The sequence below is a fragment of the Enterobacter sp. 148H3 genome (assembly GCF_034107425.1).
GTDB classification, from domain to species: Bacteria; Pseudomonadota; Gammaproteobacteria; order Enterobacterales; family Enterobacteriaceae; genus Enterobacter; species Enterobacter vonholyi.
On record NZ_JAWNEI010000005.1, the window covers coordinates 112687 to 340942 of the forward strand.

Below are 228256 nucleotides of genomic sequence, written 5' to 3' on the forward strand. Positions count from 1 at the left end.
TCACTTGCCGGGGTAAATGCAGACATGAATTGTTCCTCAATAAACTCAGGCGGGGATTATAGTAGGTAGATGGCGCACTTTCGACACATTTGCTATATTTGCGCGCCTGAGAGACAGGAGTTTTCCCTATGACATCCCGACGAGACTGGCAGTTGCAGCAGCTGGGCATTACCCAGTGGGCTTTGCGTCGCCCGACGGCGTTGCAGGGCGAAATCGCCATCTCCATCCCGGCGCACGTTCGTCTGGTGATGGTGGCAGAAGAACTGCCTGCCCTGAATGACCCCCTGATCGGTGATGTCCTTCGCAGCCTGAAGCTGACGGCCGACCAGGTTTTACCGCTGACGCCAGAGCGTGTCGCGATGCTGCCTCCTGATAGCCGCTGTAACAGCTGGCGTATCGGAGAGGCAAATGAGATCTCTCTTCAGGGGAGCCAGATCTGCTCGCCAGCGCTGGACGAACTGAAAGCCAACCCAAAAGCGCGCAGCGCGCTATGGCAACAAATCTGTGAATATGAACACGATTTCTTCCCTCACGACGCCTGACCTGTCCACAGCGTTCGCGATTGAAACACGCGCCCATGCGTTTCCATGGAGCGAAAAAACCTTCGCCAGCAATCAGGGCGAACGGTATCTGAACTACCGCCTGGACGTTGACGGCACCATGGCCGCTTTCGCGATCACGCAGGTTGTTCTTGATGAAGCGACGCTGTTTAATATCGCGGTTGATCCCGCGTTTCAGCGCCGTGGGCTGGGAAGAGAACTGCTTGAGCACCTCATCCGTGAGCTCGAAACCCGTGACGTTTTCACCCTGTGGCTGGAGGTGCGCGCGTCGAATGTCGCCGCCATCGCGCTCTATCAAAGCTTAGGCTTTAACGAGGCGACAATCCGCCGTAACTACTACCCCACCGCAGAGGGACGTGAAGACGCCATTATCATGGCTCTGCCGATTGGATAACGAATATAAGGTTGTAACGATGAAATGGGACTGGATTTTCTTTGATGCCGACGAAACGCTGTTTACGTTTGATTCGTTCGGCGGCCTGCAGCGGATGTTTCTCGACTATAGCGTGACCTTCACCGCTGAAGATTTTCAGGACTATCAGGCGGTAAATAAGCCGCTGTGGGTGGATTACCAGAACGGTGCCATCACCGCGTTACAGCTTCAGCACCAGCGCTTTGACGTCTGGGCGGAACGCTTAAAGGTCAGTCCGGGGACGCTGAACGATGCGTTCCTGAACGCGATGGCCGATATTTGTGCGCCACTGCCGGGTGCGGTTTCCCTGCTGAATGCGTTGAAAGGCAAGGTGAAACTGGGGATCATCACCAACGGTTTTACCGCCCTGCAGCAGATCCGCCTTGAGCGCACCGGCCTGCGCGATCATTTCGACGCGCTGGTGATCTCGGAAGAGGTTGGCGTGCCGAAGCCGGATCCGCGTATTTTCGATTATGCGCTGGCGCAGGCCGGAAATCCCGACCGCGATCGCGTCCTGATGGTGGGTGATACGGCAGAGTCAGATATCCTGGGCGGCATGAAGTCAGGTCTGTCGACCGTGTGGCTCAACGCGCATGGCCGCGTGAAGCCTGAAGGCATCGAGCCGACCTGGACCGTGACGTCGTTGAACGAACTGGAGCAACTCCTGTGTAAACAATGATTGCCTGCCCCCCGTTGATGGGTAAAATAGCCGCAATTTTATATTCCATGATGCGTGGCGTGCTGCCGTGCTTATAAAAGAAGATTTAATTATGACGTTGTCTCCTTATCTGCAAGAGGTGGCCAAGCGCCGCACTTTTGCCATTATCTCTCACCCGGATGCCGGTAAAACGACCATCACCGAGAAGGTGTTGCTGTTCGGACAGGCGATCCAGACTGCGGGTACCGTTAAAGGCCGTGGTTCCAGCCAGCATGCAAAATCCGACTGGATGGAGATGGAAAAACAGCGTGGTATTTCGATTACCACCTCCGTAATGCAGTTCCCGTATCACGACTGCCTGGTGAACCTGCTGGACACCCCGGGCCACGAAGACTTCTCCGAAGATACCTACCGTACCCTGACGGCGGTGGACTGCTGCCTGATGGTGATCGACGCCGCGAAAGGTGTAGAAGACAGGACCCGTAAGCTGATGGAAGTCACCCGTCTGCGCGATACGCCGATCCTCACCTTTATGAACAAGCTTGACCGTGACATCCGCGATCCGATGGAGCTGATGGATGAAGTGGAAAACGAGCTGAAGATCGCCTGTGCGCCAATCACCTGGCCGATTGGCTGCGGTAAGCTGTTCAAAGGGGTTTATCACCTCTATAAAGACGAAACTTACCTGTATCAGACCGGTAAAGGCCACACCATTCAGGAAGTGCGCATTGTTAAAGGTCTGGACAACCCGGATCTGGACGCTGCGGTTGGCGAAGAGCTGGCCGCGCAGCTGCGCGACGAGCTGGAGCTGGTGAAGGGCGCGTCTCACGAATTCGACAAAGAGCTGTTCCTGAGCGGCGAAATTACCCCAGTCTTCTTCGGTACCGCACTGGGTAACTTCGGCGTTGACCACATGCTCGACGGTCTGGTGGAGTGGGCGCCGCAGCCGATGCCGCGCAAAACCGACACCCGTGAAGTGGAAGCAAAAGAAGAGAAGTTCACCGGCTTCGTGTTTAAGATTCAGGCCAACATGGATCCGAAACACCGTGACCGCGTGGCCTTTATGCGCGTGGTGTCCGGTAAATATGAAAAGGGCATGAAGCTGCGCCAGGTGCGTATCGGGAAAGACGTTGTAATCTCCGACGCGCTGACCTTTATGGCGGGTGACCGTTCGCACGTTGAAGAGGCCTATCCGGGCGACATCATTGGGCTGCACAACCACGGCACCATCCAGATCGGTGATACCTTCACCCAGGGCGAAATGATGAAGTTCACCGGTATTCCGAACTTCGCGCCAGAACTGTTCCGTCGTATTCGTCTGCGCGATCCGCTTAAGCAGAAACAGCTGCTGAAAGGCCTGGTTCAGCTCTCCGAAGAGGGTGCCGTGCAGGTGTTCCGCCCAATCGCGAATAACGATCTGATTGTTGGCGCGGTCGGCGTGCTGCAGTTTGACGTGGTCGTTGCGCGTCTGAAGAGCGAGTACAACGTGGAGGCGATTTACGAATCGGTGAACGTCGCGACCGCGCGCTGGGTTGAGTGTTCTGACGTGAAGAAATTCGAAGAATTTAAGCGTAAGAATGAAGTCCAGCTGGCGCTGGATGGCGGCGATAACCTGACCTATATCGCGCCAACGATGGTGAACCTGAACCTGACGCAGGAACGTTACCCTGACGTTCAGTTCCGTAAAACCCGCGAGCACTAATCCCCTCTCTGAGCACGGCTCCCGCCGTGCTCTTCTTTAATTCCTGTCTTATTAATCCCTTGCGGAATGTTCTTAATTCAACGCAATTTCACGCTATTCGCGCGTTTTTTGCCCAATTCTGAAAGCGGCTGTGTGAGAGTGATCTATATTTAACTCAGTGTTTAAAACCGGGCGTGGATAAATTAACTGTTCAATGCATGACTTTAGGTTATCCATTTTGCCCGCGTGTTTATTCGCAATATATAAAACTACTAAGGAAGTATGCAGCCCGAATAACGGGTCAACACAGGAATAGATCGATGAATATGACAAGACTGAAGATTTCTAAAACTCTGCTGGCTGTAACTCTGGGTAGCGTTCTGGTGAGCGGCTCCGCCCTGGCGGAAAGCAGCACCATGGATAAAGCACAATCCACGGCCGATAGCGCAGGGCAAAAAATCGATAGCTCTATGAATAAAGTCGGCAATTTCATGGATGACAGCTCAATCACAGCAAAAGTGAAAGCCGCACTGGTGGATGATGAAGCCATTAAGAGCACCGACATTTCCGTTAAGACCGACAAGAAAGTGGTCACGCTGAGCGGCTTTGTCGAAAGCCAGGCTCAGGCTGAACAGGCGGTAAAAGTGGCGAAGGGCGTCGAAGGTGTCGCCTCCGTCAGCGATAAGCTGCACGTCCGTGACGGCAAAAACGCGTCGGTGAAAGGTTATGCCGGTGATGCTGCCACCACCAGCGAAATCAAAGCTAAACTTTTAGCGGATGACATCGTGCCGTCCCGTAAGGTGAAAGTAGAAACCACCGATGGCGTGGTTCAGCTTTCCGGTACGGTAGATTCGCAGGCGCAAAGTGAACGTGCCGAGTCCATCGCGAAAGCGATTGACGGTGTGAAAAGCGTTAAAAACGATCTGAAAACGAAGTAAATCTTGACCATTCGCCCGTCTGGCTAACACCAGCGGGCGAAATAAGAACGACTCTGGAAAAACGCCGGTGAGTGACCTGAGCGCTCACGTTTAGCGGCCGACATTAACTATGGTAAAGGAGAAGCTTATGTTTCGTTGGGGCATTATATTTCTGGTTATCGCGTTAATTGCCGCCGCATTGGGCTTTGGTGGACTGGCAGGTACAGCGGCATGGGCAGCTAAAATTGTCTTCGTTGTGGGTATTATTCTGTTCCTGGTCAGCCTGTTTACGGGACGTCGACGTCCATAGCAAACGCAATATTCCTTCAACAAAATAAAGCCAGTCACTGTGACTGGCTTTTTCTTATTTGCGGAACAGGTCGGGTGCGTTACTGTGGTGTTATAAAATAATCAAAACAGGAAAGCAGAGGTGGGGCAACGAATTCCCGTTACGCTCGGCAATATTGCGCCGCTGACGTTAAAGCCGTTTCGCGCAGGTCAACTCGCGCTGGTCTGCGAGGGTGGCGGACAGCGCGGCATTTTCACCGCCGGCGTGCTGGATGAATTTATGCGCGCGCAGTTCAACCCGTTTGACCTTTACTTCGGCACCTCTGCCGGCGCGCAGAATCTCTCTGCCTATGTCTGTAACCAGCCCGGCTACGCGCGAAAGGTCATCATGCGCTATACCACGGCGAAAGAATTTTTTAATCCAGTGCGCTTTGTGCGCGGCGGCAACCTGATCGATCTCGACTGGCTGCTGGAGTCGACCTCCAGCCAGATGCCGCTGGCCATGGACACCGCCGCGCGTCTGTTTGATAGCGGCAAAGAATTCTGGATGTGCGCCAGCCGGGGCGATGACTATTCGCCGGGCTATTTTTCTCCTCAAAAGGAGAACTGGCTGGACATCATCCGCGCCTCCAGCGCGATCCCCGGCTTTTATCGTACCGGCGCCCTGCTGGACGGTATTAGCTATCTTGACGGCGGGATCAGTGACGCGGTGCCGGTGCAGGAAGCCGCCCGTCGCGGGGCGAAAACCATCGTGGTGATCCGTACCGTGCCGTCGCAAATGTATTACACCCCGCAGTGGTTTAAGCGGATGGAGCGCTGGCTGGGCGACAGCAGCCTCCAGCCGCTGGTGAACATCGCGAAGCAGCATGAAACAACCTACGGCGCGATGCAGCGATTCATTGAAAAGCCGCCGGGTAAGCTGCGTATTTTTGAAATTTATCCGCCTAAGCCGCTGCTGAGCATGGCGCTGGGCAGCCGCGTCCCTGCGCTGCGCATGGATTACAAAACGGGGCGGCTGTGCGGACGCTACTTCCTGGCGACGGTGGGGAAAATGCTGGCGGAGCAACCGCCGCTTCATCGCCATAAACGCATTATTACGCCGCCTGCGATTGTCGCTAACGACGCCCTGACGATGCCGCTTATGGATATTCCGCAGGCGAATGACGCTTTACTGGATAACGAGGATCTGGCGTGATGTACCGCTTTATTGATACCCATTGCCACTTCGATTTCCCGCCGTTTACGGGGGATGAAGAACGCAGTATTGCGAAAGCGGCCGAGGCAGGCGTTCAGGCCATCATTGTGCCTTCAGTGGAAGCGGCTTATTTTTCCCGCGTGCTGGATCTTTCCATGCGGCATTCCGCGCTCTATGCCGCGCTCGGCCTGCATCCGATTGTGATTGAGCGGCATCGGGATGAGCACATTGAGAGGCTTGATGAGATCGTGCAGACCGCAGGCGACAAGCTTGTCGCCATCGGTGAGATCGGCCTCGATCTTTATCGCGAGGATCCGCAGTTTGAGCGCCAGCAGACGATCCTCGACGCGCAGCTCAGGCTGGCGAAGCGCCACGATCTGCCGGTGATCCTCCACTCAAGACGCACGCACGATAAGCTGGCGATGCACCTGAAACGCATCGATCTGCCGCGCAGGGGCGTCGTGCATGGTTTCTCCGGCAGCCTGCAGCAGGCGCAGCGTTTTATCGAACTGGGCTACAAAATTGGTGTAGGTGGCACCATCACCTATCCGCGCGCCAGTAAAACCCGTGACGTGATGGCACAGCTTCCGCTGTCGGCGCTTCTGCTGGAAACTGACGCGCCGGATATGCCGCTGAACGGTTTTCAGGGACAGCCGAATCGCCCGGAACAGGCGGCGCGCGTGTTCACCACCCTGTATGAACTGCGTCAGGAGCCGGAAGAGGTGATTGCCGATGCGCTGCTGGAAAATACGCGTTCGGTATTTGGCATCACGCTATAGATAAAGCGCCGGGCGGATCACCGTTATCTTCTGTTTTTCCAGCGCCCGCGCCAGCGGTTCAACGTCCTCGGGCGTGGCGCTGCGCCATGACGCCGCCTCGCCGTACACGCCGTGCGCATGAAACGCATTGAGGCGTACCGGCACGTTTCCCAGCCCGTGGATAAAGGTCGTCAGCGGCTTGAGGTGTTCCAGATAGTCACACTGCCCCGGAATCACCAGCAGGCGGAGCTCCGTCAAACGGCGACGATCTGCCAGCCAGCGGATGTTCTGCTTGATCTGCGGATTGTCGCGCCCGGTCAGGAAGCGATGGTGCGCGTTACCCCACGCCTTGAGATCCAGCATCGCGCCATCCAGTACCGGCAGCAGCTTTTGCCAGCCGGTTTCGCTTAACAAGCCGTTGCTGTCTACCAGGCAGGTCAGATGATGCAGGGCGGGATCGGCTTTGATCGCGGTGAACAGCGTTACTAAAAACGGCAGTTGCGTTGTGGCTTCTCCACCGCTTACGGTGATCCCCTCTATAAACGGTGCAGATTTGCGGACCTGAGCGAGGATCTCCTCCACGCTCAGGCGGTGCGCCATAGGCGTTGCCTGCTGCTGGCACAGGCGCAGGCAGGTGTCGCACTGGTGGCAGTCGCTCTCCTGCCACCAGACGCGTCCCGCATGCATAATCAGCGCGTCGTGCGGGCAGTGGGGCACGCAGTCCCCGCAGTCGTTGCAGCGGCCGATCGTCCACGGGTTGTGGCAGGTTTTACAGCGCAGGTTGCAGCCCTGCAGGAACAGTGCCAGGCGGCTGCCCGGCCCGTCTACGCAGGAAAAAGGAATGACCTGACTAACTAAAGCGCATCTGCTGTTCATGGCTAATCACGCGAGGCTGACGTTCCAGAATACGGGTATTACGTGCGGCTTCTTCACCCAGCCACGTGGTGTTCGTTCTCGACCCTGCTTCGCGGTATTTCTCCAGATCCGATAGCCGCACCATATACCCGGTTACGCGCACCAGATCGTTACCCGCTACGTTGGCGGTAAACTCACGCATACCCGCCCTGAACGCGCCCAGGCACAGCTGAACCACCGCCTGCGGGTTGCGTTTTACTGTTTCATCCAGCGTCAGAATATCGCTTATCCCGGAAGAGTAGTGCTTGTGATGGGGAGCCACCGCCAGCAGGTGGCTGATGGGATCCGGCTCGTCGCCGTAGGGCAGGCGCGCGCCTGGCGTGGTACCCGAATCGGAGCTGATCCCCGACTGGGCATGAAGCATCGCGCGCTGCTTCCAGGCGTGCTTCACCGGCGTGTTTTCGACAAACGCCGCAAGCTGTTCGCTGATGCGATAGCCCAGCGCGTTGGCCTGTTCATCCTTTCCGTAGCGTCCCGCTATTCCTGCTTTCTCACAGAGCGCGTTTACCGCTTCCGCCAGGCCGTACATGCCAAACATCGGCACAAACCGATCGGCATCAATCAGCCCCTCTTTCACCAGGAAGCTATTCTCAAAGAAGCCAGATTGCTCGTACAGGAAACCGCAGCGTGCATCGATGATGGCCATTTGCTGCTGGCAGTAGTGCGGGAGCGTGCGGGTGAAGAAGTCTTCAATGGATGTGCTGCGTTCAGCAATGGCTTTGAGGTTAAGGCGCACCAGGGTGCTGCCACCGCCTGCAAGCGGCAGGGAGTTGTAACAGCTCACCACGCCGTAACGGCCTTTTGTGAAAATTTTATCATTCACCGGGCCATAAGAAATATGAGGTTTGCTGCATTCACATATGTTTTTCGCCACCTCAAGCAGCAAATCATCCGGGGTGATATCCGGATCGTAGATAAAGGTCAGGTTTGGCGCGACCTGCTTCAGCTCTGCATCGGCCCGCAAAATGGCACGGGGGATGGGGCCGTCAGCAGGCCCGATGTTTGCGTGCATAAACGCATCGGGCAGCGTACGGTCGAGATAGCGCCAGAAACGTTTTATTCGGCTATCGATCTCTTCTTGTGTTAGAATTCTAACATAAGGTTGCAGCAACGCATCAAGCTGACCGAGATAGACCGGCATCGATGTGACGGACGGAACATGATGGTAGAGGATGGTTAACAGCGAGAGGGCATCGTCGAGATCTTTTGCCCCTTCCAGCTCAAGCCATTCTGAACCATTAGCCAGAAACTTTGCGTAATCCGGCAGAACGTAACGGGGTTTGTAAGGCGCATGGCCTTCGAACATGTCGCAGATAAACCCCTCGTCCAGCGCGGCGCGCGCAGCTTCAGGGAGTGCCGGATACGGCAGGTTGTTTTCCGCTTCCAGCGCCAGAAAATGACGTTTTTGTTCCGGGGTTAACACCGGGCTTGTCACAATCTGCTGGCAACGTTGCTGCAGGGCGTCGGGGCTGGAGTGGGGCATATTCGCTTCCTTGAATGTTCTGCGGATGATGAACGGATTGTAGAAAGCCTGCCTGTTGGCGCTTTTGATCCCACAGGGGGTATTGCTGCTTTAGTCGGCAATTTGCGCACTAAAGTTTGAAGAAGATCTCATTACAGTAATGCAAATTAGTACGCATTTTTCATTAACTGTGATGAATGTCGAAGTGTGGATGCGGGTGAATGTTAGAATACTCACAGACCCGCAAGGTAAAATTTATACGGCACTGCCGTTGGAGAATGTTATGACCGATTTAACTGCAAGCAGCCTGCGCGCGTTGAAACTGATGGACCTGACCACCCTGAACGATGACGACACTAATGAGAAAGTCATCGCCCTGTGCCATCAGGCGAAAACGCCAGTGGGTAATACCGCAGCCGTTTGTATCTACCCGCGCTTTATCCCGATTGCCCGTAAGACGCTGAAAGAGCAGGGCACCCCGGACGTGCGCATTGCAACCGTGACTAACTTCCCGCACGGCAACGACGATATCGACATTGCGCTGGCAGAGACCCGCGCGGCGATTGCCTACGGCGCAGACGAAGTTGACGTAGTGTTCCCGTACCGCGCGCTGATCGCCGGTAACGAGCAGGTCGGTTTTGACCTGGTGAAAGCCTGTAAAGACGCGTGTGCGGCGGCAAACGTGCTGCTGAAAGTGATCATCGAAACCGGCGAGCTTAAAGAAGAGGCGCTGATTCGTAAGGCGTCTGAAATCTCCATCAAAGCCGGTGCGGATTTCATTAAAACCTCTACCGGTAAAGTACCGGTGAATGCGACCCCGGAAAGCGCGCGCATCATGATGGAAGTGATCCGCGACATGGGCGTGTCCAAAACCGTTGGTTTCAAACCTGCGGGCGGCGTGCGTACCGCGGAAGACGCGCAGCAGTTCCTGGCGATTGCCGACGAGCTGTTTGGCGCCGACTGGGCCGATTCCCGTCACTACCGCTTCGGTGCCTCCAGCCTGCTGGCCAGCCTGCTGAAAGCGCTGGGTCACGGCGACGGTAAGAGCGCAAGCAGCTACTGATTGCCATACAACGCCGGATGACGCTTCGCTTATCCGGCCTACAGGATCGTAGGGCGGGTAAGCGTAAAGCCACCCGCCACAACTCCCCCGATTCCGCATGGAGGTTACCGTGTTTCTCGCACAAGAAATTATTCGTAAAAAACGTGATGGTCATGCATTAAGCGACGAAGAGATCCGCTTCTTCATCAACGGCATTCGTGATAACACCGTCTCAGAAGGGCAGATTGCGGCTCTGGCGATGACCATTTTCTTCCACGATATGTCGATGCCTGAGCGCGTGTCGCTGACCATGGCGATGCGAGATTCAGGAACCGTTCTGGACTGGAAAAGCCTCAACCTTAATGGCCCGATTGTGGATAAACACTCCACCGGCGGCGTGGGCGACGTGACCTCCCTGATGCTCGGCCCAATGGTGGCAGCCTGTGGTGGTTACATCCCGATGATCTCCGGACGCGGCCTGGGCCACACCGGCGGTACGCTCGACAAACTGGAAGCTATTCCGGGCTTCGATATCTTCCCGGACGACAACCGCTTCCGCGACATTATTAAAGACGTTGGTGTGGCGATTATCGGCCAGACCAGCTCTCTTGCTCCGGCAGACAAGCGTTTCTACGCGACCCGCGACATCACCGCGACCGTTGACTCCATCCCGCTGATCACCGCCTCTATCCTGGCGAAGAAGCTGGCGGAAGGGCTGGATGCGCTGGTGATGGACGTGAAGGTGGGCAGCGGCGCCTTTATGCCAACCTATGAACTCTCTGCGCAGCTTGCCGAAGCGATCGTTGGCGTCTCCAACGGCGCGGGCGTGCGCACCACCGCACTGCTCACCGACATGAATCAGGTGCTGGCCTCCAGCGCCGGTAATGCCGTCGAAGTGCGTGAGGCCGTCCAGTTCCTCACCGGAGAATACCGTAACCCGCGTCTGTTCGACGTCACCATGGCGCTGTGCGTTGAGATGTTAATCTCCGGCAAGCTCGCCAAAGACGACGCTGACGCCCGCGCAAAACTGCAGGCGGTGCTGGACAACGGCAAAGCGGCGGAGATCTTTGGCCGCATGGTTGCCGCGCAGAAAGGCCCGACCGATTTCGTCGAAAACTATGCGAAGTACCTGCCAACCGCGACGCTCAGCAAAGCGGTGTATGCGGACAGCGAAGGATTTGTCTCGGCAATGGACACCCGCGCGCTGGGTATGGCGGTGGTCTCGATGGGTGGCGGCCGCCGTCAGGCGTCAGACACCATTGATTACAGCGTCGGCTTTACCGATATGGCCCGTCTGGGCGACAGCGTTGACGGTCAACGTCCGCTGGCGGTGATCCACGCCAAAGACGAAGCCAGCTGGCAGGAAGCGGCAAAAGCGGTGAAGGCGGCCATCACGCTTGACAATAAAGCACCGGAAACCACACCGACTGTCTATCGCCGTATCACCGAATAGCGGTATACTGATCTGATCGATAATTTTTGAAGCACTACGTACGGAGAACAATTATGAAACGTGCATTTATTATGGTGCTGGACTCATTCGGCATCGGCGCAACCGAAGATGCAGAACGTTTTGGTGACGTGGGTTCCGATACCATGGGTCACATCGCGGAAGCCTGTGCGAAAGGCGAAGCGGACAACGGTCGTAAAGGCCCTCTGACTCTACCTAACCTGACCCGCCTCGGGCTGGTGAAAGCGCATGAAGGCTCTACCGGTAAAATCGCAGCCGGTATGGACGGCAACGCGGAAGTCGTGGGCGCCTATGCCTGGGCGCACGAGCTCTCCTCCGGTAAAGACACCCCGTCTGGCCATTGGGAAATCGCAGGTGTGCCGGTGCTGTTCGACTGGGGTTACTTCTCCGATCACGAGAACAGCTTCCCGCAGGAGCTGCTCGATAAGCTGGTGAAGCGTGCCAACCTGCCGGGTTACCTCGGCAACTGCCACTCTTCCGGTACCGTGATTCTGGATCAGCTCGGCGAAGAGCACATGAAAACCGGCAAGCCGATTTTCTACACTTCTGCTGACTCCGTGTTCCAGATTGCCTGCCACGAAGAGACGTTTGGCCTGGATAAACTCTACGAGCTGTGCGAAATCGCCCGTGAAGAGCTGACCGAAGGCGGCTACAACATTGGGCGCGTGATCGCGCGTCCGTTTATCGGCGACAAAGCGGGTAACTTCCAGCGTACCGGTAACCGTCACGACCTGGCCGTCGAGCCGCCGGCGCCAACCGTGCTGCAGAAGCTGGTCGATGAGAAAGACGGTCACGTGGTGTCCGTGGGTAAAATCGCGGATATCTACGCTAACTGCGGCATTACCAAAAAGGTCAAAGCGACCGGTCTCGATGCGCTGTTCGATGCCACCATCAAAGAGATGAAAGAAGCGGGCGACAAGACCATTGTCTTCACCAACTTCGTGGACTTCGACTCCTCCTGGGGTCACCGTCGCGACGTCGCGGGTTATGCTGCGGGTCTTGAGCTGTTCGACCGCCGTCTGCCGGAGCTGATGGAGCTGGTGGGTGAAGATGACATTCTGATCCTGACCGCGGACCACGGCTGTGACCCAACCTGGACCGGTACCGACCACACCCGCGAGCACATTCCGGTGCTGGTGTACGGCCCGAAAGTGAAGCCGGGCTCGCTGGGGCACCGTGAAACCTTCGCGGACATCGGCCAGACTATCGCCAAATACTTTGGTACGTCTGACATGGAATATGGCAAGGCCATGTTCTGAATCATGTAGGGTGAGGTCTGATGCCCTCACCCCAGCCCTCTCCCTGCGGGAGAGGGTGAAAAGAATAAACAATGTTAAAGGAACTGAAGATGGCAACTCCTCACATTAATGCAGAAATGGGTGATTTCGCTGACGTCGTATTGATGCCGGGCGACCCGCTGCGCGCGAAGCACATTGCAGAAACCTTCCTGGAAGACGTGCGTGAAGTGAACAACGTTCGCGGCATGCTGGGCTTCACCGGTACCTATAAAGGCCGCAAAATTTCCGTTATGGGCCACGGTATGGGTATCCCATCCTGCTCTATCTACACTAAAGAGCTGATCACCGATTTCGGCGTGAAGAAAATTATCCGCGTTGGCTCCTGTGGCGCGGTGCGCATGGACGTTAAGCTGCGCGACATCGTTATCGGTATGGGTGCCTGCACCGATTCCAAAGTTAACCGTATGCGTTTCAAAGACCATGACTTCGCAGCGATTGCTGACTTCGGCATGGTGCGCGATGCGGTTGACGCAGCAAAAGCGCTGGGCGTTGAAGCGCGCGTGGGTAACATCTTCTCTGCGGACCTGTTCTATGCACCGGACGGCGGCGAGATGTTCGACGTGATGGAGAAATACGGCATTCTGGGCGTGGAAATGGAAGCGGCGGGTATCTACGGCGTCGCGGCTGAGTTTGGTGCGAAAGCGCTGACCATCTGTACCGTGTCTGACCACATCCGTACCCACGAGCAGACCACCGCTGCCGAGCGTCAGACTACCTTCAACGACATGATCAAAATCGCGCTGGAATCCGTTCTGCTGGGCGATAAAGCGTAATTCAGTCTCTTCCCTCCCTCTCCCTGTGGGAGAGGGCTGGGGGGGAGGGCACCAGACCGCACCTAGCGCACGGCCTGCGCAATCCATGCTGACAAATCCCTTAACTCTTTCTCCTGCTCAGGGAAATCCCCAATCAACGCGTCGCATTCCTGCTGCAGCATATCCGCCCTGTACAAACAGCCCTGCAAACGTGCCGCCAGCGCCTCTAATGGTGCCGGATTGAGACTATCGGTAAAGACCTGCGTACGGGTAATGTGGCCCTTCTCCACGTCAAAGTGCAATTCCACGCCGCCCCAGGTAAAACGCTCGTCCAGCAGATGGGAAAACGCAGGAGCCTGACCGAAGTTCCACTCCCAGCTGCTCTGGCGGGCGAAGGTTTCTGCGAAGTTGGGCAGATCCGGGATTTTGTCTGGGGAGATCACTTCTGCTTCCACGCGCTCGCCGTAATGTTCAAAGAACGCTTCACGAATCGCGTCGCAAATCTGCTCGTGCGTAATCCCCGGCAGCAGCTCCACCAGATTCGCCACGCGGCCGCGCACGGAAGTAATCCCTTTGGCCTGGAGCTTTTTCTTGTCGGGGTTCAGGTAGTTAGCCAGACGGCTGAGATCGGCATTCAGCAACAGGGTGCCGTGGTGGAACCCGCGATCCATCGTTTCGCGGTAGGCGGAGCCGGACACCTTGCGATCCCCGTCGGGGGTTTTCACCACCAGATCGTTACGTCCGGAGGCTTCAGCCGTCACGCCGAGTGAATTCAGCGCATTGAGGACAATCGAAGTTGAGATGGTTTTGTCGTATTCCGGTTTTCCCGCCATAAAGGTAAAGCAGGTATTGCCCAGATCGTGAAAGACCGCGCCACCGCCGCTGCTCCGGCGCGCGAGGCGGACGTTATCCTCTTCCATACGCCGCGTATTACACTCTTTCCACGGGTTTTGCGCACGGCCAATGACCACCGTATCGGCGTTACGCCAGAGAAACAGTACGCGCTGGGTGGCAGGCATCTGGCGGAAAATGCACTCTTCTACCGCGAGATTAAACCAGGGATCGTAAGAGTCAGAGATAAGCAGGCGTAACGTCGTCATGGCAAAGTTCCTTTTCCGAATCGTTCGCCTACTTTATCACTATTCTTTCTTCTCGCTCTCTTCGTCTTCGGGAACGGATCTGCTGGCGGTCAGCAGGAACGGTGATTGCTGCCATCGCGAGCGCTTGCCGCGAAGCAGGGTGCGCGCCAGCACAACGCCGATGGCGAGTGAAAGCAGCAGCATCAGGCGCAGAATATTGGTGGTATTATCGACCTGTTTGGCTTCAGTAGGCAGGGTGTGGGTATCGAGGGTCAGGCGCAGATAGCCCAGCGGGCCATTCTTCCCCTGAATAGGTTCGACAATCTGCTGGTTAAAGTAGCCCCCGGCTTTTTTCCCGTCCAGCGCCAGCCTGTCGCGCACGTCGACGTGCTCGCCCGCGCGGGCAATCAGGTTGCCTTGCTCATCATAGACGCCAGCATCAAGAATGCGGCTATTCTCCGTGAGCAGGCGTAAAACCTGGCCTATCCGCTTATCGTCCGGCGTTTCGGTACGCATGGACGGTGCGACGTTGAGCGTCACCTGGCGCGCCAGCGTGCGGGCCAGCTCCTCAAACTGCGGGTTGCGTTGCCGTTGATGATTCTGGCTAAACCACGATGCCCCCTGCATCAGCACCACTAAGAGTGCGAGACAGGAAAGGACAATCACGGCGCGATGAAGCCGGAATTTCAGTTTTGCGCGAGCCATATTCCACCTGCTGAAAATTTACGGCTTAATGTTGCCAGAAGTGATGGTTACAGGGTAGCCTCATGCGTTATTTTCCCTCTGCAACCTTCCGGCGCGAACGAAATTACAGGAGCTTTAATGCCGAACATTACCTGGTGTGACCTGCCAACGGATGTCTCTTTATGGCCAGGATTGCCGCTCTCTTTAAGTGGCGATGAGGTGATGCCTCTGGATTACCACGCCGGTCGTAGCGGCTGGCTCCTCTACGGACGCGGTCTGGATAAGCAACGCCTGACCCAGTATCAAAGCAAGCTCGGTGCGGCAATGGTCATCGTCGCCGCCTGGTGCGTGGAAGACTACCAGGTTATTCGCCTGGCGGGTTCCCTGACGCAGCGCGCAACGCGTCTGGCGCATGACGCCGGGCTGGACGTCGCGCCGCTGGGCAAAATTCCGCACCTGAAAACCCCGGGCCTGCTGGTGATGGACATGGACTCAACCGCCATTCAGATCGAGTGTATTGACGAGATTGCGAAGCTGGCGGGCAGCGGCGAGCTGGTGGCGGAAGTCACCGAACGTGCGATGCGCGGCGAGCTGGACTTCACCGCCAGCCTGCGCCAGCGCGTGGCGACCCTGAAAGGGGCCGATGCCAACATTCTGCGCCAGGTACGCGACGTACTGCCGCTGATGCCTGGGCTGACGCAGCTGGTGCTGAAGCTGCAGTCCCTCGGCTGGAAGGTGGCAATCGCCTCAGGTGGCTTCACCTTCTTCGCGGATTATCTGCGGGAGAAACTGCATCTGACCACCGTGGTGGCCAATGAGCTGGAGATCATGGACGGCAAGCTGACCGGCCAGGTGATCGGCGATATTGTTGATGCCCAGTACAAAGCCAATACGCTGACGCGTCTGGCGGAAAAATATGAAATTCCGGTTATCCAGACCGTCGCTATCGGGGACGGCGCGAACGATCTGCCGATGATCAAAGCGGCCGGCCTGGGCATTGCCTACCACGCCAAGCCAAAAGTGAATGAAAAGACGGAAGTCACTATCCGTCACGCTGACCTGATGGGGGTGTTCTGCATTCTCTCCGGCAGCCTTAATCAGAAATAAAGAGGTAAACCGTGGCGAAAGCTCCAAAACGCGCATTTGTCTGTAATGAATGTGGTGCGGATTATCCGCGCTGGCAGGGGCAATGCAGCGCCTGTCATGCCTGGAACACCATCACCGAAGTGCGTGGTGTGGCGGCTTCGCCGAGCGTGGCGCGCAATGAACGCCTGAGCGGATATGCGGGCAATGCGGGCGTGGCGAAGGTGCAAAAACTTTCGGACATCAGCCTCGAAGAGCTGCCGCGCTTCTCCACCGGGTTCAAAGAGTTTGACCGCGTGCTCGGCGGCGGCGTGGTGCCGGGGAGCGCCATTTTGATCGGCGGTAACCCGGGCGCGGGTAAATCGACCCTGCTGCTGCAAACGCTCTGCAAGCTCGCCGAACAGATGAAAACCCTGTACGTTACGGGCGAAGAATCACTGCAGCAGGTGGCGATGCGCGCGCACCGTCTGGGCCTGCCGACCGGCAATCTGAACATGCTCTCCGAAACCAGCATCGAGCAGATCTGCATGATTGCCGAAGAAGAGCAGCCGAAGCTGATGGTGATCGACTCCATCCAGGTGATGCACATGGCTGACATTCAGTCCTCGCCGGGCAGCGTGGCGCAGGTGCGTGAAACGGCGGCCTACTTGACGCGCTTTGCCAAAACGCGCGGCGTGGCGATTGTGATGGTCGGCCACGTGACCAAAGACGGCTCGCTGGCGGGACCGAAGGTGCTTGAACACTGTATCGACTGCTCCGTCATGCTCGACGGCGACGCGGACTCCCGCTTCCGTACTCTGCGCAGCCATAAAAACCGCTTTGGGGCGGTGAACGAGTTAGGCGTGTTTGCCATGACCGAGCAGGGGCTGCGCGAAGTCAGTAACCCGTCGGCGATCTTCCTGAGTCGGGGAGATGAAATCACCTCCGGCAGTTCGGTGATGGTGCTGTGGGAAGGCACGCGCCCGCTGCTCGTCGAAATTCAGGCGCTGGTGGACGTGTCGATGATGGGCAACCCGCGGCGCGTGGCGGTCGGTCTGGAACAGAACCGTCTGGCGATCCTGCTGGCGGTGCTGCACCGTCACGGTGGGCTGCAGATGGCGGATCAGGACGTTTTCGTTAACGTGGTGGGTGGCGTGAAAGTCACTGAGACCAGCGCAGACCTGGCGCTGCTGCTGGCGATGGTCTCAAGCCTGCGCGACAGACCGCTGCCGCAGGATCTGGTCGTCTTCGGCGAGGTGGGCCTTGCCGGGGAAATCCGTCCGGTGCCCAGCGGCCAGGAGCGTATCTCCGAGGCGGCAAAACACGGTTTCCGCCGGGCTATCGTTCCCGCTGCTAACGTGCCGAAAAAAATCCCGGAAGGGATGCAGGTTTTCGGCGTGAAGAAACTCGCAGATGCGTTAAATGTCTTTGACGACTTATAATTACGTATTCGATTTTGCAGGAGGCACCGTAATTTATGTCATCATTTGACTACATCAAGACCGCTATCCGCCAGAAGGGCTGCACGCTGCAGCAGGTGGCGGACGCCAGCGGCATGACTAAGGGCTACCTGAGCCAGCTGCTGAACGCCAAAATCAAAAGCCCCAGTGCGCAGAAGCTGGAAGCGCTGCACCGCTTTCTGGGGCTGGAATTCCCGCGTATGCAAAAGAACATCGGCGTGGTGTTCGGCAAGTTTTACCCGCTGCATACCGGGCATATCTATCTGATCCAGCGAGCCTGTAGCCAGGTTGACGAGCTGCACATCATCATGGGCTACGATGAAACCCGCGATCGCCAGCTGTTTGAGGACAGCGCCATGTCGCAGCAGCCGACCGTGCCGGACCGCCTGCGCTGGCTGCTTCAGACCTTCAAGTACCAGAAAAACATTCGCATTCATGCCTTTAACGAAGAGGGCATGGAGCCGTACCCGCACGGCTGGGACGTGTGGAGCAACGGCATCAAAGCGTTTATGGAAGAGAAGGGCATTGCGCCTAACTGGATCTACACCTCTGAAGAGTCCGATGCGCCGCAGTTCCGCGAGCATCTGGGCATCGAGACGGTGCTGATCGATCCGAAACGCACCTTCATGAACATCAGCGGGGCGCAGATCCGCGAAAATCCGTTCCGCTACTGGGACTACATCCCAACCGAGGTGAAGCCGTTCTTTGTGCGCACCGTCGCGATCCTGGGCGGCGAGTCGAGCGGTAAATCAACGCTGGTCAACAAGCTGGCGAATATCTTCAATACCACCAGCGCATGGGAGTACGGCCGCGATTATGTCTTCTCGCACCTGGGCGGCGACGAGATGGCGCTGCAGTATTCCGACTATGACAAAATCGCGCTCGGTCACGCTCAGTACATTGATTTCGCAGTGAAATATGCCAACAAGGTGGCGTTTATCGATACCGATTTCGTCACCACTCAGGCGTTCTGTAAAAAATACGAAGGGCGCGAGCACCCGTTCGTGCAGGCGCTGATTGACGAATATCGCTTTGACCTGGTGATCCTGCTGGAAAACAACACCCCGTGGGTGGCCGACGGCATGCGCAGCCTCGGCAGCTCCGTGGACAGGCGTGAATTCCAGTCCATGCTGGTGGAGATGCTCAACGAAAACAACGTTGAGTTTGTGCACGTGGAAGAGTCGGATTATGACTCCCGCTTCCTGCGCTGCGTCGAGCTGGTGAAGGAGATGATGGGGGAGCAGGGGTAAGCGTTAACCTCCCTCTCCCTGTGGGAGAGGGCCGGGGTGAGGGCATCAGGCCGCTCAATACTCAACCACCACTTTCCCGCGCATATGCCCGTCCAGCACCTTACGGTGCGCCTCGGTAATGCTCTCCACGCTCAGACCGTGCAGCGTTTCACTCAGTGAGCTTTCCACCACGCCATTATCTACCAGCTTCGCCACCTCATTGAGGATCTCACCCTGACGCGCCATATCCGCGGTCTGGAACATGCTGCGGGTGTACATAAATTCCCAGTGCAGGGCGGCGGATTTGGATTTCAGCTTGTCCTGATTCAGCGGACGTTCATTCTCGACGATGGAACAGATATGCCCCTGTGGGGCAATCAGTTCGCTGACCGCATCCCAGTGCCCGTCGGTGTCGTTGAGGATGAAAATGTAATCCACAAATTTGAGCCCGTGTTTCGCCAGTTCGCCTTTCAGATCGCGGTAGTTCACCACCACATCTGCACCGCGATCGCGGCACCACCGGGCGGAATCTTCGCGGGACGCGGTTGCGACGATCTTCACCTTGCTGTTGTGCTTCGCAAACGGGATCGCCAGCGATCCCACCCCGCCCGCGCCGCCAATGATCAGCAGGGTTTTGTCCGCGCCGGCATCCTGAATGTTCAGTCGTTCAAACAGGCCTTCCCACGCGGTGAGTGCTGTCAACGGCAGTGCAGCGGCAGCCGCCCAGCCGAGGCTTGCAGGCTTGCGCCCGACAATGCGCGCATCAATCAGCTGATGCGTGGTGTTGCTGCCCGGGCGGGTGATGTCGCCCGCGTACCACACTTCATCTCCCGGTTTGAATCCGGTGACGCCCGCCCCAACGGCTTTGACGATCCCGCTTGCATCCCACCCGAGAATGCGCGGCTCGTTCAGCCCGTTTTTGGCAATGCCCGCATGGACTTTGGTATCGACCGGGTTAACGGAGACGGCTTTCACCTCCACCAGCAGATCGTGCTCGCCGGGATGCGGCATCGGCGGGGTGATTTCAATGAACGAGGCGGGATTTTCTGGGTTAACGGCAATCGCTTTAACTGACATGGTGTGCTCCTCAATGGCATGCGTTTTGTTGAGGCTAGTCTATTAAGTGGCCAGCTGCATGATAAGATGGACAATCAAGAACTCAGCGTTCGTACAGGATGAACAATCATGTTTAAACAGCTGCAGGATATGGCGCTTTTTGCGCTGGTGGCGGAGATGGGCAGCTTTACCGCGGCAGCCCAGAAAGCAGAACTACCTAAATCCAGCGTCAGCCAGCGAATTAGCCAGCTGGAGCAGCAGGTGGGTATCCGCCTGCTGAACCGCACCACGCGCAGGCTGAACCTGACGTTTGCGGGCGAGCACTATCTGGTGCACTGCCGCGAAATGCTGGCGGCCAGCGAGCGGGCGGAGTATGCCATTCAGCGCCTGCGCGAAAACCCGAGCGGGCGGCTGCGCATCACCTGTCCGGCTGGGATTGGCGCGACGCTGCTGGCGCATATGAATGCCGAGTTCCAGCTTCGCTATCCTGAGGTTTCGCTGGACGTGTCGATCTCTGATGATGTGGTGGATCTGGTCGAGTCCGGCTTTGACGTGGCGCTGCGTACCGGCAAGCCGCAGGACTCCTCCCTGATTGGCCGAATGATCGGGCATTGTCCGCGCTACATGCTGGCCTCGCCGGACTATCTGGCGCGCCGGGCGCCGCTAACGCATCCCCGTCAGCTGGTGGAGCATCGCAGCATTACGCACAGAGCATGGTCGGAGTGGCTTCTGCGAAGCGAGAATGAGGATTACCGCTACCTGCCGGATAACGCGCATATGACCGATAATCTGGTGTACGCCCGCGAGTGCGCGATGGCCGGGGCGGGGATCACGCTGCTTCCTGCATTTTTGCTGGAAGATAAGGTTGAAAAGGGCGCGCTGGTGCAGGTGCTGCCGGAGTGGAACGTTGAAGGCAACGACCTCTGGCTGGCCTACCCGAGCCGCAAGCTGAATTCGCCCGCGCTGATGAGCTATATCGAGTTTGCGATGCAGTTTGACGAGGTGAAGCGGTATTACGTGGGCAAATAAAAAAGCCGGGTGGCGGCTTCGCCTTACCCGGCCTACACACTGTGCGGCCTGATGCCCTCACCCTGGCCCTCTCCCAAAGGGAGAGGTAACAACCATAAAAAACGGCAACCCAAGTTGCCGTTTTGCTTTTATTTCGCAATACGCTTGTACTTAATACGCTTCGGCTCCAGCGCGTCGGCGCCCAGCGTGCGTTTCTTGTACTCTTCGTATTCGGTGAAGTTACCTTCAAAGAACTCCACTTTACCTTCATCCTGATAGTCCAGAATGTGGGTCGCGATACGGTCGAGGAACCAGCGGTCGTGCGAGATAACCATCGCGCAGCCCGGGAACTCCAGCAGGGCGTTTTCCAGCGCGCGCAGGGTTTCGATATCCAGGTCGTTTGTTGGTTCATCGAGCAGCAGTACGTTACCGCCCACCTGCAGCAGCTTCGCCAGGTGCAGACGACCGCGCTCACCGCCGGACAGCTCGCCCACGCGTTTGCCCTGATCGGTGCCTTTGAAGTTAAAGCGACCAACGTAGGCGCGGCTTGGCATCTCGGTGTTGCCGATGCGCATAATATCCAGACCGCCGGACACTTCTTCCCACACGGTTTTGCTGTTGTCCATCGCGTCACGGAACTGGTCAACGGAGGCCAGCTTCACGGTTTCACCCAGGGTGATAGAGCCGCTGTCAGGCTGTTCCTGACCGGACATCATGCGGAACAGGGTCGATTTACCCGCGCCGTTCGGACCGATGATGCCCACGATAGCGCCTTTCGGTACGGAGAAGGTCAGGTCGTCGATCAGCACGCGGTCGCCGTAAGACTTACGCAGGTTGGTCACTTCAACCACTTTATCCCCCAGACGTGCTCCAGGTGGAATAAACAGTTCGTTGGTTTCGTTACGTTTCTGGTATTCGGTGTTGTTCAGCTCTTCAAAGCGTGCCAGACGGGCTTTGCCCTTAGACTGACGGCCTTTCGCGCCCTGACGAACCCACTCCAGCTCTTTCTCGATAGACTTACGACGCGCCGCTTCCTGAGAAGCTTCCTGAGCCAGACGCTGATCTTTTTGCTCCAGCCAGGAGGAGTAGTTGCCTTCCCACGGAATACCTTCACCGCGGTCCAGCTCCAGGATCCAGCCGGCGACGTTGTCGAGGAAGTAACGGTCGTGGGTAATCGCCACAACGGTGCCTTCGAAGTCGTGCAGGAAGCGCTCCAGCCACGCCACGGATTCCGCATCCAGGTGGTTGGTTGGTTCGTCGAGCAACAGCATATCTGGTTTTTCCAGCAGCAGGCGGCACAGCGCCACGCGGCGACGTTCACCACCGGAGAGGTTCGCGATTTTCGCATCCCAGTCCGGCAGACGCAGGGCATCCGCCGCGCGCTCCAGCTGCACGTTCAGGTTGTGACCGTCGTGCGCCTGGATAATCTCTTCATACTTGCCCTGCTGTGCAGCCAGCTTGTCGAAGTCCGCATCCGGCTCGGCGTATTTGGCATACACTTCATCGAGACCTTTCAGGGCGTTAACCACTTCGGATACCGCTTCTTCAACGGATTCGCGCACGGTGTGTTCCGGGTTCAGCTGAGGTTCCTGCGGCAGGTAGCCAATCTTGATGCCAGGCTGCGGACGGGCTTCACCTTCGATGTCTGTATCAATGCCGGCCATGATGCGCAGCAGGGTGGACTTACCGGCACCGTTGAGACCCAGAACACCGATTTTTGCGCCCGGGAAGAAGCTCAGCGAGATATTTTTAAGAATATGACGTTTCGGCGGGACAACTTTGCCGACACGATGCATGGTATAAACGAATTGAGCCACGTTGGACTTCGCCTCTTTTATCGTAATGAGAAGGAATTTCAGCCTCGAAGTGTAGCCTTTTTCACGTCCTAATCCCAGCCAGGAACGTCGGGAGTGTTAAAACGCGCAAGAAAGGTAAAAAAGTGTCCATGACGTGGCGCGTTGAAGGATGCCTGGTTAGCATAAGTTAATTAGACTTTGACGTGGCAAGACGCTGCAATTGACGAAAAAACAATGAGGAAGAGCTTGTGGAAAAAGCCAAACGGGTGGTCTGGCGTCTGCTGGCTGCCAGCGTATGCGTAATGGCGGTAAGCCAGGCGGTGCATGCCGATTCACTGGATGAACAACGCAACCGCTACGCCCAGATTAAACAGGCGTGGGACAACAAGCAGATGGATACCGTGCAGGCGCTGATGCCGACGCTAAAGGATTATCCGCTGTATCCGTATCTGGAGTATCGTCAAATTACGGACGATCTCATGAATCAACCCACCGTTACTGTGAATAACTTCATTCAGGCGAACCCGACCCTGCCGCCTGCCCGAAATCTCCAGTCTCGATTTGTGAACGAACTGGCGCGACGCGAAGACTGGCGCGGACTGCTGGCGTTTAGCCCTGAAAAGCCGAATACCACCGAAGCGCAGTGTAACTACTACTACGCGAAATGGGCGACCGGCCAGCAGGAAGAGGCCTGGGCCGGGGCGAAAGAGCTCTGGCTGACCGGGAAAAACCAGCCGAACGCCTGTGATTCCCTGTTCGGCGCGTGGCGCGCATCCGGCAATCAGGATCCGCTGTCCTACCTTGAGCGCATCCGTCTGGCGATGAAAGCCGGCAATACGCGTCTGGTGACCACGCTGGCGGGGCAGATGCCGTCCGATTACCAGACGATCTCCACCGCGGTTATCTCGCTGGCTAACGATCCCAACAGCGTGCTGACCTTTGCCCGCAGTACGGGCGCGACCGATTTTACCCGCCAGATGGCGGCGGTGGCCTTTGCCAGCGTGGCGCGTGACGATGTGGAAAACGCGCGGCTGATGATCCCGCAGCTGGTGCAGGCGCAGCAGCTTAATGAGGAACAAACCCAGGAGCTGCGCGATATCGTGGCGTGGCGACTGATGGGCACGGATGTGACCGATGAACAGGCGCGCTGGCGTGACGATGCCATTATGCGTTCGAACTCCACGTCTCTGGTGGAACGTCGCGTGCGCATGGCGCTGGGTACGGGAGATCGCCGTGGGCTGAATACCTGGCTTGCGCGGTTGCCTATGGAGGCTAAAGAGAAGGACGAATGGCGCTACTGGCAGGCCGATCTGCTGATGGAGCGCGGTCGTGATGACGAGGCCAAAGAAATTCTCCATACGCTGATGCAGCAGCGCGGGTTCTACCCGATGGCAGCCGCGCAGCGCCTGGGCGAGGAGTACACCTTCCGCATTGATAAAGCGCCCGCTAACGCGAACCCGGCGCTGACGCAGGGGCCAGAAATGGCGCGCGTGCGCGAGCTGATGTACTGGAATATGGATAATACCGCGCGCAGCGAGTGGGCGAATCTGGTGACCAGCCGCAGCACCGACGAGAAAGCCCAGCTTGCCCGCTATGCTTTTGATAACCACTGGTGGGATCTGAGCGTGCAGGCGACGATCGCCGGTAAGCTTTGGGATCATCTCGAAGAGCGTTTCCCGCTGGCTTACAAGGATCTGTTTGATCGCTACACCAGCGGCAAAGATATCCCGCAAAGCTACGCGATGGCAATTGCCCGTCAGGAGAGCGCATGGAACCCGAAAGTCCGTTCCCCGGTGGGCGCCAGCGGCCTGATGCAGATTATGCCGGGCACGGCGACGCACACGGTGAAGATGTTTAATATTCCTGGCTACAGCAGCCCGTCACAGCTTCTGGATCCGGATACCAACATCAACATCGGTACCAGCTACCTGCAGTACGTGTATCAGCAGTTCGGCAATAACCGCATCTTCGCGTCGGCGGCGTATAACGCGGGGCCGGGTCGCGTGCGTACCTGGCTCGGCAACAGCGCCGGACGCATTGACGCCGTGGCGTTTGTCGAGAGCATCCCGTTCTCGGAAACGCGCGGCTATGTGAAGAACGTGCTGGCCTATGACGCCTACTATCGCTACTTCATGGGGCAGAAAGATACCCTGATGAGTGATGCCGAGTGGCAGAGACGTTACTGATCGGCGCGGGTTGTGTTATGCTGTACTCGCTAAAGAGTACAAGAGGCAGCATAACATGACCCAGCATTCCCCGTATTCCTCGGCAATGGCCGAACAACGTCATCAGGAGTGGCTTCGTTTTGTGGAGCTGCTTCGCCAGTCTTACGAACAGGATTTGCATTTACCCCTTATGCAGCTGATGCTCACGCCGGACGAGCGCGAGGCGCTGGGCACGCGCGTGCGGATCATCGAAGAGTTGCTGCGCGGTGAGATGAGCCAGCGCGAACTGAAAAATGAGCTCGGCGCGGGCATCGCAACGATTACCCGCGGATCGAACAGCCTGAAGTCGGCGCCCGTTGAGCTGCGCCAGTGGCTGGAAGCGGTGCTATTGAAAAACGCTTAGCGATAAATCGCGTTATGGAACGGGCTTAACGCCAGGATCACCGCCTGATGATAAACACCTGAACGCGTCAGCGCGCCTGCGGTAAAGACGCCAATCGCCCCTTCTTTACGGCCAATCTCATCAATGCCGGTGTACTGCGACATCACCGGCCCGAGCGCTTCACCCGCGCGGACTTTTTCCAGAATAATCTCCGGCAGCGGCAGGGTGGCTGAACGCGCTTCACCGCGCTGTTCACGGCTTTCGATCACCACCCAGCTAAAGGTTGCGCCTTCGTCGATACCGGCTTCAATTGCCACCCAAAAGTCCGCATCCGGTGCCGCAGCCCTGGCATTTGCTACGCGGTTTCGTGCTCCAGCGCGCGTTTCCTCGCTGCCAAACGGCTGTTCAGGAACGCCACTCTCGACGCCGATGGCTTCAATATGGCAGGATCCTGCGCCGAAGATCTCTTCAAATGCCCTTAGAATTGCCTGAATTTTGGCAGGATTAGTGGTAGCAGAGACAACATGGTGCATAATTAAGCTCGATTCAAAAAAAACTCATCGCAGTATAACGGAAAAAAAGCATGTTACAGGTATACCTTGTTCGCCACGGTGAAACGCAGTGGAACGCCGAGCGACGTATTCAAGGCCAGTCAGACAGTCCTCTTACAGAGAAGGGCGTGCAGCAAGCGTGGCAGGTGGCAGAACGCGCCCGAACGCTGGGCATTACCCACGTCATTACCAGCGATTTAGGTCGCACACAGCAGACGGCGCGCATCATTGCAGACGCCTGCGGCTGTGACGTCATGCTGGAGCCGCGCCTGCGCGAGCTGGATATGGGCGTGCTGGAAAAACGGCATATCGATACGCTGACGGAAATGGAAGAGGGCTGGCGCCGCACGCTGGTGAACGGTACCGAAGATGGCCGTATTCCTGAGGGCGAATCCATGCAGGAGCTCAGCGTCCGTATGCATGCCGCACTGGCGGAATGCCTGAAGCTTCCGGCGGGAAGCCGTCCGCTGCTGGTGAGTCATGGGATTGCGTTGGGATGCCTGGTGAGCACCATTCTGGGATTACCGGCTTACGCTGAGCGCCGTTTGCGTCTGCGTAACTGCTCCATTTCCCGAATTGATTATCAGGAAAGCGCGTGGCTGGCGTCAGGTTGGGTCGTGGAGATGGCAGGGGACATTTCGCATCTCGATGCCCCTGCGCTTGACGAACTGCAGCGTTAACGACGTATTGGAATCAAAAATTCCATACGCAGATTAATTGGGCCTTCTTCCGGTTTGGCATCCTGCGCCGGGTAGTAGCGCTCAATGTCCTGACCTTTACGGCGATTCAGATTCAGCATTGGCATGCAGGTACCGTAAACGGTCAGGATAAACTCCTGTACCCCCGTTCCCAGTCCTTCATAGGCGAACATCACATACTCGCCGCCTTCCAGCACGACAGGCTTCGAACCCTGAATATACCCGTTGGCCATCTCTGGCGTCAGCGCGGTGGTGTAGAACACCTCCTGCTCGTCGTCTTTTTCCTGGCTTGGGTGCGTTTCGTTGAGGCCATACAGGATAGGCGGGATCGCCGGCGCGTGGCTCAGGAAGTCGCGCCAGAACTGGACGCGCATCTGATGTCGGAACTCAGAAATCTGCTCCAGTGAACAGGAGTAGCTCTGAGTCGTGCCGATCAGATGGGTTTCCGGCAGTGTAATAATGTCGTACTTCGGCATTGCGAACTCGCCCAGACGCAGCGGCGGACGCATGCCAAACGAGCTCCAGTCAGGCGAGCGACGATAAAGCGCTGGCGTCAACAAGAACTGTTTTTTAAAGGCGCGGGTGAATGTCTGCTGTGAATCGAAACGATATTGCAGGGCAATATCCAGAATCGGCCGCGCGGTGAGGCGCAATGCTACAGCAGATTTTGATAAACGACGTGCGCGAATATAGGCCCCGATAGCATGACCGGTGACATCCTTGAACATCCTTTGCAGATGCCACTTGGAATAGCCTGCTTTAGCCGCCACATGATCCAGTGACAAAGGCTGATCGAGATGACCTTCCAGCCAGGTGAGCAGGTCACGAATAATTCCAGCCTGATCCATATACTATCCTCATCCTTAAAACAGCAGGTGCCTGATAACAGGTTAGCGGATAATAGCATTTTTTGATGTTTTAGCATTCAGTGTTTTTTTTGCGCATTCATGCTTTTTCGAGCACATTACAGGCAGATATATTCTAATCCTGTGATCTTGCTACATTTTTGTCTAAAGTGTTGAATAATTGCTCAGTGTAATTTTAAAGAATGGTAACAATATGAAATACAAGACTTTGATCTTCACCGCGCTGATGTTGATGGTTGGACGCGTCGCGCAGGCAGAACAGATTGGTTCCGTCGATACCGTGTTCAAAATGTTTGGCCCGGACCACAAAATCGTGGTGGAGGCGTTTGACGATCCGGACGTGAAAAACGTCACCTGCTATGTCAGCCGCGCGAAAACGGGCGGCATCAAAGGCGGACTGGGGCTGGCGGAAGATACCTCCGATGCGGCGATCTCATGTCAGCAGGTGGGCCCGGTTGAATTGAGCGACAAAATTAAAAACGGCAAAGCGCAGGGCGACGTGGTATTCCAGAAACGGACCTCGCTGGTGTTCAAAAAGCTGCAGGTTGTGCGTTTCTACGATGCCAAACGCAATACGCTGGCCTACCTGGCCTATTCTGACAAAGTGGTGGAAGGTTCACCGAAAAACGCGATCAGCGCGGTTCCGATTATGCCCTGGCGGGAATAAAAAAAACGGCGCATAAGCGCCGTTTTTTAATGCATTAACTGCGGGATTATTCCTGCAAATCGCCGCAGAAACGGTACCCTTCGCCGTGAATGGTGGCGATGATTTCCGGCGTATCTGGCGTAGATTCGAAATGTTTACGAATACGACGGATGGTGACGTCTACGGTACGGTCGTGCGGCTTCAGCTCACGGCCGGTCATTTTCTTCAGCAGTTCTGCACGGGACTGAATTTTTCCCGGGTTTTCGCAGAAGTGCAGCATCGCGCGGAATTCACTGCGCGGCAGTTTATACTGCTCACCGTTAGGGCTAATCAGCGAGCGGCTATTGATATCAAGTTCCCAGCCGTTGAATTTGTAGCTATCTACGCTACGACGCTCTTCGCTGACAGTACCCAGGTTCATGGTGCGGGACAGCAGGTTGCGTGCACGAATGGTTAACTCGCGAGGGTTGAACGGCTTGGTGATGTAGTCATCCGCACCGATTTCCAGGCCAAGAATTTTATCAACTTCGTTATCACGGCCCGTCAGGAACATTAACGCGACGTTCGCCTGCTCGCGCAGTTCGCGCGCCAGAAGAAGACCGTTTTTGCCCGGCAGGTTAATATCCATGATCACCAGGTTGATATCATTTTCAGAAAGGATCTGATGCATCTCTGCGCCATCGGTCGCTTCAAAGACATCGTAGCCTTCTGCTTCGAAAATGCTCTTTAACGTGTTGCGTGTTACCAACTCGTCTTCAACGATAAGAATGTGCGGGGTCTGCATGTTTGCTACCTAAATTGCCAACTAAATCGAAACAGGAAGTACAAAAGTCCCTGACCTGCCTGATGCATGTCGCAAATTAACATGATCGGCTTAACGTGACTAAAGTACGTAATTGCGTTCTTGATGCACTTTCCATCAACGTCAACAACATCATTAGCTTGGTCTTGGGTACTTTCCCTTTGGACCCGACAGTGTCAAAAACGGCTGTCATCCTAACCATTTTAACAGCAACATAACAGGCTAAGTGACACCAGACACCCAATAAAACTACGCTTCGTTGACATATATCAAGTTCAATTGTAGCACGTTAACAGTTTGATGAAATCATCGTAGCTGAATGCTAGCCTTTGTCACAATTTTTCAATAAACCAACTAGTTGCGGACATTGATTTATAAACGAAGCGAATCCAATCAGAATAGGGTATTCATGCTGCCATTATCATTATAAAACATAGGGATAATGGTGTTCTATTAACATTCTAACTGATTGTTCAGACACAGAATAGTTTAGCGTTTTTAATTTGTTATGAAACGCTATTTCGGTGATTTGTGTTGCAATTTTGTAAATTCGCGCTGCGTAATATGTTGAAGTGCATCACATTTTTACCGGCTAACTGATTAAAAAGAGAGCATAAATGCATCTGTCGATTGTACTGGTTGCCCCAGCCAGAGCAGAAAATATAGGCGCAGCGGCGCGTGCCATGAAGACCATGGGTTTTACCGATTTGCGCATTGTGGACAGCACGGCCCATCTGGAGCCAGCCGCGCGTTGGGTGGCGCACGGATCGGGAGATATTCTCGATAATATAACCACTTACGCTACGCTTGCCGACGCGCTGCACGACATTTCGTTTACCGTTGCAACCACGGCGCGTAGTCGCGCTAAGTTCCACTACTATGCGACGCCAGCGGAGCTGGTGCCGATGCTGGAAGAGAAAAGCCAGTGGCTGGAGAAAGCGGCGCTGGTATTTGGTCGTGAAGATTCCGGATTAACGAACGAGGAGCTGGAACTGGCGGACGTGCTCACCGGTGCGCCGATGGTGGCCGATTATCCTTCCCTGAATTTGGGCCAGGCGGTCATGGTGTACTGCTATCAATTAGCCTCCCTAATACAAATCCCCCAGCCTCAGGCTGAAAGGGCAGATGAAAATCAGCTGGCTGCGCTGCGCGCACGCGTTGAGCAGCTGTTAACGCAGTTGGAAGTAGCTGACGATCAAAAAATGGCTGACTGGCTGCAGCAGCGTTTGGGACGTCTTGAGCAGCGGGACACCGCAATGCTGCACCGTTTGCTGCATGATATTGAAAAAAAATTGGCCGAGTAAAATACTGCCATAAGTTTTTACTATGGCGAATAAGTCTGTCTGTACGGGTTGCATCTGGGGGAATCGGATGAAAATAAATCTGCACGCAGCTGGACGTGAGAGTCTTCCGAATTGTGACCAAATTAAAAATTCGTTGACTTAACGAGCCCGATCCTTTAACCCTAAAAGAATACAGCACAGACAGATAATAATGACAGAGTACACAACATCCATGAAACGCATCAGCATCACCACCATTACCACAACCATCATCATTACCACTGGTAACGATGCGGGCTGACGCGTACAGGAAAAACAAAAAAAAGCCCGCACCTAGACAGTGCGGGCTTTTTTTTCGGCTAAAGGAAACGAGGTAGAACCATGCGAGTGTTGAAGTTCGGCGGTACATCAGTGGCAAATGCAGAACGTTTTCTGCGTGTTGCCGATATCCTGGAAAGCAACGCCAGGCAGGGGCAGGTTGCGACCGTGCTCTCTGCCCCGGCAAAAATCACGAACCATCTGGTGGCGATGATCGAAAAAACCATCGGTGGCCAGGATGCACTCCCGAACATCAGCGACGCAGAGCGAATCTTCGCTGACTTATTGCAAGGGCTGGCAGAGGCGCTGCCTGGCTTCCCGCACGCTCAGCTGAAGTCCTTCGTTGAGCAGGAATTCGCGCAAATCAAACACGTTCTGCACGGCATCAGCCTCCTCGGCCAGTGTCCGGACAGCATCAACGCGGCGCTGATTTGTCGCGGTGAAAAACTCTCAATTGCCATTATGGCCGGCGTGCTGGAAGCGCGCGGCCATAGCGTGACCGTGATCGATCCCGTTGAAAAACTGCTGGCGATGGGCCACTACCTCGAATCCACCGTTGATATTGCCGAATCAACCCGCCGTATCGCCGCCAGCAAAATTCCGTCTGACCACATGATCCTGATGGCAGGCTTTACCGCCGGTAACGAGAAGGGCGAGCTGGTGGTGCTGGGCCGTAACGGCTCCGACTATTCCGCCGCCGTGCTGGCTGCCTGCTTACGCGCGGACTGTTGTGAGATCTGGACTGACGTCGACGGCGTCTATACCTGCGACCCGCGCCAGGTTCCGGACGCCAGGCTGCTGAAGTCGATGTCGTATCAGGAAGCGATGGAGCTTTCCTACTTCGGCGCCAAAGTGCTTCACCCGCGTACCATCTCCCCGATTGCCCAGTTCCAGATCCCTTGCCTGATTAAAAACACCGGTAACCCGCAGGCGCCGGGTACGCTGATTGGCGCGAGTACCGATGAAGACGGTCTGCCGGTGAAAGGCATCTCCAACCTCAACAATATGGCGATGTTCAGCGTCTCCGGCCCTGGGATGAAAGGGATGGTCGGCATGGCAGCGCGCGTATTTGCGGCCATGTCCCGCAACGGTATTTCGGTGGTGCTGATCACCCAATCCTCTTCCGAGTACAGCATCAGCTTCTGCGTGCCGCAGGCTGACTGCCTGCGCGCCCGCCGCGCGCTGGAGGAAGAGTTCTATCTGGAGCTTAAAGAAGAATTGCTCGAGCCGCTCTCCATTCAGGAGCGTCTGGCGATTATCTCCGTGGTAGGCGACGGCATGCGCACGCTGCGCGGTATCTCAGCCAAGTTCTTTGCCGCGCTGGCGCGCGCCAATATCAACATCGTGGCAATTGCCCAGGGCTCGTCGGAGCGTTCAATTTCTGTTGTCGTGGACAATGATGACGCCACCACCGGCGTTCGCGTGGTTCACCAGATGCTGTTCAACACCGATCAGGTCATCGAGCTGTTCCTGATTGGCGTGGGTGGCGTGGGTGGTGCGCTGCTGGAGCAGGTGAAGCGTCAGCAGGCGTGGCTTAAGAAGAAACACATCGACCTGCGCGTCTGCGGGATTGCGAATTCCAAAGCGCTGTTGACCAACGTCCACGGCCTTAACCTGGAAAACTGGCAGGCAGAGATGAACGAGGCGAAAGAGCCGTTCAACCTGGGCCGCCTGATCCGCCTGGTGAAAGAGTATCATCTGCTTAACCCGGTGATCGTCGACTGTACCTCTAACCAGGCGGTGGCCGACCAGTACGCCGACTTCCTGCGCGAAGGGTTCCACGTGGTGACGCCGAACAAAAAGGCCAACACCTCGTCGATGGATTACTATCACCAGCTGCGTCTGGCGGCGAGCAAGTCGCGCCGCAAGTTTCTGTACGACACCAACGTTGGGGCTGGTCTGCCGGTTATCGAAAACCTGCAGAACCTGCTTAACGCGGGTGATGAACTGCAGCGTTTCTCCGGCATTCTCTCCGGCTCGCTGTCGTTTATCTTCGGCAAGCTGGATGAAGGGATGAGCCTCTCCGAAGCCACCCGCGCCGCGCGCGAGCTGGGCTACACCGAGCCGGATCCGCGTGACGATCTCTCCGGTATGGACGTGGCGCGTAAGCTGCTGATCCTCGCCCGTGAAACGGGCCGGGAGCTTGAGCTTTCTGATATCGTGATTGAACCGGTCCTGCCGGAAGAATTTGACAGCAGCGGTGACGTCAGCGCCTTTATGGCCAGACTGCCGCAGCTTGACGACGCGTTTGCCGCGCGCGTTGCGAAAGCCCGTGATGAAGGTAAGGTATTGCGCTATGTTGGCAACATTGAAGAAGATGGCGTGTGCCGGGTGAAGATTGCCGAAGTGGATGGCAACGACCCGCTGTACAAAGTCAAAAACGGCGAAAACGCTCTCGCGTTTTACAGCCATTATTATCAGCCACTGCCGCTGGTGCTTCGCGGCTATGGCGCAGGGAACGATGTTACGGCGGCGGGTGTGTTTGCCGATCTGCTGCGTACCCTGTCATGGAAGTTAGGAGTTTAACATGGTCAAAGTTTATGCCCCGGCTTCCAGCGCGAATATGAGCGTCGGATTTGACGTGCTGGGTGCGGCGGTGACGCCGGTGGATGGTTCGCTGCTGGGCGATACGGTTACGGTGGAAGCGGCAGACAGCTTCAGCCTGAACAACGTGGGCCGCTTCGCCAGCAAGCTACCGTCCGACCCGCGCGAGAACATCGTCTATCAGTGCTGGGAACGCTTCTGTCAGGAGATCGGTAAAAACGTGCCGGTCGCCATGACGCTGGAAAAAAGTATGCCGATTGGCTCGGGGCTGGGTTCCAGCGCCTGTTCGGTGGTCGCCGCTCTGGTGGCAATGAATGAGCACTGCGGCAAGCCGCTGAACAACAACCGCCTGCTGGGCTTAATGGGCGAGCTGGAAGGGCGTATCTCCGGCAGCATTCACTATGACAACGTGGCGCCGTGCTTCCTCGGCGGCATGCAGCTGATGATCGAAGAAAATGGCATCATCAGCCAGCAGGTGCCAGGGTTTGATGAGTGGCTGTGGGTGCTGGCCTATCCGGGTATCAAGGTTTCAACCGCGGAAGCGCGTGCGATCCTGCCCGCGCAATATCGTCGTCAGGACTGTATCGCCCACGGGCGTCATCTGGCGGGCTTTATCCACGCCTGCTACACCCGTCAGCCGCAGCTGGCGGCAAAACTGATGAAGGACGTCATTGCCGAGCCGTACCGCACGAAGCTGCTACCCGGCTTTAACGAGGCGCGACAGGCATCAATGGATATCGGCGCGCAGGCGTGCGGCATCTCCGGCTCCGGCCCGACGCTGTTCGCCCTGTGCGACAAGGCAGACACTGCGCAGCGCGTGGCGGACTGGCTCTCTAAACACTACCTGCAAAATCAGGAAGGCTTTGTTCATATTTGCCGTCTGGACACGGCTGGCGCACGAGTACTGGGATAATTAATGAAACTCTACAACCTTAAAGATCATAACGAGCAGGTCAGCTTCGCGCAGGCGGTGACTCAGGGACTGGGCAAAAACCAGGGGCTGTTTTTCCCGCATGACCTGCCGGAATTCCAGCTGACCGAGATTGATGACCTGCTGAAGCAGGATTTTGTCACCCGCAGCACCAAAATTCTGTCCGCGTTTATCGGCGATGAAATTCCGCAGGAGCTGCTGGAAGAGCGCGTGCGCGCGGCGTTCGCGTTCCCGGCGCCGGTTAAGCAGGTTGAGCCTGACGTGGGCTGTCTGGAGCTGTTCCACGGCCCGACGCTGGCGTTTAAAGACTTCGGCGGCCGCTTTATGGCGCAGATGCTGACGCACATCAGCGGTGACAAACCGGTGACCATCCTGACCGCGACCTCCGGGGATACCGGCGCGGCGGTAGCCCACGCATTTTACGGCCTGAAAAACGTCCGCGTGGTGATCCTCTATCCGAAAGGCAAAATCAGCCCGCTGCAGGAAAAGCTGTTCTGTACGCTCGGCGGCAACATTGAAACCGTGGCGATCGACGGCGATTTCGATGCCTGCCAGGCGCTGGTGAAGCAGGCCTTCGACGACGAAGAGCTGAAGGTCGCGTTGGGCCTGAACTCGGCGAACTCTATTAACATCAGCCGCCTGCTGGCGCAGATCTGCTACTACTTCGAAGCGGTGGCGCAGCTGCCGCAGGAAGCGCGCAACCAGCTGGTGATCTCCGTGCCGAGCGGTAACTTCGGTGACCTGACGGCGGGCCTGCTGGCAAAATCCCTGGGTCTGCCGGTGAAACGCTTTATCGCCGCGACCAACGCCAACGACACCGTGCCGCGCTTCCTGAAAGACGGGAAGTGGGCGCCGAACGCCACGCAGGCGACCCTCTCCAATGCGATGGATGTGTCTCAGCCGAACAACTGGCCGCGCGTGGAAGAGCTGTTCCGCCGTAAGATCTGGCGTCTGGGCGACCTGGGCTATGCCGCTGTGACGGATGAAACTACCAAAACCACCATGCGCGAGCTGAAGGCGGTGGGATATACCTCTGAACCGCACGCGGCGATTGCCTACCGCGCGCTGCGCGACCAGCTTAACCCGGGTGAATATGGCCTGTTCCTGGGCACCGCGCATCCGGCGAAGTTCAAAGAGAGCGTGGAGGCAATCCTGGGCGAAACGCTGCCGCTGCCGAAAGAGCTGGCCGAGCGTGCCGACCTGCCGCTGCTGTCCCATGAACTGCCGGCAGACTTTGCCGCGCTGCGTAAGCTGATGATGACGCGTGCATGATTGTGTTGCCCGGTGGCAGCTTTGCCTTACCGGGCCCACAACGACGTGCTAATCACAGGCCGGGTAAGCGTTAGCGCCACCCGGCTTTTTTGTGAAGAAATTAAGGAGGAAAATAGCAGGGAAAAAGCAGAAATCCCCAATAAATGCGGTCACTTAGCGATTAGGATTGCAGAGAATAACATCCCCCGTTTCCCTCGCGTAATCTCCTTACATCGGCCCACGTAGGGCAAAGATAATAAGGAGTCACCGATGACTACACTGAAACCTGTGCTGATTGCGCTTTCACTGATGCTGGTCGCTCCCATGGCGGTACAGGCATCCGAAATCACCCTCGTACCTGCGGTAAAACTGCAGATTGGCGACCGGGATAATAACGGGCACTACTGGGACGGTGGCCGCTGGCGCGACCACGACTGGTGGAAGGCGCATTATGACTGGCGCGATAACCACTGGCGTCCACATGATGAGCATCGCGAGCGTGACCACCATCATGACGACCGTCGCTATGACGATCATCGTCCGGGCCCGGACTGGAAACACCACTAATGCAAAACCCCGCCAGCCGGCGGGGTTTGTTTTTACTGCTCGTGGCGCTTAAACACCAGCTCGCCTTTCCCTGACGCTTCTTCGTCAAAGAAATAGCCTTCGCTGTTGAAGGCGGTTAGCTGCTCCGGCTTCGTCAGGCGGTTCTGGATAATGTAGCGGCTCATCAGACCGCGCGCTTTCTTGGCGTAGAAGCTGATCACTTTGAACTTACCGTTCTTCTCGTCGAGGAACACCGGTTTGATAATCTCCGCATCCAGCTTTTTCGGCTTCACCGACTTGTAGTATTCATCGGATGCCAGGTTAATCACCACGTTATCGCCCTGCGCGCGCAGCGCCGCATTCAGCTTATCGGTGATGATATCACCCCAGAAATGGTACAGGTCTTTGCCTTTGGCATTCTCCAGACGAATCCCCATCTCCAGACGATACGGCTGCATGAGGTCCAGCGGTCTCAGTACGCCGTACAGACCCGACAGCATGCGCAGATGCTGCTGGGCAAAATCGAAATCGGCTTCGCTAAAATCTTCCGCCTGCAGGCCAGTATAGACATCGCCTTTAAATGCCAGAATCGCCTGGCGAGCGTTAGCCGGGGTGAAATCCGGGTGCCATTCATGAAAGCGGGTCGCGTTAAGGTCTGCCAGCTTGTCGCTGATGCTCATCAGCGAGGCGATTTGCGGCGCAGAGAGCTTACGCGCTTCGCGGATCAGCTGTTGCGAGTAGTCCAGCAGTTCAGGCTGAGTATAGCGCTCTGTAGCGAGCGGGCTCTGGTAGTCGAGCGTCTTTGCAGGTGAAATCAGAATCAGCATATCCAGTCCTTGCAGGAAATTTAGAGCGACTTTAGCAAAAAATCGCCCTGAATTGATCGATAGCTGTTATTGCCGCGGCAAATCATCCCACGTGCCGGGGGCAAGCTGCGCCTTAATATCGGGATAACGGGCGGGATCAAATACCGGCGGAACGCCGAGTTTGCGCTGGCGCAGATAGTCTCTGGCAATCAGGGTAACCACGGGCGAGAGCAGCAGGATCGCCGTGAGGTTAGTGATCGCCATCAGCGCCATAATGATATCGGCAAGCTGCCAGACCAGCGGCATACTGAGCAGGGAGCCTGCGATCACCATCAGGATGACCCCCAGACGCAGGGTTCCGATTGCGGCGCGGGAGTCGAGCTTCAGGAATATAAGGTTATTTTCGGCGTAAAGGTAATTCACCACTATCGAGCTGAAGGCAAACAAAACCAGGATTAGCGAGACAAACCATGCACCCCAGCCGCCGGTCAGGTTCACCAGCGCCTGCTGGAGAAGCTGTATTCCGACGGTGCCCGACGCGTGCGGTACGGGGCCTGCCAGCAGCAAAATCATAGCGCTGGCGGAACAGATAATAATGGTATCTGTAAAGACGCCAATCATCTGCACAATGCCTTGCGCGGCCGGGTGCGGCGGCCAGGAAGAGGCGGCGGCTGCCGCGTTGGGGGTTGACCCCATACCGGCTTCATTGGAGAACATGCCCCGCTGAAAACCCGCCATCAGCGCCTGGCTGAAGGTATAGCCCAGCGCCCCGGAGGCCACTTCGCGCCAGCCAAAGGCGCTTTTGACGATGGTCGCAATCACGCCCGGCACCTGGTCGAGATGCAGGGCGGCAACGAACAGGCTCGCGGCAACCCAGAGCAGCGCCATAATGGGCACCAGCCACTGCATCAGACGGGCGATGCCCTTGAGACCGACCGAGATGGTAAGCAGAACGACGATGGCTAAAGCGAGACCCGCGAGCCACTCGGGGCAGGAGAAGGCATAGCGCAGGGCGTTGGCGACCGAGTTAGCCTGGACGGTATTAAAAATAAGGCCGTACGCGAGCAGTAAAAAAAGCGAGAACAGGACGCCCATCCAGCGCATCCCTAAGCCACGCGCCATGTACCAGGCAGGACCGCCGCGAAACTGGCCGTTTTTATCTTTCTCTTTATAAAGCTGGGCGAGCGAACTTTCGGCAAAGGAGGTGGCCATCCCGAGAAGCGCCGTCACCCACATCCAGAAGACTGCGCCTGGCCCACCGGCGCTGATGGCCAGCGCAACGCCCGCCAGATTGCCGCTGCCGAGGCGTGCCGCCAGGCTGGTACAGAGTGCCTGAAACGACGTTAATCCGCCTGGCTGAGGCGTGACGCTGTTTTTCAGACTTCTGCCAAACTTGCGAATATAACGAAACTGGATGAACCCACTGCGTAGCGTAAACCAAATACCTGCTCCCAGAAGCAGGTAAATCATTATCGAACCCCACAGGACTTCGTTAATAAAGAAAAAGAAATCAGGCATTAACGTCCCTCTTGTTGATGCCAAAGTGAATATGTAAGCGCTACCACTGATTGGGCATGCTGTTGCTTAGCAGCCTGTTAATATTCCGAGTTTACCATACTCTACCTAAGCGCACTGTCTGCGGTTGCGCTACCCCTCCGTCGTGTTATCATCAGGGCAGACCGGTTACATCCCCCTAACAAGTAAACCTGTCATTTTTCCGCTGCAGGCATGCTGTCGGTAGCGTGAATTATCCAGGGCACGTTAAAAGAGAAACACTATCATGACGGATAAATTGACCTCCCTTCGTCAGTTCACCACTGTCGTAGCTGACACCGGAGATATCGCGGCAATGAAGCTGTACCAGCCGCAGGATGCCACAACTAACCCTTCTCTGATCCTTAACGCCGCACAGATCCCTGAGTATCGCAAACTGATTGACGACGCAGTGACCTGGGCGAAAGCACAGAGCAACGACCGCGCGCAGCAGGTTGTGGATGCCACCGACAAACTGGCAGTGAACATCGGTCTGGAAATCCTGAAACTGGTTCCTGGCCGTATCTCTACCGAAGTGGATGCGCGTCTCTCCTACGACACCGAAGCGTCTATCGCCAAAGCGAAACGTCTGATCAAAATGTACAACGACGCGGGCATCAGCAACGACCGTATCCTGATCAAACTGGCTTCCACCTGGCAGGGTATCCGCGCGGCAGAGCAGCTGGAAAAAGACGGCATCAACTGTAACCTGACCCTGCTGTTCTCCTTCGCGCAGGCGCGTGCTTGTGCAGAAGCGGGCGTATACCTGATTTCTCCGTTCGTGGGCCGTATTCTGGACTGGTACAAAGCCAACACTGATAAGAAAGAGTACGCACCGGCTGAAGATCCAGGCGTGGTTTCTGTTACTGAAATCTACGAATACTACAAGCAGCACGGTTATGAGACTGTGGTTATGGGCGCAAGCTTCCGTAACGTCGGTGAAATCATCGAGCTGGCTGGCTGTGACCGCCTGACCATCGCTCCTGCACTGCTGAAAGAGCTGGCAGAAAGCGAAGGTACCATTGAGCGTAAACTGTCTTACACCGGTGAAGTGAAAGCACGTCCAGAGCGCATCACTGAATCCGAGTTCCTGTGGCAGCACAACCAGGATCCAATGGCGGTAGACAAGCTGGCGGACGGTATCCGTAAGTTTGCTGTTGACCAGGGCAAACTGGAAAAAATGATCGGCGACCTGCTGTAATCATTCTGCGTGACCGGGCTCCCGGTCACGCGACTTCTTTCGTCCCCTGTCTGAATCTCCTCTCTGCGTGTATCATTCCCTTTAATCAGTACTCTTTGAATGGAATGGATATGAATACCTTACGCATCGGCTTAGTGTCGATTTCTGACCGCGCCTCCAGCGGTGTTTACCAGGATAAAGGCATCCCCGCTCTGGAAGAATGGTTGAGCAGCGCGCTGACCACTCCCTTTGAGATTCAGACCCGCCTGATTCCTGACGAACAGCCGATCATCGAGCAGACGCTCTGCGAGCTGGTGGATGAGATGAGCTGCCACCTTGTTCTGACGACGGGCGGAACCGGCCCCGCCCGCCGTGACGTGACGCCGGACGCGACGCTGGCTATCGCCGATCGCGAAATGCCGGGCTTCGGTGAACAGATGCGCCAGATCGGTCTACACTTTGTTCCGACGGCCATTCTTTCCCGCCAGGTGGGGGTGATCCGCAAGCAGGCGTTGATTCTGAACCTGCCGGGTCAGCCGAAGTCGATCAAAGAGACCCTGGAAGGGCTTAAAGCGGAAGACGGCAGCGTCATCGTTCACGGTATCTTTGCAAGTGTACCGTATTGTATACAGCTTCTTGACGGCCCGTATGTCGAAACCGATGAGAAAGTGGTAGCAGCTTTTCGTCCTAAAAACGCGCGTCGCGAAACAATCTCCTGAAATTAATCAATGTGTGACATAAGCTGAAGCGGCGATAGCGTGGGCAAGGTTTTACGGTATAGTAACTTTTTCTTTACGATTGCTGTAAAAATAAATCCACAACACACGCATAATGGTTCGCTATGTCACATAACACCCGACCTCTGAATCGACAGGATTACAAAACCCTCACGCTTGCGGCCTTAGGCGGCGCGCTGGAGTTTTACGACTTCATTATCTTCGTCTTCTTCGCCGCCGTGGTGGGAGAGCTCTTCTTCCCGGCGGATATTCCGGAATGGCTGCGTCAGGTGCAAACCTTCGGCATTTTTGCCGCCGGGTATCTGGCGCGTCCGCTGGGCGGCATCATCATGGCCCACTTTGGCGATCTGGTCGGGCGTAAGAAGATGTTTACCCTTAGCATCCTGCTGATGGCCGTGCCGACGCTGGCCATTGGTCTGCTGCCCACCTATGCCTCGATGGGTATCCTTGCGCCGTTGCTGCTGTTGCTGATGCGCGTTCTTCAGGGCGCGGCGATTGGCGGTGAAGTGCCGGGCACGTGGGTGTTTGTCGCGGAACATGTTCCGGCGCGCCGCATTGGTATCGCCTGCGGAACCTTAACCGCGGGCTTAACGGTAGGGATTTTGCTCGGGTCCGTCGTCGCAACGATCGTTAATACCAGTATGACGCAGCAGGCCGTGCACGACTGGGGCTGGCGTATTCCATTCCTGCTGGGCGGAGCGTTTGGCCTGGTCGCGATGTACCTGCGTCGCTGGCTGCAGGAGACCCCGATTTTCCTCGAAATGCAGCAGCGCAAGGCGCTGGCGCAGGAGCTGCCGGTGAAGGCGGTCGTGGTACGCCATAAAAAAGCGGTAGTGGTGTCGATGCTGCTTACCTGGCTGCTCTCAGCGGGCATCGTGGTGGTGATATTGATGTCCCCGGTGTGGCTGCAAAAGCAGTATGGTTTCGCTCCTGCCGTGACGTTACAGGCGAACAGTATCGCGACAATCATGCTCTGCTTTGGCTGTCTTGCCGCCGGGCTGGCGGCGGATCGTTTCGGTGCCAGCGTTACCTTTGTTGTCGGGAGCCTGTTACTGGCCGCATCAAGCTGGGCGTTTTACCATCTGGCTGGCAGCCATCCTGAACAGCTGTTCCTGCTGTACGGCGTGGTAGGCCTGTGCGTGGGCGTTGTCGGGGCTGTACCGTACGTGATGGTGCGCGCGTTCCCGCCAGAGGTACGCTTCACCGGGATTTCTTTTTCCTACAACGTGTCGTATGCCATTTTCGGTGGGCTGACGCCGATTGCGGTGACGGTGTTGATGGGCGTGTCTCCCATGGCTCCGGCCTGGTACGTGCTGGCGCTGTCGGTGATGGGGCTGGGATTAGGGATTTGGCTGGGGCAGAAGCGGGGATGTCGTGCCCGCGAGGCGGACACGACAGAAGGATCAGTGTTTTTCACCAATCGGTAAAACGGTGCGGTCAAACTGCTCGTTCAGCACTTCACCCATTGCAAGGTAGATAGCGCTTGCGCCGCAAACCAGACCAATCCAGCCTGCAACATGAACGATGCCTTCGTTATCCACCAGGTGACCGATCGCCAGCAGGGCGAACAGGACGGTCAGGCTCAGGAAAACGAACTGCAGCATGCGGTTGCCCTTCAGTGTACCGAAGAACATAAACAGGGTGAAAACGCCCCACAGACCCAGGTAAACGCCCAGGAAGTGGGCGTTTGCCGCGTCTGCCATGCCCATTTTAGGCAGCAGCAGAATGGCAACCAGGGTCAGCCAGAAAGAACCGTAAGAGGTGAATGCGGTTAAGCCGAAGGTATTGCCTTTCTTATATTCCAGCAGGCCCGCGAAGATTTGTGCGATACCGCCGTAAAAAATGCCCATCGCCAGGATAATGCCATCCATCGGGAACATCCCGATATTGTGCAGGTTCAGCAGAATAGTGGTCATGCCAAAACCCATCAGGCCCAGCGGAGCCGGATTAGCCAACTTAGTGTTGCCCATAAGTCCTCAAAAGAATCATCATTAATATGGTGAAATGGTTAAACCCGCGTCAGTTCTCCCTGACTGGGCGCGGCATCATAATGGGCGCAATCAATGGCGTCTATGATCTCATCAGGGTGAAATTAAAATTTTTTTTATGCTTGCCCCTTGATGGATGCCGTCGCGACCCCATCTTGTAGTCAACCGCAGTGTGTGGACCTGAAAAAAATCAAATCTGGGCAGTTGAAAAAGCACGTTCTGCCCTTATTACAGGTACACAACCACATGTTGACTGAATTTTTAGTGGAGACGTTTAGATGGGTAAAATTATTGGTATCGACCTGGGTACTACCAACTCTTGTGTAGCGATTATGGATGGCACTACTGCACGCGTGCTGGAGAACGCCGAGGGCGATCGCACCACGCCTTCTATCATTGCTTATACCCAGGATGGTGAAACTCTGGTTGGTCAGCCGGCTAAACGTCAGGCAGTGACAAACCCGCAAAACACCCTGTTTGCGATTAAACGCCTGATCGGTCGCCGCTTCCAGGACGAAGAAGTTCAGCGTGACGTTTCCATCATGCCTTACAAAATCATCGCGGCAGATAACGGCGATGCATGGCTTGATGTGAAAGGCACCAAAACTGCACCACCGCAGATTTCTGCTGAAGTGCTGAAAAAAATGAAGAAAACCGCTGAAGATTACCTGGGTGAGCCGGTAACTGAAGCTGTTATCACCGTACCTGCCTACTTCAACGATGCTCAGCGTCAGGCAACCAAAGATGCTGGCCGTATCGCAGGTCTGGAAGTAAAACGTATCATCAACGAACCAACCGCGGCTGCACTGGCTTACGGTCTGGATAAAGAAGTCGGCAACCGTACTATCGCGGTTTACGACCTGGGTGGTGGTACCTTCGATATCTCTATTATCGAAATCGACGAAGTTGACGGCGAAAAAACCTTCGAAGTTCTGGCAACCAACGGTGATACCCACCTGGGTGGTGAAGACTTCGATACCCGTCTGATCAACTACCTCGTTGACGAGTTCAAGAAAGATCAGGGCATTGACCTGCGTAACGACCCGCTGGCTATGCAGCGCCTGAAAGAAGCCGCTGAGAAAGCGAAGATCGAGCTGTCTTCTGCTCAGCAGACCGACGTTAACCTGCCGTACATCACTGCAGACGCGACCGGTCCTAAACACATGAACATCAAAGTGACCCGTGCGAAACTGGAAAGCCTGGTAGAAGACCTGGTGAACCGTTCTATCGAGCCGCTGAAAGTTGCTCTGCAGGACGCTGGCCTGTCCGTGTCTGATATCAACGACGTTATCCTCGTTGGTGGCCAGACCCGTATGCCAATGGTGCAGAAGAAAGTGGCTGAATTCTTTGGTAAAGAGCCACGTAAAGACGTTAACCCGGACGAAGCAGTGGCTATCGGTGCTGCGGTTCAGGGTGGCGTACTGACCGGTGAAGTTAAAGACGTACTGCTGCTGGACGTTACCCCGCTGTCTCTGGGTATCGAAACCATGGGCGGTGTGATGACTGCGCTCATCAACAAAAACACCACCATCCCAACCAAGCACAGCCAGGTGTTCTCTACCGCTGAAGACAACCAGTCTGCGGTAACCATCCATGTGCTGCAGGGTGAGCGTAAGCGTGCGGCGGATAACAAATCTCTGGGTCAGTTCAACCTGGACGGTATTAACCCGGCACCGCGCGGCATGCCGCAGATCGAAGTCACCTTCGATATCGATGCTGACGGTATCCTGCACGTGTCTGCGAAAGACAAAAACAGCGGTAAAGAGCAGAAGATCACCATCAAGGCATCTTCTGGCCTGAACGAAGCTGAAATCGAAAAAATGGTTCGCGATGCCGAAGCTAACGCGGAATCCGACCGTAAGTTCGAAGAGCTGGTTCAGACCCGCAACCAGGGTGACCATCTGCTGCACAGTACCCGTAAGCAGGTTGAAGAAGCAGGCGATAAACTGCCAGCGGAAGACAAGACTGCTATCGAAGCTGCACTGAGTGCGCTGGAATCCTCACTGAAAGGTGAAGATAAAGCGGACATCGAAGCGAAGATGCAGGAACTGGCACAGGCTTCTCAGAAGCTGATGGAAATCGCTCAGCAGCAGCACGCTCAACAGCAGGCGGGCGCTGACGCTTCGGCGAACAACGCGAAAGACGACGACGTTGTCGACGCTGAGTTCGAAGAAGTTAAAGATAAAAAATAATCGCCCTGATGCAGGGTAATTAATCGGCACGGGCGTAGGAGAACTCTCCACGCCCGTGCTCGCATGTTAAGGGGCTTAAAAAAACCAATGGCAAAGCAAGACTATTACGAGATTTTAGGCGTTCCGAAAACTGCGGAAGAGCGTGAAATCAAAAAGGCGTATAAGCGCCTGGCCATGAAATTCCACCCGGACCGTAACCAGGGTGACAAAGAGGCTGAAGCCAAATTTAAAGAGATCAAAGAAGCCTACGAAGTCCTGACCGATGCACAAAAACGTGCGGCCTATGACCAGTACGGTCACGCAGCCTTTGAACAGGGCGGCATGGGCGGCGGTGGATTCGGCGGTGGCGGCTTTGGCGGCGGCGCTGACTTCAGCGATATCTTTGGCGATGTGTTCGGCGATATCTTTGGCGGCGGCCGCGGTCGTCAGCGCGCGGCGCGCGGCGCGGACCTGCGCTACAACATGGAGCTGACGCTGGAAGAGGCCGTTCGCGGCGTAACCAAAGAGATCCGTATTCCAACGCTGGAAGAGTGTGACGTTTGCCACGGCAGCGGTGCGAAAGCGGGTACGCAGCCACAAACCTGTCCAACCTGTCACGGTTCGGGTCAGGTACAGATGCGTCAGGGCTTCTTTGCGGTGCAGCAGGCCTGTCCGCACTGTCACGGTCGCGGTACGCTGATCAAAGATCCGTGCACCAAATGCCACGGCCACGGTCGCGTTGAGAAAACCAAGACCCTGTCCGTTAAGATCCCGGCCGGCGTGGATACGGGCGACCGCATCCGTCTGGCAGGTGAGGGCGAAGCAGGCGAGCACGGCGCACCGGCAGGCGATCTGTACGTCCAGGTGCAGGTGAAACAGCACGCTATCTTTGAGCGTGAAGGGAACAACCTGTACTGCGAAGTGCCGATCAACTTTGCGATGGCGGCACTGGGCGGTGAAATCGAAGTACCGACGCTGGATGGTCGCGTCAATCTGAAGATCCCGGGCGAGACCCAGACCGGTAAGCTGTTCCGCATGCGCGGGAAAGGCGTTAAATCCGTTCGTGGTGGTGCGCAGGGCGACCTGCTTTGCCGCGTCGTCGTGGAAACGCCGGTTGGCCTGAACGACAAGCAGAAACAGCTGCTGAAAGAGCTGCAGGAGAGCTTCGGTGGCCCGACGGGTGAGAAAAACAGCCCGCGCTCCAAAAGCTTCTTCGATGGCGTCAAAAAATTCTTCGATGATTTAACCCGCTAATCGATCAGCTGGTTTTCATCCGCAAAAGCCCGGAAGCGATTCCGGGCTTTTTCTTTTTGTAGGTATTGCTCGGTTAAACTGAATCTATACTCAATATTAATCTGTTTTTGCCGAGCTATTTGGCTTGGTATTATGGTTTTATCGAGGTATTGTTGTAAAAGAGAGAACTTAAATGAAATTACTACACCGTTTCTTTAGCAGTGAGGCGTCCGGTGGCGTGATCCTGATTATTGCCGCAGCGGCCGCGATGGTGCTGGCTAACCTTGGCATCACGCAGGATCTCTACCATGCATTTCTGGAAACGCCCGTTGAGCTGAAGGTCGGGGCGCTGGAAATTAACAAGAACATGCTGCTGTGGATCAACGATGCGCTAATGGCGGTGTTCTTCCTGCTGGTGGGGCTTGAGGTTAAGCGTGAGCTGGTACTGGGCTCGCTAGCCAGCCGTCAGCGCGCGGCGTTCCCGGTCATTGCCGCGCTCGGTGGGATGGTGGTGCCGGCGCTGCTCTTCCTGGCATTCACCTGGCAGGATCCGATTGCACGTCACGGCTGGGCGATCCCGGCTGCGACGGATATCGCCTTTGCGCTCGGTGTCTTAGCCTTACTCGGTAGCCGCGTGCCGGTAGCCCTGAAAATCTTCCTGATGGCGCTGGCGATCATCGATGACCTGGGCGCCATTGTGATTATCGCGCTGTTCTACACCAGCGATCTGTCGATCCTGTCCCTGAGCGTCGCTGCCGGGGCGATTGCGGTGCTGGCGCTGCTGAACATCTTCAATGTTCGCCGCATCGGTATCTATATCCTGGTGGGGATGGTGCTGTGGACGGCGGTGCTGAAATCGGGCGTGCACGCTACGCTGGCAGGTGTGATCGTCGGCTTCCTCGTGCCGCTCAAGCCGCAGGACGGCAAGTCGCCTGCCAAACAGCTGGAGCATGTGCTGCATCCGTGGGTCGCCTTTATGATCCTGCCGCTGTTTGCGTTTGCCAACGCGGGGGTTTCGCTGGGCGGCGTGACGCTGGACGGGCTGACGTCCGTACTGCCGCTGGGCATCATTGCCGGGCTGTTTATCGGTAAGCCGCTGGGCATTAGCCTCTTCTGCTGGCTGGCGACGAAGCTGAAGCTGGCGTCATTGCCGCACGGCACAACCTTTGGTCAAATTATGGCCGTCGGCGTGCTGTGTGGAATCGGGTTTACGATGTCGATCTTTATCTCGACCCTTGCGTTTGGCGCGCATGCGCCTGAGCTGATCGTCTGGGCGAAACTCGGCATTCTTATCGGGTCATTTCTGGCCGCGGTAATCGGTTATACCTTGCTGAAGGTTAAATTGTCCGGACAGGCCGTCCGGGCATAACGGAACACCGGGAGGAGGCGATCCTTCTCCCGATACACACTCAGGGAGAGAAGACGCGATGTCTCATTTAAATTACAACCATCTGTACTACTTCTGGCACGTCTATAAGCAGGGCTCGGTGGTAGGAGCGGCAGAGGCGCTCTATCTGACGCCGCAAACCATCACCGGGCAAATCAAGGCGCTGGAAGAGCGTTTGCAGGGTAAGCTGTTCAAGCGTAAGGGGCGTGGGATTGAACCCAGCGAACTGGGCGAGCTGGTGTTTCGCTACGCGGACAAGATGTTCACCCTGAGCCAGGAGATGCTGGATATTGTCAACTACCGCAAAGAGTCGAACCTGCTCTTTGACGTGGGCGTGGCGGATGCGCTGTCCAAACGGCTGGTGAGCGGAGTGCTGGACGCGGCGGTGGTTGAAGATGAACAAATCCATCTGCGCTGCTTTGAATCCACCCACGAGATGCTGCTGGAACAGCTAAGCCAGCACAAGCTGGATATGATTATCTCGGATTGTCCGATTGATTCCACCCAGCAGGAAGGGCTGTTCTCGGTAAAAATTGGCGAATGCGGCGTGAGCTTCTGGTGCATTAATCCGCCGCCGGAAAAACCGTTCCCCGCGTGTCTTGAAGAGCGCCGCCTGCTGGTGCCGGGAAGACGCTCAATGCTCGGACGCAAGCTGCTGAACTGGTTTAACTCGCAGGGGCTAAAGGTAGAAATCCTCGGAGAGTTTGACGATGCGGCGCTGATGAAAGCCTTTGGCGAAGCGCATAACGCCATCTTCGTTGCGCCGACGCTGTACGCGCACGATCTCTATTCGGACGATAAGATTACAGAGATAGGCAGAGTGGATAACGTGATGGAGGAGTATCACGCCATATTTGCCGAAAGGATGATTCAGCACCCGGCGGTGCAGCGAATCTGTAACCGTGACTACTCGGCGCTGTTTACGCCACCGGCAGTCTGAAGGCATAAAAAAACCCGCGTTAAGCGGGTTCTTTAAACAAGCAACAACAAGTAGCGATTAAGCCAGTTTGTTGATCTGCGCGGTCAGGTTTGCTTTATGACGCGCTGCTTTGTTTTTGTGGATCAGACCTTTAGCAGCCTGACGATCCACGATTGGTTGCATTTCGTTAAATGCGTTCTGCGCTGCAGCTTTGTCGCCTGCTTCGATTGCTGCGTATACTTTCTTGATGAAAGTACGCATCATAGAGCGACGGCTTGCGTTGTGCTTACGAGCCTTTTCAGACTGAACGGCACGTTTCTTAGCTGATTTGATATTAGCCAAGTCCAACTCCCAAATATGTTCTATGTGGACAATTCAAAGGCCGAGGAATATGCCCTCTTTCCCTTCTTTTGTCAATGGATTTGTGCAAATAAGCGCCGTTAATTAGCGACGCTACGTTACGTAGTGATGGCGCAGGATTCTACCAGCTTGTCTTCACTGAATACAGCCTTTCGGCATAAAAATCGCAGTTCACGAGCAGATTTTTTCGCTGCGAAAGGTCAGCCTGATGAAATCATTACGGCTTTCTGTTTTGCGCGAACAATCGCCGGTTAACCTTAACCGCTGTACAAGGTATACTTTGGCGATTTTCACTGTTTTGAGCCAGACATGAAGCTGATACGCGGCATACATAATCTCAGCAGCGCACCGCACGGGTGCGTGCTGACTATTGGTAATTTCGACGGCGTGCATCGTGGTCATCAGGCGCTGTTGCAGGGATTGCGTAAAGAAGGGGAGGCCCGCGGCCTGCCTGTTGTAGTGATGATTTTCGAGCCGCAGCCTCTGGAGCTGTTCGCGGGCGATAAATCTCCCGCCCGCCTCACTCGCCTGCGCGAGAAGTTGCGCTATCTGGCAGAGTCCGGCGTGGACTATGTATTGTGTGTACGTTTCGATCGCCGCTTTGCCGCGCTGACAGCACAAAATTTCGTCAGCGACCTGCTGGTTAAGCGCCTTGGCGTGCAGTTTCTCGCCGTGGGCGATGATTTCCGCTTTGGCGCTGGTCGTCAGGGCGATTTCTTGCTATTACAGAAGGCTGGTCTGGAGTACGGTTTTGACGTCACCAGCGCGATGACCTTCTGCGAAGGCGGCGTGCGCGTCAGCAGCACGGCGGTTCGCCGGGCATTGGCCGATGATGAACTGGATACGGCTGAAACCCTGCTGGGGCATCCGTTTACTATCTCTGGCCGCGTGGTCCATGGCGATGCGCTGGGCCGCACGATAGGCTTCCCGACGGCGAATATACCGCTGCGTCGTCAGGTTTCCCCGGTTAAAGGGGTTTATGCGGTGGAAGTGGCAGGACTGGGCGATAAGCCGTTCTACGGCGTCGCCAACATTGGCACGCGTCCGACCGTCGCGGGTGTGCGTCAACAGTTAGAAGTGCACCTGCTGGACGTTGTAATGGACCTGTATGGTCGCCATATAGATGTGATACTGCGTAAAAAAATACGCAACGAGCAGCGATTTGGTTCGCTGGATGAACTAAAAGCGCAAATTGCGCGAGATGAATTGACGGCCCGCGAGTTTTTTGGGCTTTGAACCCGGCTTAACTGCCTACGTGATAAATACGGAACCGAGAATCTGATGAGTGACTATAAATCAACCCTGAATTTGCCGGAAACAGGGTTCCCGATGCGCGGCGATCTCGCCAAGCGCGAACCGGGAATGCTGGCGCGTTGGACCGATGATGACCTGTACGGCATCATTCGTGCAGCCAAAAAAGGCAAAAAAACCTTCATTCTGCATGATGGCCCTCCATATGCGAATGGCAGCATTCATATTGGTCACTCGGTTAACAAGATTCTGAAAGACATTATCGTGAAGTCCAAAGGGCTCACGGGCTATGACTCGCCTTACGTTCCAGGCTGGGACTGCCACGGTCTGCCAATCGAGCTGAAAGTGGAGCAAGAGTTCGGCAAGCCGGGTGAGAAGTTCACCGCCGCCGAGTTCCGTGCGAAATGCCGCGAATATGCAGCCACGCAGGTCGACGGTCAGCGCGCTGACTTCATCCGTCTGGGCGTGCTGGGCGACTGGTCGCACCCGTACCTGACCATGGATTTCAAAACTGAAGCCAACATCATCCGTGCGCTGGGCAAAATCATCGGTAACGGTCACCTGCACAAAGGCGCTAAGCCGGTGCACTGGTGCGTGGACTGCCGCTCTGCGCTGGCAGAAGCGGAAGTGGAGTATTACGACAAAACTTCCCCATCTATCGACGTGGCGTTCCATGCCGTCGATCAGGATGCGGTGAAGGCTAAATTTGGCGTCTCCTCGGTAAACGGCCCGATCTCTCTGGTGATCTGGACCACCACCCCGTGGACTCTGCCTGCCAACCGTGCGATCTCCCTGTCCGGTGAGTTCGAATACGCACTGGTGCAGATTGACGGTCAGGCGGTTATCCTGGCGAAAGATCTGGTTGAGAGCGTGCTGAAGCGCGCGCATATCAGTGACTACACCGTGCTGAGCACCGTGAAAGGCGACGCCCTGGAACTGATGCGCTTCAAGCACCCGTTCCTGGACTTCGACGTTCCGGCGATCCTGGGCGATCACGTGACGCTGGAAGCGGGTACCGGTGCGGTGCATACCGCCGGTGGCCACGGTCCTGACGACTACAACATCAGCCTGAAGTACGGTCTGGAAATCGCTAACCCGGTCGGCCCTGACGGTTCTTATCTGCCTGGCACCTACCCGGCGCTGGATGGTATCAACGTCTTCAAAGCGAACGACATTATCGTTGACATGCTGCGCACCAGCGGCGCGCTGCTGCACGTTGAGAAAATGCAGCACAGCTATCCGTGCTGCTGGCGTCACAAGACCCCGATCATCTTCCGTGCGACCCCGCAGTGGTTCGTCAGCATGGATCAGAAAGGCCTGCGCGAGCAGTCTCTGAAAGAGATCAAAGGCGTGCAGTGGATCCCTGACTGGGGCCAGGCGCGTATCGAATCCATGGTAGCTAACCGTCCTGACTGGTGTATCTCCCGTCAGCGTACCTGGGGTGTACCGATGTCTCTGTTCGTGCACAAAGAGACGCAGGAACTGCACCCGAACACCCTGGAACTGATGGAAGAAGTGGCGAAGCGCGTCGAAGTTGACGGCATTCAGGCGTGGTGGGATCTCGACGCCCGCGACATCCTGGGCGCTGATGCAGATAACTACGAGAAAGTGCCGGATACCCTGGACGTGTGGTTCGACTCCGGGTCGACCCACTCCTCCGTGGTTGACGTGCGTCCGGAATTCGCCGGTCACGCTGCCGATATGTATCTGGAAGGGTCGGACCAACACCGCGGCTGGTTCATGTCATCTCTGATGATCTCCACCGCCATGAAGGGTAAAGCACCTTACCGTCAGGTACTGACTCACGGCTTCACCGTGGATGGACAGGGCCGTAAGATGTCCAAGTCCATCGGTAACACCGTTTCTCCGCAGGATGTGATGAACAAGCTGGGCGCAGACATCCTGCGTCTGTGGGTGGCTTCGACCGACTACACCGGCGAAATGGCGGTGTCTGACGAGATCCTGAAGCGTGCTGCCGACAGCTATCGCCGTATCCGTAACACCGCGCGCTTCCTGCTGGCGAACCTGAACGGGTTCGATCCGGCAAAAGACATGGTGAAACCGGAAGAGATGGTGGTGCTGGACCGCTGGGCTGTAGGCTGCGCGAAAGCGGCGCAGGACGATATCCTGAAAGCCTATGAGTCTTACGACTTCCACGAAGTGGTGCAGCGCCTGATGCGCTTCTGCTCCATCGAGATGGGCTCGTTCTACCTCGACATCATCAAAGACCGCCAGTACACCGCGAAAGCGGACAGCGTGGCGCGTCGTAGCTGCCAGACCGCGCTGTTCCACATCGCAGAAGCGCTGGTACGCTGGATGGCGCCGATCATGTCCTTCACCGCGGATGAAATCTGGGGCTATCTGCCGGGTGACCGTGAGAAGTATGTCTTCACGGGTGAGTGGTACGAAGGTCTGTTCGATCTCTCCAGCACCGAAGCGATGAACGATGCCTTCTGGGACGAGCTGCTGAAAGTGCGTGGCGAAGTGAACAAGGTTATCGAGCAGGCGCGTGCAGACAAGAAAGTCGGTGGCTCTCTGGAAGCGGCAGTCACGCTGTACGCTGAACCGGAGCTGGCGGCGAAGCTGATCGCGCTGGGCGATGAATTACGATTTGTCCTGTTGACCTCCGGTGCGAAAGTTGCGGATTATGCCGAGGCTTCAGCTTCTGCTGATGCTCAGCAGAGCGAACTGCTCAAAGGACTGAAAGTCGCGCTGAGCAAAGCCGACGGTGAGAAATGCCCGCGTTGCTGGCATTACACCACCGATGTCGGTCAGGTGGCGGAACACGCAGACATCTGCGGACGCTGTGTAAGCAACGTCGCCGGTGACGGCGAAAAACGTAAGTTTGCCTGATGAGTAAAACTCTCTGTTCAACAGGACTGCGCTGGCTGTGGCTGGTTGTGGTGGTGCTGATTATCGATCTGGGCAGCAAATTCCTGATCCTCCAGAATTTTGCTCTGGGGGAGACGGTCCCGCTGTTCCCGTCGCTTAACCTGCACTATGCGCGTAACTACGGCGCAGCGTTTAGTTTCCTTGCCGACAGCGGTGGCTGGCAGCGCTGGTTCTTTGCAGGTATCGCTCTGGGTATCTGCGTGATCCTGGCGGTGCTGATGTACCGCTCGAAGGCCACGCAAAAGCTGAATAACATCGCCTACGCGCTAATCATTGGCGGCGCGCTGGGCAACCTGTTTGACCGCCTGTGGCACGGCTTTGTGGTCGATATGATTGACTTTTACGTCGGCGACTGGCATTTCGCGACCTTTAACCTGGCCGATACGGCAATTTGTATCGGTGCGGCGTTAATCGTGCTGGAAGGCTTCTTGCCTAAACCGGCTGCGAAAGAGCAGGCGTAACACACTCGCCCGGTGGTGTAATGCCACCGGGCAAAACAAGCGAGCAATTTGCATGTCTAAATCCGTACAGAGCAACAGCGCGGTTCTCGTTCACTTCACGCTGAAGCTGGATGACGGCTCTACGGCCGAATCCACCCGCAACAACGGCAAACCGGCCCTGTTTCGTCTTGGTGATACCTCCCTGTCAGAAGGTCTTGAGCAGCAGCTTCTCGGTCTGAAAGAGGGTGAGAAAAAAGCCTTTTCGCTGGAGCCGGATGCCGCGTTTGGCGTGCCGAGTCCGGACCTGATCCAGTATTTCTCGCGCCGCGAGTTTATGGACGCAGGTGAACCGGAAATCGGCGCGATTATGCTCTTTACCGCTATGGACGGCAGCGAAATGCCTGGCGTGATCCGCGAAATCAACGGCGACTCTATTACCGTTGACTTCAACCATCCGCTTGCCGGGCGTACCGTTCATTTTGATGTTGAAGTGCTGGAAATCGATCCTGCGCTGGAGGCCTGAAATGCAGATCCTGTTGGCTAACCCGCGCGGCTTCTGCGCCGGTGTAGACCGCGCTATCAGCATTGTTGAAAACGCGCTGGAGATTTACGGCGCGCCGATTTATGTGCGTCACGAAGTGGTGCATAACCGCTATGTTGTCGACAGCCTGCGCGAGCGCGGCGCAATTTTTATTGAGCAGATCAGCGAAGTACCGGACGGTGCGATTCTGATCTTCTCCGCGCACGGTGTCTCGCAGGCGGTCCGTAACGAAGCAAAAAGCCGCGATCTGACCGTATTCGATGCTACCTGTCCGCTGGTGACAAAAGTGCATATGGAAGTGGCGCGCGCCAGCCGTCGTGGTGAAGAGTCGATTTTGATTGGCCATGCCGGTCATCCGGAAGTCGAAGGCACCATGGGCCAGTACAGCAACCCGGAAGGGGGGATGTATCTGGTTGAGTCGCCTGAAGATGTCCTTACGCTGAACGTGAAAAACGAAGCGCGTCTGTCGTTTATGACCCAGACGACGCTCTCCGTAGACGATACCTCAGACGTGATTGACGCCCTGCGTCAGCGCTTCCCGAAAATCGTCGGCCCGCGTAAGGATGATATCTGCTACGCAACCACTAACCGTCAGGAAGCGGTGCGCGCGCTGGCTGAAAAGGCGGATGTGGTGCTCGTGGTCGGCTCCAAAAACTCATCTAACTCCAACCGTCTGGCCGAACTGGCGCAACGCATGGGGAAAATGGCTTTCCTGATTGATGACGCGTCGGATATTCAGGAAGCGTGGGTTAAAGACGCGGCCTGTGTCGGCGTGACGGCCGGGGCGTCTGCGCCAGATATTCTGGTTCAGAACGTCATTTCCCGTCTGCAGGAGCTGGGCGGTGGCGAAGCGGTGCCGCTGGAAGGTCGTGAAGAGAACATCGTTTTCGAAGTCCCGAAAGAACTGCGCATCGACGCCCGCGAAGTTGAATAGTCCTTTTTCTGATGAAAGGCCAGCACCTCCTGTGCTGGCCTTTTTTTTACCCGTTACTTTATCGTGACGACAAAATCATGTCTTTTACTGATATTTAAGTCGGTTTCACGTTAAATTCTAATTATCGGTGTTTTCAGTTGGCAGTGCTTCTCAAGGCTGGTTAATCTGAAAACGGTTTACATCATTTTAACGTAAGAGAATAACTATGCATGATGCACAGATCCGTGTCGCCATTGCGGGCGCGGGTGGACGTATGGGCCGTCAGCTTATTCAGGCGGCACTTCAGATGGATGGCGTAGCGCTTGGCGCGGCACTGGAGCGAGAAGGTTCTTCGCTTCTGGGGACCGATGCCGGTGAGCTGGCGGGCGCTGGCCACACGGGCGTTACCGTGCAAAGCAGTCTGGAAGCGGTAAAAGAGGACTTCGATGTATTCATCGATTTTACCCGCCCGGAAGGGACGCTCACGCATCTGGCGTTTTGTCGTCAGCACGGCAAGGGGATGGTGATCGGCACCACCGGTTTTGACGATGCGGGCAAGCAGGCTATCCAGGATGCATCAAAAGAGATTGCGATTGTCTTCGCGGCAAACTTCAGCGTGGGCGTTAACGTCATGCTGAAGCTGCTGGAGAAGGCCGCGAAGGTGATGGGCAATTATACCGATATCGAGATTGTAGAAGCTCACCACCGTTACAAGGTTGATGCGCCATCTGGCACGGCGCTGGCGATGGGCGAAGCGATTGCTCATGCACTTGATAAAGATTTAAAAGACTGCGCGGTCTATACCCGCGAAGGTTACACCGGCGAACGCGTACCTGGCACCATTGGTTTCGCAACCGTGCGAGCGGGTGACATCGTCGGCGAACATACGGCGTTGTTCGCCGATATTGGCGAACGTGTCGAAATTACGCATAAAGCCTCAAGCCGAATGACGTTCGCCAACGGCGCCGTACGTTCCGCTTTGTGGCTTAAAAGCAAGAAAAGCGGTCTTTTTGATATGCGAGATGTGCTCGATCTCAACAATTTGTAAGCATTATTACCCATCGTGATGTGGTTATTGCAGTCGTAATTGTTTGATTGCATAGGGCAATATTTTATTGCCCTTTTATTTTATCTTTTTCATTCATTATTTTTAATGAAGTCTCCAAATAACTATATCTTGTACCGTTTTAACGTTACTGAAATGTAAATTTTGACCATACGGTCCACTTTTTCATGCTCCAACAAGACATTTTTTATTAAACAAGGCGCGCAAGCGTTTTCTGCGGTGATTTACCTGATCTTTTTGTCGCTTAAGCCGCATTACTCTCACTAGGTCTGCAAAACACTAAACAAAATATCCGTTTTAAGTTGACTTTTACCCACCAAATCTCCAGAATGCCGCCGTTTGCCAAAAATCCGCTGGCAACACATTTGCATTGATTCATGACATGGTTATGAATTAATATGCAAATAAAGTGAGTGAATATTCTCTGGAGGGTGTTTTGATTAAGTCAGCGCTATTGGTTCTGGAAGACGGAACCCAGTTTATCGGTCGGGCCATAGGGGCAACGGGTTCGGCGGTTGGGGAAGTCGTTTTCAATACTTCAATGACCGGTTATCAAGAAATCCTCACTGATCCTTCCTATTCTCGCCAAATCGTTACTCTTACTTATCCTCATATCGGCAATGTCGGCACCAATGCGGCTGACGAAGAATCCTCTCAGGTACATGCGCAAGGCCTGGTCATCCGCGACCTGCCGCTGATTGCCAGCAACTTCCGCAATACCGAAGATCTTTCTTCTTACCTGAAGCGCCATAACATCGTGGCGATTGCCGATATCGATACCCGTAAGCTAACGCGTCTGCTGCGCGAGAAGGGTGCACAGAACGGCTGTATCATCGCGGGTGATAACCTCGATGCGACGCTGGCGCTTGAAAAAGCGAAAGCCTTCCCTGGCCTGAACGGCATGGACCTGGCGAAAGAAGTGACTACTGCTGAAGCCTACAGCTGGACTCAGGGTAGCTGGACGCTGGAAGGCGACCTGCCGGAAGCGAAAAAAGAGAGCGAGCTGCCGTTCCACGTGGTGGCCTACGATTTCGGCGCCAAGCGCAACATCCTGCGCATGCTGGTTGACCGCGGCTGCCGCCTGACGGTGGTTCCTGCACAAACGTCTGCCGAAGACGTGCTGAAGATGAATCCGGACGGTATTTTCCTGTCCAACGGTCCTGGCGACCCGGCGCCGTGTGATTACGCCATCGCCGCCATCAAGTCCTTCCTGGAAACCGACATCCCGGTATTCGGCATCTGCCTCGGCCATCAGCTGCTGGCGCTGGCTAGCGGTGCGAACACCGTTAAGATGAAGTTCGGCCACCACGGTGGTAACCACCCGGTGAAAGACATCGATAACAACACGGTGATGATCACCGCGCAGAACCACGGCTTTGCCGTCGATGAAGCCTCAATGCCGGCTAACCTGCGCGTGACCCATAAGTCGCTGTTCGATGGCACCCTGCAGGGTATCCACCGTACCGATAAGCCAGCATTCAGCTTCCAGGGCCACCCTGAAGCCAGCCCGGGCCCACACGACGCCGCGCCGCTGTTCGATCACTTCATCGAACTTATCGAGCAATACCGTAAGACAGCTAAATAATCAGGAGCCGAGAAGACAATGCCAAAACGTACAGACATAAAAAGCATCCTGATCCTTGGCGCTGGCCCGATCGTGATCGGCCAGGCCTGCGAATTCGACTACTCCGGCGCTCAGGCGTGTAAAGCCCTGCGCGAAGAGGGTTACCGCGTTATCCTGGTGAACTCCAACCCGGCAACCATCATGACCGACCCGGAGATGGCAGATGCAACCTACATCGAGCCGATTCACTGGGAAGTCGTGCGTAAAATCATCGAGAAAGAGCGTCCGGACGCGGTGCTGCCAACCATGGGCGGCCAGACGGCGCTGAACTGTGCGCTGGAGCTGGAGCGTCAGGGCGTGCTGGAAGAGTTCGGCGTGACCATGATCGGTGCGACCGCCGACGCCATTGATAAAGCAGAAGACCGTCGCCGCTTCGACGTGGCAATGAAGAAAATCGGCCTCGACACCGCGCGTTCCGGTATCGCACATAACATGGAAGAAGCGCTGGCCGTTGCCGCTGAAGTGGGTTATCCGTGCATCATCCGTCCATCGTTCACCATGGGCGGCACCGGCGGCGGTATCGCCTACAACCGTGAAGAGTTCGAAGAGATTTGTGAACGCGGTCTTGATCTCTCCCCAACCAAAGAGCTGCTGATTGACGAGTCGCTGATTGGCTGGAAAGAGTACGAGATGGAAGTGGTACGTGATAAAAACGACAACTGCATCATCGTCTGCTCCATCGAAAACTTCGATGCGATGGGTATCCACACCGGTGACTCCATCACCGTTGCGCCAGCCCAGACCCTGACCGACAAAGAGTATCAAATCATGCGTAACGCCTCAATGGCGGTACTGCGTGAAATCGGCGTGGAAACCGGCGGTTCTAACGTGCAGTTCTCGGTTAACCCGAAAACAGGCCGCCTGATTGTTATCGAAATGAACCCGCGCGTGTCCCGTTCCTCCGCGCTGGCCTCTAAAGCGACCGGCTTCCCGATTGCGAAAGTGGCGGCGAAACTGGCGGTGGGTTACACCCTCGACGAGCTGATGAACGACATCACCGGTGGCCGCACGCCTGCGTCCTTCGAGCCGTCCATCGACTACGTTGTGACCAAAATTCCACGCTTCAACTTCGAGAAATTCGCGGGCGCGAACGACCGTCTGACCACCCAGATGAAATCTGTCGGTGAAGTGATGGCGATTGGCCGCACCCAGCAGGAATCCCTGCAGAAAGCGCTGCGCGGCCTGGAAGTGGGCGCGACCGGCTTTGACCCGAAAGTGAGCCTGGATGACCCGGAAGCGCTGACTAAAATTCGCCGCGAGCTGAAAGACGCGGGCGCAGAGCGTATCTGGTACATCGCCGATGCCTTCCGTGCGGGCCTGTCCGTGGACGGCGTGTTCAACCTGACCAACATCGACCGCTGGTTCCTGGTGCAGATTGAAGAGCTGGTCCGTCTGGAAGAACAGGTTGCCGAGCTAGGCATCACCGGCCTGGACGCTGACTTCCTGCGCGTGCTGAAGCGTAAAGGCTTCGCCGACGCGCGTCTGGCTAAGCTGGCGGGCGTGCGTGAAGCAGAAATCCGCAAGCTGCGCGACCAGTACAACCTGCACCCGGTCTACAAGCGCGTGGACACCTGTGCGGCTGAATTCTCGACCGACACCGCGTACATGTACTCCACCTATGAAGACGAGTGCGAAGCGAACCCGTCAGTCGACCGCGACAAGATTATGGTGCTGGGCGGCGGTCCAAACCGTATCGGCCAGGGCATCGAGTTCGACTACTGCTGCGTACACGCCTCGCTGGCGCTGCGCGAAGACGGTTACGAGACCATCATGGTCAACTGTAACCCTGAAACGGTTTCTACCGACTACGACACCTCTGACCGCCTCTACTTCGAGCCGGTTACCCTGGAAGACGTGCTGGAAATCGTGCGCATTGAGAAGCCAAAAGGCGTTATCGTGCAGTACGGCGGCCAGACCCCACTGAAGCTGGCGCGCGCGCTGGAAGCGGCGGGCGTACCGGTTATCGGCACCAGCCCGGATGCGATTGACCGCGCGGAAGACCGCGAGCGTTTCCAGCAGGCGGTTGACCGTCTGAAGCTGAAACAGCCGGCGAACGCCACCGTGACCGCTATCGAACAGGCCGTTGAGAAGGCGAAAGAGATTGGCTACCCGCTGGTGGTGCGTCCTTCCTACGTGCTGGGCGGCCGCGCGATGGAAATCGTTTATGACGAAGCCGACCTGCGTCGCTACTTCCAGACCGCAGTGAGCGTTTCCAACGATGCGCCAGTGCTGCTCGACCGCTTCCTCGACGACGCGGTGGAAGTAGACGTTGACGCCATCTGCGACGGCGAAATGGTGCTGATTGGCGGCATCATGGAACATATCGAGCAGGCGGGCGTGCACTCTGGCGACTCCGCCTGTTCTCTGCCAGCGTACACCCTGAGCCAGGAGATTCAGGACGTGATGCGCCAGCAGGTGCAGAAGCTGGCCTTCGAGCTACAGGTTCGCGGCCTGATGAACGTCCAGTTCGCGGTGAAAGACAACGAAGTCTACCTGATTGAAGTCAACCCGCGTGCGGCACGTACCGTACCGTTCGTCTCGAAAGCCACCGGCGTACCGCTGGCGAAAGTGGCGGCGCGCGTGATGGCGGGCCAGACGCTGGCGCAGCAGGGTGTGACCAAAGAGATCATTCCACCGTACTACTCGGTGAAAGAAGTCGTGCTGCCGTTCAACAAATTCCCGGGGGTTGACCCGCTGTTAGGGCCAGAAATGCGCTCTACCGGGGAAGTGATGGGCGTGGGCCGCACCTTCGCCGAAGCGTTCGCGAAGGCGCAGCTGGGCAGTAGCTCCACCATGAGAAAATCAGGCCGTGCGCTGCTCTCCGTTCGCGAAGGCGACAAAGAGCGCGTGGTTGACCTGGCCGCCAAGCTGCTGAAACAGGGCTTCGAGCTGGACGCAACCCACGGTACGGCGATTGTGCTGGGTGAAGCCGGTATTAACCCGCGTCTGGTGAACAAGGTGCATGAAGGTCGTCCGCACATTCAGGACCGTATCAAGAATGGCGAATACACCTACATCATCAACACCACCGCAGGCCGCCAGGCGATTGAAGACTCCAAGCTGATTCGCCGCAGCGCGCTGCAGTACAAGGTGCACTACGACACCACCCTGAACGGCGGTTTCGCAACGGCTATGGCGCTGAACGCGGATGCCACCGAGAAGGTGATTTCAGTGCAGGAAATGCACGCGCAGATTAGCAAGTAAGTAAAAATGCCCGGTGCCGTTCGGTTGCCGGGCATTCTCCCCATCTTCAGAACCTTCTGGTTTTTCATACGGTTTCAGTCAGTTAGCCTAAAATGGTTAGGTCGATAACGAAATTCAACTGAGAGCAGGGGAAAACACCATGCAAAATAAATTACTGATCGCTTCCGTTCTGGCTGCTACGGCAATGTTTACCGTTGCGGGCTGTTCGTCTAATCAGGCCGTAAAAACCACCGATGGCAAAACCATTGTCACCGACGGCAAACCGCAGGTGGATGACGATACCGGTCTGGTGTCGTACAAAAATGCCGAAACCGGTCAAACCGAGCAGATTAACCGTGACCAGGTGAAATCCATGGGCGAGCTGGATAACTAATTCAGAATTCTGACGTAAGCCCGTCAATAATATTCACTATTAGCCTGTTGAATTACTGACTACACTCTTTTGTTAAAAGAAAGTAGTAACAACAGGTTAATCAATGATTCTGATAATTTATGCCCATCCTTATCCGCAGCACTCGCATGCGAATAAGCGGATGCTTGAGCAGGTAAGGACGCTTGATAACGTAGAGATACGTTCCCTCTATCAACTCTATCCCGATTTTAATATCGATATCGCCGCCGAACAGGAGGCGCTCTCCCGTGCCGATCTGATTATCTGGCAGCACCCCATGCAGTGGTACAGCACGCCCCCGCTGCTGAAACTGTGGATTGATAAAGTCTTCTCCCACGGCTGGGCGTATGGACACAACGGCCATGCGCTAAAAGGGAAAAGCCTGATGTGGGCGGTCACCACCGGCGGTGGGGAAAGCCATTTTGATATCGGTTCCTTCCCGGGTTTTGACGTCCTGGCGCAGCCGCTGCAGGCGACAGCGCTCTATTGCGGTTTGAACTGGCTCCCGCCTTTTGCGATGCACTGCACGTTTGTTTGCGACGATGAAACGCTGCAGGCGCAGGCTCGCCATTATAAACAACGCTTACTTGAGTGGCAGGAGACGCACCATGGATAGCCATACGCTGATACAGGCGCTGATTTACCTCGGCGCGGCGGCGCTGATTGTGCCCGTGGCGGTACGCCTGGGGCTGGGCTCTGTTCTCGGCTATCTGATTGCGGGCTGCGTCATTGGGCCGTGGGGCTTTCGACTGGTCACGGATGCCGAGGCGATTCTCCATTTTGCTGAAATCGGCGTTGTGCTGATGCTGTTTGTGATTGGCCTGGAGCTCGATCCCCAGAGGTTGTGGAAGCTTCGCGCCTCGGTATTTGGCGGAGGGGCACTGCAGATGGTGGCCTGCGGCCTGCTGCTGGGTGGGTTCTGCATCCTGCTGGGCATGGACTGGAAAGTGGCAGAGCTCATCGGCATGACGCTGGCGCTCTCCTCAACGGCTATTGCCATGCAGGCGATGAACGAGCGAAATCTGACGGTATCCCAGATGGGACGAAGCGCGTTCTCGGTGCTGCTGTTCCAGGATATTGCCGCTATTCCGCTGGTGGCGATGATCCCGCTGCTGGCAGCAAGCGGTTCCTCTACCACGCTGGGCGCTTTCGCGCTGTCGGCACTGAAGGTGGCGGGCGCGCTGGCGCTGGTGGTGCTGCTTGGCCGTTACGTGACCCGCCCGCTGCTGCGGTTTGTTGCCCGTTCAGGCCTGCGCGAAGTGTTCAGCGCCGTGGCGCTATTCCTGGTGTTTGGCTTTGGTCTGCTGCTGGAAGAAGCCGGGCTGTCGATGGCTATGGGGGCGTTCCTCGCAGGCGTCCTGCTGGCGAGCTCTGAATACCGCCACGCGCTGGAAAGCGATATCGAGCCGTTCAAAGGGTTGCTGCTGGGGCTGTTTTTCATCGGCGTGGGGATGTCCGTCGACTTTGGCACGCTTGTGACTCACCCGCTGCGGATCGTCATCCTGCTCGTCGGCTTCCTGATCATTAAAATGGTAATGCTGTGGCTGATTGCGCGTCCGCTGAAGGTTCCAAATAAGCAGCGCAGCTGGTTTGCAGTGCTGCTGGGGCAGGGGAGTGAATTTGCGTTCGTGGTCTTTGGCGCCGCGCAGATGGCAAACGTGCTCGATCCCGAGTGGGCGAAAGCGCTGACGCTGGCAGTCGCGCTGTCGATGGCCGCAACGCCCGTTCTGCTGGTGGTGCTGACGCGTCTGGAAAAATCGGGTAGCGAGCAGGAGCGCGAAGCCGATGAAATTGACGAAGAACAGCCGCGCGTCATCATTGCCGGATTTGGCCGCTACGGGCAGATCGTTGGCCGTCTGCTGCTGTCCAGCGGGGTGAAGATGGTTATCCTCGATCACGACCCCGACCATGTCGATACTCTGCGTAAATTTGATATGAAGGTATTTTACGGCGATGCGACCCGCGTCGATCTATTGGAATCCGCCGGTGCGGCCAAAGCGGAGGTATTGATTAACGCGATTGACGATCCGGAGACCAGCATGCAGATGGTGGAAATGGCGAAAGAACATTTCCCGGATCTGACCATCATTTCCCGTGCCCGCGATGTGGATCATTATATCCGTCTCAGGCAAGCGGGCGTAGAAGCCCCTGAGCGTGAAACCTTTGAAGGCGCGCTGAAATCTGGCCGTATGGCGCTGGAAAATCTGGGGCTCGGCGCGTATGAAGCGCGTGAGCGTGCGGACCTGTTCCGCCGCTTTAACACCGAGATGGTCGAAGAGATGGCGGCGATGGCCGGGAGTACGGCCACCGAGCGCGCGGCGGTGTTTAAACGCACCAGCGCCATGCTGACGCAAATCATTAACGAGGACCGTAATCACCTGTCGCTGATCCAGCGTCACGGCTGGCAGGGCACGGAAGAGGGCAAGCATACCGGCGATCCGTCTGACGAACCGGAGAGTAAACCTTCCGCGTGAAGTGGAGTTGCCAGCAATATTAAAAAATTTCTTTATCTTTACTCTGCCGCCAGTCGACGAAAGATTAAGCTTTCCGTATAGTGGCGGCAATTTTTTGCATCCGGGAAATTTTCAATGATCAGTCTGATTGCAGCGCTGGCGGTGGACCGCGTTATCGGTATGGAAAATGCCATGCCGTGGAACCTGCCTGCCGATCTCGCATGGTTTAAACGTACTACGTTAAACAAGCCGGTAGTGATGGGCCGCCTGACCTGGGAGTCGATTGGTCGTCCATTGCCGGGCCGTAAGAATATCGTTATCAGCAGCCAGCCGGGCACTGACGATCGCGTCGAATGGGTTAAATCAGTCGACGAGGCGATTGCTGCATGCGGCAATGCCGAAGAGATCATGGTGATCGGCGGTGGGCGCGTGTACGAGCAGTTCCTGCCAAAAGCGCAGAAGCTGTATTTGACCCACATTGATGCAGAAGTGGAAGGGGATACTCATTTCCCGGACTACGATCCGGACGAGTGGGAATCGGTATTCAGTGAATTCCACGACGCGGATGCACAGAACTCCCATAGCTACTGCTTCGAGATTCTGGAACGTCGTTAAGTGATTTTCCCTCTCCCGGCCGGGAGAGGGAATAGCGTATCAGGAGGCGACGGCCTCGCCTTCTCCTAAGTCCAGCTGTCGGTTGGACGGCTGCACAAAGTAAGCTTTATCTTCCCAGCGCAAGCAGGTTAACTCTCCGCCCCAGCAGCATCCGGTATCCAGACCGTAAATCCCTTCCGGCGTTCCTTTTCCTTCCAGTGCCGCCCAGTGACCAAATACCACGCTGTACTCGCTTGTCACCGGCCCCGGAATGGCAAACCACGGTTTCAGCGGAGCGGGCGCACTTTCCGGCGTCTCTTTGGAATACATGTCCAGCTGTCCGTTCGGGAAGCAGAAGCGCATGCGGGTAAAGGCGTTGGTGATAAAGCGTAGACGGGCCAGACCGCTGAGATCCTCGCTCCAGTGGTTCGGCATATCGCCGTACATGGCATCGAGGAAGAAAGGATACGAGTCGCTTGCCAGCACCGCCTCAACGTCGCGCGCGCAGGTTTTCGCCGTCTCAAGATCCCATTGCGGGGTGATCCCGGCATGCGCCATGACCAGCTTTTTCTCCTCGTCGACCTGCAGCAGCGGCTGACGGCGAAGCCAGTTAATCAGATCGTCCGCGTCCGGCGCATCCAGCAGCGGAGTGAGGCGATCTTTAGGTTTGTTGCGGCTGATCCCGGCGAATACCGCCAGCAGATGCAGATCGTGATTGCCCAGCACCATGCGGACGCTGTCGCCCAGCGATTTGACGAAACGTAATACTTCAAGGGAGCCGGGGCCACGCGCGACTAAATCGCCCGTCAGCCAGAGCGTGTCCTGCTCTGGCGTAAAGTCGACCTGTTTTAATAATGCGATCAGTTCATCGTAGCAACCGTGAACGTCGCCAATCAGATATGTAGACATTAGATTAATGAATAAGTGTGGTTACGGCGAGACGGAACACGGGAATGGCAACGCGGAAATCATTGCCATCGACATCGACCATTTCATAATGGCCCTGCATCGTACCCATCGGCGTTTCAATCACCGCGCCGCTGGTGTACTGGTACTCTTCACCAGGGGCGATGTGGGGCTGTTCACCGACCACACCTTCACCCTGAACTTCGATTTCGCGGCCATTGCCGTTGGTGATAAGCCAGTAGCGTCCGCGCAGCTGCACGGGCGTCCGCCCCAGATTGCGAATGGTCACGGTGTAAGCAAAGACAAAACGTTCTTCGTCTGGTGATGACTGTGATTCAACATAGACGCTTTGTACATGGACACATACGCGGGGCGAATCAATCATGGCTTAACTCTCCTTCGGCGGCGCATTATCGCTGATGTAATTAGCCAGCTTGCAGTATTGCTCTACGGAAATGTTCTCCGCACGCATTGCCGGGTCGATTCCCAGTTCGGCTAACACCTCAACGGTAAAGGAATTGCTGAGGCTGTTACGGATCGTTTTACGACGCTGGTTAAAGGCTTCAGTGGTAATGCGGCTCAGTACACGCAGATCTTTAACCGGATACGGTTTCGTTTTGTGCGGTACAAGGCGCACAACCGCTGAATCCACTTTAGGTGGTGGTGTGAACGCTGACGGTGGTACTTCGAGTACCGGGATCACGTTGCAGTAATATTGTGCCATCACGCTTAAACGACCATACGCTTTACTGTTCGGGCCTGCAACCAGACGGTTAACAACCTCTTTTTGCAACATGAAGTGCATGTCGGCAATGGCATCAGTATAGCTAAAGAGGTGGAACATGAGCGGCGTGGAGATGTTGTACGGCAGGTTGCCGAAGACGCGCAGCGGCTGGCCCATTTTTTCCGACAGTTCGCCAAAGTTCATGGTCATGGCGTCCTGCTGATAGATGGTCAGCTTCGGCCCGAGGAACGGGTGCGTTTGCAGGCGAGCGGCCAGATCGCGGTCCAGTTCGATGACGGTCAGCTCGTCAAGGCGTTCGCCTACCGGCTCGGTCAGCGCGGCAAGACCCGGGCCGATTTCGACCATCGCCTGACCTTTTTGCGGATTAATAGCCGAGACAATGCTTTCGATCACGAACTGATCGTTAAGGAAGTTTTGCCCGAAACGTTTACGGGCTAAGTGGCCCTGATGGACTCGATTAGTCATTGAGTATTAACAATCATTTTGATGGCGAGATTAAGCGCCGTAATAAAACTGCCGACATCCGCTTTCCCCTGGCCTGCCAGATCCAGCGCAGTACCATGGTCAACGGACGTTCGAATAAAGGGTAAACCGAGGGTGATATTCACCCCGCGGCCAAAGCCCTGGTATTTTAGCACGGGCAGGCCCTGATCGTGGTACATCGCGAGCACGGCGTCGGCATTATCCAGGTATTTCGGCTGGAAAAGAGTATCTGCAGGGAGCGGCCCGCTGAGGTTCATCCCCTTCGCCCGCATTTCGTTGAGCACCGGAATAATGGTGTCGATCTCTTCGGTGCCCATGTGCCCGCCTTCGCCGGCGTGCGGATTCAGGCCACAGACCAGCACATGCGGCTGCGGTATCCCAAACTTTGTCTGCAGATCGTGGTGCAAAATCCCGATGATTTCGCGCAGGAGTTCAGGAGTGATCGCATCCGGAATGGCTTTGATCGGCAGATGGGTGGTCACCAGCGCAACGCGCATTTCCTCCGTCGCCAGCATCATCACCACTTTCGGGCTATGTGAGCGCTCTTCGAAGAACTCCGTATGCCCCGTAAACGGTATACCCGCTTCGTTGATGACGCCTTTATGGACGGGACCGGTAATCAGGGCGGCAAATTCGCCCTTCAGGCAACCGTCGCAGGCGCGCGCCAGGGTTTCCACGACATAGTGGCCGTTTTCCGTGCTGAGCTGGCCCGGAATAACCGGCGTACGAAGGGGAACAGAAAGAAGGGTGAGTGTACCGGCTTGCTGCGGTGCAGGCTGTTGGCCTTCAACGTAAGGGATAAGCGTTAAAGGCAGACCGAGCAGCGTTGCCCGGTCTTGTAACAGTGTTGCATCGGCGCAGACAACCAGTTCTACAGGCCAGCTGCGCTGGGCGAGCTGGACAACGAGGTCAGGCCCAATCCCGGCGGGTTCGCCGGGCGTGATCACAACACGATGCTGTTTCATTAGTTGCTCAGAATTTTCACGTATGCGCTGGCGCGTTGTTCCTGCATCCAGGTGGCTGCTTCTTCAGAGAACTTACGGTTAAACAGCATACGGTAGGCTCTGTCTTTCTGTGCCGCATCCGTTTTATCAACGTTACGGGTGTCCATCAGTTCGATCAGATGCCAGCCAAACGAAGAGTGGACCGGCGAACTGATCTGGCCTTTGTTCAGCTTCATCAACGCATCGCGGAAGGCAGGATCGTAAATATCCGCAGCCGCCCAGCCCAGATCGCCGCCCTGGTTAGCAGAGCCTGGATCCTGCGAGAACTCTTTTGCTGCCTTCGCAAAAGAGGTTTTACCGCTCTTAATGTCTGCTGCAATCTGTTCCAGCTTCGCACGCGCCTGATCGTCAGTCATGATCGGTGACGGTTTCAGAAGAATGTGGCGAGCGTGAACTTCGGTGACGGAGATATTTTGGCTCTGACCACGCAGATCGTTCACCTTCAGAATGTGGAAGCCCACGCCTGAACGGATTGGACCCACGATATCCCCTTTCTTCGCCGTGCTCAGGGCCTGGGCAAAGATGGATGGCAGCTCCTGAATACGTCCCCAGCCCATCTGGCCGCCTTTCAGCGCCTGTTGGTCAGCGGAGTAGGTGATAGCCAGCTTGCCAAAGTCTCCGCCGTTACGCGCCTGTTCGACAATAGAACGCGCCTGGCTTTCAGCTTCCGCAGCCTGATCGGAAGTTGGGTTCTCTGGCAGTGGGATCAGGATGTGGCTCAGGTTCAGCTCTGTGCTCGCATCGTTCTGGTTACCCACCTGTTTTGCCAGCGCGTCTACTTCCTGAGGCAGGATAGTCACGCGGCGACGCACTTCGTTGTTACGCACTTCCGAAATCAGCATCTCTTTACGGATCTGATTACGGTAGGTGGCGTAGCTGATGCCGTCATAGGCTAGACGGCTGCGCATCTGGTCTAAAGACATATTGTTCTGCTTCGCGATGTTAGCGATCGCCTGATCGAGCTGCTCGTCAGTGATCTTCACACCCATTTTCTGCCCCATCTGCAGAACGATCTGATCCATGATCAGACGCTCCAGGATCTGGTGGCGCAGCGTGGCGTCATCCGGAAGCTGTTGACCGGCTTCACCCGAATTGAGCTTCACCGATTTCATCAGACCGTCAACGTCACTTTCAAGCACGACGCCGTTGTTAACCACAGCAGCGACTTTATCAACAACCTGGGGGGCGGCGAAGCTGGTATTCGCAACCATAGCGACACCGAGCAGCAGCGTTTTCCAGTTCTTCATACTTTTTCCATTTCAATTAACCGCAAAGCGGATTACGTTGCAAATCAAGCACATTACAAGGCGCTACTGTACGGCAGAATATTCGAGCGCAGCATTTTCTGCGTACCCAGGCCGTAGTTGGAACTCAGGCCGCGTAACTCGAAGTTAAAGCCAATCACGTTATCGTATTTGCTCTGATTGTTTTCACTGTTCCAGCCGTTAAGCTTACGTTCGTAGCCGAGACGCAGCGCGTAACAGCAGGAGTTATATTGCAGACCAACCATCTGGTCAGCAGCTTTATTGGCGTTAGTATCGAAGTAGTAAGCGCCTACGATTGACCAGCGGTCGGCGATTGGCCAACTCGCTGCGCCACCCACCTGCGAAATACCGTCTTTATACTGCTCGGCAGTACCATAGTTCGGTAGCGTCGCCTGAATATATTCCGGGCTGGCATAACGATAGGTCAACTGCACCATACGATCTTCATCCCGGCGATACTCAATCGCCGCCGTACTGTTGGCGATATTGTCGAGACGGGTGTCATATTGGACGCCGCCGCGCAGACCCCAACGATCGGTCATACGCCAGTAGGTGTCACCAGCCCAAATCAGCGAACCTGTCTTGTTATCTTTCTCCCACTTAATATTGTCATCGCCCGTGCGAGACTCGGTGAAATAGTAGATTTGACCAACAGAAACGTTAAAACGTTCAACGGCAGCGTCATCATAAACGCGCGATGTGACCCCGGTCGTTAACTGGTTCGCTGAGGCGATGCGGTCAAGGCCGCCGTAGGTACGATCGCGGAACAGGCCGCTATAGTCAGATTGCAGTAACGAGGAGTCGTAGTTATTGATGTTGCTCTGGTCGCGATAAGGCACGTACAGGTACTGCATACGTGGCTCCAGCGTCTGGGTATAGCCATCCGCCAGAAGTGCCATATTGCGTTCGAAGATCAGCTTACCGTCCATTTTGAACTGCGGAAGCGTACGGTTTACGGATTCCTCAAGATGGGCGTTGTTGCTGGTATTGTAATCATCAATATTTTTTTGCTGATAATGGGTCGCCATCAGCTTGGCTTCCGTATTCAGGCTTGCCCAGTCATTCGACCATGGCAAGTTGATAACGGGCTCCAGGTGAACACGGGTGGCTTCCGGCATATTAGAATTGGTGTTCACAAAATGCACGGCCTGGCCATAAATACGAGTGTCGAACGGACCCACGTCATTCTGGTACCAGTTAACGTCCAGCTGAGGTTCGGCGCCATAGGTACTTGCCGTCTGGCTGGAGAATACCTGGAACTGTTTGTTGGTTACCGTCGCATCGAAGTTCTGAACCGCGTAGCCAACGCTGAAAATCTGTGTGGCATAACCATCGGTACTCGAACCGTATTTGGATGAGAAATCATTGAAGTAGTTCGGGTCACTGACTTTGGTGTAGTTGACGTTGAAACGCCAGACCTTGTCCATCACCCCGGAATGCTGCCAGAAATACATCCAGCGGTGCTTATCGCCTTCGGTTGGATGCTCGTCCTGGAAAACTTTATCCGACGGCAGATAATCCAGCTCCATCAGACCCGCACCAGCCTGGGTCAGATAGCGGAACTCGTTCTCCCACATGATGTTGCCGCGCTTGTGGATATAGTGCGGCGTGATCGTCGCATCCATGTTTGGCGCGATGTTCCAGTAATACGGCAGGTAGAACTCAAAGTAGTTCGTGGTGCTGTATTTGGCATTCGGGATCAGGAAACCGGAGCGACGTTTGTCACCCACGGGAAGCTGCAGATAAGGGCTATAGAATATGGGCACCGGACCCAGCTTGAAGCGGGCGTTCCAGATCTCTGCGACCTGTTCTTCGCGGTCATGGATAACCTCGCTCCCGACCACGCTCCAGGTATTTGAACCCGGCAGACATGACGTGAACGTACCGTTTTCCAGGATCGTATAGCGGTTTTCACCGCGCTGTTTCATCAGGTCTGCGTCACCGCGCCCCTGGCGACCCACCATCTGGTAATCACCTTTCCAGACGTTGGTATCTTTCGTATTCAGGTTTGACCAGGCTTTCGGACCTTTCAGGATGACCTGATTGTCGTCATAGTGCACATTACCCAGCGCATCCACCGTTCGTACCGGCTCGGCCGCACCTTCCGGTTGTTTCTGGTGCAGCTGCACTTCATCTGCCTGCAGGCGGCTATTGCCCTGGTTAATATCGACATTGCCCGTAAACGTGGCATTGTCAGGGTAAGTCCCTTTTGAACTGTCGGCAGTAATAGTTACCGGCAAGCTATTTGTATCGCCACTCACCAGTGGGCGATTATAACTTGGGACGCCAAGCATACACTGCGAGGCGAGATCGGCCGCCAGACCCTGTTGACTGTACAGGGCGGAGCCAATCATTGTGGCCAGGAGGGTGGGGATACGTTTTTTCATACGTTGTATTTTATTGTTCCGTCATCAGTGGCTACGGCTTATAAACGCTCAGAGACTATCTTACTCATCTGCGCAGTACCAGCGTTAATCCTGCCCGTTTGCGTGCCAGAGTGTTAGGCTCGCTATCGAATGACGAGTATGATAAAGCAAATTATAGGCGATGTCCTTCAATTGACCGTGACTTGAACACAGTGATGATGACGTTGCGTCGGCAAGGAATATGACTATCCGGGGAGTATATGCAGTATTGGGGTAAAATAATCGGCGTTGCGTTCGCCATCATCATGGGTGCCGGGTTCTGGGGAATTGTGCTGGGGCTTATTATTGGCCATATGTTTGATAAGGCGCGCAGCCGCAAAATGGCCTGGTTTGCCAATCAGCGCGAGCGTCAGTCACTCTTTTTCTCCACCACCTTTGAGGTCATGGGGCACTTAACCAAATCCAAAGGGCGTGTCACAGAAGCCGATATTCAGATTGCCAGCGTTTTTATGGATCGCATGAACCTGCACGGCGACTCCCGTCTGGAAGCGCAAAATGCGTTTCGCATCGGGAAATCCGATAACTATCCGCTTCGCGAAAAAATGCGTCAGTTCCGCAGCATCTGTTTTGGACGTTTTGATTTAATTCGGATGTTTCTGGAAATTCAAATCCAGGCGGCCTTCGCGGACGGTTCACTACACCCTAATGAACGTGACGTGCTGTACGTCATTGCGGAAGAGCTGGGCATCTCCCGTATGCAGTTCGACCAGTTCCTGCGCATGATGCAGGGCGGGGCACAGTTTGGCGGTGGCTATCACCAGCAGTCGTCCGGCGGTGCCTGGCAGCAGGCGCAGCGTGGTCCGACGCTGGAAGATGCCTGCAATGTGCTTGGCGTTAAGCCCTCTGACGATCAGACCACAATTAAACGTGCCTATCGTAAGCTCATGAGCGAACATCATCCGGATAAACTGGTCGCGAAAGGCTTACCGCCAGAAATGATGGAGATGGCGAAGCAAAAAGCGCAGGAAATTCAGAAAGCGTACGAACTGATTAAAGAGAAGAAAGGTTTCAAATAGAAAAAGCCCGACGATGTCGGTTTTTTTTTTAGAAGTCCACCGGGGCTTTAAACGTCATCGCGTTACCGAAGGCCGGATGGGTGATGGTGAGCGTCTGCGCGTGCAGCTGCAGACGTGGCGCTAAGGCCAGCGCTTCAGGCGGCGCGTAAAACCTGTCGCCCAGAATCGGATGACCCAGCGCAAGCATATGCACGCGCAGCTGATGCGAGCGTCCGGTAATCGGCTTTAGCAGGACGCGCGCGGTATTATCCGGCGCGTACTCAAGCACTTCATACTCGGTCTGCGCGGCCTTGCCGGTTTCATAACACACCTTCTGCTTTGGCCGGTTCGGCCAGTCGCAGATCAGCGGTAAATCCACCAGCCCTTCGCCCTGCGCCGGGTGACCCCAGACGCGGGCGACATACTGCTTCTTCGGCTCGCGCTCGCGGAACTGGCGCTTCAGCTCGCGTTCCGCCGCTTTGTTCAGCGCCACCACAATCACGCCGCTGGTCGCCATGTCCAGGCGATGGACAGACTCCGCCTGAGGATAATCACGCTGAATGCGCGTCATCACGCTGTCTTTGTGCTCGTCCAGACGCCCCGGCACGGACAACAGCCCGCTGGGCTTGTTGACCACCATAATGTGTTCATCCTGATACAGAATGACCAGCCAGGGATCCTGCGGCGGATTGTACGGCTCCATCACCATCTTGCGCTCCGTTTACTGATGCGTCACAACGATAAGACGCAGGGCATCCAGGCGCCAGCTTGCCTGATCCAGGCTTTCCAGCACCTGCTGACGGTTGCTTTCAATCGCCGCCAGCTCGTCGTCACGGATGTTCGGGTTCACGGCCTTCAACGCCTCCAGACGCGACAGCTCTGCAGACAGTTTCTCGTCGGCTTCACTGCGCGCGGCGTCAATCAGCGCTCTGGCCGCTTTTTCAATCTGGGTTTCACCCTGCTGGAGAATGGTATGCACGTCCTGCTGGACCGCGTTAACCAGCTTGCTGCCGGTATGGCGGTTCACCGCGCTCAGCTGTCGGTTGAAGCTCTCGAATTCAACCTGTCCCGCCAGGTTCGTACCGTTTTTGTCCAGCAGCAGGCGGACAGGCGTTGGCGGCAGGAAGCGGTTGAGCTGCAGCTGTTTCGGCGCCTGCGCTTCCACAACGTAGATCAGCTCCAGCAGCAGGGTACCCACCGGCAGCGCCTTGTTCTTCAACAGGGAGATGGTGCTGCTGCCGGTATCGCCGGAGAGGATCAGGTCCAGCCCGTTACGGATCAGCGGGTGTTCCCAGGTGATAAACTGGGCATCTTCGCGGGACAGCGCCACATCACGCTCGAAGGTGATGGTACAGCCATCTTCCGGCAGGCCCGGGAAATCCGGAACCAGCATGTGATCGGACGGGGTCAGGACAATCAGGTTCTCGCCGCGGTCGTCCTGGTTGATGCCGACGATGTCGAACAGGTTCATGGAGAAGCTGATCAGACTGGTGTCATCATCTTGTTCTTCAATGCTTTCGGCAAGCGCCTGCGCTTTTTCACCGCCGTTGGAGTGGATCTCAAGCAGGCGGTCGCGGCCCTGTTCCAGCTGCGCTTTTAGCGCGTCGTGCTTCTCACGACAGGACTTAATCAGCTCGTCAAAGCCGTCGGTGTTTTCCGGCGCGGCCAGGTAGCCGATCAGATCGCCATGCACCTGATCGTAAATGGTGCGGCCCGTCGGGCAGGTATGTTCAAACGCGTCCAGACCTTCGTGGAACCAGCGCACCAGCACGGACTGGGCCGTTTTTTCCAGATATGGCACGTGGATCTGAATATCATGGGCCTGACCGATACGGTCCAGACGGCCGATACGCTGCTCCAGCAGATCGGGGTTGAACGGCAGATCGAACATCACCAGGTTGCTGGCGAACTGGAAGTTACGGCCTTCAGAACCGATTTCAGAGCACAGCATAACCTGAGCGCCGCTGTCCTCTTCGGCAAACCACGCTGCGGCGCGGTCGCGTTCAACGATGGACATGCCTTCGTGGAACACGGCGGCGCGAATGCCTTCGCGCTCGCGCAGGACCTGCTCCAGCTGCAGCGCGGTGGCCGCCTTGGCGCAGATCACCAGCACCTTCTGGGAACGGTGCGCGGTCAGGTAGCCCATCAGCCACTCTACGCGCGGATCGAAGTTCCACCAGGTGCCGGTATCGCCTTCAAATTCCTGGTAGATTTGTTCCGGGTAGAGCATGTCGCGAGCGCGCTCTTCCTGCGTTTTGCGCGCGCCCATAATGCCGGAAACTTTAATGGCCGTCTGATATTGCGTCGGCAGCGGCAGCTTGATGGTGTGCAGCTCGCGTTTCGGGAAGCCTTTGACGCCGTTACGGGTGTTACGGAACAGCACGCGACTGGTGCCGTGGCGATCCATCAGCATGTCGATAAGTTCTTTACGCGCGGATTCCGCGTTTTCGCTGTCGCTGTTAGCGGCCTGCAGCAGCGGCTCGATATCCTGCTCGCCAATCAGATCGCTCAGGGTGTTGAGTTCATCATCAGAAAGACGCTTGCCCGCCAGCAGCAGCGCGACGGCATCCGCAACCGGACGGTAGTTATTCTGTTCTTCCACAAACTGCCCGAAGTCGTGGAAACGGTTTGGATCGAGCAGGCGCAGACGGGCGAAGTGGCTTTCCAGACCCAGCTGTTCCGGCGTTGCGGTCAGCAGCAGGACGCCAGGCACGCGCTCGGCAAGCTGCTCGATAGCCATATATTCGCGGCTCGGCGCGTCTTCGCTCCAGACCAGGTGGTGCGCTTCGTCGACCACCATCAGATCCCACTCGGCATCGCACAGGTGCTCTAGACGCTGCTTGCTGCGGCGCACGAAGTCCAGGGAACAGATCACCAGCTGTTCGGTTTCAAACGGGTTGTCCGCATCATGCTGCGCTTCGGCATAGCGTTCGTCGTCGAACAGGGAGAAACGCAGGTTAAAGCGGCGCAGCATTTCAACCAGCCACTGGTGCTGCAGGGTTTCTGGCACCACAATCAGCACGCGTTCGGCAGCGCCGGAAAGCAGCTGTTGATGCAGGATCATGCCCGCTTCAATGGTTTTACCCAGCCCCACCTCATCTGCCAGCAGCACGCGCGGCGCGTGACGACGGCCCACGTCATGGGCGATGTTCAACTGGTGGGGGATCAGGCTGGTGCGCTGGCCGCGCAGACCGCTCCACGGCATGCGGTACTGTTCACTCTGGAACTTACGCGCGCGATAGCGCAGGGAGAAGCGATCCATACGGTCGATTTGCCCGGCAAACAGGCGGTCCTGCGGCTTGCTGAACACCAGCTTGCTGTCGAGCAACACTTCACGCAGGATGACATTTGACTCGTCGGTGTCCAGGCGAGTCCCGATGTAGGCGAGCAGTCCATTCTCTTCTTTTACGTCTTCAATCTTGAGCTGCCAGCCGTCATGGCTGGTCACGGTGTCACCCGGATTAAACATCACGCGGGTTACAGGGGAGTCATTGCGAGCGTACAGACGGTTTTCACCGGTGGCAGGGAAGAGGAGGGTAACCATACGCGTATCGATTGCTACGACGGTTCCTAATCCAAGTTCGCTTTCTGTATCGCTGATCCAGCGTTGACCAAGTGTAAAAGGCATAGTTGTTCGGCTCTAATCTTTAATTGCAGGCAATAGTTCGACTACCGTCAGAAAAAACGGTCATCGAAAAATGGGTCCGGGAATGGAAAGGGCGCTATGGTACTGGATGGCAGCCATTTCGTCACGCGTCAAAATAGGCCAAGTTGCCCTGTAACCAGTGTAGCAAAATCATCGTCGATGAAGGGCAAAATTCCGTCGGCAACCGGCTGAAGCTGACGCGTCAGATAGTGTTCATAATCCAGAGGCGAGTGCTGATAATCCACCGGTTCCGGGCCGTTAATCGTCCAGACGTATTTGATGGTCCCCCGGTTCTGATACTGCGGCGCGCGGCCGCGGCGGACGTTTTCTTCATCTGCCAGACGCGCGGCGCGGACGTGAGGAGGAACGTTACGCTGGTACTGCGCCAGCGGACGGCGCAGACGCTTGCGGTACACCAGCTGCGCGTCAAGTTCGCCCGCCATCAGGCTGGCTATCGTCTCGCGCACGTAGTCCTGATACGGCTCATTGCGGAATACCCGCAGATAAAGCGTCTGCTGGAACTGCTGCGCCAGCGGCGTCCAGTCGGTACGTACCGTCTCCAGCCCTTTAAAGACCATCCGCTGCGCGTCGCCTTCCTGAATTAGCCCGGCGTAGCGCTTCTTGCTGCCCTGATCGGTACCGCGGATGGTGGGCATTAAAAAGCGGGCAAAATGGGTTTCAAATTCAAGCTCCAGCGCGCTGGTTAAGCGCGCTTTCTGCAGATGTTCCTGCCACCAGTCGTTCACGAAGGCAACCAGCGCTTTGCCGATTTGCGCGGCATCGTCTTCGGAATGCGCACCCTTAAGCCATACAAAGGTGGAGTCCGTGTCGCCGTAGATGACGTCATAGCCCCGGGACTCAATCAGCGCTTTAGTCTGGCGCATGATCTCGTGTCCGCGCATGGTGATCGACGACGCCAGACGCGGGTCAAAGAAGCGGCAGGCGCTGGTGCCCAGCACGCCGTAAAAGGCGTTCATGATGATTTTCAGCGCCTGCGATAGCGGCTTGTTGCCGTGGCGCTTGGCCTCATCGCGGCCGTGCCAGATGTTTCCCACGATTTCAGGCAGGCAGTGTTTTTCCCGCGAAAAACGTGCGCCGAGGAAGCCTTCGGTGCTGTGCTCATCATCCGGCTGGGCCAGGCCTTCCACCAGCCCGACGGGGTCGATCAGGAAGGTGCGAATTATCGACGGGTAGAGGCTTTTGTAGTCCAGCACCAGAACGGAGTCATACAATCCTGGCCGGGAGTCCATGACATATCCGCCGGGGCTGGCCTGCGGCGGCACGTCCCCAAGGTTGGGGGCGACGTATCCTGCCCGGTGCATCCGCGGAAAATAGAGGTGGCTGAAAGCCGCCACGGAGCCGCCGTGTCTGTCAGCTGCCAGGCCGTTCACCGTCGCGCGCTCCAGCAGGAACGGCATAATCTCGGTTTTATGGAATATCTGCGTGACCAGCTCGCAGTCTTTCAGGTTATAGGTGGCGAGCGCGGGCTTGTCTTCGTTAAAGCGCCGGTCGATCTCGTCCATTCTGTCCCAGGGGTTGTCGATGGATTTACCTTCACCAAGCAGCTCCTGCGCAACCGCTTCGAGGGAGAATGAAGAGAAGTTCCAGAATGCGGATTTCAGCGCCTCAATGCCGTCGATAATCAGGCGACCGTTCGCCTGGGCGAAGAAGACGCCGTTCTTAAAACCGTGCTCGCGCCATTCCAGCTCGCTGTTGCCGCGGCCAAGCATCAGCGGAATGCGGTAACGCTCGGCGTGCTTTTGCAGCACGCGCAGATCGAACTGCACCACGTTCCAGCCGATCAGGACGTCGGGATCGTAGTCGGCAAACCACTGGTTAAGCTTCTCCAGCAGCTGCGGGCGGCTGTTGACGTACTCAAGCCGGAAATCCAGCGCGGAGGCATTACCATTCGGCGGCCCGAGCATATAGACAACCCGATCGCCGCAGCCTTCCAGGCCAATGCAGTACAGTTCGCCGTGGCGGGTGGTTTCGATATCCAGTGATACCCACTTCAGCGGCGGGCGGTAGTGCGGGTTCGGCTTCAGCCGCGCGTTAACGAGGCTGCCGTTATGCGCGGTGCCGTCCACCCAGACGGGCGCGGTAATAAACCGCTCCATCAGAAAGCGTTCCGGTGGGCGGATATCCGCTTCGTAGAGCGTCACGTCTGCTTCGCGCAGCAGTTTTTCATAGCGCATCAGCTGACGATGGGCGCGACAGTAGAGGCCGTAAACCGGCTGACGGTGGAAATCTTTCAGCTCAAGCGGAGTGATGCGCCAGCCGCTTTCGCCGCGCAGCAGCTCTTTCACTTTTTCGACGTGCGCTTCCGGAATAAAAGCCACGGATTCCTGCGGCGGGAGCGTAACGTGCAGCGGACCGTTATCCGTCGCCAGCCAGAACGCGACCTCGGTGCCCTGAGGGGTATCCCGCCAGTGTCGGGTTAGTAAAAAGCCTTCTTGCGCCTGCGCCACGCCGTTATCCCAGAAAACAAAACCAGGCCTGATTATAGCCTGGTTAAGATTTTAATGCTGGGTTTATATACAGTTTACTGCCCGTAGTAGGCCTTCGCGCCGTGCTTGCGCAGGTAATGCTTATCCAGCAGGGTTTGCTGCATATCCGGCAGCTGCGGCGCCAGCTGGCGACAGAAGATCCCCATATAGGCGATCTCTTCAAGCACGATGGCGTTATGCACCGCGTCTTCTGCGTTTTTCCCCCAGGCAAACGGGCCGTGGGAGTGCACCAGCACGCCGGGCATTTGCGCCGCGTCGATTCCCCGTTTTTCGAAGGTTTCAACGATCACGTTGCCGGTTTCCCACTCATACTCGCCGTTGATTTCTGCATCGGTCATCAGACGCGTGCAGGGAATGGTGCCGTAGAAGTAGTCCGCGTGGGTGGTGCCGGTCGCCGGGATGGACTGGCCCGCCTGCGCCCAGATGGTGGCATGGCGTGAATGGGTATGCACGATACCGCCGATGGTCGGGAATGAGCGGTACAGCAGGCGGTGGGTCGGCGTATCGGAGGACGGTTTTTTGTTTCCTTCCACAACTTCACCTGTTTCGATGCTGACCACGACCATATCCTCTGCGGTCATCACCGTGTAATCCACGCCCGAAGGCTTGATCACGAATACCCCTTTTTCCCGGTCAACGGCGCTGACGTTGCCCCAGGTCAGGGTCACCAGGTTATGCTTTGGAAGCGCCAGGTTGGCTTCAAGTACCTGACGTTTGAGATCTTCTAACATGGTTGTCTCCCTGCCCGGCGAGCGCAGCGCCACCGGGCATTACGTGCTTTAGCGTTTTGAACCGTAATAGACTTCGTTCCAGCGCAGCGCGTCCTTGAAGGCGGGCAGGCGGGTATCGTTATCAATGACGGTCAGTTCGATATCGTGCAGCTCGGCAAACTGACGCATGTCGTTCAGATCCAGCGCGTGGCTGAAGACGGTGTGGTGCGCGCCACCTGCGAGGATCCAGGCTTCTGAAGCGGTCGGCAGATCCGGCTGTGCTTTCCACAGGGCGTTGGCGACCGGCAGTTTCGGTAGAGAATGTGGGGTTTCAACCGCATCGACGCAGTTCACCAGCAGGCGGAAACGATCGCCGAGATCGATCAGGCTGGCGTTGATGGCCGGGCCCGTGCGGGTGTTGAAGATCAGACGCGCCGGATCGGCTTTACCGCCAATACCGAGGTACTGCACGTCCAGGATCGGTTTTTCCTCTACCGCGATGGAAGGGCAGACTTCCAGCATGTGCGAGCCGAGCACCAGGTCGTTGCCGTTTTCGAAGTGGTAGGTGTAGTCCTCCATAAAGGAGGTGCCGCCCAGCAGACCGGTCGACATCACCTTCATGATGCGAAGCAGAGCGGCAGTTTTCCAGTCGCCCTCGCCCGCAAAGCCGTAGCCCTGCTGCATCAGACGTTGTACCGCCAGGCCCGGAAGCTGTTTCAGGCCGTGGAGGTCTTCAAAGGTGGTGGTAAAAGCGTGGAAGCCGCCCTGTTCCAGGAAGCGCTTCATGCCCAGCTCGATGCGCGCCGCGTCCAGCACGTTCTGGCGCTTATCGCCGTTGATTTGTGCCGCAGGCGTCAGGCGGTAGCTGCTTTCGTACTCGTCCACCAGCGCGCTCACGTCGCCGTCGCTGATTTCATTCACCACCTGCACCAGGTCGCCCACGGCCCAGGTATTTACGGAGAAGCCGAACTTGATCTGCGCGGCCACTTTGTCGCCGTCGGTGACCGCCACTTCACGCATGTTGTCGCCGAAACGCACCACTTTCAGGTGGCGGGTATCCTGCTTAGAGACCGCCTGGCGCATCCAGGAGCCGATACGTTGTTGCGCTTTGCCATCCTGCCAGTGGCCGGTGACCACCGCATGCTGCTGACGCATACGCGCGCCGATGAAGCCGAACTCGCGGCCGCCGTGCGCGGTCTGGTTCAGGTTCATAAAGTCCATGTCGATGCTGTCCCACGGCAGGGAGGCGTTGAACTGGGTGTGGAACTGCAGCAGCGGTTTGTTGAGGATAGACAGGCCGTTGATCCACATTTTTGCGGGGGAGAAGGTGTGCAGCCACACCACCAGACCGGCGCATTTATCGTCGTAGTTGGCGTCGCGGCAGATGTGAGTGATTTCGTCCGGCGTTGTGCCCAGCGGTTTCAGCACCAGTTTGCACGGCAGCTTGGCTTCCGCATTCAGCGCGTTAACGACGTGCTCCGCGTGTTTTGTCACCTGCTGCAGCGCTTCCGGTCCGTACAGATGCTGGCTGCCAATCACAAACCACACTTCATAGTTATTAAAAATGGTCATCATCGTGTCCTTAATGGGTCAGGGTTGCCGTAGTGTCCGCGGTGCTTTTGGCCGGGGCGGCGACAGGGAGATAGTGAAGTTCGGCGCTTTTTGCCCATTGCTGGTAGCGCTGATAAAGCTGTTCAAAGCGTTGTGCCTGCTGGGCACGCGGCTGGAGCGTATTTTCGACAGCGCTCGCCATATGCTGCTGCGCGGTCGGGATATCCGCATGGACCCCTGCGGCCACGGCGGCAAAAATCGCCGCGCCCAGCGCGCAGCACTGATCGGAGGCCACAATCTGAAGCGGACGGTTCAGCACGTCGCAGCAGGCCTGCATGATCACCGGGTTTTTACGGGCAATACCGCCCAGAGCCATCACGTTATTCACGTCGATGCCCTGCCCGGTGAAGCACTCCATAATCGCGCGGGCGCCGAAGGCCGTTGCGGCAATCAGGCCGCCGAACAGCGCAGGCGCGTCGGTTGCCAGGTTGAGATCCGCGATCACCCCTTTCAGACGCTGGTTGGCGAACGGCGTACGACGGCCGTTAAACCAGTCCAGCACCACCGGGAGGTGATCGAGAGAAGGATTTTTTGCCCAGGCTTCGGTGAGCTGCGGCAGGAGCTGCTTTTTGCTCTCGGCTATCTGTGTTTTCAGTTCAGGATGCGCCGCCGCCAGCTGGTCCAGCGGCCAGCCCAGCACGCGGCCAAACCAGGCGTAGATATCGCCAAACGCGGACTGACCGGCTTCAAGGCCGATGAAGTCCGGCACCACGCTGCCGTCAACCTGTCCGCAGATGCCTTTCACCGCACGGTCGCCGACGGTGGCTTTATCCGCCGTCAGGATGTCGCAGGTGGAAGTCCCGATGACTTTGACCAGCGTGTTTGGCTGTGCGCCCGCGCCCACGGCGCCCATATGGCAGTCAAAGGCGCCGCCAGAGATCGCCACGTTCTGCGGCAGACCGAGGCGCGTTGCCCACTCTTCGCAGAGGGTGCCGACGGGAACATCGGCGGTGAAGGTGTCGGTAAACAGCGGGTATGTCAGGCTCTTGTTGATAATCGGGTCGAGTTCATCAAAGAACGCGGCAGGCGGCAGGCCGCCCCAGCTTTCATGCCACAGGGATTTATGCCCGGCGCTGCAGCGACCGCGGCGGATATCCTGCGGGCGGGTGGTGCCGGAGAGCAGGGCAGGCACCCAGTCGCACAGTTCAACCCATGACGCGGCAGCCTGCGCAACGGAGTCGTCGGCACGGGTGACGTGGAGGATCTTGGCCCAGAACCATTCGCTGGAGTAAATCCCGCCGATGTAGCGCGAGTAGTCTGTTTTGCCGGGCTGATGGCATAAGCGCGTAATGGCTTCGGCCTCTTCCACGGCGGTGTGGTCTTTCCACAGCACGAACATGGCGTTCGGGTTGTCGGCAAACTCCGGGCGCAGCGCCAGCACGCGTCCTTCGGCATCCACAGGGGCTGGCGTGGAGCCGGTGCTGTCGACGCCAATCCCCACAATCTCAGCTCGCTGGGCGTCAGTCAGTTCGGCCAGGACGGTTTTGATCGCCGCTTCCATCGACTCGATATAGTCACGCGGGTGGTGGCGGAACTGGTTGTTCGGCGCATCACAGTAGCGCCCCTCTTGCCAGCGCGGGTACCACTCAACGCTGGTTGCTATCTCCTGGCCGGACGTACAGTCCACTGCCAGCGCGCGAACCGAATCGCTGCCAAAATCGAGGCCAATCGCAATTGCCATGGTGTTGCTCCATCGAAAAAACAGGTATGGAAGAACATTAGAGACTGGGGGAAAAAGTCGTCAGGCAGGATCCGCTAATCTTATGGACTAAATTGCTGTTACAACGGAAAGTGTGACGCCGTGCAAATATTCAATGTGGACATTTCTGCCGCAGTTATAGACACTTTTGTTACTGGTTATCTGCTTGCTCTGGCGAAGAAATCAGGGGGAAAGGCTGAAACATGGCGGACGTAAAAGCGGCGTGATGCTTTTTAGATCTTTACGCGGGCCATTTTTAAGCTGCTTTTAGTGATATGGACAATTGGTTTCCTTCAGGACCCTTGGGAGAACTGAATCTATGGCCGAAACGCAAAACGATCCCCTGCTGCCGGGATACTCGTTTAACGCGCACCTTGTGGCGGGACTGACCCCTATCGAGGCTGAGGGATATCTCGACTTTTACGTCGACCGACCGCTTGGGATGAAAGGGTATATCCTCAACCTCACCGTGCGAGGGGAAGGAATCATCAAGAACGGTGACCAGCAGTTTGTCTGCCGCCCGGGGGATATCCTGCTGTTCCCGCCGGGTGAGATCCACCACTATGGCCGTCATCCTGATGCCAAAGAGTGGTATCACCAGTGGGTTTACTTCCGTCCGCGCGCCTACTGGCAGGAGTGGCTTTCCTGGCCAGCAATTTTTGCGCACACCGGTTTTTATCGCCCGGACGAGGTTCATCTTGCGCAGTTTCGCGAGCTTTTTGCCCAGATTATCGAGGCGGGGCAGGCCGGTGGTCGCTATGCCGAACTGCTGGCGATAAACCTCCTTGAACAGCTGCTGCTGCGACGGATGGAGGCGATTAACGAGTCGCTTAACCCGCCGCTGGATAACCGCGTGCGTGACGCCTGCCAGTACATCAGCGACCACCTGGCCGATAGCCAGTTTGATATCGCCAGCGTTGCTCAGCACGTCTGCCTGTCGCCGTCGCGGCTGTCGCATCTGTTCCGCCAGCAGCTGGGCGTCAGCGTATTGAGCTGGCGTGAAGATCAGCGCATCAGCCAGGCGAAACTGTTGCTCAGCACCACCCGGATGCCCATTGCCACCGTGGGGCGCAACGTGGGCTTTGAGGACCAGCTCTATTTCTCCCGGGTATTTAAAAAATGCACCGGTGCCAGCCCGAGTGAATTCCGCGCGGGATGTGAATAATCGGTAAAAAAAGATAAACAAACAGGTGAATGCGGAAAGCAACCTGTAAACTATTCAGACAATTGTTGCCTTGACGCGGTGCGGGGCGCTAAGCAGAATCGCTGATTCGTTTTCTGACCGGAATAGTTATGCAGGCATTGCTGGAACACTTTATTACCCAGTCCGTTATGTACTCGCTCATCGCCGTGGCGCTGGTGGCGTTTCTGGAATCACTGGCGCTCGTCGGGTTAATCCTGCCCGGCACCGTAATGATGGCAGGGCTTGGTGCGCTGATTGGCAGCGGCGAGGTTAATTTCTGGCAGGCGTGGCTGGCCGGGATTATCGGCTGCCTGCTTGGCGACTGGATCTCCTTCTGGCTGGGCTGGCGCTTTAAAAAGCCGCTGCACCGCTGGTCGTTCATGAAAAAGAACAAAGCCTTGCTGGATAAAACCGAGCATGCGCTGCATCAGCACAGCATGTTTACTATCCTCGTCGGGCGCTTTGTCGGGCCAACGCGTCCGCTGGTGCCGATGGTGGCCGGGATGCTGGATCTGCCCGTCGCGAAATTCGTGGTGCCGAACATTATCGGCTGCGTCTTCTGGCCGCCGTTCTACTTCCTGCCGGGGATCCTCGCAGGCGCGGCCATCGATATTCCTGACGGTATGCAAAGCGGTGAGTTTAAGTGGTTGCTGCTGGGCACGGCGCTGCTGCTGTGGCTGGCGGTCTGGCTCTGCTGGCGACTGTGGCGCAGCGCGAAAGCCAGTGTCGATCGCCTGACGCGCTACCTCCCGCGTACTCGCCTGCTCTGGCTGGCCCCGCTGACGCTGGGTGTGGCTGCGGTAGCCCTGGTCGCGCTGATTCGTCACCCGCTGATGCCGGTGTACGGTGAGATTTTATTAAAAGTGGTCAGTCGTTAAGGACTATTGCCCTCTCCCAGTGGCAGAGGGCCGGGGTGAGGGCATCAGACCGCACGAATGCCCAACAGTGAAGACGCCCCCGCTTGACCACTGAGCAGCTCTTCCGTCTTCCCATCCCATGCAATCCGCCCTTCGGCAACGACCACCGATCTCGGCGCAATCCGTGCTGCATCCTCAATACTGTGCGAAACCATCAGCATCGTCAGCTGCTGGCGCTGGCAGACCTCCTGCACCAGGGCGAGCATCTCCTGACGCAGCGCGGGATCGAGCGCCGAGAAGGGCTCATCCAGCAGCAGAAGCGGCTGCTCGCGCACCAGACAACGCGCCAGCGCCACGCGCTGACGCTGGCCGCCGGAGAGCTCGCCCGGCAGCCTGTCGATAAATTCGGTGATCCCCATCTGTCCGGCAATCACTTCAAGTTTTTCGCGTTGGGCATCGTTAAGCCTGAGCCCCGGATGCATTCCCAGCGCGATGTTTTGCCGCACCGTCAGATGGGTGAAGAGGTTATTTTCCTGAAACAGCATCGACACAGGACGTTTAGCCGGAGGGGCGTTGGTGAAATCACGATTATCGATGGCTATCGACCCGCTGGCAGGTTGCAGAAAGCCGGCGATCAAATTGAGCAAGGTGCTTTTCCCGGCACCGCTTGGGCCAAGCACCGCAATCCGCTCGCCCTGCTGAACGGAGAGCGTGAAGCGCATCGGCAGATGCTGATAGAGCCAGGTTACATCAGTCAGTTTTAACATCACGCCCCGGGAGTTTTTCGATAACGGTAAATAAGGCAAAGCACAGCAGCAGCAGTAACAGCGCGGTAACCGCGCCATCCTGACTGCGGTAAGAGCCGATTTGCTGATAAAGCCAGTACGGCAGCGTGCGGAAATCGTCATTGCCGAACAGCGCCACGACGCCAAAGTCTCCAATAGAGAGCACGCAGGCAAACGCCAGCGCCTGCGCCAGCGGGCGTTTTAGCGCGCGCAGTTCGACTACCTTCAGCCGCTGCCAGCCCTGCATGCCCAGCGACTGACACAGCAAACCGTAGCGGCTGTTGACGTCGCGCATCGGGTTTTCCAGCACCTTGAGCGCGTAGGGGATGGCCATTAAGGCGTTGGTGAAAATCACAATGCCATCGGCCCTTTCCGGCAGGCCGAAGGTGCTGTTAAACAGTAAAAAGAAGCCCGTCGCCAGCACGATGCCCGGCATCGCCAGGATCAGCATGCCCGTCAGCTCCAGCATTTGTCCGGCTTTTTGCGCCTGGCGGGCGTAGAGCTCACGGCTGCTCCACAGCAGCATCATAGTCAGGAGGACGCACAGTAATCCGGCAGCGAGGGCGATACGCAGCGAGGTCCAGGTGGCCTGCCAGAGAACGGGCTGTTGCAGGACTGCCATGAGATTGAGGTTCAGTCCGTCAACAATAACGGCCATCAGCGGCGGCAGCAGTAGCAGAAGCGCCAGCGCGATCAGGATAAAATCACTGATGCGGCTGTGCAGGCTGTCCTGCGGATCGCGCCAGCCGGTTATTTGATGACTACCTGCGGGAATGGCTTTACTCAGCCGCTGGCTCAGCAGCACCAGCGCAAGACAGCACGCCATCTGCACCATCGCCAGCAGCGCGGCGCGACCGGGATCGTAGTCGTAACTCAGCGCCTGGTAAATCGCCAGCTCAATGGTGGTGGCCTGCGGCCCGCCGCCGAGTGACAGCACGGTGGCAAAGCTGGCAAAGCAGAGCATGAAGATTAACGCCGCCACGGGCGGGAGCTGGCGGCGCAGCCACGGCCATTCGACAAAGCGGAAGAACGACACGCCGCGCATGCCGAGCTGGGCGGCAATCTGACGCTGTTCGCCGGGAATATTTTCCAGCGCCTGCAAAAAGAGGCGCGTTGCCATCGGCATATTGAAAAATACGTGCGCCAGCAGAATGCCCTGCAGTCCGTAAGGCGAGAATGACCATTCCAGACCAAGCTGACCGAACAGTGAAGCCAGCCAGCCCTGACGACCGTAAACGCTCAGAATACCAAATACCGCCACCAGCACGGGCAGGATCAGCGTCATGGCGCACAGGCGCAGCAGGGCCTGCCTGCCGGGAAATCGCCGTCGATACAGAGCGCGTGCCAGAAAAATAGCCGGGATCACCGACAGCAGGGCAGAAAGAGACGCCTGCCAGAAGGAGAACCGGATAACGTGCCAGAGGTAGCTGTCGTGCCAGAGGGCGAGCAGGTCGCTCTCTGGCGCGTTAAACCACAATGCAAGAAAAGCCCCCAGGCTGACCGCTACCATCACGGCGGCGGCGAGCAGCCCGGGAAGTAACCAGCCGGGAATCAACGGCTGACGGCGCGTTGCCATTCGCTTACCCATGCTGCACGCTGCGCGGCGACCTGCTGCGGCGTAAACTCCAGCGAGGTTTTCGGTTTGGTCAACTGCTCGAAACCTGCGGGCAGCGCAACGTTAGTAACCGGATACATCCAGTTGCCCGCTGGAATGGCGTTCTGGAACGCCGGTGAAACCATAAACTTCAGGAACTTCTCGGCCAGCTCCGGCTGTTTGCTGGCAGCGGTACGCGCGGCCACTTCCACCTGCAGATAGTGCCCTTCCGCAAAATCTGCGGCTGCATAGTTGTCTTTCTTCTCGGCGATAATGTGGTAGGCCGGGGAGGTGGTGTAGCTCAGCACCAGGTCGCTTTCGCCTTTGAGGAACAGGCCGTAGGCTTCGCTCCAGCCTTTGGTCACGGTGACGGTTTTGGCGGCCAGCTTCTGCCATGCTTCCGGTGCTTTATCCCCGTAGACCTTTTGCATCCATAGCAGCAGGCCCAGGCCCGGCGTGCTGGTCCGCGGATCTTCGTAAATTACGCGCCACTTCTGGTCGCTTTCCACCAGCTCTTTCAGGCTTTTTGGCGGGTTTTTCAGCTTATTTTTGTCGTAAACAAAAGCAAAGTAGCCGTAGTCGAACGGCACAAAGGTGTCGTTCTTCCAGCCGCCCGGCACGTTAACGGCATCTCCCGCGACGCCGCTTTTGGCAAACAGTTTGGTTTGCGAGGCGGCTTCCAGCAGGTTGTTATCCAGCCCGAGCACCACGTCGGCTTTACTGTTTTTTCCTTCCATGCGCAGACGGTTGAGCAGCGACACGCCATCTTCAAGCGCCACGAACTTCAGCTCGCAGTTGCAGTCCGCTTCAAAGGCTTTTTTGACAACCGGGCCAGGGCCCCAGTCGGCAGAGAAGGAGTCGTAGGTGTAGACCGTCAGGACGGGCTTGGCAAAAGCAGGCAGCGCGAACAGCGCCAGCAGGGGGAGAACTTTTTTTAACACTTTGCACCTCAGGGTTGAGTGGCAAAGGATTTTGAGCGACAGCCTCAAATCCCTTCGCCGGCGTTATCCGGATCAGGTTCGACGGGTATTATCTCAGCGCACATCTGTGATGCAGCACCCCGTTGAGAACGGCGCTATTGTAATGATTTGGTGAATATTACGAAAGCGTTATGGCTCCGGGGGCGCAAACCAGGCGGATTTAAAATCAAACCAGCCCAGGGTGTTCATCCGCAGGCCGCGCATGCTGCGCTGGCCCTGGATCATCAGCCAGTGGTGGATCAGCGGGACGATCGCCTGCTCGGCCAGCAGCTGCTGGCACCAAACGGCAAGGTTCATCTCGCCCGATCGCCACAGGGCGGCGTCCTGCTGCCAGTCCCGATCGATGCAGTGCTGGATCAGCGGTACTTCATACAGATGTGAAAATAATGAAAAATCGAGCGGCAGGGTAAAATTAGCGCTGTTGAGCCAGATATCGCTGGCGATCTCTCCCTGATGCCATTCGTCATAGTCCACTTCTCTTACCTCTAACTTGACCCCCTCGGCTGCCAGCAGGCGGGTCATGATCCTCGCGATAAAACGATGCTCCACGTGCTCGCGGTAGTAGGTCAGGGTGATGGACTCCAGCCCTGCGGGTTTGTCGCAGTGCGACGGCCGGGCGTGGTGCCAGCGCGGAAGCAGGCCGTAGGCCGGAAACCAGTATGTCTGGTACTGCTCTTCCGCATGGTAGATCAGATTGGAAGGGGACAGCACGTGGCTGATCCACTTGCGGACGCCCTGGTTTGCCCCGCGGTGGGTACGGCGGTCAAACAGGAGATAGTAGCATCCTTCCTCCAGGCGGCTCTCCACGGCCTTTTCTCCGGTGGTGGGGCCTTCAAGCGTCAGACCGCAGCTCAGGTCTTCATTGAGGTCAGGCAATACCCACACGTTCACTTCGTCGATCAGCGCCCGATAGCCAAAGTAGTCATCGAACGCGCGGATTTTCAGCTGGTTGCTGTTATTGCGGGACACGGAGTAGGGCCCGGTGCCAATCGGCAGGCTGGCAAAATTGTTCAATGATTCCCACTCGCCGGGCAAAATCATCGACGGTACATAGCCCAGCAGCCAGGGAAGCCACTTGTCCTGCTGCGACAGCTCAATGTCCAGCGTCCAGGCCGTGGGGGAGTGGATGCGCGAAATATGCGAGTAGAGCGGCAGCCTGCGGGCGCGTTCCAGAGAGGCGATGACGTCGTGCATCTCCAGCTCGCGGCCGTGGTGAAAGTGGATGCCGGGGCGTAAGAAGAAGCGCCAGTGGCGCGGGGAAAGCTGCTGCCAGTGATGGGCAATATCCGCCTCCAGTTCCCCGTTTTCCTCATTTATGCGCGTCAGGCCGCTGAAGATTTGTCGGGCCATGTGGGTTTCCGAGCGGCGTAACGCCGTGCCGGGCAACAGATTTTTCATCGGACGGTAGTAGAGCACCCGCAGAATGTGTCGGCCCTGACGAAAGCTGCGTCCGAGATGGGAGACCAGCATCTGGCGCACGGCGGCCTTGTCGCCCACCAGCTGGACCAGCTGATCGATGCGGTCCTGTTCGAGCAGATCTTCTGCGCGCTGCTGCTGCAACGCCAGTCCGGTATACAGGAAGGTCAGCCGCGAACGTTTGCCGCGTCCCGCTTCCGCTTCCCAGCTTAACCACCCCTGCTGCTGCATGGTGTTGAGCAGCGTGCGCATATGACGGCGGGAACAGCTAAGCAGGTCCGCCAGCTCGTTGAGCGTGGTCTCCTGCGATTGTCCCTCGCAGCACTGCCAGAGGCGGATAAACTGTTGTTGCAGACGACCGGAAGGCATAAAAGGGGAACTCCTGACAAAAAACCAGCAATTTATTTATCCCTATATTAGGCCAATAATTCTCCTCGATGAAGCGAGGAGGTAAATTATGAAGAGGTCTACCGCACGTCAGTTTTATCAGCAGTACTTTTCAGCGACAAAAGGATCGTCCTGGCTGGCCCGCCGGTGTGCAGAGCAACGGCTGAAAACGTTAGAAGAATTGATGCAGTGGGACGTTACGACACCGACCTCTTCCCGCTAACTCGCCTCGATCATGTGTGACTGAGTATTGGTGCTTATCACCCGCCAGCAAAATGTTTTTGCTGGCTTTTTTCGTTTACTATTCACCCAATTTCGATTCGCTTTCACAAGGACTTGCGCATGCTGTGGTTGATGACGATGGGGCGACGCCTGAACGGCGTGTATGCCGCTTTTATGCTGGTGGCCTTTATGATGGGCGTGGCAGGGGCGCTTCAGGCGCCGACGCTGAGCCTGTTTCTCAGCCGCGAGGTGGGGGCTCAGCCGTTTTGGGTCGGCCTGTTTTATACCGTCAATGCCATTGCCGGGATCCTGGTCAGCCTCGCGCTGGCGAAACGATCGGACAGCCAGGGCGATCGCCGCAAGCTGATCCTCTTTTGCTGCGCCATGGCCGTGGGTAACGCGCTGCTCTTTGCCTTCAATCGTCATTATCTGACGCTCATTACCTGCGGCGTGCTGCTGGCGTCGCTGGCGAACACCGCTATGCCGCAGCTGTTTGCCCTGGCCCGTGAATATGCGGATAACTCCGCGCGGGAAGTGGTGATGTTCAGCTCGGTGATGCGTGCCCAGCTCTCGCTGGCGTGGGTCATTGGTCCGCCGCTGGCCTTTATGCTGGCGTTGAACTATGGCTTTACCACCATGTTCTCCATTGCGGCAGGGATTTTTGTCATCAGCCTGGCGCTGATAGCCTTCGCACTGCCGTCCGTGGCCCGCGTCGAACAGGCGACGGATAAACCTGTTACCCAGGTGAGCGGCTGGCAGGACAAGAACGTCCGCATGTTGTTTATTGCCTCGACGCTGATGTGGACCTGCAACACCATGTACATTATTGATATGCCGCTGTGGATCAGCAGCGATCTGGGCTTACCGGACAAGCTCGCAGGGATCTTAATGGGAACCGCCGCCGGGCTGGAAATTCCGGCGATGATTCTGGCGGGCTATTACGTTAAGCGCTTTGGAAAGCGTCGGATGATGATCGTCGCCGTGGCGGCCGGGGTACTGTTCTACGCGGGGTTGATCCTTTTCCATTCGCGTGAAGCGTTGCTGGCGCTGCAGCTGTTTAACGCCGTGTTTATTGGAATTGTTGCCGGGATCGGCATGCTCTGGTTCCAGGATCTGATGCCCGGCCGTGCAGGCTCGGCAACGACGCTTTTTACCAACAGTATTTCAACCGGCGTGATCCTGGCGGGCGTGATTCAGGGGGCGCTGGCGCAAAGCTATGGCCATGCGTCGGTCTACTGGATGATTGCGGCGCTATCCGTCGTGACGCTCCTGCTGACCTGCCGCGTAAAAGACGTGTGATCGGATGAGTGAAACGGAGCCCGGGAGCACCGGGCTCTGCGAACCGTTTTATTCGGAATACTGATATTTACGCTGCGCGCGTAGCGTCAAGTACATATGAACGAGGCCCATGAAACCGTGTGCCCAGAAATATGTCTCAATAAAAACTGTCAGGAATTTATGCAAATCTAAGACGGATTCCGTGACGGACGAAACCGGCCCAAGCGTGGCGTTCAGCACGAACCAGGCCGCGCCGCAGAGTGCAACGCCCAGCAGCGCCAGCACACCCAGACCTTGCACCGTTGCCGCCATACCGCCAGCATGCGCGTCAGGTAATTGACGCTGCGCGAGGGTGCGAATATCTTCAACGATTCCACGAAAATCCAGCGCCAGCCAGGCGTAGTAATACTTAAATCCGCGCTGGGTTAACATCCATGCCATCATGGCAATACCACAAAAAATTAAACCAAACCCTGAGATAACATGGATCCAGGTGACAATTCCGTTCAGTCCGGATTCGTGGAGGGCCTCGCTTTCGGTGAAATTAGAATTGATAATTTGGGCCAGCACCAGTATGGCTACAAGAATGTGCAGTACGCGAAGAAAAGGCGTTTCTTTATGGGGAAGCGTATTACGTAGCGTTGGGTTCATCGCTTTTTACCTCAATAATGAGAGAGCTGATGCGATGCAGTGTGACGCAGATTAATTAACGAAACCTTAACGATGAGTAGCGTCACACTGTATTTATGCGTTCCGATTAGTGGGCAGGATCAATATGCGTCATCACGTTCAGCACATTGAATTTTTGCATCACGTTGTTTCTGGCATTGACGGCAATCTGATGCCCTTCTTTTACGCTTAATTTGCCGTTCACTTCCAGATGGACATCGACAAGGGCTAAATCGCCCATCTTGCGGGTTTTTAAATCATGGAGTCCGGTGACGCCTTCGGTTGAGAGAAGACACGTTTTGATATCGTGCTCCAGCCCGGGTTCAAGCGAACGGTCCATCAGGTCGTGCAGGGCATCGGCAGAGAATTTGTAACCCATATGGGCGATGAACACTCCGACAATCAGGGCCGCAATCAGGTCCATTGCGTGAAAACCCACTAAATTCCCGGCAATACCGATGGCGACAACCACTGACGACGCTGCGTCAGAACGGGCATGCCAGGCATTGGCTATCAGCAGCGAGGACTGAATACGTTTTCCCGTGGCAAACATGTATCTGAACAGACTCTCCTTCACCACCAGCGCCAGTATCGCCACCCACAAAGCGGCCCCTTTTACTATCTGATGCGTCTCGGGATTAAGCAGTTTATTGCCAGCGGACCAGAGCATCCCGACCCCCACGAGCAGCAGAATAGCGCCAATAATAAGCTTTGCACCGTTTTCGAAACGCAGATGACCGTAATGATGATCGATATCAGAGGCTTTCTGACTCTTTTTATTCGCAATCAGAACGACAAAGTCAGAAGATAAATCGGAAAGAGAATGAATCCCATCAGCAATTAATCCCTGTGAACCGGAGAATATTCCTGCAACTATCTGAAAGCAGGTGAGTAAAATATTTATTATCACGCTTACTAATGTGCATTTGTGTATTTCCCGAGAACGGATATGAGACTCATTGCCATTTTTCTTTTTCATGATAATTTCCGCTACCAACTGATTGAGCGATTATTCTGCGCAGGGAACATTAAATTGACGTTAAATATAACGTCATTATTGGCTGGGTTTGGGAATATTTACACAAGGAGGGCGGGTATTGGGATAAAACTCGGCCTGCAGAGTGCACTGCAGGCCGGAGGATTACTTCATAAATGCAGGTTGTTTGTTTTCGTAAGTGGCAATCGCCGCTTCGTGCTGGAGAGTTAAACCTATGCTGTCCAGACCGTTCAGCATGCAGTGACGGCGGAACGCATCAATGCTGAAGCTGTAGGTTTTATCCCCGGCTTTCACCACTTCCGCTTCCAGATCCACTTCAAACGAAATACCCGGATTCGCCTTAACCAGCGCGAACAACTCATCGACCTGTTCATCACTCAACGTCACCGGCAGCAGCTGGTTGTTGAAGCTGTTACCGTAAAAAATATCCGCGAAGCTTGGGGCGATGACCACTTTGAAGCCGTAATCGGTGAGCGCCCACGGAGCGTGTTCGCGGGATGAGCCGCAGCCAAAGTTTTCTCGGGCCAGTAAAATGGATGCGCCTTTGTACTCCGGGAAGTTCAGAACGAATTCCGGATTAGGCACTTCGCCTTTGTCGTCCAGGAAACGCCAGTCGTTGAACAGGTGCGCGCCAAAGCCGGTACGCGTCACCTTCTGCAGAAACTGTTTGGGAATAATAGCGTCAGTATCGACGTTAGCGGCGTCCAGCGGGACAACCCGGCCCGTATGTTGGGTAAATTTCTCTGCCATGATTGTCTCCTTATTTCAGGCTGCGAATATCGGCGAAATGGCCGGTGACTGCCGCAGCGGCGGCCATTGCCGGGCTGACCAGATGGGTACGCCCACCGCGGCCCTGACGGCCTTCAAAGTTACGGTTGCTGGTGGAGGCGCAGCGCTCACCCGGGTTCAGGCGATCGTTATTCATGGCCAGACACATGGAGCAGCCAGGCAGGCGCCACTCGAAGCCCGCTTCGATAAAGATCTTATCCAGACCTTCGGCTTCCGCCTGGGCTTTCACCGGACCAGAGCCTGGAACCACCAGCGCCTGCACGCCCGGCGCGACTTTACGGCCTTTGGCAATCTCTGCCGCCGCGCGCAAATCTTCGATACGGGAGTTAGTGCAAGAACCGATAAAGACTTTATCAATGGTCACGTCGGTCAACGGCACGCCGGGCTTCAGCCCCATATAGGCCAGCGCTTTTTCCGCACTGGCGCGCTCGACCGGATCGGCAAAGGAAGCAGGATCTGGAATGGAGTCGTTGACGGAAATCACCTGACCCGGGTTGGTCCCCCAGGTCACCTGCGGCGCAATCTCTTCTGCCTGCAGCGTGACAACGGTATCAAACGTCGCCCCATCGTCGGTTTTCAGGGTTTTCCAGTATGCTACCGCGTCGTCAAAATCCTGACCTTTCGGCGCGTGCAGACGGCCCTTCACATAGTTGAAGGTCGTTTCATCTGGCGCGACCAGACCGGCTTTGGCGCCCATCTCAATGGCCATGTTGCACAGGGTCATGCGGCCCTCCATGCTCAGCGCCTGGATAGCGTCTCCGCAGAACTCAACGACGTGGCCTGTACCGCCTGCGCTGCCGGTTTTACCGATAATCGCCAGCACGATATCTTTCGCGGTAATGCCAGGTGCCGCTTTGCCCTTCACTTCAATCTTCATCGTTTTGGCACGGCCCTGCTTCAGGGTCTGCGTCGCCAGAACGTGTTCAACCTCAGAAGTGCCAATCCCGAACGCCAGAGCGCCAAACGCGCCGTGTGTCGCGGTATGGGAGTCACCGCAGACGATGGTCATGCCCGGCAGGGTGATCCCTTGCTCAGGCCCCATCACGTGGACGATGCCCTGATAAGGATGGTTCAGGTCGTACAGCTCAACGCCAAATTCTTTACAGTTCTTAATCAGCTCCTGCATCTGGATACGCGCCATCTCACCCGAGGCATTAATGTCTTTGGTCTGGGTGGAAACGTTGTGATCCATCGTCGCGAAGGTTTTACCCGGCTGACGTACCGGACGCTTGTGCGCGCGCAGGCCGTCAAATGCCTGAGGAGAGGTCACTTCGTGTACCAGATGACGGTCAATGTACAGCAGCGGGGTTTCGTTTGGTGCCTCGTAAACAACGTGCGCATCAAACAACTTTTCATATAACGTTTTAGCCATGATTACACCCCTTCAGCGACATAGCGGGCAATGATGTCGCCCATTTCATCGGTACTGACTGCCGCCGTGCCGCGTGCTAAATCGCCGGTACGGACGCCTTCTTCTAACGCCCGGTTAATGGCGTGTTCAATTGCGGTTGCTGCATCGTCTGCATCCAGGCTGTAGCGCAGCAGCAGGGCCAGGGAGAGGATCTGCGCAATCGGGTTAGCGATGTTTTTACCCGCGATATCCGGCGCAGAACCGCCTGCCGGTTCATACAGACCAAAGCCTTCTTCATTCAGGCTTGCGGATGGCAGCATCCCCATGGAGCCGGTGATCATTGCGCACTCGTCAGAGAGAATATCGCCGAACAGGTTGGAGCACAGCAGCACGTCAAACTGGGACGGATCCTTAATCAGCTGCATGGTCGCGTTATCGATGTACATGTGCGACAGCGCGACGTCCGGATACTGCTTAGCGACTTCACTGACGATCTCGCGCCACAGAATGGAAGATTGCAGCACGTTCGCTTTGTCAATGGAGGTCACTTTATGGCGGCGTTTACGCGCAGACTCAAAGGCGATATGGGCGATACGTTCAATTTCGAAACGGTGATACACCTCGGTGTCGAACGCTTTTTCGTGTTGTCCGCTGCCTTCGCGTCCTTTTGGCTGACCGAAATAGATCCCGCCGGTCAGTTCACGCACGCACAGAATGTCGAATCCGTTGGCGGCGATATCCGCGCGCAGCGGGCAGAACTCTTCCAGACCCTGATACAGCTTCGCCGGACGCAGGTTGCTGAACAGCTTGAAGTGTTTACGCAGCGGCAGCAGCGCGCCGCGCTCTGGCTGCTCTGCTGGCGGCAGGTGTTCCCATTTCGGGCCACCGACGGAACCAAACAGCACGGCATCGGCATTTTCACAGCCTTCCACGGTCGCTTTTGGCAGTGGCGTACCGTGGTTATCAATTGCAATACCGCCCACGTCGTAGTGGCTGGTGGTGATTTTCATCGCAAAACGCGCGCGAACGGCTTCCAGTACTTTCAGCGCCTGTGCCATCACTTCCGGGCCAATACCGTCACCCGGCAACACAGCAATATGGTAATTCTTCGACATTACACGGTTTCCTTGTTGTTCTCTTTATTCTGAGCTTTGCGTTGCAACTCTTTTTCGACTTCGGCGGCGCGCCAGATGTTGTTCAGAACATGCACCATCGCCTTCGCGGAGGATTCAACGATATCTGTCGCCAGGCCCACGCCATGGAAGCGGCGGCCCTTGTAATTGACCACGATATCTACCTGACCCAGCGCATCTTTGCCGTGGCCCTTGGCCGTCAGGTCATATTTGACCAGCTCAACGTCGTACTCGGTGACGCGATTAATCGCCTGGTAAATCGCATCGACAGGGCCGTTACCGTTAGCTGCCTCTGCTTTAATTTCATCTCCGCAGGCCAGCTTGACCGAGGCGGTAGCGATGTCGCTGGAGCCGGACTGCACGTTAAAGTAATCCAGACGGAAGTGCTCCGGCTCTTCCTGCTGTTTGTTGATAAAGGCCAGTGCTTCCAGGTCGTAGTCGAAGACCTGGCCTTTTTTGTCGGCCAGCTTCAGGAACGCGTCATACAGCTGATCCATGTTGTAATCGCTGTCCTTATAACCCATCTCTTCCATACGGTGCTTAACCGCCGCACGGCCGGAACGGGAGGTCAGGTTCAACTGGACCTGGTTCAGACCGATGGATTCCGGGGTCATGATTTCGTAGTTTTCACGGTTCTTCAGCACGCCATCCTGGTGAATACCGGAAGAGTGTGCGAAGGCGCCAGTGCCGACAATCGCTTTGTTAGCCGGAATGGGCATGTTGCAAATCTGGCTGACGGTCTGGCTGGTGCGCCAGATTTCGTTGTGATTGATGCGGGTGTGCACGTCCATGATGTCTTTGCGCACTTTGATCGCCATGATCACTTCTTCCAGAGAACAGTTGCCCGCACGTTCGCCGATGCCGTTCATCGCGCCTTCAACCTGACGTGCCCCGGCGTGGACGGCGGCGATGGCATTGCCCACGGCCAGACCCAAATCATCGTGGGTGTGGACGGAGATAATTGCCTTATCAATATTTGGTACGCGGTCATACAGGCCGGTGATGATGTTGGAGAACTCAAACGGCATGGTGTAGCCGACGGTGTCCGGAATGTTGATGGTTTTCGCGCCCGCGTTGATGGCGGCTTCGACGACGCGCGCCAGGTCTTCGATTGGCGTACGACCCGCATCTTCACAGGAGAATTCAACGTCATCGGTATAGTTGCGTGCGCGCTTAACCATATAGACAGCACGCTCAATCACCTCATCCAGCGTGCTGCGCAGCTTGGTTGCGATGTGCATAGGAGAGGTCGCAATGAAGGTGTGAATACGGAACGCTTCAGCCACCTTCAATGACTCAGCGGCAACGTCGATATCTTTCTCTACGCAGCGCGCCAGGGCACACACACGGCTGTTTTTAATGGTGCGGGCGATAGTCTGGACGGATTCGAAATCACCGGGAGACGAGACAGGGAAACCGACCTCCATCACGTCGACACCCATACGTTCGAGAGCCAGCGCGATCTGCAGTTTCTCTTTAACACTCAGGCTTGCCTGTAATGCCTGTTCACCGTCACGTAAAGTAGTATCGAAAATAATGACTTGCTGGCTCATGGGTTAGGTCCTTGTCAGTCTTAGGGCGCCTTGCTACGAGCATAAAAAAACCCGCGCAGTGGCGCGGGTTTTTAGTCTTACTGGTGACGATTCAACGCTGAATTTCGCCCGCCAGTCTACCGCGCACAGTGGATGCGTTTAGTAGTAGTAGACCGGTGAAACGAATGGTGCGTGTCATGAATCGTGCTCCGTTAAATTCAATATACTTTTAGTGGTACTGGATACGGCTGTTCATGTCAACCCCTGATGATGAAAACGGGCCCGACAGACTGAATCAATAGGCTATTCACTTTAGCTAATTGTGCTGGTTTTAGCTTTTTCGAACCGACTAATTGTCTAATTTTGGACTTAAGAAAAGAGTTGCAGAAACAAATAAATTAATTTTTTTAAAAATGAGTGAAATGTGTTGAAGAGGATGCTTAGAGCTTAAAGATGTTTAATATCATAAAGTTATAAATGAAGTGGATCTATTCCAGAACACTGAAAAACGAGCTGAGATAACAGATTGTTAACTAACTGTAGGGTGATAGCAATAATAGTTTAATCATACTTAAGTCATCATTAACCTGTCGGCAATTGTATATTTGTTTGGTTTATGGTTTCATTCAGTTCCTGAAGTCAAACATATCATTTTCGCTGATTAATGTTTGTTAATATAAAGTCTTTATATATTCTGAATTTTAAATAATTCTCTTTCGCTGATCGTATTTGCATGATAATGCACCTTTAAGGTTATTATCGTGCGTTGGCAAAGGAGTGTAGCGTGACAGTGGAGTCAGAAGTGCCAGAAAATAATATTAAAAAACCTCAAGTTGCTGATGGGATTAAACCGCAGTTACGCACGGTGGATCTTAATCTTCTGACGGTTTTTGATGCGGTCATGCAGGAACAGAATATCACCCGTGCAGCCCAATCGTTGGGGATGTCACAACCTGCTGTGAGTAATGCCGTTGCCAGGCTTAAGCTCATGTTTAACGACGAATTATTTGTCCGCTACGGGAGGGGGATCCAGCCTACGGCGCGCGCATTTCAGCTATTCGGCTCCATTCGTCAGGCGTTGCAACTGGTCCAAAATGAGCTGCCGGGATCGGGGTTTGAACCCTTAAGCAGCGAGCGCGTATTCCATCTTTGTGTCTGTAGCCCATTAGATAATTATTTAACGTCAATTATTTATAATAAAGTTGAAGAAATCGCACCAAATATCAATCTTGTTTTTAAATCATCCTTGAATCAAAACACGGAACATCAGTTACGCTACCAGGAGATCGAATTTGTTCTGGGGTATGAAGAGTTCCGTCGCCCGGAATTTTCCTGTGTGCCGCTGTTTAACGATGAAATGGTTCTGGTCGCCAGCAAAAAACACCCACGTCTGAATTCTCCGATGCGAGAAAACGATGTTTATAACGAGCAGCATGCCGTTGTTGCACTCGACAGATATGCTTCTTTTAGCCTGCCGTGGTATGACACTGCGGATAAACAGGCGAGCGTGGCTTATCAGGGCATGGCTATGGTCAGCGTATTAAACGTGGTGTCCCAGACCCAGCTGGTGGCGATTGCGCCGCGCTGGCTGGCAGAAGAGTTTTCTGACCCTTTAAATCTGCAAATTTTGCCTCTGCCACTCAAGCTAAATAGCCGTACCTGTTATCTTTCCTGGCATGAAGCGGCGGGGCGAGATAAAGGACATCAGTGGATGGAAGAGTTGCTGGTGGGCATCTGCCGCCGGTAAAACGCATCAGGATAAATCGCATCGGATTGTGTGATTTATCCTGGTTTTTTTTAGATAATTGATATTTTGTTCTGTTGTTCTTTTTTTGGAGCTGCTCTCCGGCTCGCAAAAATAGATGATTTCCTGCATTGCCGCGCTTTTCAGTGATGATTTATCACCCCATCCTCTATTCCCAGAGGAATTAACCATATCCTCTGCTAACAGCTGCTTTTTCTGCTTTACGCACCGTTTATCTCTCCGGGTTTGCTAATTGCCTGCCTCATAACGAGCGGTTAAGGTAAAGAACACTCTGCAAAATATAAGATTGGTTTCTCCCAATCGTAAGACGGTGCGGAAATGAATTCGGCATTCCGTCTATAACAAAATGCCTGGAGGCAAACCATGGAGATGTTGTCTGGCGCGGAAATGGTCGTTCGGTCACTGATCGATCAGGGCGTAAAGCAAGTGTTCGGCTACCCTGGTGGTGCAGTTCTCGATATTTATGATGCGCTGCACACGGTAGGGGGCATTGACCATGTTCTGGTACGTCACGAGCAGGCGGCGGTACACATGGCTGACGGCCTGGCGCGGGCGACGGGTGAAGTGGGCGTGGTGTTAGTCACTTCCGGCCCCGGCGCGACAAACGCCATTACCGGCATTGCGACAGCGTATATGGACTCTATCCCGCTGGTGATCCTCTCCGGGCAGGTGGCAACCTCACTGATCGGTTACGATGCGTTTCAGGAGTGCGACATGGTCGGGATTTCGCGTCCCGTTGTGAAGCACAGCTTCCTGGTCAAGCAAACGGAAGACATTCCTGGCGTACTGAAGAAAGCTTTCTGGCTGGCGGCGAGCGGACGCCCGGGACCAGTGGTGGTCGATCTGCCTAAAGATATCCTCAACCCGGCAAACAAGCTGCCTTATGTCTGGCCGGAAGCTGTCAGCATGCGCTCTTATAACCCCACAACGCAGGGGCACAAAGGTCAGATCAAGCGAGCGTTGCAAACGCTTCTGGCAGCCAAAAAACCGGTGGTCTATGTCGGTGGCGGGGCGATCAACGCTGCCTGTGAAGTCCAGCTTCGTGAACTGATTGAAAAACTCAACCTTCCCGTTGCATCGTCGCTGATGGGGCTGGGGGCGTTCCCCGCAACCCATCGTCAGGCGCTGGGTATGCTGGGCATGCACGGTACCTATGAAGCCAACATGACGATGCACCATTCCGATGTGATTTTTGCCGTCGGCGTGCGGTTTGACGATCGCACCACCAATAACCTGGCGAAGTACTGCCCTAACGCCACCGTACTGCATATTGATATCGATCCAACGTCAATTTCAAAAACGGTATCGGCTGATGTTCCTATCGTCGGTGATGCCCGGCAGGTTCTGGAGCAAATGCTGGATCTGCTGGCCCAGGAGAGTGCAACCCAGCCGCTGGATGAGATTCGCGACTGGTGGCAGCAGATTGAACAGTGGCGCGCACGTCAGTGCCTGAAATATGACACGCAAAGTGAAAATATTAAACCGCAGGCAGTCATTGAAGCGGTGTGGCGACTGACGAAAGGTGAGGCGTACGTAACCTCAGATGTAGGGCAGCATCAGATGTTTGCCGCCCTGTATTACCCGTTTGATAAACCGCGACACTGGATCAACTCCGGTGGTTTAGGAACAATGGGCTTTGGTCTGCCTGCCGCGTTGGGCGTGAAGCTGGCGCTGCCGAATGAAACCGTCGTCTGCGTGACGGGGGACGGCAGTATTCAGATGAACATTCAGGAGCTGTCTACTGCGCTGCAATATGAACTGCCGGTACTGGTGCTGAACCTGAATAACGGGTATCTCGGTATGGTGAAGCAGTGGCAGGATATGATCTATTCTGGCCGTCACTCTCAATCCTACATGAAATCGCTACCGGATTTTGTTCGCCTTGCTGAAGCTTACGGCCATGTTGGCATGCGGGTGACCGATCCGGCAGAGCTGGAAACAAAGCTCGCGCAAGCGCTTGAGCACGTTAAAAACAACCGCCTCGTCTTTATGGATGTGATTGTTGATGGGACCGAGCACGTTTATCCGATGCATATTCGTGGAGGTGGTATGGATGAAATGTGGTTAAGCAAAACGGAGAGAACCTGATATGCGCCGGATATTATCGGTTTTACTGGAAAATGAGTCTGGCGCACTGTCGCGCGTCATTGGCCTTTTTGCGCAGCGCGGCTATAACATTGAAAGCCTGACCGTTGCCCCGACGGAAGACCCAACGCTGTCGCGCATGACGATTCAAACCGTTGGCGATGCGAAAGTGCTTGAGCAAATTGAAAAACAGCTGCATAAGCTGGTTGATGTGCTGCGCGTGAGCGAGCTGGGGCAGGGGGCCTACGTTGAACGTGAGGTCATGCTGGTGAAAATCCAGGCCAGCGGCTACGGGCGTGAAGAAGTTAAACGCAATGCGGATATTTTCCGCGGACAAATTATCGACGTCACGCCTTCTCTTTATACGGTTCAGCTGGTCGGGACAAGCGACAAGCTGGATGCTTTTCTCGCGTCCGTGCGGGATGTTGCAAAAATTGTCGAGGTCGCGAGATCGGGTGTCGTGGGTCTGTCACGCGGCGAGAAAATCATGCGTTAGTTATCAAAAAGGTTCGCCTCTTTCTGCCCGGTCACCAAAGCCGGGCTTTTTTTTGCGTAATCAGCCGACAACGCAGATAAAAGCGGTTGCCGCGAAGGCTTTTCTGCGTTTAGATGTTAAAAGATTTAACCATAACCTTGACAGGGCCATGGATTCTTTTCTTTTTTTAAGGGGCAATTGTGAAACTGGATGAAATCGCCCGGCTAGCCGGCGTGTCACGAACAACGGCCAGCTATGTGATTAACGGTAAAGCAAAGCAGTACCGTGTCAGCGACAAGACCGTTGAAAAAGTTATGGCGGTGGTTCGTGAGCATAACTACCATCCGAATGCTGTCGCAGCCGGTCTGCGTGCCGGGCGTACCCGCTCTATTGGTCTGGTGATCCCTGACCTGGAAAATACCAGCTATACCCGTATCGCCAACTATCTCGAACGTCAGGCGCGCCAGCGCGGCTATCAACTGCTGATTGCCTGCTCTGAAGATCAGCCCGACAACGAGATGCGCTGCATTGAACATCTTCTCCAGCGCCAGGTGGATGCCATTATTGTTTCGACCTCCCTACCGCCAGAACATCCGTTCTACCAGCGCTGGGCGAACGACCCGTTCCCAATCGTTGCGCTGGATCGCGCGCTCGATCGCGAGCATTTCACCAGCGTCGTGGGTGCGGATCAGGATGATGCAGAAATGCTGGCCGCAGAGCTGCGAACTTTCCCCGCAGAAACTGTGCTGTATCTTGGCGCGCTGCCCGAGCTTTCCGTTAGCTTCCTGCGTGAGCAGGGGTTCAGAACCGCGTGGAAAGACGATCCGCGCGAGGTTAACTATCTCTATGCCAACAGTTACGAACGTGAAGCCGCAGCGCAGCTGTTCGAAAAATGGCTAGAGACACACCCGATGCCGCAGGCGCTATTCACCACGTCGTTTGCGCTGTTGCAGGGTGTCATGGATGTAACCTTACGCCGTGAAGGTAAACTTCCCTCTGACCTGGCGATTGCCACGTTTGGGGATAACGAGCTGCTCGACTTCCTTCAGTGTCCGGTGCTGGCGGTAGCACAGCGTCACCGTGATGTGGCTGAACGCGTGCTGGAGATTGTGCTGGCAAGCCTGGATGAGCCGCGCAAACCGAAGCCGGGCCTGACGCGTATCAAACGTAATCTCTATCATCGCGGAATTTTAAGCCGCCAAAAATGAAATGACCGGGGCGGGAAAGTCTGCCCCATTTTGCTGCGATAAATCGTCCGGATAATTCCCGGAGAGAAATTAGGATAATTCTTGTGAGATGATAATCGCCAATTTTTCTTAATTCATTTTGGCTTTTAAATTGTCCTTTAAAGAACATCTCAGCGATTTTAAACAGCTATCTTTGTATTATTTTGTTACAAACCCTATTCGGCCGATGAATATTCAGACGTTTTTCCTCCTCCTGTAGCTGCTTACGTGGCAACTGCCGCGCTTACCCGGTGCCAGAGTGAATCTGGCGCTGTTATCCCCTGAGAATCTGTCATAAAATGCTGCCCGCGTCGCAAACTGACACTTTATATTTATCTGCGATGATATTGAGTGAGCTTTAACGCTAGTGTGCATATTCGGTTTTTTTCTTACAAATATTCATAACGTTAATTTTGCCTCGCCAGTTGTGCAGTTATTAACCAGGACTGTTTATCTCTGTAAATAGAGGGCGTTCGAGTCCTTACAGGGAGAGTCCTGGCTTGACAAGCTTTTCCCTCGCTCCGTAAACTCCTTTAGGTGGGAATTTGTGGGTTAAAGTGGTGAAGAGGGGTGAGACTGGCATGTTCCGTGGAGCAACGTTAGTCAATCTCGACAGCAAAGGGCGTTTATCGGTACCAACCCGATACCGCGACCAGCTGATCGAGAACGCTGCGGGTCAAATGGTTTGCACCATTGACATTAATTCCCCCTGCCTGCTGCTTTACCCCTTGCCTGAATGGGAAATTATTGAGCAAAAGCTGTCGCGACTGTCGAGCATGAACCCGCAGGAACGCCGCGTGCAGCGGCTGTTATTGGGACATGCCAGTGAATGTCAGATGGATAACGCAGGGCGATTACTGATTGCGCCTGTGTTACGGCAACATGCCGGTCTGACCAAAGAAGTGATGCTGGTCGGGCAGTTCAACAAATTTGAACTGTGGGATGAAACGACCTGGTATCAACAGGTCAAGGAAGATATCGACGCTGAGCAGTCTGATTCCGCGACATTATCGGAACGGCTGCAGGACTTGTCTCTATAAATATGATGGAAAATTATAAACATAAAACGGTGTTACTGGACGAGGCCGTAAACGGTCTGAATATTCGTCCGGAAGGCATCTACATTGATGGCACGTTTGGTCGCGGTGGTCACTCGCGTTTGATTCTCTCCCAGCTCGGAGAGGAAGGCCGCCTGCTGGCAATCGATCGCGATCCGCAGGCAATTGCGGTTGCTCAGACCATCAATGACCCACGCTTTTCCATCGTGCATGGACCTTTTTCTGCGCTTGCAGATTATGTTGCTGAGCGCGGCCTGACGGGTAAGATCGACGGGATTCTTCTCGATCTTGGCGTCTCTTCACCCCAACTTGATGATGCCGAACGTGGTTTCTCCTTTATGCGTGATGGTCCGCTGGATATGCGGATGGATCCAACGCGCGGTCAGTCTGCCGCTGAGTGGTTACAGACCGCTGACGAAGCCGATATTGCATGGGTCATCAAAACGTTTGGCGAAGAGCGCTTTGGCAAACGAATCGCGCGCGCCATCGTTGAGCGTAATCGCATTGAGCCAATGACCCGCACCAAAGAGTTGGCCGAAGTGATCGCGGCGGCGACACCGGTGAAGGATAAGCACAAACATCCCGCGACCCGTACCTTCCAGGCGGTTCGCATCTGGGTAAACAGTGAACTGGAGGAAATAGAGCTGGCGCTAAAAAGCTCGCTCGACGTGCTGGCCCCGGGGGGGCGGTTATCCATCATCAGCTTCCATTCGCTGGAAGACCGTATTGTGAAACGCTTTATGCGTGAACAAAGCCGCGGTCCACAGGTGCCAGCGGGGCTGCCGATGACGGAAGAACAACTCAGGAAGCTGGGTGGCCGTCAGTTGCGAGCATTAGGCAAGTTGATGCCGGGCGAAGAAGAAGTGGCTGAGAATCCACGCGCCCGTAGTTCAGTGCTGCGTGTTGCAGAGAGGACGAACGCATGATCGGCAGAGTGACAGAGACCCTAAGCAAAGTTAAGGATTCGTTAGGAAGCAACGAGCGCCATGCCTTGCCTGGCGTGATCGGCGACGATCTTTTGCGGTTTGGGAAACTGCCACTCTGTCTGTTCATTTGCATCATTGTCACGGCAGTTACGGTGGTGACCACCGCCCACCATACACGTTTATTGACTGCGCAACGCGAGCAGATGGTACTGGAACGCGATGCGCTGGATATTGAATGGCGAAATCTGATCCTTGAAGAAAACGCGCTCGGCGATCACAGCCGGGTTGAACGGATCGCAACGGAAAAGCTGCAATTGCAGCATGTTGATCCTTCGCAGGAAAATATCGTAGTACAAAAATAAGGGAAAACGCGACGCATGAAAGCAGCGGCAAAAACGCTAAAACCAAAACGTCAGGAAGAACAGGCCAACTTTATCAGTTGGCGTTTTGCGTTGCTTTGCGGCTGCATTTTACTCGCTCTGGGTTTTCTGCTTGGACGCGTGGCCTGGCTACAAATCATCGCTCCTGACATGCTGGTACGCCAGGGTGACATGCGTTCCCTGCGCGTTCAGGAAGTGTCGACATCCCGTGGGATGATTACCGATCGCTCGGGTCGTCCGCTAGCGGTGAGCGTGCCGGTGAAGGCGATTTGGGCCGATCCTAAAGAACTGCATGATGCTGGCGGTATCACGCTTGATAACCGCTGGAAGGCCCTTGCGGATGCGCTGAAGATGCCGTTGGACCAGTTAGCTTCACGCGTGAATACGAACCCGAGAGGGCGCTTTATCTATCTGGCACGTCAGGTGAACCCTGACATGGCGGACTACATCAAAAAATTGAAGCTGCCGGGGATCCATCTGCGTGAAGAATCCCGTCGTTACTATCCATCCGGCGAAGTGACTGCTCACCTCATTGGCTTTACTAACGTCGATAGCCAGGGGATTGAAGGCGTTGAAAAAAGCTTTGATAAATGGCTTACCGGCCAGCCCGGCGAGCGCATTGTGCGTAAAGACCGCTATGGTCGCGTGATCGAGGATATTTCCTCAACGGACAGCCAGGCCGCACACAACCTTGCGCTGAGTATTGATGAGCGATTACAGGCGCTGGTTTACCGCGAACTGAACAATGCCGTGGCCTTCAACAAAGCGGAATCGGGCAGTGCTGTGTTAGTTGATGTCAGCACGGGTGAAGTGCTGGCGATGGCCAATAGCCCGTCCTACAACCCTAATAATCTTACCGGCACGCAGAAGGATGTTATGCGTAACCGTACCATCACCGACGTGTTCGAACCGGGTTCGACGGTTAAGCCGATGGTGGTCATGACTGCACTTCAGCGCGGTATCGTCAACGAAAACACCGTACTGAATACCATTCCATACCGAATTAACGGTCACGAAATCAAAGACGTGGCGCGCTACAGCGAATTGACCCTGACCGGGGTATTACAGAAGTCGAGTAACGTCGGCGTTTCAAAGCTGGCGTTAGCGATGCCGTCCTCAGCGTTAGTAGAGACTTACTCACGTTTTGGACTTGGAAAGGCGACCAATTTGGGGTTGGTCGGAGAACGCAGTGGCTTATATCCTCAAAAACAACGGTGGTCTGACATAGAGAGGGCCACCTTCTCTTTCGGCTACGGGCTAATGGTAACTCCGTTACAGCTAGCGCGAGTCTATGCAACGATTGGCAGCTATGGCGTCTATCGTCCGCTGTCGATTACTAAAGTTGATCCACCGGTTCCGGGCGAGCGTATCTTCCCGGAATCTGTCGTTCGTACCGTGGTGCACATGATGGAAAGCGTGGCGCTGCCTGGCGGCGGCGGCGTGAAGGCGGCGATCAAAGGTTATCGCATTGCCATCAAGACCGGTACAGCGAAAAAGGTGGGGCCAGACGGCCGCTACATCAACAAATATATTGCCTATACCGCAGGCGTTGCGCCTGCAAGCAATCCGCGTTTTGCGCTGGTGGTCGTAATAAACGATCCACAGGCGGGTAAATACTACGGCGGCGCCGTCTCCGCGCCTGTGTTCGGGGCTATCATGGGCGGCGTGTTACGCACCATGAACATTGAACCGGATGCGCTGGCGACGGGCGAAAAAAGTGAATTTGTAATTAATCAAGGCGAGGGTACAGGTGGCAGATCGTAATTTGCGCGACCTTCTCGCTCCGTGGGTGCCAAATGCACCGGAGCGAGCACTGCGAGAGATGGTACTGGACAGCCGCGTGGCTGCTTCTGGCGATCTTTTTGTGGCGGTGGTCGGTCATCAGGCGGACGGGCGTCGTTATATCCCGCAGGCGATTGCGCAAGGTGTGGCTGCCATTATTGCTGAGGCCAAAGATGAGGCAACCGACGGTGAGATCCGTGAAATGCACGGGGTGCCGGTTATCTATCTCAGCCAGTTAAACGAGCGTCTCTCCGCGCTGGCGGGACGTTTTTATCACGAACCTTCCGACCAGCTGCGTCTGGTCGGCGTGACGGGCACGAACGGTAAAACCACCACCACGCAGCTGATGGCGCAGTGGGCCCAGCTGTTGGGTGAAACCGGTGCAGTGATGGGTACCGTAGGTAACGGCCTGCTGGGCAAAGTGAGCCCGACGGAAAACACCACCGGCTCGGCGGTAGACGTACAGCATGTGCTTGCAGGTCTGGCTGGGCAGGGGGCAACCTTTGCTGCAATGGAAGTCTCTTCGCACGGTCTGGTACAGCATCGGGTTGCGGCGCTGAAATTTGCCGCTTCAGTGTTTACTAACCTGAGCCGCGATCATCTTGATTATCATGGTGATATGGAGCATTACGAAGCCGCGAAATGGCTGCTGTTCTCTACTCACCATTACGGACAAGCCATCATCAACGCCGACGACGAAGTGGGCCGCCGCTGGCTGGCGAAGCTGCCGGATGCGGTTGCGGTGTCGATGGAAGACCATATCAATCCGAACTGCCACGGACGCTGGCTGAAGGCGGTTGAGGTGAATTACCACGACAGCGGGGCGACAATCCGCTTTGCCTCTTCCTGGGGTGAAGGCGAAATTGAAAGCCGCCTGATGGGCGCGTTCAACGTCAGCAACCTGCTGCTGGCGCTGGCGACGCTGCTGGCGCTGGGTTATCCGATGGCTGAACTGCTGAAAACCTCAGCGCGTCTGCAGCCGGTTTGTGGCCGTATGGAAGTGTTCAACGCGCCGGGCAAACCGACCGTTGTGGTTGATTATGCCCACACGCCGGATGCGCTGGAAAAAGCGCTCGAAGCGGCGCGCCTGCACTGCGCCGGGAAGCTCTGGTGCGTGTTTGGCTGCGGCGGCGATCGCGATAAAGGCAAACGCCCGCTGATGGGGGCTATTGCCGAGCAGTTCGCAGATATTCCGGTAGTAACCGATGACAACCCGCGTACGGAAGAGCCGCGCGCCATCATCAATGACATTCTGGCGGGCATGCTGGACGCGGGCCGTGCTCGCGTGGTGGAAGGCCGTGCGGAAGCCGTGACCAATACCATTATGCAGGCGCAAGAGAATGATGTTGTCCTCTTAGCGGGCAAAGGGCATGAAGATTATCAGATCGTTGGCAATCGCCGTCTGGACTACTCGGACCGCGTAACGGCAGCACGCCTGCTGGGAGTCGTGGCATGATTAGCATCACGTTACGTCAGGCCGCTGCAATCCTGAAGGGCGACCTGCACGGGCAAGACCTGACCATTGATGCCGTGACGACGGACACCCGCAAAATCACTGCAGGCTGTCTGTTTGTGGCGCTGAAAGGCGAACGTTTTGACGCGCATGATTTTGCTGAACAGGCCAAAGAGAACGGCGCCGGTGCGCTGCTGGTCAGCCGCAAGCTCGATATCGATCTGCCGCAGGTTGTGGTGAAAGATACGCGCCTCGCGTTCGGTGAGCTGGCCGCCTGGGTGCGTCAGCAGGTGCCTGCTCGCGTCGTCGCGCTGACCGGGTCATCAGGCAAAACGTCGGTGAAAGAGATGACGGCGGCGATCCTCGGCCAGTGCGGCAATACGCTTTATACCGCGGGCAACCTCAATAATGACATCGGCGTGCCGATGACATTGCTTCGCCTGACCAAAGAACATGACTATGCGGTGATCGAGTTAGGAGCAAACCACCAGGGCGAAATCGCCTGGACCGTGAGCCTGACTCGCCCGGAAGCTGCGCTGGTGAATAACCTCGCGGCTGCGCACCTGGAAGGCTTTGGCTCGCTGGAAGGCGTGGCGAAAGCGAAAGGTGAGATTTATACCGGCCTGCCGGATAACGGTATCGCTATTCTGAACGCCGATAACAACGACTGGCTGAACTGGCAGAGCATCATTGGCGCGCGTAAAACCTGGCGCTTCTCGCCAAATGCGGCCAACAGTGATTTTACGGCGACCAATATCCATGTGACGTCCCACGGCACCGAGTTCACCCTCACGACCCCAACGGGGGGCGTAGAGGTTCTGCTGCCGCTGCCGGGTCGCCATAACATCGCCAATGCCCTTGCGGCGGCGGCGCTGTCAACGGCGGTGGGCGCTTCACATGAGGCGATCAAAGCCGGGCTGGCGAACCTGAAAGCCGTGCCTGGTCGTCTGTTCCCGATTCAGCTTTCGGAAAACAAACTGCTGCTGGATGACTCCTACAACGCGAACGTTGGTTCAATGACGGCGGCGGTGCAGGTGTTATCTGAAATGCCGGGCTATCGCATCATGGTGGTTGGCGACATGGCAGAGCTGGGCGACGAAAGCGAAGCCTGTCATAACCAGGTCGGTGAAGCGGCGAAAGCGGCGGGGCTGGACTGCGTGCTGAGCGCAGGAAAACTGAGCCAGGCGATTAGCCATGCCAGCGGCGTTGGCGAGCATTTTGCTGATAAAGCCGCGTTGATAGAGCGCCTTAAAGCGTTGATTACAGAAAAACAAATTGTGACTGTGTTAGTGAAAGGTTCACGTAGTGCCGCCATGGAAGAGGTTGTGCACGCATTACAGGAGAACGGGACATGTTAGTTTGGCTGGCCGAACATTTGGTCAAATATTATTCAGGCTTTAACGTCTTTTCATATCTGACGTTTCGCGCCATCGTCAGCCTGCTGACTGCGCTGTTCATCTCGTTGTGGATGGGCCCGCGCATGATTGCCCGTCTGCAAAAACTCTCTTTCGGCCAGGTTGTGCGTAACGACGGTCCGGAGTCGCACTTCAGCAAACGCGGTACCCCGACCATGGGCGGGATCATGATCCTGACCGCCATCGTCGTTTCCGTGCTGCTGTGGGCGTACCCCTCCAACCCGTACGTCTGGTGCGTTCTGACGGTACTGGTGGGTTACGGGATCATCGGTTTTGTGGATGATTACCGCAAAGTCGTTCGTAAAGATACTAAGGGCCTGATCGCGCGCTGGAAATATTTCTGGATGTCGGTGATCGCGCTGGGCGTTGCCTTCGCTCTGTATCTGGCAGGCAAAGACACACCGGCCACCGAGCTGGTTGTGCCGTTCTTTAAAGACGTGATGCCACAGCTGGGGCTGTTCTACATTCTGCTGGCCTACTTTGTGATTGTCGGCACGGGCAACGCCGTTAACCTGACCGACGGTCTGGATGGCCTGGCCATTATGCCAACCGTCTTTGTGGCCGCCGGTTTTGCGCTGGTGGCGTGGGCGACCGGTAACATGAACTTTGCGAACTACCTGCACATCCCTTATCTGCGCCATGCGGGTGAGTTGGTGATCGTCTGTACGGCAATTGTCGGGGCGGGGCTGGGCTTCCTGTGGTTCAACACCTATCCGGCGCAGGTCTTTATGGGTGACGTCGGTTCTCTGGCTTTGGGCGGTGCGCTCGGCATTATCGCCGTGCTGCTGCGTCAGGAGTTCCTGCTGGTGATTATGGGCGGCGTGTTTGTGGTTGAAACCCTGTCGGTGATTTTGCAGGTAGGTTCCTTCAAGCTGCGCGGTCAGCGCATCTTCCGTATGGCGCCGATTCACCACCACTATGAACTGAAAGGCTGGCCGGAGCCGCGCGTGATTGTGCGCTTCTGGATTATTTCGCTGATGCTGGTGCTGATTGGCCTGGCAACGCTGAAGGTACGTTAATCATGGCAGATTACCAGGGCAAAAAAGTCGTTATCATCGGGTTGGGCCTCACGGGGCTCTCCTGCGTGGACTTTTTCCTCGCGCGCGGCGTGACGCCGCGCGTGATGGATACGCGTGTCTCTCCACCGGGTCTGGACAAACTGCCGGAACAGGTTGAACGCCACCTTGGTGGTCTGAATGATGACTGGCTGCTGGCAGCCGATTTGATTGTCGCCAGCCCGGGTATGGCGCTGGCGCACCCTTCGCTGAGCGCTGCCGCGGATGCGGGTGTGGAAATTGTCGGCGATATCGAGCTGTTCTGCCGTGAAGTGCAGGCGCCCGTTATCGCTATTACCGGTTCTAACGGTAAAAGCACCGTCACCACTCTGGTGGGTGAAATGGCGAAAGCGGCAGGCATGAACGTCGGCGTTGGCGGTAACATTGGTTTACCTGCTCTGATGCTGCTGGACAAAGGCTGCGAGCTGTTCGTGCTGGAACTCTCCAGCTTCCAGCTGGAAACGACTTCCAGCCTGCATGCTGCGGCTGCGACGATCCTCAACGTGACTGAAGATCATATGGACAGGTATCCATTTGGCCTGCAGCAATACCGTGCCGCTAAGCTGCGCGTTTATGAAAATGCAAAAGTCTGCGTTGTTAATGCCGATGACGCTCTGACGATGCCGGTGCGTGGCGCAGACGATCGCTGTATTAGCTTTGGTATTACGATGGGGGACTACCACCTGAACCGCCAACTGGGCGAAACCTGGCTGCGCGTGAAGGGTGAGAAAGTGCTGAACGTGAAAGAGATGAAGCTCACAGGTCAGCACAACTACACCAATGCCCTGGCGGCGCTGGCGCTTGCTGATGCTGTAGGGCTGCCGCGCTCCTCCAGCCTGAAAGCGTTAACCACCTTTTCTGGTCTGGCACACCGTTTCCAGCTGGCGCTGGAGCACAACGGCGTGCGCTGGATTAACGACTCCAAAGCCACCAACGTGGGTAGCACGGAGGCCGCGCTGAACGGGCTGCACGTTGACGGCACCCTGCATTTACTGTTGGGCGGCGACGGTAAATCAGCTGATTTTTCCTCGCTGAAGCCCTATCTCTCCGGCGATAACATCCGCCTGTACTGCTTCGGCCGTGACGGCAGCGAACTGGCTGAACTGCGCCCTGAAGTTGCCGAGCAAACCGAAACCATGGAACAGGCGATGCGGTTGATTGCCCCTCGCGTGAAGCCAGGCGATATGGTGCTGCTCTCTCCGGCCTGTGCCAGCCTCGATCAATTCAAGAATTTCGAACAGCGTGGTGATGTCTTTACCCGCCTGGCGAAGGAGTTAGGCTGATGCGTTTATCTCTCCCTCGCCTGAAAATGCCGCGCATGCCAGGATTTGGGATCCTGGCATGGCTGTTTGCGGCGCTCAAAGGCTGGGTAATGGGCTCTCGTCAAAAAGATAACGACAGCCTGATCATGTACGACCGCACGCTGTTCTGGCTCACGATGGGGCTGGCGGCGGTAGGCTTTATTATGGTGACGTCGGCATCAATGCCTGTCGGGCAGCGTCTGGCGAACGATCCTTTCCTGTTTGCCAAGCGTGATGGTCTTTACATTATCCTGGCGTTCTGTCTGGCGCTGGTGACCTTGCGTCTGCCGATGGAGTTCTGGCAGCGGCACAGTACGGCGATGCTGATCGCGTCGATTATTATGCTGCTGATCGTACTGGTGGTGGGCAGCTCCGTTAACGGGGCATCCCGCTGGATCGCCTTCGGCCCGCTGCGTATTCAGCCTGCGGAATTTACCAAGCTCTCCCTGTTCTGCTACCTGGCTAACTACCTGGTGCGTAAGGTAGATGAGGTGCGTAACAACCTGCGCGGCTTCTTAAAACCGATGGGCGTGATTCTGGTGCTGGCGGTATTACTGCTGGCGCAGCCTGACCTCGGTACCGTTGTCGTGCTGTTCGTTACCACCCTGGCCATGCTGTTCCTGGCGGGCGCGAAGCTGTGGCAGTTCATCGCTATTATCGGGATGGGGATTTCGGCGGTTGTGCTGCTGATCCTCGCCGAGCCTTACCGTATTCGCCGTGTGACCTCGTTCTGGAACCCGTGGGAAGATCCGTTCGGCAGCGGTTATCAGCTGACGCAGTCGCTGATGGCCTTTGGTCGCGGTGAAGTCTGGGGACAGGGGCTGGGGAACTCGGTACAGAAACTCGAGTATTTACCGGAAGCGCATACTGACTTCATCTTCTCCATTATTGCGGAAGAACTGGGTTATATCGGTGTGGTATTAGCGCTATTAATGGTATTCTTCGTCGCTTTCCGCGCCATGTCCATCGGCCGGAAAGCGCTGGAGATCGATCACCGCTTCTCAGGCTTCCTGGCCTGCTCAATTGGTATCTGGTTTAGCTTCCAGGCATTGGTTAACGTCGGGGCCGCAGCGGGTATGCTGCCGACCAAAGGTCTGACGTTGCCGTTGATCAGTTATGGTGGTTCCAGTCTGTTGATTATGTCGACGGCCATCATGCTGTTGTTGCGCATAGATTATGAAACGCGTCTGGAGAAAGCCCAGGCGTTTACACGAGGTTCACGATGAATCAACCGAAGCGGTTAATGGTGATGGCAGGCGGTACCGGCGGACACGTGTTCCCGGGACTTGCGGTTGCGCACCATTTAATGGATCAGGGCTGGCAGGTACGCTGGCTGGGAACCGCAGACCGCATGGAGGCCGACCTGGTGCCGAAACACGGTATCGAGATCGACTTTATTCGTATTTCCGGCCTTCGGGGCAAAGGACTCAAGGCAATGCTGCTGGCACCGGTGCGTATTTTTAACGCCTGGCGTCAGGCGCGCACCATTATGAAGCGCTTTAAGCCCGATGTGGTGCTGGGCATGGGCGGCTATGTCTCGGGGCCCGGCGGGCTGGCGGCGTGGTCGTTAGGTATTCCCGTCGTTCTGCATGAGCAGAACGGTATTGCCGGTCTGACCAACAAATGGCTGGCGAAAATCGCCACTAAAGTCATGCAGGCGTTTCCCGGCGCGTTCCCGAAAGCGGACGTAGTGGGTAATCCGGTGCGTGTCGACGTGCTGGCGCTGCCGCTGCCGGATGCTCGCCTGACGGGCCGTGAAGGGCCGGTTCGTGTGCTGGTCGTCGGTGGCTCACAGGGCGCGCGTATCTTGAACCAGACGATGCCGCAGGTAGCTGCAAAGCTGGGCGATACCGTGACCATCTGGCACCAGAGCGGGAAAGGCGCTCAGCAGACCGTTGAGCAGGCTTACGCAGACGAAGGTCAGCCGCAGCATAAAGTCACAGAGTTTATCGACGACATGGCGGCAGCGTATGCGTGGGCCGATGTCGTGGTCTGTCGTTCAGGCGCGCTGACGGTGAGCGAGATCGCCGCCGCCGGTTTGCCGGCCCTGTTTGTGCCGTTCCAGCACAAAGACAGACAGCAGTACTGGAATGCGCTGCCGCTTGAGAAAGCCGGTGCCGCGAAGATATTTGAGCAGCCACAATTTACCGCCGACGCGGTCGCCACCACCCTGGCGGGCTGGAACAGAGACGCACTGCTGGAGATGGCACAACGCGCGCGCGCGGCCGCTATCCCTGATGCGACGGAACGGGTGGCAAAAGAAGTGAGCCTGGCAGCCCAGGCTTAACCCTCGCAGCGCGTGTTGCGCTGCACGAATTTTAAGTAGTCGATGGCGTTTAGAGAATGAATACACAACAACTGGCAAAACTGCGTTCAATCGTGCCCGAGATGCGTCGCGTCCGGCACATTCACTTTGTTGGCATCGGTGGTGCTGGCATGGGCGGTATTGCCGAAGTGTTAGCTAACGAAGGCTATCAGATCAGCGGGTCTGACCTGGCGCCAAACCCTGTTACGCAGCAGCTGGCGTCGCTTGGGGCGACTATCTATTTCAACCATCGTCCGGAAAACGTGCGCGATGCGAGCGTGGTGGTGGTCTCAAGCGCCATCTCCTCTGACAACCCTGAAATCGTTGCTGCGCACGAAGCGCGCATTCCGGTGATCCGCCGTGCAGAAATGCTGGCGGAACTGATGCGTTTTCGTCACGGCATCGCCATTGCCGGGACCCACGGTAAAACCACGACCACGGCGATGGTTTCCAGTATTTATGCGGAAGCGGGGCTCGATCCGACGTTCGTCAACGGCGGTCTGGTCAAAGCCGCAGGCGTGCATGCACGTCTGGGCCACAGTCGTTATCTGATAGCTGAAGCGGATGAGAGCGACGCGTCGTTCCTGCACCTGCAGCCGATGGTGGCGATTGTCACTAACATCGAAGCTGACCATATGGATACCTACCAGGGCGACTTCGAGAACTTAAAGCAGACCTTCATCAACTTCCTGCACAACCTGCCGTTCTATGGACGTGCGGTAATGTGCGTAGACGATCCGGTGATCCGCGAGCTGCTGCCGCGCGTGGGTCGTCAAATCACCACCTACGGCTTCAGCGAAGACGCTGACGTTCGCGTGGAGGAGTACAAACAGATTGGTGCGCAGGGACACTTCACGCTGGCGCGTCAGGACAAAGAACTGCTGCACGTCACGCTGAATGCACCAGGTCGCCATAATGCCCTCAATGCCGCAGCGGCAGTGGCCGTCGCGACGGAAGAAGGCATTGATGATGATGCGATTCTGCGCGCGCTGGAAAGCTTCCAGGGCACCGGTCGTCGCTTCGACTTCCTCGGTGAATTCCCGCTGGACGCCGTAAACGGTAAAGCCGGCACTGCGATGCTGGTGGACGACTACGGCCACCATCCGACCGAAGTGGACGCCACCATTAAAGCCGCACGCGCGGGCTGGCCTGACAAAAATCTGGTGATGATCTTCCAGCCGCACCGCTTCACGCGTACGCGCGATCTGTATGACGATTTCGCCAGCGTCCTGTCACAGGTAGACACCCTGTTAATGCTGGACGTATACGCCGCAGGCGAGACGCCGATTCCAGGGGCCGACAGCCGCTCCCTGTGCCGTACAATCCGTGGACGCGGTAAGGTTGACCCTATTCTGGTTTCTGACCCTGCACAGGTAGCGGAAATTCTGGCACCGGTCCTGACGGGTAACGATTTGATTCTGATTCAGGGCGCGGGAAATATCGGCAAAATCGCCCGTACCTTAGCTGAAATCAAACTGAAGCCGCAAACCCAGGAGGATGAGCATCATGGCTGATAAGATTGCTGTCCTGTCTGGCGGCACCTCTGCTGAACGCGAGGTTTCCCTGAATTCCGGCGCGGCTGTGCTGGCGGGCCTGCGGGAGGGTGGCGTCAATGCGCACCTGGTCGATCCAAAAGAGGTTGACGTGACGCAATTAAAAGCCATGGGCTTCGATAAAGTCTTTATCGCTTTACACGGTCGTGGCGGCGAAGACGGCACCCTGCAGGGGCTTCTGGATCTGATCGGTCTGCCATACACCGGCAGCGGCGTGATGGCGTCTGCTATCTCTATGGATAAACTGCGCAGCAAGCTGCTGTGGCAGGGCGCAGGTTTACCTGTTGCGCCATGGGTGGCACTGACGCGTCGCGAATTTGAATTGGGCCTGCCGGATAGCGTTAATGCACGCATTGCTGAACTGGGCTTACCGGTTATTGTAAAGCCCAGCCGGGAAGGCTCCAGCGTGGGAATGTCCAAAGTCGACAAAGCTGACGATTTAGCGTCCGCTTTAGCACTGGCATTTCAACATGATGATGAAGTTTTGGTAGAGAAATGGCTCAGCGGGCCGGAATTTACCGTCGCGATGCTTGGCGAAGAAATTTTACCGTCAATCCGTATCCAACCCGCTGGAGTCTTCTATGATTATGAGGCGAAGTATCTCTCTGATGAGACGCAATATTTCTGCCCAAGTGGTCTTGAAGCTGAGCGTGAAGCCGATTTACAGTCCCTGGTGCTTAAAGCCTGGCATGTTCTGGGTTGCCAGGGCTGGGGACGCATCGATGTGATGCAGGACAAAGATGGACAATTTTATCTGCTGGAAGCCAACACCTCTCCGGGTATGACGAGCCACAGCCTTGTGCCGATGGCCGCGCGTCAGGCGGGGATGAGTTTCTCGCAGTTAGTCGTACGCATTCTGGACCAGGCGGGCTGATATGTCTCAGGCTGCATTGAACACGCGCAACCGCGATGACGAGGACGAATACACCTCTTCACGCCGCAGCAATGGAACGCGTCTTGCAGGCATCATTTTCCTGCTCGGGGTGCTGTGCACCGTGTTTATCAGCGGCTGGATGGTCCTGGGCTGGATGGAAGATGCGCAGCGGTTGCCGCTCTCTAAGCTGGTGGTCACCGGTGAGCGTCACTACACGCGTAACGACGATATTCGCCAGTCAATACTGGCGCTGGGTTCGCCTGGCACTTTCATGACTCAGGACGTCAATATTATCCAGAGTCAGATTGAACGTCTGCCATGGATAAAACAGGCGAGCGTAAGAAAGCAATGGCCTGATGAATTGAAGATTCATCTGGTTGAATATGTGCCCATTGCGCGTTGGAATGATCAGCACATGGTTGACGCAGACGGAAATTCCTTCAGCGTCCCGGCCGATCGTGTCAACAAGCAAAATTTACCGATGTTGTATGGCCCTGAAGGCAGCGAAAACGAAGTGTTACAGGGTTTTCGCGAAATGGGTCAGGTGCTGGCGAAGGACAGGTTTACGTTAAAAGATGCTGCCATGACGGCGCGCCGTTCCTGGCAGCTGACGTTAACGAACGGCATTAAGCTCAACCTGGGACGCGGGGACACCATGAAGCGTCTGGCGCGTTTTGTCGAACTTTACCCGGTTTTACAGCAGCAGGCACAGACTGACGGCAAACGGATAAGCTACGTTGATTTGCGCTATGACTCAGGCGCAGCAGTCGGTTGGGTACCGGCTCCGGTCGAGGAACCTAATCAGCAACAGAATCAGGCACAGGTACAGGCAGAACAACAATGATCAAGGCGACGGACAGAAAACTGGTAGTTGGACTGGAGATTGGCACCGCGAAGGTTGCCGCTTTAGTAGGGGAAGTTCTGCCCGACGGTATGGTCAATATCATTGGCGTAGGCAGTTGCCCGTCCCGTGGTATGGATAAAGGTGGGGTAAACGATCTTGAATCGGTGGTGAAATGCGTTCAGCGCGCCATCGATCAGGCTGAACTGATGGCAGATTGCCAGATTTCGTCTGTCTATCTGGCCCTTTCTGGTAAGCACATTAGCTGCCAGAACGAAATTGGTATGGTGCCGATTTCCGAAGAAGAAGTGACGCAGGAAGACGTTGAAAACGTAGTGCACACGGCGAAATCCGTGCGTGTCCGCGACGAACATCGCGTGCTGCATGTCATTCCGCAGGAATATGCGATTGACTACCAGGAAGGGATCAAGAACCCGGTCGGTCTTTCTGGCGTACGTATGCAGGCAAAAGTGCACCTGATCACATGTCACAACGATATGGCGAAGAACATTGTAAAAGCCGTTGAACGTTGTGGCCTGAAAGTTGACCAACTTATTTTCGCGGGTCTGGCGGCAAGTTATTCCGTGCTGACCGAAGATGAACGTGAACTGGGTGTCTGTGTGGTCGATATTGGTGGTGGTACAATGGATATCGCCGTCTATACCGGCGGTGCGTTGCGCCACACTAAAGTGATCCCTTATGCCGGGAACGTTGTGACCAGCGATATTGCTTACGCTTTTGGTACGCCGCCGAGCGATGCAGAAGCAATTAAAGTGCGCCACGGCTGTGCGCTGGGGTCTATCGTTGGCAAAGATGAGAGCGTTGAAGTGCCGAGCGTCGGTGGTCGTCCACCGCGTAGCCTGCAGCGCCAGACGTTGGCAGAGGTGATTGAGCCGCGCTATACCGAGCTGCTCAACCTGGTCAACGAAGAGATTTTACAGTTACAGGAACAGCTTCGTCAGCAGGGTGTTAAGCATCATCTTGCGGCGGGGATTGTATTAACCGGCGGTGCAGCGCAAATTGAAGGTCTTGCGGCCTGTGCTCAGCGCGTGTTCCATACGCAGGTGCGTATTGGTGCGCCGCTGAATATCACCGGTTTAACGGATTATGCTCAGGAGCCGTATTATTCAACGGCTGTGGGCCTGCTTCACTACGGGAAGGAATCTCATCTCAGTGGTGAAGCAGAAGTGGAAAAACGCGTCTCAGTGGGGTCGTGGGTCAAACGACTGAACAACTGGTTGCGAAAAGAGTTTTAATTTTTTTAAGAGACCGGAGAGAATTAGCGGTCTCGGGCGACAGGCACAACGGAGAGAGAAATTATGTTTGAACCTATGGAACTGACCAACGACGCGGTGATTAAAGTCATCGGCGTCGGTGGCGGCGGCGGTAACGCCGTAGAGCATATGGTGCGTGAACGCATTGAAGGTGTTGAATTCTTCGCAGTTAACACCGATGCGCAGGCACTGCGTAAGACGGCTGTAGGCCAGACTATCCAGATCGGCGGTGGTATCACCAAAGGGCTGGGAGCAGGGGCTAACCCGGAAGTTGGTCGCAATGCGGCTGAAGAAGATCGTGAAGCGCTGCGCGCTGCACTGGAAGGTGCGGACATGGTCTTCATCGCAGCAGGTATGGGTGGCGGTACGGGTACCGGCGCAGCACCTGTTGTGGCTGAAGTAGCTAAAGATTTAGGTATCCTGACCGTTGCTGTCGTGACCAAGCCTTTCAACTTTGAAGGCAAGAAGCGTATGGCGTTCGCGGAGCAGGGTATCACCGAGCTGTCCAAGCATGTGGACTCGCTGATCACCATCCCTAACGACAAGCTGTTGAAGGTTCTGGGGCGCGGTATCTCCCTGCTTGACGCATTCGGTGCAGCAAACGACGTGCTGAAAGGCGCGGTCCAGGGTATCGCTGAACTGATTACCCGTCCTGGCCTGATGAACGTTGACTTTGCAGACGTTCGCACCGTGATGTCCGAAATGGGCTACGCGATGATGGGCTCTGGCGTGGCGAGCGGTGAAGATCGTGCAGAAGAAGCAGCTGAAATGGCCATTTCTTCTCCACTGCTGGAAGATATCGATCTGTCTGGTGCGCGCGGCGTGCTGGTCAACATTACCGCTGGCTTTGACCTGCGTCTGGATGAGTTCGAAACCGTGGGTAACACTATCCGTGCGTTCGCCTCTGACAACGCTACCGTGGTAATCGGTACTTCTCTTGACCCTGAAATGAACGACGAGCTGCGTGTTACCGTTGTTGCTACCGGTATCGGCATGGACAAACGTCCTGAGATCACCTTAGTGACTAACAAGCAGACTCAGCAACCGGTAATGGATCGTTACCAGCAGCACGGTATGTCTCCTCTGACTCAGGAGCAGAAACCGGCCGCGAAAGTGGTGAACGACCCAACGCCGCAAACGGCGAAAGAGCCAGATTATCTGGATATCCCGGCGTTCCTGCGTAAGCAAGCTGACTAAGAATTGGCTGGAATTTGGGGATTTGCGCTCTTTGTGCTAAACTGGCCCACCGTTAGTGATATACACTCTCGGTTGGATAGTTAATTTGGCGAGATTATACGATGATCAAACAAAGGACACTTAAACGTATCGTTCAGGCGACGGGTGTCGGTTTACATACCGGCAAGAAAGTCACGCTGACGTTACGCCCTGCGCCGGCCAATACCGGGGTCATCTATCGTCGCACCGACTTGAATCCACCGGTAGATTTTCCGGCCGATGCCAAATCTGTGCGTGATACTATGCTCTGTACTTGTCTGGTTAACGAGCATGACGTGCGGATTTCTACCGTTGAGCACCTGAACGCCGCCCTGGCGGGACTGGGTATCGACAACATTATTGTTGAAGTCGATGCGCCAGAAATCCCGATTATGGATGGCAGTGCTGCACCGTTCGTCTATCTGTTGCTGGATGCTGGCATCGAAGAACTGAACTGCGCGAAGAAATTTGTTCGCATCAAAGAGACCGTTCGCGTCGAAGATGGCGACAAATGGGCTGAATTCAAACCGTACAATGGTTTCTCGTTGGACTTTACCATCGACTTTAACCATCCGGCGATTGACTCCAGCACCCAACGCTATGCGATGAACTTCTCTGCCGATGCGTTTATGCGCCAGATCAGCCGAGCCCGTACGTTTGGCTTCATGCGTGATATCGAATATCTGCAGTCCCGCGGCCTGTGCCTGGGCGGCAGCTTCGATTGTGCCATCGTTGTTGACGATTATCGCGTACTGAACGAAGACGGCCTGCGTTTCGAAGATGAATTCGTTCGTCACAAAATGCTGGATGCTATCGGCGACCTGTTCATGTGTGGTCACAACATCATTGGTGCATTTACCGCGTTCAAATCCGGTCATGCGCTGAACAACAAACTGTTGCAGGCCGTCCTGGCAAAACAGGAAGCCTGGGAATATGTGACCTTCGAAGACGAAGCTGAGCTGCCGCTGGCTTTCAAAGCACCGAGCATGGTTCTGGCGTAACGGTTCACGCCGTTTCGTAAAAAAATCGACTGGTTAACCTGGTACTCTCTCCGACCAGGAAGACCAGTCGTTTTTATTTTTACCCTTCTTAGTTTGCCCCAGCGTTATCTCTTGTTTGTCTTTCGCAGAAAATGTGTGCGTTAGCTGCATTCTTGACCGTTTTTCCCCGCGGCGGCACCTCATTCCTGCTGATGTGCATTGGCTTTAGTGATACTATCTGGGCGCTAAAAGAATAACTGAACTCAGCCTCTGCAAGGCTGGCTTATTGGGTGGAGCAGGTGAGCGGAATACTGACGCGCTGGCGACAATTTGGCAGACGTTACTTCTGGCCGCATCTCTTATTAGGGATGGTCGCGGCGAGCTTTGGCTTGCCTGCGCTCAGCAACAGTGCCGAAGCGGCGACGCCCGCAAAAACCTCCACGACTAAACACGATTTCAACACGCGGGTTAACTTCACTAATCTTGCGTGGCTTGAAGCCAGCCGCCGTCCAAACTTCACCGTCGATTACTGGCACCAGCACGCTATCCGCACGGTTATCCGCCATCTGTCGTTTGCGATGGCACCGCAGGCCATGCCTGTTGCGGAAGAGGCGCTGCCGGTGCAGGCTCAGCATCTTGCCCTGCTGGACACGCTCAACGCGCTTCTCACGCAGGACAGCCAGCCGCCGGTCATAGTTCGTCAGTCGACGCAACGTGAGTTTGTTTCACCTGTTTCATTCTCTGTTTCAACCTGGATTAGCCAGGCTCACGGCATTCGCGCCGGGCCGCAACGCCTCAGCTAAATTAACTTTTTCAATACCTTAATTTATCTGCCCACAATGGGGCGTTTGAGAATTTATTATGCTAATCAAATTGTTAACTAAAGTTTTTGGTAGTCGTAACGATCGTACCCTGCGCCGTATGCGCAAAGCAGTTGCCGTCATCAACGGTATGGAACCGGCGATGGAGAAGCTCTCTGATGACGAGCTTAAAGCGAAAACAGCGGAATTTCGTGCGCGTCTGGAAAAAGGTGAAACCTTAGAAAGCCTGATCCCGGAAGCGTTTGCTGTCGTGCGCGAAGCGAGTAAGCGCGTGTTCGGCATGCGTCACTTCGACGTTCAGCTGCTGGGTGGTATGGTGCTCAACGAGCGCTGCATCGCGGAAATGCGTACCGGTGAAGGTAAAACCCTGACCGCAACGCTGCCGGCTTACCTGAACGCGCTGACCGGTAAAGGCGTTCACGTCGTTACCGTCAACGACTATCTGGCGCAGCGTGACGCCGAAAACAACCGTCCACTTTTCGAATTCCTCGGTATGACTGTCGGCATCAACATGTCCGGCCTGCCTGCGCCAGCCAAGCGTGAAGCGTATAACGCGGATATTACCTACGGTACCAACAACGAATACGGCTTCGACTACCTGCGTGACAACATGGCGTTCAGCCCTGAAGAGCGCGTCCAGCGTAAGCTGCACTACGCGCTGGTGGATGAGGTGGACTCCATCCTGATCGATGAAGCGCGTACTCCGCTTATCATCTCCGGCCCGGCTGAAGACAGCTCCGAGATGTACCGTAAAGTCGACAAAATCATTCCACACCTGCTGCGTCAGGAGAAAGAGGACTCCGACACCTTCCAGGGTGAAGGCCACTTCTCCGTTGATGAAAAAGCGCGCCAGGTTAACCTGACCGAACGCGGTCTGGTGAAAATTGAAGAGCTGCTGGTCGCTGAAGGCATCATGGAAGAGGGTGAGTCCCTGTACTCCCCAAGCAACATTATGTTGATGCACCACGTGACCGCTGCGCTGCGTGCCCACGCGTTGTTCACCCGCGACGTCGACTACATCGTGAAAGACGGTGAAGTGATCATCGTCGATGAACACACCGGCCGTACCATGCAGGGGCGTCGCTGGTCTGACGGTCTGCACCAGGCTGTAGAAGCCAAAGAAGGCGTGGATATTCAAAACGAAAACCAGACGCTGGCGTCTATCACCTTCCAGAACTACTTCCGTCTGTATGAGAAGCTGGCAGGGATGACCGGTACCGCCGATACCGAAGCGTTTGAATTCAGCTCCATCTACAAGCTGGATACCGTGGTTGTTCCAACCAACCGTCCGATGATCCGTAAGGATATGCCGGATCTGGTGTACATGACCGAAGCGGAAAAAATCCAGGCAATCATTGAAGACATTCGCGAACGTACCGCAAAAGGCCAGCCGGTTCTGGTGGGGACCATCTCCATCGAGAAATCCGAAGTGGTTTCCAACGAGCTGACCAAAGCAGGCATCAAGCACAACGTTCTGAACGCCAAGTTCCACGCTAAAGAGGCAGACATTGTTGCGCAGGCGGGTTATCCGGCTGCCGTCACCATCGCCACCAACATGGCGGGTCGTGGTACCGATATTATGCTGGGCGGTAGCTGGCAGGCTGAAGTGGCTGAGCTGGAAAACCCAACGCCAGAACAGATTGCGCAGATCAAAGCCGACTGGCAGGTTCGTCATGACGCCGTTCTGGCTTCCGGCGGTCTGCACATCATCGGTACGGAGCGTCACGAATCGCGTCGTATTGATAACCAGCTGCGTGGTCGTGCGGGTCGTCAGGGTGATGCCGGTTCATCCCGCTTCTACCTGTCTATGGAAGATGCGCTGATGCGTATTTTTGCTTCCGACCGCGTATCCGGCATGATGCGTAAGCTGGGGATGAAACCTGGCGAAGCCATTGAGCACCCGTGGGTGACCAAAGCGATCGCGAACGCACAGCGTAAAGTGGAAAGCCGCAACTTTGATATTCGTAAGCAACTGCTGGAATATGATGACGTGGCTAACGATCAGCGTCGTGCGATCTACACCCAGCGTAACGAACTGCTGGACGTCTCCGACGTGAGCGAAACCATCAATAGCATTCGTGAAGATGTGTTTAAAGCCACCATCGACGCGCATATTCCACCGCAGTCTCTGGAAGAAATGTGGGATATCGAAGGCCTGCAGGAACGCCTGAAAAACGACTTTGACCTCGATCTGCCAATCAAAGAGTGGCTGGATAAAGAGCCTGAGCTGCACGAAGAGACCTTGCGTGAACGTATCTTTGAAACCGCGCTGGACGTATACAAGCGTAAGGAAGAGGTTGTTGGCGCTGAGATGATGCGTCACTTTGAAAAAGGCGTGATGCTGCAGACTCTGGACTCCCTGTGGAAAGAGCACCTGGCGGCGATGGACTACCTGCGTCAGGGTATCCACCTGCGTGGCTATGCGCAGAAAGATCCGAAGCAGGAATACAAGCGTGAATCCTTCTCCATGTTTGCGTCTATGCTGGAGTCACTGAAATATGAAGTGATTAGCACCCTGAGCAAGGTTCAGGTGCGCATGCCGGAAGAGGTAGAAGCGATGGAGCAGCAGCGTCGTGAAGAAGCCGAGCGTCTGGCACAAATGCAACAGCTGAGCCACCAAACCGACGACAGCGAAGCTGCAGCGGCGATCGCCGCGCAGACCGGCGATCGTAAAGTGGGTCGTAACGATCCGTGCCCGTGTGGTTCCGGTAAAAAGTACAAGGCGTGCCACGGCCGTCTGAGCTAAGTTCATAAAAAAACAAAAAGGCGCAGATTTCTGCGCCTTTTTTATGGAAGCGACACTATGAAAATACTGCAAATTGCCGTCGGGATTATCCGCAACCCGCAAAACCAAATCTTCATCACCCAGCGCGCTGCCGACGCCCACATGGCAAACAAGTGGGAGTTTCCGGGCGGTAAAATCGAGTCAGGTGAAACGCCGGAAGAGGCGCTGGTTCGCGAGCTTCAGGAAGAGGTGGGGATCACCCCGCATGGCGCAACGCTGTTTGATAAGCTTGAATACCAGTTTCCGGACAGGCACATCACGCTGTGGTTTTGGCTGGTGGAAAACTGGGAGGGTGAACCCTGGGGAAAAGAGGGACAGCCGGGTAACTGGGTGGAACTTCAGGCAAGTGATGCCGAAAAATTCCCGCCAGCCAATGAGCCTGTGATCCTCCGGTTAGCCGCACAATCGTAGGCCTGCTAAGCGAAGGCCAGCAGGCGTTACTGATTACTGCTGGGTTTCGCTCCAGTCGTCGCTGTCCGAGAGACCGCCTTCACTTGGAATGCGTTTCTCTTCCGCCGCCCATTCGCCCAGATCAATGAGCTGGCAGCGCTTGCTGCAGAATGGGCGGAACGGACTCACTTCGCCCCATACAACGGTTTTGCCGCAGGTCGGGCAGCTTACGGTGGTGACATCAGACATCGGCACTCCTTAACAACAGGCCAGTTCAAAATCGAGACGTTCCGGCACGGTGCCATTTTCACTGTCCAGCGGCATAAAGCGAATCGCAAAACGGCTCTTATGCCCGGAAATCTGCGGGTAAAGCTGTTCGCCAAGCGATAAATTCAGGCGCAGAAGATCGGCATCATCACCGTTATCCTGGTAGAAACCATTCAGGCTGGTTTGCTTGCGGAACGGCGCAGAGTTACGTATCAGGTCGAGGATCAGCGACAGCGTCTGGTGCATAGGCTCCAGGCTTGCCAGCCAGCTGTTCACCTGCGCGTCACGCTGAGCCTGTGGCATATGTAGCCACATATGCAGCGTCGGCAGGTCGAAGCTACAGCAGCCGCCAGGGATGCTCAGGCGCTGGCGCACCAGACCAATCAGGCGGTCTTCGCGCAAAAACTGCCCGACGCGTGGCGCGGCCATCAGGACGGCGCTACTGCTTTTCAACTGCTGGCGGAGCGCGTCGATACGGCTCTGATCTACGCCGGGGACTTCTGTCCATGCCTGCAATTTACGCTGCTGGCGCTCCAGCTCTTTGAGTAATTCTGTGCGGACATCACCGCGTTCAATCACATCCAGCAGATCGCCTACGTTGCGGAAGAAGTGCAATGCGGTGGCATGATCGTTAACCGGCAGATGTTGTGAAAGTTGTTGAATAAGAAATTCGATACGCAGCCAGGTGCGCATTTTTTCGTTGAGCGGATGCTCAAAAAGGATGTGTGTCGACATTATGGTTTTTCCTGTGCAACGGCCTGCGCGGCGAACGTCAGATACTGCGCGTGCAGACGGGCAACATCCGATGCAATGGCATCTGGTGCGCCGTTATTATCAATAACATCATCCGCCACGGCAAGACGCTGAGCGCGCGTAGCCTGAGCGGCAAGAATTTGTTCAGCATGCTCCCGCGAAACGCGATCGCGCGTCATGGTTCTCTGGATTTGCGTTTCGGGTTCAACATCAATCACCAGCACCCGATCGGCTTTCTGATGCAGCTGATTTTCCACCAGCAGCGGGACCACCCACAGGACATAGGGCGAGCGGGCTGCGGCTATCTGACGCTGAGTTTCCTGGTGGATGATGGGGTGGAGCAGGGCATTAAGCCAGGCTTTTTCCGCAGAATCAGAAAAAATCCATTCGCGAAGCTGACGGCGATTCAGTGTGCCGTCGGCATTGATGATTGCCTTACCAAAATGTTCTGCTATGGCCTTTAGCGCGGGTGTATTGGGCTCTACCACCTGGCGGGCAATGATATCGGCATCAATAATCGTGATACCCAAACGAGAAAACGCGTCCGCAACGGTACTTTTGCCACTACCGATGCCGCCGGTTAATGCGACGATATACCCCATTAAATCAAATCCTGGGAATTATTCATTATTAAAATCAGTGGATTAAAACTCTCAGGTGCGCCAGCAACTGTTTAGCCCTGTTTACCGGCTTTTGACCAGGTAAATTTATAGGATTGTAGCGTAAAAAAAGAGAATTTCGCAGTCTTGCGGAGCAGGTATTAGTGCGTATGATAGCGTCACTGGAGTTGTGCTTTTAACATATTTGCCTCTAACCCCAGGAATCCGCACATGCGTATCGAAGAAGATCTGAAGTTAGGTTTCAAAGACGTTCTTATCCGCCCTAAACGCTCTACACTGAAAAGTCGCTCAGACGTTGAACTCGAACGTCAATTCACCTTTAAGCATTCCGGTCAGACCTGGTCTGGCGTGCCGATCATTGCTGCCAATATGGATACTGTGGGAACCTTTGAGATGGCAACCGCCCTGGCACAGTTTGATATTCTCACCGCCGTGCACAAACATTACAGCCCTGAAGAGTGGAATGCGTTTGTTGCATCCGCATCTGCTGACGTAGTGAAGCATGTGATGGTTTCTACCGGCACCTCCGATGCGGATTTCGAGAAGACCAAACAGATCCTGAACGCTAACCCGGCGCTCAACTTCGTTTGTATTGACGTGGCGAACGGTTACTCCGAGCACTTCGTGCAGTTCGTCAGCAAGGCGCGTGAGGCCTGGCCGACGAAAACCATCATCGCGGGCAACGTGGTGACCGGTGAAATGTGTGAAGAGCTGATCCTCTCCGGTGCCGATATCGTGAAAGTGGGCATTGGTCCGGGCTCTGTATGCACGACACGCGTCAAAACCGGCGTCGGTTATCCGCAGCTCTCCGCCGTCATTGAATGTGCCGATGCGGCGCACGGGCTGGGCGGACAGATCATCAGCGACGGCGGTTGCACCATGCCGGGTGATGTCGCAAAGGCTTTCGGCGGCGGCGCGGACTTCGTGATGCTCGGCGGTATGCTGGCAGGTCACGAAGAGAGCGGTGGTACCGTAGTTGAAGAGAACGGCGAGAAATTCATGCTGTTCTACGGCATGAGCTCTGAGTCTGCGATGACCCGTCACGTCGGTGGCGTGGCAAAATACCGTGCGGCAGAAGGCAAAACCGTGAAGCTGCCTTTGCGCGGCCCGGTTGAAAACACTGCACGCGATATCCTCGGCGGCCTGCGCTCTGCCTGCACCTACGTTGGGGCATCCCGTCTGAAAGAGCTGACAAAGCGTACGACGTTTATTCGCGTTCAGGAACAAGAAAACCGCGTATTCAATAGCCTGTAATGGCTTTCGCTGGCGCATGCCCGTGCGCCAGCCCTACTGTACTATCCCGCACTCAACGCATCCCCCAGATGGAAAATTGGCAGGTACATTGCCACCACCAGCGTGCCGATGATGACCCCTGTCACAATCAGAAGCACTGGCTCGAGAAGTGCCGCCAGATTATCTGCTCGTTGAAAGGTCTGTTCCGTGTGATGCCGGGCGAGGTTTGCCAGCATGATATCCAGCGCACCTGACATTTCGGCGGTTCGTAAAAGCTGAATACACAGCGGGGTAAAGATGTCCGCTTTATTAAAGGATGACCAGACGGGGAGACCTTTTTCAATGTCCTCCCGAACGCCACGGAGTATTCCCTGCCAGTACCGACTTTCAACGGTCTCCTCTGCACTCTCCAGGCCCTGTAGAAAGGGGATTCCGGACTGCTGCGTGAGTGACAGCACGGTAAAGATGTGCCCCAGTTTTTGTCCTTTTGCCAGCGCGCCCATCACGGGCGTATACATCAGCATGCGCTGCCACCGAGGGTTCTGCCGCAGAGCCCAGGCAGCGGCTAAGGGCGCTAATAACGCGGCGAACAACGCGAGGGCATAGGACTGGATAAAGGCGGCCATCCCCATGACCATCTGAGTCAGCAGCGGAAGCGGAGCGTTAAACGTTTTATAGATCGCGGCAAACTCCGGCAAGACCAGGATGACCATCGCCAGCACCACGAGCACGGCCAGCGTCAGGACAATCGCCGGATAGCGCAGGGCTTTTTTTACCTTTGCTCTGAGCTCCTGCTGCGCTTTTTGCTGCTGCGCGAGCTGGCGACAACACTCCTCCAGTTTCCCTGTGAGCTCACCGGTTTTCACCATCGAGACATGCAGTGGGCTAAAAACGGCTGGCCACTTTTTTAGCGACTCAGAAAAGGGGGCTCCCTCACTGAGCTCATCGGCAATACTTTGCAGCAGTGCCTGCCACGGTTTTAACGGATGTTGCTCTGCCAGCATCTGCAGGCTGTGGGACAACGTCAGCCCGGCCTGCAAAAGCGTTGCAAGCTGGCGAAACATCTCGTAGCAGTGATGTGGCCGCCAGCGGTGTCGCTGAGTGCATCGGGTCAGCGTCAAAGGATGGAGATCGCTCCGCATTAGCCTGGTGAAGGCGGCATTGCGGTCTGTGGCCCAGAGTGTCCCGCTTCGGGGTTCTCCTTCTTTGGTGAGCGCTCGCCAGCGCCAGAGTTGATTAGCCGCCATCCGGCATTCCCAGCACGCGCACCAGTTCTTCGACCGTGGTCAACCCTTGTTCAACGGCCATGCAACCGTGCTCGTAAAGAGAAATCATTCCCGCCTGCCGGGCGCTCGCTTCTATCACTTCTGTTCCCGCTCCACTGGCAATGGCCTGCCGCAGGGCATTGTCGATCGTCAGGACTTCAAAAATGGCCACGCGACCATAAAAACCGTGATAACACCGTTCGCAGCCGGTGGGCTGCCAGCGTGGAAGCGGTCTGGGCCATACGGCGCGCGGTAATTCAGCATGCTCGCTGGCTTCCCGACGACAATGTGGGCACAGGCGCCTGACCAGTCGCTGGGCAATCACCATCGACAGCGCGGAAGATATCATCCAGCGCGCGACGCCCATCTGCTCAAGGCGAATCAGGGTTTCTGTCGTCGAGTTGGTGTGAAGCGTTGACAGTACCAGATGACCGGTCTGGGCGGCATTAATGGCAATTGCTGCCGTTTCACCGTCACGGATTTCGCCGACCATAATGATGTCGGGATCCTGACGTAGCAGCGCCCTCAACACGCTCTGGAATGTTAAACCCGACCGGGGATTAATCTGCGTCTGGTTTAAACCCGTAAGGGGGATCTCAATGGGATCCTCCACGCTGCATATGTTGACGTCAGGGGTGTTACGCGCCTGCAGCGCGCTGTACAGGGTCACGGTTTTGCCGCTGCCGGTAGGGCCGGTGACCAGAATCAGCCCCTGCGGCTGGTGGAGCACCTCGTTGAAACGGGCCAGTTGTTCAGCACTCATACCAAGCGCTTCAGGCTCAAGGGCCTGCTGAACCTGATGCAAGAGACGCAGCACAATTTTCTCACCACCGCTGCAGGGAAGCGTCGCGATCCGAAATGAGACCGGCTCGTTTGCCAGCTCAATCGTAAATTGACCGTCCTGGGGCAAACGACGTTCTGCAATATCCAGGTTACCCAGCACCTTTAAACGTGCGCTGAACAGGCTTGCCAGTTCAGCGGCAAGAGGAGGCTGAGGACAAAGTACGCCGTCGATACGTAAACGAATCTGGCACGCGTGCTCCATCGGTTCGATATGAATATCAGAGGCGCGCCGGTTGATTGCCTGGAGCAGCGTGTGGTTGAGGACATCAACTGTTGAGTATGTTTGCGTAATGCCGGGCAGATGCGATTGGGACGTTAGCTGCCGGTGTTTTTCCATGCGCTCAGCGCTCCAGCACTCAATATCAATTCGTTTCTGGGTCGCGAAGCGCAGCGCCTCCATGAGTTCAGCCGCGGGGCTTCCCACGACGGCAATGCTGACCATGTCACTGTCGCTGGTGAGCAGCAGCGCGCGGTGGCGCAGACAAAGCGCCACGAGTTGCTCGGTATTCATTATCCGCTCCTCAGTTGTTGTCGAAGCGGAAAACGTCTTCGCAGGCCTGTTTCAGGGCGCTATCAGCACCGATCTTACAGTCGCGCGTCCAGCCCGTCATACCGTTGCCGTCGTTCCACCGTGGCGTCATGGTTACCGTCAGCCCGTTAAGACTCTCCTGTCCTGTTAAGGTCACGGTCCCTTTTGCCACGCTCATTCCTGAAACGTAGCGTGTCGTGGTGGGGGAAGGAATACCGTTACTGCCGGCATCGCAGCTCTCCACGCCTCCGTGATCCAGTGCGCAAAGCTCAATGGCCGTGCGGTAAGGAACGAAGGTTTGCAGCATATCGGTCAGCGCCGCTTTGCGCAGGTAGTTCTGATAGGCTGGTACGCCGATGGCGCTCAGAATCGCGATAATGCCGATGACCACCATCAGCTCAATGAGAGTGAATCCGTGTTGTCTGTTCATATCTGCTCCTTACGTTTAGTGGCGCTACTCTGTCAGCGCGAAAGGGCAGATACGAGGGGCAAAAAAGTGAACGGGAAAGCACATTCAGAGAATTTATGCCGCGTTGCAGGGAAGAACAGCGGATATGCGAGCGGGGCTGAAATTCCCCTCTCCGCACGGAGAGGGGAGAATGCATTATTTGAAGCGCATTGAGAGGTCGAGGGCGCGAACGTGTTTGGTCAGCGCGCCGACGGAGATGTAATCCACGCCGGTTTCGGCGAATTCACGGATCGTTTCGAAGGTGACGTTCCCGGACACTTCAAGCTGGGCCCGGCCGTTAGTCAATTTTACCGCCTCGCGCATCTGCTCGGTTTCGAAGTTATCGAGCATGATGATATCGGCCCCGGCCTTAATCGCCTGCTCCAGCTCGTCCAGGTTTTCCACTTCCACTTCAACCGGCACATCAGGGTGCAGCCAGAAGGCCTTCTCCACCGCCTGACGCACGGAGCCAGAGGCAATAATATGGTTTTCTTTAATCAGGAAGGCGTCGGACAGGCCCAGACGATGGTTTGCGCCACCGCCGCAGAGCACCGCATACTTCAGCGCCGTGCGCAGGCCCGGCAGCGTTTTGCGGGTATCCAGCAGCTGGGTGCGGGTGCCTGCCAGCAGGTCAACGTAGCGACGTACTTCACTGGCGACACCAGAGAGCGTTTGTACAAAGTTGAGCGCGGTACGTTCGCCAGTCAGCAAGACGCGGGAAGGACCGTCCAGTTCAAACAGCGGCTGGTTGGCCGTAACTGCATCGCCGTCTTCAACGTGCCAGATAATCTGCACATCATCACCCGCCAGTTGAGTAAAGACCTCTTCAACCCAGCGCTTGCCGCAAAAAACACCCTCTTCGCGGGTGATAATGACCGCGTGGGAGCGCGTCTCTTTCGGCAACAATTGTGCGGTAATATCCTTTTCGGCATTAACATCACCGCCCAGATCTTCTTTCAAAGCATGGGAGACGCTTGCCGGAATATCCATATTAATACGTTCCAGAAGCGCTTCACGTCGGTGGTCGGGGTTGTAGCGGCGAGGCGGCATGATAAAACTCCAAATTGGTAACGAATCATAATATTGAAACATGCTACTCTGAACCGAGTCATTGCACCATACAGAAGGAGTTCCAGCATGTTGTTAGAAAACGGATGGCTGGTGGATGCGCGGCGTGTACCTTCGCCGCACCACGATTGCCGCCCGGAGGATGAAAAGCCCACACTGCTGGTGGTTCATAATATTAGTCTCCCGCCGGGTGAATTTGGCGGCCCGTGGATTGATGCGTTATTCACGGGAACGATTGATCCCGATGCTCATCCCTTCTTTGCTGAAATTGCACATCTGCGCGTATCGGCTCACTGCCTGATTCGTCGCGATGGTGAAGTGGTTCAGTATGTTCCTTTTGATAAGCGCGCCTGGCATGCCGGGGTGTCGGTGTATCACGGGCGCGAGCGGTGCAATGATTTTTCTATCGGGATCGAACTGGAAGGCACGGATACCACGCCCTACACCGATTCACAGTATCAACAGCTAGCGGCTGTGACCCGCACGCTTATCGGACTCTACCCGACCATTGCCGACAATATTACGGGACACAGCGATATTGCCCCGGCGAGAAAAACCGATCCCGGCCCGGCATTCGACTGGCCCCGCTTTCGCGCCATGCTTACCGCGTCGTCAGAATAAGGAGATACCATGACGTTGTTTACCATGCTGCTGGTCATCATCGCTGAACGCCTGTTCAAGCTCGGTGAGCACTGGCATCTGGATCACCGGCTGGAGGTGTTATTCCGCCGTATCAAGCACTTTTCCATGCTGCGTACGCTGCTGATGATGGCGGGTGTGATGGTGATTACGTTCCTGCTGCTGCGCTCGCTGTATGGACTCTTTTTCAACGTGCCGCTGCTGGTGGTGTGGATCCTGCTCGGCGTGCTGTGCATTGGTGCGGGCAAGGTGCGTTTGCACTATCACGCCTACCTGAAAGCCGCCTCCCGTGACGATGCCCATGCGCGCAGTGCCATGGCGAGCGAGCTGACCATGATCCACGGCGTGCCGCCTGACTGCGACGAGCGCGAGTTTCTGCGCGAGCTGCAAAACGCGCTGCTGTGGATTAACTTCCGTTACTACCTGGCGCCGCTGTTCTGGTTCGTAGTGGGCGGCCCGTGGGGGCCGGTACTGCTGATGGGGTATGCGTTCCTGCGCGCCTGGCAGACCTGGCTTGCCCGCTATCTGACGCCGCATGAACGCCTGCTGTCCGGCATCGATGCCATCCTGCACGTGCTAGACTGGCTCCCGGTGCGTCTGGTGGGCGTGGTTTACGCGTTAATTGGCCACGGTGAAAAAGCGTTGCCCGCATGGTTCGCTTCTCTTGCCGATCGCCATACGTCGCAGTATCAGGTGCTAACGCGTCTTGCGCAGTTCTCGCTGGCACGTGAGCCGCATACCGACAAGATTGAAACGCCGAAAGCCGCTGTCTCCATGGCGAAGAAGACGTCGTTTGTGGTGGTGGTTATCGTGGCGCTGCTGACTATCTACGGCACGCTGGTGTAATCCAGCGCGCCGCAAAGTTTAAAGCGTATCCGCGGGCGGGATGCCGAAATCAGGCATCCCGTTTTCATTCCAGCGGACAAGCTTCAGGCGGGTATGGCGATTCGGATCGTACAGCGGATCGCCCTCAATTTCGGTGTAATTCCGCGCGTGATACACCAGCACATCGTCCCCTTCCGGCGTTTGCGTAAAGCTGTTATGGCCCGGGCCGTACTGGCGATTTTCGTAGCTGGTAACGAATACGGGATGCGGAGATTTTTGCCAGTTCAATGGGTTTTGCGGATCCGCGTTCAGGTCTATCCACAGCAGCCCCATGCAGTAGTTCTCGTCGGTAGCGCTGGCGGAATAGCTGATAAACAGCTTATCGCCGTGAACCAGTACCGCCGGGCCTTCGTTGACCCAAAACCCGCGACACTCCCAGTCGTATTCCGGCTTGCTGAGCATCACCGGCTCGCCTTTCAGCGTCCACGGGTTCGCCATTTCACACAGATAAAGGTTGGAGTTCCCGGTGATATCCGGCGCTTTTTGCGCCCACAGATACCAGCGTTTCCCCTGATGCAAAAAGGTGGTGGCGTCCAGGGCGAAGGTATCGAAAGGCGTTTTGATCTGCCCTTTTTCCACCCACGTGCCGGTAAGCGGATCGCTGTCGGCACATTCAATAGCAAACATGCGGTGCTGGAACATCCCGAGCGCGTCGAGCGCCTGGGTGTGCGCCGCAGCAAAATAGATGCACCACTTCCCGTCAATGTGGTGCAGTTCCGGCGCCCAAATCAGCTGGCTCATTGGTCCGGTCTCGGGTTTACGCCAGACCACCACTTCTTCGGCATGACGTAAGCCTTCCAGCGACGCTGCGCGGCGGATCGCCAGCCTGTCGTACTCCGGCACGGAGGCGATAAAATAGTACTGCCCCTCGTGATGTAAAATGTACGGATCGGCGCGTTGTTCGATAAACGGGTTTGGCCAGGTTTGCATTCGGCTTTCCTTATTTAGTCTCAGCAGCTTTCAGTTCCTGATAATCGTTCAGCTCTTGATAGTTGTTGCGGCGTTTTTCCAGATCGGACTGGATCTGCTTCATGGTTTCACGATCCACCTTCAGCAGTCGTACTACACCCGCGGTAATTAAGTATCCAATGCCGGGAATGACGGTAAAGAGCAGCACGATCCCGTTAATGGCGTCCGCGCTCTGCGCTTTTGCTCCCGCATCATAACCGTACCAGGAGAGCAGGAAGCCGACCATCGCCCCGGCAATCGCCAGCCCCAGCTTCAGGAAGAAGATGTTGCCGGAGAAGCTGATCCCGGTGATGCGCTTACCGGTCTTCCACTCGCCGTAGTCGTCCACGTCGGCCATCAGCGACCAGTGCAGCGGAGACGGGATCTGGTGCAGGATGTTCAGCAGGAAGTAGAGCACCACGATGGTGACGGTGGCTTTCGGGTCGAAGAAATAAAAGGCGCAGGAGAAAATCGCCAGCACGATATTGGTCCAGAAGAAGACCTTTAGTTTGCACCAGCGGTCGGTCAGCACTTTTGCCAGCACGCTGCCGAGCATCATGCCGACGACGCCCAGGCTGATAAACAGCGTGGCGAAATGAGTGCTCTGACCCATCACCCAGGTAACGTAATACATGGTGGCCGCCATGCGGATAAAGCCCGGGCAGACGTTGCAGAGCGTCAGCAGCAGAATGCGCACCCACTGGTCATTCTTCCACACGTCTTTCAGGTCATTTTTCAGCTGGTCATTGGTCTGCACCGCCGGACGCACGCGCTCGCGCACGGTGGCGAAGCAGAACAGGAACATGCATGTGCCAATCAGCGCCAGAACGGTCATCGCCATCTGGTAGCCTTTGGCTTTGTTGTTCCCGCCAAACCAGTCGGCCATCGGTAGCAGCGTTAATGAGAGCAGCAGCGTGGCGATGCCGACAAGCACAAAGCGATACGACTGGCAGGCCACACGTTCTTTTGGATCGTTGGTGATCACCCCGCCCAGCGAGCAATAGGGGATATTGATGGCGGTGTAGGTAAGCGACAGCAGGAAATAGGTGACAAACGCATAGATAACTTTGCTGTTATAGCTCCACTCAGGCGTGGTGAACATCAGGATGCTGAACAGCGCGTAGGGGAAGGCGATCCACAGCAACCATGGACGAAACCGGCCATATTTGCTGCGGGTACGGTCAGCAATCGCGCCCATGATCGGGTCCGTTACGGCGTCAATCACGCGCACGGAAAGCAGAAGCACGCCGACCAGCGCAGGGGCGAGGCCAAAAATATCCGTATAAAAATAGTTAACAAACAGCATGATGGCGCCGAAGATGATGTTGCATCCCGCGTCGCCCATCCCATAGCCGATCTTTTCTTTTACTGACAGTTTGTTGTTATCCATCGACAGCTCTCCGGTTTACGGTATGGAGAGAATTATTTGCTGGCAAAGGAATATATGCGTTGCAGTATCAGGGCGGTGATATGGATAAATGCGCTGTGGACGTGAAAGTGTGAGAGAGGTAACAACGCGCGGCACCCGCAAAAGCAGGTGCCGCGAAGAGAGGCTTAGTGTGCCTTCATGGCATTACGGCTTTTCTGACTGAAGAGATAGCCCACGCCAAGGATCGCAATCCAGACCGGGATCAGGTAGACGGAAATCGCCATACCCGGGGTGATCAGCATAATCACCAGCACGGCTGCCATAAACAGCAGGCAGATCCAGTTACCCAGCGGATAGAGCAGGGCAGGGAAGCGCGTGGTGACGCCCTGCTGCTGTTTTGCGCGGCGGAACTTCATGTGCGCCAGGCTGATCATCGCCCAGTTGATGACCAGGGCAGAGACCACCAGCGCCATCAGCAGGCCAAACGCCGATTCCGGTGCCATGTAGTTAATGAGCACGCACAGCGCGGTTACGACCGCCGAAACAAGAATCGTGTTTACCGGCACGCCGCGCTTATCGACGTTGAGCAGCGCTTTTGGCGCGTTACCCTGCTGGGCCAGGCCGAACAGCATGCGGCTGTTGCAGTATACGCAGCTGTTGTATACGGAGAGCGCGGCGGTGAGTACAACGATGTTCAGGGCGTTGGCGACAAAGGTGTCGCCCAGCTCGTGGAAGATCAGCACAAACGGGCTAGTGTCGGCGGTGACGCGCGTCCACGGCAGCAGGGAGAGCAGCACGGCCAATGAGCCCACATAGAAGATCAGAATGCGGTAGATAACCTGGTTAGTGGCTTTCGGGATGCTCTGCTCAGGGTTGTCGGCTTCAGCAGCGGTGATGCCCACCAGTTCCAGGCCGCCAAAGGAGAACATAATGATCGCCATCATCATCACCAGGCCGGTCATGCCGTGAGGCAGGAATCCACCCTGTTCCCAGAGGTTGCGCACCGTGGCCTGAGGGCCGCCGTTGCCGCTGAACAGCAGCCAGCCGCCGAAGATAATCATCGCCACCACGGCAATGACCTTGATGATGGCAAACCAGAACTCCATCTCCCCGAACACTTTAACGTTGGTCAGGTTAATGGCGTTGATAATGACGAAGAAGGCCGCAGCAGAAGCCCAGGTTGGGATTTCGGGATACCAGAACTGAATGTATTTCCCAACGGCGGTCAGTTCGGCCATGGCAACCAGAACGTACAGCACCCAGTAGTTCCAGCCCGAGGCGAAACCGGCAAAGCTGCCCCAGTATTTATAGGCAAAGTGGCTGAAGGAGCCGGCGACCGGCTCTTCCACTACCATTTCGCCCAGCTGGCGCATGATCAGAAAAGCAATGAAACCCGCAATCGCGTAACCCAAAATAATGCCCGGACCGGCAGACTGGATAACGGATGCGCTGCCCAGAAACAGGCCGGTACCAATCGCACCGCCCAGTGCGATGAGCTGAATATGGCGGTTTTTAAGCCCGCGCTTTAGCTGATCGCCGTGCTGTTGAGCTTCCATTTGAAACCTCGTGTGTGGTTGTTATGTTCACGCTGAGCGTGTGTAATTATGAAAATCCATATTCTGTATTTATTTCTTTACGGTTAACGAGACCGAAAAAAGCGGAGATGACTTCCGTAAGCGCCAGAATAGTGGTAAGTGCCTGCGAATGCACCTGCTTTATGAAGGGGTGATGACGACTTGAATAAAAAGAAAGCATTTGTAAATCGGCCCGCTCGTTGTTCCTCTCCCAACCTATAGAATAGAAATGCGCCGTAAGTGGGCGAATTTTCATTATTTGCCTTGTTGAATCGCTTCAGATTGCAAAAACCCTCGTTTCATTATGGTTAAAACTCCCTCTTTGGGAGTAATCAACTCATTTGTGCAAAGTTACATTTCTGAAACGTTATTTCTGTAAGGTTGTTAAAATGTGCAGGGTTTACTGATTTCAATCAAAACCAATATGGACAGAAGGTGAATACTTTGTTACTTTAGCGATACGAAATAGAAATTGGTAAGACCAATTGACTCCGGGCAAAAAGGCGTAAGACAGGGAATATGGCCTACAGCAAAATTCGCCAACCAAAACTATCTGATGTGATTGAGCAGCAGCTGGAGTTTTTAATCCTCGAAGGGACTCTGCGCCCGGGTGAGAAACTTCCGCCAGAACGCGAGCTGGCAAAACAGTTCGACGTTTCACGTCCTTCTCTGCGTGAGGCGATTCAACGTCTCGAAGCAAAGGGCTTGCTGCTTCGTCGTCAGGGCGGCGGAACCTTTGTGCAAAACAGCCTGTGGCAGAGCTTCAGCGATCCGCTGGTAGAACTTCTCTCTGACCACCCAGAATCCCAGTTTGACCTGCTTGAGACCCGTCACGCGCTGGAAGGTATTGCGGCCTATTACGCCGCCCTTCGCAGCACTGATGAAGATCGCGTGCGTATCCGCGAACTGCATCAGGCCATTGAACGGGCACAGCAGTCCGGCGATTTAGACGCCGAGTCCAGCGCCGTCGTCCAGTATCAAATCGCCGTCACCGAAGCGGCCCACAACGTGGTGCTCCTCCATCTGCTACGCTGCATGGAGCCGATGCTGGCCCAGAACGTTCGTCAAAATTTTGAATTGTTGTATGCCCGTCGGGACATGCTCCCACTGGTAAGCAACCATCGCACCCGAGTATTCGAGGCGATAATGGCCGGGGAACCGGAGCAGGCGCGCGAAGCGTCGCACCGCCATCTGGCTTTCATTGAGGAAATCTTGCTGGACCGCAGCCGTGAACAATCGCGTCGCGAACGTTCATTACGCCGCATACAGCAACGAAAGGATTAAGCGCCAGGTACTTTTAGAGCGCGGCAACTAAACGCAGAACCTGTCTTATTGTGTTCTTGCCCAAGAGCACAATGGGACAGGTTCCAGACAAATCAACGTATTAGATAGATAAGGAATACCCCCATGTCAGAACGTCTCCAAAATGACGTGGATCCGATCGAAACTCGCGACTGGCTACAGGCGATCGAATCGGTCATCCGTGAAGAAGGTGTTGAGCGCGCTCAGTATCTGATTGATCAGCTGCTTTCTGAAGCCCGCAAAGGCGGTGTGAAGGTTGCTTCAGGTGCAGGGGCTAGCAACTACGTAAACACGATTGCCGTCGAAGACGAACCGGAATACCCGGGCAATCTGGATCTGGAACGTCGTATCCGTTCTGCAATTCGCTGGAACGCCATTATGACCGTTCTGCGCGCATCCAAGAAAGACCTGGAACTGGGTGGCCACATGGCGTCCTTCCAGTCTTCTGCGACCGTTTACGAAGTGTGCTTCAACCACTTCTTCCGTGCAGCGAACGAGAAAGACGGCGGCGATCTGGTGTACTTCCAGGGCCACATCTCTCCGGGCATCTATGCACGTGCATTCCTGGAAGGTCGTCTGACTGAAGAGCAGATGAACAACTTCCGTCAGGAAGTTCACGGTAAAGGTCTGTCTTCTTACCCGCACCCTAAACTGATGCCTGAATTCTGGCAGTTCCCAACCGTATCTATGGGTCTGGGCCCAATCGGTGCGATCTACCAGGCGAAATTCCTGAAGTATCTGGAACACCGTGGTCTGAAAGACACCTCTGAGCAGACCGTATACGCCTTCCTGGGCGACGGCGAAATGGATGAGCCAGAATCCAAAGGTGCGATCACCATCGCAACCCGTGAAAAGCTGGACAACCTGTGCTTCATCATCAACTGTAACCTGCAGCGTCTGGATGGTCCGGTAACCGGTAACGGCAAGATCATCAACGAACTGGAAGGCATCTTCGCAGGTGCTGGCTGGAACGTGATCAAAGTGATGTGGGGTTCCCGTTGGGACGAACTGCTGCGTAAAGACACCAGCGGTAAACTGATCCAGCTGATGAACGAAACCGTTGACGGTGACTACCAGACCTTCAAATCCAAAGACGGTGCCTACGTGCGTGAGCACTTCTTCGGCAAATATCCAGAAACCGCAGCCCTGGTTGCAGACTGGACTGATGAGCAGATCTGGGCCCTGAACCGCGGTGGTCACGATCCGAAGAAAATCTACGCTGCACTGAAAAAAGCGCGTGAAACCAAAGGTAAAGCGACTGTAATCCTGGCCCACACCATCAAAGGTTACGGCATGGGTGATACCGCAGAAGGTAAAAACATCGCTCACCAGGTTAAGAAAATGAACATGGACGGCGTGCGTTATATCCGCGACCGTTTCAACGTTCCAGTCACCGATGAGCAGGTAGAAAACCTGTCTTACATCACCTTCCCGGAAGGTTCTGAAGAGCACAAGTACCTGCACGAACGTCGTCAGGCGCTGAAAGGCTACCTGCCAGCTCGTCAGCCAAACTTCACCGAGAAACTGGAACTGCCAGCGCTGGAAGACTTCTCTCAGCTGCTGGAAGAGCAGAACAAAGAGATCTCTACCACTATCGCTTTCGTTCGTGCCCTGAACGTGATGCTGAAGAACAAGTCGATCAAAGATCGCCTGGTGCCAATCATCGCCGACGAAGCGCGTACTTTCGGTATGGAAGGTCTGTTCCGTCAGATCGGTATCTACAGCCCGAACGGCCAGCAGTACACCCCGCAGGACCGTGAGCAGGTTGCATACTACAAAGAAGACGAGAAAGGTCAGATCCTGCAGGAAGGTATCAACGAGCTGGGCGCAGGCGCATCCTGGCTGGCTGCTGCGACCTCTTACAGCACCAACAACCTGCCGATGATCCCGTTCTACATTTACTACTCCATGTTCGGGTTCCAGCGTATCGGTGACCTGTGCTGGCAGGCAGGCGACCAGCAGGCTCGCGGCTTCCTGATCGGTGGTACTTCCGGTCGTACGACCCTGAACGGTGAAGGTCTGCAGCACGAAGATGGTCACAGCCACATTCAGTCTCTGACTATCCCTAACTGTATCTCTTACGACCCGTCTTACGCGTACGAAGTGGCTGTCATCATGCATGACGGTCTGCAGCGCATGTACGGTGAAGCGCAGGAGAACATTTACTACTACATCACCACCCTGAACGAAAACTACCACATGCCGGCAATGCCAGCAGGTGCCGAGGAAGGTATCCGTAAAGGTATCTACAAACTCGAAACCATCGAAGGTAGCAAAGGTAAAGTTCAGCTGCTGGGCTCCGGTTCTATCCTGCGTCACGTTCGTGAAGCAGCGCAGATCCTGGCGAAAGACTACGGTGTCGGTTCCGATGTGTACTCTGTTACCTCCTTCACTGAACTGGCGCGTGATGGCCAGGATTGTGAGCGCTGGAACATGCTGCACCCAATGGAAACCCCACGCGTTCCTTACATCGCTCAGGTGATGAACGACGCGCCAGCGGTGGCGTCTACTGACTATATGAAACTGTTCGCTGAGCAGGTTCGTACTTACGTTCCAGCTGATGATTATCGCGTACTGGGTACTGACGGCTTCGGTCGTTCTGACAGCCGCGAAAACCTGCGTCACCACTTCGAAGTTGATGCTTCTTACGTGGTTGTAGCAGCACTGGGCGAACTGGCTAAACGTGGCGAAATCGATAAGAAAGTGGTTGCAGACGCAATCACCAAATTCAACATCGATGCAGAAAAAGTTAACCCGCGTCTGGCGTAAGAGGTAAAAGAATAATGGCTATCGAAATCAATGTACCGGACATCGGGGCTGATGAAGTTGAAATCACCGAGATCCTGGTCAAAGTAGGCGACAAAGTTGAAGCTGAACAGTCGCTGATCACCGTAGAAGGCGACAAAGCCTCTATGGAAGTCCCGTCTCCTCAGGCTGGCATCGTTAAAGAGATCAAAGTCTCTGTTGGCGATAAAACCGAGACTGGCAAACTGATCATGATTTTCGATTCCGCCGACGGTGCAGCAGCAGCTGCACCTGCGCAGGAAGAGAAGAAAGCCGCTCCGGCCGCCGCTGCTCCAGCAGCTGCCGCAGCTGCAAAAGAAGTGAACGTGCCGGATATCGGTGGTGACGAAGTTGAAGTCACTGAGATCCTGGTGAAAGTGGGCGATACCGTTGCGGCCGAGCAGTCACTGATCACCGTAGAAGGCGACAAAGCCTCTATGGAAGTGCCGGCTCCGTTCGCGGGTACCGTTAAAGAGATCAAGATCAACACCGGCGACAAAGTGTCTACCGGCTCCCTGATCATGATCTTCGAAGTGGCGGGTGCTGCCCCTGCTGCCGCGCCTGCACAGGCCGCTGCTCCGGCTCCGGCCGCAGCACCAGCCGCTGCTGGCGGCGCGAAAGACGTTAACGTACCGGACATCGGCGGTGACGAAGTTGAAGTCACCGAAGTGATGGTAAAAGTGGGCGACAAAGTTGCCGCTGAACAGTCACTGATCACCGTTGAAGGCGACAAGGCTTCTATGGAAGTCCCTGCGCCATTCGCGGGTACCGTTAAAGAGATCAAAATCAGCACCGGCGACAAAGTGTCTACCGGCTCTCTGATCATGGTCTTCGAAGTGGAAGGCGCTGCGCCTGCCGCAGCTCCGGCTGCCGCGGCTGCTCCAGCACCGGCTGCTGCACCGGCTCAGGCTGCTAAACCAGCCGCTGCCCCTGCTGCAAAAGCAGAAAAATCAGAGTTCGCTGAAAACGACGCTTACGTCCACGCGACGCCGCTGATTCGTCGCCTGGCGCGCGAATTCGGTGTTAACCTGGCGAAAGTGAAAGGGACCGGCCGTAAGGGTCGTATCCTGCGCGAAGACGTTCAGACCTACGTGAAAGACGCGGTGAAACGCGCCGAAGCTGCACCAGCTGCAGCCGCTGGCGGCGGTATCCCGGGCATGCTGCCATGGCCGAAAGTGGACTTCAGCAAGTTCGGCGAAATCGAAGAAGTGGAGCTGGGCCGTATCCAGAAAATCTCTGGTGCGAACCTGAGCCGTAACTGGGTGATGATCCCGCACGTTACGCACTTCGACAAAACCGATATCACCGATCTGGAAGCGTTCCGTAAACAGCAGAACGCCGAAGCTGAGAAGCGTAAACTGGACGTGAAATTCACCCCAGTGGTCTTCATCATGAAGGCGGTTGCTGCGGCTCTGGAACAGATGCCACGCTTCAACAGCTCCCTGTCCGAAGACGGCCAGAAGCTGACGCTGAAGAAATACATCAACATCGGTGTTGCGGTTGATACGCCAAATGGTCTGGTTGTTCCGGTCTTCAAAGACGTGAACAAGAAGAGCATCACTGAGCTGTCCCGTGAACTTACCGTGATCTCCAAGAAAGCGCGCGATGGTAAGCTGACTGCCGGCGAAATGCAGGGCGGCTGCTTCACTATCTCCAGCATCGGCGGCCTGGGTACCACCCACTTCGCGCCGATTGTGAACGCGCCGGAAGTGGCTATCCTCGGTGTGTCTAAGTCCGCGATGGAGCCGGTGTGGAATGGCAAAGAGTTCGTACCGCGTCTGATGATGCCAATCTCTCTGTCCTTCGACCACCGCGTGATCGACGGTGCTGATGGTGCGCGCTTCATCACCATCATCAACAACATGCTGAGCGACATTCGCCGCCTGGTGATGTAATCGAAAAGCCGGCCAGTCGGCCGGCTTTTTTCTGATAATCTCATGGTGTTTGTGAGGTTATTGGCGAAAGCGACAATTCGTGAGCCGTTTGTTGTTTCAAAATTGTTAACAATTTTGTAAACTGCGGGCGGATAGAACGACCCGGTGGACGACGGGTATAAATTAAGAGGTCATGATGAGCACAGAAATCAAAACTCAGGTCGTAGTACTTGGGGCAGGCCCGGCAGGTTACTCCGCAGCATTCCGCGCCGCGGATTTAGGTCTGGAAACCGTCATCGTAGAACGTTACAGCACCCTCGGCGGTGTTTGTCTGAACGTCGGCTGTATCCCTTCTAAAGCGCTGCTGCACGTAGCGAAAGTTATCGAAGAAGCCAAAGCGCTGGCTGAACACGGTATCGTCTTCGGCGAGCCGAAAACCGATATCGACAAAATTCGTACCTGGAAAGAGAAAGTTATCACTCAGCTGACCGGCGGTCTGGCGGGTATGGCCAAAGGCCGTAAAGTGAAAGTGGTAAACGGTCTGGGTAAATTCACCGGTGCGAACACCCTGGAAGTGGAAGGCGAAAACGGCAAAACCGTGATCAACTTCGACAACGCGATTATCGCGGCAGGCTCTCGCCCAATCGAACTGCCATTCATTCCACATGAAGATCCACGCGTGTGGGATTCCACCGATGCGCTGGAGCTGAAAACCGTTCCTAAGCGTCTGCTGGTTATGGGCGGCGGTATCATCGGTCTGGAAATGGGTACCGTGTACCACGCGCTGGGTTCAGAGATCGACGTGGTTGAAATGTTCGACCAGGTTATCCCGGCTGCCGACAAAGACATCGTTAAAGTCTTCACCAAACGCATCAGCAAGAAATTCAACCTGATGTTGGAAACCAAAGTGACTGCCGTTGAAGCGAAAGAAGACGGTATTTACGTTTCCATGGAAGGCAAAAAAGCCCCATCCGAACCACAGCGTTACGACGCCGTGCTGGTGGCTATCGGTCGTGTACCGAACGGTAAAAACCTCGATGCGGGCAAAGCTGGCGTGGAAGTGGACGACCGTGGCTTCATCCGCGTTGACAAGCAGCTGCGCACTAACGTGCCGCACATCTTTGCTATCGGCGATATCGTCGGTCAGCCAATGCTGGCGCACAAAGGTGTTCACGAAGGTCACGTTGCCGCTGAAGTTATCGCCGGCATGAAGCACTACTTCGATCCGAAAGTGATCCCATCTATCGCGTACACCGAGCCAGAAGTGGCATGGGTTGGTCTGACTGAGAAAGAAGCGAAAGAGAAAGGCATCAGCTACGAAACCGCCACCTTCCCGTGGGCTGCTTCTGGCCGTGCTATCGCATCCGACTGCGCAGACGGTATGACCAAACTGATCTTCGACAAAGAGACTCACCGTGTGATCGGTGGTGCGATTGTCGGTACCAACGGCGGCGAGCTGCTGGGTGAAATCGGTCTGGCTATCGAAATGGGCTGTGACGCTGAAGACATCGCGCTGACCATCCACGCTCACCCGACTCTGCACGAGTCCGTGGGCCTGGCGGCAGAAGTGTTTGAAGGCAGCATCACCGACCTGCCAAACGCGAAAGCGAAGAAGAAATAAGTTTCTTCAGATGAAAAAAGCGGCCAATGGCCGCTTTTTTTATGCGCTGCGTTCAGGGTGCTACAGGCTGCCAGGTTTTATCAGGGCTATAGGCGGCTAGCGCACGGGCTTTCTGCTCTGAATTGCTGCCGAGATCGGACTGGTACACCTTGTCGTCCTGGTTTATCAAAAAGCTCATGACGCCCGTCTGGCCGTAGCTGACCGGCCAGGCCACCATCGCGAAACCGTTATTATCCGGCAGGATGCGGAAGCGATAGCCGTGATAGCCGGTACCCGGCTCTTTTGGGCTAAATGCCGGTCCGAGCGGACTGGGCGCTTCGCCGGGGGAGGCGGGCCAGTACAAACCGTCTTTTTTCCCCTTCGAGCTGACAATTTTCTGCGCGTATTTCTGGTTCATTGCAAAGTAGCTTTGCTGCGCATCAACATAGGCATGTAAGGCTTCAATGGCGGCGAGCTCGTTACGCCCAATTTCGCGGGTCAGGATTTCTTCAGCCCCTTCTTTGATATCGAACTGCCAGCCTGCAGTGGTTTTGATCACCGGGATGGGAAGCTGCCAGCCGCTGTCTCCGACAACCAGATGCGCCGTATCCCCTTCGACAACGGTCTTATGACGGACTTTCCAGTCGCGCAGGAAGCGATCGACGGCATCCGGATCAACGCCTTCAGGGGGCAGAAAATCGCGCCAGTTCTCTCCAAGCAGATTGCTCATCGCGCTCTCATTTTGCTCACTGATGGCGTTGGCCAGCGCATCGGTCGCCCGATCGGGCGTGCTGAAGGACTGCTGCGCCATCACAGGGGCCGAAAGCATGAACAACACCATTCCGCTGAGTAGTTTACTTTTCATGTCGGTTCCCTTAGCGATGTCGAATTTCACGGCGTTCAGCGCGTCCACCAGACGCCTGACGCTGCTGCTGGCGAGCGGCAAGCTGCCTGCTTTGCGCACCACGCTGCTGCTGCGCCTGCCAGTTCGCGGAGCGGCTGTCGTTGCCGCTCAGCGCATTGGCCCGGGGCTGGCTGTTTCGCTGCTGCAGAGTGCGTTGCTGTGCGGGCTGCGAAACCCGTTTCTCTTGCCTCTGAGCGGTGGTCTGGCGATTTTCTCGCTGCTGCGTGGTGGCGCGCTTCGTCGTCGGCGGTTTGGTGTCGTAGCCACGGTAGTTATTGCGCTGGGAAATCTGCTTCAGCTGTTCACTTGAGGCCTGACGCTGAACATCTTTCGTGCCGGTGCGCGCCGTTTGGGGGAAGGTTTTACCCGTGGATTTCTCCATCTGGCTCAGGGCCGCCTGACGCTGGCTGTCCCGGTTAACCGGTTTTTGCTGCGTTGAACTGAGCCCTGTCGCCGTGCTGGTGGAGTGGAAGCGACTGTTGAGCTGGTTAGTCGGATAGGGCACGCCTTCCCGATAGGCCGGGTTGTGCTGCCAGGTACGGTTGGCGTCCGTCAGACGCTGACCGCTGATTTTATTGAAGTTCTCAACGTTGATATTGATGTTGTTATCACCGTTGCGGTTATAGCCGCCGTGATTATCCCAGTCACCGTCATGATGGTGGTCCCAGTCATCGTCATCCCAGTCGATATTGCTGAAAATGGCATAGGTTGTGGCAACGCCCAGGCTGAAACCTAAGCCGTTAACGAAGCTGTTGCCAAACTGCTCTCCGGGCGTGGGCGGGAGATAGGTGGGCGGATAGGCGGTATTTGGCCAGGTACCGTAAACCGTATTGGGGTTATAGGTGGGGACGTAAACGACCTGCGGATCCGCAGATTCAATTTTGATAACCGTAGGGGCGGGCGCAGACGTGGTTGTTGTTGCCTCGGTGGCGCTGGTTTTCGCTGGTGCTGGCTTTGTCACGGTGGTGACCGTCTGCTGAGGCGTGGATTGTAAAGCGCCGGTCTTCTGTGCCAGCGCGCGCAGGCGCTGAACGGAATCCATTACGTCTTTAGGCTGCGCGAGAAACGCATCGCCCAGATTTTGTACCCACGGCGGGTTTTCACCCATCAGGGACATAAGCTGAGGAAACGCGACCAGCGATTTCACGCTCGGATCCCAGGGCTGGCTGGCAACGGCCTGAATCGCGGCGTCTCCTTCCATTTTAGGGTTGTCTTTGGACCACTGCGCCGCCTGAATCACGTTGGCCGGATAGGTCGACGCCATCAAAATTTGCGACAGCAGGGCGTCAGGGTAGAGCGCAATGGGGGCAACCCACTGATCGATTTGTGCGGCTGTGTAGGTTGGCGCGACAGCAGGGGCGGGCTGCGCTGCGGCAGGCGCGTCCGATGCAGCCGGTTGTTGTGCGACGGGGGCTGTCGCAGCGGGTTCCATTGCGCGGCTTTTGACAAACATGACGCCCGAGGCGGCAAACAGCCCGGCACTGCACAGAAGGACGAGCAGATGTGGCTTAAAGGGCAACTTCATAAATGACTCCAACGAGACAAGCGCTGTGCCGTGAGGCGTTACGGTTGGCGTGAGTATTATTCACCCGCCTTTTACCGTTTTGACTTTTATTGGGAAGCGTCCGGTACGTCCGGATAAAGAGTGTGAGTATTTATTACACAATTATATCTGATGAAGGAAAACCTGAAGCGTCACGGTGCAGAAGAAACCGCAAATGATGGCCTAAATCCCCGCTACACCATGCTTAACGATTCAGCAAATTATTTAATGTTGCTTTTTTGTAAACGGATTAACACTGTGCAGAAATCCTGCTATGCTGCCCGACGCGGTATCGGGCATTTACCCTACAAACTGCTGTCTCACAGGAGCGTGAAGAGAACGCCCGCCGCATATGACAATGAGAGCGAGGAGAACCGTCGTGCTAGAAGAATACCGTAAGCACGTAGCAGAACGTGCCGCCGAGGGAATTGTACCCAAACCTTTAGATGCAACCCAAATGGCCGCGCTCGTCGAGCTGCTGAAGAACCCGCCTAAGGGCGAAGAAGAATTTCTGTTAGATCTGTTGATCAACCGCGTACCGCCTGGCGTAGATGAAGCTGCCTACGTAAAAGCCGGATTCCTTGCTGCTATCGCCAAAGGCGAAGCCACCTCCCCACTGGTTACTCCTGAAAAAGCCATTGAACTGCTCGGCACCATGCAGGGTGGTTACAACATTCATCCGCTGATTGACGCGCTGGATAACGACAAGCTGGCACCGATTGCCGCTAAAGCGCTCTCTTCTACGCTGCTGATGTTCGATAACTTCTACGATGTGGAAGAAAAAGCCAAAGCTGGCAACGTCTATGCGAAACAGGTGATGCAGTCCTGGGCTGATGCCGAATGGTTCCTGAACCGTCCAGCGCTGGCTGAAAAAATCACCGTTACCGTCTTCAAAGTAACCGGTGAAACCAACACCGATGACCTCTCTCCGGCACCGGACGCGTGGTCTCGCCCGGATATCCCTCTGCACGCCCTGGCGATGCTGAAAAACGCCCGTGAAGGCATTGAGCCGGATCAGCCGGGCAGCGTTGGCCCGATCAAACAGATCGAAGCCCTGCAGAAAAAAGGGTTCCCGCTGGCCTACGTGGGTGACGTTGTGGGTACCGGTTCTTCCCGTAAGTCCGCGACCAACTCCGTGCTGTGGTTCATGGGCGACGATATTCCGCACGTGCCAAACAAGCGCGGCGGCGGTCTGTGCCTCGGCGGTAAAATTGCGCCAATCTTCTTCAACACCATGGAAGATGCGGGCGCACTGCCGATCGAAGTGGACGTCTCTAACCTGAACATGGGCGACGTGATTGACGTTTACCCGTACAAAGGTGAAGTGCGTAACCACGAAACCAACGAACTGCTGGCAAGCTTTGAGCTGAAAACCGACGTGCTGATCGACGAAGTGCGTGCCGGTGGTCGTATTCCGCTGATCATCGGCCGTGGCCTGACCACCAAAGCGCGTGAAGCGCTGGGTCTGCCGCACAGTGATGTATTCCGTCACGCGAAAGACGTGGCGGAAAGCAATCGCGGTTACTCTCTGGCACAGAAAATGGTCGGTCGCGCCTGCGGCGTCGCCGGCGTTCGTCCTGGCGCATACTGCGAGCCGAAGATGACCTCCGTAGGTTCTCAGGACACCACTGGCCCAATGACCCGCGACGAACTGAAAGACCTGGCGTGCCTGGGCTTCTCTTCCGATCTGGTGATGCAGTCCTTCTGCCACACTGCGGCGTATCCGAAGCCGGTTGACGTGACCACGCACCACACGCTGCCAGACTTCATCATGAACCGCGGCGGTGTTTCCCTGCGTCCGGGTGACGGCGTAATCCACTCCTGGCTGAACCGTATGCTGCTGCCGGATACCGTGGGTACCGGCGGTGACTCCCATACCCGTTTCCCAATCGGTATCTCCTTCCCGGCGGGTTCCGGTCTGGTGGCGTTTGCTGCGGCGACCGGCGTAATGCCGCTGGATATGCCGGAATCGGTGCTGGTGCGCTTCAAAGGTAAAATGCAGCCGGGTATCACCCTGCGCGACCTGGTTCACGCGATCCCGCTGTATGCGATTAAACAGGGTCTGCTGACCGTTGAGAAGAAAGGGAAGAAAAACATCTTCTCTGGCCGTATCCTGGAAATTGAAGGTCTGCCGGATCTGAAAGTAGAGCAGGCGTTCGAGCTGACCGATGCCTCCGCCGAGCGTTCAGCCGCGGGCTGTACCATCAAGCTGAACAAAGAGCCGATCATTGAGTACCTGAACTCTAACATCGTGCTGCTGAAGTGGATGATTGCAGAAGGCTACGGCGACCGTCGTACGCTGGAGCGTCGTATCCAGGGCATGGAAAAATGGCTGGCCGATCCGCAACTGCTGGAAGCCGATGCCGACGCAGAGTACGCGGCGGTGATCGACATCGATCTGGCGGATATCAAAGAGCCAATCCTGTGTGCACCGAACGATCCGGACGACGCGCGTCCGCTGTCTGAAGTTCAGGGCGAGAAGATCGACGAAGTGTTCATCGGTTCGTGCATGACCAACATTGGTCACTTCCGCGCAGCCGGTAAGCTGCTGGATACCCACAAAGGACAGCTGCCAACCCGTCTGTGGGTGGCTCCGCCGACCCGTATGGACGCGGCTCAGCTGACCGAAGAGGGATACTACAGCGTGTTTGGTAAGAGCGGTGCACGTATCGAAATTCCTGGCTGTTCCCTGTGTATGGGTAACCAGGCGCGCGTAGCCGACGGCGCGACGGTGGTCTCCACCTCGACCCGTAACTTCCCGAACCGTTTAGGTACCGGTGCGAACGTATTCCTGGCTTCTGCTGAGCTGGCGGCGGTTGCGGCGCTGATTGGCAAACTGCCAACGCCGGAAGAGTACCAGACCTTCGTGGCTCAGGTGGATAAGACTGCGGTTGATACCTACCGCTATCTGAACTTCGACCAGCTCTCTCAGTACACCGAGAAGGCTGACGGGGTTATCTTCCAGACGGCAGTATAAACAGCAAAACCGTCTCCACGAGACGGTTTTTAGTGTTTGCACCCTCTCCCACGGGAGAGGGGCGGGGTGAGGGCATCAGGCCGCAGGGTCTTGCTCTCACCTTTTTATTTTCATTCCTCCCACCTCTCACGCTTTTTTTCTTCCTCGCTGCTGCGATAATTACCTTAATGGCTTTGCAGAGGAAAACACTATGGATTACGAATTTCTGCGCGACATCACCGGAGTGGTGAAAGTGCGTATGTCGATGGGCCACGAAGCCGTTGGACACTGGTTTAACGAAGAGGTGAAAGAAAACCTCGCACTTCTTGATGAGGTTGAACTGGCGGCAAATACGGTAAAAGGCAGTGAACGATCCTGGCAGCGCGCCGGGCATGAATATACGCTGTGGATGGATGGTGAAGAGGTCATGGTGCGTGCCAACCAGCTCGAGTTTTCAGGTGACGAGATGGAAGAGGGAATGAGCTACTATGACGAAGAGAGCCTGTCGATGTGTGGCGTAGAAGACTTCCTTCAGGTGGTGAACGCATACCGTGATTTCATGAAACAGAAATAACAGCCCGGAGCATCCCTGCTCCGGCTTGTTCTTACACGGCCGGAATATTACGGCCGTAGTAAATCTCGCGCATCTCTTTCCAGAGCAGGTCAGTAATCGCCTTACGCTCTTCTTCGCTTAAATCTTCCGGCTTCGTGTGGAACATATAGTGCTTAAGGTCGAACTCCTTAAGTAACATCTTGGTATGGAAGATGTTTTCCTGATACACGTTCACGTCCATCATGTCGTACAGCGATTTCATGTCCTCGGACATAAAGTTCTGTATGGAGTTGATCTCGTGGTCGATGAAGTGCTTCATGCCGTTGACGTCACGAGTAAAACCGCGCACGCGGTAATCAATCGTGACGATATCTGATTCCAGCTGGTGGATGAGATAGTTCAGCGCGTTCAGCGGGGAAATCACGCCGCAGGTCGACACTTCAATATCGGCGCGGAACGTACACAGCCCACCTTCCGGGTGACTCTCCGGGTAGGTATGGACGCAGATATGGCTTTTATCCAGGTGGGCAACAACCACTTCCGGCAGCGGGCCCGGATGTTCCGTTTTGTCGATAAGCTTCGGGTCAACCGGCTCTTCGCTGACCAGAATGGTCACGCTCGCGCCCTGGGGTTCATAATCCTGTCGGGCGATATTCAGGATATTTGCGCCGATAATGGAACAGGTTTCTGACAGGATCTCGGTCAGACGGTTGGCGTTGTAGAGTTCGTCGATATAGGCGATGTAACCATCGCGTTCTTCCGCTGTTTTGGCATAGCAGATATCGTAAATACAAAAACTCAGGCTTTTGGTCAGATTGTTAAAGCCATGCAGTTTAAGCTTTTTCAATTAGCTCACCCCCTTAGTGGATAATGCGTCTTGCAGGTACTGCGGCAGAGCAAACGCTGCGGTATGAATAGCCGGATTGTAGTATCGGCACTGAAGACCTGCCTGATGGAAGCGGGCCTGAATAATTTCGGTGGAAAGATGACGTAATACGTCGTTATCCGTCGCCCAGGCAAAGGTCATGATCCCACCGTAGTACGTCGGAATGGCCGCCTGATAGAAGCTGACATCCTCGAAATAGGTCCTGAGTTTACGATGGCTGTCCAGCGCTTCATCCTGCTGCAGGAAGCAGACGCCGTTTTGTGCGACGAAGATCCCGCCCGGGTTCAGGCAGCGCTTGCAGCCTTCGTAGAACGAGGAAGTGAACAACGATGCGCCAGGCCCAATAGGGTCGGTGCAGTCGGAGATAATCACGTCAAAGGTCTGCGAGGTCTGGTTAACAAAGTTAACGCCGTCGTCAATCACCAGGCTAAAGCGGGGATCGTCATAGCTGCCGGCATTGTGGTTGGGCAAGTACTGGCGGCAGAAAGAGACGACGCCCGCATCGATTTCCACCATGGTGATGGTTTCAATGGAACGATGGCGGGACACTTCACGCAGCATTGCGCCGTCGCCGCCGCCGATAATCAGAACATGCTTCGCGTGACCGTGCGCCAGGAGCGGGACGTGGGTCATCATTTCATGATAAATAAACTCGTCGCGCTCGGTGGTTTGCACAACGCCGTCCAGCGCCATCACGCGGCCAAAGGCAGCATTCTCGAAGATGATCAGATCCTGGTGATCGGTTTTCTCATGGTAGAGCACGTTATCAACGGCAAAGTACTGACCAAACTGGTCATGCAATGTTTCATGCCACAACGTGTGGTCGGCCATAGCGAACTCCTCCTGTGTAAACATCCGTTACGCTCGCAAAAAATGAGCGAAACATGATAGCTAACTCTAACCGTGGTTGCACGGCCAGAGGTTCAACAGGAGGCGTCGGGAAGGTTATTTAACGTAGGCGAGCAGGCTGAGTGAGTCGCGAGCCAGCGCTTTGCATTTTTTAGCAGTGGGAATGCCAATACCGCTTAAGTCACGGTAGCTGTCTTCGCCGAGCGCCTTCATGTCGAAGCTGTCGTAGTTGCTGAGATCCCACTGGTTCTGCTGGGCAAAAAAGACCAGCGCGCGGCGAATCTGCCCGTTGGGTAAATTCTGGTAGCCACAATCATTTTTCAGGAATACAAAAACCGCCGTTAAATCGGCCATATCTTCCGCTTCATTTTCACTTAGCGCATAGCTGTTCGCACACATTGCCATCAGGCTACCGAACAAAATTGTCCTGAAAAACGTCTTCATTGCTTCTACCACTTCTTCACGGAAAATTAACGTTAGCATACTTGATGCCAGTGCGACGATCTTTATTATTGCCGCTTTACTTGACCTTCCGGTAAGGGGAGGGTTTATGCTCAAAAGATCGCCTGCTGGAAATAAGGAAATGAACATGCAACGTCGTGATTTTTTAAAATATTCCGCTGTGCTGGGGGCTGCCAGCGCATTACCTCTCTGGAGCCGCGCGGTTTTTGCGGCCGACAGGCCAGCCTTACCCATTCCTGATTTAGTGACCGCTGATGCGCGAAGCCGTATCCAGCTTGTGGTTCAGGCCGGCAAAACAACATTCGGTGCGCACAACGCCACGACGTGGGGCTATAACGGTAATTTGCTCGGTCCGGCGCTTCAGCTGCGTAAAGGGAAAGCGGTGACGGTGGATATCCACAACACGCTCGCTGAAGAGACGACGCTGCACTGGCACGGGCTGGAAGTGCCGGGAGAGGTGGACGGCGGGCCGCAGGGCATCATCAAAGCGGGCGGTTCGCGCAGCGTCACCTTTACGCCCGACCAGCGCGCGGCGACCTGCTGGTTCCATCCGCATCAGCATGGTAAAACGGGCCATCAGGTGGCGATGGGGCTGGCGGGGCTGGTGCTGATTGAAGACGACGAAAGCCGCCTGCTGCGCCTGCCGAAGCAGTGGGGCATCGACGATGTGCCTGTGATTGTGCAGGACAAGAAATTCACCGCTGACGGACAAATTGACTACCAGCTGGACGTGATGAGCGCGGCGGTAGGCTGGTTTGGCGACACGCTGCTGACCAACGGCGCCATTTATCCTCAGCACGCCGCGCCGAAGGGCTGGCTGCGCCTGCGTCTGCTTAACGGCTGTAACGCGCGTTCCCTCAACTTCGCCACCAGCGATAAGCGTCCGCTGTACGTGGTCGCCAGTGACGGCGGCCTGCTACCGGAGCCGGTGAAAGTGAGTGAGCTGCCGATGCTGATGGGCGAACGCTTTGAGGTGCTGGTGGACATCAGCGACGGCAAGGCGTTTGACCTCGTGACGCTGCCGGTTAGCCAGATGGGGATGGCGGTCGCGCCGTTTGACAAGCCGCACCCGGTGCTGCGTATCCAGCCTTTACTGGTGACCGCTTCCGGCACGCTCCCTGATACGTTAACCACTATGCCAGCACTTCCGTCGCTTGATGGGCTTACGCAACGCAAGCTGCAGCTCTCTATGAACCCGATGCTCGATATGATGGGGATGCAGGCGCTGATGGCGAAATATGGCGATAAGGCGATGGCGGGAATGCATCACGGGCAGATGATGGGCCATATGAATATGGACCATGGAAAAATGGGCGGCATGGGGAACATGAATCACGGCGACCATGGCTTTGATTTCCACAACGCCAATATGATCAACGGCAAGGCGTTCGATATGAATACGCCGATGTTTGCTGCGACAAAGGGCCAGTTTGAGCGCTGGGTGATTTCAGGCGAAGGGGACATGATGCTGCATCCGTTCCATATCCACGGCACCCAGTTCCGCATTCTCTCTGAGAACGGTAAAGCGCCGGACGCGCATCGCGCGGGCTGGAAGGATACGGTGAAGGTGGAGGGCGGCGTCAGCGAGGTACTGGTGAAGTTTGACCACGACGCGCCGAAGGAGTTTGCCTACATGGCGCACTGCCATCTGCTGGAACATGAAGATACGGGGATGATGCTGGGCTTTACCGTGTAAAAAAGCCGGGTGGCGGCTTCGCCTTACCCGGCCTACATAGCGTATCCATAGGCCCGGTAAGCGCGTAAGCGCCACCGGGCTTTTCAGTTACTTGTTTTCGTCAGGCAGCGCATACGCGACAATATAGTCGCCCATCTTCGTGCCAAACGAACCGTGACCGCCCGCAGAGATGACAACGTACTGCTTGCCATTCACTTCATAGGTCATCGGCGTGGCTTGTCCACCCGCTGGCAGACGGCCTTGCCACAGTTTCTCACCGTTGGTCATGTTGTACGCGCGCAGGTAGTTATCTGCGGTTGCCGCGATGAACAGCACGTTACCGGCGGTGGAAATTGGGCCACCCAGCATTGGCATACCCATATTGAACGGCACCGGAACCGGCATAGGGAACGGCATGCTGTCCTGTGGCGTACCAATACGTTTTTTCCACACGATCTGGTTAGTTTTCAGATCCAGACCGGAGATGTAACCCCAGGCAGGCTGTTTACACGGCAGACCAAACGGAGACAGGAACGGGTTCAGCGTTACGCCGAACGGTACGCCGTACTGCGGCTGAATGCCGGCTTCGGTACCGCTGCCTTTCGCGTCTTTCGGCTGTTCCATTGGGTTGCCCGGACCGCGTGGGATCAGACGGGAAACGAACGGCAGCGCCATCGGGTTGGCAATTGCCACCTGACGGTTAGGGTCAACGGAGATCCCGCCCCACTCGAACATCCCCAGGTTACCCGGGAAGACCAGCGTGCCCTGCTCAGAAGGCGGGGTGAAGATGCCTTCATAGCGCAGCTGGTGGAACATCACGCGGCACACCAGCTGGTCAAACATCGTGGCGCCCCACATGTCTGCCCCGCTGAGGTCTTTCTTCGGACGGAAGCTCAGGTCGGAGAACGGCTGGGTTTTGCTGACGTAATCGCCTTTCGCCGCACCCTGCGGTACCGGTTTTTCCGGGGCAGGCACAACCAGCTTGCCGTTGCTGCGATCCAGCACGAAGATGTTGCCGGTTTTCGCCGGGGCGTAAATCACCGGCACGGTTTTGCCGTTAACGGTAATGTCCGCCAGCGTTGGCTGGGACGGCATATCCATATCCCACAGATCGTGGTGTACGGTCTGATAGCTCCAGGCCAGCTTACCGGTGGTTGCGTTCAACGCCACGATAGCGCTGGCATAACGTTCCTGTTCCGGCGTGCGGTTACCGCCCCAGATATCTGGCGTAGTAACGCCCATCGGCAGGTAGACCAGGTCCAGCTTCGCGTCATACGCCGCTGGTGCCCAGGAGTTTGGCGAGTTAAAGGTAAAGGTGTGCTCGTCAGACGGGATCGCGTTTGGATCTTTCGCGCCCGGGTCGAAGGCCCACAGCAGTTTACCGGTATTCACGTCGAAACCACGGATAACGCCGGAGGTTTCACGCGTGGAGAAGTTATCCGTTACCGAACCGGCAATCACGATGGTTTTATCGGTGATGATTGGCGGTGAGGTTGGCTCATACAGACCCGGCGTGGTGTCAGGCATGTTGGTCTGCAGATTCAGGATACCTTTGTTGGCAAAGGTTTCGCACAGCTTGCCCGTTTCGGCATTGATGGCGAACAGGCGACCATCGTTGACCGGCAGCATGATGCGGCGAGGACAGTCGGCAATGACTTCCGGGCTCGCATTTTCCGGGCGCGCTTCGTGGTAAGAGACGCCACGGCAGGTCACGTGCTGGAAGGACGGGTTGGAGTTCAGCTGCGGGTCGAAGTGCCATTTCTCTTTACCGGTGGCCGCGTCGAGCGCGAACAGACGCTGGTGCGCCGTACACAGATAAAGCATATCGCCGACTTTAATTGGCGTCACTTCGTTGGTCAGTTCACCCGGATCGTTCGGCATCTTCAGGTCGCCGGTACGGAATACCCAGGCTTCTTTCAGGTTTTTAACGTTGTCCGCGTTGATCTGCTTCAGCGGGGAGTAACGCTGGCCTTCCTGGTTACGACCATAGGCAGGCCAGTCGCCGTCAGCGACCTGAGAGATCGCCGCCGCAGGCGTCGATTCTGCGTTCAGCGTACCGTTGATCTCCTGCGGGTCGTTAAAGCCGGCCCAGGTCAGGATACCGCCGCTGATCAGCAGGGCTACTACCAGCGCCGCAACGGCACCGCTGGACGGCACGATCAGGCGACGCCAGACAAACGGCAGGATCAGCCATATACCGAAGAAGACCAGAATATCGCTGCGCGGCGTCAGCGCCCAGAAGTCAAAGCCGACTTCCCAGATGCCCCAGATCATGGTGGCAAGAAGGAATGCGGCATACAGCCACAGTGCGGATTGTTTTCTACGCAACAGCAGGACGGTTACGGCAACCATCACCAGGCCCGCAATCGGGTAGTACCAGGAGCCGCCTAAAGCGACCAGCCAGACGCCACCGATTAACAGATACAGCGCGCAGAAGGCTGCGAACGCTGCTGTTAATGTCACCAGTAGACGCGGCTGTTTAGAGTTTGTTTCAGCCATAGAAAGTGTACTCGTCAGTTTTTGTTAATAATTTGCTAGCAACTAATTATAGGTATTAACAAGTGTGATCGGAATCACAATATTTGCTTTTTATAACTCATACGCCAGGCTTATCCATTTGCTGATATAATGAATGGCTTGTGTATCAGTGCTGGATATTAACTCATCCGTATTGAGAGATTTTCATTAAAATCATTTGGTTAGTAATATGAAACATACTGTTGAAGTGATGATCCCGGAAGCCGAGATCAAAGCGCGTATCGCCGAACTGGGTCGTCAAATCACCGAACATTACAAGGACAGCGGCAGCGAAATGGTGCTGGTCGGTCTGTTGCGTGGCTCTTTCATGTTCATGGCAGACCTTTGCCGTGAAGTGCATGTGCCCCACGAAGTCGATTTTATGACCGCCTCCAGCTACGGCAGCGGCATGTCCACGACCCGTGATGTGAAAATCCTGAAAGACCTGGATGAAGATATTCGTGGCAAAGATGTGTTGATCGTTGAAGACATTATCGACTCCGGCAACACGCTGTCAAAAGTGCGCGAGATCCTGAGCCTGCGTGAGCCAAAATCTCTGGCGATTTGTACGCTGCTGGATAAACCTGACCGCCGTGAAGTTCAGGTGCCGGTAGAGTTCGTGGGTTTCTCAATTCCTGACGAGTTCGTCGTCGGTTACGGCATTGACTACGCGCAGCGTTATCGTCATCTGCCGTATGTAGGAAAAGTGGTATTGCTGGACGAGTAATTGCGGGCTGATGCCCTCACCCCGGCCCTCTCCCGCAGGGAGAGGGAGAATATCCCCGGCTTTATTTATGATTCACATGCTTAAGCTGAAGGTTGGCAATCCCAGAACGGTAACGCTGCTCCAGCGTTTCGCGGTTGGTGGCAGTCACTTCCAGATTGCGCAGCAGACCATCGTGAATTCCGTACGCCCAGCCGTGGATAGAGACCTTCTGCCCGCGTTTCCACGCTGATTGCATGATCGTTGAGTGGCCCAGGTTATACACCTGCTCCATCACGTTGAGTTCGCAAAGGGTATCCATGCGACGCTCCTGCGGCATTTCACCCAGCAGTGAGCTATGTTTGAACCAGATATCGCGGATGTGCAGTAGCCAGTTATCAATGAGCCCCAGTTCCGTGTTTTCAACCGCCGCCTGCACGCCGCCGCAGCCGTAATGGCCGCAAATGATGATGTGCTCGACTTGCAGAACGTCAACGGCATACTGAACAACAGAAAGACAGTTGAGATCGGTGTGAATCACCAGATTGGCAACGTTGCGGTGAACGAACAGTTCGCCGGGCTCAAGGCCTGTCAGGCGCTCCGCCGGTACGCGGCTGTCGGAGCATCCAATCCAGAGAAAGCGTGGGTTTTGCGCCTGCGCGAGTTTTCCAAAAAATCCGGGGTCTTCCTCCACCAGCATTTTTGACCATAGTGCATTGTTGCTGATGAGTGTATCTATGTTGTTCATGGAGGTTAGCGACCTGTAACCGAGTAATTGCGTTGCGCTACTATAGGGTAACCCGACTTTTAATGAAACCACACAACGTGTGTCAGAACTGAAGGTAAGTTAATTTCATGGCAATTGCACTGGAGCTTGAACAGCTTAAAAAAACCTATCCGGGCGGCGTTCAGGCGCTACGCGGAATAGATCTTAAAGTAGAGGCCGGTGATTTTTACGCGCTTCTGGGGCCGAACGGCGCGGGGAAATCGACCACCATTGGGATTATCAGCTCGCTGGTCAACAAAACGTCCGGCCGGGTGAGTGTCTTTGGTTACGACCTGCAAAAAGATGTGGTGAACGCCAAGCGCCAACTGGGTCTGGTACCGCAGGAGTTCAACTTCAACCCGTTCGAGACGGTGCAGCAGATCGTCGTTAACCAGGCGGGTTATTACGGCGTCGAGCGTAAAGAAGCCCTTGAACGGAGCGAAAAATACCTCAAGCAGCTCGACCTGTGGGAAAAGCGTAACGAACGCGCACGGATGTTATCCGGCGGGATGAAGCGCCGCCTGATGATTGCCCGTGCGCTTATGCACGAGCCAAAACTGCTGATTCTTGATGAGCCAACGGCGGGCGTAGACATCGAGCTGCGACGCTCCATGTGGGGCTTCCTGAAGGATCTCAACGACAAAGGCACCACCATTATTCTGACCACCCACTACCTTGAAGAGGCTGAAATGCTCTGCCGCAACATCGGCATCATCCAGCACGGTGAGCTGGTGGAGAACACCTCGATGAAGAATCTGCTCTCCAAGCTGAAATCAGAAACCTTCATTCTCGATCTGGCGGCTAAAAGCCCGCTGCCGAAGCTTGAAGGGTATCAGTATCGTCTGGTGGATACCTCGACGCTGGAAGTGGAAGTGCTGCGCGAGCAGGGGATTAACAGCGTGTTCTCGCAGCTGAGCGCGCAGGGGATTCAGGTCTTAAGTATGCGTAACAAAGCGAACCGACTGGAAGAGCTGTTTGTCTCTCTGGTACAGGACAAACAAGGAGACAAGGCATGACGCATCTTTACTGGGTCGCGCTGAAAAGTATCTGGGCGAAAGAGATTAACCGCTTTATGCGTATCTGGGTGCAAACCCTGGTGCCACCGGTCATCACGATGACGCTCTATTTCATCATCTTCGGTAACCTGATTGGTTCCCGGATTGGTGAAATGCACGGCTTTACCTATATGCAGTTTATCGTGCCGGGTCTGATCATGATGGCGGTGATTACTAACGCCTACGCCAACGTAGCGTCGTCATTCTTCAGCGCTAAGTTCCAGCGCAATATTGAAGAGCTGCTGGTTGCGCCTGTGCCGACGCACGTCATTATCGCGGGCTATGTTGGCGGCGGCGTAGCGCGCGGGCTGTGCGTGGGCATCCTGGTCACGGCGATTTCACTGTTCTTCGTGCCGTTCCAGGTCCACTCGTGGCTGTTCGTCGCGCTGACGCTGCTACTGACGGCAATCCTCTTTTCGCTGGCCGGATTACTGAACGCTGTGTTCGCTAAGACGTTTGACGATATCAGCCTGATTCCGACCTTTGTGCTGACGCCGCTGACCTATCTCGGCGGGGTGTTCTACTCCCTGACGCTGCTGCCACCGTTCTGGCAGGCGCTGTCGCACCTGAACCCGATTGTCTACATGATCAGCGGTTTTCGCTTTGGCTTCCTCGGCATTACCGATGTGCCGCTGTTTACCACGGTTGCGGTGCTGGTGGTGTTCATCATCGCCTTCTACCTGCTCTGCTGGTATCTGATCCAGCGCGGACGCGGTCTGCGCAGCTAATCTTTTGCCCGGCGACGTTTAGTTTGCCGGGCACTTTCTTTGACAGTTATCACCGAAAGCTAACCTTCACTTCGCTAAACTACTTGCCTGCTAAGGAGAGAGTTATGCTGGGATGGGTTATCACCTGCCACGATGAACAGGCGCAGGAAATGCTGGATAAGCTTGAAGCCAGATTTGGCCCGCTGGTGCAATGCCGGGCGGTAAACTACTGGCGCGGGTTGAGCACCAACATGCTTAGCCGCATGATGTGCGATGCCCTGCATGAAACGGACACCGGTGATGGTGTGATTTTCCTTACCGATAAATCGGGCGCGGCGCCTTACCGTGCAGCCGCTTTGCTCAGCCATAAGCATGCATGCTGTGAAGTGATCTCGGGTATTAACCTCTCCCTGCTGACGTTAATGTATCCGCAGCGTGAAGCCTTAAGCAGCGCTGAGTTTCGTCAGGCTATCGTGGCACAGGGCGTTCCGGGCGTCAGCAGCTTGTGGCATCAGCAGCAAAAAAATCCTCCTTTCGTCCTGCTCCACGATTTGTATAAGAATTAAACGTTGGTATTGATGTCTCATTTGTTACAATAGCGGCAGTTTTCCGCACCGATTAAGACACCATGCTACCGCGCATTCTTTTCCTGCTATTGATGCTCATTTCCGGCGTCAGCTCAGCCAGTTTACTCAGTCAGCAAAAGCTGCCTGCCCAGTACATGCAAACCACCGAAGACGCGGCGATCTGGGCGCAGGTGGGTAACAGCGTGATCAACGTCGGTAACGTGCGCGCCGGGCAGATCCTCGCCGTTGTGCCCGCGGCGGCGGACTACTATGAATTTCGCTTCGGTTTTGGCACGGGTTTTATCGATAAAGGGCACCTGGAGCCGGTTCAGGGGAAACAGCGCGTCGAGGACAGCCTCGGGGATCTCAATAAACCCCTGAGCAATCAGAATCTCATTACCTGGAAAGACACGCCGGTGTATAACGCGCCGTCGAGCGGTAGCGCGCCGTTCGGCACATTAAGCGCCAATCTTCGCTATCCCATATTAAACAAACTGAAAGACCGCCTGAATCAGACCTGGTTTCAGATCCGCATCGGCAATCGTCTGGCGTGGATCAGCAGCCTGGATGCGCAGGAAGATAATGGACTTCCGGTTCTGACCTACCATCATATTTTGCGTGATGAAGAAAACACGCGCTTTCGACATACGTCCACGACCACCAGCGTACGTGCGTTTAACAACCAGATGGCCTGGTTACGCGATCAAGGCTATACCACCCTGACGATGTACCAGCTGGAAGGGTACGTGCGTAACAAAATGAACCTGCCTGCAAAATCGGTGGTAATAACCTTTGACGACGGCCTGAAATCTGTCAGCCGCTATGCCTATCCTGTGCTGAAAGAGTACGGCTTCAAGGCTACCGCATTTATTATCTCTTCCCGCATTAAAGGCCACCCGCAGAAATGGGATCCTAAATCGCTGCAGTTTATGAGCGTGCAGGAGATTAAGGGCATTCAGGATGTGTTTGATATTCAGTCTCATACCCACTTCCTGCACCGCGTGGATGGGTATAAGCACCCGATTTTACTGAGCCGCAGCTATCACGTGATTTTGTTTGATTTTGAACGCTCGCGTCGCGCGCTGGCGCAGTTTAACCCGCGCGTGCTCTATCTTTCCTATCCGTTTGGCGGCTACGACAATAAAGCGATAAAGGCGGCAAATGATGCCGGTTTCCATCTGGCAGTGACGACGGTGAAAGGGAAGGTGAAGCCGGGGGATAATCCGTTCTTACTGAAACGCCTGTACATCTTAAGAACGGATTCGCTGGAAACAATGTCGCGGCTGATCAGCAATCAGCCGCAGGGATAATGCTTAAGCAACCTGAACCGGAATCGCCTTCGCGGTACGTTTCATGTCGTTGTCGCCTTCAAAATAGGCGACTTTCGGCTGCCAGCGGCGTGCCTCTTCATCAGACATCATCACGAAGCTGGCGATAATCACAATATCGCCCACGTCCGCGCAGTGCGCTGCCGCGCCGTTAACGGAGATGATTTTAGACCCGCGCTCGGCGGCGATGGCATAGGTTGAGAAACGTTTGCCGTTGTTAACGTTCCAGATATCAATCGCTTCGTTTTCAAGGATGCCCGCGGCATCAAGGAAATCCTGGTCGATGGCGCAGGAGCCTTCATAGTGCAGGTCGGCCTGGGTGACTTTCACACGGTGAAGCTTACCTTGCAGCATTTTGCGAATCATTATGTTTACCTTTCATCTTCCGGGTAGAGAAACCTACGCCAGTTCAACCACTTTGTTGTCGATTAGGCGGGCCTGACCAAGCCATGCCGCCACCAGAATGACTGCACGTTTGCTGGTCTGTGTAAGCTCCAGAAGCGTGTCGGCATCGCGAATTTGAATATCATCAGCGCGGAAGCCTTTATCGTTCAGCGCCTGTTCAGCCAGAGCAATAATCTCTTCGGCAGTTAACTCTTTCGCCAGAAGCTGTTCTGCCATGGTATTCATGACCTTGCTTAAGCCAGGCGCGATTTTACGCTGGTCGGCGGTCAGGTAGCCATTTCGCGAGCTGAGCGCCAGACCGTCTTTGGCGCGTACAATCGGTACGCCCACAATCTCGATATCGTAACCCATATCCGCAACCATCTTGCGGATCAGCGCCAGCTGTTGGAAATCTTTCTCTCCGAAGCAGGCAACGTCCGGCTGCACAAGGTTGAACAGCTTGCTGACGATAGTGGAAACGCCGCGGAAATGACCCGGGCGGCTCGCGCCTTCGAGCATGGTGGAAATGCCCGGGACGTCAACGTAGGTTGCCTCTTCAGTACCCTGCGGGTAAACATCCGCCGGTGCAGGTGAGAAGACGATATCCGCATGGCGTTTTTTGAGCTTCTCGCAATCTTCCTGCAGGGTACGCGGATAGCGTGCCAGATCGTCGGCGCGGTCAAACTGCATTGGGTTAACGAAGATACTGACCACCACGATATCTGCACGGGCTCTTGCTTCGTCAACCAGTTTCATATGGCCGTCATGCAGGTTGCCCATGGTCGGGACCAGTGCGATACGTTTACCTTCCTGACGCGCACGACGGATATGCTGGCGAAGCAGCGGCAGGGTTTCAATGATTAGCACAACGAGACTCCTTAATGGAAACTGTGTTCTTCACCCGGGTAAACACCGGATTCAACGTCGGCAATATACTGCCTGACCGCAGCGCGCATGTCGCCCGCTTCGGTGAGGAAATTTTTGGCAAATTTTGGAATATGTCCGCCAGTGATGCCAAAGGCGTCGTGCATCACCAGAATCTGACCGTCAGTCACGTTACCCGCACCAATACCAATCACCGGAATCGACAGAGCTTCAGTAATGCGCTTCGCCAGCTCAACCGGCACGCACTCCAGCACCAGCAGTTGGGCACCTGCGGCTTCCAGTGCCAGGGCATCATCCAGCAGCGTCTGGGCTGCATCACCACGGCCCTGCACTTTATATCCACCAAAGATGTTGACGGATTGCGGCGTCAAACCCAAATGGCCGCACACCGGTACTGCGCGCTCGGTAAGCATCTTCACCGTATCCACCAGCCAGGCGCCGCCTTCAACTTTGACCATATTAGCGCCAGCGCGCATCACCGCTGCCGCGTTTTCAAATGCCTGCTCCGGCGTAGCGTAGGCCATAAACGGTAGATCGGAAAGCAGCAGGCAGGCTGGGGCGCCACGGCGCACGGCGCGGGTATGGTAAGCGATATCCTCAACCGTCACCGGCAGGGTGGAATCATGTCCTTGTACCGTCATCCCTAACGAATCTCCGACCAGCATGACGTTGATCCCCTCTTCGGCAAACAGTTTGGCGAAGCTGTAGTCATACGCGGTGATGGTGGCGAAGCGTTTTTTTTCCTGTTTGCATTTCTGCAGTAAGGAGATGGTGGTTGGTTTCATACTGTTTCCTGATAGCCCAAAGCGAATCTTTGCGCATTCTAACAGTAACATTCGAGGGAACAATGATTTTAGGTAACCGATTAGCCACAATTATTTTGAGGCTAATCAGCAAGGGAACCCGCTCACCAGCGAGTGGGTCTTTCCGCGTTGAGGCTGTCCAGAATGGACTTGAGTGGGGTGCCATCCGGGAAGATAAGATCGGGGGCGACTTCAAACAGCGGCCAGAGCATAAACCCGCGATTTTTCATGTCGTAATGCGGAACGGTGAGACGTTCAGTGTTAATGGTCTCGTGACCAAACAGCATAATGTCGAGGTCCAACGTGCGCGGTCCCCAGCGCTCGGCTTTGCGAACGCGGCCCTGCTGCAGTTCGATGCGCTGGGTATTGTCCAGCAGCTCTTCTGGGCCCAGTTCAGTCTCAAGGATCACGGCGGCGTTCAGATAATCAGGCTGATCCTGCGGACCCAGCGGCGGAGTGCGGTAGAACGAGGAGACAGCCACAATCTTGCTTTGCGGGATCTCACCCAGCGCCTTTACGGCAGCATTCACCTGCTCCAGCGGAGAGGCTAAATTGCTGCCGATGGCGATACAGGCGAGGGTCATGCTGTCCCTTCACGACGCGGCGCGCGTTTGCGCGGACGACGATGACGGCGACGCGGTTCCGGCTCTTCATCCAGCCCGGTCAACATATCTTTCTGCTCTGGCGGGGCGGAGACCTGGAATTCAGCCCACCACTGCGCCAGACGCTGCAGCTCCTGGTTGCGTTCAATTTCCGCGCGCAGCGACAGGAGATCGAAGGCAGCGCGGAATTTAGGATGCTCCATCAGCTTCCAGGCGCGTTTGCCCTGACGACGGGACATGCGCAGCTGAAGCTGCCAGATGTCGCGCACCAGAGTGGTAATACGTTTCGGAATGGCGAGCGTGCGGCAGCCTTCGTCCAGCACGTCGTTGGCGGCCAGCGCGAACGCATCGTAATAGGCGAGCCCGCTCTCCTGGGTAATGCGCTGGGCCGTTTCCAGCAGCGGATACCAGAACATCGCGGCAAACAGGAACGCCGGGTTCACGCGCATGTCGTTGCGAATGCGGGTATCGGTATTTTTCAGCACCTGCGCAATCATCCGCTCCATTGGGCTATCACCGTTTTCGGTGAAGTAGCGGGTAATGGTCGGGAACAGCGGCTGGAACAGGTTGTATTCGCGCAGCAGATTGTAGGTTTCAAAGCCGTGGCCGGCCTGCAGCAGCTTCAGGGCCTCTTCGAACAGGCGGGCAGGGGGCACGTCGTTAATCAACGTCGCCAGACGCGGAATAGGCTCTGCCGTTTCCGGACTGATGCGCATGTTCAGCTTGGCGGCGAAACGCACGGCGCGCAGCATACGCACGGGATCTTCACGATAGCGCGTTTCCGGCGTGCCGATCAGACGGATCAGACCTTCTTTCAGGTCCTGCATGCCGCCGACATAATCGCGCACGGTGAAATCCGCCACGCTGTAATAAAGGCTGTTGATGGTGAAGTCGCGACGCTGGGCATCTTCTTCGATAGAGCCGAAGATATTGTCACGCAGTAGCATACCGTTCTGGCCGCGCTGTGACGTGGTGCGATCGGACGCGCCGGCTTCGTGGTGGCCGCGGAAGGTTGCCACTTCGATAATTTCCGGGCCAAACATCACGTGAGCCAGACGGAAACGGCGGCCAACGAGACGGCAGTTACGGAATAGTTTGCGCACCTGCTCAGGCGTGGCGCTTGTCGTCACGTCGAAATCTTTCGGTTTTTTGCCCAGCAGTAAATCACGCACTCCACCGCCTACGAGATAGGCCTCGTAGCCCGCTTTATTCAGACGATAGAGCACCTTGAGGGCATTTTCACTGATATCTTTGCGGGAAATTGTGTGCTGCTCACGCGGAATAACCGACATGTGTGGCTGTGCAATAGCATCGTTCGCCATGCTCTCTTCGCGGCTTAGCACTTTACGGCAAAAATTAGCGACTCGGGTAAAAATGGTACACCTCGTAGTGTGTTTTGTTATGAAAAAAGCGGCTAATCATAGCTCAGCGCAACGCATTTGAGAATGCTGGATTTTTGGCACTGCCGCGAGCGTCCAGTTGGCAACGGCCATTTTCAGCAGTTCGTCAATACGCAGATCCTGCCATTCGTTGGTTACATTCTGGTTGAGAAACCGCAGCGCGTCGATCAAAACAGGGCGCGGATCGCCCTCTGGCAGGGCCGGGGCGTGGTTCTGCTTTGACAATTTTAAGCCCTGCGCATTAACCGCCAGCGGCAGATGAATGTAATCCGGCGCCGTCCAGCCAAACTGGTGATAAAGCGAAATTTGTCGCACGGTGGGCTCGACCAGATCCGCCCCGCGCACAATCTCCGTCACGCCCTGAAAACGATCGTCGACGACCACGGCCAAGTTGTAGGCGAAAAGGCCGTCACGACGGTGAATAATAAAATCCTCACGCGCCAGACGTTCATCGGCATTAATCTCACCGGAGAGGAGATCGTTAAAGCGCGTCACCGGGGAGCGCTGCTTGATGCGCACGGCGGCATTTTCCGGGGGAAGGTTGAGCGTACGACAGTGGCCATCATAGACCCCTCCTACGCTCTGGATACGGGCGCGGGTGCAGGTGCAGTTATAGGAAAGCCCCCGATCTCGAAGCCAGGCCAGACGTTCCCGATAAGCATCGTGACGTTTTGACTGCCAGAGAACCTCGTCATCCCAGTGAAGACCGTAATGTTCCAGCTGACGCAGAATAGTCTCTGCTGCACCGGGAACTTCACGCGGAGGGTCAATATCTTCAATGCGGACAAGCCATTTTCCCAGGCGGGCGCGAGCCTGCAGGTAGCTGCCGAGCGCGGCAATTAATGAGCCGAAGTGTAATTCACCGGAAGGAGATGGCGCGAAGCGCCCAATATAGTGTGATTCAGACATATCAACAGTAACAAGGCGGGAGAGACTCCCGCCTTTGGAGTGTGTAAACAGCGCTGGTGTTAACCGGCCATCTGTTTTTCGCGGATTTCGGCCAGCGTTTTACAGTCGATGCACAAATCGGCGGTTGGACGCGCTTCCAGGCGACGAATACCGATTTCAACACCGCAGGATTCGCAGTAGCCAAAATCTTCGTCTTCGACTTTTTTCAGCGTTTTCTCGATCTTTTTGATCAGTTTGCGTTCGCGGTCACGGTTACGCAGTTCGAGGCTGAACTCTTCTTCCTGAGCGGCACGGTCTACCGGATCCGGGAAGTTGGCAGCTTCATCCTGCATATGAGTAACGGTGCGATCGACTTCATCCCTGAGTTGATTACGCCATGCTTCAAGAATACGCTTGAAGTGCGACAGCTGGGCTTCGTTCATATACTCTTCGCCCGGCTTCTCTTGATACGGCTCCACCCCAGCGATGGCGAGAATACTCAGGGACGATGTTTTACGGTTTTGCCCTTCTTGCATGTTGCTTCTCCTTAACACGCACTATCGATCCCCGTGTTGGGGGAAAAATCAGGTCGCTATAAATAGCAGATGCTTTTCCGTATGGCAATTATCTAAACGTAACACTTGACAAGCCTGTGAGGAAAAGCGTATTTGCGCACGCGGCCAGAACACTTATTCGTCAATCGTCTAATCCCTTACAAGACAATGGGAAGAGAGGATCTCAGAGTCATATTATCGGCAGAAAGTTCCGCTTTATAAGCGAAAACCTCTACCCCCTGCTTTTGTGCCTCATTCAACAATTGCGCGTATTTAGGGTCAATATGGCGGGCAGGGGAGAAACGTTCAATGGCTGAATGCAACACCGCAAACAGCAATACGGCGCGTTTGCCCGCCGCCGCAACACTCATTAGCTCTCGCAGATGCTTCTGGCCACGTAGCGTTACCGCATCCGGGAAGTAGCCATTTTCCTGTCCCGCTAACGTCACTGATTTCACTTCAATATAGCACTCCGGCCTGTCTTCCGCCTGTAACATGAAGTCAATTCTGCTGCCCTCATCGCCATATTTCACTTCACTTTTATGCGTGCCATATCCCACCAGTTCGGGAATTGTGCCAAGGGTCAGCGCTTCCTTAACCAGCTGATTGGCGCGCTGGGTATTAACGCAAATAAATGCCCCGTTTTGGGTTTCGGTCATTTCCCAGGTATGGGCATATTTCCGTTTACTATTTTCTGATGTGGAATACCAGACCCTGTCACCCGGCGTCGCACATCCCGTCATGGCACCGGTATTGGGGCAGTGCAGGGTGAGCTGAACCCCTTCGGGGGTAATCACGTCGGCGAGGAAGCGTTTGTAGCGTTGGATTAACGTGGCGTGCTGCAGAGGAGGACTAAACTTCATCAGAATTCCTTTCGGTGTTGCCCAGCGTCCAGCGCTGTAGTGGCGTATAGCGGGTGCGTCCCAGTGCAAAGACGGATTCATAAAGCGCGAATGTGTTGACCGGAAACGCCCAGTGAAAACCCGGCGGCGGGATGGCAACGGCCTGACCGGCATCGCGCAGTAGCGTGATATGCGGATGAAACGGCTGTGGGCTCTGATAACAGCCGCTGCGCGCCGCCTGCGCGCGCAGCATGTTCGCCAGCTGTAATAATCCGCGCGGCGGCTGGCGCGTTCCCAGCCAGACCACGCGCGAACGTAGCCACTGACCCGCGTCGTCAAGTTGCAGCGTAAATTCCGGCTGGGCAATACGCCCGGCCATTGCGGCTAATGCCCGCTGTTTTTCGGCGCTGACATCTCCCAAAAAGGCCAGCGTCAGGTGCAGGTTAGCCGCCGCAACAGGACGGCCTGCTTCCGGCGCGAAGTTGTCGGCACGCCAGCGAACAATTTGACGCTGTATCGTGGTGGGCAATTCAATGGCAAAAAACAGCCGTTTCGACTCAGGCATACGGAGGACTCGGTAATGATATGCGCCGATGCTACAATGTACGCCGACTAATGTTAACCCTCTGGAGCTGTTAGTGTCCTCATTGCCGGTCGCCGTCGTTCTTCCTGACCTTCTCGCTGCCTTACGCCATTCCCCGCAGGTTTTGCTCAATGCCCCGACGGGGGCGGGTAAGTCCACCTGGCTTCCGCTGCAGATTCTGAAAGACGGGAACATCAGCGGGAAAATTATCCTGCTGGAGCCGCGCAGGCTGGCCGCGCGCAACGTGGCGCAGCGTCTGGCGGAGCTGCTGAATGAAAAACCGGGCGAAACGGTAGGTTACAGGATGCGTGCCGAGACCTGCGTTGGCCCGACCACGCGTCTTGAAGTGGTCACCGAGGGCATTCTTACCCGCATGCTGCAAAACGATCCGGAGCTGAACGGCGTTGGGCTGGTGATCCTGGATGAATTCCACGAGCGCAGCCTGCAGGCGGATCTGGCCCTCGCGCTGTTGCTGGACGTTCAGCAGGGGCTGCGCGACGATCTCCGGCTTTTGATAATGTCGGCCACGCTGGACAATGAGCGGCTACGGCAGGCGCTACCCGATGCGCCTGTTATCAGCTCTGAAGGGCGAGCGTATCCAGTTGAACGCCGCTATCAACCGCTTCCGACCCACCAGCGTTTTGACGAAGCGGTCGCCATCGCAACCGCAGAACTGCTGCGTCAGGAACCCGGCTCGCTGCTTCTGTTTTTGCCGGGTGTCGGTGAGATCCAGCGCGTGCAGGAGCACCTATCTACCCGCGTAGGCGGCGATGTGCTGCTTTGCCCGCTTTACGGCGCGCTGTCGCTGCAGGATCAGCGTAAAGCTATCCTTCCTGCTCCGGTTGGGCAGCGCAAGGTGGTGCTGGCAACCAACATTGCTGAAACCAGTTTGACCATTGAAGGTATTCGCCTGGTGGTGGATAGCGCGCAGGAGCGGGTAGCAAGCTTTGACCCGCGTACCGGGCTGACTAAACTCCTGACGCAGCGCATCAGCCAGGCGTCGATGGTGCAGCGCGCTGGCCGAGCGGGGCGTCTTGAGCCGGGTATCTGCCTGCATTTGACCAGCGCGGAACAGGCTGAACGTGCTGCACAGCAAAGCACGCCAGAAATTTTACAAAGTGATTTGTCTGGTCTGGTGATGGATCTGCTGCAGTGGGGCTGTCCGGATCCTGAACAGCTTACCTGGCTTGATTCTCCCCCTGTCGTTAACCTCGCCGCTGCGCGCACGTTGCTGACGCAGCTTGGCGCGCTGGAAGGCGAGCGTCTGACGGCGCGCGGCCAGAAAATGGCAGCGCTGGGCAACGATCCGCGTCTGGCCGCGATGCTGGTGGCTGCGCAAGGGGAAGATGAAATTGCCACGGCGGCAAAACTGGCGGCTATTCTTGAGGAGCCGCCGCGTGGAGGCAACAGCGATCTGGGGCAGGCTTTTTCGCGCAATCAGGGAAACTGGCAGCAGCGGGCGCAGCAGTTGTGCAAACGCCTGAATAGCCGGGGAGGAGCGCCTGACAGCGATAAGATTGCCTTCCTGCTGGCCCAGGGCTTCCCTGACAGGATTGCGCGTTGGCGCGGGCTGGACGGTCGCTACCAGCTGGCAAACGGCATGGGTGCGATGCTGGACAGCGATGACGCCCTGACGCGTCATGAGTGGCTGATTGCGCCGCTCCTGCTGCAGGGCAGCCATTCTCCGGATGCGCGTATCCTGCAGGCGATAGCCGTAGATATTGACGCCCTGACGCGTACCTGTCCGCAGCTGCTTCAGCAATCTGATACCGTGGAATGGGATGACGCCCAGGGCACGCTGAAGGCGTTTCGTCGCAGCCAGATTGGGAAATTGACTTTAGGGACGAAGCCGCTGGCGAAGCCGTCGGAAGAAGAGCTCCATGAGGCCATGCTGAACGGCATTCGGGAAAAAGGGCTGAACGCCCTGAACTGGACGCCGGAAGCGGATCAGTACCGCATTCGTCTGCACTGCGCCGCGAAGTGGCTACCGGAATATAGTTGGCCTGCGGTGGATGACGAGACGCTGCTCGCTACGCTTGAGCGCTGGCTACTGCCGCAAATGAGCGGCGTGCACTCCCTGCGAGCCCTTAAGGCGCTTGATGTTAAGACCGCGTTACAGAATTTACTGGACTGGTCATTACGTCAACGTCTGGATAGTGAACTGCCAGGGCATTACACTGTGCCGACCGGAAGCCGGATTGCCATCCGTTATCATGAGGAAAATCCGCCGGCGCTGGCGGTTCGGATGCAGGAGATGTTTGGTGAAGCCACCACGCCGTCCATTGCGGAAGGGCGCGTGCCGTTGGTGCTTGAACTGCTGTCGCCTGCGCATCGCCCCTTGCAGATCACCCGAGATTTAGGGGCGTTCTGGGCGGGGAGCTACCGTGACGTGCAGAAAGAGATGAAGGGGCGATACCCCAAACACGTCTGGCCGGACGATCCGGCGAATACGGCACCGACGCGGCGAACGAAGAAATATTCGTGAAAGGGATGTGCGGCCTGATGCCCTCACCCCGCCCCTCTCCTGCGGGGAGAGGGAGAAAACACATTTTGAGAGATTTCTTCTTTCACAGGCCTGTGAAAGAAAAGAAAATCTGGCCTTTGCGCCTGAAAGTTGCGGAGAAAAAGCATGGCGGGGAATGACCGCGAGCCAATAGGACGTAAGGGAAAACCAGCGCGTCCGGCGAAAGAAAAGGTAAGCCGTCGTCGCCTCAGAGATGAGGACTATGACGATGACTATGAAGACGATTATGAGGATGAAGAACCGATGCCGCGTAATGGAAAAGGCAAAGGGCGTAAGCCTCGGGGCAAGCGCGGCTGGTTCTGGCTGCTGCTGAAGCTGTTTATTGTTTTTGTCGTGCTGATGGCGATTTACGGCGTGTATCTCGATCAGAAGATCCGCAGCCGTATCGACGGTAAAGTCTGGCAGCTACCTGCGGCAGTGTATGGCCGTATGGTGAACCTTGAGCCAGATATGTCCATCACTAAGAACGAGATGGTTAAACTGCTGGAAGCCACCCAGTATCGTCAGGTGTCAAAAATGACGCGCCCTGGCGAATTTACCGTGCAGGCGAACAGCATTGAGATGATCCGTCGTCCGTTTGATTTCCCGGACAGTAAAGAAGGACAGGTGCGAGCGCGTCTGACCTTTGACGGCGATCGTCTGGATACCATCGAGAACATGGATAACAACCGTCAGTTCGGTTTCTTCCGTCTCGATCCGCGTCTGATCACCATGCTTTCGTCAGCAAACGGCGAGCAGCGTCTGTTCGTGGCGCGTAATGGCTTCCCGGATCTGCTGGTCGATACCCTGCTTGCAACCGAAGACCGTCACTTCTACGAGCACGATGGCATCAGCCTCTACTCGATTGGTCGTGCGGTGCTGGCTAACCTGACTGCCGGTCGGACCGTGCAGGGGGCGAGTACGCTGACCCAGCAGCTGGTGAAGAACTTGTTCCTCTCCAGCGAACGCTCTTACTGGCGCAAAGCGAACGAAGCCTACATGGCCGTGCTGATGGATGCGCGCTACAGCAAGGATCGTATCCTTGAGCTGTACATGAACGAGGTCTACCTCGGTCAGAGCGGCGATAACGAAATCCGCGGCTTCCCGCTGGCGAGCCTGTACTACTTTGGTCGCCCGGTGGAAGAGCTGAGCCTGGACCAGCAGGCGCTGCTGGTGGGCATGGTGAAAGGGGCGTCCATTTATAACCCGTGGCGTAACCCGAAACTTGCGCTGGAGCGTCGTAACCTGGTGCTGCGTCTGCTGCAACAACAGCAGGTGATCGACCAGGAGCTGTACGACATGCTGAGCGCGCGTCCACTCGGGGTTCAGCCGCGCGGTGGGGTGATCTCGCCTCAGCCTGCGTTTATGCAGCTGGTGCGTCAGGAGCTGCAAAGCAAGCTTGGCGATAAGGTCAAAGATCTCTCCGGCGTGAAGATCTTCACCACCTTTGACTCCGTGGCGCAGGATGCGGCAGAAAAAGCAGCGGTAGAAGGCATTCCGGCGCTGAAGAAACAGCGTAAGCTCTCCGATCTGGAAACCGCGATGGTGGTGGTTGACCGTAACACTGGCGAAGTTCGCGCGATGGTGGGCGGTGCCGAGCCGCAGTTTGCTGGCTATAACCGCGCCATGCAGGCGCGTCGCTCAATCGGTTCTCTGGCAAAACCAGCAACCTATCTCACTGCCCTGAGTCAGCCAAATCAGTATCGCCTGAATACCTGGATTGCGGATGCGCCGATCTCCCTGCGCCAGCCCAACGGCCAGGTCTGGTCACCGCAGAACGATGATAAACAGTTCAGCGGGCAGGTCATGCTGGTGGATGCGTTGACCCGTTCCATGAACGTGCCAACGGTGAACCTGGGCATGTCGCTGGGACTGCCAGCGATTGTCGATACCTGGCAAAAACTTGGCGTGGCGAAAGATCAGCTGCACCCGGTACCGGCGATGATCCTGGGCGCGCTTAACCTGACGCCGATCGAAGTGGCGCAGGCGTTCCAGACTATTGCCAGCGGGGGTAACCGCGCGCCGCTGTCTGCCCTGCGTTCGGTGATTGCCGAAGATGGCTCCGTACTGTATCAGAGCTTCCCGCAGGCGGAGCGTGCAGTTCCTGCTCAGGCCGCCTATATGACGCTGTGGACGATGCAGCAGGTAGTGCAGCGCGGTACCGGGCGTCAGCTGGGTGCGAAGTATCCGGGTCTGCATCTGGCGGGTAAAACCGGGACCACCAACAACAACGTCGATACCTGGTTTGCCGGGATTGATGGCCGTGAAGTGGTGATCACCTGGGTAGGCCGCGATAACAACCAGCCGACCAAGCTGTACGGCGCGAGCGGGGCGATGTCGATTTACCAGCGCTATCTGGCAAATCAGTCCCCGGTGCCGCTGAATCTGGTTGCGCCGGAAGATATCGTCGATATGGGCGTGGACAGCTCCGGTAACTTCGTCTGCGGCGGCGGGATGCGTACGCTCCCTGTCTGGACCGCAAACCCGGACTCGCTGTGCCAGCAAAGCCAGCCAGAACAGCCAACGGGTAACCCGTTCGACCAGTCTTCTCAGCCACAGCAGCCGCAGCAGCAACAGCCGCAGCAGCAGAATGAGAAGAAAGAAAGCGACGGTGTTGCGGGCTGGATTAAAGACATGTTCGGCGGTAACTAACCTTGTAAAGCCCTCTTCCCTGGAAGGGGGTTTTTTTTACCCGTAGACCTCATTTCGTTAACCCTCGTTTTAACTCTGATTAACCCTTCGTTTTCTCTTGATGATTTCTTAAACCCTTAATTCTCATAGGGCCGCTTACTGCTTGCTATGCAACCAGCGTTTCGCATATTATTCTGGCGCTCATAATAATAATTCTCGTTTACGTTATCATTCACTTTCACATCAGAGATTCAACATGGCGCTTTCCAATACTGCTCAGCCAATGAACACGTCGCTGCGTAAACTCGCGGTCGTCGTCGCTACAGCGGTTGCCGGCATGTCAACTTATGCACATGCTGCCGAAACCCCGAAAAAAGAAGAAACCATTACGGTAACAGCAGCTCCTGCGGCACAGGAAAGTGCCTGGGGCCCTGCTGCTACCATCGCCGCAAGGCAATCCGCGACCGGAACCAAAACGGATACCCCTATTCAAAAGGTTCCGCAGTCTATTTCTGTCGTCACTGCCGAAGAGATGGCGCTGCATCAGCCGCGCTCGGTGAAAGAAGCCCTGAGCTATACGCCGGGCGTTGCGGTAGGCACGCGCGGTGCGTCTAACACCTATGACTATCTGATTATTCGCGGCTTCGCAGCCGATGGTCAGACGCAGAATAACTACCTCGACGGCATGAAAATGCAGGGGAACTTCTATAACGACGCGGTGATTGATCCTTATATGCTGGAGCGCGCCGAGATCATGCGCGGTCCGGTTTCCGTTCTGTACGGTAAAAGCAGCCCTGGCGGGTTGCTGAACATGGTCAGTAAGCGCCCAACAACCGAGCCCCTGAAAGAGATCCAGTTCAAAGTCGGCACGGACAGCCTGTTCCAGACCGGGTTCGACTTTAGCGATGCAATCGACGATGACGGCGTTTACTCTTACCGTTTAACGGGCGTTGCGCGTTCTAATAATTCCCAGCAGGAAGGTAAGGGCGAGCAGCGTTACGCCATCGCGCCATCGTTCTCCTGGCGTCCGGATGATAAAACCACCTTCACGTTCCTCTCCTATTTCCAGAACGAACCTGAAACGGGCTACTACGGCTGGCTGCCAAAAGAGGGAACGGTTGATCCGCTGCCGAACGGCGATCGTCTGCCGACGAACTTCAACGAAGGCGCGAAGAACAATACCTATTCCCGTAACCAGAAAATGGTGGGATACAGCTTCGACCACGAGTTCAACGATACTTTTACCGTGCGTCAGAACCTGCGCTATGCGCAGAATAAAACTTCCCAAAACAGCGTCTACGGCTACGGCATGTGTTCCGATCCGCTCTACTCGAGTAATCCGGCATCCAGCCCTTGCGCGAGCGTTCCTCAGTCGCAGTGGGGTCATACGCTGACTCGCCAGTATGTGATCGATAATGAGAAGCTGGAAAACTTCACTGTTGATACGCAGTTGCAGAGCAAGTTCGCGACAGGTTCACTCGATCATACTCTGCTGACTGGGGTGGATTTCATGCGCATGCGTAATGACATCGACTCGTGGTTCGGCTATGCCGGTTCCGTTGCGCCATCTGATATCTATAACCTCGATCGTAGCGATTTCGATTTCGGTTCACATCCTGGACCGTCAGGTGCCTATCAGGTGTTGAACAAGCAAAAACAGACCGGCGTTTACGCTCAGGATCAAATTGAGTGGGACAAAGTCCTGGTAACCCTGGGCGGTCGTTATGACTGGGCCGATCAGGAATCCTACAACCGCGTGACGAACACCACCTCCAAACGTGATGATACCCAGTTCACCTGGCGCGGTGGCGTTAACTACCTGTTTGATAACGGTGTAACCCCGTACTTTAGCTATAGCGAGTCGTTTGAACCGGCTTCTCAGACCGGAGCGAACGGCAACGTCTTTGCACCGTCTAAAGGCAAACAGTACGAAGCGGGCGTGAAATACGTGCCGAACGATCGTCCGATCGTCGTCACCGGTGCGTTGTACCAGTTGACCAAAACCAACAACCTGATGGCGGACCCGGCGGGCTCCTTCTTCTCGGTACAGGGCGGTGAAATCCGCGCGCGTGGCGTAGAGGTGGAAGCGAAAGCGGCCCTGTCTGCGAGCGTTAACCTGGTAGGTTCTTATACCTATACCGATGCCGAATACACCACAGACACCACTTATAAAGGCAACACGCCTGCTCAGGTTCCAAAACACATGGCATCGCTGTGGGGTGATTACACGCTGTTTGACGGTGCGCTGTCTGGCCTGACGCTGGGTACCGGCGTGCGTTACACGGGTTCAAGCTATGGCGATCCGGCGAACTCCTTCAAAGTAGGCAGCTACACCGTTGTCGATGCGCTGGTCAGATACGATCTGGCACGCGTTGGCATGGCTGGCTCAAACGTCGCGCTACACGTGAACAACCTGTTCGATCGTGAGTACGTTGCCAGCTGCTTTAATACTTACGGCTGCTTCTGGGGTGCTGAACGTCAGGTTGTTGCCACCGCGACCTTCCGCTTCTAATCTCTCTTCGGGCACGGTTCGCCGTGCCCTTTTTATTTAAGTTGGCTGATATGCAGGATAATCAAACGCAACCCGACACCACCTTTACGCTTAACCATCTCTCCTTTCGCGTACCCGGGCGCACCTTGCTGCATCCGCTCTCTTTGACGTTTCCCGCAGGTAAAGTCACTGGCCTGATTGGTCATAACGGTTCCGGTAAATCTACGCTGCTCAAGATGCTGGGGCGCCATCAGCCGCCTTCTGAAGGCGATATTCTGCTGGATGACCAGCCGCTGGAAAGCTGGAGCAGCAAAGCGTTTGCCCGCAAAGTGGCCTATCTGCCGCAGCAGCTGCCGCAGGCGGAAGGGATGACGGTGCGTGAGCTGGTGGCAATTGGGCGTTATCCCTGGCACGGGGCGCTTGGGCGCTTTGGCGTTGCTGACAGAGAGAAAGTGGAAGAGGCGATTGCGCTGGTCGGGCTGAAACCGCTGGCGCACCGTCTGGTGGATAGCCTGTCCGGCGGCGAACGCCAGCGCGCGTGGATTGCGATGCTGGTGGCGCAGGACAGCCGCTGCCTGCTGTTGGATGAGCCAACCTCCGCGCTGGATATCGCCCATCAGGTCGACGTCCTGGCGCTGGTGCATCGCCTGAGCCAGCAGCGTGGCCTGACGGTCATTGCGGTCCTGCACGATATCAACATGGCCGCGCGCTATTGTGACTACCTCGTCGCGCTGCGCGGGGGCGAGATGATTGCCCAGGGGACACCGGCAGAGCTGATGCACAGCGAAACGCTGGAACATATTTACGGTATTCCTATGGGTATTCTGCCTCACCCGGCCGGGGCTGCACCGGTGAGCTTTGTCTACTGATGCTGAATAACACACGCATTAGCCGCCGTCGCCTGCTGACGGCGATGGCGCTCTCGCCGCTGCTGTTAAAAATGAATACGGCGCGTGCCGCCGCCGTCGATCCGCACCGTATTGTGGCCTTGGAGTGGCTGCCGGTCGAACTGATGATGGCGCTCGGCGTCACGCCCTACGGCGTCGCGGACATTCCCAACTATAACCTCTGGGTGAACGAGCCGAAGCTGCCGGACTCGGTGATCGACGTCGGCCTGCGAACTGAGCCAAATCTCGAACTGCTCACCCAGATGAAACCCTCGTTCCTGTTCTGGTCTGCGGGCTACGGTCCCTCAGAGGAGGTCATGGCGCGCATTGCGCCCGGGCGCGGATTCGCTTTCAGCGACGGTAAAAAACCGCTGGCCGTAGCGAAAAATTCGATTAACGAGATGGCGCATTTCCTCAACCGCGAGGCGGAGGCCAAAAAACACCTCGACGAATTTGATGCCCTGATCGACTCCCTGAAGCCGCGCTTTGCTCACCGGGGCGATCGTCCGCTGCTGATGGTGACGCTGCTGGATGCCCGCCATATGCTGGTCTTCGGTAAAAACTGTCTGTTCCAGGAGGTGCTGGACAGCTTCGGCATTCGTAATGCCTGGGAAGGGGAGATGACGTTCTGGGGCAGTACCGCCGTGGGTATCGACCGTCTGGCGGCGTTTCGCGACGTGGACGTGCTGTGTTTCGACCACGGCAACGAACGCGACATGCAAACCCTGATGGCGACTCCGCTCTGGCAGGCGATGCCGTTTGTGCGCGAGAAGCGCTTCCAGCGCGCTCCGGCGGTCTGGTTCTACGGCGCGACGCTGTCGGCCATGCATTTTGCCCGCGTGCTGGATAACGCGCTGGGAGGTAAAGCATGAGTACGCGTATCGCCCGCTTCCCGGCGCTGCTGTTATCCCTGCTTTTTCTGGTTGCGCTGGTATTAACCGGGTTCAACCTCTCTACAGCGTTACCACGCGCGCAGTGGGGGGCCGCTCTGGCATCGCCGGATATCGACAATATTCAGCAGATGCTGTTCCACTACAGCCTGCTGCCGCGTCTGGCAATCTCCCTGTTAGTCGGTGCCGGTTTAGGGCTGGTGGGCGTGCTGTTCCAGCAGGTTTTACGTAACCCGCTGGCAGAGCCAACCACGCTCGGCGTTGCGACCGGCGCACAGCTTGGGATCACCATCACCACCCTGTGGACGCTGCCGGGAGCGTTAACCTCGCAGTTTGCGGCACTCGCGGGTGCGTGCGTGGTGGGCGCGCTGGTCTTTGGCGTGGCCTGGGGCAAACGCCTTTCTCCCGTGACGCTTATCCTGGCCGGGCTGGTGGTGAGCCTGTACTGCGGGGCGATTAACCAGCTGCTGGTGTTGTTCCATCACGATCGGCTGCAAAGCATGTTCCTGTGGAGTACCGGCACGCTCACCCAGACCGACTGGAGCGTTGTAGAGCACCTCTGGCCGCAGCTGGCTGGCGGTGTCGTGCTGACGCTGCTGCTCCTGCGCCCTCTGACGCTCATGGGGCTGGACGATGGCGTGGCGCGCAATCTCGGTCTGGCCCTGTCGCTGGCTCGTCTGGCGGCGCTGACGCTGGCGATCGTATTGAGCGCCCTGCTGGTGAACGCGGTCGGCATTATCGGGTTTATCGGCCTGTTTGCGCCGCTGCTGGCGAAAATGCTCGGCGCGCGTCGCCTGCTGGCGCGTCTGATGCTGGCGCCGCTGATTGGGGCGCTGATCCTTTGGCTTTCCGATCAGCTCATTCTCTGGCTGGCGCAGGTATGGAGGGAAGTGTCTACTGGCTCTGTGACCGCGCTTATCGGGGCGCCGCTGCTGCTGTGGCTGCTCCCGCGCCTGCGCAGCATGAGCGCACCGGCGATGGACGCGGGCGATAAAGTCTACGCTGAACGTCAGTCGGTGCTGTGGTTTAGCCTTGCCGGTCTGGCGGTGCTGATTATCGCCTCGTTCGCGGCGCTATCATTCGGCCGCGATGCCTCGGGCTGGCACTGGGCAACGGGCGATTTACTCAACGACCTGCTGCAGTGGCGCTGGCCGCGTATCTTTGCTGCGCTGATCGCAGGGGTAATGCTGGCGGTAGCGGGGTGCATTATTCAGCGTCTTACCGGCAACCCGATGGCGAGTCCGGAAGTGCTTGGGATCAGCTCTGGCGCCGCCTTTGGCGTGGTGCTGATGCTGTTCTTTGTGCCGGGCAATGCGTTTGGCTGGCTGATGCCTGCCGGCAGTCTCGGTGCGGCAGTTACGCTGCTGATTATCCTGATTGCCGCCGGTCGCGGCGGGTTTTCACCGCACCGCATGCTGCTGGCGGGAATGGCGCTCAGCACCGCGTTCACGATGCTGCTGATGATGCTGCAGGCGAGCGGCGATCCGCGTATGGCGAAGATTCTGACCTGGATTTCCGGCTCAACGTATGGCGCCACCGGCAGCCAGGTGATCTGGTCCGGGATGGTGATGGTCGTGCTGCTGGCGATGGTGCCGCTGTGCCGACGCTGGCTGACTATTCTGCCGCTCGGCGGCGAAAGCGCGCGTGCGGTGGGAATGGCGCTGACGCCAGCGCGTGTGGCCTTGCTGCTGCTGGCGGCGTGCCTGACGGCGACGGCAACCCTGACGATTGGACCGCTGAGCTTTGTCGGGTTAATGGCGCCGCACATTGCCAGAATGATGGGATTTCGCCGGACGATGCCGCATATTGTTATGTCGGCCCTGACGGGCGGGGTGATGCTGGTGTTTGCGGACTGGTGCGGAAGAATGGTGCTGTTCCCGTATCAGATCCCGGCGGGACTGCTGTCGACCTTTATCGGTGCGCCGTACTTTATTTATCTGTTGAGAAAGCAGAGTCGGTAATAAAAGCAAACGGCAATCCTTAGATTGCCGTTTTAGTGTTTGCTCCCTCTCCCCGTGGGATAGGGGTGGGGTGTGGGCATCAAGCCGCACATCTTACAGCTTCGCAAACACCTTACGCGCGGCGTCGATGGTGTTGTTGATATCATCTTCGCTGTGCGCCACGGACATAAAGCCCGCTTCGAACGCTGACGGTGCCAGATACACGCCTTCTTCCAGCATCAGGTGGAAGAAGCGCTTGAAGCGCTCAACGTCGCACTTCACCACGTCCTGATAGCAGGTCACGGTTTTCGCGTCGGTGAAGAAAATCCCGAACATCCCGCCCACGTGGTTGACCACCAGAGGGATACCGGCCTCTTCTGCCGCTTCCAGCAGGCCGTTTGCCAGCTGCGTGGTACGGTCGGTCAGGGTTTCGTGAATGCCTGGCTGAGCCACTTCGGTCAGGCAGGCAAAGCCCGCCGCCATGGCGATTGGGTTACCGGAGAGCGTGCCCGCCTGGTAAACCGGGCCGGTTGGCGCCAGAGCTTCCATCACGTCCTTACGCCCACCGAATGCGCCGACCGGCATGCCGCCGCCGATGATTTTGCCGAGGCAGGTCAGGTCCGGCTCGACGTCGTAGTAAGACTGGGCACCCGCCAGCGCCACGCGGAAGCCGGTCATGACTTCATCGATGATCAGCAGCGCGCCGAACTCGTCGCACAGGGCACGCAGGCCCGGCAGGAAGTCAGGCTGCGGTGGGATACAGTTCATGTTGCCGGCAACCGGCTCAACGATGATGCAGGCGATCTCCTGCGGATACTGCTCGAACGCCGCGCGAACGGTAGCAAGATCGTTGTAGGTGCAGGTCAGGGTGTGCTTCGCGAAATCTGCCGGTACGCCCGGGGAGTTCGGCTGGCCGAGCGTCAGCGCGCCGGAACCCGCTTTCACCAGCAGGCAGTCCGCATGACCGTGGTAACAGCCTTCAAACTTGATGATTTTATCGCGGCCGGTAAAACCGCGCGCCAGGCGGATGGCGCTCATGGTGGCTTCGGTACCGGAGTTCACCATACGCACCATGTCCATGGTAGGCACCAGTTCAGTCACCAGCTCCGCCATTTTCACTTCCATTTCGGTTGGCGCACCGAAGCTCAGGCCGCGCTGGGCGGCTTCAATTACCGCGTTACGAATAGCCGGGTGGTTGTGACCCAGCACCATCGGGCCCCAGGAGCCGACGTAATCGATATAGACTTTGCCATCGACATCATACAGATACGCGCCGTCAGCACGTTCGATAAACAGCGGCGTACCGCCCACGCCGGTGAAGGCGCGCACAGGTGAGTTCACGCCACCCGGAATAAGCTCGCGGGCTGCACTGTAGAGGTTTTCAGACTTGCTCATGGCGTCGTTCCTGGTTCGTATAAAATGGTTAAGCCCACTATTCTAAGTGATTCGGGGATGGTTATGAAATTTTTAGCCGGGTAATGCTTTAAGATTTGTTAAGTAATTTTCAGGAGACGGTAGGGCAGTCTCTGGTAAAATCCACGCGGCTTTTGTATGACGAATAAGTGCAGGACATGAAATCAGATTCTCCGTCTTTTGAAGAACAACAGTTTACGCGCGCCCAGCACCGAATCAGCATTCGGCGGCTGCTTAACCGCGATAAAACGCCGCTGGCGATCCTTCTGGCTGCTGCCGTGGTGGGAACACTCGCCGGGCTGGTGGGCGTGGCGTTTGAAAAAGCGGTTAATGCCGTGCTCAACTGGCGAGTGGGCACCGTGGCCGGTTTCGCCAATAGCGAATGGCTGGTCTGGGTGTGGGCATTCGGACTGTCTGCGCTGTTTGCCATGGTGGGGTATTTTCTGGTGCGTAAATTCGCACCGGAAGCCGGGGGATCGGGCATCCCGGAAATTGAAGGTGCGCTGGAGGAGCTGCGTCCGGTGCGCTGGTGGCGTGTGATTCCGGTTAAATTCATCGGCGGCATGGGAACTCTGGGCGCGGGCATGGTGCTTGGCCGGGAAGGACCCACGGTACAGCTGGGCGGGAACCTCGGCCGCATGGTGGGCGATCTGTTTCGGATGCGAAGCGCCGAAGCGCGCCATACGCTGCTGGCAACCGGCGCGGCGGCGGGGCTTTCAGCCGCGTTTAACGCGCCGCTGGCGGGCATTTTGTTCATCATCGAAGAGATGCGCGCGCAGTTTCGCTACAACCTGATCTCCATTAAATCGGTGTTTACCGGCGTCATTATGTCGAGCATCGTGTTTCGCATCTTTAATGGCGAAGGGGCGGTTATTGAGGTGGGTAAACTCACCAACGCGCCGGTCAACACCCTGTGGCTTTATCTGATCCTCGGCATGATTTTTGGCGTGGTGGGACCGCTGTTTAACACCTTTATTCTGTGCGCTCAGGATATGTTCCAGCGCATTCACGGCGGGAACACCACCAGATGGGTGCTGATGGGCGGCCTGCTGGGGGGAATGTGTGGCGTACTCGGGTTTATTGAGCCGAATGCCGCAGGCGGCGGGTTCGGGCTGATTCCAATTGCGGCGGCGGGGAATTTCAGCGTGGGCCTGCTGCTGTTTATGTTTATTTCAAGAGTCATCACGACGGTGCTGTGCTTCTCCTCCGGCGCGCCCGGCGGGATTTTCGCCCCGATGCTGGCGCTGGGTACGCTGCTCGGGACCGCGTTTGGTATGGCGGCTGAAGCGGGGTTTCCCGCCTATCATCTTGACGCCGGGACGTTTGCCATCGCCGGAATGGGGGCGCTGCTGGCCGCGTCCCTTCGTGCGCCGTTGACCGGGATCGTGCTGGTACTGGAGATGACGGACAATTACCAGCTCATTTTGCCAATGATCATTACCTGTCTCGGCGCGACACTATTAGCCCAGTTCCTGGGTGGAAAACCGTTATACTCCACCATCCTTGCGCGTACCCTGGCGAAACAAGAGGCGGAGCGGGCCGCCACGCAGAATACTTGAATGAATTACCAGGGTATTAGATAATGACGAAAAGAATTGGGTGAATTTTACCCAATAGCAGTATTCATGGGAGCATAAGATGAGTGATGACGTAGCTGTGCCGCTGGAATTTACCGAAGCAGCAGCCAACAAAGTGAAAACCCTGATTGCCGACGAAGACAATCCGGATCTGAAACTGCGTGTTTATATTACCGGTGGTGGCTGCAGCGGCTTCCAGTATGGTTTTACCTTTGACGACCAGGTTAACGATGGCGATATGACTATCGAGAAACAGGGCGTCGCGCTGGTGGTTGACCCGATGAGCCTGCAATATCTGGTGGGCGGTTCGGTGGATTACACCGAGGGTCTGGAAGGTTCGCGCTTTGTGGTGACCAACCCGAACGCGACAAGCACCTGCGGGTGTGGGTCTTCGTTCAGCATCTAAGAGAGTGCGGGCTGATGCCCTCACTCCGGCCCTCTCTCACAGGAAGGGGGATAAATACTAAAAACGGTAACCTGACGGTTACCGTTTTGCTTTTATCTTGCATTATCATCCAGCGCAAACGTCGGCAGCTTCAGGTGCCAGCGTATCGCCGCTAAACGTATCACCAGCGTCACGACCATCCCCAGCATTGCGGCGTTTTCCAGCGGAATTGCAAAGGTGTAGTACGCGGTCGCGTGGACAATGCCGCCCGCAATACAGGCCGTCGCGTAAATTTCAGTACGCAGGATCATCGGCACTTCACGCGCCAGAATGTCGCGAATGATGCCGCCGCCCACGCCGGTTAATACGCCCATGCAGATTGCCACCATCGGACCGGTGCCCGCATTAAACGCCTTATTGACGCCAATACCGACAAACACGGCCAGACCGACGGCATCCAGTACCGGCAATATCCATTTTGGTAATCGGCGGGGCTGGCGAACCAGCACAATGGTGAACAGGCAGGTGACCATTGCGACCACCAGATCGGTCGGATCTTTCACCCAGAACACCGGCCCATTCGCCAGCGCCATATCGCGGATAGTCCCGCCGCCGACGGCGGTCACGACGCCCAGCACCAGCACGCCAAACGGATCCATGCGTAGTTTTCCGGCGAGCAGGACGCCGGAGATAGCAAAAACGGCTGTGCCAAGAATATCCAGCCAATAAACGAGCATCGTTAAATCCTCGAAAAGGGTCTTATGTTAGTGGCTCTCTGCCAGCGCGGCACAGAGCTGTTTTGCGGCGAGGATAATACGCGGGCTGGCGCGTTCAAACCAGTCGCTGTTGAGGGGGATCACCGGTATTTTTAGCTGTCTTTGCCAGAATTGCTCAATTTTGGGAATTTCGCTCGCATTTCCGACCACGACGATGGCCTGTGGCTGGCGCGCCAGAACCTGCTCACGGCTTACCTGAGGCCACGGCACCCGGCTGGCTGCAAAGATGTTTTCACCGCCACAGACTTCCAGCACCTGGTTCTGAATCGACCCTTTCCCGGTGGTAAACAGCGGCTGGCTGCCAAACTGAAGGAAGATGCGCTTTTTAACAGGGGTATCGTATCGGGATTTCAGCGCCGCATAGTCGCTCAGCATCTGTTTTGCCGCGGCCTCTGCTTTTTTGGGCGTAGGGCTATAGGGTGCCAGGGCGCGGAGCGCCTGAGCGACCTGCTCAATGCTGACGGCATCTATCCACATCACTTTTATGCCGAGGGAAGTGAGCTGGTTGACCTGCCGCTCGGCGTTGCCGCCACGCCAGGCCAGCACGAGATCCGGTTTAAGCGCCACGATGCGCTCAAGGTTCATCCCCTGCCAGGTTGCTACTTGTTCAATACCCGCGGCCTGCGGTGGGTAATCCGAAAAGCTGCTCACGCCAACGGGGGTGATCCCGGCGGCAAATGCCAGTTCCGTATTCGCGGGAGAGAGGGTAATTACGCGCGGTAGCGCATAGAGCCACAGCGGTGCGAAAAGAAGCAGGGCGGCAAGCGCCCTGAGGGTATGTTTAGCCACGTGCCAGATTCTGCACCAGGCGTTCCACCATCACGGTGGACTGTTTTGCCGCAACGGTCAGGAACTCGTCGAAGCTGATGTGGGACTGCTGGTCTGCCACGTCAGAGATGGCGCGAACCACCACAAACGGTACGCTGAAGTTATGGCAAACGTGAGCAATCGCGGTCGCTTCCATCTCAACGGCTACCGCCTGAGGGAAGTTATGACGGATTTTCGCCAGACCCACGGAACCATTGATGAACGCATCACCGCTGACAATCAGACCGCGTACCGCGTTGAGGTTGAGCTCTGTAATGCAGGTCTCTGCCGCCGCAATCAGTTTGTCGTCAGCCTTAAATCCTGCCGGGCAGCCAGGAAGCTGGCCGTACTCGTAACCGAACGCGGTGACGTCCGCATCGTGATAGCGCGCTTCGTCGGAAACAACGATATCACCCACCTTCAGCGTCGGCGCCAGGCCGCCCGCAGAGCCGGTATTAATGATTACGTCCGGCTTGCAGCGCTCAAGCAGCAGGGTGGCACCCAGCGCCGCAGCGACTTTACCGATGCCTGATTTCAGCAGAGCCACGTCAACACCGTTTAGCTGACCGGTATAGATCTCACAACCACCCAGAGAGAGGGTCTGACGGTTCTCAATTTTGTCACGCAGGAGCGTAACTTCTTCTTCCATTGCACCAATAATGCCGATTTTCATAGATTTACTCGCGATGTGCCTTGTTAAGATGCATAGTCTATCATGCGGTTAAGGGGAAACGCATTCTCATGCGGGGGAGCACATGTCACCAATCGATTTTCGCACCAAAATTAACTGGCACCGACGTTTCCGTTCGCCGCAGGGCGACAAGAGCGAACATGAGATCCTGCGTATCTTTGAAAGCGATCGCGGGCGGATCGTTAACTCGCCCGCCATCCGCCGTCTGCAGCAAAAGACCCAGGTCTTTCCGCTGGAACGTAACGCCGCGGTGCGCACGCGTTTAACCCACTCCATGGAGGTGCAGCAGGTCGGGCGCTACATTGCGAAGGAGGTTTTGAGCCGTCTTAAAGAGCAGCGTTTACTAGAAACCTATGGTCTGGACGAGCTGACGGGGCCTTTTGAGAGCATCGTTGAGATGGCCTGCCTGATGCATGACATCGGCAACCCGCCTTTCGGTCACTTTGGTGAGGCGGCAATCAATGACTGGTTTAAACAACGGCTTTACCCTTCGGATGCGGTGAGCCAGCCGCTGAGCGACGATCGCTGCATCGTACGCGATTTACGCCTGCGTGAAGGCGAAGAGGGACTGAACGATCTGCGCCGCAAGGTACGTCAGGATCTCTGTCATTTTGAAGGCAACGCGCAGGGGATCCGTCTGGTCCACTCCCTGATGCGCATGAACCTGACCTGGGCACAGGTCGGCTGCATTCTAAAATATACGCGCCCCGCGTGGTGGATGGGGGATCCTCCCGCGTCCCACAGTTATCTAATGAAAAAACCGGGCTATTACCTTTCCGAAGAGGCCTATATTGAGCGGCTGCGTAAAGAACTTTCATTGACGCCAAACGGTCGTTTTCCATTGACCTGGATTATGGAAGCCGCCGATGATATCTCCTATTGCGTGGCCGATCTGGAAGATGCCGTTGAGAAAAGAATTTTCAGCGTCGAGGAGCTTTATCAGCATCTTTATGCGGCCTGGGGTACTCACGAAAAAGGCTCGCTGTTTGCGCAGGTTGTAGAAAATGCCTGGGAAAAATCGCGGTCAAATACATTAAGCCGCAGTACGGAAGACCAGTTCTTTATGTATTTGCGGGTCAATACATTAAATAAACTGGTGCCATACGCGGCGTCGCGCTTTATTGATAATTTGCCGCTCATTTTCAGCGGGGAATTCAACCACGCGCTGCTGGAAGATGACAGCAGTTTCAGCCAGCTCCTTGAGCTTTATAAACATGTTGCGATGCGGCATGTATTCAGCCATCCGGATGTCGAGCAGCTAGAGCTGCAGGGCTATCGGGTAATCAGTGGGTTACTGGAAATTTATTCCCCATTGCTCCAGCTTTCTGTCGACGAATTCAGCGAGCTGGTGGAACACGAGCGCGTGCGCAGAATACCCATCGAATCGCGGCTTTATCAAAAACTCTCTACCCGGCATCGTCTGGCGTATGTCGAAGCGATTGGCAAGGTGGAACGCAACTCTCCCGAATGGCCAGTGATGGAATATTATTATCGCTGCCGTCTTATCCAGGACTATATCAGCGGCATGACGGATTTGTATGCCTGGGATGAATACCGCAAGCTGATGGCGGTGGAATAATCCCGGAGTTTTGTAAAGACGGCCAATAAATTTTTACCTTTTCCATAAACTTATCGCCGGAACTAAGCGGTATAAAACGAATCTGAGTTACACAGCAATTTTGCGTTACCTGTAAATCGAGATTGAGAAACATGAAAAAAACCACATTAGCAATGAGTGCACTGGCTCTGAGTTTAGGTTTAGCGCTGTCTCCTCTGACTGCTACTGCAGCCGAGACCGCGTCGTCGGCAGCAACCGCGCAGCAGATGCCAAGCCTGGCACCGATGCTCGAAAAAGTGATGCCATCGGTGGTGAGTATTAACGTTGAGGGCAGTACGACCGTCAATACGCCGCGTATGCCGCGTAACTTCCAGCAGTTCTTCGGCGACAACTCGCCGTTCTGCCAGGACGGTTCGCCATTCCAGAGCTCTCCATTCTGTCAGGGCGGAGGTGCCGGGGATGACAGCCAGGGCGGCGGCCAGCAGCAGAAGTTCATGGCGCTTGGCTCGGGGGTAATTATTGATGCGGCGAAAGGCTACGTCGTTACCAACAACCACGTTGTCGATAACGCTAACAGCATTAAGGTTCAGCTGAGCGATGGCCGCAAGTTCGACGCCAAAGTGGTGGGTAAAGACCCGCGCTCCGACATCGCGCTGATCCAGATCCAGGATCCGAAAAACCTGACGGCGATTAAAATTGCCGACTCCGACGCGCTGCGCGTGGGTGACTACACCGTGGCGATCGGTAACCCGTTTGGTCTGGGTGAAACCGTGACATCCGGTATCGTCTCTGCACTGGGCCGTAGCGGCCTTAACGCGGAAAACTACGAAAACTTCATCCAGACGGATGCAGCGATCAACCGCGGTAACTCCGGCGGTGCGCTGGTGAACCTGAACGGTGAGCTGATCGGTATCAACACCGCGATCCTGGCACCGGACGGCGGCAACATCGGGATCGGCTTTGCTATCCCAAGTAACATGGTGAAAAACCTGACCGCGCAGATGGTGCAGTATGGCCAGGTGAAACGCGGTGAGCTGGGTATCCTCGGGACTGAGCTGAACTCCGAGCTGGCGAAGGCGATGAAAGTTGACGCCCAGCGCGGGGCATTCGTCAGCCAGGTGATGCCGAATTCCTCTGCGGCGAAAGCGGGCATTAAAGCGGGGGATGTGATCACCTCCCTGAACGGTAAGCCGATCAGCAGCTTTGCCGCCCTGCGTGCCGAAGTGGGCTCCATGCCGGTTGGCAGTAAAATCACCCTCGGCCTGCTGCGCGACGGTAAGCCGGTTAACGTGAGCCTGGAGCTGCAGCAGAGCAGCCAGAATCAGGTGGATTCCAGCACCATCTTCAGCGGGATTGAAGGTGCCGAGATGAGCAATAAAGGCGCAGACAAAGGCGTGGTGGTGAATAACGTGAAAGCGAATTCACCGGCAGCCCGTATCGGCCTGAAAAAAGGCGATGTGATCATGGGCGCTAACCAGCAGCCGGTTAAAAACATCGCTGAACTGCGCAAAATTCTCGACAGCAAGCCTTCCGTGCTGGCGCTGAATATCCAGCGTGGCGATACCTCTCTTTATCTGCTGATGCAGTAATCCTCTGAAGCCCCTGTTCGCAGGGGCTTTCTCGTTTCTGTGACTGTAACCACAACTCCATACTTCTCCCTCTCTCTTTGTGCATTCGCACAATGCAGCCGTCGCTGAACTTCCCTATGCTTGAGCTCTGCTCACGGGAGGGTTCTATGGCTGGCTGGCATCTTGATACCAAAATGGCGCAGGATATCGTGGCGCGCACCATGCGCATCATCGATACCAATATCAACGTGATGGATGCTCGCGGGCGCATTATCGGCAGCGGCGATCGCGAGCGTATTGGGGAATTGCACGAAGGTGCGCTGCTGGTGCTTTCCCAGGGGCGGGTCGTGGATATCGACGACGCGGTAGCGAAACACCTGCACGGCGTTCGTCAGGGCATCAATTTACCGCTGCGCCTTGAAGGTGAGATTGTGGGGGTCATCGGCCTCACCGGCGAGCCCGAGTCGCTGCGAAAATACGGTGAGCTGGTCTGCATGACGGCGGAGATGATGCTCGAGCAGTCGCGCCTGATGCACCTGCTCGCTCAGGACAGCCGCCTGCGCGAAGAGCTGGTGATGAACCTTATTCAGGCGGAAGAGCATACGCCTGCACTGAGTGAATGGGCCCAGCGTCTGGGGATCGATCTGAACCAGCCGCGCGTGGTGGCGGTCATTGAGGTCGATAGCGGCCAGCTTGGCGTGGACAGCGCGATGGCCGAGCTGCAGCAGCTGCAAAATGCGCTGGCAACGCCGGAACGCGATAACCTGGTGGCGATCGTTTCTCTGACGGAAATGGTGGTGCTCAAACCGGCGCTCAATGCGTTTGGCCGCTGGGATGCGGACGATCATCGTCGTCGCGTGGAGCTGCTGATCTCCCGTATGAAGGAGAATGGTCAGCTGCGTTTTCGCGTTGCGCTGGGCAACTACTTTACCGGGCCGGGCAGTATTGCCCGCTCCTGGCGTACCGCGCGAACCACCATGATGGTGGGCAAGCAGCGGATGCCGGAAAGCCGCAGTTATTTCTATCAGGATCTGATGCTGCCGGTGCTGCTCGACAGCCTGCGCGGGGGCTGGCAGGCCAATGAGCTGGCGCGGCCATTAGCGCGTCTGAAAGCCATGGACAACAATGGCCTGCTGCGCCGGACGCTGCAGGCGTGGTTCCGCCATAACGTGCAGCCGCTGGCGACCTCGAAGGCGCTGTTTATTCACCGCAATACCCTGGAGTATCGGTTAAACCGGATTTCGGAGCTGACGGGGCTGGACCTGGGGAATTTCGACGACAGGCTGCTGCTGTATGTGGCGCTGCAGCTGGATGAGCAGAGATGACTGAGTGCGGTCTGGTGGCCTCACCCCATCCCTCTCCCACGGGGAGAGGGCGCAAACACTAAAAACGGCAATCAAGGATTGCCGTTTTGCTTTTATTTCCGGGTTAATTTCTCAAGATCCGCTTCAATCTCGCTGATCTTGTTAGTTACAACGCTTTCAAGGTGACGCAGATCGTCAAGGATCTTACGCTTGAGATCGACTTCGGTACGGTCGCGCTGGCAGATCTGATCGAGTTCATCGATCACATAGCGCAGGTTAGGGCTGATTTCCTGTACTTCTTTGTATCCCTGACCTACGCCGTCAGCAACAACGGTTTTACGCTGGCGTGGGTATTTAAACTTCACGCTTTTGGCGAAAAACTCTCCTTTGTCCTTGTGAAAATAGATTTTCAAAATATCGTTGTTGGCTTCCTGGCGGAGGCTGTAACGATCAATTTCATCAGGATTGGTAATGCCCAGACTTTTCAGATTATCGTACATAGCGGTACCCTTGATCTCAACATAACCTTTGAATAATTAACGAAAAAATCTATTTTCGCCACCCTAAGATATAAAAAAAGCGGGGTTGCCCCCGCTTTTTGTTATACCCGATTAATCGATGGTGCGCAGCAATTCATTGATGCCCACTTTACCGCGCGTTTTCGCATCCACTTTCTTCACGATAACCGCACAGTAGAGGCTGTATTTGCCATCTTTTGACGGCAGGTTACCGGAAACCACTACGGAGCCCGCCGGAACGCGACCGTAGTGAACTTCGCCGGTTTCACGGTCATAAATACGGGTGCTCTGACCGATGTAAACGCCCATGGAGATCACGGAGCCTTCTTCAACGATCACGCCTTCTACCACTTCAGAGCGCGCGCCGATGAAGCAGTTGTCTTCGATGATGGTCGGGTTAGCCTGCAGTGGCTCCAGAACACCACCGATGCCCACGCCGCCGGACAGGTGAACGTTTTTACCGATCTGCGCGCAGGAACCGACGGTCGCCCAAGTGTCAACCATCGTGCCTTCGTCAACGTAGGCACCGATGTTCACGTAGGATGGCATCAGCACGGTATTGCGTGCGATGAAGGCGCCCTGACGCACTGCCGCAGGCGGTACCACGCGGAAACCTTCTTTCTGGAAACGCGCTTCGTCGTAGTCAGCGAATTTCATTGGCACTTTATCGAAGTAGCGGCTTTCTGCTCCGTCGATAACCTGGTTATCGTTGATGCGGAAAGAGAGCAGCACGGCTTTCTTCAGCCATTGATGAGTGACCCACTGACCGTCGATTTTTTCTGCCACGCGCAGCGCGCCGGAATCCAGAAGGGAAATCACCTGGTTTACCGCTTCACGGGTCACGGTATCCACATTTGCCGGGGTAATCTCGGCGCGACGCTCAAAAGCGGACTCAATAACGTTCTGTAACTGCTGCATTGTTTACTCTTTCCATTTCACTAAAAAACATATCACCCTTTATCGTTTGGATTGAGGGCTGCTGTCAACCGTTGTTGCACTTCAAGCTGCAGGTCATTATTAAGGGCACGCCGGTCGGCGGTGGCGATTATAAATAAATCTTCTACTCGCTCGCCAATCGTTGTAATTCGGGCCCCATGAAGCGAAATTCCCAGATCGGCAAAAACCTGGCCGACGCGGGCAAGCAGCCCTGGCTGGTCGAGCGCGATCAGCTCCAGGAACGATTTTCGGTCGGTGTGGGTCGGCAGGAAATTGACCTCGGTATCGACGGTAAAGTGGCGCAATTTCGCAGGCTGGCGACGCGGCTGCGGAGGCTGCCAGCTGCGCTGGGTAATCGCCTGCTCCAGACCAAAACGTATCCCTTCATGCCTGTCCGCCGAGAGCGGGCTGCCGTCCGGCTCAAGCACGATAAAGGTGTCCATCGCCATACCGTCGCGGGTGGTGAAGATCTGCGCGTCGTGAACGCTCAGATTACGCCTGTCCAGCTCGGCGCAGACCGCAGCAAACAGATAAGGGCGGTCCGGGCTCCAGATGAAAATCTCCGTCCCGCCGCGGGTGGCCTGCGGGCTCAGCAGGATCATCGGCTGGGACAGATCGTGCTTGAGCAGATGCCGCGCGTGCCACGCCAGCTGGTTTGGGCTGTGGCGGACAAAATAGTTGGCGCGACAGCGGGCCCAAATCTGATGCAGCGCCTCTTCATCAATGTTATCCATCCGCAGCAGCGCCAGCGCCTGCAGCTGATGATGGCGTACGCGTTCGCGCATATCCGGGGTGTTTTGCATCCCGCGGCGCAGCTGTTTTTCTGTGGCGAAGTACAGCTCGCGCAGCAGGCTCTGCTTCCAGCTGTTCCACAGGGTCTCGTTGGTGGCGCAGATATCGGCCACCGTCAGGCAGACCAGATAGCGCAGACGGTTTTCAGTCTGAACCTCTTCGGCGAACTGCTTAATGACTTCCGGGTCCTGAATGTCCCGACGCTGGGCGGTGACCGACATCAGCAGGTGATGGCGAACCAGCCAGGCCACCAGCTGCGTTTCACGCGAGTTCAGGCCGTGCAGTTCGGCAAATTTCAGTACGTCCTGCGCGCCCAGCACCGAATGGTCACCGCCGCGACCTTTGGCGATATCGTGGAACAGGGCGGCAATCAGGATCAGTTCCGGATGGGTCAGGCGCGGCCACAGCTCCACGCACAGCGGGTGGCGGGAGCGCGTCTCTTCTTTCGCAAAGCTCTCCAGCTTGAGCATCACGCGGATCGTGTGTTCATCCACCGTGTAGGCGTGGAACAGATCGAACTGCATCTGCCCGACGATGTGCGACCACTGCGGCATATAGGCCCACAGCACGCTGTGACGGTGCATCGGCAGCAGCCCACGACTGACGGCACCCGGGTGGCGGAGCATGCTCAGGAACAGCGAACGCGCTTCCGGGATATAGCACAGCGGCTGCGTCAGATGACGACGCGCATGGCGCAGATGGCGCAGGGTGGTAGAATAGATGCCTGTGATGGTGCTGTTGCGCACCATGGTATAGAACATCCGCAGAATCGCTTCCGGCTCGCGAATGAACAGCGTTTCGTCGCGCAGATCGATAAGCGTGCCGCGCAGCTGGAATTCGTCATCAATCGGGCGCGGCTTTTCGTCGGCCGTCAGGGCCAAAATGGCCTCGTCGAACAGCTGCAACAGCATCTGGTTTAGCTCGGTCACCCGACGGGTGACGCGGAAGAAATCCTTCATCATATGCTCAACCGGCTCGTTACCTTCGCCCTGGTAATTCAGGCGCTGAGCCACGCTGAGCTGGCGGTCAAACAGCAGACGGTTATCGTAGCGCGTAACTTCCAGATGCAGGGCAAAGCGGATGCGCCAGAGCAGGTGCAGACACTCGTTTAGCTCGTTACGCTCGGCCTCGGTTAAGAAGCCGAAGCCGACCATCTCGTCCATCGAGGTGGCGCCAAAATGGCGGCGGGCGACCCACTGTAAAGTGTGGATGTCGCGCAGGCCGCCGGGGCTGCTTTTTATATCCGGTTCAAGATTATAGCTGGTGCCGTGATAGCGCTGGTGGCGCTGGTTTTGCTCCTCGACCTTCGCGGCGAAGAACTTTTCTGACGGCCAGAAGCCGTCGCTGAAGATGTGTTTTTGCAGCTCCAGGAACAGGGCGACATCACCAATCAGCAGGCGGGTTTCAATCAGGTTGGTAGCGACGGTCAGGTCCGATAACCCTTCCAGCAGGCACTCTTCCAGGGTGCGCACGCTGTGGCCGACTTCCAGCTTCACGTCCCAGAGCAGCGTCAGCAGTTCGCCAATTTTTTGCGCCTGTTCGTCCGGCAGCTTTTTGCGGCTTAAGATCAGCAGATCGATATCGGAAAGCGGATGCAGCTCACCGCGGCCATAGCCCCCGACGGCAACCAGCGCAACATCACTGATTTGCCCAAACCCGTAATCGATCCACAGGCGCTGCAGCAGCTGGTCGATAAATTCGGTGCGCGCTTCAATGAGCTGCTCGGCCGACACGCCTGCGTCGAACGCGCTGCCCAGCCAGCGATGGAAAACATCCATATGGGCTTTAATATGCGCGCAGGTCAGCTCGTGCGACGGCCAGACGCCCGGGTTATCGGGCTGGTCGGGGAGGGTGGGAAGTGCTGTGTTAGCATACTGTTCGGGTAAAAGATTACTCATCGTGCGCCACCCATAAGAAAAAGCTATAGCCATTAAAAAAGCCGGCATTTGCCGGCTTTTTTATCATTCGTCGTGCGTCAGTATCGCCGGGATGGTGTCATCCTTGCGCAACGTCATAATTTCGCAGCCGTTGTCTGTTACCACAATAGTATGCTCGTACTGTGCAGACAAGCTTCTGTCTTTGGTTTTCACCGTCCAGCCGTCTTTCATGGTACGGATGCGGTAATCACCCGCGTTGACCATCGGCTCAATGGTAAAGGTCATGCCTTTTTGCAGCACCACGCCGCCGTCGTCTGCATCATAGTGCAGAACCTGCGGCTCTTCATGGAAGACGCGACCAATGCCGTGACCGCAGTACTCGCGAACCACGGAGAAACCTTCTGCTTCCACAAACTTCTGGATTGCCGCACCGATGGTACGCAGGCGAATACCCGGTTTAACCATTTTCAGCGCCAGATAGAGGCTCTCTTGCGTCACTTTGCACAGACGCTCGCCAAGAATAGTCGGCTTGCCAACGATGAACATTTTTGAGGTGTCACCGTGGTACTCGTCTTTAATGACGGTCACGTCGATGTTAACGATGTCGCCGTCTTTCAGCAGTTTTTCATCGTCCGGAATACCGTGACACACCACTTCATTAATAGAGATGCAGACGGATTTCGGGAAACCGTGGTAGCCGAGGCAGGCGGAAACCGCGTGCTGCTCGTTCACGATATAGTCGTTACAGATACGGTCCAGTTCACCGGTGCTGACGCCCGGCTTCACGAACGGCTCGATCATTTCCAGCACTTCCGCGGCCAGACGACCGGCGACGCGCATCTTTTCAATTTCTTCAGGTGTCTTAATAGAGATAGCCATGTAATCTGTCCATCGGTGTCGATTTTTTCGACAATACTAGTCTAAGTGTCGTCAATGGTATCAGTCAGGCACGCTCCGTGCCAAATTGAGAATCATTAACAGCACACTCCGCCAACAACTGTTGGTTTCTGGTCGTGTTTTGTGGTATAAAGCGCGCCGGACTTCCGATCCATCTCAGATACACAGGCTGGACGGAAGCGACAAATCTCACTTTGTGTAACAACACACACGTATCGGCACATATTCCGGGGTGCCCTTCGGGGTCGGTAATATGGGATACGTGGAGGCATAACCCCAACTTTCAATATAGAGGTTTTAAACATGGCAACTGTTTCCATGCGCGACATGCTCAAGGCTGGTGTTCACTTTGGTCACCAGACCCGTTACTGGAACCCGAAAATGAAGCCTTTCATCTTCGGCGCACGTAACAAAGTTCACATCATCAACCTTGAGAAAACTGTACCAATGTTCAACGAAGCCCTGGCTGAGCTGAACAAGATCTCTTCCCGTAAAGGTAAGATTCTGTTCGTTGGTACTAAGCGCGCTGCAAGCGAAGCTGTGAAAGATGCTGCTAACAGCTGCGACCAGTTCTTCGTGAACCATCGCTGGTTGGGCGGCATGCTGACCAACTGGAAAACTGTTCGTCAGTCCATCAAGCGCCTGAAAGATCTGGAAACCCAGTCTCAGGACGGTACTTTCGACAAGCTGACTAAGAAAGAAGCGCTGATGCGCACTCGTGAACTGGACAAGCTGGAAAACAGCCTGGGCGGTATCAAAGATATGGGCGGCCTGCCAGACGCGCTGTTCGTAATCGATGCAGACCACGAGCACATCGCTATCAAAGAAGCTAACAACCTGGGTATCCCGGTATTCGCTATCGTTGATACCAACTCCGATCCGGACGGTGTTGACTTCGTTATCCCGGGTAACGACGACGCAATCCGTGCTGTTAGCCTGTACCTGAGCGCTGTAGCTGCTACCGTTCGTGAAGGCCGTTCCCAGGATCTGGCTTCTCAGGCGGAAGAAAGCTTCGTAGAAGCTGAATAATAAGGTTTTACCCCTTATTAGTACCGTGTATGAATAGGGGCCCATTACCGGCCCCTTTTTTCAATTTACACTGTTTGGCCCCCGGCCGGGCAGTTCACATCTCCCGAGGATTTAAGAATGGCTGAAATTACCGCATCCCTGGTAAAAGAGCTGCGCGAGCGTACTGGCGCAGGCATGATGGATTGCAAAAAAGCGCTGACTGAAGCGAACGGCGACATCGAGCTGGCAATCGAAAACATGCGTAAATCCGGTGCGATCAAAGCAGCTAAAAAAGCAGGCAACGTTGCTGCTGACGGCGTGATCATCACTAAGATCGACGGCAACTACGGCATCATTCTGGAAGTTAACTGCCAGACTGACTTCGTTGCTAAAGATGGCGGTTTCCAGGCATTTGCTAACAAAGTTCTGGACGCAGCTGTTGCTGGTAAAATCACTGACGTTGAAGTTCTGAAAGCACAGTTCGAAGAAGAACGTGTTGCGCTGGTTGCTAAAATCGGTGAGAACATCAACATCCGTCGCGTATCTTCTCTGGAAGGTGACGTTCTGGGCTCTTACCAGCACGGTGCACGTATCGGTGTTCTGGTTGCGGCTAAAGGCGCTGACGAAGAGCTGGTTAAACAGCTGGCAATGCACATCGCTGCAAGCAAGCCAGAATTCGTTAAGCCAGAAGACGTGTCTGCTGAAGTGGTTGAGAAAGAGTACCAGGTTCAGCTGGACATCGCGATGCAGTCTGGTAAACCAAAAGAAATCGCAGAGAAAATGGTTGAAGGCCGCATGAAGAAATTCACCGGTGAAGTTTCTCTGACTGGCCAGCCATTCGTAATGGACCCAAGCAAGTCTGTTGCTCAGCTGCTGAAAGAGCACAACGCTGACGTAACTGGCTTCATCCGCTTCGAAGTGGGCGAAGGCATCGAGAAAGTTGAGACTGACTTCGCAGCAGAAGTTGCTGCAATGTCCAAGCAGTCTTAATGATTGAAAAGGAGCCGCCTGAGGGCGGCTTCTTTTTGTCACCCGTCACAGGAAATCAGACAGGCTCCAGTATCGCTGTACTGATTTGCGGCATATCATGTCGCCAGAATTAACCCCCATCTTAATCGTTGACAGTCTCAGGAAAGAAACATGGCTACCAATGCAAAACCCGTGTACAAACGCATTCTGCTTAAGCTGAGTGGCGAAGCGCTGCAGGGATCGGAAGGCTTCGGTATTGACGCAAGCATCCTTGATCGCATGGCACAGGAAATCAAAGAACTGGTCGAACTGGGTATCCAGGTTGGCGTGGTCATTGGCGGTGGCAACCTTTTCCGTGGTGCTGGTCTGGCGAAAGCGGGGATGAACCGCGTTGTGGGCGACCACATGGGTATGCTGGCAACCGTGATGAATGGCCTGGCGATGCGTGATGCGCTCCATCGCGCCTATGTGAACGCCCGCCTGATGTCCGCTATTCCACTGAATGGCGTATGCGATAATTACAGCTGGGCAGAAGCCATCAGCCTGCTGCGCAACAACCGCGTGGTGATCCTCTCCGCCGGTACGGGTAACCCGTTCTTTACGACCGATTCCGCCGCCTGCCTGCGCGGTATCGAGATCGAAGCCGATGTGGTACTGAAAGCGACCAAAGTAGACGGCGTGTTTACTGCCGACCCGGCAAAAGATCCTTCTGCCACCATGTACGATCAGCTGAGTTACAGCGAAGTGCTGGATAAAGAGCTGAAAGTGATGGATCTTGCCGCCTTCACGCTGGCTCGCGACCACAAACTGCCGATCCGTGTCTTCAACATGAACAAGCCTGGCGCACTGCGTCGCGTGGTCATGGGCGAAAAAGAAGGCACTTTGATCACGGAATAATTTCCGTTGACGATAAATACAGGTAAGATTCCGCTTTATTTTGTAGTGGTATCTTACCCGGGCGCGCCTTTGGCGTTGTCATGAATTAAACGCGACTATACTTAGCACACCTGTAGCGCTGTGCTGGCGGATAGTCTGCCTGAGACAAGTTTTCAAGGATTCGTAACGTGATTAACGACATCAGAAAAGATGCTGAAGTACGCATGGACAAATGCGTAGAAGCGTTCAAAAACCAAATCAGCAAAATCCGTACTGGCCGTGCTTCCCCAAGCCTGCTGGATGGCATCATCGTAGAATATTACGGTACGCCAACCCCTCTGCGCCAGCTGGCGAGCGTGACGGTTGAAGATACCCGTACGCTGAAAATCAACGTCTTCGACCGCTCTATGAGCCCGGCCGTTGAGAAAGCGATTATGGCCTCTGACCTCGGACTGAACCCAAGCTCTGCGGGCGCAGACATCCGCGTTCCACTGCCTCCGCTGACGGAAGAACGTCGTAAAGATCTGATCAAAGTGGTTCGTGGCGAAGCTGAGCAGGGTCGTGTATCCGTGCGTAACGTCCGTCGCGACGCGAACGATAAAGTAAAAGCGCTGCTGAAAGAAAAAGAGATCAGTGAAGATGACGATCGTCGTTCTCAGGACGACATTCAGAAAATGACCGACGCTGCCATCAAGAAAATTGATGCGGCGCTGGCAGAAAAAGAAGCGGAACTGATGCAGTTCTGATTTCTGTCGTACACTGATAAACGCCGTTCAGAGGGACTTCGGGTCTTGCTGGCGGCGTTTTGCTTTTATCTGGTCTAACTTTTCGGGCATCCCATGAAGCATTTAACACTCCTCGGCTCAACTGGTTCCATCGGTTGCAGCACTCTCGACGTTGTTCGCCATAATCCTGAACTTTACACCGTGACAGCGCTGGTGGCCGGTAAGAATGTGCAGCGAATGGTTGAGCAGTGCCTGGAGTTTACGCCCCGCTATGCGGTGATGGATGACGAAGAGAGCGCGCGTCTGCTCAGAGCACGGCTGATTGAACAGGGCAGCCGAACCGAGGTGCTGAGTGGCCAACAGGCGGCCTGCGAGATGGCGGCGCTGGATGAGGTGGATCAGGTGATGGCGGCCATTGTCGGGGCGGCAGGATTATTGCCGACGCTTGCCGCGATTGATGCCGGTAAGGACGTTCTGCTGGCCAATAAAGAGTCGCTAGTCACCTGCGGACGCCTGTTTATGGACGCGGTGAAGCAGCGCGGCGCGCGTCTTCTACCGGTCGACAGCGAGCACAACGCGATTTTTCAGAGTTTACCGCAACCTTTTCAACAGAACCTGGGGTACGCTGACCTGGAGCAGAATGGCGTAGTGTCGATTCTGCTTACCGGGTCTGGTGGCCCGTTCCGTGAAACGCCACTGTCTGAACTGCGCGCCATGACGCCGGATCAGGCGTGCCGTCATCCGAACTGGTCGATGGGGCGTAAAATCTCCGTTGACTCTGCCACCATGATGAACAAAGGTCTGGAATACATTGAAGCGCGCTGGTTGTTTAATGCGTCAGCGAAACAGATGGAAGTACTGATTCACCCGCAATCGGTCATTCATTCGATGGTGCGTTATCAGGATGGCAGCGTGCTGGCGCAGTTGGGCGAGCCGGACATGCGTACGCCGATTGCCCATTCAATGGCGTGGCCAAATCGAGTGAAATCCGGCGTGAAGCCGCTTGATTTCTGCAAGCTAAGTTCCCTGACGTTCAGTGAACCAGATTACGATCGCTATCCTTGTCTGAAGCTTGCGATGACTGCCTTTGACCAGGGGCAGGCGGCGACAACGGCACTTAATGCAGCCAATGAAATTACCGTTGAGGCATTTCTGAATCAGCAAATTCGTTTTACCGATATCGCGTCGTTAAATTTATCGGTACTGGAGATGATGGATTTGCGCGAACCACAAAGCGTGGAAGAGGTGCTGGCGGTGGATGCAGCTGCGCGTAATATTGCGCGCCAACAGGTGACACGTCTCGCAAGCTGGTGATAAAGCAAGCACTAGTCGTCGTGCTATTTGTTAGCGTTGGGCTTCAGTGATATAGTCTGCGCCACCTGATCGCAGGTATTTGACTTAATGTGGTCAGGTGAGCCGTGGTTTGACACGGCTTTTTTATGTATAGGCTTCAGTATTCCTGAGTACCGTTAAATCCTTTTCAGGGACAAAAAACGCGTTATGTTGTCTGCGAATCAACCAATAAGCGAAAATTTGCCAGCTCATGGCTGCCGTCATGTAGCAATCATTATGGATGGCAATGGCCGCTGGGCGAAAAGACAAGGGAAGATACGAGCCTTTGGGCATAAAGCGGGGGCGAAATCCGTTCGTCGCGCCGTTTCTTTTGCCGCCAACAACGGCATTGATGCGTTAACGCTCTATGCTTTTAGCAGTGAAAACTGGAATCGGCCTCTGCAGGAAGTGACTGCGTTGATGGAATTGTTTGTGTGGGCGCTAGACAGCGAAGTAAAAAGCCTGCACCGCCACAACGTCCGCCTGCGTATCATTGGCGATACCAGTCGTTTTAACTCACGTTTGCAGGAACGGATTCGTAAAGCAGAAGCGCTGACGGAAAATAATACCGGTCTTACGCTGAATATTGCGGCGAATTACGGCGGACGCTGGGATATTATCCAGGGCGTTCGGCATCTAGCCGAACAGGTTCAGGAAGGGCTGTTGAGACCCGACCAAATTGATGAAGAGGCGCTGAGCAAGCAAATCTGCATGAATGAACAGGCTCCCGTGGATTTGGTAATTAGGACAGGGGGGGAACATCGCATAAGTAACTTTTTGATATGGCAAATTGCCTATGCCGAACTTTACTTTACGGATGTTCTTTGGCCCGATTTTGATGAACAAGACTTTGAAGGTGCGCTGCATGCCTTTGCCAATCGAGAGCGTCGTTTCGGCGGCACCGAGCCTGGTGGCGACAAAGCCTGATGGGGGTAGCTTTTGCTTAAGTATCGCCTGATTTCCGCTTTTGTATTAATACCCATTGTCATTGCGGCGCTGTTTTTACTGCCCCCGGTGGGATTCGCTATTGTCACGCTGGTGGTGTGTATGCTCGCCGCGTGGGAATGGGGACAGTTTAGCGGCTTTACCTCGCGCACTCAGCGAGTATGGCTTGCGGTACTTTGTGGCTTTATCCTGGCCATAATGCTGTTTACGTTGCCTGAATATCACCATGATATTCATCAGCCACTGGTTGCCGGTTCCTTGTGGATATCGTTGGCCTGGTGGGTTGCCGCGCTGTTGCTGGTTCTTTTTTATCCAGGTTCTGCGGCATTATGGCGTAATTCAAAAGTGCTGCGACTGATTTTTGGTTTGCTCACAATTATTCCTTTTTTCTGGGGTATGGTTGCGCTGCGAGCCTGGCACTACGACGAAAACCACTACAGCGGTGCGATCTGGCTGCTTTATGTAATGATTCTGGTCTGGGGTGCTGACTCCGGGGCCTATATGTTTGGTAAACTGTTTGGCAAACATAAGCTGGCACCGAAGGTTTCTCCGGGCAAAACCTGGCAAGGATTCATCGGCGGCCTGTTTACGGCAGCGATCATCTCCTGGGGCTACGGCGTCTGGGCGAATCTTGAAGTGGCACCGTCAATACTGCTGGTGTGCTCGATTTTTGCTGCGCTTGCCTCCGTGCTCGGTGATTTGACCGAAAGTATGTTTAAGCGCGAAGCAGGGATTAAGGATAGCGGACACCTGATTCCAGGGCATGGCGGTATACTGGATCGCATTGATAGCCTGACAGCGGCTGTTCCAGTGTTTGCGTGTTTGCTTTTACTGGTATTCGGGACGATTTAACGGAAGGTTTTATGCTGAGCATTCTCTGGAATCTGGCGGCGTTCATTGTTGCACTGGGTGTACTGATTACCGTGCATGAATTTGGCCATTTCTGGGTTGCTCGCCGCTGTGGCGTGCGCGTAGAGCGGTTTTCCATCGGTTTTGGTAAATCACTCTGGACGCGCACAGATCGTCATGGCACAGAGTTTGTCATCGCCCTTATTCCGCTGGGCGGCTACGTCAAAATGCTCGACGAACGCGTCGAGCCTGTCGCTCCTGAGCTGCGACACAGCGCATTCAACAATAAAACCGTTGGACAACGCGCCGCCATCATTGCTGCCGGACCGGTAGCCAACTTCATCTTTGCGATTTTTGCGTACTGGCTGGTGTTTATCATCGGCGTCCCTGGCGTACGTCCTGTAGTGGGTGAAATTGCCCCCAACTCCATCGCGGCGAGTGCGCAAATTACATCCGGGATGGAACTTAAAGCGATTGATGGCATCGAAACCCCTGATTGGGATGCCGTGCGACTGCAGCTGGTAGCCAAAATTGGCGATCCGCAGACCACCATCAGCGTATCGCCGTTTGGTTCTGATACGCGTCAGGACAAAGTACTTGATTTACGCCACTGGCGTTTCGAGCCAGACAAAGAGGATCCCGTCGCTGCGCTGGGCATTCGTCCGCGCGGCCCGCAGATCGAGCCGGTATTAGCTGAAGTACAGGCAAATTCGGCAGCGAGCAAAGCGGGTTTGCAAGCGGGCGACAGGATCGTTAAAGTCGATGGTCAACCATTAACAGAGTGGATGACCTTTGTTACTCTGGTGCGCGATAATCCGGGAACGTCTCTCGCGCTGGAAGTTGAAAGGCAGGGTAGTCCGCTTTCGCTGACGCTGATTCCGGATACGAAGTCGGTCGGCAAAAAGGCAGAAGGGTTTGCAGGCGTTGTGCCAAAAGTGATCCCGCTGCCAGATGAGTACAAGACAATACGCCAGTATGGGCCGTTCAGCGCCATCCTTGAAGCCACGGATAAAACATGGCAACTGATGAAGCTGACGGTCAACATGTTGGGGAAATTGATAACCGGTGATGTGAAACTGAACAACCTCAGTGGGCCAATTTCGATTGCTCAGGGGGCTGGGATGTCAGCGGAATTCGGGGTGATTTACTATCTCATGTTCCTCGCGCTCATTAGCGTGAACCTTGGGATAATCAACCTGTTCCCGCTTCCCGTTTTAGACGGGGGTCATCTGCTGTTTTTAGCGATTGAAAAGCTAAAAGGCGGACCGGTATCCGAGCGAGTTCAAGACTTTAGTTATCGCATTGGCTCGATTCTGCTGGTGCTGTTAATGGGGCTTGCACTTTTCAATGATTTCTCTCGGTTGTAAGAGAGTGTTAGGAAGAACGCATAATAACGATGGCGATGAAAAAGTTGCTCATAGCGTCGCTGCTGTTTAGCAGCGCCACCGTATACGGTGCTGACGGGTTCGTAGTGAAAGACATTCATTTCGAAGGCCTCCAGCGTGTCGCCGTTGGTGCGGCCCTCCTCAGTATGCCTGTACGCCCCGGCGATACGGTTAATGATGATGATATCAGTAACACCATCCGTGCTCTGTTTGCCACCGGCAACTTTGAGGACGTTCGCGTCCTGCGCGATGGTGATACGCTGCTGGTACAGGTAAAAGAACGTCCAACGATCGCCAGTATCACTTTCTCCGGTAACAAGTCGGTGAAAGATGACATGCTCAAGCAAAACCTTGAAGCATCGGGTGTTCGTGTGGGTGAATCTCTGGACCGCACAACCCTTTCAGACATTGAAAAAGGTCTGGAAGACTTCTACTACAGCGTCGGTAAATACAGCGCCAGCGTGAAAGCGGTTGTTACTCCGCTGCCACGTAACCGTGTTGACCTGAAGCTGGTCTTCCAGGAAGGTGTTTCTGCGAAGATCCAGCAGATCAACATTGTCGGCAACCATGCGTTCAGCACCGACGAACTGATCTCCACCTTCCAGCTGCGCGATGAAGTGCCATGGTGGAACGTGGTAGGCGATCGCAAATACCAGAAACAGAAACTGGCGGGCGACCTTGAAACCCTGCGCAGCTACTATCTCGATCGTGGCTATGCGCGTTTCAACATCGACTCGACTCAGGTCAGTCTGACTCCGGACAAGAAAGGTATCTACATCACGGTTAACATCACTGAAGGCGAGCAGTACAAGCTTTCTGGTGTTGAAGTGAGTGGTAATCTGGCGGGGCATTCTGCCGAAATCGAATCGCTGACCAAAATTCAGCCAGGCGACCTGTATAGCGGTTCCAAAGTAACCAAAATGGAAGACAGCATTAAGAAGCTGCTCGGCCGCTATGGTTATGCCTATCCGCGCGTACAGACTCAGCCTGAAATCAATGACGCGGATAAAACCGTTAAGCTGCATGTGAATGTTGATGCGGGCAACCGTTTCTACGTGCGTAAGATCCGCTTCGTCGGTAACGACACCTCCAAAGATTCCGTTCTGCGTCGCGAAATGCGTCAGATGGAAGGCGCATGGTTGGGTAGCGACCTCGTTGATCAGGGTAAAGAGCGTCTGAACCGTCTGGGTTATTTTGAAACGGTGGATACCGATACCCAGCGCGTACCGGGCAGCCCGGATCAGGTTGATGTCGTTTATAAAGTGAAAGAGCGCAACACCGGTAGCTTCAACTTCGGTGTGGGCTACGGTACTGAAAGCGGCGTCAGCTTCCAGGTCGGCGTGCAGCAGGATAACTGGCTGGGTACAGGTTACTCTGTCGGTATTAACGGCACCAAAAACGACTACCAGACCTACTCCGAGTTCTCTGTGACTAACCCATACTTCACCGTTGACGGTGTGAGCCTGGGCGGTCGTATTTTCTATAACGACTTTAAAGCAGACGACGCGGATCTGTCTTCTTACACCAACAAGAGTTACGGTGTAGACGGTACGCTTGGCTTCCCGGTTAACGAATACAACACCCTGCGTGCGGGCTTAGGTTACGTGCATAACGACCTGTCCAACATGCAACCTCAGGTGGCGATGTGGCGTTATCTGGACTCTATCGGCCAGTCAACCAGCAAAACTGGTCATGACAATGGCTTCGCGGCGGATGACTTCACCTTTAACTACGGTTGGACCTATAACCGTCTCGACCGCGGCTACTTCCCAACGGAAGGTTCTCGCGTCAACCTGAACGGTAAAGTTACAGTTCCGGGTTCCGATAACGAGTTCTATAAGGTCACGCTTGATACCGCATCCTACTTCCCGATCGATGACGATCATAAGTGGGTGGTTCTGGGTCGTACCCGTTGGGGCTATGGCGATGGTCTGGGTGGCAAAGAACTGCCGTTCTATGAAAACTTCTATGCGGGTGGCTCCAGCACCGTTCGTGGTTTCCAGTCCAACAACATTGGTCCGAAAGCGGTTTACTACGGCGGGAACGACAAAGATAACTGTAATAAGTCTTCCTCTTCCGAAGTCTGTAGCTCTGATGACGCGGTGGGCGGTAACGCCATGGCCGTTGCCAGCCTGGAGTTCATCACGCCAACGCCGTTTATCAGTGATAAATACGCGAACTCGGTCCGTACGTCCTTCTTCTGGGATGCAGGTACCGTGTGGGATACCAACTGGCAGAATACTGCCCAGATGCGCGCAGAGGGCGTTCCAGACTACAGCGATCCGAGCAATATTCGCATGTCTGCCGGTATCGCATTACAATGGATGTCACCGCTGGGGCCGTTGGTCTTCTCTTACGCCCAGCCGTTTAAGAAATACGATGGAGACAAAGCGGAGCAATTCCAGTTTAACATTGGTAAAACCTGGTAATAATCCGCTGCAAAGGAATGCGTTGGCAGTGTAGCGCTGACAACTGGCGATCGGTAACACGGTCGCCTTGCCACGCAAAGAACGGTACCTTCTGGTGCCAATGGGATGGTAAGGAGTTAATTGTGAAAAAGTGGTTATTAGCTGCAGGTCTCGGTTTAGCGATGGCAACTTCTGCTCAGGCAGCAGACAAAATTGCAATCGTCAACATGGGTAATTTGTTCCAGCAGGTTGCACAGAAAACAGGTGTTTCTGCGACTCTGGAAAACGAATTCAAAGGCCGTGCAAGCGAACTGCAGGGTATGGAAAACGATCTTCAGTCCAAAATGCAGCGTCTGCAGCGTGATGGTTCTACCATGAAGGCAAGCGACCGCAGCAAGCTGGAAAAAGACGTAATGGCTCAGCGCCAGACGTTCTCCCAGAAAGCGCAGGCTTTCGAGCAGGATCGTCAGCGTCGTTCTAACGAAGAACGCGGCAAGCTGGTGACTCGCATTCAGAGCGCTGTTAAAGCAGTGGCTGCCGATCAGAGCATCGATCTGGTTGTTGATGCGAACGCCGTTGCTTTCAACAGCAAAGATGTTAAAGACATCACTGCTGATGTTCTGAAACAGGTTAAATAAGTAATGCCTTCAATTCGACTGGCTGATTTAGCTCAGCAGTTGGATGCAGAATTACACGGTGATGGCGATATCGTCATCACCGCTGTTGCGTCCATGCAATCTGCTAAAGCTGGCACGATTACCTTCATGGTAAGCCCTAAGTACCGTGAGCAACTGGCTCAATGCCAGGCGTCAGCTGTTGTACTGACGCAGGACGATCTTCCATTTGCCACTGTAAGCGCACTGGTAGTGAAAAACCCCTACCTGACGTATGCACGCATGGCTCAAATTCTCGATACCACGCCGCAGCCGGCCCAGAACATTGCTGCCAGTGCAGCGATTGATGCGACGGCCCGGCTTGGTAACAACGTCGCCGTTGGCGCGAATGCGGTTATCGAATCCGGCGTTGTGCTGGGCGATAACGTCGTCATTGGCCCTGGTTGCTTCGTTGGGAAAAATACGAAAATCGGCGCCGGAACCCGTTTATGGGCCAACGTGTCCGTTTATCATGACGTTGAAATTGGCGAAAATTGCCTCGTCCAGTCCAGCACCGTGATTGGTTCAGATGGCTTTGGTTACGCTAACGATCGCGGTAACTGGGTTAAGATCCCGCAGCTTGGTCGCGTTATTATTGGCGATCGCGTAGAGATCGGCGCCTGTACCACCATTGACCGTGGCGCGCTTGACGACACGATCATTGGCAATGGTGTTATCATCGATAACCAGTGCCAGATTGCGCATAACGTTGTGATTGGCGACAATACCGCGGTTGCGGGTGGCGTCATCATGGCAGGCAGCCTGAAAATTGGCCGTTATTGCATGATTGGCGGCGCGAGCGTGATTAATGGCCATATGGAAATATGCGACAAGGTCACTGTGACGGGAATGGGCATGGTAATGCGTCCTATCACTGAACCTGGCGTCTATTCCTCGGGCATTCCGCTTCAGCCCAACAAGGTATGGCGTAAAACAGCAGCTCTGGTGATGAACATTGATGATATGAACAAGCGCCTCAAGTCTCTTGAGCGTAAGATCGATCAACAAGATTAAGCGTCATCCGTTTAACGCTATTTTTCCCGGCCTGTCGGCTTTCTAATAAACCGGCAGGCCGTGTTATTATTGTTATCAGTACATTTTGACAGGAAGAGTATTTTGACTACTGACACTCATACTCTGCATATTGAAGAGATTTTAGAACTTCTGCCGCACCGCTACCCGTTTCTGCTGGTAGACCGTGTGCTGGATTTTGAAGAAGGTCGTTTTCTGCGCGCAGTGAAAAATGTTTCCGTGAACGAGCCGTTCTTCCAGGGGCACTTCCCTGGTAAGCCTATCTTCCCGGGTGTGTTGATTCTGGAAGCGATGGCTCAGGCTACCGGTATTCTGGCGTTTAAAAGCGTCGGTAAACTGGAGCCAGGTGAGCTGTATTACTTCGCGGGTATTGATGAAGCGCGCTTTAAGCGCCCTGTCGTGCCTGGTGATCAGATGATCATGGAAGTCACTTTTGAAAAAACGCGTCGTGGCCTGACTCGCTTCAAAGGCGTAGCGCTGGTTGACGGCAAAGTTGTTTGCGAAGCGACGATGATGTGTGCTCGTAGCCGGGAGTCCTGATACGTGATTGATAAATCCGCCTTTATTCATCCTACCGCTATTGTGGAAACCGGTGCCATCATTGGCGCTAACGTCCATATTGGCCCGTTTTGTATTGTTGGACCCCATGTCGAAATTGGTGAGGGTACAGTACTGAAATCTCACGTTGTCGTGAACGGTCACACGACCATTGGCTGCAATAACGAGATCTATCAGTTCGCTTCCATCGGCGAAGTTAACCAGGATCTGAAATATGCTGGTGAGTCGACCCGTCTGGAAATTGGCGATCGTAACCGTATTCGCGAAAGCGTCACCATTCATCGTGGAACAGTACAGGGTGGTGGGTTGACGAAGGTGGGCAGCGATAACCTGTTTATGGTTAATGCGCATATCGCGCACGACTGTACCGTAGGTGACCGCTGTATTCTTGCCAACAACGCAACGCTGGCAGGACACGTATCGGTTGATGACTTCGCAATTATTGGCGGCATGACCGCAGTCCATCAGTTCTGCATCATTGGTGCGCACGTGATGGTTGGCGGATGCTCCGGTGTGGCGCAGGACGTCCCACCGTATGTGATTGCGCAGGGCAACCATGCCACGCCGTTTGGCGTGAACATCGAAGGCCTCAAGCGTCGTGGTTTTAGTCGCGAAGCGATTACTGCCATCCGCAACGCGTACAAACTGCTGTACCGTAGCGGTAAAACGCTGGAAGAGGCGAAGCCGGAAATTGCCGAGCTGGCGAATAAGCACCCGGAAGTGAACGCGTTCATGGAATTCTTTGACCGTTCTACTAGGGGGCTGATTCGTTAATGGTCGACAGTCGTCCGCTTACGATAGCCCTGGTCGCCGGAGAAACCTCCGGCGATATTCTTGGTGCAGGTCTCATCCGCGCGCTTAAGGCGCGTGTACCCAATGCTCGCTTTATCGGCGTTGCTGGCCCGCTAATGCAGGCCGAAGGCTGTGAAGCCTGGTATGAAATGGAAGAGCTCGCCGTGATGGGCATCGTTGAGGTGCTGGGGCGGCTACGCCGTTTGCTGCACATCCGCGCCGATCTCACCCGTCGTTTTACCGAACTCAAACCCGATGTGTTTGTCGGTATCGATGCACCTGATTTCAACATTACCCTCGAAGGGAATCTGAAAAAGCAGGGTATCAAAACGATTCACTACGTCAGTCCGTCCGTCTGGGCGTGGCGACAGAAACGCGTTTTCAAAATCGGACGGTCCACCAACCTGGTGCTGGCTTTTCTGCCTTTCGAAAAAGCGTTTTACGACAGATTTAATGTTCCGTGCCGTTTTATCGGTCATACCATGGCTGATGCGATGCCCTTGGATCCGGATAAAAACGCGGCGCGCGACGTGCTGGGCATTCCCCATGATGTGCACTGTCTGGCCTTGCTGCCGGGCAGCCGTGGCGCAGAGGTTGAGATGCTGAGCGCCGATTTCCTCAAGACAGCGCAAATTCTTCGCCAGACGTACCCCGATCTCGAAGTTGTCGTGCCGCTGGTGAATGCCAAACGCCGCGAGCAGTTTGAGCGCATCAAAGCTGACGTCGCCCCGGATCTCCACGTCCGTCTTCTGGACGGCAAAGGGCGGGAAGCGATGTATGCGAGCGATGCCGCACTGCTGGCCTCCGGCACGGCGGCGCTGGAATGCATGCTGGCGAAATGTCCGATGGTGGTCGGTTATCGCATGAAGCCGTTCACTTTCTGGCTGGCAAAACGTCTGGTGAAAACGGATTATGTCTCCCTGCCGAACCTGCTTGCCGGGCGCGAGCTGGTGAAAGAACTGCTGCAGGATGAGTGCCAGCCGCAGGCGCTTGCCGATGCGCTGCTGCCGCTGCTCGCCAACGGCAAGACCAGCCACCAGATGCACGATACCTTCCGCGAACTGCATCAACTGATCCGCTGTAATGCTGATGAGCAAGCGGCCGATGCGGTGCTGGAGCTAGCGAAATGATGGAATTTGTTTATCCTCACACCCACCTTGTGGCGGGCGTGGACGAAGTGGGTCGTGGTCCGTTAGTCGGGGCAGTGGTGACCGCTGCGGTGATCCTCGATCCGGCTCGGCCGATCGTCGGGCTGAACGACTCTAAAAAATTGTCTGAAAAGCGCCGGCTGGCGCTGTTTAGTGAGATTCAGGAGAAGGCGCTGGCCTGGAGCCTGGGGCGCGCTGAACCGCATGAAATAGATGAACTGAATATTTTGCACGCCACGATGCTGGCGATGCAGCGTGCGGTAGCGGGCCTGAAAATTTCCCCGGAATATGTCCTGATTGACGGCAACCGCTGTCCGGCATTGCCCATGCCTTCAATGGCGGTAGTCAAAGGCGATAGCCGGGTCGCAGAAATTAGCGCAGCTTCTATTATTGCCAAAGTGACGCGCGACGCTGAAATGGCCGCGCTGGACCTCACTTACCCTCAGTACGGTTTCGCCCAGCACAAGGGGTATCCCACACCTTTCCACCTGGAGAGACTGGCTGAACATGGCGCAACCGAACACCACCGGCGCAGTTTCGGCCCGGTGAAACGCGCGCTGGGACGGGTGTCCTGAATCAATACGCAAGCAATTAAGTAACGCGGAATCTGAAGATGGCTGAACCACGTTTCGTACACCTGCGGGTGCATAGCGACTACTCCATGATCGATGGGCTGGCGAAGACCGGGCCGCTGGTAAAAAAGGCGGCCTCCCTTGGCATGCCTGCGCTGGCGATCACCGATTTTACCAACCTGTGTGGCCTGGTGAAGTTCTACGGAACAGCGCACGGCGCGGGGATAAAGCCCATCGTCGGCGCGGATTTCCACGTGCAGAGCGACCTCATCGGGGATGAACTGACGCAAATCTCCGTGCTGGCGATGAACAACACGGGTTACCAAAACCTCACGCTGCTTATCTCAAAAGCCTATCAGCGCGGATATGGTGCGCTGGGCCCGTGGATCGACCGCGACTGGCTGGCCGAGCTCAACGAAGGGCTGCTGCTGATCTCCGGTGGCCGTATGGGTGACGTCGGCAAATCACTGCTGCGCGGTAACAGCGCGCTGGTGGATCAATGCGTCTCGTTCTACGAAGAGTATTTCCCGGATCGTTATTATCTGGAGTTGATCCGCACCGGTCGCCAGGACGAAGAGAGCTATCTTCATGCGGCGGTCGCACTTGCGGAAGAACGCGGTCTGCCCGTCGTCGCGACAAACGATGTACGCTTTCTCGAACCGGGAGATTTTGACGCGCACGAAATTCGCGTGGCGATCCACGATGGCTTTACGCTCGACGATCCGAAACGGCCGCGTAATTACTCCGCTCAACAGTACATGCGCAGCGAGGAGGAGATGTGTGAACTCTTCTCCGATATTCCCGAAGCGCTGGAAAACAGCGTAGAGATCGCCAAGCGCTGCAACGTTACCGTCCGCCTCGGCGAATACTTCCTGCCGCAGTTCCCGACGGGTGACATGACCACGGAAGATTTCCTGGTCGCGAAATCAAAAGAAGGTCTGGAAGAGCGTCTGGAATTCCTGTTCCCGGATGAAGAAGAGCGTAAAAAGCGTCGTCCTGAGTATGACGAACGCCTGGACATTGAACTCCAGGTGATCAACCAGATGGGCTTCCCGGGCTACTTCCTGATCGTTATGGAGTTTATCCAGTGGTCGAAAGATAACGGCGTGCCGGTCGGGCCGGGGCGTGGCTCCGGTGCAGGTTCGCTGGTGGCGTATGCGCTGAAAATTACCGACCTCGATCCGCTGGAATTCGACCTGCTGTTCGAACGTTTCCTCAACCCGGAACGTGTCTCGATGCCCGACTTCGACGTCGACTTCTGCATGGAGAAACGCGACCAGGTGATTGAGCACGTCGCCGATATGTACGGCCGTGACGCGGTATCGCAGATCATTACCTTCGGTACGATGGCGGCAAAAGCGGTTATCCGCGACGTGGGCCGCGTGCTGGGCCACCCGTACGGGTTTGTCGATCGCATTTCTAAGCTGGTGCCGCCCGATCCGGGCATGACGCTGGCAAAAGCGTTTGAAGCCGAGCCGCAGCTGCCGGAAATCTACGAGGCGGACGAAGAGGTCAAAGCGCTGATCGACATGGCGCGCAAGCTTGAAGGCGTCACGCGTAACGCCGGTAAGCATGCGGGGGGCGTGGTTATTGCGCCGACCAAAATTACCGACTTCGCGCCGCTCTACTGCGATGAAGCCGGTGAGCATCCGGTTACTCAGTTTGATAAGAACGACGTGGAATACGCCGGGCTGGTGAAGTTTGACTTCCTCGGCCTGCGTACGCTGACGATCATCGACTGGGCGCTGAAGATGATCAACCCGCGCCGGGAAAAGCAGGGTCTTGAGCCGATAGACATTGCCGCCATCCCGCTGGATGACAAGAAAAGTTTCGACATGCTGCAGCGCTCGGAGACGACAGCCGTCTTCCAGCTTGAATCCCGCGGCATGAAAGATCTGATTAAACGTCTGCAGCCTGACTGCTTCGAAGATATGATCGCACTGGTCGCCCTGTTCCGTCCGGGCCCACTGCAGTCAGGGATGGTAGATAACTTTATCGACCGTAAGCACGGTCGCGAAGAGATTTCTTACCCGGACGTTCAGTGGCAGCACGAAAGCCTGAAGCCGGTACTGGAACCAACATACGGCATAATCCTGTACCAGGAACAGGTCATGCAGATTGCCCAGGTGCTTTCCGGCTATACGCTCGGCGGCGCGGACATGCTGCGTCGTGCTATGGGTAAGAAAAAGCCGGAAGAGATGGCCAAGCAGCGCTCCATTTTTGAAGATGGGGCGAAGAAAAACGGCGTTGATGGCGAGCTGGCGATGAAAATCTTCGACCTGGTGGAGAAATTCGCCGGGTACGGATTTAACAAATCTCACTCCGCCGCCTATGCTTTGGTGTCGTATCAAACGCTGTGGCTGAAGGCGCACTATCCTGCTGAATTTATGGCGGCGGTAATGACGGCCGATATGGATAACACCGAGAAGGTGGTTGGCCTGGTGGACGAGTGCTGGCGCATGGGACTCAAGATCCTGCCGCCGGATATTAACTCAGGGCTCTACCACTTCCACGTCAACGATGACGGAGAGATCGTTTACGGGATCGGCGCGATCAAAGGCGTAGGCGAAGGTCCGATCGAGGCGATCATCGAAGCGCGCAACAACGGCGGGTATTTCCGCGAACTGTTCGATCTTTGCGCCCGTACCGATACCAAAAAACTGAACCGTCGCGTGCTGGAAAAACTGATCATGTCCGGCGCGTTTGACAGGCTGGGGCCGCACCGCGCCGCGCTGATGAATTCCCTCGGCGACGCCCTGAAAGCGGCGGATCAGCACGCAAAAGCGGAAGCCATTGGTCAGGCGGATATGTTCGGTGTGCTGGCGGAAGAGCCAGAGCAGATCGAGCAATCCTATTCCAACTGCCAGCCGTGGCCAGAACAGGTGGTACTGGATGGGGAGCGTGAAACGTTAGGCTTGTACCTGACGGGACACCCGATCAACCAGTACATTAAAGAAATTGAGCGCTATGTCGGCGGCCACAGGCTTAAAGACATGCATCCGACAGAACGTGGTAAAATCACTACGGCTGCGGGGCTCGTGATTGCTGCAAGGGTTATGGTCACCAAGCGCGGCAATCGTATCGGCATCTGTACGTTGGATGACCGTTCCGGGCGTCTGGAGGTGATGCTGTTCACCGACGCGTTGGATAAATACCAGCAATTGCTGGAAAAAGACCGCATACTTATCGTCAGCGGACAGGTCAGCTTTGATGACTTCAGTGGGGGGCTTAAAATGACCGCCCGCGAAGTGATGGACATTGACGAAGCCCGGGAAAAATATGCTCGCGGGCTTGCTATCTCGCTGACGGACAGGCAAATTGATGACCAGCTTTTAAACCGACTCCGTCAGTCTCTGGAACCCCACCGCTCGGGGACAATTCCAGTACATCTCTACTATCAGAGGGCGGATGCACGTGCGCGGTTGCGCTTTGGTGCAACGTGGCGTGTCTCTCCGAGCGATCGTTTACTGAACGATCTCCGTGGCCTCATTGGTTCGGAGCAGGTGGAACTGGAGTTTGACTAATACAGGAATACTATGAGTCTGAATTTCCTTGATTTCGAACAGCCGATTGCTGAGCTGGAAGCGAAAATCGATTCTCTGACAGCGGTAAGCCGTCAGGATGAAAAACTGGATATTAACATCGACGAAGAAGTGCATCGTCTGCGCGAGAAAAGCGTAGAGCTGACGCGCAAAATCTTTGCCGATCTCGGCGCATGGCAGGTGGCCCAGCTGGCTCGCCATCCGCAGCGTCCGTACACCCTGGATTATGTCCGCCTGGCGTTTGACGAATTTGACGAACTGGCAGGCGATCGCGCATACGCTGACGACAAAGCTATCGTTGGCGGTATCGCGCGTCTGGACGGACGCCCGGTGATGATCATTGGTCATCAGAAGGGTCGTGAAACCAAAGAGAAAATCCGTCGTAACTTCGGTATGCCAGCACCAGAAGGCTACCGTAAAGCCCTGCGTCTCATGGAGATGGCTGAGCGTTTCAACATGCCAATCATCACCTTCATCGACACACCGGGTGCTTACCCTGGCGTGGGCGCGGAAGAGCGCGGTCAGTCTGAAGCCATCGCGCGCAACCTGCGCGAGATGTCTCGTCTGAAGGTGCCGGTCATCTGTACCGTTATCGGTGAAGGTGGCTCCGGCGGTGCGCTGGCAATTGGCGTGGGCGATAAAGTGAATATGCTGCAGTACAGTACCTATTCCGTTATCTCCCCGGAAGGCTGTGCGTCCATTCTGTGGAAAAGCGCCGACAAAGCGCCGCTGGCTGCAGAAGCAATGGGCATCATTGCGCCACGCCTGAAAGAGCTGAAGCTGATCGATTCCATCATTCCGGAACCGCTGGGTGGTGCACATCGTAAGCCGGAAGTGATGGCAGCGTCTCTGAAAGCGCAGCTGCTGGCAGACCTGGCGGACCTGGACGTGCTGAGCACAGAAGATCTGCTCAACCGCCGTTACCAGCGCCTGATGACCTACGGTTACGCGTAAGCTTCACAATTATCTGAAAAGCCGCACACTGTTGCGGCTTTTTTTATACCTGCGGTTTAGCCGGGCTATGCTTAGCTAATGTTTTTAAAGGAGGAAGCCCATGAATATCATTGCCATTATGGGGCCACACGGCGTCTTTTATAAAGATGAGCCGATTAAGGAGCTGGAGCAAGCCCTGCAGTCGCGTGGGTATCAGCTAATCTGGCCGCACAACAGCGCCGACCTGCTGAAGTTCATCGAGCACAACCCGCGTATCTGCGGCGTGATCTTCGACTGGGACGAATATGATCTCGAACTGTGCAGCGACATCAACAAGCTGAACGAATACCTCCCGCTGTACGCATTTATTAATACTCACTCAACCATGGACGTCAGCGCCAATGATATGCGTATGGCGCTGTGGTTTTTTGAATATTCCCTCGGCGTGGCGGACGATATTGCGACCCGAATTCAGCAATACACGAATGAATATCTCGATAACATCACTCCACCGTTTACCCGCGCGCTCTTCACCTACGTGAAGGAGGGGAAATATACCTTCTGTACGCCAGGCCATATGGCGGGGACGGCCTACCAAAAAAGCCCGGTGGGCTGCCTGTTCTATGACTTCTTTGGTGGCAACACGCTGAAAGCGGACGTGTCAATTTCGGTCACCGAATTAGGCTCTCTGCTGGATCACACCGGCCCACATCTGGAAGCCGAAGAGTATATCGCCCGCACCTTTGGGGCCGAGCAGAGCTATATGGTGACCAACGGCACCTCAACCTCGAACAAAATCGTCGGGATGTATGCCGCGCCTGCGGGGAGTACCCTGCTGATTGACCGTAACTGCCATAAGTCGCTGGCGCACCTGCTGATGATGAGCGACGTTGTACCGCTCTGGCTGTCGCCCACGCGTAACGCGCTCGGTATTCTTGGCGGCATTCCGCGACGGGAGTTCACGCATGAAGCCATTGAAAGTAAGGTCGCGACGATCCCTGGCGCAAGCTGGCCTGTCCATGCGGTCATCACCAACTCGACCTACGACGGTCTGCTGTACAACACAAACTGGATCAAAAAGACGCTGGACGTGCCGTCGATTCACTTCGATTCCGCATGGGTGCCTTACACTAATTTCCACCCGATTTACGCGGGTAAAAGCGGCATGAGCGGCGAGCGCGTGCCGGGCAAAGTATTCTTCGAAACGCAGTCGACGCACAAAATGCTGGCCGCGTTTTCCCAGGCTTCGCTTATTCACATTAAAGGTGAGTACGACGAAGAGACCTTTAACGAAGCCTTTATGATGCATACCACCACCTCGCCGAGCTATCCGCTGGTGGCGTCTATCGAAACGGCCGCGGCGATGCTGCGCGGCAACCCGGGTAAACGTCTCATCAACCGTTCGGTGGAGCGCGCGCTGCATTTCCGTAAAGAGGTGCAGCGGCTGAAAGATGAAGCCGACGGCTGGTTCTTTGATATCTGGCAGCCGGAAGAGATTGATGAGGCAGAATGCTGGCCCGTCTCGCCCGGCGAAGACTGGCATGGCTTCCGGGATGCCGATAGCGACCATATGTTCCTCGACCCGGTAAAAGTGACGATCCTGACGCCGGGCATGGACGAGCAGGGCAGGATGAGCGATGAAGGTATTCCGGCCGCGCTGGTCGCGAAATTCCTTGATGAACGTGGCGTGGTGGTGGAGAAAACCGGTCCCTATAACCTGCTGTTCCTGTTCAGCATCGGGATCGACAAAACCCGGGCGATGGGATTGCTGCGCGGGCTGATGGAGTTTAAGCGAGCCTACGATCTCAACCTGCGGGTGAAGAACATGCTGCCGGATCTCTATGCGGAGGATCCTGACTTCTACCGTAATATGCGCATTCAGGATCTGGCCCAGGGGATCCACAGGCTGATCCGTCAGCACGATCTACCGCGTCTGATGCTTCAGGCGTTCGATGTCTTACCGGAGATGAAGTTTACCCCGCACAAGGCATGGCAGCGCCAGGTGAAAGGGGAGGTCGAAACCGTTGAGCTGGAAAACCTGGTCGGGCGCGTATCGGCGAACATGATCCTGCCCTACCCGCCGGGCGTACCGCTCCTGATGCCGGGAGAGATGATTACCGAAGAGAGTCGGGCCGTGCTCGATTTCCTGCTGATGCTCTGTTCGGTAGGGCGTCACTATCCCGGTTTTGAGACGGATATCCACGGTGCGAAGCGCGACGAAAACGGCGTTTACTGGGTGCGAGTCCTAAAATAAGGGTGACCGCTTGCATGGTGCGGGTTTTCGGTTGTAACGTTCAGGGATCATAAAAAGGAGAAGCTATGCTGGGTTTAAAAGCTGTTCATCATATTGCGATCATTGCGACCGATTACGCGAAAAGTAAGGCCTTCTACTGCGACATCCTTGGCTTTACGCTTATGAGTGAGGCCTACCGCGAGGAGCGTGACTCCTGGAAGGGCGACCTGGCGTTAAACGGGCAGTATGTGATTGAACTGTTCTCTTTTCCTTTTCCTCCTGCTCGTCCGTCCCGCCCGGAAGCCTGCGGCCTGCGCCATCTTGCCTTCAGCGTCGATGACCTGGATAGCGCAGTTAAGCATCTGGAAGCACACGGCGTGACGTGCGAAGCGATTCGCGTCGATCCGTTCACCGACAAGCGCTTTACCTTTTTCAACGACCCGGACGGCCTGCCGCTGGAGCTTTATCAGCAGTAATGTTCGTCCTGTGTGATAATGCCCGCTCAGTTCGGGCATTTTTTATGTGTAATTCCCTATGACCTTACCCGCTATCGCACAAGTCGTTTCACCGTACCGCCAGCTGCTGGTGGGGTTTAGCGGTGGCCTGGATTCCACCGTTCTGCTCCATCGCCTTAAGCGCTGGCGCGATCGGGAACCTGACGTCCAGCTCCGGGCGATGCATATTCATCACGGATTAAGTCCTCACGCAGAGGAGTGGGTGGCGCACTGCGAAGCCTTGTGTGCGGCCTGGGCGATCCCGCTCATCGTTGAACGCGTCATGCTTGCGGAGGAAGGGCTGGGCATCGAGGCGCAGGCACGTAAAGCCCGCTATGCCGCGTTTGCCGGGGCATTACGTACCGGAGAAGCGCTGGTCACGGCCCAGCACCTGGACGATCAGTGTGAAACCTTTCTACTTGCGCTTAAGCGGGGCAGCGGGCCGGCGGGGCTTTCTGCCATGCCGGCGCGTTCTGACTTTGCCGGTACAACGTTACTGCGTCCGCTGCTTGGCGAGACGCGCGCCTCGCTTGAAGCCTGGGCGCGAGAATATCAGCTGAACTGGATTGAAGATGAGAGCAACCGGGATGACGGCTATGACCGCAACTTCCTTCGTCTGCGCGTCCTTCCGCTTTTAAGCGAGCGCTGGCCGCATTTCGCCGACGCGACGGCAAGAAGCGCCATGCTGTGCGCCGAACAGGAGTCGTTGCTGGACGAGCTGTTGAGCGGCGAGCTGGCTGGGCTGATTTCTGCCGACGGAGGGCTGGCGATCGCCCCGATGCAAGCGATGAGCCCGGTACGTCGCGCCGCGCTGTTACGCCGCTGGCTGGCCTCTCATCATGCGGCAATGCCATCGCGGGCGATGCTGAGCCGTATCTGGGACGAAGTTGCCATGGCGCGTGATGATGCTTCCCCGTGCGTCCACCTGAATGGTTTTGACGTTAGACGCTATAAAGGGGAACTCTGGTGGATAAAGTCCATGCCCTCGCTGACTGATGTAGTGCTCGACTGGCTTTCTCCTGACGCACCGCTGGTATTGCCTGGTGAGGCAGGACGCGTTTCTCTCCTGTCGTCTGGTCATGTGCGGCTGCCGAAGCCCGGTGAACCGGTCACCGTGCGCTTCAAGGCTGGCGGCATGCTGCATATTGTCGGGCGCAACGGGGGACGCAAGCTGAAGAAAATCTGGCAGGAGTGCAACGTGCCGCCGTGGCTGCGCGACACCACGCCGCTGCTGTTCTATGGTGAAACGTTGATTGCTGCGGCAGGGGTTTTCATTACGGAAGAGGGTTGGACAGAAGAGGGTGTCCGTTTTGAGTGGCAGAAAGCGTAACGGGCAGCCAGGCTGCCCGTTAGTGTCATCAGGATTCGCTCACCACGACGGTGCCGATTTGCGGGTGGCTGAAGCTGGCTATTTTGTCCAGACGCAGCTCACGCGTCGCACCGGCATCTTCCACTATCAGGTATTCCACATTCTTGCGTGAAACCAGATCGCTGGCTTTTGCCTTCAACACTTCGCCATCTTTTAGCTCCAGCGTCAGTAATAAATGATGCTGGCAGGCGAGTTCGAGGTTGTCATAGTCATCACAATTGATGGGTTGATAAGTATCATTCATCGACATAATCGCTCACCAGTAAATTCGCCGCAGCATATGCTGCTTTTTCCCTGACCGACTCTGAAAGGCTCTCATCAGAGGCCACTTCATTAAGCACTTTCAATACACAGCCCAACGCGTCCGGGACATACCCCAGATCTCCGCTGGCGATTTCCGCATACCGTTTGCGAATTAACTCACAATAATTATTCACATCCCCTCCCGCCAGCGCACTGACTTACTGTGAGATATCATTAAGCCTACGAAGATAAACTCGGTTTAGCAAGGTGACTATACCATACTCATTTAAGCAATATCAGCGCCTTGATAGCGGTGTATTTATCACCCCATAACAGCCTTTTGCCGCGGTTTTAGCTACAATGAGTGCCTGATTCGAATGGAGTTCTCTCATGGCGCTGAAAGCGACAATTTATAAAGCAGTGGTCAATGTGGCCGATCTTGATCGCAACCAGTTCCTCGACGCGTCGCTTACGCTGGCACGCCATCCCTCGGAAACCCAGGAGCGCATGATGCTGCGCCTGCTGGCGTGGATTAAGTACGCCGACGAGCGTCTGCAGTTTACCCGTGGGTTAAGTGCAGAAGACGAGCCTGAAGCCTGGCTGCGCAACGATCATCTGGGTATCGACTTGTGGATCGAACTCGGCCTGCCTGACGAGCGCAGAATTAAGAAGGCCTGCACCCAGTCCGCTGAAGTGGCCTTATTCGCGTATAATCAGCGCGCTGCGGAGATTTGGTGGCAGCAGAACAAGAGCAAGTGCGGACAGTTTAAAAATCTCACGGTCTGGTATCTGGATGATGAGCAGCTGGCTCAGCTGAGCGAGTTTGCCAGCCGGACCATGGTGTTGCAGGCGACGATTCAGGATGGCGCCATCTGGCTCTCTGATTCTCAGAATAATCTGGAAATTCATTTGACGGCGTGGCAGCCCGCGTCATGATCGTCTTGTCCCGTAACGTCAGCATTCCTGACAACGAGCTGGAGATTACCGCCATCCGTGCTCAGGGGGCCGGTGGGCAGCACGTCAACAAGGCGTCGACGGCTATCCATTTGCGTTTTGACATTCGGGCCTCGAGCCTGCCAGAGTATTATAAAGAAAGCCTGCTTGCTGCCAGCCATCACCTGATCACCAGCGATGGTGTGATTGTGATCAAAGCCCAGGAGTACCGCAGCCAGGAGCTCAACCGGGAAGCGGCGATAGCCAGGCTGGTGGCGGTCATCAAAGAATTAACGGCAGTACAAAAAAGCCGCCGGGCAACGCGGCCAACCCGCGCATCGAAAGAGCGTCGGCTGTCCTCGAAGGCCCAAAAATCCACAGTGAAAGCACTACGCGGTAAAGTTCGTCGCCCAACAGAGTGACGAAAGGGAACACAATTTTCATAAGGAATTCATTGTGAAAAAAGCATTATGGTCAGCGCTGGCAGTGAGCACGCTGTTTGCGCTTTTCGGGTGTAACAACCGCTCCGAAACGCAGGTGTTACAACCCACGCAAACGGAAGAGTTAAAACCAATGCAGCAGAGTTGGCGCGGCGTATTGCCTTGCGCAGACTGCGAAGGCATTGAGACGTCTCTGTTCCTGCAAAAAGACGGCACCTGGGTAATGAACCAGCGCTATCAGGGCGCTAAAGAACCCTCGTCATTTGCAACTTACGGAACATGGGCGCGTACGGCTGAGAAGCTGGTTCTGACGGATACCTCCGGTGAGAAAACCTTTTTCCGCGCCAAAGGCGAGGGGATGGAGATGCTTGACCGCGAAGGCAACCCGATTGAATCCCAGTTCAACTACACGCTTGCGCCGGTAAAAGCGGCTCTGCCTGCCACGCCTATGGCAATGCGGGGGATGTACTTCTATATGGCGGATGCGGCGATCTTTACCGACTGCGCAACCGGCAGGAAGGTTAGCGTGGCAAACAATGCGCAGCTTGAACGTGATTACGCCGTAGCACGCGGTAATGACAGCAAGCCGGTATTGCTGACGGTTGACGGTCACTTTACGCTTGAACCAAACCCGGATAGCGGAGAGATGGTGAAAACGCTGGTGGCGGATAAAGGCGCGAAATTTATTGCGGGCAAAGACTGTAACAGTAAATAAGCTGACGTAGCACCATTAAAAAACCCCGCCTGAGCGGGGTTTTTTTGTTTAGCCTTTAATGGCTTTCACCAGGTAATCAAGGATGTCGCCGGTCTTGATCATCTGTTTTTCGCCGCTGCGACGGTATTTGTATTCAATCTCATCGCTGTCGAGGTTACGGTCGCCGATAACGACGGTGTGTGGGATGCCGATCAGTTCCATATCGGCGAACATCACGCCCGGACGCTCTTTACGGTCATCCATCAGCACTTCGATGCCCTGAGCGCGCAGCTCGGCATACAGCTTCTCGGCCAGCTCCTGCACGCGGTAAGACTTGTGCATGTTCATTGGCAGAATGGCGACCTGGAACGGCGCGATATTGTCCGGCCAGACGATGCCGCGCTCGTCGTAGTTCTGCTCAATCGCCGCAGCCACCACGCGCGTCACCCCGATACCGTAGCAACCCATGGTCAGGATCTGGTTACGGCCATCTTCGCCCTGAACGGCGGCGTTCAGCGCACGAGAGTATTTATCGCCCAGCTGGAAGATGTGACCGACCTCGATGCCGCGCTTAATCATCAGGGTACCCTGGCCGTCCGGGCTTGGATCGCCTGCGACCACGTTACGGATGTCAGCCACTTCCGGCGTCGCCACGTCGCGATCCCAGTTGATGCCGAAGTAGTGTTTACCGTCGATGTTCGCACCAGCGGAGAAGTCGCTCATCGCGGCTACCGTGCGGTCAATAACAACAGGCACCGGCAGATTGACTGGACCCAGTGAACCTGGACCCGCATTGACCACGGCGCGGATTTCCGCTTCCGTGGCGAACGTCAGCGGGCTGGCTACCTGCGGCAGCTTCTCGGCTTTCACTTCGTTCAGCTCATGATCGCCACGCACCAGCAGGGCAACCAGCGGGTAAGCGCTGCCTTCGGTGGATTTCACCAGCAGCGTTTTCACGGTTTTTTCGATCGGCAGATTGAACTGCTCAACCAGCTCAGCGATGGTTTTCGCGTTTGGCGTATCAACCAGCGTCATCTCTTGCGTTGCCGCAGCACGCGGTTCTTTTGGTGCCAGCGCTTCTGCAAATTCGATGTTCGCCGCGTAGTCTGAAGAGTCAGAGAAGATCACATCGTCTTCACCGCTCTGCGCCAGTACCTGGAACTCATGGGATGCGCTACCGCCGATGGAGCCGGTATCAGCCTGCACAGCACGGAAATCCAGACCCATGCGAGAGAAGATTTTGCTGTATGCCGCGTACATTGCGTCGTAAGTCTCTTGCAGTGATTCCTGAGAGGTATGGAAAGAGTAGGCATCTTTCATCAGGAATTCGCGAGAGCGCATGACGCCGAAACGCGGGCGAACTTCGTCACGGAACTTGGTCTGGATCTGGAAGAAGTTCAGCGGCAGCTGTTTGTAAGAGCTCAGCTCATTACGAATCAGGTCGGTAATAACTTCTTCATGCGTTGGGCCGAGAACGAACGGACGCTCGCCGCGATCGACGAAGCGCAGCAGTTCAGGACCATATTGTTCCCAACGGCCACTCTCCTGCCACAGGTCAGCGGGCTGAACCACAGGCATGGACACCTCGATAGCACCGGCGTTGTTCATCTCTTCACGCACGATGTTTTCGACTTTTTTCAGGACGCGCACGCCGGTCGGCAGCCAGGTATATAACCCGGAGGCCAGCTTGCGGATCATCCCGGCGCGCAGCATCAGCTGATGGCTGATCACTTCGGCGTCGGCAGGCGTCTCCTTCAGAGTGGAGAGCAGATATTGGCTAGTACGCATGTTGTTACGGTTCCATTTCGACGATTGGAACAGGCTGAAACACCAGCCTGACACAAAAAAAGTGGTTTAGTTTACCAGTGTGGTAAAGATGCCAAAAGAGAGGAGAACAAAATTACCTGGGTTCAAGGGCAAACACTTCAAAACCTGCCCCGGTGACGCGCCAGCGAACGTTAAAATCCATCAGCCAGACGGCGTACGTTTTTCCTGCTTCCTCTTCTTTACGGTAGGCCGGGCGCGGGTCCTGTGCCAGAACTTCGGTGATGAAATCCCGTAAGCGAGGATAGCGTTTCTCCAGCTGACCGAGCTGTGCGGTTATCTCAGGCGTAAAATACACCGGCATGTCCGCCTGTGGTGCGTCCTGAGCATAACTTGCACGCGCGTTCGGGAGGGCTTCGGCGAAGGGCAAATAGGGCTTGATGTCGATAACCGGCGTGCCGTCGACCAGGTCCATGCTACCTAACTCCAGTATCACCCGATCTTTCTGGCAGCGTATGCCTTTCAGTTCAACCAGCGACATGCCAACCGGGTTTGGACGGAAGGTCGAGCGCGTTGCAAACACGCCCATTCTCGCATTGCCGCCAAGACGAGGAGGACGCACGGTAGGTCGCCAGCCGCCTTCCATCGTCTGGTGAAACACGAACACCACCCATAAATGGCTGAAAGCCTCGAGCCCGCGTACCGCATCGGCCTGATTGTAAGGCGCAATCAGTTGAAGCTCACCGCTTCCGCTGGTGACCAGACCGGGCTGGCGAGGGACGGCGAACTTCTCTTTATAAGGAGAGTGGATAACGCCTATCTGCTCGAACTGAAATGCACTCATTTCGCCGTGATGTTCAGCGCAGAGCCGATGCAAACCGCCTGACGGTAGCAGCCCGGCGTGCCGCTGGTGACTTCACAGCTGTGCAGCAGAACCGCGTTAGCTTTCATTTTTGCGGCATTAATCTGCATGCGTTTACGCGCTGTCGGAATATTTGGTGGTGAGTCCTGATTGGTCGCCTGACAGGATTCGCCGCTCACTTCGCCCAGTTCACGGAACGGTTTACCGACGAGTTCATCCGCTTTCGTGATAATGCGAACCGGCGCAGGGCGAACCACTTTCGGTTTCGCAGGCTCGGTCTTTGGCGGGGTTGCCGTGCTTTGAACAGGTTCAACGGGAGATCTGCTTAGCATAGAACAGCCGCTCAGCATGAGTGCTAAAAGACAGATCGGTAAAGCACGCATAATATTTCCTCAATGGATAATCAAAACGTCAGATATTGAATCAGTTGACTGCACAAATGACAAGACGGGCATAAGCCCGTCCTGATGATATTACACTGAGGTGAGATTACCAGCCTTTAACAGCGCCGCCGTTAAACACTTTGTTGGCTTCCTGGTAAACTTCATCTGACTGATAGGCCTGAACGAATTTTTTCACGTTTTCCGCGTCCTTGTTGTCTTCGCGAGTCACGATCAGGTTAACGTACGGGGAGTCTTTATCTTCAACAAAGATACCGTCTTTAGCTGGTGTCAGGCCAATCTGGCTGGCGTAAGTGGTGTTGATAACGGCCAGGGCAATCTGTGCATCGTCCAGGGAACGTGGCAGCTGCGGTGCTTCCAGTTCAACGATTTTCAGATTTTTCGGGTTTTCGGTGACATCCAGAACGGTTGGCAGTAGGCCAACACCGTCTTTCAGTTTGATCAGGCCCACTTTCTGCAGCAGCAGCAGGGAACGACCAAGGTTAGTCGGGTCGTTAGGCACGGCAACCTGAGAGCCTGGCTGCAGTTCGTCCAGTGATTTAATTTTCTTAGAGTAACCGGCAATCGGATAAACGAAGGTGTTACCGACACCCACCAGTTTATAGCCGCGATCTTTAATCTGCTGATCCAGGTATGGCTTATGCTGGAAGGCATTCGCGTCGATATCGCCTTTGCTCAGCGCTTCGTTCGGCAGAACGTAATCGTTGAAGGTGACCAGCTCTACGTCCAGGCCATACTTCTCTTTTGCTACTTTCTGAGCAACTTCTGCAACCTGCTGTTCTGCACCCACGATAACGCCCACTTTAATGTGGTTTGGATCCTTTTCGTCCTGACCGCAACCCACCAGTGCCAGAGAGCCGATCAGCGCGCCTACTGCTGCGAAGGTCTTTAATTTAAACGCCATGTTTTATCCTTAACTCGTAGAGTTTGTGTTGTGTGTAACGTTATTTGTGCGTAACAGCCCGGACGATGCGATCGCCAGAGAACTGGATTAAGTAAACCAGAACAACCAGCAATACCAGAACGGTATTCATCACGGTAGCGTTATATCCAATATAGCCGTACTGGTAACCAATCTGACCTAAACCGCCGGCACCAACGGCACCGCCCATCGCGGAATAACCGACCAGGGTGATAAGCGTAATAGTTGCCGCATTCACCAGCCCTGGCAGCGCCTCAGGCAACAGAACCTTGCGGACGATCTGCATCGGCGTGGCACCCATCGCACGGGAAGCTTCGATCAAACCGGTTGGGATTTCCAGCAGGGCGTTCTCCACCATACGGGCGATAAACGGCGCAGCGCCAACGGTCAGCGGAACGATCGCCGCCTGCAGACCGATAGACGTTCCGACGATCACGCGGGTAAACGGAATCATCCACACCAGTAAAATAATGAACGGGATAGAACGGAAGATGTTCACCAGCGCAGAGAGCGTACGGTACAGCTTCGCGTTCTCAATGATTTGACCCGGACGCGTCACGTACAGCAACACGCCGACCGGCAGGCCAATCACAAAACCAAAGAAGCCAGAGACAAAGGTCATTGCCAGCGTTTCCCAAACGCCGCGAACCAGCAGCCACATCATCGGCTCAGACATAACCCAGTACCTCTACTTTTACGTGATGTTCTTGCAGCCAGGCAATAGCTGCCTGGGTTTCTTCTTGTGTGCCGTGCATTTCTGTCAGCATGATGCCGAACTTCACGCCACCGGCGTAATCCATCTGCGCGCTGATGATGTTGTTGTTCACGTTAAAGCGACGCGCGGTTTCGGAAAGCAGGGGAGCATCAACGGACTGACCGGTGAACTCCATGCGCAGCATCGGGACGCTGTCAGCAGCGGGTTCGGTCTTCAAACGCTCCAGATAGTCTTCCGGGATATCCAGATGCAGGGTGGACTGGATGAACTGCTGCGCCAGCGGGGTTTTCGGATGCGAGAACACTTCACTTACCGTGTCCTGCTCGATCAGTTCACCGTTGCTAATGACCGCCACGCAGTCGCAGATGCGTTTCACCACATCCATTTCGTGCGTAATAAGGAGGATCGTCAGGCCCAGACGACGATTAATGTCCTTCAGCAGTTCCAGAATAGAACGCGTGGTTGCGGGATCCAGTGCGCTGGTGGCCTCATCGCACAGCAGTACCTTAGGATTGCTGGCCAGCGCGCGGGCGATGGCCACACGTTGTTTTTGCCCGCCGGACAGATTTGCCGGATAGCTATCATGTTTGTCGCCAAGACCCACGAGGTCGAGCAGCTCGATGACGCGACGCTTTACTTCTTCTTTCGGCGTGTTATCCAGCTCAAGGGGTAAGGCAACGTTGCCGAACACGGTGCGGGAAGCCAGCAGGTTAAAGTGCTGGAAAATCATGCCAATCTGACGACGCGCTTTGGTGAGTTCTTTCTCTGAAAGGGCGGTGAGTTCCTGGCCGCCAACTTCTACGCTGCCCTGGGTTGGACGCTCAAGCAGGTTAACACAACGGATCAGCGTGCTTTTACCTGCACCCGATGCGCCAATGACGCCATAAATTTGACCAGCAGGAACATGCAGGCTGACATTGTTCAGCGCCTGAATGGTTCGGTTCCCCTGCTGGAACACTTTGGTGATATTGGAAAGTTTAATCATTAGATTATTTTTATCGTATGTAAGTTAGCCGTGGCATTTTCTTCTGCCAGATACGGGGGATGACCGTAAACAAAACGGATGTTAAGGCATCCAGACGTCTAAATCAATCCAACTATGCACGATGAGCACTTTATTGCGCTGCGATTCATGAGATACTAGTTGAACATGCCTTTTTCAGGAGCAAACCGGTGGCAAAATCAGTACCCGCAATTTTTCTCGATCGTGATGGCACTATTAATGTGGATCACGGTTATGTCCATGAGATTGATGAGTTCGAGTTTATCGAGGGCGCAATAGATGCCATGCGCCAGCTGAAAGAGATGGGGTATGCGCTGGTGGTGGTGACGAACCAGTCCGGTATTGCACGCGGTAAATTCACCGAAGCGCAGTTCGAAACGCTGACGGAATGGATGGACTGGTCGCTGGCCGACCGCGGTGTGGATCTCGATGGCATCTATTATTGTCCACACCACCCACAGGGAACCGTAGAAGAGTATCGTCAGACCTGTGATTGCCGTAAGCCGCATCCGGGGATGTTCATCTCTGCGCAGGAGTTCCTGCACATTGATATGGCGGCTTCTTATATGGTGGGCGATAAACTGGAAGATATGCAGGCAGCCACAGCAGCGGGTGTAGGGACCAAAATATTAGTACGCACCGGCAAGCCTGTGACGCCAGAAGCTGAGAATGCGGCGGATTGGGTAATTAATAGTCTGGCCGAGCTGCCAAAAGAGATTAAAAAGCACCAAAAATAGCCTTTCTGGTGAAAAGATGAGCGGTTGAAATAAAAATGCATTTTTCCGCTTGTCATTCCTCGGCGGCCCCCTATAATGCGCCTCCATCGACACGGCGGATGTGAATCACTTCACAAACAACCCGGTCGGTTGAAGAGAAAAAATCCTGAAATAACGGGTTGACTCTGAAAGAGGAAAGCGTAATATACGCCACCTCGCAACGGTGAGCGAAAGCCGCGTTGCACTGCTCTTTAACAATTTATCAGACAATCTGTGTGGGCACTCAAAGTGACATGGATTCTTAACGTC

Annotated in this window: 204 protein-coding genes, 1 pseudogene, 1 riboswitch and 1 other annotated feature (1 of these 207 cut by a window edge); of the genes and pseudogenes, 125 read left to right on the plus strand and 80 right to left on the minus strand. The window is 55.7% G+C overall.

What is annotated here, in order from left to right; all coding sequences use genetic code 11:
* Positions 1 to 26, minus strand: partial view of a 16S rRNA (guanine(1207)-N(2))-methyltransferase RsmC gene (gene rsmC, locus USH94_RS09105; RefSeq protein WP_111964095.1) — the 5' portion only. 1003 nt of this gene lie to the left of the window's left edge; the window shows 26 of its 1029 coding nt (coding positions 1–26); the start codon lies at positions 24 to 26; its stop codon lies beyond the left edge, outside the window.
* A 102-nt stretch (positions 27 to 128) separates the two neighbouring features.
* Here rsmC and USH94_RS09110 point away from each other — a divergent pair, with 102 nt between their 5' ends.
* From USH94_RS09110 to USH94_RS09145, 8 genes are all read left to right on the plus strand, one after another.
* On the plus strand, positions 129 to 542 hold the full coding sequence (locus USH94_RS09110) for a DNA polymerase III subunit psi (protein WP_008502079.1): 414 nt from the start codon (positions 129 to 131) through the stop codon (positions 540 to 542).
* Positions 511 to 954: a ribosomal protein S18-alanine N-acetyltransferase gene (gene rimI / locus USH94_RS09115; RefSeq protein WP_111964094.1), complete on the plus strand. Its 444-nt coding sequence runs from the start codon at positions 511 to 513 to the stop codon at positions 952 to 954. Before USH94_RS09110 ends, rimI begins: the two co-directional genes overlap by 32 nt.
* Positions 955 to 973: 19 nt before the next feature.
* Positions 974 to 1651: a pyrimidine 5'-nucleotidase gene (gene yjjG, locus USH94_RS09120; protein WP_023310313.1), complete on the plus strand. Its 678-nt coding sequence runs from the start codon at positions 974 to 976 to the stop codon at positions 1649 to 1651.
* A 91-nt stretch (positions 1652 to 1742) separates the two neighbouring features.
* Positions 1743 to 3332 carry a peptide chain release factor 3 gene (prfC, locus tag USH94_RS09125; protein ID WP_008502076.1) on the plus strand — a complete coding sequence of 530 codons (1590 nt, stop codon included), beginning with the start codon at positions 1743 to 1745 and terminating at the stop codon, positions 3330 to 3332.
* A 299-nt stretch (positions 3333 to 3631) separates the two neighbouring features.
* Positions 3632 to 4249 (plus strand): molecular chaperone OsmY, encoded by a 618-nt coding sequence (osmY, locus tag USH94_RS09130; protein WP_008502075.1) that lies wholly within the window; start codon positions 3632 to 3634, stop codon positions 4247 to 4249.
* A gap of 127 nt (positions 4250 to 4376) precedes the next feature.
* Positions 4377 to 4538: a DUF1328 domain-containing protein gene (locus USH94_RS09135; RefSeq protein ID WP_003856556.1), complete on the plus strand. Its 162-nt coding sequence runs from the start codon at positions 4377 to 4379 to the stop codon at positions 4536 to 4538.
* Positions 4539 to 4658: 120 nt separating this feature from the next.
* The gene (locus tag USH94_RS09140) at positions 4659 to 5711 is read left to right on the plus strand and encodes a patatin family protein (RefSeq protein WP_111964093.1); all 1053 of its coding nucleotides are present in this window, start codon (positions 4659 to 4661) and stop codon (positions 5709 to 5711) included.
* Positions 5708 to 6490 carry a TatD family hydrolase gene (locus tag USH94_RS09145; protein ID WP_111964092.1) on the plus strand — a complete coding sequence of 261 codons (783 nt, stop codon included), beginning with the start codon at positions 5708 to 5710 and terminating at the stop codon, positions 6488 to 6490. The genes USH94_RS09140 and USH94_RS09145 overlap by 4 nt, the downstream gene beginning before the upstream one ends.
* Here USH94_RS09145 and USH94_RS09150 read toward each other — a convergent pair.
* Together USH94_RS09150 and USH94_RS09155 are read right to left on the minus strand one after the other, a co-directional pair.
* Positions 6485 to 7345: a YjjW family glycine radical enzyme activase gene (locus USH94_RS09150; RefSeq protein WP_111964091.1), complete on the minus strand. Its 861-nt coding sequence runs from the start codon at positions 7343 to 7345 to the stop codon at positions 6485 to 6487. The two genes, USH94_RS09145 and USH94_RS09150, sit on opposite strands and share 6 nt — an antisense overlap.
* Positions 7320 to 8867, minus strand: coding sequence for a YjjI family glycine radical enzyme (locus USH94_RS09155; RefSeq protein WP_111964090.1), 1548 nt, complete (start codon positions 8865 to 8867; stop codon positions 7320 to 7322). Before USH94_RS09155 ends, USH94_RS09150 begins: the two co-directional genes overlap by 26 nt.
* A 262-nt stretch (positions 8868 to 9129) precedes the next feature.
* Between USH94_RS09155 and deoC the strand changes: the two genes are divergently transcribed.
* The 4 genes from deoC to deoD all read left to right on the plus strand — a co-directional run bounded on the left by deoC (position 9130) and on the right by deoD (position 13430).
* A complete protein-coding gene (gene deoC, locus USH94_RS09160; protein WP_023303054.1) occupies positions 9130 to 9909 on the plus strand; it encodes a deoxyribose-phosphate aldolase in 780 nt (259 codons plus the stop codon).
* Positions 9910 to 10018: 109 nt separating this feature from the next.
* On the plus strand, positions 10019 to 11341 hold the full coding sequence (deoA, locus tag USH94_RS09165) for a thymidine phosphorylase (RefSeq protein WP_111964089.1): 1323 nt from the start codon (positions 10019 to 10021) through the stop codon (positions 11339 to 11341).
* A 53-nt stretch (positions 11342 to 11394) separates the two neighbouring features.
* A complete protein-coding gene (gene deoB / locus USH94_RS09170) occupies positions 11395 to 12618 on the plus strand; it encodes a phosphopentomutase (protein ID WP_048991061.1) in 1224 nt (407 codons plus the stop codon).
* An 89-nt stretch (positions 12619 to 12707) separates the two neighbouring features.
* A complete protein-coding gene (gene deoD / locus USH94_RS09175) occupies positions 12708 to 13430 on the plus strand; it encodes a purine-nucleoside phosphorylase (RefSeq protein WP_032643987.1) in 723 nt (240 codons plus the stop codon).
* A gap of 62 nt (positions 13431 to 13492) precedes the next feature.
* On the opposite strand, the gene lplA is transcribed toward deoD, so the two are convergent.
* Both lplA and USH94_RS09185 read right to left on the minus strand, forming a co-directional pair.
* Positions 13493 to 14509, minus strand: a complete 1017-nt coding sequence (gene lplA / locus USH94_RS09180) for a lipoate--protein ligase LplA (protein WP_111964088.1) — start codon at positions 14507 to 14509, stop codon at positions 13493 to 13495.
* Positions 14510 to 14548: 39 nt separating this feature from the next.
* Positions 14549 to 15193, minus strand: coding sequence for a YtjB family periplasmic protein (locus USH94_RS09185; RefSeq protein ID WP_032643995.1), 645 nt, complete (start codon positions 15191 to 15193; stop codon positions 14549 to 14551).
* 117 nt (positions 15194 to 15310) lie between these two features.
* On the opposite strand from USH94_RS09185, the gene serB reads away from it, so the two are divergent.
* From serB to nadR, 3 genes are read left to right on the plus strand one after another with little or no spacing between them, the layout of a single operon-like run.
* The gene (gene serB / locus USH94_RS09190) at positions 15311 to 16279 is read left to right on the plus strand and encodes a phosphoserine phosphatase (RefSeq protein ID WP_111964087.1); all 969 of its coding nucleotides are present in this window, start codon (positions 15311 to 15313) and stop codon (positions 16277 to 16279) included.
* An 11-nt stretch (positions 16280 to 16290) separates the two neighbouring features.
* Entirely contained in the window at positions 16291 to 17676 is a 1386-nt protein-coding gene (gene radA, locus USH94_RS09195; protein WP_014068810.1) for a DNA repair protein RadA, read from the plus strand.
* 35 nt (positions 17677 to 17711) lie between these two features.
* A complete protein-coding gene (gene nadR, locus USH94_RS09200; RefSeq protein WP_006810194.1) occupies positions 17712 to 18944 on the plus strand; it encodes a multifunctional transcriptional regulator/nicotinamide-nucleotide adenylyltransferase/ribosylnicotinamide kinase NadR in 1233 nt (410 codons plus the stop codon).
* 54 nt (positions 18945 to 18998) lie between these two features.
* On the opposite strand, the gene USH94_RS09205 is transcribed toward nadR, so the two are convergent.
* Positions 18999 to 20000 carry a zinc-binding alcohol dehydrogenase family protein gene (locus USH94_RS09205; RefSeq protein WP_111964086.1) on the minus strand — a complete coding sequence of 334 codons (1002 nt, stop codon included), beginning with the start codon at positions 19998 to 20000 and terminating at the stop codon, positions 18999 to 19001.
* Between the two features lie 108 nt (positions 20001 to 20108).
* On the opposite strand from USH94_RS09205, the gene USH94_RS09210 reads away from it, so the two are divergent.
* Positions 20109 to 21008 carry a LysR family transcriptional regulator gene (locus USH94_RS09210; protein ID WP_111964085.1) on the plus strand — a complete coding sequence of 300 codons (900 nt, stop codon included), beginning with the start codon at positions 20109 to 20111 and terminating at the stop codon, positions 21006 to 21008.
* Between the two features lie 128 nt (positions 21009 to 21136).
* Here the strand turns inward: USH94_RS09210 and ettA are convergent, their stop codons facing one another.
* Positions 21137 to 22804 carry an energy-dependent translational throttle protein EttA gene (ettA, locus tag USH94_RS09215; RefSeq protein WP_003856515.1) on the minus strand — a complete coding sequence of 556 codons (1668 nt, stop codon included), beginning with the start codon at positions 22802 to 22804 and terminating at the stop codon, positions 21137 to 21139.
* A 227-nt stretch (positions 22805 to 23031) separates the two neighbouring features.
* Here ettA and sltY point away from each other — a divergent pair, with 227 nt between their 5' ends.
* On the plus strand, positions 23032 to 24969 hold the full coding sequence (gene sltY / locus USH94_RS09220) for a murein transglycosylase (RefSeq protein ID WP_111964084.1): 1938 nt from the start codon (positions 23032 to 23034) through the stop codon (positions 24967 to 24969).
* A gap of 55 nt (positions 24970 to 25024) precedes the next feature.
* Complete coding sequence (gene trpR / locus USH94_RS09225) at positions 25025 to 25351, plus strand: trp operon repressor (protein WP_021240574.1); 327 nt, start codon at positions 25025 to 25027, stop codon at positions 25349 to 25351.
* Here trpR and yjjX read toward each other — a convergent pair.
* Positions 25348 to 25863 carry an inosine/xanthosine triphosphatase gene (gene yjjX, locus USH94_RS09230; protein ID WP_048961786.1) on the minus strand — a complete coding sequence of 172 codons (516 nt, stop codon included), beginning with the start codon at positions 25861 to 25863 and terminating at the stop codon, positions 25348 to 25350. The genes trpR and yjjX overlap by 4 nt on opposite strands.
* Before the next feature lie 50 nt (positions 25864 to 25913).
* On the opposite strand from yjjX, the gene gpmB reads away from it, so the two are divergent.
* A complete protein-coding gene (gene gpmB / locus USH94_RS09235) occupies positions 25914 to 26561 on the plus strand; it encodes a 2,3-diphosphoglycerate-dependent phosphoglycerate mutase GpmB (RefSeq protein ID WP_111964083.1) in 648 nt (215 codons plus the stop codon).
* On the opposite strand, the gene robA is transcribed toward gpmB, so the two are convergent.
* Entirely contained in the window at positions 26558 to 27427 is an 870-nt protein-coding gene (gene robA / locus USH94_RS09240; RefSeq protein WP_111964082.1) for an MDR efflux pump AcrAB transcriptional activator RobA, read from the minus strand. The two genes, gpmB and robA, sit on opposite strands and share 4 nt — an antisense overlap.
* Positions 27428 to 27638: 211 nt before the next feature.
* Here robA and creA point away from each other — a divergent pair, with 211 nt between their 5' ends.
* A complete protein-coding gene (creA, locus tag USH94_RS09245; RefSeq protein WP_032660778.1) occupies positions 27639 to 28112 on the plus strand; it encodes a protein CreA in 474 nt (157 codons plus the stop codon).
* 46 nt (positions 28113 to 28158) lie between these two features.
* On the opposite strand, the gene arcA is transcribed toward creA, so the two are convergent.
* A complete protein-coding gene (arcA, locus tag USH94_RS09250) occupies positions 28159 to 28875 on the minus strand; it encodes a two-component system response regulator ArcA (RefSeq protein ID WP_003856501.1) in 717 nt (238 codons plus the stop codon).
* 95 nt (positions 28876 to 28970) lie between these two features.
* On the opposite strand from arcA, the gene yjjY reads away from it, so the two are divergent.
* From yjjY to USH94_RS09285, 7 genes are all read left to right on the plus strand, one after another.
* Positions 28971 to 29111, plus strand: coding sequence for a protein YjjY (gene yjjY / locus USH94_RS09255; RefSeq protein WP_085928893.1), 141 nt, complete (start codon positions 28971 to 28973; stop codon positions 29109 to 29111).
* 399 nt (positions 29112 to 29510) lie between these two features.
* Positions 29511 to 30197 carry a tRNA/rRNA methyltransferase gene (locus USH94_RS09260; RefSeq protein WP_111964081.1) on the plus strand — a complete coding sequence of 229 codons (687 nt, stop codon included), beginning with the start codon at positions 29511 to 29513 and terminating at the stop codon, positions 30195 to 30197.
* A gap of 211 nt (positions 30198 to 30408) precedes the next feature.
* Positions 30409 to 30477, plus strand: a complete 69-nt coding sequence (gene thrL, locus USH94_RS09265) for a thr operon leader peptide (protein ID WP_015572623.1) — start codon at positions 30409 to 30411, stop codon at positions 30475 to 30477.
* Positions 30416 to 30533, plus strand: a sequence feature (Thr leader region). Its footprint overlaps the gene before it by 62 nt.
* A gap of 24 nt (positions 30534 to 30557) precedes the next feature.
* Positions 30558 to 33020 carry a bifunctional aspartate kinase/homoserine dehydrogenase I gene (thrA, locus tag USH94_RS09270; RefSeq protein WP_111964080.1) on the plus strand — a complete coding sequence of 821 codons (2463 nt, stop codon included), beginning with the start codon at positions 30558 to 30560 and terminating at the stop codon, positions 33018 to 33020.
* A 1-nt stretch (position 33021) separates the two neighbouring features.
* The gene (thrB, locus tag USH94_RS09275; RefSeq protein WP_048225593.1) at positions 33022 to 33951 is read left to right on the plus strand and encodes a homoserine kinase; all 930 of its coding nucleotides are present in this window, start codon (positions 33022 to 33024) and stop codon (positions 33949 to 33951) included.
* Between the two features lie 3 nt (positions 33952 to 33954).
* Positions 33955 to 35241: a threonine synthase gene (thrC, locus tag USH94_RS09280; RefSeq protein ID WP_111964079.1), complete on the plus strand. Its 1287-nt coding sequence runs from the start codon at positions 33955 to 33957 to the stop codon at positions 35239 to 35241.
* A 249-nt stretch (positions 35242 to 35490) separates the two neighbouring features.
* Entirely contained in the window at positions 35491 to 35787 is a 297-nt protein-coding gene (locus USH94_RS09285; protein WP_111964077.1) for a DUF2502 domain-containing protein, read from the plus strand.
* Between the two features lie 32 nt (positions 35788 to 35819).
* Here USH94_RS09285 and yaaA read toward each other — a convergent pair whose 3' ends face one another.
* A complete protein-coding gene (gene yaaA, locus USH94_RS09290; RefSeq protein ID WP_111964076.1) occupies positions 35820 to 36593 on the minus strand; it encodes a peroxide stress protein YaaA in 774 nt (257 codons plus the stop codon).
* A 66-nt stretch (positions 36594 to 36659) separates the two neighbouring features.
* Positions 36660 to 38090, minus strand: a complete 1431-nt coding sequence (locus tag USH94_RS09295) for an alanine/glycine:cation symporter family protein (RefSeq protein ID WP_111964075.1) — start codon at positions 38088 to 38090, stop codon at positions 36660 to 36662.
* 262 nt (positions 38091 to 38352) lie between these two features.
* Here USH94_RS09295 and tal point away from each other — a divergent pair, with 262 nt between their 5' ends.
* From tal to USH94_RS09310, 3 genes are all read left to right on the plus strand, one after another.
* Positions 38353 to 39306, plus strand: coding sequence for a transaldolase (gene tal / locus USH94_RS09300; protein ID WP_023310342.1), 954 nt, complete (start codon positions 38353 to 38355; stop codon positions 39304 to 39306).
* A 110-nt stretch (positions 39307 to 39416) separates the two neighbouring features.
* Complete coding sequence (mog, locus tag USH94_RS09305) at positions 39417 to 40004, plus strand: molybdopterin adenylyltransferase (protein WP_111964074.1); 588 nt, start codon at positions 39417 to 39419, stop codon at positions 40002 to 40004.
* Between the two features lie 122 nt (positions 40005 to 40126).
* Entirely contained in the window at positions 40127 to 41449 is a 1323-nt protein-coding gene (locus USH94_RS09310; protein WP_111964073.1) for an MFS transporter, read from the plus strand.
* Here the strand turns inward: USH94_RS09310 and satP are convergent.
* Positions 41426 to 41992, minus strand: coding sequence for an acetate uptake transporter (satP, locus tag USH94_RS09315; protein WP_008502042.1), 567 nt, complete (start codon positions 41990 to 41992; stop codon positions 41426 to 41428). The two genes, USH94_RS09310 and satP, sit on opposite strands and share 24 nt — an antisense overlap.
* A 296-nt stretch (positions 41993 to 42288) precedes the next feature.
* Here satP and dnaK point away from each other — a divergent pair, with 296 nt between their 5' ends.
* From dnaK to nhaR, 4 genes are all read left to right on the plus strand, one after another.
* Positions 42289 to 44202 (plus strand): molecular chaperone DnaK, encoded by a 1914-nt coding sequence (gene dnaK / locus USH94_RS09320; RefSeq protein WP_008502041.1) that lies wholly within the window; start codon positions 42289 to 42291, stop codon positions 44200 to 44202.
* Between the two features lie 87 nt (positions 44203 to 44289).
* Positions 44290 to 45435, plus strand: coding sequence for a molecular chaperone DnaJ (gene dnaJ / locus USH94_RS09325; RefSeq protein ID WP_014830600.1), 1146 nt, complete (start codon positions 44290 to 44292; stop codon positions 45433 to 45435).
* Positions 45436 to 45607: 172 nt separating this feature from the next.
* Positions 45608 to 46783 (plus strand): Na+/H+ antiporter NhaA, encoded by a 1176-nt coding sequence (nhaA, locus tag USH94_RS09330; RefSeq protein WP_111964072.1) that lies wholly within the window; start codon positions 45608 to 45610, stop codon positions 46781 to 46783.
* A gap of 58 nt (positions 46784 to 46841) precedes the next feature.
* A complete protein-coding gene (gene nhaR, locus USH94_RS09335; RefSeq protein ID WP_111964071.1) occupies positions 46842 to 47741 on the plus strand; it encodes a transcriptional activator NhaR in 900 nt (299 codons plus the stop codon).
* Positions 47742 to 47798: 57 nt separating this feature from the next.
* On the opposite strand, the gene rpsT is transcribed toward nhaR, so the two are convergent.
* Complete coding sequence (rpsT, locus tag USH94_RS09340; RefSeq protein WP_003856458.1) at positions 47799 to 48062, minus strand: 30S ribosomal protein S20; 264 nt, start codon at positions 48060 to 48062, stop codon at positions 47799 to 47801.
* A 101-nt stretch (positions 48063 to 48163) separates the two neighbouring features.
* On the opposite strand from rpsT, the pseudogene USH94_RS09345 reads away from it, so the two are divergent.
* The 13 genes and pseudogenes from USH94_RS09345 (at position 48164) to folA (ending at position 63470) form a co-directional block, all read left to right on the plus strand.
* Positions 48164 to 48382, plus strand: a pseudogene (locus USH94_RS09345) (DUF2575 domain-containing protein).
* Between the two features lie 7 nt (positions 48383 to 48389).
* Positions 48390 to 49316, plus strand: coding sequence for a bifunctional riboflavin kinase/FAD synthetase (gene ribF, locus USH94_RS09350; protein ID WP_032644021.1), 927 nt, complete (start codon positions 48390 to 48392; stop codon positions 49314 to 49316).
* A gap of 45 nt (positions 49317 to 49361) precedes the next feature.
* Complete coding sequence (ileS, locus tag USH94_RS09355) at positions 49362 to 52184, plus strand: isoleucine--tRNA ligase (protein ID WP_111964070.1); 2823 nt, start codon at positions 49362 to 49364, stop codon at positions 52182 to 52184.
* Entirely contained in the window at positions 52184 to 52684 is a 501-nt protein-coding gene (lspA, locus tag USH94_RS09360) for a signal peptidase II (RefSeq protein ID WP_033144602.1), read from the plus strand. The genes ileS and lspA overlap by 1 nt, the downstream gene beginning before the upstream one ends.
* Positions 52685 to 52736: 52 nt before the next feature.
* The gene (gene fkpB, locus USH94_RS09365; protein WP_003856450.1) at positions 52737 to 53186 is read left to right on the plus strand and encodes an FKBP-type peptidyl-prolyl cis-trans isomerase; all 450 of its coding nucleotides are present in this window, start codon (positions 52737 to 52739) and stop codon (positions 53184 to 53186) included.
* A 1-nt stretch (position 53187) separates the two neighbouring features.
* The gene (gene ispH, locus USH94_RS09370) at positions 53188 to 54138 is read left to right on the plus strand and encodes a 4-hydroxy-3-methylbut-2-enyl diphosphate reductase (protein ID WP_111964069.1); all 951 of its coding nucleotides are present in this window, start codon (positions 53188 to 53190) and stop codon (positions 54136 to 54138) included.
* Between the two features lie 205 nt (positions 54139 to 54343).
* Positions 54344 to 55165, plus strand: coding sequence for a 4-hydroxy-tetrahydrodipicolinate reductase (dapB, locus tag USH94_RS09375; protein WP_111964068.1), 822 nt, complete (start codon positions 54344 to 54346; stop codon positions 55163 to 55165).
* 454 nt (positions 55166 to 55619) lie between these two features.
* Complete coding sequence (gene carA / locus USH94_RS09380; RefSeq protein ID WP_010427050.1) at positions 55620 to 56768, plus strand: glutamine-hydrolyzing carbamoyl-phosphate synthase small subunit; 1149 nt, start codon at positions 55620 to 55622, stop codon at positions 56766 to 56768.
* An 18-nt stretch (positions 56769 to 56786) separates the two neighbouring features.
* The gene (gene carB, locus USH94_RS09385; protein WP_111964067.1) at positions 56787 to 60011 is read left to right on the plus strand and encodes a carbamoyl-phosphate synthase large subunit; all 3225 of its coding nucleotides are present in this window, start codon (positions 56787 to 56789) and stop codon (positions 60009 to 60011) included.
* 139 nt (positions 60012 to 60150) lie between these two features.
* Positions 60151 to 60384: a YgdI/YgdR family lipoprotein gene (locus USH94_RS09390; protein WP_003856439.1), complete on the plus strand. Its 234-nt coding sequence runs from the start codon at positions 60151 to 60153 to the stop codon at positions 60382 to 60384.
* A gap of 103 nt (positions 60385 to 60487) precedes the next feature.
* Positions 60488 to 61018 (plus strand): glutathione-regulated potassium-efflux system oxidoreductase KefF, encoded by a 531-nt coding sequence (gene kefF, locus USH94_RS09395; RefSeq protein WP_047173708.1) that lies wholly within the window; start codon positions 60488 to 60490, stop codon positions 61016 to 61018.
* Positions 61011 to 62876, plus strand: a complete 1866-nt coding sequence (gene kefC, locus USH94_RS09400) for a glutathione-regulated potassium-efflux system protein KefC (RefSeq protein ID WP_111964066.1) — start codon at positions 61011 to 61013, stop codon at positions 62874 to 62876. Before kefF ends, kefC begins: the two co-directional genes overlap by 8 nt.
* A 114-nt stretch (positions 62877 to 62990) precedes the next feature.
* Positions 62991 to 63470: a type 3 dihydrofolate reductase gene (gene folA / locus USH94_RS09405; RefSeq protein ID WP_008502023.1), complete on the plus strand. Its 480-nt coding sequence runs from the start codon at positions 62991 to 62993 to the stop codon at positions 63468 to 63470.
* Between the two features lie 39 nt (positions 63471 to 63509).
* Here the strand turns inward: folA and apaH are convergent, their stop codons facing one another.
* From apaH to lptD, 6 genes are read right to left on the minus strand one after another with little or no spacing between them, the layout of a single operon-like run.
* Positions 63510 to 64358, minus strand: coding sequence for a bis(5'-nucleosyl)-tetraphosphatase (symmetrical) ApaH (apaH, locus tag USH94_RS09410; RefSeq protein ID WP_111964065.1), 849 nt, complete (start codon positions 64356 to 64358; stop codon positions 63510 to 63512).
* A gap of 4 nt (positions 64359 to 64362) precedes the next feature.
* Positions 64363 to 64740: a Co2+/Mg2+ efflux protein ApaG gene (apaG, locus tag USH94_RS09415; RefSeq protein WP_008502021.1), complete on the minus strand. Its 378-nt coding sequence runs from the start codon at positions 64738 to 64740 to the stop codon at positions 64363 to 64365.
* A 3-nt stretch (positions 64741 to 64743) separates the two neighbouring features.
* Positions 64744 to 65565, minus strand: coding sequence for a 16S rRNA (adenine(1518)-N(6)/adenine(1519)-N(6))-dimethyltransferase RsmA (gene rsmA / locus USH94_RS09420; protein ID WP_023310362.1), 822 nt, complete (start codon positions 65563 to 65565; stop codon positions 64744 to 64746).
* Positions 65562 to 66548, minus strand: a complete 987-nt coding sequence (gene pdxA, locus USH94_RS09425) for a 4-hydroxythreonine-4-phosphate dehydrogenase PdxA (RefSeq protein WP_029740873.1) — start codon at positions 66546 to 66548, stop codon at positions 65562 to 65564. The genes rsmA and pdxA overlap by 4 nt, the downstream gene beginning before the upstream one ends.
* A complete protein-coding gene (gene surA, locus USH94_RS09430; protein WP_111964064.1) occupies positions 66548 to 67834 on the minus strand; it encodes a peptidylprolyl isomerase SurA in 1287 nt (428 codons plus the stop codon). Before surA ends, pdxA begins: the two co-directional genes overlap by 1 nt.
* Positions 67835 to 67887: 53 nt before the next feature.
* A complete protein-coding gene (gene lptD / locus USH94_RS09435; protein ID WP_111964063.1) occupies positions 67888 to 70239 on the minus strand; it encodes an LPS assembly protein LptD in 2352 nt (783 codons plus the stop codon).
* Between the two features lie 239 nt (positions 70240 to 70478).
* On the opposite strand from lptD, the gene djlA reads away from it, so the two are divergent.
* Positions 70479 to 71294 (plus strand): co-chaperone DjlA, encoded by an 816-nt coding sequence (gene djlA, locus USH94_RS09440; protein ID WP_008502016.1) that lies wholly within the window; start codon positions 70479 to 70481, stop codon positions 71292 to 71294.
* A 28-nt stretch (positions 71295 to 71322) separates the two neighbouring features.
* Here djlA and rluA read toward each other — a convergent pair whose 3' ends face one another.
* The 6 genes from rluA to araB form a co-directional block, all read right to left on the minus strand.
* Positions 71323 to 71982, minus strand: coding sequence for a bifunctional tRNA pseudouridine(32) synthase/23S rRNA pseudouridine(746) synthase RluA (gene rluA, locus USH94_RS09445; protein ID WP_111964062.1), 660 nt, complete (start codon positions 71980 to 71982; stop codon positions 71323 to 71325).
* Positions 71983 to 71994: 12 nt separating this feature from the next.
* Positions 71995 to 74901 carry an RNA polymerase-associated protein RapA gene (rapA, locus tag USH94_RS09450; RefSeq protein ID WP_111964061.1) on the minus strand — a complete coding sequence of 969 codons (2907 nt, stop codon included), beginning with the start codon at positions 74899 to 74901 and terminating at the stop codon, positions 71995 to 71997.
* 128 nt (positions 74902 to 75029) lie between these two features.
* Entirely contained in the window at positions 75030 to 77387 is a 2358-nt protein-coding gene (gene polB / locus USH94_RS09455) for a DNA polymerase II (protein ID WP_111964060.1), read from the minus strand.
* Positions 77388 to 77461: 74 nt separating this feature from the next.
* Complete coding sequence (gene araD, locus USH94_RS09460) at positions 77462 to 78157, minus strand: L-ribulose-5-phosphate 4-epimerase (RefSeq protein WP_111964059.1); 696 nt, start codon at positions 78155 to 78157, stop codon at positions 77462 to 77464.
* Positions 78158 to 78205: 48 nt separating this feature from the next.
* Positions 78206 to 79708, minus strand: a complete 1503-nt coding sequence (gene araA, locus USH94_RS09465) for an L-arabinose isomerase (RefSeq protein WP_111964058.1) — start codon at positions 79706 to 79708, stop codon at positions 78206 to 78208.
* Positions 79709 to 79718: 10 nt separating this feature from the next.
* Entirely contained in the window at positions 79719 to 81428 is a 1710-nt protein-coding gene (araB, locus tag USH94_RS09470) for a ribulokinase (protein ID WP_111964057.1), read from the minus strand.
* A gap of 337 nt (positions 81429 to 81765) precedes the next feature.
* On the opposite strand from araB, the gene araC reads away from it, so the two are divergent.
* The gene (gene araC / locus USH94_RS09475; RefSeq protein WP_023310373.1) at positions 81766 to 82611 is read left to right on the plus strand and encodes an arabinose operon transcriptional regulator AraC; all 846 of its coding nucleotides are present in this window, start codon (positions 81766 to 81768) and stop codon (positions 82609 to 82611) included.
* Positions 82612 to 82739: 128 nt separating this feature from the next.
* A complete protein-coding gene (locus tag USH94_RS09480) occupies positions 82740 to 83507 on the plus strand; it encodes a DedA family protein (protein WP_111964056.1) in 768 nt (255 codons plus the stop codon).
* Positions 83508 to 83551: 44 nt separating this feature from the next.
* Here USH94_RS09480 and thiQ read toward each other — a convergent pair whose 3' ends face one another.
* From thiQ to sgrR, 4 genes are all read right to left on the minus strand, one after another.
* Positions 83552 to 84253 carry a thiamine ABC transporter ATP-binding protein ThiQ gene (gene thiQ / locus USH94_RS09485; protein WP_111964055.1) on the minus strand — a complete coding sequence of 234 codons (702 nt, stop codon included), beginning with the start codon at positions 84251 to 84253 and terminating at the stop codon, positions 83552 to 83554.
* On the minus strand, positions 84237 to 85847 hold the full coding sequence (gene thiP, locus USH94_RS09490) for a thiamine/thiamine pyrophosphate ABC transporter permease ThiP (protein WP_111964054.1): 1611 nt from the start codon (positions 85845 to 85847) through the stop codon (positions 84237 to 84239). Before thiP ends, thiQ begins: the two co-directional genes overlap by 17 nt.
* The gene (thiB, locus tag USH94_RS09495; RefSeq protein WP_111964053.1) at positions 85823 to 86806 is read right to left on the minus strand and encodes a thiamine ABC transporter substrate binding subunit; all 984 of its coding nucleotides are present in this window, start codon (positions 86804 to 86806) and stop codon (positions 85823 to 85825) included. The genes thiP and thiB overlap by 25 nt, the downstream gene beginning before the upstream one ends.
* A 31-nt stretch (positions 86807 to 86837) precedes the next feature.
* Positions 86838 to 86938: riboswitch (TPP riboswitch) on the minus strand.
* A gap of 36 nt (positions 86939 to 86974) precedes the next feature.
* Positions 86975 to 88630 (minus strand): HTH-type transcriptional regulator SgrR, encoded by a 1656-nt coding sequence (gene sgrR, locus USH94_RS09500; RefSeq protein ID WP_111964052.1) that lies wholly within the window; start codon positions 88628 to 88630, stop codon positions 86975 to 86977.
* An 88-nt stretch (positions 88631 to 88718) separates the two neighbouring features.
* Between sgrR and sgrT the strand changes: the two genes are divergently transcribed.
* Complete coding sequence (sgrT, locus tag USH94_RS09505; RefSeq protein ID WP_023334488.1) at positions 88719 to 88871, plus strand: glucose uptake inhibitor SgrT; 153 nt, start codon at positions 88719 to 88721, stop codon at positions 88869 to 88871.
* 119 nt (positions 88872 to 88990) lie between these two features.
* Positions 88991 to 90169, plus strand: coding sequence for a sugar efflux transporter (locus USH94_RS09510; protein WP_111964051.1), 1179 nt, complete (start codon positions 88991 to 88993; stop codon positions 90167 to 90169).
* A gap of 48 nt (positions 90170 to 90217) precedes the next feature.
* On the opposite strand, the gene USH94_RS09515 is transcribed toward USH94_RS09510, so the two are convergent.
* The 7 genes from USH94_RS09515 to leuL all read right to left on the minus strand — a co-directional run bounded on the left by USH94_RS09515 (position 90218) and on the right by leuL (position 96818).
* Positions 90218 to 90799 (minus strand): cytochrome b/b6 domain-containing protein, encoded by a 582-nt coding sequence (locus USH94_RS09515; protein ID WP_111964050.1) that lies wholly within the window; start codon positions 90797 to 90799, stop codon positions 90218 to 90220.
* A 106-nt stretch (positions 90800 to 90905) separates the two neighbouring features.
* On the minus strand, positions 90906 to 91796 hold the full coding sequence (locus USH94_RS09520; protein ID WP_111964049.1) for a cation diffusion facilitator family transporter: 891 nt from the start codon (positions 91794 to 91796) through the stop codon (positions 90906 to 90908).
* A gap of 162 nt (positions 91797 to 91958) precedes the next feature.
* On the minus strand, positions 91959 to 92564 hold the full coding sequence (gene leuD, locus USH94_RS09525; protein ID WP_029741219.1) for a 3-isopropylmalate dehydratase small subunit: 606 nt from the start codon (positions 92562 to 92564) through the stop codon (positions 91959 to 91961).
* Positions 92565 to 92574: 10 nt separating this feature from the next.
* The gene (gene leuC / locus USH94_RS09530; protein WP_111964048.1) at positions 92575 to 93975 is read right to left on the minus strand and encodes a 3-isopropylmalate dehydratase large subunit; all 1401 of its coding nucleotides are present in this window, start codon (positions 93973 to 93975) and stop codon (positions 92575 to 92577) included.
* Between the two features lie 2 nt (positions 93976 to 93977).
* The gene (gene leuB, locus USH94_RS09535; protein ID WP_111964047.1) at positions 93978 to 95069 is read right to left on the minus strand and encodes a 3-isopropylmalate dehydrogenase; all 1092 of its coding nucleotides are present in this window, start codon (positions 95067 to 95069) and stop codon (positions 93978 to 93980) included.
* Positions 95069 to 96640: a 2-isopropylmalate synthase gene (gene leuA / locus USH94_RS09540; RefSeq protein ID WP_111964046.1), complete on the minus strand. Its 1572-nt coding sequence runs from the start codon at positions 96638 to 96640 to the stop codon at positions 95069 to 95071. The genes leuB and leuA overlap by 1 nt, the downstream gene beginning before the upstream one ends.
* A gap of 91 nt (positions 96641 to 96731) precedes the next feature.
* Complete coding sequence (gene leuL / locus USH94_RS22535) at positions 96732 to 96818, minus strand: leu operon leader peptide (RefSeq protein ID WP_071786497.1); 87 nt, start codon at positions 96816 to 96818, stop codon at positions 96732 to 96734.
* Positions 96819 to 97421: 603 nt separating this feature from the next.
* On the opposite strand from leuL, the gene leuO reads away from it, so the two are divergent.
* The 23 genes from leuO to mutT all read left to right on the plus strand — a co-directional run bounded on the left by leuO (position 97422) and on the right by mutT (position 124599).
* A complete protein-coding gene (leuO, locus tag USH94_RS09545; RefSeq protein ID WP_111964162.1) occupies positions 97422 to 98366 on the plus strand; it encodes a transcriptional regulator LeuO in 945 nt (314 codons plus the stop codon).
* Positions 98367 to 98747: 381 nt separating this feature from the next.
* On the plus strand, positions 98748 to 100472 hold the full coding sequence (gene ilvI, locus USH94_RS09550; protein WP_111964045.1) for an acetolactate synthase 3 large subunit: 1725 nt from the start codon (positions 98748 to 98750) through the stop codon (positions 100470 to 100472).
* 1 nt (position 100473) lies between these two features.
* The gene (gene ilvN / locus USH94_RS09555; protein ID WP_008501994.1) at positions 100474 to 100965 is read left to right on the plus strand and encodes an acetolactate synthase small subunit; all 492 of its coding nucleotides are present in this window, start codon (positions 100474 to 100476) and stop codon (positions 100963 to 100965) included.
* 179 nt (positions 100966 to 101144) lie between these two features.
* Entirely contained in the window at positions 101145 to 102152 is a 1008-nt protein-coding gene (gene cra, locus USH94_RS09560) for a catabolite repressor/activator (RefSeq protein WP_111964044.1), read from the plus strand.
* Between the two features lie 599 nt (positions 102153 to 102751).
* On the plus strand, positions 102752 to 103210 hold the full coding sequence (mraZ, locus tag USH94_RS09565; protein ID WP_021240528.1) for a division/cell wall cluster transcriptional repressor MraZ: 459 nt from the start codon (positions 102752 to 102754) through the stop codon (positions 103208 to 103210).
* 2 nt (positions 103211 to 103212) lie between these two features.
* A complete protein-coding gene (rsmH, locus tag USH94_RS09570) occupies positions 103213 to 104154 on the plus strand; it encodes a 16S rRNA (cytosine(1402)-N(4))-methyltransferase RsmH (RefSeq protein WP_111964043.1) in 942 nt (313 codons plus the stop codon).
* Positions 104151 to 104516: a cell division protein FtsL gene (gene ftsL, locus USH94_RS09575; protein ID WP_008501989.1), complete on the plus strand. Its 366-nt coding sequence runs from the start codon at positions 104151 to 104153 to the stop codon at positions 104514 to 104516. The genes rsmH and ftsL overlap by 4 nt, the downstream gene beginning before the upstream one ends.
* Before the next feature lie 15 nt (positions 104517 to 104531).
* The gene (locus USH94_RS09580; RefSeq protein ID WP_111964042.1) at positions 104532 to 106298 is read left to right on the plus strand and encodes a peptidoglycan glycosyltransferase FtsI; all 1767 of its coding nucleotides are present in this window, start codon (positions 104532 to 104534) and stop codon (positions 106296 to 106298) included.
* Positions 106285 to 107772: a UDP-N-acetylmuramoyl-L-alanyl-D-glutamate--2,6-diaminopimelate ligase gene (gene murE / locus USH94_RS09585; protein WP_111964041.1), complete on the plus strand. Its 1488-nt coding sequence runs from the start codon at positions 106285 to 106287 to the stop codon at positions 107770 to 107772. Before USH94_RS09580 ends, murE begins: the two co-directional genes overlap by 14 nt.
* Entirely contained in the window at positions 107769 to 109127 is a 1359-nt protein-coding gene (gene murF / locus USH94_RS09590; RefSeq protein WP_111964040.1) for a UDP-N-acetylmuramoyl-tripeptide--D-alanyl-D-alanine ligase, read from the plus strand. Before murE ends, murF begins: the two co-directional genes overlap by 4 nt.
* The gene (gene mraY, locus USH94_RS09595) at positions 109121 to 110203 is read left to right on the plus strand and encodes a phospho-N-acetylmuramoyl-pentapeptide-transferase (RefSeq protein WP_008501985.1); all 1083 of its coding nucleotides are present in this window, start codon (positions 109121 to 109123) and stop codon (positions 110201 to 110203) included. Before murF ends, mraY begins: the two co-directional genes overlap by 7 nt.
* A 2-nt stretch (positions 110204 to 110205) precedes the next feature.
* Positions 110206 to 111522 carry a UDP-N-acetylmuramoyl-L-alanine--D-glutamate ligase gene (gene murD, locus USH94_RS09600; RefSeq protein ID WP_111964039.1) on the plus strand — a complete coding sequence of 439 codons (1317 nt, stop codon included), beginning with the start codon at positions 110206 to 110208 and terminating at the stop codon, positions 111520 to 111522.
* Positions 111522 to 112766, plus strand: coding sequence for a cell division protein FtsW (gene ftsW / locus USH94_RS09605; protein WP_111964038.1), 1245 nt, complete (start codon positions 111522 to 111524; stop codon positions 112764 to 112766). The genes murD and ftsW overlap by 1 nt, the downstream gene beginning before the upstream one ends.
* Entirely contained in the window at positions 112763 to 113827 is a 1065-nt protein-coding gene (gene murG, locus USH94_RS09610) for an undecaprenyldiphospho-muramoylpentapeptide beta-N-acetylglucosaminyltransferase (protein ID WP_039260813.1), read from the plus strand. Before ftsW ends, murG begins: the two co-directional genes overlap by 4 nt.
* A gap of 56 nt (positions 113828 to 113883) precedes the next feature.
* Positions 113884 to 115359: a UDP-N-acetylmuramate--L-alanine ligase gene (gene murC, locus USH94_RS09615; protein ID WP_023310397.1), complete on the plus strand. Its 1476-nt coding sequence runs from the start codon at positions 113884 to 113886 to the stop codon at positions 115357 to 115359.
* Positions 115352 to 116272, plus strand: a complete 921-nt coding sequence (locus USH94_RS09620) for a D-alanine--D-alanine ligase (RefSeq protein ID WP_111964037.1) — start codon at positions 115352 to 115354, stop codon at positions 116270 to 116272. Before murC ends, USH94_RS09620 begins: the two co-directional genes overlap by 8 nt.
* Position 116273: 1 nt before the next feature.
* Positions 116274 to 117116 (plus strand): cell division protein FtsQ, encoded by an 843-nt coding sequence (gene ftsQ, locus USH94_RS09625; RefSeq protein WP_111964036.1) that lies wholly within the window; start codon positions 116274 to 116276, stop codon positions 117114 to 117116.
* Positions 117113 to 118369: a cell division protein FtsA gene (gene ftsA, locus USH94_RS09630; RefSeq protein ID WP_023334508.1), complete on the plus strand. Its 1257-nt coding sequence runs from the start codon at positions 117113 to 117115 to the stop codon at positions 118367 to 118369. The genes ftsQ and ftsA overlap by 4 nt, the downstream gene beginning before the upstream one ends.
* A 63-nt stretch (positions 118370 to 118432) precedes the next feature.
* Complete coding sequence (ftsZ, locus tag USH94_RS09635) at positions 118433 to 119584, plus strand: cell division protein FtsZ (RefSeq protein WP_008501978.1); 1152 nt, start codon at positions 118433 to 118435, stop codon at positions 119582 to 119584.
* A gap of 101 nt (positions 119585 to 119685) precedes the next feature.
* Positions 119686 to 120603 (plus strand): UDP-3-O-acyl-N-acetylglucosamine deacetylase, encoded by a 918-nt coding sequence (lpxC, locus tag USH94_RS09640; RefSeq protein ID WP_008501977.1) that lies wholly within the window; start codon positions 119686 to 119688, stop codon positions 120601 to 120603.
* Between the two features lie 278 nt (positions 120604 to 120881).
* A complete protein-coding gene (gene secM / locus USH94_RS09645; protein WP_164850615.1) occupies positions 120882 to 121385 on the plus strand; it encodes a secA translation cis-regulator SecM in 504 nt (167 codons plus the stop codon).
* A 58-nt stretch (positions 121386 to 121443) separates the two neighbouring features.
* Positions 121444 to 124149 carry a preprotein translocase subunit SecA gene (secA, locus tag USH94_RS09650; protein ID WP_111964034.1) on the plus strand — a complete coding sequence of 902 codons (2706 nt, stop codon included), beginning with the start codon at positions 121444 to 121446 and terminating at the stop codon, positions 124147 to 124149.
* 57 nt (positions 124150 to 124206) lie between these two features.
* Complete coding sequence (gene mutT / locus USH94_RS09655; RefSeq protein WP_111964033.1) at positions 124207 to 124599, plus strand: 8-oxo-dGTP diphosphatase MutT; 393 nt, start codon at positions 124207 to 124209, stop codon at positions 124597 to 124599.
* A 33-nt stretch (positions 124600 to 124632) separates the two neighbouring features.
* On the opposite strand, the gene yacG is transcribed toward mutT, so the two are convergent.
* From yacG to coaE, 3 genes are read right to left on the minus strand one after another with little or no spacing between them, the layout of a single operon-like run.
* A complete protein-coding gene (gene yacG, locus USH94_RS09660) occupies positions 124633 to 124827 on the minus strand; it encodes a DNA gyrase inhibitor YacG (protein WP_111964032.1) in 195 nt (64 codons plus the stop codon).
* Between the two features lie 9 nt (positions 124828 to 124836).
* Positions 124837 to 125580: a cell division protein ZapD gene (gene zapD / locus USH94_RS09665; RefSeq protein ID WP_047173318.1), complete on the minus strand. Its 744-nt coding sequence runs from the start codon at positions 125578 to 125580 to the stop codon at positions 124837 to 124839.
* Positions 125580 to 126200: a dephospho-CoA kinase gene (coaE, locus tag USH94_RS09670; RefSeq protein WP_111964031.1), complete on the minus strand. Its 621-nt coding sequence runs from the start codon at positions 126198 to 126200 to the stop codon at positions 125580 to 125582. Before coaE ends, zapD begins: the two co-directional genes overlap by 1 nt.
* Positions 126201 to 126428: 228 nt before the next feature.
* Here coaE and USH94_RS09675 point away from each other — a divergent pair, with 228 nt between their 5' ends.
* The gene (locus USH94_RS09675) at positions 126429 to 127472 is read left to right on the plus strand and encodes a GMP reductase (protein WP_022647054.1); all 1044 of its coding nucleotides are present in this window, start codon (positions 126429 to 126431) and stop codon (positions 127470 to 127472) included.
* A gap of 41 nt (positions 127473 to 127513) precedes the next feature.
* On the opposite strand, the gene hofC is transcribed toward USH94_RS09675, so the two are convergent.
* From hofC to nadC, 4 genes are all read right to left on the minus strand, one after another.
* Positions 127514 to 128698 (minus strand): protein transport protein HofC, encoded by a 1185-nt coding sequence (gene hofC / locus USH94_RS09680; protein ID WP_111964030.1) that lies wholly within the window; start codon positions 128696 to 128698, stop codon positions 127514 to 127516.
* Positions 128688 to 130070 carry a type II secretion system protein GspE gene (gspE, locus tag USH94_RS09685; protein WP_111964029.1) on the minus strand — a complete coding sequence of 461 codons (1383 nt, stop codon included), beginning with the start codon at positions 130068 to 130070 and terminating at the stop codon, positions 128688 to 128690. The genes hofC and gspE overlap by 11 nt, the downstream gene beginning before the upstream one ends.
* Positions 130071 to 130080: 10 nt before the next feature.
* Positions 130081 to 130518, minus strand: a complete 438-nt coding sequence (gene ppdD, locus USH94_RS09690) for a prepilin peptidase-dependent pilin (RefSeq protein ID WP_111964028.1) — start codon at positions 130516 to 130518, stop codon at positions 130081 to 130083.
* 174 nt (positions 130519 to 130692) lie between these two features.
* Positions 130693 to 131586: a carboxylating nicotinate-nucleotide diphosphorylase gene (gene nadC / locus USH94_RS09695; protein WP_111964027.1), complete on the minus strand. Its 894-nt coding sequence runs from the start codon at positions 131584 to 131586 to the stop codon at positions 130693 to 130695.
* Positions 131587 to 131673: 87 nt separating this feature from the next.
* On the opposite strand from nadC, the gene ampD reads away from it, so the two are divergent.
* Both ampD and ampE read left to right on the plus strand, forming a co-directional pair.
* Positions 131674 to 132225: a 1,6-anhydro-N-acetylmuramyl-L-alanine amidase AmpD gene (gene ampD, locus USH94_RS09700; protein WP_111964026.1), complete on the plus strand. Its 552-nt coding sequence runs from the start codon at positions 131674 to 131676 to the stop codon at positions 132223 to 132225.
* Between the two features lie 9 nt (positions 132226 to 132234).
* Complete coding sequence (gene ampE / locus USH94_RS09705) at positions 132235 to 133089, plus strand: beta-lactamase regulator AmpE (RefSeq protein ID WP_111964025.1); 855 nt, start codon at positions 132235 to 132237, stop codon at positions 133087 to 133089.
* An 18-nt stretch (positions 133090 to 133107) separates the two neighbouring features.
* On the opposite strand, the gene USH94_RS09710 is transcribed toward ampE, so the two are convergent.
* The 4 genes from USH94_RS09710 to USH94_RS09725 all read right to left on the minus strand — a co-directional run bounded on the left by USH94_RS09710 (position 133108) and on the right by USH94_RS09725 (position 137275).
* Positions 133108 to 134058, minus strand: coding sequence for a family 43 glycosylhydrolase (locus tag USH94_RS09710; protein ID WP_111964024.1), 951 nt, complete (start codon positions 134056 to 134058; stop codon positions 133108 to 133110).
* A 10-nt stretch (positions 134059 to 134068) separates the two neighbouring features.
* Positions 134069 to 135466: a glycoside-pentoside-hexuronide (GPH):cation symporter gene (locus USH94_RS09715; RefSeq protein WP_111964023.1), complete on the minus strand. Its 1398-nt coding sequence runs from the start codon at positions 135464 to 135466 to the stop codon at positions 134069 to 134071.
* Between the two features lie 164 nt (positions 135467 to 135630).
* The gene (aroP, locus tag USH94_RS09720; protein WP_045355157.1) at positions 135631 to 137001 is read right to left on the minus strand and encodes an aromatic amino acid transporter AroP; all 1371 of its coding nucleotides are present in this window, start codon (positions 136999 to 137001) and stop codon (positions 135631 to 135633) included.
* A gap of 46 nt (positions 137002 to 137047) precedes the next feature.
* Positions 137048 to 137275, minus strand: a complete 228-nt coding sequence (locus tag USH94_RS09725; RefSeq protein ID WP_111964022.1) for a hypothetical protein — start codon at positions 137273 to 137275, stop codon at positions 137048 to 137050.
* A gap of 263 nt (positions 137276 to 137538) precedes the next feature.
* On the opposite strand from USH94_RS09725, the gene pdhR reads away from it, so the two are divergent.
* From pdhR to lpdA, 4 genes are all read left to right on the plus strand, one after another.
* Positions 137539 to 138303 carry a pyruvate dehydrogenase complex transcriptional repressor PdhR gene (gene pdhR / locus USH94_RS09730; protein ID WP_008501960.1) on the plus strand — a complete coding sequence of 255 codons (765 nt, stop codon included), beginning with the start codon at positions 137539 to 137541 and terminating at the stop codon, positions 138301 to 138303.
* A 123-nt stretch (positions 138304 to 138426) separates the two neighbouring features.
* A complete protein-coding gene (gene aceE, locus USH94_RS09735; RefSeq protein WP_028015529.1) occupies positions 138427 to 141090 on the plus strand; it encodes a pyruvate dehydrogenase (acetyl-transferring), homodimeric type in 2664 nt (887 codons plus the stop codon).
* Positions 141091 to 141104: 14 nt separating this feature from the next.
* The gene (aceF, locus tag USH94_RS09740; protein ID WP_111964021.1) at positions 141105 to 143000 is read left to right on the plus strand and encodes a pyruvate dehydrogenase complex dihydrolipoyllysine-residue acetyltransferase; all 1896 of its coding nucleotides are present in this window, start codon (positions 141105 to 141107) and stop codon (positions 142998 to 143000) included.
* A gap of 175 nt (positions 143001 to 143175) precedes the next feature.
* A complete protein-coding gene (gene lpdA, locus USH94_RS09745; protein WP_003856313.1) occupies positions 143176 to 144600 on the plus strand; it encodes a dihydrolipoyl dehydrogenase in 1425 nt (474 codons plus the stop codon).
* Between the two features lie 52 nt (positions 144601 to 144652).
* Here the strand turns inward: lpdA and USH94_RS09750 are convergent, their stop codons facing one another.
* Entirely contained in the window at positions 144653 to 145444 is a 792-nt protein-coding gene (locus tag USH94_RS09750) for a DUF2950 family protein (protein ID WP_111964161.1), read from the minus strand.
* 10 nt (positions 145445 to 145454) lie between these two features.
* The gene (locus tag USH94_RS09755) at positions 145455 to 147008 is read right to left on the minus strand and encodes a DUF3300 domain-containing protein (protein WP_111964020.1); all 1554 of its coding nucleotides are present in this window, start codon (positions 147006 to 147008) and stop codon (positions 145455 to 145457) included.
* Positions 147009 to 147405: 397 nt separating this feature from the next.
* Between USH94_RS09755 and acnB the strand changes: the two genes are divergently transcribed.
* Both acnB and yacL read left to right on the plus strand, forming a co-directional pair.
* Positions 147406 to 150003: a bifunctional aconitate hydratase 2/2-methylisocitrate dehydratase gene (gene acnB, locus USH94_RS09760; protein WP_032645211.1), complete on the plus strand. Its 2598-nt coding sequence runs from the start codon at positions 147406 to 147408 to the stop codon at positions 150001 to 150003.
* A gap of 190 nt (positions 150004 to 150193) precedes the next feature.
* Entirely contained in the window at positions 150194 to 150556 is a 363-nt protein-coding gene (gene yacL, locus USH94_RS09765) for a protein YacL (protein ID WP_111964019.1), read from the plus strand.
* 31 nt (positions 150557 to 150587) lie between these two features.
* Here the strand turns inward: yacL and speD are convergent, their stop codons facing one another.
* From speD to USH94_RS09780, 3 genes are all read right to left on the minus strand, one after another.
* Positions 150588 to 151382, minus strand: a complete 795-nt coding sequence (gene speD, locus USH94_RS09770; RefSeq protein ID WP_008501953.1) for an adenosylmethionine decarboxylase — start codon at positions 151380 to 151382, stop codon at positions 150588 to 150590.
* Positions 151383 to 152252, minus strand: coding sequence for a polyamine aminopropyltransferase (gene speE / locus USH94_RS09775; RefSeq protein ID WP_111964018.1), 870 nt, complete (start codon positions 152250 to 152252; stop codon positions 151383 to 151385).
* A gap of 114 nt (positions 152253 to 152366) precedes the next feature.
* On the minus strand, positions 152367 to 152714 hold the full coding sequence (locus USH94_RS09780) for a YacC family pilotin-like protein (protein ID WP_014882582.1): 348 nt from the start codon (positions 152712 to 152714) through the stop codon (positions 152367 to 152369).
* Between the two features lie 145 nt (positions 152715 to 152859).
* Here USH94_RS09780 and cueO point away from each other — a divergent pair, with 145 nt between their 5' ends.
* Positions 152860 to 154428 carry a multicopper oxidase CueO gene (gene cueO, locus USH94_RS09785; protein ID WP_111964017.1) on the plus strand — a complete coding sequence of 523 codons (1569 nt, stop codon included), beginning with the start codon at positions 152860 to 152862 and terminating at the stop codon, positions 154426 to 154428.
* 87 nt (positions 154429 to 154515) lie between these two features.
* On the opposite strand, the gene USH94_RS09790 is transcribed toward cueO, so the two are convergent.
* Positions 154516 to 156906: a glucose/quinate/shikimate family membrane-bound PQQ-dependent dehydrogenase gene (locus tag USH94_RS09790; protein ID WP_111964016.1), complete on the minus strand. Its 2391-nt coding sequence runs from the start codon at positions 156904 to 156906 to the stop codon at positions 154516 to 154518.
* 208 nt (positions 156907 to 157114) lie between these two features.
* On the opposite strand from USH94_RS09790, the gene hpt reads away from it, so the two are divergent.
* Positions 157115 to 157651 carry a hypoxanthine phosphoribosyltransferase gene (gene hpt / locus USH94_RS09795; protein WP_008501948.1) on the plus strand — a complete coding sequence of 179 codons (537 nt, stop codon included), beginning with the start codon at positions 157115 to 157117 and terminating at the stop codon, positions 157649 to 157651.
* Positions 157652 to 157712: 61 nt separating this feature from the next.
* On the opposite strand, the gene can is transcribed toward hpt, so the two are convergent.
* Positions 157713 to 158375: a carbonate dehydratase gene (can, locus tag USH94_RS09800; protein ID WP_008501947.1), complete on the minus strand. Its 663-nt coding sequence runs from the start codon at positions 158373 to 158375 to the stop codon at positions 157713 to 157715.
* Positions 158376 to 158482: 107 nt separating this feature from the next.
* On the opposite strand from can, the gene USH94_RS09805 reads away from it, so the two are divergent.
* The 4 genes from USH94_RS09805 to USH94_RS09820 all read left to right on the plus strand — a co-directional run bounded on the left by USH94_RS09805 (position 158483) and on the right by USH94_RS09820 (position 162031).
* Entirely contained in the window at positions 158483 to 159409 is a 927-nt protein-coding gene (locus USH94_RS09805) for an ABC transporter ATP-binding protein (RefSeq protein ID WP_008501946.1), read from the plus strand.
* Positions 159406 to 160176, plus strand: coding sequence for an ABC transporter permease (locus USH94_RS09810; protein ID WP_023334536.1), 771 nt, complete (start codon positions 159406 to 159408; stop codon positions 160174 to 160176). The genes USH94_RS09805 and USH94_RS09810 overlap by 4 nt, the downstream gene beginning before the upstream one ends.
* Before the next feature lie 104 nt (positions 160177 to 160280).
* Positions 160281 to 160721 (plus strand): PTS sugar transporter subunit IIA, encoded by a 441-nt coding sequence (locus USH94_RS09815; protein WP_111964015.1) that lies wholly within the window; start codon positions 160281 to 160283, stop codon positions 160719 to 160721.
* 62 nt (positions 160722 to 160783) lie between these two features.
* Entirely contained in the window at positions 160784 to 162031 is a 1248-nt protein-coding gene (locus USH94_RS09820; RefSeq protein WP_111964014.1) for a polysaccharide deacetylase family protein, read from the plus strand.
* A gap of 3 nt (positions 162032 to 162034) precedes the next feature.
* Here USH94_RS09820 and panD read toward each other — a convergent pair whose 3' ends face one another.
* The 9 genes from panD to thpR all read right to left on the minus strand — a co-directional run bounded on the left by panD (position 162035) and on the right by thpR (position 168972).
* On the minus strand, positions 162035 to 162415 hold the full coding sequence (gene panD / locus USH94_RS09825; protein WP_006810068.1) for an aspartate 1-decarboxylase: 381 nt from the start codon (positions 162413 to 162415) through the stop codon (positions 162035 to 162037).
* Between the two features lie 33 nt (positions 162416 to 162448).
* Entirely contained in the window at positions 162449 to 163300 is an 852-nt protein-coding gene (panC, locus tag USH94_RS09830; protein WP_111964013.1) for a pantoate--beta-alanine ligase, read from the minus strand.
* An 11-nt stretch (positions 163301 to 163311) separates the two neighbouring features.
* On the minus strand, positions 163312 to 164103 hold the full coding sequence (gene panB / locus USH94_RS09835) for a 3-methyl-2-oxobutanoate hydroxymethyltransferase (protein ID WP_045401071.1): 792 nt from the start codon (positions 164101 to 164103) through the stop codon (positions 163312 to 163314).
* 122 nt (positions 164104 to 164225) lie between these two features.
* On the minus strand, positions 164226 to 164705 hold the full coding sequence (folK, locus tag USH94_RS09840; protein ID WP_111964012.1) for a 2-amino-4-hydroxy-6-hydroxymethyldihydropteridine diphosphokinase: 480 nt from the start codon (positions 164703 to 164705) through the stop codon (positions 164226 to 164228).
* Complete coding sequence (gene pcnB / locus USH94_RS09845) at positions 164702 to 166099, minus strand: polynucleotide adenylyltransferase PcnB (protein ID WP_072254544.1); 1398 nt, start codon at positions 166097 to 166099, stop codon at positions 164702 to 164704. The genes folK and pcnB overlap by 4 nt, the downstream gene beginning before the upstream one ends.
* A 42-nt stretch (positions 166100 to 166141) precedes the next feature.
* Positions 166142 to 167032, minus strand: a complete 891-nt coding sequence (gene gluQRS, locus USH94_RS09850) for a tRNA glutamyl-Q(34) synthetase GluQRS (RefSeq protein ID WP_111964011.1) — start codon at positions 167030 to 167032, stop codon at positions 166142 to 166144.
* Between the two features lie 59 nt (positions 167033 to 167091).
* A complete protein-coding gene (gene dksA / locus USH94_RS09855; RefSeq protein WP_001155232.1) occupies positions 167092 to 167547 on the minus strand; it encodes an RNA polymerase-binding protein DksA in 456 nt (151 codons plus the stop codon).
* Between the two features lie 176 nt (positions 167548 to 167723).
* Positions 167724 to 168428, minus strand: coding sequence for a DNA/RNA nuclease SfsA (gene sfsA, locus USH94_RS09860; RefSeq protein ID WP_111964010.1), 705 nt, complete (start codon positions 168426 to 168428; stop codon positions 167724 to 167726).
* Entirely contained in the window at positions 168418 to 168972 is a 555-nt protein-coding gene (thpR, locus tag USH94_RS09865) for an RNA 2',3'-cyclic phosphodiesterase (protein ID WP_111964009.1), read from the minus strand. Before thpR ends, sfsA begins: the two co-directional genes overlap by 11 nt.
* Before the next feature lie 73 nt (positions 168973 to 169045).
* Here thpR and hrpB point away from each other — a divergent pair, with 73 nt between their 5' ends.
* The 6 genes from hrpB (at position 169046) to fhuB (ending at position 180353) form a co-directional block, all read left to right on the plus strand.
* Positions 169046 to 171475, plus strand: coding sequence for an ATP-dependent helicase HrpB (gene hrpB, locus USH94_RS09870; RefSeq protein ID WP_111964008.1), 2430 nt, complete (start codon positions 169046 to 169048; stop codon positions 171473 to 171475).
* Between the two features lie 144 nt (positions 171476 to 171619).
* The gene (gene mrcB, locus USH94_RS09875; protein WP_111964007.1) at positions 171620 to 174145 is read left to right on the plus strand and encodes a bifunctional glycosyl transferase/transpeptidase; all 2526 of its coding nucleotides are present in this window, start codon (positions 171620 to 171622) and stop codon (positions 174143 to 174145) included.
* Between the two features lie 235 nt (positions 174146 to 174380).
* Positions 174381 to 176636, plus strand: coding sequence for a ferrichrome porin FhuA (gene fhuA, locus USH94_RS09880; RefSeq protein ID WP_111964006.1), 2256 nt, complete (start codon positions 174381 to 174383; stop codon positions 176634 to 176636).
* 50 nt (positions 176637 to 176686) lie between these two features.
* A complete protein-coding gene (gene fhuC, locus USH94_RS09885) occupies positions 176687 to 177484 on the plus strand; it encodes a Fe3+-hydroxamate ABC transporter ATP-binding protein FhuC (protein ID WP_111964005.1) in 798 nt (265 codons plus the stop codon).
* Positions 177484 to 178374, plus strand: coding sequence for a Fe(3+)-hydroxamate ABC transporter substrate-binding protein FhuD (fhuD, locus tag USH94_RS09890; RefSeq protein ID WP_111964004.1), 891 nt, complete (start codon positions 177484 to 177486; stop codon positions 178372 to 178374). The genes fhuC and fhuD overlap by 1 nt, the downstream gene beginning before the upstream one ends.
* The gene (gene fhuB, locus USH94_RS09895; protein WP_111964003.1) at positions 178371 to 180353 is read left to right on the plus strand and encodes a Fe(3+)-hydroxamate ABC transporter permease FhuB; all 1983 of its coding nucleotides are present in this window, start codon (positions 178371 to 178373) and stop codon (positions 180351 to 180353) included. The genes fhuD and fhuB overlap by 4 nt, the downstream gene beginning before the upstream one ends.
* 93 nt (positions 180354 to 180446) lie before the next feature.
* On the opposite strand, the gene hemL is transcribed toward fhuB, so the two are convergent.
* On the minus strand, positions 180447 to 181727 hold the full coding sequence (gene hemL, locus USH94_RS09900) for a glutamate-1-semialdehyde 2,1-aminomutase (protein WP_111964002.1): 1281 nt from the start codon (positions 181725 to 181727) through the stop codon (positions 180447 to 180449).
* A 176-nt stretch (positions 181728 to 181903) separates the two neighbouring features.
* Between hemL and clcA the strand changes: the two genes are divergently transcribed.
* Entirely contained in the window at positions 181904 to 183304 is a 1401-nt protein-coding gene (gene clcA / locus USH94_RS09905) for a H(+)/Cl(-) exchange transporter ClcA (protein ID WP_111964001.1), read from the plus strand.
* 79 nt (positions 183305 to 183383) lie between these two features.
* Positions 183384 to 183728: an iron-sulfur cluster insertion protein ErpA gene (gene erpA, locus USH94_RS09910; protein WP_008501923.1), complete on the plus strand. Its 345-nt coding sequence runs from the start codon at positions 183384 to 183386 to the stop codon at positions 183726 to 183728.
* 92 nt (positions 183729 to 183820) lie between these two features.
* On the opposite strand, the gene USH94_RS09915 is transcribed toward erpA, so the two are convergent.
* Genes USH94_RS09915 through mtnN form a run of 3 tightly spaced genes read right to left on the minus strand, consistent with a single transcriptional unit; the run spans position 183821 to position 185963 of the window.
* On the minus strand, positions 183821 to 184444 hold the full coding sequence (locus USH94_RS09915; RefSeq protein ID WP_111964000.1) for a TRIC cation channel family protein: 624 nt from the start codon (positions 184442 to 184444) through the stop codon (positions 183821 to 183823).
* A 27-nt stretch (positions 184445 to 184471) separates the two neighbouring features.
* Positions 184472 to 185272 carry a vitamin B12 ABC transporter substrate-binding protein BtuF gene (btuF, locus tag USH94_RS09920; protein WP_111963999.1) on the minus strand — a complete coding sequence of 267 codons (801 nt, stop codon included), beginning with the start codon at positions 185270 to 185272 and terminating at the stop codon, positions 184472 to 184474.
* Positions 185265 to 185963 carry a 5'-methylthioadenosine/S-adenosylhomocysteine nucleosidase gene (gene mtnN / locus USH94_RS09925; RefSeq protein ID WP_111963998.1) on the minus strand — a complete coding sequence of 233 codons (699 nt, stop codon included), beginning with the start codon at positions 185961 to 185963 and terminating at the stop codon, positions 185265 to 185267. Before mtnN ends, btuF begins: the two co-directional genes overlap by 8 nt.
* Positions 185964 to 186045: 82 nt before the next feature.
* Between mtnN and dgt the strand changes: the two genes are divergently transcribed.
* The 3 genes from dgt (at position 186046) to cdaR (ending at position 190432) form a co-directional block, all read left to right on the plus strand.
* Complete coding sequence (dgt, locus tag USH94_RS09930) at positions 186046 to 187560, plus strand: dGTPase (protein ID WP_111963997.1); 1515 nt, start codon at positions 186046 to 186048, stop codon at positions 187558 to 187560.
* Between the two features lie 131 nt (positions 187561 to 187691).
* On the plus strand, positions 187692 to 189128 hold the full coding sequence (gene degP, locus USH94_RS09935) for a serine endoprotease DegP (protein WP_111963996.1): 1437 nt from the start codon (positions 187692 to 187694) through the stop codon (positions 189126 to 189128).
* Positions 189129 to 189274: 146 nt separating this feature from the next.
* On the plus strand, positions 189275 to 190432 hold the full coding sequence (gene cdaR, locus USH94_RS09940) for a DNA-binding transcriptional regulator CdaR (RefSeq protein WP_045327810.1): 1158 nt from the start codon (positions 189275 to 189277) through the stop codon (positions 190430 to 190432).
* Positions 190433 to 190524: 92 nt separating this feature from the next.
* Here cdaR and USH94_RS09945 read toward each other — a convergent pair whose 3' ends face one another.
* The 4 genes from USH94_RS09945 to map form a co-directional block, all read right to left on the minus strand.
* The gene (locus tag USH94_RS09945) at positions 190525 to 190911 is read right to left on the minus strand and encodes a DUF3461 family protein (RefSeq protein ID WP_014168696.1); all 387 of its coding nucleotides are present in this window, start codon (positions 190909 to 190911) and stop codon (positions 190525 to 190527) included.
* 111 nt (positions 190912 to 191022) lie between these two features.
* Complete coding sequence (gene dapD, locus USH94_RS09950; RefSeq protein WP_008501915.1) at positions 191023 to 191847, minus strand: 2,3,4,5-tetrahydropyridine-2,6-dicarboxylate N-succinyltransferase; 825 nt, start codon at positions 191845 to 191847, stop codon at positions 191023 to 191025.
* A 32-nt stretch (positions 191848 to 191879) separates the two neighbouring features.
* Positions 191880 to 194555, minus strand: coding sequence for a bifunctional uridylyltransferase/uridylyl-removing protein GlnD (gene glnD, locus USH94_RS09955; RefSeq protein WP_109845538.1), 2676 nt, complete (start codon positions 194553 to 194555; stop codon positions 191880 to 191882).
* A gap of 63 nt (positions 194556 to 194618) precedes the next feature.
* On the minus strand, positions 194619 to 195413 hold the full coding sequence (gene map, locus USH94_RS09960) for a type I methionyl aminopeptidase (RefSeq protein ID WP_023310454.1): 795 nt from the start codon (positions 195411 to 195413) through the stop codon (positions 194619 to 194621).
* Between the two features lie 321 nt (positions 195414 to 195734).
* Here map and rpsB point away from each other — a divergent pair, with 321 nt between their 5' ends.
* The 20 genes from rpsB to tilS all read left to right on the plus strand — a co-directional run bounded on the left by rpsB (position 195735) and on the right by tilS (position 219215).
* Entirely contained in the window at positions 195735 to 196460 is a 726-nt protein-coding gene (gene rpsB / locus USH94_RS09965; RefSeq protein WP_003856207.1) for a 30S ribosomal protein S2, read from the plus strand.
* A 117-nt stretch (positions 196461 to 196577) separates the two neighbouring features.
* Positions 196578 to 197429 carry a translation elongation factor Ts gene (gene tsf / locus USH94_RS09970; RefSeq protein ID WP_014882627.1) on the plus strand — a complete coding sequence of 284 codons (852 nt, stop codon included), beginning with the start codon at positions 196578 to 196580 and terminating at the stop codon, positions 197427 to 197429.
* Between the two features lie 150 nt (positions 197430 to 197579).
* The gene (gene pyrH / locus USH94_RS09975; protein WP_008501910.1) at positions 197580 to 198305 is read left to right on the plus strand and encodes a UMP kinase; all 726 of its coding nucleotides are present in this window, start codon (positions 197580 to 197582) and stop codon (positions 198303 to 198305) included.
* Between the two features lie 167 nt (positions 198306 to 198472).
* Positions 198473 to 199030, plus strand: a complete 558-nt coding sequence (frr, locus tag USH94_RS09980) for a ribosome recycling factor (protein WP_003856180.1) — start codon at positions 198473 to 198475, stop codon at positions 199028 to 199030.
* 93 nt (positions 199031 to 199123) lie between these two features.
* Complete coding sequence (ispC, locus tag USH94_RS09985) at positions 199124 to 200323, plus strand: 1-deoxy-D-xylulose-5-phosphate reductoisomerase (protein WP_111963995.1); 1200 nt, start codon at positions 199124 to 199126, stop codon at positions 200321 to 200323.
* 186 nt (positions 200324 to 200509) lie between these two features.
* Positions 200510 to 201268 (plus strand): (2E,6E)-farnesyl-diphosphate-specific ditrans,polycis-undecaprenyl-diphosphate synthase, encoded by a 759-nt coding sequence (gene ispU, locus USH94_RS09990; RefSeq protein WP_024907522.1) that lies wholly within the window; start codon positions 200510 to 200512, stop codon positions 201266 to 201268.
* Between the two features lie 12 nt (positions 201269 to 201280).
* Complete coding sequence (gene cdsA, locus USH94_RS09995; RefSeq protein ID WP_023310457.1) at positions 201281 to 202138, plus strand: phosphatidate cytidylyltransferase; 858 nt, start codon at positions 201281 to 201283, stop codon at positions 202136 to 202138.
* Positions 202139 to 202149: 11 nt separating this feature from the next.
* A complete protein-coding gene (gene rseP, locus USH94_RS10000) occupies positions 202150 to 203502 on the plus strand; it encodes a sigma E protease regulator RseP (RefSeq protein WP_111963994.1) in 1353 nt (450 codons plus the stop codon).
* Positions 203503 to 203531: 29 nt separating this feature from the next.
* On the plus strand, positions 203532 to 205949 hold the full coding sequence (gene bamA / locus USH94_RS10005) for an outer membrane protein assembly factor BamA (RefSeq protein ID WP_111963993.1): 2418 nt from the start codon (positions 203532 to 203534) through the stop codon (positions 205947 to 205949).
* Positions 205950 to 206071: 122 nt separating this feature from the next.
* Positions 206072 to 206566: a molecular chaperone Skp gene (skp, locus tag USH94_RS10010; protein ID WP_111963992.1), complete on the plus strand. Its 495-nt coding sequence runs from the start codon at positions 206072 to 206074 to the stop codon at positions 206564 to 206566.
* 3 nt (positions 206567 to 206569) lie between these two features.
* On the plus strand, positions 206570 to 207595 hold the full coding sequence (gene lpxD, locus USH94_RS10015; RefSeq protein ID WP_111963991.1) for a UDP-3-O-(3-hydroxymyristoyl)glucosamine N-acyltransferase: 1026 nt from the start codon (positions 206570 to 206572) through the stop codon (positions 207593 to 207595).
* A 102-nt stretch (positions 207596 to 207697) separates the two neighbouring features.
* A complete protein-coding gene (fabZ, locus tag USH94_RS10020; RefSeq protein ID WP_010426706.1) occupies positions 207698 to 208153 on the plus strand; it encodes a 3-hydroxyacyl-ACP dehydratase FabZ in 456 nt (151 codons plus the stop codon).
* A 3-nt stretch (positions 208154 to 208156) separates the two neighbouring features.
* On the plus strand, positions 208157 to 208945 hold the full coding sequence (lpxA, locus tag USH94_RS10025; RefSeq protein ID WP_023310462.1) for an acyl-ACP--UDP-N-acetylglucosamine O-acyltransferase: 789 nt from the start codon (positions 208157 to 208159) through the stop codon (positions 208943 to 208945).
* On the plus strand, positions 208945 to 210093 hold the full coding sequence (gene lpxB, locus USH94_RS10030; protein ID WP_111963990.1) for a lipid-A-disaccharide synthase: 1149 nt from the start codon (positions 208945 to 208947) through the stop codon (positions 210091 to 210093). The genes lpxA and lpxB overlap by 1 nt, the downstream gene beginning before the upstream one ends.
* Positions 210090 to 210686: a ribonuclease HII gene (rnhB, locus tag USH94_RS10035; RefSeq protein ID WP_008501897.1), complete on the plus strand. Its 597-nt coding sequence runs from the start codon at positions 210090 to 210092 to the stop codon at positions 210684 to 210686. Before lpxB ends, rnhB begins: the two co-directional genes overlap by 4 nt.
* Positions 210687 to 210724: 38 nt before the next feature.
* Positions 210725 to 214207, plus strand: a complete 3483-nt coding sequence (gene dnaE / locus USH94_RS10040) for a DNA polymerase III subunit alpha (protein WP_111963989.1) — start codon at positions 210725 to 210727, stop codon at positions 214205 to 214207.
* A gap of 12 nt (positions 214208 to 214219) precedes the next feature.
* Positions 214220 to 215179 carry an acetyl-CoA carboxylase carboxyl transferase subunit alpha gene (gene accA / locus USH94_RS10045; RefSeq protein WP_111963988.1) on the plus strand — a complete coding sequence of 320 codons (960 nt, stop codon included), beginning with the start codon at positions 214220 to 214222 and terminating at the stop codon, positions 215177 to 215179.
* A 100-nt stretch (positions 215180 to 215279) separates the two neighbouring features.
* Positions 215280 to 217412: a lysine decarboxylase LdcC gene (locus USH94_RS10050; protein WP_111963987.1), complete on the plus strand. Its 2133-nt coding sequence runs from the start codon at positions 215280 to 215282 to the stop codon at positions 217410 to 217412.
* Between the two features lie 65 nt (positions 217413 to 217477).
* Complete coding sequence (locus USH94_RS10055) at positions 217478 to 217867, plus strand: VOC family protein (RefSeq protein WP_023334583.1); 390 nt, start codon at positions 217478 to 217480, stop codon at positions 217865 to 217867.
* Between the two features lie 58 nt (positions 217868 to 217925).
* The gene (tilS, locus tag USH94_RS10060; RefSeq protein WP_111963986.1) at positions 217926 to 219215 is read left to right on the plus strand and encodes a tRNA lysidine(34) synthetase TilS; all 1290 of its coding nucleotides are present in this window, start codon (positions 217926 to 217928) and stop codon (positions 219213 to 219215) included.
* 28 nt (positions 219216 to 219243) lie between these two features.
* Here tilS and rof read toward each other — a convergent pair whose 3' ends face one another.
* Together rof and USH94_RS10070 are read right to left on the minus strand one after the other, a co-directional pair.
* Positions 219244 to 219504, minus strand: coding sequence for a Rho-binding antiterminator (rof, locus tag USH94_RS10065; RefSeq protein WP_008501890.1), 261 nt, complete (start codon positions 219502 to 219504; stop codon positions 219244 to 219246).
* Positions 219491 to 219691, minus strand: a complete 201-nt coding sequence (locus tag USH94_RS10070) for a YaeP family protein (protein ID WP_008501889.1) — start codon at positions 219689 to 219691, stop codon at positions 219491 to 219493. The genes rof and USH94_RS10070 overlap by 14 nt, the downstream gene beginning before the upstream one ends.
* A gap of 196 nt (positions 219692 to 219887) precedes the next feature.
* Here USH94_RS10070 and USH94_RS10075 point away from each other — a divergent pair, with 196 nt between their 5' ends.
* From USH94_RS10075 to nlpE, 3 genes are read left to right on the plus strand one after another with little or no spacing between them, the layout of a single operon-like run.
* Positions 219888 to 220433 (plus strand): YaeQ family protein, encoded by a 546-nt coding sequence (locus tag USH94_RS10075; protein ID WP_023310470.1) that lies wholly within the window; start codon positions 219888 to 219890, stop codon positions 220431 to 220433.
* Positions 220430 to 220852, plus strand: coding sequence for an alternative ribosome rescue aminoacyl-tRNA hydrolase ArfB (arfB, locus tag USH94_RS10080; RefSeq protein WP_032649720.1), 423 nt, complete (start codon positions 220430 to 220432; stop codon positions 220850 to 220852). Before USH94_RS10075 ends, arfB begins: the two co-directional genes overlap by 4 nt.
* Before the next feature lie 34 nt (positions 220853 to 220886).
* Positions 220887 to 221585 (plus strand): envelope stress response activation lipoprotein NlpE, encoded by a 699-nt coding sequence (gene nlpE / locus USH94_RS10085; protein ID WP_111963985.1) that lies wholly within the window; start codon positions 220887 to 220889, stop codon positions 221583 to 221585.
* Between the two features lie 48 nt (positions 221586 to 221633).
* On the opposite strand, the gene proS is transcribed toward nlpE, so the two are convergent.
* The 6 genes from proS to metN all read right to left on the minus strand — a co-directional run bounded on the left by proS (position 221634) and on the right by metN (position 227213).
* Entirely contained in the window at positions 221634 to 223352 is a 1719-nt protein-coding gene (gene proS / locus USH94_RS10090; protein WP_111963984.1) for a proline--tRNA ligase, read from the minus strand.
* A gap of 112 nt (positions 223353 to 223464) precedes the next feature.
* The gene (gene tsaA, locus USH94_RS10095) at positions 223465 to 224172 is read right to left on the minus strand and encodes a tRNA (N6-threonylcarbamoyladenosine(37)-N6)-methyltransferase TrmO (RefSeq protein ID WP_111963983.1); all 708 of its coding nucleotides are present in this window, start codon (positions 224170 to 224172) and stop codon (positions 223465 to 223467) included.
* On the minus strand, positions 224169 to 224573 hold the full coding sequence (gene rcsF / locus USH94_RS10100; protein WP_008501883.1) for an Rcs stress response system protein RcsF: 405 nt from the start codon (positions 224571 to 224573) through the stop codon (positions 224169 to 224171). The genes tsaA and rcsF overlap by 4 nt, the downstream gene beginning before the upstream one ends.
* A 106-nt stretch (positions 224574 to 224679) precedes the next feature.
* Positions 224680 to 225495, minus strand: a complete 816-nt coding sequence (metQ, locus tag USH94_RS10105) for a methionine ABC transporter substrate-binding lipoprotein MetQ (protein ID WP_014168729.1) — start codon at positions 225493 to 225495, stop codon at positions 224680 to 224682.
* Between the two features lie 40 nt (positions 225496 to 225535).
* Positions 225536 to 226189 (minus strand): methionine ABC transporter permease MetI, encoded by a 654-nt coding sequence (locus USH94_RS10110; RefSeq protein ID WP_003856130.1) that lies wholly within the window; start codon positions 226187 to 226189, stop codon positions 225536 to 225538.
* Positions 226182 to 227213: a methionine ABC transporter ATP-binding protein MetN gene (gene metN, locus USH94_RS10115; protein WP_111963982.1), complete on the minus strand. Its 1032-nt coding sequence runs from the start codon at positions 227211 to 227213 to the stop codon at positions 226182 to 226184. The genes USH94_RS10110 and metN overlap by 8 nt, the downstream gene beginning before the upstream one ends.
* Positions 227214 to 227401: 188 nt before the next feature.
* Between metN and gmhB the strand changes: the two genes are divergently transcribed.
* On the plus strand, positions 227402 to 227968 hold the full coding sequence (gmhB, locus tag USH94_RS10120; protein ID WP_111963981.1) for a D-glycero-beta-D-manno-heptose 1,7-bisphosphate 7-phosphatase: 567 nt from the start codon (positions 227402 to 227404) through the stop codon (positions 227966 to 227968).
* Positions 227969 to 228256: the final 288 nt, after the last annotated feature.

Excerpts from the sequence above, each read along its gene's own strand:
- USH94_RS09110 (WP_008502079.1), top strand. The coding sequence starts at position 129 with ATGACATCCCGACGAGACTGGCAGTTGCAGCAGCTGGGCATTACCCAG.
- rimI (WP_111964094.1), top strand. The coding sequence starts at position 511 with ATGAACACGATTTCTTCCCTCACGACGCCTGACCTGTCCACAGCGTTC.
- yjjG (WP_023310313.1), top strand. The coding sequence starts at position 974 with ATGAAATGGGACTGGATTTTCTTTGATGCCGACGAAACGCTGTTTACG.
- prfC (WP_008502076.1), top strand. The coding sequence starts at position 1,743 with ATGACGTTGTCTCCTTATCTGCAAGAGGTGGCCAAGCGCCGCACTTTT.
- osmY (WP_008502075.1), top strand. The coding sequence starts at position 3,632 with ATGAATATGACAAGACTGAAGATTTCTAAAACTCTGCTGGCTGTAACT.
- USH94_RS09135 (WP_003856556.1), top strand. The coding sequence starts at position 4,377 with ATGTTTCGTTGGGGCATTATATTTCTGGTTATCGCGTTAATTGCCGCC.
- USH94_RS09150 (WP_111964091.1), bottom strand. The coding sequence starts at position 7,345 with ATGAACAGCAGATGCGCTTTAGTTAGTCAGGTCATTCCTTTTTCCTGC.
- USH94_RS09155 (WP_111964090.1), bottom strand. The coding sequence starts at position 8,867 with ATGCCCCACTCCAGCCCCGACGCCCTGCAGCAACGTTGCCAGCAGATT.
- deoC (WP_023303054.1), top strand. The coding sequence starts at position 9,130 with ATGACCGATTTAACTGCAAGCAGCCTGCGCGCGTTGAAACTGATGGAC.
- deoB (WP_048991061.1), top strand. The coding sequence starts at position 11,395 with ATGAAACGTGCATTTATTATGGTGCTGGACTCATTCGGCATCGGCGCA.
- deoD (WP_032643987.1), top strand. The coding sequence starts at position 12,708 with ATGGCAACTCCTCACATTAATGCAGAAATGGGTGATTTCGCTGACGTC.
- lplA (WP_111964088.1), bottom strand. The coding sequence starts at position 14,509 with ATGACGACGTTACGCCTGCTTATCTCTGACTCTTACGATCCCTGGTTT.
- USH94_RS09185 (WP_032643995.1), bottom strand. The coding sequence starts at position 15,193 with ATGGCTCGCGCAAAACTGAAATTCCGGCTTCATCGCGCCGTGATTGTC.
- serB (WP_111964087.1), top strand. The coding sequence starts at position 15,311 with ATGCCGAACATTACCTGGTGTGACCTGCCAACGGATGTCTCTTTATGG.
- nadR (WP_006810194.1), top strand. The coding sequence starts at position 17,712 with ATGTCATCATTTGACTACATCAAGACCGCTATCCGCCAGAAGGGCTGC.
- USH94_RS09205 (WP_111964086.1), bottom strand. The coding sequence starts at position 20,000 with ATGTCAGTTAAAGCGATTGCCGTTAACCCAGAAAATCCCGCCTCGTTC.
- USH94_RS09210 (WP_111964085.1), top strand. The coding sequence starts at position 20,109 with ATGTTTAAACAGCTGCAGGATATGGCGCTTTTTGCGCTGGTGGCGGAG.
- trpR (WP_021240574.1), top strand. The coding sequence starts at position 25,025 with ATGACCCAGCATTCCCCGTATTCCTCGGCAATGGCCGAACAACGTCAT.
- yjjX (WP_048961786.1), bottom strand. The coding sequence starts at position 25,863 with ATGCACCATGTTGTCTCTGCTACCACTAATCCTGCCAAAATTCAGGCA.
- gpmB (WP_111964083.1), top strand. The coding sequence starts at position 25,914 with ATGTTACAGGTATACCTTGTTCGCCACGGTGAAACGCAGTGGAACGCC.
- robA (WP_111964082.1), bottom strand. The coding sequence starts at position 27,427 with ATGGATCAGGCTGGAATTATTCGTGACCTGCTCACCTGGCTGGAAGGT.
- creA (WP_032660778.1), top strand. The coding sequence starts at position 27,639 with ATGAAATACAAGACTTTGATCTTCACCGCGCTGATGTTGATGGTTGGA.
- arcA (WP_003856501.1), bottom strand. The coding sequence starts at position 28,875 with ATGCAGACCCCGCACATTCTTATCGTTGAAGACGAGTTGGTAACACGC.
- USH94_RS09260 (WP_111964081.1), top strand. The coding sequence starts at position 29,511 with ATGCATCTGTCGATTGTACTGGTTGCCCCAGCCAGAGCAGAAAATATA.
- thrA (WP_111964080.1), top strand. The coding sequence starts at position 30,558 with ATGCGAGTGTTGAAGTTCGGCGGTACATCAGTGGCAAATGCAGAACGT.
- thrB (WP_048225593.1), top strand. The coding sequence starts at position 33,022 with ATGGTCAAAGTTTATGCCCCGGCTTCCAGCGCGAATATGAGCGTCGGA.
- thrC (WP_111964079.1), top strand. The coding sequence starts at position 33,955 with ATGAAACTCTACAACCTTAAAGATCATAACGAGCAGGTCAGCTTCGCG.
- USH94_RS09285 (WP_111964077.1), top strand. The coding sequence starts at position 35,491 with ATGACTACACTGAAACCTGTGCTGATTGCGCTTTCACTGATGCTGGTC.
- yaaA (WP_111964076.1), bottom strand. The coding sequence starts at position 36,593 with ATGCTGATTCTGATTTCACCTGCAAAGACGCTCGACTACCAGAGCCCG.
- USH94_RS09295 (WP_111964075.1), bottom strand. The coding sequence starts at position 38,090 with ATGCCTGATTTCTTTTTCTTTATTAACGAAGTCCTGTGGGGTTCGATA.
- tal (WP_023310342.1), top strand. The coding sequence starts at position 38,353 with ATGACGGATAAATTGACCTCCCTTCGTCAGTTCACCACTGTCGTAGCT.
- mog (WP_111964074.1), top strand. The coding sequence starts at position 39,417 with ATGAATACCTTACGCATCGGCTTAGTGTCGATTTCTGACCGCGCCTCC.
- USH94_RS09310 (WP_111964073.1), top strand. The coding sequence starts at position 40,127 with ATGTCACATAACACCCGACCTCTGAATCGACAGGATTACAAAACCCTC.
- satP (WP_008502042.1), bottom strand. The coding sequence starts at position 41,992 with ATGGGCAACACTAAGTTGGCTAATCCGGCTCCGCTGGGCCTGATGGGT.
- dnaK (WP_008502041.1), top strand. The coding sequence starts at position 42,289 with ATGGGTAAAATTATTGGTATCGACCTGGGTACTACCAACTCTTGTGTA.
- dnaJ (WP_014830600.1), top strand. The coding sequence starts at position 44,290 with ATGGCAAAGCAAGACTATTACGAGATTTTAGGCGTTCCGAAAACTGCG.
- nhaA (WP_111964072.1), top strand. The coding sequence starts at position 45,608 with ATGAAATTACTACACCGTTTCTTTAGCAGTGAGGCGTCCGGTGGCGTG.
- nhaR (WP_111964071.1), top strand. The coding sequence starts at position 46,842 with ATGTCTCATTTAAATTACAACCATCTGTACTACTTCTGGCACGTCTAT.
- ribF (WP_032644021.1), top strand. The coding sequence starts at position 48,390 with ATGAAGCTGATACGCGGCATACATAATCTCAGCAGCGCACCGCACGGG.
- ileS (WP_111964070.1), top strand. The coding sequence starts at position 49,362 with ATGAGTGACTATAAATCAACCCTGAATTTGCCGGAAACAGGGTTCCCG.
- lspA (WP_033144602.1), top strand. The coding sequence starts at position 52,184 with ATGAGTAAAACTCTCTGTTCAACAGGACTGCGCTGGCTGTGGCTGGTT.
- fkpB (WP_003856450.1), top strand. The coding sequence starts at position 52,737 with ATGTCTAAATCCGTACAGAGCAACAGCGCGGTTCTCGTTCACTTCACG.
- ispH (WP_111964069.1), top strand. The coding sequence starts at position 53,188 with ATGCAGATCCTGTTGGCTAACCCGCGCGGCTTCTGCGCCGGTGTAGAC.
- dapB (WP_111964068.1), top strand. The coding sequence starts at position 54,344 with ATGCATGATGCACAGATCCGTGTCGCCATTGCGGGCGCGGGTGGACGT.
- carB (WP_111964067.1), top strand. The coding sequence starts at position 56,787 with ATGCCAAAACGTACAGACATAAAAAGCATCCTGATCCTTGGCGCTGGC.
- USH94_RS09390 (WP_003856439.1), top strand. The coding sequence starts at position 60,151 with ATGCAAAATAAATTACTGATCGCTTCCGTTCTGGCTGCTACGGCAATG.
- kefF (WP_047173708.1), top strand. The coding sequence starts at position 60,488 with ATGATTCTGATAATTTATGCCCATCCTTATCCGCAGCACTCGCATGCG.
- kefC (WP_111964066.1), top strand. The coding sequence starts at position 61,011 with ATGGATAGCCATACGCTGATACAGGCGCTGATTTACCTCGGCGCGGCG.
- folA (WP_008502023.1), top strand. The coding sequence starts at position 62,991 with ATGATCAGTCTGATTGCAGCGCTGGCGGTGGACCGCGTTATCGGTATG.
- apaH (WP_111964065.1), bottom strand. The coding sequence starts at position 64,358 with ATGTCTACATATCTGATTGGCGACGTTCACGGTTGCTACGATGAACTG.
- apaG (WP_008502021.1), bottom strand. The coding sequence starts at position 64,740 with ATGATTGATTCGCCCCGCGTATGTGTCCATGTACAAAGCGTCTATGTT.
- rsmA (WP_023310362.1), bottom strand. The coding sequence starts at position 65,565 with ATGACTAATCGAGTCCATCAGGGCCACTTAGCCCGTAAACGTTTCGGG.
- pdxA (WP_029740873.1), bottom strand. The coding sequence starts at position 66,548 with ATGAAACAGCATCGTGTTGTGATCACGCCCGGCGAACCCGCCGGGATT.
- surA (WP_111964064.1), bottom strand. The coding sequence starts at position 67,834 with ATGAAGAACTGGAAAACGCTGCTGCTCGGTGTCGCTATGGTTGCGAAT.
- lptD (WP_111964063.1), bottom strand. The coding sequence starts at position 70,239 with ATGAAAAAACGTATCCCCACCCTCCTGGCCACAATGATTGGCTCCGCC.
- djlA (WP_008502016.1), top strand. The coding sequence starts at position 70,479 with ATGCAGTATTGGGGTAAAATAATCGGCGTTGCGTTCGCCATCATCATG.
- rluA (WP_111964062.1), bottom strand. The coding sequence starts at position 71,982 with ATGGTGATGGAGCCGTACAATCCGCCGCAGGATCCCTGGCTGGTCATT.
- rapA (WP_111964061.1), bottom strand. The coding sequence starts at position 74,901 with ATGCCTTTTACACTTGGTCAACGCTGGATCAGCGATACAGAAAGCGAA.
- araD (WP_111964059.1), bottom strand. The coding sequence starts at position 78,157 with ATGTTAGAAGATCTCAAACGTCAGGTACTTGAAGCCAACCTGGCGCTT.
- araA (WP_111964058.1), bottom strand. The coding sequence starts at position 79,708 with ATGACCATTTTTAATAACTATGAAGTGTGGTTTGTGATTGGCAGCCAG.
- araB (WP_111964057.1), bottom strand. The coding sequence starts at position 81,428 with ATGGCAATTGCGATTGGCCTCGATTTTGGCAGCGATTCGGTTCGCGCG.
- araC (WP_023310373.1), top strand. The coding sequence starts at position 81,766 with ATGGCCGAAACGCAAAACGATCCCCTGCTGCCGGGATACTCGTTTAAC.
- USH94_RS09480 (WP_111964056.1), top strand. The coding sequence starts at position 82,740 with ATGCAGGCATTGCTGGAACACTTTATTACCCAGTCCGTTATGTACTCG.
- thiQ (WP_111964055.1), bottom strand. The coding sequence starts at position 84,253 with ATGTTAAAACTGACTGATGTAACCTGGCTCTATCAGCATCTGCCGATG.
- thiP (WP_111964054.1), bottom strand. The coding sequence starts at position 85,847 with ATGGCAACGCGCCGTCAGCCGTTGATTCCCGGCTGGTTACTTCCCGGG.
- sgrR (WP_111964052.1), bottom strand. The coding sequence starts at position 88,630 with ATGCCTTCCGGTCGTCTGCAACAACAGTTTATCCGCCTCTGGCAGTGC.
- sgrT (WP_023334488.1), top strand. The coding sequence starts at position 88,719 with ATGAAGAGGTCTACCGCACGTCAGTTTTATCAGCAGTACTTTTCAGCG.
- USH94_RS09510 (WP_111964051.1), top strand. The coding sequence starts at position 88,991 with ATGCTGTGGTTGATGACGATGGGGCGACGCCTGAACGGCGTGTATGCC.
- USH94_RS09515 (WP_111964050.1), bottom strand. The coding sequence starts at position 90,799 with ATGAACCCAACGCTACGTAATACGCTTCCCCATAAAGAAACGCCTTTT.
- USH94_RS09520 (WP_111964049.1), bottom strand. The coding sequence starts at position 91,796 with ATGAAAAAGAAAAATGGCAATGAGTCTCATATCCGTTCTCGGGAAATA.
- leuD (WP_029741219.1), bottom strand. The coding sequence starts at position 92,564 with ATGGCAGAGAAATTTACCCAACATACGGGCCGGGTTGTCCCGCTGGAC.
- leuC (WP_111964048.1), bottom strand. The coding sequence starts at position 93,975 with ATGGCTAAAACGTTATATGAAAAGTTGTTTGATGCGCACGTTGTTTAC.
- leuB (WP_111964047.1), bottom strand. The coding sequence starts at position 95,069 with ATGTCGAAGAATTACCATATTGCTGTGTTGCCGGGTGACGGTATTGGC.
- leuA (WP_111964046.1), bottom strand. The coding sequence starts at position 96,640 with ATGAGCCAGCAAGTCATTATTTTCGATACTACTTTACGTGACGGTGAA.
- leuL (WP_071786497.1), bottom strand. The coding sequence starts at position 96,818 with ATGACACGCACCATTCGTTTCACCGGTCTACTACTACTAAACGCATCC.
- ilvI (WP_111964045.1), top strand. The coding sequence starts at position 98,748 with ATGGAGATGTTGTCTGGCGCGGAAATGGTCGTTCGGTCACTGATCGAT.
- ilvN (WP_008501994.1), top strand. The coding sequence starts at position 100,474 with ATGCGCCGGATATTATCGGTTTTACTGGAAAATGAGTCTGGCGCACTG.
- mraZ (WP_021240528.1), top strand. The coding sequence starts at position 102,752 with ATGTTCCGTGGAGCAACGTTAGTCAATCTCGACAGCAAAGGGCGTTTA.
- rsmH (WP_111964043.1), top strand. The coding sequence starts at position 103,213 with ATGATGGAAAATTATAAACATAAAACGGTGTTACTGGACGAGGCCGTA.
- ftsL (WP_008501989.1), top strand. The coding sequence starts at position 104,151 with ATGATCGGCAGAGTGACAGAGACCCTAAGCAAAGTTAAGGATTCGTTA.
- USH94_RS09580 (WP_111964042.1), top strand. The coding sequence starts at position 104,532 with ATGAAAGCAGCGGCAAAAACGCTAAAACCAAAACGTCAGGAAGAACAG.
- murF (WP_111964040.1), top strand. The coding sequence starts at position 107,769 with ATGATTAGCATCACGTTACGTCAGGCCGCTGCAATCCTGAAGGGCGAC.
- mraY (WP_008501985.1), top strand. The coding sequence starts at position 109,121 with ATGTTAGTTTGGCTGGCCGAACATTTGGTCAAATATTATTCAGGCTTT.
- murD (WP_111964039.1), top strand. The coding sequence starts at position 110,206 with ATGGCAGATTACCAGGGCAAAAAAGTCGTTATCATCGGGTTGGGCCTC.
- ftsW (WP_111964038.1), top strand. The coding sequence starts at position 111,522 with ATGCGTTTATCTCTCCCTCGCCTGAAAATGCCGCGCATGCCAGGATTT.
- murG (WP_039260813.1), top strand. The coding sequence starts at position 112,763 with ATGAATCAACCGAAGCGGTTAATGGTGATGGCAGGCGGTACCGGCGGA.
- murC (WP_023310397.1), top strand. The coding sequence starts at position 113,884 with ATGAATACACAACAACTGGCAAAACTGCGTTCAATCGTGCCCGAGATG.
- USH94_RS09620 (WP_111964037.1), top strand. The coding sequence starts at position 115,352 with ATGGCTGATAAGATTGCTGTCCTGTCTGGCGGCACCTCTGCTGAACGC.
- ftsQ (WP_111964036.1), top strand. The coding sequence starts at position 116,274 with ATGTCTCAGGCTGCATTGAACACGCGCAACCGCGATGACGAGGACGAA.
- ftsA (WP_023334508.1), top strand. The coding sequence starts at position 117,113 with ATGATCAAGGCGACGGACAGAAAACTGGTAGTTGGACTGGAGATTGGC.
- ftsZ (WP_008501978.1), top strand. The coding sequence starts at position 118,433 with ATGTTTGAACCTATGGAACTGACCAACGACGCGGTGATTAAAGTCATC.
- lpxC (WP_008501977.1), top strand. The coding sequence starts at position 119,686 with ATGATCAAACAAAGGACACTTAAACGTATCGTTCAGGCGACGGGTGTC.
- secA (WP_111964034.1), top strand. The coding sequence starts at position 121,444 with ATGCTAATCAAATTGTTAACTAAAGTTTTTGGTAGTCGTAACGATCGT.
- mutT (WP_111964033.1), top strand. The coding sequence starts at position 124,207 with ATGAAAATACTGCAAATTGCCGTCGGGATTATCCGCAACCCGCAAAAC.
- yacG (WP_111964032.1), bottom strand. The coding sequence starts at position 124,827 with ATGTCTGATGTCACCACCGTAAGCTGCCCGACCTGCGGCAAAACCGTT.
- zapD (WP_047173318.1), bottom strand. The coding sequence starts at position 125,580 with ATGTCGACACACATCCTTTTTGAGCATCCGCTCAACGAAAAAATGCGC.
- coaE (WP_111964031.1), bottom strand. The coding sequence starts at position 126,200 with ATGGGGTATATCGTCGCATTAACCGGCGGCATCGGTAGTGGCAAAAGT.
- USH94_RS09675 (WP_022647054.1), top strand. The coding sequence starts at position 126,429 with ATGCGTATCGAAGAAGATCTGAAGTTAGGTTTCAAAGACGTTCTTATC.
- hofC (WP_111964030.1), bottom strand. The coding sequence starts at position 128,698 with ATGGCGGCTAATCAACTCTGGCGCTGGCGAGCGCTCACCAAAGAAGGA.
- gspE (WP_111964029.1), bottom strand. The coding sequence starts at position 130,070 with ATGAATACCGAGCAACTCGTGGCGCTTTGTCTGCGCCACCGCGCGCTG.
- ppdD (WP_111964028.1), bottom strand. The coding sequence starts at position 130,518 with ATGAACAGACAACACGGATTCACTCTCATTGAGCTGATGGTGGTCATC.
- nadC (WP_111964027.1), bottom strand. The coding sequence starts at position 131,586 with ATGCCGCCTCGCCGCTACAACCCCGACCACCGACGTGAAGCGCTTCTG.
- ampD (WP_111964026.1), top strand. The coding sequence starts at position 131,674 with ATGTTGTTAGAAAACGGATGGCTGGTGGATGCGCGGCGTGTACCTTCG.
- ampE (WP_111964025.1), top strand. The coding sequence starts at position 132,235 with ATGACGTTGTTTACCATGCTGCTGGTCATCATCGCTGAACGCCTGTTC.
- USH94_RS09710 (WP_111964024.1), bottom strand. The coding sequence starts at position 134,058 with ATGCAAACCTGGCCAAACCCGTTTATCGAACAACGCGCCGATCCGTAC.
- USH94_RS09715 (WP_111964023.1), bottom strand. The coding sequence starts at position 135,466 with ATGGATAACAACAAACTGTCAGTAAAAGAAAAGATCGGCTATGGGATG.
- aroP (WP_045355157.1), bottom strand. The coding sequence starts at position 137,001 with ATGGAAGCTCAACAGCACGGCGATCAGCTAAAGCGCGGGCTTAAAAAC.
- USH94_RS09725 (WP_111964022.1), bottom strand. The coding sequence starts at position 137,275 with ATGAAAATTCGCCCACTTACGGCGCATTTCTATTCTATAGGTTGGGAG.
- pdhR (WP_008501960.1), top strand. The coding sequence starts at position 137,539 with ATGGCCTACAGCAAAATTCGCCAACCAAAACTATCTGATGTGATTGAG.
- aceE (WP_028015529.1), top strand. The coding sequence starts at position 138,427 with ATGTCAGAACGTCTCCAAAATGACGTGGATCCGATCGAAACTCGCGAC.
- aceF (WP_111964021.1), top strand. The coding sequence starts at position 141,105 with ATGGCTATCGAAATCAATGTACCGGACATCGGGGCTGATGAAGTTGAA.
- lpdA (WP_003856313.1), top strand. The coding sequence starts at position 143,176 with ATGAGCACAGAAATCAAAACTCAGGTCGTAGTACTTGGGGCAGGCCCG.
- USH94_RS09750 (WP_111964161.1), bottom strand. The coding sequence starts at position 145,444 with ATGAAAAGTAAACTACTCAGCGGAATGGTGTTGTTCATGCTTTCGGCC.
- USH94_RS09755 (WP_111964020.1), bottom strand. The coding sequence starts at position 147,008 with ATGAAGTTGCCCTTTAAGCCACATCTGCTCGTCCTTCTGTGCAGTGCC.
- yacL (WP_111964019.1), top strand. The coding sequence starts at position 150,194 with ATGGATTACGAATTTCTGCGCGACATCACCGGAGTGGTGAAAGTGCGT.
- speE (WP_111964018.1), bottom strand. The coding sequence starts at position 152,252 with ATGGCCGACCACACGTTGTGGCATGAAACATTGCATGACCAGTTTGGT.
- USH94_RS09780 (WP_014882582.1), bottom strand. The coding sequence starts at position 152,714 with ATGAAGACGTTTTTCAGGACAATTTTGTTCGGTAGCCTGATGGCAATG.
- cueO (WP_111964017.1), top strand. The coding sequence starts at position 152,860 with ATGCAACGTCGTGATTTTTTAAAATATTCCGCTGTGCTGGGGGCTGCC.
- USH94_RS09790 (WP_111964016.1), bottom strand. The coding sequence starts at position 156,906 with ATGGCTGAAACAAACTCTAAACAGCCGCGTCTACTGGTGACATTAACA.
- hpt (WP_008501948.1), top strand. The coding sequence starts at position 157,115 with ATGAAACATACTGTTGAAGTGATGATCCCGGAAGCCGAGATCAAAGCG.
- can (WP_008501947.1), bottom strand. The coding sequence starts at position 158,375 with ATGAACAACATAGATACACTCATCAGCAACAATGCACTATGGTCAAAA.
- USH94_RS09805 (WP_008501946.1), top strand. The coding sequence starts at position 158,483 with ATGGCAATTGCACTGGAGCTTGAACAGCTTAAAAAAACCTATCCGGGC.
- USH94_RS09810 (WP_023334536.1), top strand. The coding sequence starts at position 159,406 with ATGACGCATCTTTACTGGGTCGCGCTGAAAAGTATCTGGGCGAAAGAG.
- USH94_RS09815 (WP_111964015.1), top strand. The coding sequence starts at position 160,281 with ATGCTGGGATGGGTTATCACCTGCCACGATGAACAGGCGCAGGAAATG.
- USH94_RS09820 (WP_111964014.1), top strand. The coding sequence starts at position 160,784 with ATGCTACCGCGCATTCTTTTCCTGCTATTGATGCTCATTTCCGGCGTC.
- panD (WP_006810068.1), bottom strand. The coding sequence starts at position 162,415 with ATGATTCGCAAAATGCTGCAAGGTAAGCTTCACCGTGTGAAAGTCACC.
- panB (WP_045401071.1), bottom strand. The coding sequence starts at position 164,103 with ATGAAACCAACCACCATCTCCTTACTGCAGAAATGCAAACAGGAAAAA.
- folK (WP_111964012.1), bottom strand. The coding sequence starts at position 164,705 with ATGACCCTCGCCTGTATCGCCATCGGCAGCAATTTAGCCTCTCCGCTG.
- gluQRS (WP_111964011.1), bottom strand. The coding sequence starts at position 167,032 with ATGTCTGAATCACACTATATTGGGCGCTTCGCGCCATCTCCTTCCGGT.
- dksA (WP_001155232.1), bottom strand. The coding sequence starts at position 167,547 with ATGCAAGAAGGGCAAAACCGTAAAACATCGTCCCTGAGTATTCTCGCC.
- sfsA (WP_111964010.1), bottom strand. The coding sequence starts at position 168,428 with ATGAAGTTTAGTCCTCCTCTGCAGCACGCCACGTTAATCCAACGCTAC.
- thpR (WP_111964009.1), bottom strand. The coding sequence starts at position 168,972 with ATGCCTGAGTCGAAACGGCTGTTTTTTGCCATTGAATTGCCCACCACG.
- mrcB (WP_111964007.1), top strand. The coding sequence starts at position 171,620 with ATGGCGGGGAATGACCGCGAGCCAATAGGACGTAAGGGAAAACCAGCG.
- fhuA (WP_111964006.1), top strand. The coding sequence starts at position 174,381 with ATGGCGCTTTCCAATACTGCTCAGCCAATGAACACGTCGCTGCGTAAA.
- fhuC (WP_111964005.1), top strand. The coding sequence starts at position 176,687 with ATGCAGGATAATCAAACGCAACCCGACACCACCTTTACGCTTAACCAT.
- fhuD (WP_111964004.1), top strand. The coding sequence starts at position 177,484 with ATGCTGAATAACACACGCATTAGCCGCCGTCGCCTGCTGACGGCGATG.
- fhuB (WP_111964003.1), top strand. The coding sequence starts at position 178,371 with ATGAGTACGCGTATCGCCCGCTTCCCGGCGCTGCTGTTATCCCTGCTT.
- hemL (WP_111964002.1), bottom strand. The coding sequence starts at position 181,727 with ATGAGCAAGTCTGAAAACCTCTACAGTGCAGCCCGCGAGCTTATTCCG.
- clcA (WP_111964001.1), top strand. The coding sequence starts at position 181,904 with ATGAAATCAGATTCTCCGTCTTTTGAAGAACAACAGTTTACGCGCGCC.
- erpA (WP_008501923.1), top strand. The coding sequence starts at position 183,384 with ATGAGTGATGACGTAGCTGTGCCGCTGGAATTTACCGAAGCAGCAGCC.
- USH94_RS09915 (WP_111964000.1), bottom strand. The coding sequence starts at position 184,444 with ATGCTCGTTTATTGGCTGGATATTCTTGGCACAGCCGTTTTTGCTATC.
- mtnN (WP_111963998.1), bottom strand. The coding sequence starts at position 185,963 with ATGAAAATCGGCATTATTGGTGCAATGGAAGAAGAAGTTACGCTCCTG.
- dgt (WP_111963997.1), top strand. The coding sequence starts at position 186,046 with ATGTCACCAATCGATTTTCGCACCAAAATTAACTGGCACCGACGTTTC.
- degP (WP_111963996.1), top strand. The coding sequence starts at position 187,692 with ATGAAAAAAACCACATTAGCAATGAGTGCACTGGCTCTGAGTTTAGGT.
- cdaR (WP_045327810.1), top strand. The coding sequence starts at position 189,275 with ATGGCTGGCTGGCATCTTGATACCAAAATGGCGCAGGATATCGTGGCG.
- USH94_RS09945 (WP_014168696.1), bottom strand. The coding sequence starts at position 190,911 with ATGTACGATAATCTGAAAAGTCTGGGCATTACCAATCCTGATGAAATT.
- dapD (WP_008501915.1), bottom strand. The coding sequence starts at position 191,847 with ATGCAGCAGTTACAGAACGTTATTGAGTCCGCTTTTGAGCGTCGCGCC.
- glnD (WP_109845538.1), bottom strand. The coding sequence starts at position 194,555 with ATGAGTAATCTTTTACCCGAACAGTATGCTAACACAGCACTTCCCACC.
- map (WP_023310454.1), bottom strand. The coding sequence starts at position 195,413 with ATGGCTATCTCTATTAAGACACCTGAAGAAATTGAAAAGATGCGCGTC.
- rpsB (WP_003856207.1), top strand. The coding sequence starts at position 195,735 with ATGGCAACTGTTTCCATGCGCGACATGCTCAAGGCTGGTGTTCACTTT.
- tsf (WP_014882627.1), top strand. The coding sequence starts at position 196,578 with ATGGCTGAAATTACCGCATCCCTGGTAAAAGAGCTGCGCGAGCGTACT.
- pyrH (WP_008501910.1), top strand. The coding sequence starts at position 197,580 with ATGGCTACCAATGCAAAACCCGTGTACAAACGCATTCTGCTTAAGCTG.
- ispC (WP_111963995.1), top strand. The coding sequence starts at position 199,124 with ATGAAGCATTTAACACTCCTCGGCTCAACTGGTTCCATCGGTTGCAGC.
- ispU (WP_024907522.1), top strand. The coding sequence starts at position 200,510 with ATGTTGTCTGCGAATCAACCAATAAGCGAAAATTTGCCAGCTCATGGC.
- rseP (WP_111963994.1), top strand. The coding sequence starts at position 202,150 with ATGCTGAGCATTCTCTGGAATCTGGCGGCGTTCATTGTTGCACTGGGT.
- bamA (WP_111963993.1), top strand. The coding sequence starts at position 203,532 with ATGGCGATGAAAAAGTTGCTCATAGCGTCGCTGCTGTTTAGCAGCGCC.
- lpxD (WP_111963991.1), top strand. The coding sequence starts at position 206,570 with ATGCCTTCAATTCGACTGGCTGATTTAGCTCAGCAGTTGGATGCAGAA.
- lpxB (WP_111963990.1), top strand. The coding sequence starts at position 208,945 with ATGGTCGACAGTCGTCCGCTTACGATAGCCCTGGTCGCCGGAGAAACC.
- rnhB (WP_008501897.1), top strand. The coding sequence starts at position 210,090 with ATGATGGAATTTGTTTATCCTCACACCCACCTTGTGGCGGGCGTGGAC.
- dnaE (WP_111963989.1), top strand. The coding sequence starts at position 210,725 with ATGGCTGAACCACGTTTCGTACACCTGCGGGTGCATAGCGACTACTCC.
- accA (WP_111963988.1), top strand. The coding sequence starts at position 214,220 with ATGAGTCTGAATTTCCTTGATTTCGAACAGCCGATTGCTGAGCTGGAA.
- USH94_RS10050 (WP_111963987.1), top strand. The coding sequence starts at position 215,280 with ATGAATATCATTGCCATTATGGGGCCACACGGCGTCTTTTATAAAGAT.
- USH94_RS10055 (WP_023334583.1), top strand. The coding sequence starts at position 217,478 with ATGCTGGGTTTAAAAGCTGTTCATCATATTGCGATCATTGCGACCGAT.
- tilS (WP_111963986.1), top strand. The coding sequence starts at position 217,926 with ATGACCTTACCCGCTATCGCACAAGTCGTTTCACCGTACCGCCAGCTG.
- rof (WP_008501890.1), bottom strand. The coding sequence starts at position 219,504 with ATGTCGATGAATGATACTTATCAACCCATCAATTGTGATGACTATGAC.
- USH94_RS10075 (WP_023310470.1), top strand. The coding sequence starts at position 219,888 with ATGGCGCTGAAAGCGACAATTTATAAAGCAGTGGTCAATGTGGCCGAT.
- arfB (WP_032649720.1), top strand. The coding sequence starts at position 220,430 with ATGATCGTCTTGTCCCGTAACGTCAGCATTCCTGACAACGAGCTGGAG.
- proS (WP_111963984.1), bottom strand. The coding sequence starts at position 223,352 with ATGCGTACTAGCCAATATCTGCTCTCCACTCTGAAGGAGACGCCTGCC.
- tsaA (WP_111963983.1), bottom strand. The coding sequence starts at position 224,172 with ATGAGTGCATTTCAGTTCGAGCAGATAGGCGTTATCCACTCTCCTTAT.
- rcsF (WP_008501883.1), bottom strand. The coding sequence starts at position 224,573 with ATGCGTGCTTTACCGATCTGTCTTTTAGCACTCATGCTGAGCGGCTGT.
- metQ (WP_014168729.1), bottom strand. The coding sequence starts at position 225,495 with ATGGCGTTTAAATTAAAGACCTTCGCAGCAGTAGGCGCGCTGATCGGC.
- USH94_RS10110 (WP_003856130.1), bottom strand. The coding sequence starts at position 226,189 with ATGTCTGAGCCGATGATGTGGCTGCTGGTTCGCGGCGTTTGGGAAACG.
- metN (WP_111963982.1), bottom strand. The coding sequence starts at position 227,213 with ATGATTAAACTTTCCAATATCACCAAAGTGTTCCAGCAGGGGAACCGA.